Annotated in this window: 202 protein-coding genes, 5 tRNA genes, 2 pseudogenes and 1 riboswitch (2 of these 210 only partly in view); of the genes and pseudogenes, 99 read left to right on the top strand and 110 right to left on the bottom strand. The window is 55.9% G+C overall.

Annotated features, from left to right (window positions below; translation table 11 throughout):
- Both ACUZ79_RS02240 and ACUZ79_RS02235 read left to right on the top strand, forming a co-directional pair.
- A protein-coding gene (locus ACUZ79_RS02240) for an ISL3 family transposase (protein ID WP_449250559.1) crosses the window boundary here: on the top strand, positions 1-479 show its 3' portion. Its footprint begins 676 nt before the window's first position; 479 of the gene's 1,155 nt are visible here — the last part of the coding sequence; the start codon falls outside the window, past its left edge; the stop codon is at positions 477-479.
- A 154-nt stretch (positions 480-633) separates the two neighbouring features.
- Entirely contained in the window at positions 634-786 is a 153-nt protein-coding gene (locus ACUZ79_RS02235; protein ID WP_449250585.1) for a hypothetical protein, read from the top strand.
- 129 nt (positions 787-915) lie between these two features.
- On the opposite strand, the gene ACUZ79_RS02230 is transcribed toward ACUZ79_RS02235, so the two are convergent.
- Both ACUZ79_RS02230 and ACUZ79_RS02225 read right to left on the bottom strand, forming a co-directional pair.
- Positions 916-992, bottom strand: a tRNA-Asp gene (locus ACUZ79_RS02230).
- A gap of 11 nt (positions 993-1,003) precedes the next feature.
- Positions 1,004-1,079: transfer RNA gene (locus tag ACUZ79_RS02225), tRNA-Val, on the bottom strand.
- 306 nt (positions 1,080-1,385) lie between these two features.
- On the opposite strand from ACUZ79_RS02225, the gene ACUZ79_RS02220 reads away from it, so the two are divergent.
- Complete coding sequence (locus tag ACUZ79_RS02220) at positions 1,386-2,420, top strand: polysaccharide deacetylase family protein (protein ID WP_449250584.1); 1,035 nt, start codon at positions 1,386-1,388, stop codon at positions 2,418-2,420.
- A gap of 183 nt (positions 2,421-2,603) precedes the next feature.
- Here the strand turns inward: ACUZ79_RS02220 and nspC are convergent, their stop codons facing one another.
- Both nspC and ACUZ79_RS02210 read right to left on the bottom strand, forming a co-directional pair.
- A complete protein-coding gene (gene nspC / locus ACUZ79_RS02215) occupies positions 2,604-3,824 on the bottom strand; it encodes a carboxynorspermidine decarboxylase (RefSeq protein ID WP_449250583.1) in 1,221 nt (406 codons plus the stop codon).
- 53 nt (positions 3,825-3,877) lie between these two features.
- Positions 3,878-5,122 (bottom strand): GGDEF domain-containing response regulator, encoded by a 1,245-nt coding sequence (locus tag ACUZ79_RS02210; RefSeq protein ID WP_240823363.1) that lies wholly within the window; start codon positions 5,120-5,122, stop codon positions 3,878-3,880.
- Positions 5,123-5,511: 389 nt separating this feature from the next.
- Here ACUZ79_RS02210 and ACUZ79_RS02205 point away from each other — a divergent pair, with 389 nt between their 5' ends.
- Positions 5,512-6,348, top strand: a complete 837-nt coding sequence (locus ACUZ79_RS02205) for a DMT family transporter (RefSeq protein WP_240823364.1) — start codon at positions 5,512-5,514, stop codon at positions 6,346-6,348.
- Between the two features lie 254 nt (positions 6,349-6,602).
- Here the strand turns inward: ACUZ79_RS02205 and ACUZ79_RS02200 are convergent, their stop codons facing one another.
- On the bottom strand, positions 6,603-8,315 hold the full coding sequence (locus ACUZ79_RS02200; protein ID WP_022659135.1) for a 30S ribosomal protein S1: 1,713 nt from the start codon (positions 8,313-8,315) through the stop codon (positions 6,603-6,605).
- Between the two features lie 207 nt (positions 8,316-8,522).
- Positions 8,523-8,746, top strand: a riboswitch (cobalamin riboswitch).
- 32 nt (positions 8,747-8,778) lie between these two features.
- On the opposite strand from ACUZ79_RS02200, the gene ACUZ79_RS02195 reads away from it, so the two are divergent.
- Positions 8,779-9,717 (top strand): sirohydrochlorin cobaltochelatase, encoded by a 939-nt coding sequence (locus ACUZ79_RS02195; protein ID WP_449250582.1) that lies wholly within the window; start codon positions 8,779-8,781, stop codon positions 9,715-9,717.
- Between the two features lie 176 nt (positions 9,718-9,893).
- On the opposite strand, the gene ACUZ79_RS02190 is transcribed toward ACUZ79_RS02195, so the two are convergent.
- The 5 genes from ACUZ79_RS02190 to ACUZ79_RS02170 all read right to left on the bottom strand — a co-directional run bounded on the left by ACUZ79_RS02190 (position 9,894) and on the right by ACUZ79_RS02170 (position 14,155).
- Positions 9,894-10,469: a hypothetical protein gene (locus tag ACUZ79_RS02190; protein ID WP_449250581.1), complete on the bottom strand. Its 576-nt coding sequence runs from the start codon at positions 10,467-10,469 to the stop codon at positions 9,894-9,896.
- Between the two features lie 241 nt (positions 10,470-10,710).
- Complete coding sequence (locus tag ACUZ79_RS02185; RefSeq protein ID WP_449250580.1) at positions 10,711-11,130, bottom strand: hypothetical protein; 420 nt, start codon at positions 11,128-11,130, stop codon at positions 10,711-10,713.
- A 3-nt stretch (positions 11,131-11,133) separates the two neighbouring features.
- The gene (locus tag ACUZ79_RS02180) at positions 11,134-12,414 is read right to left on the bottom strand and encodes a phenylacetate--CoA ligase family protein (protein ID WP_323391072.1); all 1,281 of its coding nucleotides are present in this window, start codon (positions 12,412-12,414) and stop codon (positions 11,134-11,136) included.
- A gap of 100 nt (positions 12,415-12,514) precedes the next feature.
- Positions 12,515-13,564: an asparaginase gene (locus tag ACUZ79_RS02175; RefSeq protein ID WP_240823369.1), complete on the bottom strand. Its 1,050-nt coding sequence runs from the start codon at positions 13,562-13,564 to the stop codon at positions 12,515-12,517.
- Between the two features lie 24 nt (positions 13,565-13,588).
- On the bottom strand, positions 13,589-14,155 hold the full coding sequence (locus tag ACUZ79_RS02170; RefSeq protein ID WP_449250579.1) for a GNAT family N-acetyltransferase: 567 nt from the start codon (positions 14,153-14,155) through the stop codon (positions 13,589-13,591).
- A gap of 124 nt (positions 14,156-14,279) precedes the next feature.
- Between ACUZ79_RS02170 and ACUZ79_RS02165 the strand changes: the two genes are divergently transcribed.
- Positions 14,280-15,470, top strand: a complete 1,191-nt coding sequence (locus ACUZ79_RS02165) for an MFS transporter (RefSeq protein WP_449250578.1) — start codon at positions 14,280-14,282, stop codon at positions 15,468-15,470.
- Positions 15,467-16,015, top strand: a complete 549-nt coding sequence (locus tag ACUZ79_RS02160; RefSeq protein WP_449250577.1) for a methylated-DNA--[protein]-cysteine S-methyltransferase — start codon at positions 15,467-15,469, stop codon at positions 16,013-16,015. Before ACUZ79_RS02165 ends, ACUZ79_RS02160 begins: the two co-directional genes overlap by 4 nt.
- A 658-nt stretch (positions 16,016-16,673) precedes the next feature.
- Here ACUZ79_RS02160 and sfsA read toward each other — a convergent pair.
- Complete coding sequence (gene sfsA, locus ACUZ79_RS02155; RefSeq protein WP_449250576.1) at positions 16,674-17,552, bottom strand: DNA/RNA nuclease SfsA; 879 nt, start codon at positions 17,550-17,552, stop codon at positions 16,674-16,676.
- Between the two features lie 89 nt (positions 17,553-17,641).
- Here sfsA and ACUZ79_RS02150 point away from each other — a divergent pair, with 89 nt between their 5' ends.
- Positions 17,642-18,832: a pyridoxal phosphate-dependent aminotransferase gene (locus ACUZ79_RS02150; RefSeq protein WP_449250575.1), complete on the top strand. Its 1,191-nt coding sequence runs from the start codon at positions 17,642-17,644 to the stop codon at positions 18,830-18,832.
- 103 nt (positions 18,833-18,935) lie between these two features.
- A tRNA-Ala gene (locus ACUZ79_RS02145) sits at positions 18,936-19,011 on the top strand.
- 92 nt (positions 19,012-19,103) lie between these two features.
- On the opposite strand, the gene ACUZ79_RS02140 is transcribed toward ACUZ79_RS02145, so the two are convergent.
- The 5 genes from ACUZ79_RS02140 to ACUZ79_RS02120 form a co-directional block, all read right to left on the bottom strand.
- Entirely contained in the window at positions 19,104-19,625 is a 522-nt protein-coding gene (locus ACUZ79_RS02140) for a hypothetical protein (RefSeq protein WP_449250574.1), read from the bottom strand.
- A 105-nt stretch (positions 19,626-19,730) separates the two neighbouring features.
- Positions 19,731-20,966 (bottom strand): ISL3 family transposase, encoded by a 1,236-nt coding sequence (locus ACUZ79_RS02135; RefSeq protein ID WP_096152604.1) that lies wholly within the window; start codon positions 20,964-20,966, stop codon positions 19,731-19,733.
- A 96-nt stretch (positions 20,967-21,062) separates the two neighbouring features.
- On the bottom strand, positions 21,063-22,298 hold the full coding sequence (locus ACUZ79_RS02130) for an ISL3 family transposase (RefSeq protein ID WP_096152604.1): 1,236 nt from the start codon (positions 22,296-22,298) through the stop codon (positions 21,063-21,065).
- Between the two features lie 29 nt (positions 22,299-22,327).
- Complete coding sequence (locus ACUZ79_RS02125) at positions 22,328-22,936, bottom strand: TRAP transporter small permease (protein WP_449250573.1); 609 nt, start codon at positions 22,934-22,936, stop codon at positions 22,328-22,330.
- A 73-nt stretch (positions 22,937-23,009) separates the two neighbouring features.
- Complete coding sequence (locus ACUZ79_RS02120; protein ID WP_192113432.1) at positions 23,010-24,020, bottom strand: TRAP transporter substrate-binding protein; 1,011 nt, start codon at positions 24,018-24,020, stop codon at positions 23,010-23,012.
- Between the two features lie 595 nt (positions 24,021-24,615).
- On the opposite strand from ACUZ79_RS02120, the gene hpsG reads away from it, so the two are divergent.
- The 4 genes from hpsG to ACUZ79_RS02100 all read left to right on the top strand — a co-directional run bounded on the left by hpsG (position 24,616) and on the right by ACUZ79_RS02100 (position 30,471).
- On the top strand, positions 24,616-27,111 hold the full coding sequence (gene hpsG / locus ACUZ79_RS02115) for a (2S)-3-sulfopropanediol dehydratase (protein ID WP_240823415.1): 2,496 nt from the start codon (positions 24,616-24,618) through the stop codon (positions 27,109-27,111).
- 64 nt (positions 27,112-27,175) lie between these two features.
- A complete protein-coding gene (gene hpsH, locus ACUZ79_RS02110) occupies positions 27,176-28,117 on the top strand; it encodes a (2S)-3-sulfopropanediol dehydratase activating enzyme (RefSeq protein ID WP_449250572.1) in 942 nt (313 codons plus the stop codon).
- 27 nt (positions 28,118-28,144) lie between these two features.
- Positions 28,145-29,545: a sigma-54 interaction domain-containing protein gene (locus ACUZ79_RS02105; RefSeq protein ID WP_240823413.1), complete on the top strand. Its 1,401-nt coding sequence runs from the start codon at positions 28,145-28,147 to the stop codon at positions 29,543-29,545.
- Positions 29,545-30,471, top strand: coding sequence for a DMT family transporter (locus ACUZ79_RS02100; protein ID WP_240823412.1), 927 nt, complete (start codon positions 29,545-29,547; stop codon positions 30,469-30,471). The genes ACUZ79_RS02105 and ACUZ79_RS02100 overlap by 1 nt, the downstream gene beginning before the upstream one ends.
- Before the next feature lie 73 nt (positions 30,472-30,544).
- Here ACUZ79_RS02100 and ACUZ79_RS02095 read toward each other — a convergent pair whose 3' ends face one another.
- Positions 30,545-30,988: a MarR family transcriptional regulator gene (locus ACUZ79_RS02095; RefSeq protein ID WP_449250571.1), complete on the bottom strand. Its 444-nt coding sequence runs from the start codon at positions 30,986-30,988 to the stop codon at positions 30,545-30,547.
- A gap of 347 nt (positions 30,989-31,335) precedes the next feature.
- The gene (locus ACUZ79_RS02090) at positions 31,336-32,313 is read right to left on the bottom strand and encodes a lipoate--protein ligase (protein WP_449250570.1); all 978 of its coding nucleotides are present in this window, start codon (positions 32,311-32,313) and stop codon (positions 31,336-31,338) included.
- Positions 32,314-32,322: 9 nt separating this feature from the next.
- On the opposite strand from ACUZ79_RS02090, the gene ACUZ79_RS02085 reads away from it, so the two are divergent.
- Complete coding sequence (locus tag ACUZ79_RS02085) at positions 32,323-32,541, top strand: hypothetical protein (RefSeq protein ID WP_449250569.1); 219 nt, start codon at positions 32,323-32,325, stop codon at positions 32,539-32,541.
- A gap of 37 nt (positions 32,542-32,578) precedes the next feature.
- On the opposite strand, the gene ACUZ79_RS02080 is transcribed toward ACUZ79_RS02085, so the two are convergent.
- From ACUZ79_RS02080 to ACUZ79_RS02050, 7 genes are all read right to left on the bottom strand, one after another.
- Complete coding sequence (locus tag ACUZ79_RS02080) at positions 32,579-33,760, bottom strand: mandelate racemase/muconate lactonizing enzyme family protein (RefSeq protein WP_240823408.1); 1,182 nt, start codon at positions 33,758-33,760, stop codon at positions 32,579-32,581.
- 140 nt (positions 33,761-33,900) lie between these two features.
- Positions 33,901-34,713 carry a MetQ/NlpA family ABC transporter substrate-binding protein gene (locus ACUZ79_RS02075; RefSeq protein WP_240823407.1) on the bottom strand — a complete coding sequence of 271 codons (813 nt, stop codon included), beginning with the start codon at positions 34,711-34,713 and terminating at the stop codon, positions 33,901-33,903.
- A 71-nt stretch (positions 34,714-34,784) separates the two neighbouring features.
- Positions 34,785-35,447 carry a methionine ABC transporter permease gene (locus ACUZ79_RS02070; RefSeq protein WP_449250568.1) on the bottom strand — a complete coding sequence of 221 codons (663 nt, stop codon included), beginning with the start codon at positions 35,445-35,447 and terminating at the stop codon, positions 34,785-34,787.
- 9 nt (positions 35,448-35,456) lie between these two features.
- Positions 35,457-36,422 (bottom strand): methionine ABC transporter ATP-binding protein, encoded by a 966-nt coding sequence (locus ACUZ79_RS02065; protein ID WP_449250567.1) that lies wholly within the window; start codon positions 36,420-36,422, stop codon positions 35,457-35,459.
- 590 nt (positions 36,423-37,012) lie between these two features.
- Entirely contained in the window at positions 37,013-38,320 is a 1,308-nt protein-coding gene (gene larA, locus ACUZ79_RS02060; RefSeq protein ID WP_240823404.1) for a nickel-dependent lactate racemase, read from the bottom strand.
- Positions 38,321-38,472: 152 nt separating this feature from the next.
- Positions 38,473-39,198 carry a sulfite exporter TauE/SafE family protein gene (locus ACUZ79_RS02055; RefSeq protein ID WP_449250566.1) on the bottom strand — a complete coding sequence of 242 codons (726 nt, stop codon included), beginning with the start codon at positions 39,196-39,198 and terminating at the stop codon, positions 38,473-38,475.
- Between the two features lie 32 nt (positions 39,199-39,230).
- Complete coding sequence (locus tag ACUZ79_RS02050) at positions 39,231-39,542, bottom strand: hypothetical protein (protein ID WP_240823402.1); 312 nt, start codon at positions 39,540-39,542, stop codon at positions 39,231-39,233.
- A 256-nt stretch (positions 39,543-39,798) separates the two neighbouring features.
- On the opposite strand from ACUZ79_RS02050, the gene ACUZ79_RS02045 reads away from it, so the two are divergent.
- Complete coding sequence (locus tag ACUZ79_RS02045; protein WP_240823401.1) at positions 39,799-40,503, top strand: DUF554 domain-containing protein; 705 nt, start codon at positions 39,799-39,801, stop codon at positions 40,501-40,503.
- Between the two features lie 80 nt (positions 40,504-40,583).
- Here ACUZ79_RS02045 and ACUZ79_RS02040 read toward each other — a convergent pair whose 3' ends face one another.
- A complete protein-coding gene (locus tag ACUZ79_RS02040) occupies positions 40,584-41,582 on the bottom strand; it encodes an Ldh family oxidoreductase (protein WP_449250565.1) in 999 nt (332 codons plus the stop codon).
- Between the two features lie 440 nt (positions 41,583-42,022).
- Here ACUZ79_RS02040 and ACUZ79_RS02035 point away from each other — a divergent pair, with 440 nt between their 5' ends.
- The gene (locus ACUZ79_RS02035; RefSeq protein WP_449250564.1) at positions 42,023-43,297 is read left to right on the top strand and encodes a DUF4910 domain-containing protein; all 1,275 of its coding nucleotides are present in this window, start codon (positions 42,023-42,025) and stop codon (positions 43,295-43,297) included.
- 45 nt (positions 43,298-43,342) lie between these two features.
- Here ACUZ79_RS02035 and ACUZ79_RS02030 read toward each other — a convergent pair whose 3' ends face one another.
- Entirely contained in the window at positions 43,343-44,131 is a 789-nt protein-coding gene (locus ACUZ79_RS02030) for an L-2-amino-thiazoline-4-carboxylic acid hydrolase (RefSeq protein WP_449250563.1), read from the bottom strand.
- Positions 44,132-44,507: 376 nt separating this feature from the next.
- On the opposite strand from ACUZ79_RS02030, the gene ACUZ79_RS02025 reads away from it, so the two are divergent.
- From ACUZ79_RS02025 to ACUZ79_RS02010, 4 genes are all read left to right on the top strand, one after another.
- Entirely contained in the window at positions 44,508-45,002 is a 495-nt protein-coding gene (locus ACUZ79_RS02025; RefSeq protein WP_449250562.1) for a GyrI-like domain-containing protein, read from the top strand.
- Positions 45,003-45,234: 232 nt separating this feature from the next.
- On the top strand, positions 45,235-46,701 hold the full coding sequence (locus ACUZ79_RS02020; RefSeq protein ID WP_449250561.1) for a 4Fe-4S dicluster domain-containing protein: 1,467 nt from the start codon (positions 45,235-45,237) through the stop codon (positions 46,699-46,701).
- Between the two features lie 210 nt (positions 46,702-46,911).
- Positions 46,912-47,712 (top strand): DODA-type extradiol aromatic ring-opening family dioxygenase, encoded by an 801-nt coding sequence (locus tag ACUZ79_RS02015; protein WP_449250560.1) that lies wholly within the window; start codon positions 46,912-46,914, stop codon positions 47,710-47,712.
- A gap of 54 nt (positions 47,713-47,766) precedes the next feature.
- Positions 47,767-47,842, top strand: a tRNA-Ala gene (locus ACUZ79_RS02010).
- 206 nt (positions 47,843-48,048) lie between these two features.
- Here the strand turns inward: ACUZ79_RS02010 and ACUZ79_RS02005 are convergent.
- From ACUZ79_RS02005 to ACUZ79_RS01995, 3 genes are all read right to left on the bottom strand, one after another.
- Positions 48,049-49,203, bottom strand: a complete 1,155-nt coding sequence (locus ACUZ79_RS02005) for an ISL3 family transposase (protein WP_449250559.1) — start codon at positions 49,201-49,203, stop codon at positions 48,049-48,051.
- A gap of 554 nt (positions 49,204-49,757) precedes the next feature.
- Positions 49,758-49,919, bottom strand: coding sequence for a hypothetical protein (locus ACUZ79_RS02000; protein WP_449250558.1), 162 nt, complete (start codon positions 49,917-49,919; stop codon positions 49,758-49,760).
- A gap of 208 nt (positions 49,920-50,127) precedes the next feature.
- On the bottom strand, positions 50,128-50,931 hold the full coding sequence (locus tag ACUZ79_RS01995; RefSeq protein WP_449250557.1) for a cobaltochelatase CobT-related protein: 804 nt from the start codon (positions 50,929-50,931) through the stop codon (positions 50,128-50,130).
- Between the two features lie 219 nt (positions 50,932-51,150).
- Here ACUZ79_RS01995 and ACUZ79_RS01990 point away from each other — a divergent pair, with 219 nt between their 5' ends.
- From ACUZ79_RS01990 to ACUZ79_RS01980, 3 genes are all read left to right on the top strand, one after another.
- Positions 51,151-52,386 carry an ISL3 family transposase gene (locus ACUZ79_RS01990; RefSeq protein ID WP_096152604.1) on the top strand — a complete coding sequence of 412 codons (1,236 nt, stop codon included), beginning with the start codon at positions 51,151-51,153 and terminating at the stop codon, positions 52,384-52,386.
- Positions 52,387-52,768: 382 nt separating this feature from the next.
- Positions 52,769-53,143, top strand: coding sequence for a type II toxin-antitoxin system RelE/ParE family toxin (locus ACUZ79_RS01985; protein ID WP_449250556.1), 375 nt, complete (start codon positions 52,769-52,771; stop codon positions 53,141-53,143).
- Positions 53,143-53,463 (top strand): XRE family transcriptional regulator, encoded by a 321-nt coding sequence (locus ACUZ79_RS01980; RefSeq protein ID WP_449250555.1) that lies wholly within the window; start codon positions 53,143-53,145, stop codon positions 53,461-53,463. The genes ACUZ79_RS01985 and ACUZ79_RS01980 overlap by 1 nt, the downstream gene beginning before the upstream one ends.
- Before the next feature lie 404 nt (positions 53,464-53,867).
- Here the strand turns inward: ACUZ79_RS01980 and ACUZ79_RS01975 are convergent, their stop codons facing one another.
- From ACUZ79_RS01975 to ACUZ79_RS01890, 18 genes and pseudogenes are all read right to left on the bottom strand, one after another.
- A complete protein-coding gene (locus ACUZ79_RS01975; protein WP_449250554.1) occupies positions 53,868-54,074 on the bottom strand; it encodes a hypothetical protein in 207 nt (68 codons plus the stop codon).
- 66 nt (positions 54,075-54,140) lie between these two features.
- On the bottom strand, positions 54,141-55,250 hold the full coding sequence (gene msrB, locus ACUZ79_RS01970) for a peptide-methionine (R)-S-oxide reductase MsrB (RefSeq protein ID WP_449250553.1): 1,110 nt from the start codon (positions 55,248-55,250) through the stop codon (positions 54,141-54,143).
- 9 nt (positions 55,251-55,259) lie between these two features.
- A complete protein-coding gene (locus ACUZ79_RS01965; protein ID WP_449250552.1) occupies positions 55,260-56,411 on the bottom strand; it encodes a cytochrome c biogenesis protein CcdA in 1,152 nt (383 codons plus the stop codon).
- Between the two features lie 35 nt (positions 56,412-56,446).
- On the bottom strand, positions 56,447-57,775 hold the full coding sequence (locus ACUZ79_RS01960) for a sensor histidine kinase (protein WP_449250551.1): 1,329 nt from the start codon (positions 57,773-57,775) through the stop codon (positions 56,447-56,449).
- Positions 57,768-58,442: a response regulator transcription factor gene (locus tag ACUZ79_RS01955; RefSeq protein WP_449250550.1), complete on the bottom strand. Its 675-nt coding sequence runs from the start codon at positions 58,440-58,442 to the stop codon at positions 57,768-57,770. Before ACUZ79_RS01955 ends, ACUZ79_RS01960 begins: the two co-directional genes overlap by 8 nt.
- A gap of 178 nt (positions 58,443-58,620) precedes the next feature.
- Positions 58,621-58,902, bottom strand: a complete 282-nt coding sequence (locus ACUZ79_RS01950; protein WP_449250549.1) for a hypothetical protein — start codon at positions 58,900-58,902, stop codon at positions 58,621-58,623.
- A gap of 190 nt (positions 58,903-59,092) precedes the next feature.
- Positions 59,093-60,244: a MobA/MobL family protein gene (locus tag ACUZ79_RS01945; protein WP_449250548.1), complete on the bottom strand. Its 1,152-nt coding sequence runs from the start codon at positions 60,242-60,244 to the stop codon at positions 59,093-59,095.
- A gap of 31 nt (positions 60,245-60,275) precedes the next feature.
- Entirely contained in the window at positions 60,276-60,614 is a 339-nt protein-coding gene (locus ACUZ79_RS01940; RefSeq protein WP_449250547.1) for a hypothetical protein, read from the bottom strand.
- The gene (locus ACUZ79_RS01935) at positions 60,611-60,826 is read right to left on the bottom strand and encodes a helix-turn-helix transcriptional regulator (protein ID WP_449250546.1); all 216 of its coding nucleotides are present in this window, start codon (positions 60,824-60,826) and stop codon (positions 60,611-60,613) included. Before ACUZ79_RS01935 ends, ACUZ79_RS01940 begins: the two co-directional genes overlap by 4 nt.
- Positions 60,827-60,983: 157 nt before the next feature.
- Positions 60,984-62,213 carry a tyrosine-type recombinase/integrase gene (locus ACUZ79_RS01930; RefSeq protein ID WP_449250545.1) on the bottom strand — a complete coding sequence of 410 codons (1,230 nt, stop codon included), beginning with the start codon at positions 62,211-62,213 and terminating at the stop codon, positions 60,984-60,986.
- A gap of 310 nt (positions 62,214-62,523) precedes the next feature.
- On the bottom strand, positions 62,524-63,096 hold the full coding sequence (locus ACUZ79_RS01925; protein WP_449250544.1) for a hypothetical protein: 573 nt from the start codon (positions 63,094-63,096) through the stop codon (positions 62,524-62,526).
- Positions 63,097-63,100: 4 nt separating this feature from the next.
- On the bottom strand, positions 63,101-64,138 hold the full coding sequence (locus tag ACUZ79_RS01920) for a DUF3150 domain-containing protein (RefSeq protein WP_449250543.1): 1,038 nt from the start codon (positions 64,136-64,138) through the stop codon (positions 63,101-63,103).
- 369 nt (positions 64,139-64,507) lie between these two features.
- Positions 64,508-65,476: pseudogene (locus ACUZ79_RS01915) on the bottom strand (AAA family ATPase); the annotation flags it as partial.
- A gap of 92 nt (positions 65,477-65,568) precedes the next feature.
- Entirely contained in the window at positions 65,569-66,732 is a 1,164-nt protein-coding gene (locus tag ACUZ79_RS01910) for a hypothetical protein (RefSeq protein WP_449250542.1), read from the bottom strand.
- Positions 66,733-66,800: 68 nt separating this feature from the next.
- On the bottom strand, positions 66,801-67,502 hold the full coding sequence (locus ACUZ79_RS01905) for an ERF family protein (RefSeq protein ID WP_449250541.1): 702 nt from the start codon (positions 67,500-67,502) through the stop codon (positions 66,801-66,803).
- Between the two features lie 161 nt (positions 67,503-67,663).
- On the bottom strand, positions 67,664-67,948 hold the full coding sequence (locus ACUZ79_RS01900; protein ID WP_252209384.1) for a hypothetical protein: 285 nt from the start codon (positions 67,946-67,948) through the stop codon (positions 67,664-67,666).
- A gap of 18 nt (positions 67,949-67,966) precedes the next feature.
- Complete coding sequence (locus ACUZ79_RS01895; protein ID WP_449250540.1) at positions 67,967-68,722, bottom strand: hypothetical protein; 756 nt, start codon at positions 68,720-68,722, stop codon at positions 67,967-67,969.
- A pseudogene (locus ACUZ79_RS01890) lies at positions 68,722-69,216 on the bottom strand (PglZ domain-containing protein); the annotation flags it as partial. The gene ACUZ79_RS01895 and the pseudogene ACUZ79_RS01890, both read right to left, overlap by 1 nt.
- A gap of 318 nt (positions 69,217-69,534) precedes the next feature.
- On the opposite strand from ACUZ79_RS01890, the gene ACUZ79_RS01885 reads away from it, so the two are divergent.
- Genes ACUZ79_RS01885 through ACUZ79_RS01870 form a run of 4 tightly spaced genes read left to right on the top strand, consistent with a single transcriptional unit; the run spans position 69,535 to position 73,145 of the window.
- Positions 69,535-70,134: a TetR/AcrR family transcriptional regulator gene (locus tag ACUZ79_RS01885; protein ID WP_374283474.1), complete on the top strand. Its 600-nt coding sequence runs from the start codon at positions 69,535-69,537 to the stop codon at positions 70,132-70,134.
- Between the two features lie 18 nt (positions 70,135-70,152).
- The gene (locus ACUZ79_RS01880; protein WP_303192895.1) at positions 70,153-71,313 is read left to right on the top strand and encodes an efflux RND transporter periplasmic adaptor subunit; all 1,161 of its coding nucleotides are present in this window, start codon (positions 70,153-70,155) and stop codon (positions 71,311-71,313) included.
- Positions 71,310-72,443, top strand: a complete 1,134-nt coding sequence (locus ACUZ79_RS01875; RefSeq protein WP_303192894.1) for an ABC transporter permease — start codon at positions 71,310-71,312, stop codon at positions 72,441-72,443. The genes ACUZ79_RS01880 and ACUZ79_RS01875 overlap by 4 nt, the downstream gene beginning before the upstream one ends.
- A 3-nt stretch (positions 72,444-72,446) precedes the next feature.
- Complete coding sequence (locus ACUZ79_RS01870) at positions 72,447-73,145, top strand: ABC transporter ATP-binding protein (RefSeq protein ID WP_303192893.1); 699 nt, start codon at positions 72,447-72,449, stop codon at positions 73,143-73,145.
- 689 nt (positions 73,146-73,834) lie between these two features.
- Here the strand turns inward: ACUZ79_RS01870 and ACUZ79_RS01865 are convergent.
- A complete protein-coding gene (locus ACUZ79_RS01865) occupies positions 73,835-75,076 on the bottom strand; it encodes an ISL3 family transposase (RefSeq protein ID WP_449250523.1) in 1,242 nt (413 codons plus the stop codon).
- 114 nt (positions 75,077-75,190) lie between these two features.
- Here ACUZ79_RS01865 and ACUZ79_RS01860 point away from each other — a divergent pair, with 114 nt between their 5' ends.
- Positions 75,191-75,928, top strand: coding sequence for a DUF542 domain-containing protein (locus ACUZ79_RS01860; RefSeq protein ID WP_303192892.1), 738 nt, complete (start codon positions 75,191-75,193; stop codon positions 75,926-75,928).
- Positions 75,929-76,493: 565 nt separating this feature from the next.
- On the top strand, positions 76,494-76,847 hold the full coding sequence (locus tag ACUZ79_RS01855; protein WP_303192891.1) for a DUF488 domain-containing protein: 354 nt from the start codon (positions 76,494-76,496) through the stop codon (positions 76,845-76,847).
- 60 nt (positions 76,848-76,907) lie between these two features.
- Here the strand turns inward: ACUZ79_RS01855 and ACUZ79_RS01850 are convergent, their stop codons facing one another.
- Positions 76,908-80,045 carry a DUF6079 family protein gene (locus tag ACUZ79_RS01850; RefSeq protein ID WP_449250539.1) on the bottom strand — a complete coding sequence of 1,046 codons (3,138 nt, stop codon included), beginning with the start codon at positions 80,043-80,045 and terminating at the stop codon, positions 76,908-76,910.
- A complete protein-coding gene (brxF, locus tag ACUZ79_RS01845; RefSeq protein WP_449252154.1) occupies positions 80,042-80,530 on the bottom strand; it encodes a BREX-3 system P-loop-containing protein BrxF in 489 nt (162 codons plus the stop codon). The genes ACUZ79_RS01850 and brxF overlap by 4 nt, the downstream gene beginning before the upstream one ends.
- A 167-nt stretch (positions 80,531-80,697) precedes the next feature.
- On the opposite strand from brxF, the gene ACUZ79_RS01840 reads away from it, so the two are divergent.
- Positions 80,698-80,829 (top strand): hypothetical protein, encoded by a 132-nt coding sequence (locus ACUZ79_RS01840; RefSeq protein WP_256267771.1) that lies wholly within the window; start codon positions 80,698-80,700, stop codon positions 80,827-80,829.
- Between the two features lie 280 nt (positions 80,830-81,109).
- On the opposite strand, the gene ACUZ79_RS01835 is transcribed toward ACUZ79_RS01840, so the two are convergent.
- The 9 genes from ACUZ79_RS01835 to ACUZ79_RS01795 all read right to left on the bottom strand — a co-directional run bounded on the left by ACUZ79_RS01835 (position 81,110) and on the right by ACUZ79_RS01795 (position 89,637).
- A complete protein-coding gene (locus ACUZ79_RS01835; RefSeq protein WP_215646934.1) occupies positions 81,110-81,295 on the bottom strand; it encodes a hypothetical protein in 186 nt (61 codons plus the stop codon).
- A 16-nt stretch (positions 81,296-81,311) separates the two neighbouring features.
- The gene (locus tag ACUZ79_RS01830; RefSeq protein ID WP_449250538.1) at positions 81,312-81,593 is read right to left on the bottom strand and encodes a hypothetical protein; all 282 of its coding nucleotides are present in this window, start codon (positions 81,591-81,593) and stop codon (positions 81,312-81,314) included.
- A gap of 120 nt (positions 81,594-81,713) precedes the next feature.
- The gene (locus ACUZ79_RS01825; RefSeq protein WP_449250537.1) at positions 81,714-82,583 is read right to left on the bottom strand and encodes a ParB/RepB/Spo0J family partition protein; all 870 of its coding nucleotides are present in this window, start codon (positions 82,581-82,583) and stop codon (positions 81,714-81,716) included.
- A gap of 206 nt (positions 82,584-82,789) precedes the next feature.
- Complete coding sequence (locus ACUZ79_RS01820; RefSeq protein WP_449250536.1) at positions 82,790-83,458, bottom strand: YagK/YfjJ domain-containing protein; 669 nt, start codon at positions 83,456-83,458, stop codon at positions 82,790-82,792.
- Positions 83,459-84,412: 954 nt separating this feature from the next.
- Positions 84,413-86,308, bottom strand: coding sequence for a DUF3987 domain-containing protein (locus ACUZ79_RS01815; protein ID WP_449250535.1), 1,896 nt, complete (start codon positions 86,306-86,308; stop codon positions 84,413-84,415).
- Positions 86,295-86,828 (bottom strand): hypothetical protein, encoded by a 534-nt coding sequence (locus tag ACUZ79_RS01810; protein ID WP_449250534.1) that lies wholly within the window; start codon positions 86,826-86,828, stop codon positions 86,295-86,297. Before ACUZ79_RS01810 ends, ACUZ79_RS01815 begins: the two co-directional genes overlap by 14 nt.
- Positions 86,829-86,989: 161 nt before the next feature.
- Positions 86,990-87,199, bottom strand: a complete 210-nt coding sequence (locus ACUZ79_RS01805) for a helix-turn-helix transcriptional regulator (protein ID WP_449250533.1) — start codon at positions 87,197-87,199, stop codon at positions 86,990-86,992.
- 265 nt (positions 87,200-87,464) lie between these two features.
- Positions 87,465-88,487 carry a hypothetical protein gene (locus ACUZ79_RS01800; protein ID WP_449250532.1) on the bottom strand — a complete coding sequence of 341 codons (1,023 nt, stop codon included), beginning with the start codon at positions 88,485-88,487 and terminating at the stop codon, positions 87,465-87,467.
- A gap of 1 nt (position 88,488) precedes the next feature.
- Positions 88,489-89,637 carry a tyrosine-type recombinase/integrase gene (locus tag ACUZ79_RS01795; protein WP_449250531.1) on the bottom strand — a complete coding sequence of 383 codons (1,149 nt, stop codon included), beginning with the start codon at positions 89,635-89,637 and terminating at the stop codon, positions 88,489-88,491.
- Between the two features lie 382 nt (positions 89,638-90,019).
- Between ACUZ79_RS01795 and ACUZ79_RS01790 the strand changes: the two genes are divergently transcribed.
- The gene (locus ACUZ79_RS01790; protein ID WP_449250530.1) at positions 90,020-90,607 is read left to right on the top strand and encodes a hypothetical protein; all 588 of its coding nucleotides are present in this window, start codon (positions 90,020-90,022) and stop codon (positions 90,605-90,607) included.
- Between the two features lie 199 nt (positions 90,608-90,806).
- Here the strand turns inward: ACUZ79_RS01790 and ACUZ79_RS01785 are convergent, their stop codons facing one another.
- The 6 genes from ACUZ79_RS01785 to ACUZ79_RS01760 all read right to left on the bottom strand — a co-directional run bounded on the left by ACUZ79_RS01785 (position 90,807) and on the right by ACUZ79_RS01760 (position 96,448).
- Positions 90,807-91,817, bottom strand: coding sequence for a glycosyltransferase (locus tag ACUZ79_RS01785; RefSeq protein WP_449250529.1), 1,011 nt, complete (start codon positions 91,815-91,817; stop codon positions 90,807-90,809).
- Between the two features lie 146 nt (positions 91,818-91,963).
- A complete protein-coding gene (locus tag ACUZ79_RS01780; protein ID WP_449250528.1) occupies positions 91,964-93,139 on the bottom strand; it encodes an iron-containing alcohol dehydrogenase in 1,176 nt (391 codons plus the stop codon).
- Between the two features lie 62 nt (positions 93,140-93,201).
- A complete protein-coding gene (locus tag ACUZ79_RS01775) occupies positions 93,202-94,152 on the bottom strand; it encodes a glycosyltransferase family 2 protein (RefSeq protein ID WP_449250527.1) in 951 nt (316 codons plus the stop codon).
- Positions 94,149-95,192 (bottom strand): glycosyltransferase family 10 domain-containing protein, encoded by a 1,044-nt coding sequence (locus tag ACUZ79_RS01770; protein WP_449250526.1) that lies wholly within the window; start codon positions 95,190-95,192, stop codon positions 94,149-94,151. The genes ACUZ79_RS01775 and ACUZ79_RS01770 overlap by 4 nt, the downstream gene beginning before the upstream one ends.
- Before the next feature lie 106 nt (positions 95,193-95,298).
- Entirely contained in the window at positions 95,299-96,042 is a 744-nt protein-coding gene (locus tag ACUZ79_RS01765) for a hypothetical protein (protein WP_449250525.1), read from the bottom strand.
- Positions 96,043-96,211: 169 nt separating this feature from the next.
- Positions 96,212-96,448, bottom strand: coding sequence for a hypothetical protein (locus ACUZ79_RS01760; protein ID WP_449250524.1), 237 nt, complete (start codon positions 96,446-96,448; stop codon positions 96,212-96,214).
- Between the two features lie 144 nt (positions 96,449-96,592).
- Here ACUZ79_RS01760 and ACUZ79_RS01755 point away from each other — a divergent pair, with 144 nt between their 5' ends.
- On the top strand, positions 96,593-97,834 hold the full coding sequence (locus tag ACUZ79_RS01755) for an ISL3 family transposase (RefSeq protein WP_449250523.1): 1,242 nt from the start codon (positions 96,593-96,595) through the stop codon (positions 97,832-97,834).
- A gap of 24 nt (positions 97,835-97,858) precedes the next feature.
- On the opposite strand, the gene ACUZ79_RS01750 is transcribed toward ACUZ79_RS01755, so the two are convergent.
- From ACUZ79_RS01750 to hisH, 7 genes are all read right to left on the bottom strand, one after another.
- Positions 97,859-99,841: a L,D-transpeptidase family protein gene (locus ACUZ79_RS01750; RefSeq protein WP_449250522.1), complete on the bottom strand. Its 1,983-nt coding sequence runs from the start codon at positions 99,839-99,841 to the stop codon at positions 97,859-97,861.
- Positions 99,831-100,412 (bottom strand): orotate phosphoribosyltransferase, encoded by a 582-nt coding sequence (gene pyrE, locus ACUZ79_RS01745; RefSeq protein WP_410173094.1) that lies wholly within the window; start codon positions 100,410-100,412, stop codon positions 99,831-99,833. Before pyrE ends, ACUZ79_RS01750 begins: the two co-directional genes overlap by 11 nt.
- 9 nt (positions 100,413-100,421) lie before the next feature.
- Positions 100,422-101,738 (bottom strand): adenylosuccinate lyase, encoded by a 1,317-nt coding sequence (gene purB / locus ACUZ79_RS01740; RefSeq protein WP_240823339.1) that lies wholly within the window; start codon positions 101,736-101,738, stop codon positions 100,422-100,424.
- A gap of 7 nt (positions 101,739-101,745) precedes the next feature.
- Complete coding sequence (locus ACUZ79_RS01735) at positions 101,746-102,138, bottom strand: FmdB family zinc ribbon protein (RefSeq protein ID WP_240823338.1); 393 nt, start codon at positions 102,136-102,138, stop codon at positions 101,746-101,748.
- A 394-nt stretch (positions 102,139-102,532) separates the two neighbouring features.
- Positions 102,533-103,414, bottom strand: a complete 882-nt coding sequence (locus ACUZ79_RS01730) for a PP-loop family protein (RefSeq protein ID WP_449250521.1) — start codon at positions 103,412-103,414, stop codon at positions 102,533-102,535.
- Between the two features lie 50 nt (positions 103,415-103,464).
- Entirely contained in the window at positions 103,465-104,244 is a 780-nt protein-coding gene (gene hisF, locus ACUZ79_RS01725; RefSeq protein ID WP_240823336.1) for an imidazole glycerol phosphate synthase subunit HisF, read from the bottom strand.
- The gene (hisH, locus tag ACUZ79_RS01720) at positions 104,234-104,872 is read right to left on the bottom strand and encodes an imidazole glycerol phosphate synthase subunit HisH (RefSeq protein WP_240823335.1); all 639 of its coding nucleotides are present in this window, start codon (positions 104,870-104,872) and stop codon (positions 104,234-104,236) included. Before hisH ends, hisF begins: the two co-directional genes overlap by 11 nt.
- Before the next feature lie 290 nt (positions 104,873-105,162).
- Here hisH and ACUZ79_RS01715 point away from each other — a divergent pair, with 290 nt between their 5' ends.
- From ACUZ79_RS01715 to ACUZ79_RS01635, 17 genes are all read left to right on the top strand, one after another.
- On the top strand, positions 105,163-106,083 hold the full coding sequence (locus ACUZ79_RS01715; protein WP_240823334.1) for a sulfite exporter TauE/SafE family protein: 921 nt from the start codon (positions 105,163-105,165) through the stop codon (positions 106,081-106,083).
- Positions 106,084-106,232: 149 nt separating this feature from the next.
- On the top strand, positions 106,233-107,075 hold the full coding sequence (murI, locus tag ACUZ79_RS01710; RefSeq protein WP_449250520.1) for a glutamate racemase: 843 nt from the start codon (positions 106,233-106,235) through the stop codon (positions 107,073-107,075).
- Between the two features lie 347 nt (positions 107,076-107,422).
- Positions 107,423-107,698, top strand: coding sequence for an HU family DNA-binding protein (locus tag ACUZ79_RS01705; protein ID WP_022659096.1), 276 nt, complete (start codon positions 107,423-107,425; stop codon positions 107,696-107,698).
- A 132-nt stretch (positions 107,699-107,830) separates the two neighbouring features.
- Positions 107,831-107,920, top strand: a tRNA-Ser gene (locus ACUZ79_RS01700).
- Between the two features lie 160 nt (positions 107,921-108,080).
- The gene (locus ACUZ79_RS01695; RefSeq protein WP_449250519.1) at positions 108,081-109,292 is read left to right on the top strand and encodes a tyrosine-type recombinase/integrase; all 1,212 of its coding nucleotides are present in this window, start codon (positions 108,081-108,083) and stop codon (positions 109,290-109,292) included.
- A gap of 3 nt (positions 109,293-109,295) precedes the next feature.
- Complete coding sequence (locus ACUZ79_RS01690) at positions 109,296-109,820, top strand: hypothetical protein (protein ID WP_449250518.1); 525 nt, start codon at positions 109,296-109,298, stop codon at positions 109,818-109,820.
- 77 nt (positions 109,821-109,897) lie between these two features.
- Positions 109,898-110,143, top strand: a complete 246-nt coding sequence (locus ACUZ79_RS01685) for a helix-turn-helix transcriptional regulator (protein WP_449250517.1) — start codon at positions 109,898-109,900, stop codon at positions 110,141-110,143.
- Between the two features lie 76 nt (positions 110,144-110,219).
- A complete protein-coding gene (locus tag ACUZ79_RS01680; RefSeq protein ID WP_449250516.1) occupies positions 110,220-111,293 on the top strand; it encodes a hypothetical protein in 1,074 nt (357 codons plus the stop codon).
- A gap of 212 nt (positions 111,294-111,505) precedes the next feature.
- Entirely contained in the window at positions 111,506-111,739 is a 234-nt protein-coding gene (locus ACUZ79_RS01675) for a helix-turn-helix transcriptional regulator (protein WP_449250515.1), read from the top strand.
- 19 nt (positions 111,740-111,758) lie between these two features.
- Positions 111,759-112,481, top strand: coding sequence for a hypothetical protein (locus ACUZ79_RS01670; protein WP_449250514.1), 723 nt, complete (start codon positions 111,759-111,761; stop codon positions 112,479-112,481).
- A gap of 562 nt (positions 112,482-113,043) precedes the next feature.
- Positions 113,044-113,565 (top strand): hypothetical protein, encoded by a 522-nt coding sequence (locus ACUZ79_RS01665; protein WP_449250513.1) that lies wholly within the window; start codon positions 113,044-113,046, stop codon positions 113,563-113,565.
- Positions 113,566-113,589: 24 nt separating this feature from the next.
- Positions 113,590-113,802, top strand: a complete 213-nt coding sequence (locus ACUZ79_RS01660) for a hypothetical protein (protein WP_449250512.1) — start codon at positions 113,590-113,592, stop codon at positions 113,800-113,802.
- Positions 113,803-113,968: 166 nt separating this feature from the next.
- Positions 113,969-115,468 (top strand): hypothetical protein, encoded by a 1,500-nt coding sequence (locus ACUZ79_RS01655; RefSeq protein WP_449250511.1) that lies wholly within the window; start codon positions 113,969-113,971, stop codon positions 115,466-115,468.
- Between the two features lie 221 nt (positions 115,469-115,689).
- Complete coding sequence (locus ACUZ79_RS01650; protein WP_449250510.1) at positions 115,690-116,889, top strand: hypothetical protein; 1,200 nt, start codon at positions 115,690-115,692, stop codon at positions 116,887-116,889.
- 27 nt (positions 116,890-116,916) lie between these two features.
- Entirely contained in the window at positions 116,917-117,306 is a 390-nt protein-coding gene (locus ACUZ79_RS01645; protein ID WP_449250509.1) for a hypothetical protein, read from the top strand.
- A gap of 9 nt (positions 117,307-117,315) precedes the next feature.
- Positions 117,316-118,194, top strand: a complete 879-nt coding sequence (locus ACUZ79_RS01640; RefSeq protein WP_449250508.1) for a major capsid protein — start codon at positions 117,316-117,318, stop codon at positions 118,192-118,194.
- A gap of 182 nt (positions 118,195-118,376) precedes the next feature.
- On the top strand, positions 118,377-119,450 hold the full coding sequence (locus ACUZ79_RS01635; protein ID WP_449250507.1) for a phage minor head protein: 1,074 nt from the start codon (positions 118,377-118,379) through the stop codon (positions 119,448-119,450).
- 128 nt (positions 119,451-119,578) lie between these two features.
- On the opposite strand, the gene ACUZ79_RS01630 is transcribed toward ACUZ79_RS01635, so the two are convergent.
- Entirely contained in the window at positions 119,579-120,316 is a 738-nt protein-coding gene (locus ACUZ79_RS01630; protein WP_449250506.1) for a hypothetical protein, read from the bottom strand.
- A 329-nt stretch (positions 120,317-120,645) separates the two neighbouring features.
- Here ACUZ79_RS01630 and ACUZ79_RS01625 point away from each other — a divergent pair, with 329 nt between their 5' ends.
- Positions 120,646-120,945, top strand: coding sequence for a hypothetical protein (locus ACUZ79_RS01625; protein WP_449250505.1), 300 nt, complete (start codon positions 120,646-120,648; stop codon positions 120,943-120,945).
- A 128-nt stretch (positions 120,946-121,073) separates the two neighbouring features.
- Here ACUZ79_RS01625 and ACUZ79_RS01620 read toward each other — a convergent pair whose 3' ends face one another.
- The 3 genes from ACUZ79_RS01620 to ACUZ79_RS01610 form a co-directional block, all read right to left on the bottom strand.
- Positions 121,074-122,714, bottom strand: a complete 1,641-nt coding sequence (locus tag ACUZ79_RS01620; protein ID WP_449250504.1) for a glycosyltransferase family protein — start codon at positions 122,712-122,714, stop codon at positions 121,074-121,076.
- Between the two features lie 325 nt (positions 122,715-123,039).
- Positions 123,040-124,524: an L-serine ammonia-lyase gene (locus ACUZ79_RS01615; RefSeq protein WP_449250503.1), complete on the bottom strand. Its 1,485-nt coding sequence runs from the start codon at positions 124,522-124,524 to the stop codon at positions 123,040-123,042.
- 38 nt (positions 124,525-124,562) lie between these two features.
- Entirely contained in the window at positions 124,563-126,290 is a 1,728-nt protein-coding gene (locus ACUZ79_RS01610; protein WP_449250502.1) for a dipeptidase, read from the bottom strand.
- A gap of 367 nt (positions 126,291-126,657) precedes the next feature.
- Between ACUZ79_RS01610 and ACUZ79_RS01605 the strand changes: the two genes are divergently transcribed.
- Positions 126,658-129,474, top strand: a complete 2,817-nt coding sequence (locus ACUZ79_RS01605; RefSeq protein WP_449250501.1) for an FAD-binding and (Fe-S)-binding domain-containing protein — start codon at positions 126,658-126,660, stop codon at positions 129,472-129,474.
- Positions 129,475-129,559: 85 nt separating this feature from the next.
- On the opposite strand, the gene mutL is transcribed toward ACUZ79_RS01605, so the two are convergent.
- The gene (mutL, locus tag ACUZ79_RS01600) at positions 129,560-131,578 is read right to left on the bottom strand and encodes a DNA mismatch repair endonuclease MutL (RefSeq protein ID WP_449250500.1); all 2,019 of its coding nucleotides are present in this window, start codon (positions 131,576-131,578) and stop codon (positions 129,560-129,562) included.
- A 192-nt stretch (positions 131,579-131,770) separates the two neighbouring features.
- Here mutL and ACUZ79_RS01595 point away from each other — a divergent pair, with 192 nt between their 5' ends.
- The 7 genes from ACUZ79_RS01595 (at position 131,771) to ACUZ79_RS01565 (ending at position 138,700) form a co-directional block, all read left to right on the top strand.
- Positions 131,771-132,076: a hypothetical protein gene (locus ACUZ79_RS01595; protein ID WP_192113188.1), complete on the top strand. Its 306-nt coding sequence runs from the start codon at positions 131,771-131,773 to the stop codon at positions 132,074-132,076.
- A gap of 363 nt (positions 132,077-132,439) precedes the next feature.
- The gene (locus ACUZ79_RS01590; RefSeq protein ID WP_449250499.1) at positions 132,440-133,210 is read left to right on the top strand and encodes a DeoR/GlpR family DNA-binding transcription regulator; all 771 of its coding nucleotides are present in this window, start codon (positions 132,440-132,442) and stop codon (positions 133,208-133,210) included.
- A 37-nt stretch (positions 133,211-133,247) separates the two neighbouring features.
- Complete coding sequence (locus ACUZ79_RS01585) at positions 133,248-134,579, top strand: four-carbon acid sugar kinase family protein (RefSeq protein ID WP_449250498.1); 1,332 nt, start codon at positions 133,248-133,250, stop codon at positions 134,577-134,579.
- Positions 134,580-134,628: 49 nt separating this feature from the next.
- Positions 134,629-135,624: a 4-hydroxythreonine-4-phosphate dehydrogenase PdxA gene (gene pdxA, locus ACUZ79_RS01580; protein ID WP_240823321.1), complete on the top strand. Its 996-nt coding sequence runs from the start codon at positions 134,629-134,631 to the stop codon at positions 135,622-135,624.
- Positions 135,625-135,775: 151 nt separating this feature from the next.
- The gene (locus ACUZ79_RS01575; RefSeq protein WP_449250497.1) at positions 135,776-137,137 is read left to right on the top strand and encodes a GntT/GntP/DsdX family permease; all 1,362 of its coding nucleotides are present in this window, start codon (positions 135,776-135,778) and stop codon (positions 137,135-137,137) included.
- A 96-nt stretch (positions 137,138-137,233) separates the two neighbouring features.
- Positions 137,234-138,394 carry a glycerate kinase gene (locus tag ACUZ79_RS01570; RefSeq protein WP_449250496.1) on the top strand — a complete coding sequence of 387 codons (1,161 nt, stop codon included), beginning with the start codon at positions 137,234-137,236 and terminating at the stop codon, positions 138,392-138,394.
- Positions 138,395-138,397: 3 nt separating this feature from the next.
- Complete coding sequence (locus ACUZ79_RS01565) at positions 138,398-138,700, top strand: hypothetical protein (RefSeq protein ID WP_240823318.1); 303 nt, start codon at positions 138,398-138,400, stop codon at positions 138,698-138,700.
- 118 nt (positions 138,701-138,818) lie between these two features.
- Here the strand turns inward: ACUZ79_RS01565 and ACUZ79_RS01560 are convergent, their stop codons facing one another.
- Together ACUZ79_RS01560 and hemW are read right to left on the bottom strand one after the other, a co-directional pair.
- A complete protein-coding gene (locus ACUZ79_RS01560) occupies positions 138,819-139,502 on the bottom strand; it encodes a hypothetical protein (protein WP_449250495.1) in 684 nt (227 codons plus the stop codon).
- A gap of 381 nt (positions 139,503-139,883) precedes the next feature.
- On the bottom strand, positions 139,884-141,173 hold the full coding sequence (gene hemW / locus ACUZ79_RS01555; RefSeq protein ID WP_449250494.1) for a radical SAM family heme chaperone HemW: 1,290 nt from the start codon (positions 141,171-141,173) through the stop codon (positions 139,884-139,886).
- Positions 141,174-141,473: 300 nt separating this feature from the next.
- On the opposite strand from hemW, the gene ACUZ79_RS01550 reads away from it, so the two are divergent.
- The 6 genes from ACUZ79_RS01550 (at position 141,474) to sdhE (ending at position 149,162) form a co-directional block, all read left to right on the top strand.
- Positions 141,474-142,976 carry a leucyl aminopeptidase gene (locus tag ACUZ79_RS01550; RefSeq protein WP_449250493.1) on the top strand — a complete coding sequence of 501 codons (1,503 nt, stop codon included), beginning with the start codon at positions 141,474-141,476 and terminating at the stop codon, positions 142,974-142,976.
- Positions 142,976-144,493, top strand: a complete 1,518-nt coding sequence (cobA, locus tag ACUZ79_RS01545; protein WP_240823314.1) for a uroporphyrinogen-III C-methyltransferase — start codon at positions 142,976-142,978, stop codon at positions 144,491-144,493. The genes ACUZ79_RS01550 and cobA overlap by 1 nt, the downstream gene beginning before the upstream one ends.
- Positions 144,494-144,496: 3 nt before the next feature.
- Positions 144,497-145,171 (top strand): phosphoribosylglycinamide formyltransferase, encoded by a 675-nt coding sequence (purN, locus tag ACUZ79_RS01540; protein ID WP_449250492.1) that lies wholly within the window; start codon positions 144,497-144,499, stop codon positions 145,169-145,171.
- A gap of 340 nt (positions 145,172-145,511) precedes the next feature.
- The gene (gene sdhA / locus ACUZ79_RS01535; RefSeq protein WP_449250491.1) at positions 145,512-147,344 is read left to right on the top strand and encodes an 8-methylmenaquinol:fumarate reductase flavoprotein subunit; all 1,833 of its coding nucleotides are present in this window, start codon (positions 145,512-145,514) and stop codon (positions 147,342-147,344) included.
- On the top strand, positions 147,344-148,303 hold the full coding sequence (locus ACUZ79_RS01530) for a succinate dehydrogenase/fumarate reductase iron-sulfur subunit (protein WP_240823311.1): 960 nt from the start codon (positions 147,344-147,346) through the stop codon (positions 148,301-148,303). The genes sdhA and ACUZ79_RS01530 overlap by 1 nt, the downstream gene beginning before the upstream one ends.
- Before the next feature lie 4 nt (positions 148,304-148,307).
- A complete protein-coding gene (gene sdhE / locus ACUZ79_RS01525; protein WP_449250490.1) occupies positions 148,308-149,162 on the top strand; it encodes an 8-methylmenaquinol:fumarate reductase membrane anchor subunit in 855 nt (284 codons plus the stop codon).
- Positions 149,163-149,347: 185 nt separating this feature from the next.
- Here the strand turns inward: sdhE and ACUZ79_RS01520 are convergent, their stop codons facing one another.
- Entirely contained in the window at positions 149,348-150,289 is a 942-nt protein-coding gene (locus ACUZ79_RS01520) for a chemotaxis protein (RefSeq protein ID WP_449250489.1), read from the bottom strand.
- A 254-nt stretch (positions 150,290-150,543) separates the two neighbouring features.
- Positions 150,544-151,455, bottom strand: a complete 912-nt coding sequence (gene cysK, locus ACUZ79_RS01515; RefSeq protein ID WP_449250488.1) for a cysteine synthase A — start codon at positions 151,453-151,455, stop codon at positions 150,544-150,546.
- A 170-nt stretch (positions 151,456-151,625) separates the two neighbouring features.
- On the opposite strand from cysK, the gene ACUZ79_RS01510 reads away from it, so the two are divergent.
- On the top strand, positions 151,626-152,087 hold the full coding sequence (locus ACUZ79_RS01510) for a nuclear transport factor 2 family protein (RefSeq protein ID WP_192113173.1): 462 nt from the start codon (positions 151,626-151,628) through the stop codon (positions 152,085-152,087).
- 319 nt (positions 152,088-152,406) lie between these two features.
- Here the strand turns inward: ACUZ79_RS01510 and ACUZ79_RS01505 are convergent, their stop codons facing one another.
- The 3 genes from ACUZ79_RS01505 to ACUZ79_RS01495 form a co-directional block, all read right to left on the bottom strand.
- The gene (locus ACUZ79_RS01505; protein ID WP_449250487.1) at positions 152,407-152,922 is read right to left on the bottom strand and encodes a YceI family protein; all 516 of its coding nucleotides are present in this window, start codon (positions 152,920-152,922) and stop codon (positions 152,407-152,409) included.
- 259 nt (positions 152,923-153,181) lie between these two features.
- Positions 153,182-153,664, bottom strand: coding sequence for a DinB family protein (locus ACUZ79_RS01500; protein WP_449250486.1), 483 nt, complete (start codon positions 153,662-153,664; stop codon positions 153,182-153,184).
- Positions 153,665-153,806: 142 nt separating this feature from the next.
- Positions 153,807-154,316, bottom strand: a complete 510-nt coding sequence (locus tag ACUZ79_RS01495; protein ID WP_215647526.1) for a peptidylprolyl isomerase — start codon at positions 154,314-154,316, stop codon at positions 153,807-153,809.
- A gap of 112 nt (positions 154,317-154,428) precedes the next feature.
- On the opposite strand from ACUZ79_RS01495, the gene mutY reads away from it, so the two are divergent.
- Positions 154,429-155,679, top strand: a complete 1,251-nt coding sequence (gene mutY, locus ACUZ79_RS01490; RefSeq protein WP_449250485.1) for an A/G-specific adenine glycosylase — start codon at positions 154,429-154,431, stop codon at positions 155,677-155,679.
- A 64-nt stretch (positions 155,680-155,743) separates the two neighbouring features.
- On the opposite strand, the gene ACUZ79_RS01485 is transcribed toward mutY, so the two are convergent.
- The 3 genes from ACUZ79_RS01485 to ACUZ79_RS01475 form a co-directional block, all read right to left on the bottom strand.
- Positions 155,744-156,031 (bottom strand): HdeA/HdeB family chaperone, encoded by a 288-nt coding sequence (locus ACUZ79_RS01485; RefSeq protein ID WP_240823305.1) that lies wholly within the window; start codon positions 156,029-156,031, stop codon positions 155,744-155,746.
- A gap of 602 nt (positions 156,032-156,633) precedes the next feature.
- Complete coding sequence (locus ACUZ79_RS01480) at positions 156,634-158,037, bottom strand: L-serine ammonia-lyase (RefSeq protein ID WP_240823304.1); 1,404 nt, start codon at positions 158,035-158,037, stop codon at positions 156,634-156,636.
- A gap of 97 nt (positions 158,038-158,134) precedes the next feature.
- Positions 158,135-158,581 (bottom strand): MarR family winged helix-turn-helix transcriptional regulator, encoded by a 447-nt coding sequence (locus ACUZ79_RS01475; protein WP_240823303.1) that lies wholly within the window; start codon positions 158,579-158,581, stop codon positions 158,135-158,137.
- Positions 158,582-158,762: 181 nt separating this feature from the next.
- On the opposite strand from ACUZ79_RS01475, the gene ACUZ79_RS01470 reads away from it, so the two are divergent.
- The 7 genes from ACUZ79_RS01470 (at position 158,763) to ACUZ79_RS01440 (ending at position 170,535) form a co-directional block, all read left to right on the top strand.
- Positions 158,763-159,977, top strand: a complete 1,215-nt coding sequence (locus ACUZ79_RS01470) for an MFS transporter (protein WP_449250484.1) — start codon at positions 158,763-158,765, stop codon at positions 159,975-159,977.
- A gap of 101 nt (positions 159,978-160,078) precedes the next feature.
- Positions 160,079-160,831: a tetratricopeptide repeat protein gene (locus tag ACUZ79_RS01465; RefSeq protein WP_449250483.1), complete on the top strand. Its 753-nt coding sequence runs from the start codon at positions 160,079-160,081 to the stop codon at positions 160,829-160,831.
- A gap of 125 nt (positions 160,832-160,956) precedes the next feature.
- A complete protein-coding gene (locus ACUZ79_RS01460; protein WP_449250482.1) occupies positions 160,957-165,855 on the top strand; it encodes a response regulator in 4,899 nt (1,632 codons plus the stop codon).
- A gap of 59 nt (positions 165,856-165,914) precedes the next feature.
- Positions 165,915-166,337, top strand: coding sequence for a universal stress protein (locus ACUZ79_RS01455; RefSeq protein ID WP_449250481.1), 423 nt, complete (start codon positions 165,915-165,917; stop codon positions 166,335-166,337).
- 144 nt (positions 166,338-166,481) lie between these two features.
- Positions 166,482-167,897, top strand: coding sequence for a phospholipase D-like domain-containing protein (locus ACUZ79_RS01450; protein ID WP_449250480.1), 1,416 nt, complete (start codon positions 166,482-166,484; stop codon positions 167,895-167,897).
- Between the two features lie 336 nt (positions 167,898-168,233).
- Entirely contained in the window at positions 168,234-169,469 is a 1,236-nt protein-coding gene (locus tag ACUZ79_RS01445) for an ISL3 family transposase (protein ID WP_096152604.1), read from the top strand.
- A gap of 151 nt (positions 169,470-169,620) precedes the next feature.
- Positions 169,621-170,535: a hypothetical protein gene (locus ACUZ79_RS01440; protein WP_449250479.1), complete on the top strand. Its 915-nt coding sequence runs from the start codon at positions 169,621-169,623 to the stop codon at positions 170,533-170,535.
- A 90-nt stretch (positions 170,536-170,625) separates the two neighbouring features.
- Here ACUZ79_RS01440 and ACUZ79_RS01435 read toward each other — a convergent pair whose 3' ends face one another.
- The 11 genes from ACUZ79_RS01435 to ACUZ79_RS01385 form a co-directional block, all read right to left on the bottom strand.
- Positions 170,626-171,312, bottom strand: a complete 687-nt coding sequence (locus ACUZ79_RS01435; RefSeq protein WP_240823671.1) for a cytidylyltransferase domain-containing protein — start codon at positions 171,310-171,312, stop codon at positions 170,626-170,628.
- A 22-nt stretch (positions 171,313-171,334) separates the two neighbouring features.
- On the bottom strand, positions 171,335-173,023 hold the full coding sequence (locus ACUZ79_RS01430) for a cytidine 5'-phosphate N-acetylneuraminic acid synthetase (RefSeq protein ID WP_449250478.1): 1,689 nt from the start codon (positions 173,021-173,023) through the stop codon (positions 171,335-171,337).
- Between the two features lie 94 nt (positions 173,024-173,117).
- The gene (locus ACUZ79_RS01425) at positions 173,118-174,305 is read right to left on the bottom strand and encodes a DegT/DnrJ/EryC1/StrS family aminotransferase (protein WP_449250477.1); all 1,188 of its coding nucleotides are present in this window, start codon (positions 174,303-174,305) and stop codon (positions 173,118-173,120) included.
- Positions 174,306-174,401: 96 nt separating this feature from the next.
- Positions 174,402-175,481, bottom strand: coding sequence for an iron-containing alcohol dehydrogenase family protein (locus tag ACUZ79_RS01420; protein WP_449250476.1), 1,080 nt, complete (start codon positions 175,479-175,481; stop codon positions 174,402-174,404).
- A gap of 140 nt (positions 175,482-175,621) precedes the next feature.
- Positions 175,622-176,062, bottom strand: a complete 441-nt coding sequence (locus ACUZ79_RS01415) for a DUF805 domain-containing protein (protein WP_449250475.1) — start codon at positions 176,060-176,062, stop codon at positions 175,622-175,624.
- Positions 176,063-176,086: 24 nt separating this feature from the next.
- Positions 176,087-176,944 carry a bifunctional methylenetetrahydrofolate dehydrogenase/methenyltetrahydrofolate cyclohydrolase FolD gene (gene folD, locus ACUZ79_RS01410; RefSeq protein ID WP_240823293.1) on the bottom strand — a complete coding sequence of 286 codons (858 nt, stop codon included), beginning with the start codon at positions 176,942-176,944 and terminating at the stop codon, positions 176,087-176,089.
- Between the two features lie 188 nt (positions 176,945-177,132).
- Complete coding sequence (gene eno / locus ACUZ79_RS01405; protein ID WP_240823292.1) at positions 177,133-178,434, bottom strand: phosphopyruvate hydratase; 1,302 nt, start codon at positions 178,432-178,434, stop codon at positions 177,133-177,135.
- Between the two features lie 155 nt (positions 178,435-178,589).
- A complete protein-coding gene (locus tag ACUZ79_RS01400; protein WP_022659053.1) occupies positions 178,590-179,384 on the bottom strand; it encodes a type III pantothenate kinase in 795 nt (264 codons plus the stop codon).
- A gap of 246 nt (positions 179,385-179,630) precedes the next feature.
- Positions 179,631-181,460 (bottom strand): glutamine--fructose-6-phosphate transaminase (isomerizing), encoded by a 1,830-nt coding sequence (glmS, locus tag ACUZ79_RS01395; RefSeq protein WP_240823291.1) that lies wholly within the window; start codon positions 181,458-181,460, stop codon positions 179,631-179,633.
- A gap of 221 nt (positions 181,461-181,681) precedes the next feature.
- Complete coding sequence (locus ACUZ79_RS01390) at positions 181,682-183,601, bottom strand: SurA N-terminal domain-containing protein (protein WP_449250474.1); 1,920 nt, start codon at positions 183,599-183,601, stop codon at positions 181,682-181,684.
- Positions 183,602-183,742: 141 nt separating this feature from the next.
- A complete protein-coding gene (locus tag ACUZ79_RS01385) occupies positions 183,743-185,380 on the bottom strand; it encodes a sigma 54-interacting transcriptional regulator (RefSeq protein WP_449250473.1) in 1,638 nt (545 codons plus the stop codon).
- A 333-nt stretch (positions 185,381-185,713) separates the two neighbouring features.
- Between ACUZ79_RS01385 and ACUZ79_RS01380 the strand changes: the two genes are divergently transcribed.
- The 7 genes from ACUZ79_RS01380 to ACUZ79_RS01350 all read left to right on the top strand — a co-directional run bounded on the left by ACUZ79_RS01380 (position 185,714) and on the right by ACUZ79_RS01350 (position 192,177).
- Entirely contained in the window at positions 185,714-185,998 is a 285-nt protein-coding gene (locus ACUZ79_RS01380; RefSeq protein ID WP_192113150.1) for a UxaA family hydrolase, read from the top strand.
- Between the two features lie 4 nt (positions 185,999-186,002).
- Positions 186,003-187,163: a UxaA family hydrolase gene (locus ACUZ79_RS01375; RefSeq protein ID WP_022659048.1), complete on the top strand. Its 1,161-nt coding sequence runs from the start codon at positions 186,003-186,005 to the stop codon at positions 187,161-187,163.
- An 89-nt stretch (positions 187,164-187,252) separates the two neighbouring features.
- Complete coding sequence (locus ACUZ79_RS01370) at positions 187,253-188,215, top strand: tripartite tricarboxylate transporter substrate binding protein (protein WP_449250472.1); 963 nt, start codon at positions 187,253-187,255, stop codon at positions 188,213-188,215.
- A gap of 54 nt (positions 188,216-188,269) precedes the next feature.
- The gene (locus tag ACUZ79_RS01365; RefSeq protein ID WP_449250471.1) at positions 188,270-189,823 is read left to right on the top strand and encodes a tripartite tricarboxylate transporter permease; all 1,554 of its coding nucleotides are present in this window, start codon (positions 188,270-188,272) and stop codon (positions 189,821-189,823) included.
- Positions 189,816-190,274, top strand: a complete 459-nt coding sequence (locus tag ACUZ79_RS01360; RefSeq protein ID WP_449250470.1) for a tripartite tricarboxylate transporter TctB family protein — start codon at positions 189,816-189,818, stop codon at positions 190,272-190,274. The genes ACUZ79_RS01365 and ACUZ79_RS01360 overlap by 8 nt, the downstream gene beginning before the upstream one ends.
- A gap of 66 nt (positions 190,275-190,340) precedes the next feature.
- The gene (locus ACUZ79_RS01355; RefSeq protein WP_449250469.1) at positions 190,341-191,432 is read left to right on the top strand and encodes a mandelate racemase/muconate lactonizing enzyme family protein; all 1,092 of its coding nucleotides are present in this window, start codon (positions 190,341-190,343) and stop codon (positions 191,430-191,432) included.
- Between the two features lie 73 nt (positions 191,433-191,505).
- Positions 191,506-192,177, top strand: coding sequence for an RraA family protein (locus ACUZ79_RS01350; protein ID WP_449250468.1), 672 nt, complete (start codon positions 191,506-191,508; stop codon positions 192,175-192,177).
- Positions 192,178-192,334: 157 nt separating this feature from the next.
- Here the strand turns inward: ACUZ79_RS01350 and ACUZ79_RS01345 are convergent, their stop codons facing one another.
- The 3 genes from ACUZ79_RS01345 to ACUZ79_RS01335 form a co-directional block, all read right to left on the bottom strand.
- A complete protein-coding gene (locus ACUZ79_RS01345) occupies positions 192,335-193,831 on the bottom strand; it encodes a sigma 54-interacting transcriptional regulator (RefSeq protein ID WP_449250467.1) in 1,497 nt (498 codons plus the stop codon).
- Between the two features lie 238 nt (positions 193,832-194,069).
- A complete protein-coding gene (locus ACUZ79_RS01340; protein WP_240823281.1) occupies positions 194,070-194,294 on the bottom strand; it encodes a hypothetical protein in 225 nt (74 codons plus the stop codon).
- 96 nt (positions 194,295-194,390) lie between these two features.
- Positions 194,391-195,887 carry a peptidoglycan DD-metalloendopeptidase family protein gene (locus ACUZ79_RS01335; protein WP_449250466.1) on the bottom strand — a complete coding sequence of 499 codons (1,497 nt, stop codon included), beginning with the start codon at positions 195,885-195,887 and terminating at the stop codon, positions 194,391-194,393.
- A 381-nt stretch (positions 195,888-196,268) separates the two neighbouring features.
- On the opposite strand from ACUZ79_RS01335, the gene ACUZ79_RS01330 reads away from it, so the two are divergent.
- The 12 genes from ACUZ79_RS01330 (at position 196,269) to ACUZ79_RS01275 (ending at position 213,380) form a co-directional block, all read left to right on the top strand.
- Positions 196,269-197,606 (top strand): DnaA/Hda family protein, encoded by a 1,338-nt coding sequence (locus tag ACUZ79_RS01330; protein WP_449250465.1) that lies wholly within the window; start codon positions 196,269-196,271, stop codon positions 197,604-197,606.
- A gap of 150 nt (positions 197,607-197,756) precedes the next feature.
- Positions 197,757-198,911, top strand: coding sequence for a DNA polymerase III subunit beta (gene dnaN / locus ACUZ79_RS01325; protein ID WP_240823278.1), 1,155 nt, complete (start codon positions 197,757-197,759; stop codon positions 198,909-198,911).
- Entirely contained in the window at positions 198,911-201,316 is a 2,406-nt protein-coding gene (gene gyrB, locus ACUZ79_RS01320; protein WP_240823277.1) for a DNA topoisomerase (ATP-hydrolyzing) subunit B, read from the top strand. Before dnaN ends, gyrB begins: the two co-directional genes overlap by 1 nt.
- 205 nt (positions 201,317-201,521) lie before the next feature.
- A complete protein-coding gene (gene gyrA, locus ACUZ79_RS01315; protein ID WP_449252153.1) occupies positions 201,522-204,068 on the top strand; it encodes a DNA gyrase subunit A in 2,547 nt (848 codons plus the stop codon).
- A 9-nt stretch (positions 204,069-204,077) separates the two neighbouring features.
- Positions 204,078-204,890 (top strand): tetratricopeptide repeat protein, encoded by an 813-nt coding sequence (locus tag ACUZ79_RS01310; RefSeq protein ID WP_449250464.1) that lies wholly within the window; start codon positions 204,078-204,080, stop codon positions 204,888-204,890.
- A gap of 5 nt (positions 204,891-204,895) precedes the next feature.
- On the top strand, positions 204,896-206,299 hold the full coding sequence (gene purF, locus ACUZ79_RS01305; protein ID WP_240823275.1) for an amidophosphoribosyltransferase: 1,404 nt from the start codon (positions 204,896-204,898) through the stop codon (positions 206,297-206,299).
- Positions 206,300-206,356: 57 nt separating this feature from the next.
- Complete coding sequence (gene hisS, locus ACUZ79_RS01300; protein WP_449250463.1) at positions 206,357-207,613, top strand: histidine--tRNA ligase; 1,257 nt, start codon at positions 206,357-206,359, stop codon at positions 207,611-207,613.
- Positions 207,606-209,480, top strand: a complete 1,875-nt coding sequence (gene aspS / locus ACUZ79_RS01295; protein ID WP_449250462.1) for an aspartate--tRNA ligase — start codon at positions 207,606-207,608, stop codon at positions 209,478-209,480. Before hisS ends, aspS begins: the two co-directional genes overlap by 8 nt.
- 15 nt (positions 209,481-209,495) lie before the next feature.
- Positions 209,496-210,014: a peptide deformylase gene (def, locus tag ACUZ79_RS01290; RefSeq protein ID WP_240823272.1), complete on the top strand. Its 519-nt coding sequence runs from the start codon at positions 209,496-209,498 to the stop codon at positions 210,012-210,014.
- Positions 209,987-211,000, top strand: coding sequence for a methionyl-tRNA formyltransferase (fmt, locus tag ACUZ79_RS01285; protein WP_449250461.1), 1,014 nt, complete (start codon positions 209,987-209,989; stop codon positions 210,998-211,000). Before def ends, fmt begins: the two co-directional genes overlap by 28 nt.
- 345 nt (positions 211,001-211,345) lie before the next feature.
- A complete protein-coding gene (locus ACUZ79_RS01280) occupies positions 211,346-211,987 on the top strand; it encodes a DUF116 domain-containing protein (RefSeq protein ID WP_449250460.1) in 642 nt (213 codons plus the stop codon).
- A 1-nt stretch (position 211,988) separates the two neighbouring features.
- Entirely contained in the window at positions 211,989-213,380 is a 1,392-nt protein-coding gene (locus ACUZ79_RS01275) for a transcription antitermination factor NusB (protein ID WP_449250459.1), read from the top strand.
- Positions 213,381-213,482: 102 nt separating this feature from the next.
- Here ACUZ79_RS01275 and ACUZ79_RS01270 read toward each other — a convergent pair whose 3' ends face one another.
- Positions 213,483-214,427: a ParB/RepB/Spo0J family partition protein gene (locus tag ACUZ79_RS01270; protein WP_449250458.1), complete on the bottom strand. Its 945-nt coding sequence runs from the start codon at positions 214,425-214,427 to the stop codon at positions 213,483-213,485.
- 280 nt (positions 214,428-214,707) lie between these two features.
- On the opposite strand from ACUZ79_RS01270, the gene ACUZ79_RS01265 reads away from it, so the two are divergent.
- Complete coding sequence (locus tag ACUZ79_RS01265; protein ID WP_449250457.1) at positions 214,708-215,220, top strand: hypothetical protein; 513 nt, start codon at positions 214,708-214,710, stop codon at positions 215,218-215,220.
- Between the two features lie 8 nt (positions 215,221-215,228).
- Here the strand turns inward: ACUZ79_RS01265 and ACUZ79_RS01260 are convergent, their stop codons facing one another.
- Positions 215,229-216,017, bottom strand: a complete 789-nt coding sequence (locus ACUZ79_RS01260) for a ParA family protein (protein WP_022659024.1) — start codon at positions 216,015-216,017, stop codon at positions 215,229-215,231.
- 306 nt (positions 216,018-216,323) lie between these two features.
- Between ACUZ79_RS01260 and ACUZ79_RS01255 the strand changes: the two genes are divergently transcribed.
- Genes ACUZ79_RS01255 through ACUZ79_RS01245 form a run of 3 tightly spaced genes read left to right on the top strand, consistent with a single transcriptional unit; the run spans position 216,324 to position 218,006 of the window.
- Complete coding sequence (locus ACUZ79_RS01255) at positions 216,324-216,713, top strand: response regulator (protein WP_449250456.1); 390 nt, start codon at positions 216,324-216,326, stop codon at positions 216,711-216,713.
- Between the two features lie 27 nt (positions 216,714-216,740).
- Positions 216,741-217,547: a DsbA family protein gene (locus ACUZ79_RS01250; protein WP_449250455.1), complete on the top strand. Its 807-nt coding sequence runs from the start codon at positions 216,741-216,743 to the stop codon at positions 217,545-217,547.
- Between the two features lie 3 nt (positions 217,548-217,550).
- Complete coding sequence (locus tag ACUZ79_RS01245; RefSeq protein WP_449250454.1) at positions 217,551-218,006, top strand: GNAT family N-acetyltransferase; 456 nt, start codon at positions 217,551-217,553, stop codon at positions 218,004-218,006.
- 96 nt (positions 218,007-218,102) lie between these two features.
- On the opposite strand, the gene ACUZ79_RS01240 is transcribed toward ACUZ79_RS01245, so the two are convergent.
- The 4 genes from ACUZ79_RS01240 to ACUZ79_RS01225 all read right to left on the bottom strand — a co-directional run bounded on the left by ACUZ79_RS01240 (position 218,103) and on the right by ACUZ79_RS01225 (position 221,755).
- Positions 218,103-218,834 (bottom strand): MerR family transcriptional regulator, encoded by a 732-nt coding sequence (locus ACUZ79_RS01240; RefSeq protein ID WP_449250453.1) that lies wholly within the window; start codon positions 218,832-218,834, stop codon positions 218,103-218,105.
- Between the two features lie 104 nt (positions 218,835-218,938).
- A complete protein-coding gene (locus tag ACUZ79_RS01235) occupies positions 218,939-219,277 on the bottom strand; it encodes a C40 family peptidase (RefSeq protein ID WP_240823669.1) in 339 nt (112 codons plus the stop codon).
- Between the two features lie 434 nt (positions 219,278-219,711).
- Entirely contained in the window at positions 219,712-221,295 is a 1,584-nt protein-coding gene (locus tag ACUZ79_RS01230) for an ammonia-forming cytochrome c nitrite reductase subunit c552 (RefSeq protein ID WP_449250452.1), read from the bottom strand.
- Positions 221,288-221,755, bottom strand: a complete 468-nt coding sequence (locus ACUZ79_RS01225) for a cytochrome c3 family protein (RefSeq protein ID WP_240823261.1) — start codon at positions 221,753-221,755, stop codon at positions 221,288-221,290. The genes ACUZ79_RS01230 and ACUZ79_RS01225 overlap by 8 nt, the downstream gene beginning before the upstream one ends.
- A 256-nt stretch (positions 221,756-222,011) precedes the next feature.
- Here ACUZ79_RS01225 and ACUZ79_RS01220 point away from each other — a divergent pair, with 256 nt between their 5' ends.
- The 3 genes from ACUZ79_RS01220 (at position 222,012) to ACUZ79_RS01210 (ending at position 226,250) form a co-directional block, all read left to right on the top strand.
- Positions 222,012-224,345, top strand: coding sequence for an ATP-binding protein (locus ACUZ79_RS01220; RefSeq protein ID WP_449250451.1), 2,334 nt, complete (start codon positions 222,012-222,014; stop codon positions 224,343-224,345).
- An 89-nt stretch (positions 224,346-224,434) separates the two neighbouring features.
- The gene (locus ACUZ79_RS01215; protein ID WP_449250450.1) at positions 224,435-225,874 is read left to right on the top strand and encodes a sigma-54-dependent transcriptional regulator; all 1,440 of its coding nucleotides are present in this window, start codon (positions 224,435-224,437) and stop codon (positions 225,872-225,874) included.
- 118 nt (positions 225,875-225,992) lie between these two features.
- On the top strand, positions 225,993-226,250 hold the full coding sequence (locus tag ACUZ79_RS01210) for a hypothetical protein (RefSeq protein WP_240823258.1): 258 nt from the start codon (positions 225,993-225,995) through the stop codon (positions 226,248-226,250).
- 264 nt (positions 226,251-226,514) lie between these two features.
- Here the strand turns inward: ACUZ79_RS01210 and ACUZ79_RS01205 are convergent, their stop codons facing one another.
- Together ACUZ79_RS01205 and ACUZ79_RS01200 are read right to left on the bottom strand one after the other, a co-directional pair.
- Entirely contained in the window at positions 226,515-229,826 is a 3,312-nt protein-coding gene (locus ACUZ79_RS01205; RefSeq protein ID WP_449250449.1) for a UvrD-helicase domain-containing protein, read from the bottom strand.
- 54 nt (positions 229,827-229,880) lie between these two features.
- Positions 229,881-230,686, bottom strand: the 3' portion of a protein-coding gene (locus ACUZ79_RS01200; RefSeq protein WP_449250448.1) for a tRNA1(Val) (adenine(37)-N6)-methyltransferase. Its footprint extends 49 nt past the window's final position; only the last 806 of its 855 coding nucleotides appear in the window; the start codon falls outside the window, past its right edge — the gene reads right to left on this strand; its stop codon occupies positions 229,881-229,883.

The raw sequence follows: 230,686 nt of genomic DNA, 5'->3' as shown, positions 1-230,686 counted from the left end.
TGGTGAATCAACACTTTTCAGAGCTGTGCAAGGCAATTGATGAAAAACAACTTGCTTATGGGCGAGGCGGTATGATGCGTCTCTTGCTGACTCGCCGTGATCGATTAACAGACTCACAGAAAGAGCGATTACGAACATACTTTGCTGACAGGCCGGACATTGAATCGCTGTACGAATTTTTGCATGACACAGCTGATTTATTGCGTGTGCGGGCGCAAAGTGTCGATTCGTGCCGCAGGTATGCGGCTGAATTATTAGATAAAATTGAGCAACTTCGAAAAACTAGCTTCGCGCCGTTGCGTACCTTGGGCAAGACGTTGCATAATTGGCGGGAAGAAGTGGCCCGAATGTTCCGTTTTACCCGGAATAACGGCATCACAGAAGGCTTTCACCGAAAAATGAAGTTGATCCAGCGGCGTGCGTATGGCTTTCGTAACTTCGAAAACTACCGCCTGCGTGTGCGCGTTTTGTGCTGCTGAAATGGCTGGGGAATCGTTCAGAAACCTGTCGGAAAAACTGCCCGCTGAAGGGGCTTGCCCCCGTCTTTGGTGTAGAGCCAGAAACCTGTCGGAAAAACTGCCCGCTGAAGGGGCTTGCCCCCGTCTTTGGTGTAGAGCCCGCATAGGCCGGGTTGTGGGCCAGCGGCTGCCACCGGAAGATCCGGCGGAAAAGCAAGACACAAGGGTTGTAGAAGTGGTGACGACCCTTGAGGCGGACGGCCTGCTGATCGGGCAAAGGGTTGTTGTGCGGTTCCTTGCGGACGGCGGGAGCAGCCACAAGGACTGACGGCGAGGCCCCAGGGCTTTCAATGGATAAAAACAGGGCCGTCCGCAATTGCGGGCGGCCTTTGAATATTTCGCGTGGGCTACAGATAAAAGAAACGGGAGGTCAGTGATCTGACCTCCCGGTGACTTCTGGCGGAGCGGAAGGGACTCGAACCCTCGGCCTCCGGCGTGACAGGCCGGCGTTATAACCGACTTAACTACCGCTCCGTTTTTTGGGATGGTGGGCAGTACAGGACTTGAACCTGTGGCCCCCGCCGTGTGAAGGCGGTGCTCTACCAGCTGAGCTAACTGCCCTCCCGGCGAAGATGAGTTCTACGCAAACACCCCCTCAGAGTCAAGCGAAAAAAATGAAGTAAAAAAATTTTTACAGGAAAAAAATATTAACATGCTGATTTTTAAGTAAAAGTTAAAAAATTACTCCAAAATGCTCTTTTGCTTGTGTTGCGGTGCTTCTTGGGGAGTGCTAGACCTCCCCTTAGCACATTACAGAACGCTGAACGCCGCTGTTTTCGCGCTTCCGGCGCAAAAGCAGCACAGTGGACGCGCCGCCGTGGAGGCGGTTTTCTGTTTTGGGCAATTCGCTGTTGAGGCACAAGAAAAATGAGATTTTTTTTCAAGCAGATATGCCTGGCGGCCTGCTTTTTTGCAGTTGGGCTTGCTGCCCAGTCAACGCAGGCGCGTGTGGTCGAAGGCAACGCCATCATGGATCAACCCATGCGGGAGAACCTGTGCGCCCTTACCTTTGATGACGGCCCGTCGATAAACACGCCGCATCTGCTGGACATGCTGGGAGAATACGGCATCCCCGCCACGTTTTTCATGTTGGGCAACCAGGCCGAGCGCCATCCCGATATTGTAAAGCGCGTCATTGCCGAGGGGCATGAAGTGGGCAACCACTCCTATTCGCACCCCAATCTGCGCGTGGTCAGCCTTGCCCGCAAGGAAGAAGAGCTGCGCCGCACAGATACCATATTGCGCAACCTTGGGGCCTCGCCCCAGTTCATGCGCCCCCCCTATGGCTCGTATGACGCCTCTACTGAAAAAGTTGCGGCCAGCCTTGGGCTTTCCCTCATGCTCTGGTCCATGGACAGCCGCGACTGGCAGCGCCTGCCAGACAATTACGCCACCCTGCGCAACAACAGGGGCACAGTCTACGCGCCGGGTACCCTGCGCGGTATCTTTTTATTCCACGATTCGCACAAGCGCACTGTGGACGACCTGCCGCGCATCATTCGTGATCTGCGCGCTGGTGGTTGTCAGCGCTTTGTGACCGTGACCGACTATCTTGAGGGGCTTATGGATCCAGAACCCGGCCTGCTCATGACGCGCGTCAAGCGCGGCGCGCCCGGCATGGATGAGCCCCCCATGGTTGCCCGGCATCAGGTTGAAGGCGTGCATCAGTCAGAAGAACTGCCGCCGCACAGCTTCCCTGCCGGTTCGGCTGATATCCCTCTTGCGCGCAGCAGCACCCCCTGGCAACTGGTGGAGAGTCCAAGCCCGGAAATGACAGGTCAGGCCGCATTGCCCGGCACTGCCGCGCACCCGGCGCAGGATGCTCCTCAGCCCACGGGCAGCAGTGCAGTCCAGCCGAGAGAAGGCTCCGCCCTCTCCCCGGCGCAGGCTCCTGCTTCCTGATGCGGGAGTAATGTTTCTTTTGACATTGCTCTGCCAAAGGCGTGTAATTCAGCTATGGCATGAGAGCATGCCTTCATATTTTCCACTGTCCTCCCCCCCACAGGGAAGTACAAATGAAAGGCCCGGATCAACGATCCGGGCCTTTCTGCTTTCAAAAAATGATTCAGGGACGGTTTTTCCCGTTTATGAAAGCCGCGTCCTGAAATCCTGGTAGCCAAATTCCCGCAACATGCGAAAGCGCGTGTCACCCGCTGCATCGGCTTCGCAAATGCCAATGGATGGCAGACGCAGGCCGTTGAATGTGGTAGTTTTGACCATGCTGTAAATGGCCATGTCTTCAAACACCAGCCGCTGGCCGGGCACAAGAGGCGCGTTGAAAGAATATTCACCTGCCACATCGCCCGCCAGGCAGGACTTTCCGGCAAGGCGGCATGTCCAGGCATGCTCCCCGGCTTCGCCTGCCAGTTCTGCCACATGTGCAGATTCGTAGCGCACTCGTGGACGGTAGGGCATTTCAATGACATCGGGCATGTGGCAGGGAACGCCGATATCAAGAATAGCCACAGGCATGTCGGCCTGCACCACATCCAGCACCGTTGCCACAAGCCAGCCTGCATCCAGAGCCACGGCCTCGCCCGGCTCAAGGTATATCTGCGCGTTGTAGCGGTCGCGCCAGTCGGTCAGGCAGCGGCAGAGCAGATCAAGATCATAGCCTGGCTTGGTGATGTGGTGCCCGCCGCCAAAGTTGATCCAGCGGCACTGCGGCAACCATTGCCCAAAATGGCGTTCAACGGCCCTCAGGGTGCGCTCAAGAGCATCTGCCCCCTGTTCGCACAGCGTGTGGAAATGAAGCCCGGAAATGCCCTCCAGAGCTGCAGGATCAAAGTCCTTGGGCCTGATGCCCAGACGAGAACCCGGTGAGCAGGGGTTGTAGATGGCGGCTGCGCCTTCGGAATGCTCTGGGTTGATGCGCAGGCCGCACTGAATCTGGCGGTCCGGGCAGCGGCTCTTGTTCTGCATGGCCACTGCGGGTGCGAATTCGCGCCACTGGGCAATGGAGTTGAATACCAGGTGATCCACAAGGGTGAGCAGCTCGGCCATCTCGCGGCGGTTCCAGGCAGCGGCAAAGGCGTGTACCTCGCCGCCAAAGTCCTCTCGCGCCAGCCGTGCTTCGTCCACAGAACTTGCGCAGGCTCCCCACAAGGGGCCGTGCCCCTTGGTGCGCGAAAGAAGCGGAAAAGTTGCCCAGGCTGCGTACCCCTTGAGCGCAAGAAGAATCTTGGCCCCGGTGCGCTCCTGAACTGTGCCCAGAGTTGCGGCATTGGCCAGAAGCTGTGCTTCGTCCAGAACAAAGCAGGGCGAAGGAATGCGGGCCGGATCGAACAGAAGGTTCTGGCAGTGCATGTTTGTTCCTTTGAACAAAGAGAGTTTCAGTATGGTGTCGCGCCCGTGCAGGCTTATGCTTGCCAGATAAAACGGTCGCGCCCTTCCCGTTTGGCTGTGTAGAGTTGGGCATCGGCCGCGTTGATGAGCGATTCGAGGTCGCTGGCCTTTTGCTCGGCCATGCCGATGGAAACAGAAATGGCTATGCTGAGCGCGCCGATCTGCACTGGTTTTGAACTAACGGAAGTGCGAAAATTTTCAAGCCTTCGGGCGAAGTCGTTTTTATCCATGCGTGGCGCGACCACGCAAAATTCTTCGCCGCCGTAGCGTCCGCAAATGTATGGTTCTGGAAACTCGTCGCGCAGCATGCCGCCCAGCTGCCGCAGGGCAATATCGCCCGCCAGGTGTCCGTAACGGTCATTGACCTGCTTGAAATAGTCAACGTCGATCATGGCGGCGGCCAGGGGGCGGCGATCTTTCCTTGCCTCGGCCACAGCCTCTTGCGCTTCAGAGAAAAACTGACGGCGCACCAGCAGGTTGGTGAGGGCATCGCGCTCTGCAAGGGCGCGGTTTTTGCGGATAAGATCCTGAATGTCAAGATTCATGGAAATACGGCACAAAAGCTCCTCAAAGGAGGATGTCTTGAACACGTAATCGTTGGCGCCTGAACGCAGAAATTGCGCTCCAGCGTCCGTGCCCACAGAAATGACAATAATGGACAGCTCGTCCATGGTGTGGGTTTTGCGGATGGCGGCGGTGAGCTTGATGCCGTCCATGCCGGGCATGTAGTGGTCGGCCAGCACAATGCGTATGGCGGGATGCTCCTTGAGGATCTGCAGGGCTTCCAGGCCGTTGCTTGCCGTGTAAGCGGTGATGCGCTGACGCCGCAGCAACTCGGATACCTGCATGCACCAGAGGTTGGAATCGTCCACGATCAGGGCTTCAACGCCGCTGTTGGCGCGCAGACGGCTCACCACGCGCATGAGGTACATCATGTCATCGGGGGTACGCTTGACGATATAATCTGTAACGCCCTGCAGCATGAGGCGTTTATAGATATCTTCGTCAAAGTGGGCGCTGACCACTACCACAGGGATGTTCCGGGCAAGGATGGCAGGGACAATTTCGCCGTTGGGGGCATCGGGCAGATTGAGGTCGCAAAGGGCAAGAAAGTACTGCGAAGGATTGTCCTCCAGCAGTTTTAAGGCTTGTTGGCGATTCTCGGCGCATTCGTAGGAAAGCCCCAATTGTTCCTTGAGATTGTGCGCCATAAAGCGCGCTGTTGTCCGACTGTCTTCAACGATGAGAACTTTCTGCATGTTTGCTTCCGCATGGGGGATTGGTTTGGGGCTGGATAAAAAAATTGCGCCGTGCAAGAGTGCGGAACCTGCGCGGCGGCTGTAAATTTTAATCGTATTGATTTTTGCTCTTGCAGTCAAAAGGGATAACGGCCCTTGCGTGTTATATTTGCAGAACATTTCCCGTCCAATACCGTCGGCGAAACAGCGGGCCAGTGCAGCGGGAACGATTGCCTGCCGCAGTTTTGCCCAAGATAACAGGCAACAAGCTCTGCGTGAGCGAGAGCCTCGCTGGCAATTGTGGGCGGCATGAACGCAATGTATGCGGTTCCAATCGGTGTATTGCCCTCTTTGCCTGGGGGGCTGTGTTGTTGTCTTGGCATTCTCACGGCAAAGAGGTAGCAATGCCCATGTCCCCATCAATCTTGCTCGCCATCCTCTTTGCCGCCTTTCTGCACGCGCTTTGGAATATTATTGTCAAAAGCGGTGACAACAAGCTTTTTGAAACAGGCTTGAACGCTTTTGGTGCCTGTCTTGGCGCACTGTGTCTGCTGCCTTTTTTGCCGCCGCTGCCACAGGCCGCGTGGCCCTATCTTGCCATGTCGTGCATGTGTCATCTCGGCTATTACATATGTATTTCAGCGGCCTATGAGCGGGTAGACATGTCTTTTGCCTACACGGTAATGCGTGGATGCGCGCCCTTGCTCACCTCGCTGGCACTGCTGGCCTTTGGCGTGAACATGTCGGTGGGCGCATGGTGCGGCGTGCTTACGTTGTGCGCGGGGATTATGTGCCTTGCCACGGATAATATGCGTCGAGGCTATGGCTGGAGCGAAGTTTTTATCTCGTTGCGTACATCATGCATCATTATGGGGTACACGCTGGCAGACGGCCTTGGTGCGCGGGAAAGCGGCAACGCCGCCACCTACACTATTTGGATTTTTCTGATCAACGCGCTGCCCGTGCACGTTTACATCCTGTGGCGGTATGGCTGGAGTTACGTGGGCTATGCCCGTAAACGGCTTGGTGTGGGTACGTTGGGCGGTTTGGCAAGCATGGGCTCGTATGGCATTGCCCTGTGGGCCATGACCCTTGCGCCCATTGCCGTGGTGGCGGCCCTGCGCGAAACCTCGGTGATTTTTGGCATGCTGTTGGCCATGTGGCTGCTGCACGAGCGTTTTACGCCCTTGCGTGGATTTTCTGTGCTGCTGGTTGTCGGTGGGGCAGCACTGCTCAAGCTGGCCTGACCAAAAGGCTGCAGGCAGGCTCGGTGATAATGGCGGCAGACTATGCGAGAGGGAACCTTTGCTGAAGGCGGCGTAGTCCACCCTGTATGGGATCGTTCTGTCCGTGGGCAAGAAGTCAGCCCTGCCTAGATGCCACGGGTGCATCGCCGGCACATTACCAACTCAAACACCTCCCGCTGTTTTATTGCTGGCAAGCAACAAGAAAGGGCGCTCCCTTGCGGGAACGCCCTTTTGTATTTTGAAGCAGAAACAGACTAGCTGTTTTCGCTTTCTTCAAACTTCTGCTTGAGCAGATCGCCCAGGCTCTGACCGGCTTCTTGCGGGCCGGAATGGAATTCCTTGGGCTTGCGGCGTTCTTCTTCGTCCTTGATCTGCTTGATGGACAGGCCCAGACGGCGCTCTTCGGCGCTGACATGGATGACCTTGGCCTGGATTTCCTGGCCTTCCTTGTAGATCTCGGCGGGGGTCTTCACTTTCTTGCTGGAAAGTTCGGACACGTGCACCAGACCTTCAATGCCTTCTTCCACTTCAACAAAGAGGCCGAAGTCGGTGATGTTGGTCACGATACCCTTGATGGTGCAGCCCACGGGGTAGGTGTTGGGCACATGGCCCCACGGATCGTCCACCAGCTGCTTCACGCCGAGGGTGAACTTTTCGTTTTCCTGATCCACGGTCAGCACCTTGGCCTGCACGGTGTCGCCCACCTTGTACAGTTCGTTGGGGTGACGCACTTTCTTGGTCCAGGAAATGTCGGAAACGTGGATAAGACCATCGATGCCGTCTTCGATGCCAATGAACATGCCGAATTCGGTGATGTTCTTGATGACGCCTTCAAGGACGGTGCCTTCGGGGTACTTTTCAGCAACCAGTTCCCAGGGATTGGGACGAACCTGCTTCATGCCGAGGCTGATGCGCTTCTTGTCGCCGTCCACGCCCAGAATGACCACTTCGACTTCGTCGCCAGTGTGAACCATCTGGGAAGGATGACGCAGCTTGCGGGTCCAGGACATTTCGGAAATGTGCACCAGGCCTTCAACGCCGGGTTCCAGTTCCACAAATGCGCCGTAGTCAACCAGGTTGGTGACCTTGCCGCTGCACTTGGCCCCTTCGGGGAAGCGGGCGGAGATGTCCTGCCACGGATCGGGCACGAGCTGCTTGAGGCCGAGGGAAACTTTGTTGTTGTCGCGATCAAAGGAAAGCACCTTCAGGGTCAGTTCCTGACCGATGGTGATCATTTCCTTGGGATGGCGAATGCGCTTCCAGCTCATGTCGGTGATGTGCAGCAGGCCGTCAAGGCCGCCGAGGTCAACAAACACACCGTATTCGGTGATGTTCTTGGCCTTACCGGTAACGATCTGGTTTTCTTCAAGGGTGCGCAGCAGATCCTGGCGTTTGGAATCGCGCTCCTCTTCAAGCAGCACGCGGCGAGAAACGATAACGTTGCTGCGGCGGCGGTTGATCTTGAGCACACGGAATTCGAATTCCTGGTTGACCAGGGCATCCATATCCGGCACGGGGCGCAGATCCACGTGTGAACCGGGCAAAAACGCTTCCACACCGCCGATGTCCACGGTGTAGCCACCCTTGATGCGGCGGACAATGTGGCCCTTGATGACCCGGTTGTTTTCCTGCACGTCTTCGAGCTGGTCGAACACCTGCATGCGCTTGGCTTTCTCGAAAGAAAGAGTGATGGTGCCGTCGTTTTCGTTCTTGCGAACAACGTAAACGTCAACACGATCACCCACTTTGACGGAAATGTTGCCGGCGGGGTCGCGGAATTCTGCCGCAGGAATCTGCCCTTCGGACTTGAAGTTCACGTCAACAAGCACATTGTCATCATCCACGCGGACGATTTCGCCCTTCGTGATAGAGCCTTCCTCAAGATCGCCGAAATCGGGATTGAGGTAGTTTTCAAGGGCGCTTTCGAAATTGATTTCGTTGTCGTGCCCGGTTTCCAAACCTGCCATATGTCCAGCCTCCAAACATAATTTCCCCATAACAGGGAGGTGCCTTATTATCAGGATTTCATCAAAAGAACAAGAAAAAATACGCGCCAAATCGGCTTTAGCCGCCGAAAAACCGGGATTCTGCGCCGCTTTGGACGGCCCAGGCGCGGCAGCCCGCGCGGGGCATACCCTGCAAGGGCCTGTCTGGCGGGGCTTGCAGGGTATGCCCACTTGACTTTTATTGCCGCATGAATTGTTTTGAAAAGGTCGGCGGGGAATTCCGTTAAAATCGGAAACAGTCGCGCTGCGGTAAGAGGGAACGAAGCTTCATCGTTCCGCCATTTGGCGGGGCGCTACAGCCAGTCGCGCGAGCGGCGAAGGCGAAGTCTAGGCAAGGGGCGCAAGGCCCCATGCCCTCAAGTCCGAATATCCTCCGGCATTTTATCCAACTTCAACCCGTCAACGCGCCATTGAGGAGGTTGCCATGCTGCGTACTACGCCGCATTCCATTCTGCATTTTTTCACCCGTACCCTTTTGCCCATTCTGTTGCTGTGCGCCGTCATGGGCGCGCCTGTGCTTGCCCCTGCCGCTGAATCCGGCGCAGAAAGCCCCAAGGCCGGCGTACTGCTGGTGGCCTTTGGCACCAGCGTTCCTGAGGCTCTGGCTTCCATGAAGGCCGTGGATGCGGAGTTCAAGGCCGCTTTTCCCGGTCAGCCTGTGGTGTGGGCCTATACCTCGCAGATTATCCGCAAAAAAATAGCCGCCGAGGGGCATCCCGTGGGCGGCATCAGCGATGGGCTCGCCCAGCTTGCCAAGGACGGCGTCAAGGTCGTGCGCGTACAGTCGCTGCACGTCATGGCGGGCGAGGAGTTCAGCGCGCTTGAGCGGGCGGTGCTTATCGACCTGCAAAAAAATCCGGGCCGCTTTGACTCCGTGTTTCTGGGCCGCCCCATGCTGGAATCAAAAAAAGATGCGCAGGAACTTATTCAGGCCATCAGGGAAGACGTTAAATCCCTGCGCGGCAAGGATGCCGCCTTGGTGCTCATGGGCCATGGCCAGAGCCATGGCCGTGCGGATCTGACGTTTGAAGGCACGCGCGCCGTGTTCCACGATGCGGACAAGCGCGTGTTTATGGCGACCGTTGAGGGCGCGCGCAGCGTGGACGACCTGCTGGTGGAACTCAAGGCCGCCAAGGTCAAGAAAGTGGTTATCGAGCCGCTCATGCTGGTGGCTGGCGACCATGCGCACAACGACATGGCCGGGGATGAAGACGATTCCTGGGCCTCGAAGCTCAAGGCCGCAGGTTTCAAGGTGGAGACCAATCTCAAGGGCTTGGGCCAGATTGCCGGCGCGCGCGCCATCCTGGTGCGCCATGCCCGTGAAGCTGCCGATGATCTGACCAAGGAACCCAGGAAGCAGTAGCGGGCGCTTGCCTGCGCCGCATTTTTGTTGCGGGAGCCGCATAAGCCGGGACAGCGCGTCTGGTTTGTGCGGCTTCTGTTTTTGGGTGCGGGGAATTGGGGAATGCGGGCGATGCCGCGTTTCGCAGAGGTTTTTCAGGTGTGTTGTCGGGTTCTGTGCGCTTGCGGGTGTTGCGACTAAGCCTGTCGGGTCACCAGCCAGGCCAGCATGCCGCCCTGCGCCGCAATGGCTGCCGCAAAGGCGAGCCAGCAGCCCCAGAGGGGCAAGGCCTTGGGCGCAATGCCCGCAGCCAGCGCCAGCATGCCCTGAAACGCCCGTTTGAGGGGCCACAAAAGCGCCAGCCCCGCCCACACCGAGGCGCTCAGGGTAAAAGCCTGCAATTCTTTGACTTCCCACAGCCCCACCAGCGAAGCGTACAGATCCACCTTGCCAGCATTATAGGCATTGCCGATGAGTTCCAGCCTGTCCAGAGCCGGGCCGTCAGCGCAGCTTGCGCCAAGAATGAAAAAAATGCCCACAAGGCCGAGAAACAGCAGCAAAAAAAGGCCAAGGGTACGCATTTGCCAGCGGGAATGCGCCACTCCCGCAAAATCGCCTACGCGGCGCGCAAAAAAATGTAGGGGAATAGCCAGAAGCGGCACAGGAATGATAAGCAAGCCCAAACCTGGCCGCACCAGTGCAAACGACCCCCCTGCAAGCATAAGATAGCCTGCAAGCGAGATGAAGGATGCGGGTGTGGCGGCAAGGGGCATACGCGCTCCAGTGTCGGCGGTTCTGGCGCGTAGAACAGGGGCGCGCTCGCGTAAAATCCTATGCCAAAAAGGGGCAAAGGTCTATCCGGCAAGGGGAATTGCGAGAATTTGCCGGGGTGGAGCGCACATGCGGCAATGCAGGAGTCCACGCCGCGCAAGGGACTAGATTTCAGGCTCAACATTCTGAGCTGGCACTGGGAGCCAACACACCGAGGCGGCGACTTTTGCCTGATGTTTTGGCCTAGCGTTCGGGCGTGGTGAGAAAGGCGGGCATGCTGGCCGCAGCCGCACGGCAGGATGCGTCATCAGGGGCAAAGCAGCACAGGATGGCGCACCAGGACCCGCCATCACGCTGTTGCGCCACGCAACGGTCTAGCTGTCTGTCGGGGCAACTGGCGGCTGGGGCAAGGTCGGGCAGGGCAGCGCGGCAGGCAGCTTCAAGCCGCAGACATTCGGCTTGCGCCTGATTCGGCCCTGTTGTCTGATTTTTTGCTGTGTTGGCGTGTCGGGCGCACCATGCGGGGCTGTCCACATCGGCGATTTCGCGCGCGGAGGCAGCGAGTGGCAACAGGCAAAAGGCCAGCAGGCATACGGCGACAAAGCTCATAATAAAGGCGCAGGGCAAAAACCCCGCGCCAGTGCAATCAATATTTTTCGGCACGGCCTAGCGCTTGTCCACCACGCGCTTGGATTTGCTGAAGGTACGCGGCAGGCTGGCGTAGTCCGCCACGCTCACGGAAACACGGGCCATGATGGCCTTGTGCAGACGGGTTTCAAGCTCATGGGCCAGGGCGGCATCGTTGCCTGCGGTCTGCCCCTGCCCGCGTTCCACGGTGAGGGCCAGATGATCAAGGGAGCGATCATCGCGGGTGAGTTCCACCTGATATTCACCGCCAAGCTCCGCAAACTGACCGATGACTTCCATGAGCTGACCGGGGTAGATGTTCACGCCACGGTAAATGATCATGTCGTCCGAGCGTCCGAGGATGCGGTCATGTCGCGGCATGGCAAGGCCGCAGGAGCATTGGCCCGGCAGCAGGCGCGAAAGGTCGTGGGTGCGGTAGCGCAGCAAGGGCACGGCCTCCTTGCACAGGCTGGTAACGACCATTTCGCCCACTTCGCCCTCGGCAACGGGCTGCATGGTGGCGGGGTCGAGCACTTCGATGATGAAGAGGTCGGCCCAGTAGTGCAGGCCTTCGTGGGCATCGCAGTCGATGGCGGTGCCGGGGCCGTACATTTCGGTCATGCCGCCGATATCGTAACAGCCCTCAAGGCCGAGCTTGCTTTCAATGGCGAGGCGCATTTTTTCGCTGCGGGTTTCTGAACCGCAGACCATGCGCTTGAGCTTGATCTTGCCGCGCAGGTCGGCCCGTTCCACTTCTTCCGCCAGCAGCAGGGCCATGGATGCCGTGGCTGTAAAGCCGGTGGCGCCCAGGTCCTGCAAAAGCTGCAGGTGCATTTCAAGGTTGCCCGGCCCCACAGGCACGGTGAGCATGCCAAGCCTTTCGCTGCCCGCCTGAAAGCCAGCGCCAGCCGTCCACAGGCCATAGCCCACGGCAAGCTGCATGCGGTCTTCGGGGGTAAAGCCCGCCAGCTCAAAGCAGCGGGCAATCTGGAGGCTGAACGTATCAATATCGCGCTGGGTGTAGGCCAGAATTTTGCGTTTGCCCGTGGTGCCGCTGGAGGCATGTATGCGCGCCACATCACGCGGCGGCACGCAGAGAAGCGGCAGGGGATAGCCCTCGCGCAGGTCTTCCACATCGCAGGTGGGCAGGCGGCGCAGGTCGTCAAGACTTGTGATGTCGTCCGGCTTCAGGCCGCAGGCTTCCAGCTTTGCCCTGTACTGGGGCGAATTCCAGGCCTGACGCACGGTGTAACGCAGACCTTCAAGCTGTTTCTGGCGGATATCCTCATCGGTGAGCTGGGGAATAAAGCGATACGACATGAAGCTCTCCTGATTCCATTGGGGTCATGGGCTTGAAAAAGAAATAAACCACACACTGCGGTTTTTTTGCGCCGCAGGCAAGCCCAAGGGGCCCTGTTCCCTACAGTTTGGCCCCAAGGGCGAACACTTCGCGCACCGAAAGCATGCGCTGCGCCGGTTCGGCCTCCTTTTGCTGCTCCAGCGCCAGCATGAGCAGCACGCGGGCCTTGGCGGGCGAAAGCATGCCGCCGGGCACAAAGCCCTCGTACTCATCAAGGGGCGTGACCGGGCCGGAACCGGTGCGGCTGCACCGGATAACAGGTATGCCCCCTGCAATGGCCTGCCGCAGCTCGTGGCGCACGGCATCGGGCATGGAACCGTTGCCCATGCCAGCCAGCACTATGCCCGCGCTGCGTTCCACGGAATAGCGCACAAGATCAACAGGCATGCCCGCGCAACCGTAGACCACATCCACACGTGGCAGATTTTTGCGGCCCGCAAGCTCGGCAAAGGTTCCTGCCAGAGCGGGATTTTCCTCCCCGCCGTAGTAAAACTGAGGTTCGCCGTTGATAACCCGGCCCAGACAGCCTGATTCCAGCGCACGGAAGGCCTCCACATCAAGCGTGGCGACCTTCACCGCCGTGCGGGCCGAGAGCACCCGGCTGTTCATGACCAGCAGCGCGCCGCGCGCCTGCGCCTGCGGGCAGGCCGCCACAGCCACGGCATCGCGTATATTGATGGGGCCGTCTGCGCTCAGCGAGGTGGCGGGGCGCATGGAGCCGGTCAGCACAACGGGCTTGGGGCTGGCAAGGGTAAGGTGCAGATAGAAGGCCGATTCTTCCAGCGTGTCTGTACCGTGGGTCAGCACCACGCCGCAGATTTCTGGGTCGCCCAGCGCCTTGGCGCACTGCTCGCCCAGCATGGCCCAATGCTCGGGGGTGATGTTCTCGCTGGGCAGGTTGCCGCACTGCACGCTGGTGATGCGGGCCACGCCCTCAATGCCGGGCAGGGTTTCGAGCATGCTGTCAACGGTGAGCACCCCCGCCTGATAACTGATCTGCTCAAGCGGCGTGGGGGCAACGCCCGCAATGGTGCCGCCCGTGGCAATAAGGGCCACCTTGGGCAGGGAGGTTGCGCTGGAACTGGCCGATGCTGAAGAATGATTGCTCATGGTGGCTCCTGCGGCGCGCTTTGCCTAGGGACGGCAGGTTGCAGCCGCGTTGTCGTGAACAGTGCTCGCCGCAGTCCAGAGCATATCCGTCTGCGGCTCGTTGGTATGCGGGCAGATGCTGCGCCCTGTGGGGATAAACCCCCTGCTGGCGTAAAATGCCAGGGCGCGGCTATTTTTATCGTATACGGTGCAGCGGAGGCTGGCGTTCTTCTGGTCTGGGAGTTCAGCCAGCACCTGTTCCTGCACCAGTTCCAGCAGTTGCCGCCCAAGGCCCTTGCCCCACCAGCGGGGCAGCACGAACAATCCCGCCAGATACGTGCAGTTGCCGTCCGGCAGGGTTGCGGCAAATGCGGCGTGCTCTCCATCGGCTGTCAGCAATAAGACCTGCGATGAAGGCAGATAGCTTTCCGCCATAGCCGCCCGCTGCCCGCGCCAGAACGCGGCAGGCACAAAGTCATGCCCTGCCAGAGAGGCCGCCAGCCAGATGTCGGCACAGATCGAGTAATCCTTGGTAGATGCGGCCCTGACTGTTGTTACAGCCGGGCGAGGTGCGGCATGCCCTGCGTGGGCGGGAAAAGTTGTCGTTTTCATGGCCTCCCTCTGCTTAAGCGAGCAAGTGCAGCGCGTCAACAGCCGGGAACGCAGTGCAGTCCTCGCGCTTGTGAAGCCGTGCGCGTTGCTTGGATTTGGAACAACATTGGTGTAGCGTGCCGCAATGGACAAAAAGAAAATACTCCTTGTGTCGTTAGGGCATTTGTCGTGCGATATTAACGGCGGGGCATTGCCCGCAATACTGCCTTTTTTGCGGTCGGCTTTTGATTTGAGCTATCAGGCCACGGGCGGGCTGATGTTTGCCTACTCCTGCCTGTCGTCCATGATCCAGCCGCTGTTCGGCCTGCTTTCAGACAGGTTTTCCAAGCCCTGGTTCATCCCTGTGGGCGTGCTGCTGGCGGGCTGCGGCCTCGCGGCCATTGGCTGGATGTCCGGCTACTGGGGAATTTTTGCGGCTATCGGCCTGAGCGGCATTGGCGCGGCCCTGTTCCATCCGGAAGGGGCGCGTTTTGCCAATGCGGTGTCGGGGCAGAACAAGGGCACGGGCATGAGCCTGTTTTCCATTGGCGGCAATGGGGGCTTTGTGCTGGGGCCGCTGCTGGCTACCGCCTGCCTTGGGGCCTTTGGCCTGACTGGGACGACAGTTTTTGCCGTGCTGGCTGTGATAACGGCGAGCATCTTGGTGTGGTCCATCGCCCGCATGGGCGCTACCAAGAAGGTGGGCGCGACGGCAGGCGGCAAGGCCGGGCCAGCCCTTGCGGCGGAGGGAGAAACCCCCGGCGAGAACAACTGGCGCGAATTTTCAAAGCTGACGGTCTCCATTGTGACCCGTTCCATCACCTTTGTGGGCTTTAACACCTTTATTCCGCTCTACTGGGTCAGCGCTTTCGGGCAGTCCACGGCAACGGGCGCTGTGGCCCTGACCTTTTTCAGCGTATGCGGTGTTATCAGCAACTTTTTCGGCGGGATGCTTTCTGACAGATTTGGCTACCGCGCCGTTATTCGCGGGGTATTCGCCCTGTTGCCGCCAGTGGTGGCAGTATTCAGCCTGAGCAACAACCTGTACGCGGCCTGGGCTCTGCTGCCCTTGCTGGGTTTTGTGCTGTACGCGCCATTCAGCGCGCAGGTGGTGCTGGGCCAGCAGTATCTTGCCAAGAACATCGGCTTCGCCTCGGGCATAACCCTTGGCCTGGCAACCAGCCTTGGCGGCGTGGTTGCCCCGCTGCTTGGTTGGATTGCAGACAACTACGGCATGCCAGCCACCTTTCAGTCGCTGGCGGCGCTTTCCATTGTGGGCGCGATTTTTGCCTATTCCCTCAAACCCGTAACCGTGAAGAAGGAAAAGAAGGCATGAACAGCAAACAAAAAACGGAACCTCCCCATGCAGCGCATGCACTGACGCGCGAAGTGCCGCTCATCGGCACTGTGCGTATTGTGGAGCGCGGGGGGAGCATAATCCGGCTTGATCTTGGTCCCACGGCACCCTTTGAGCCATTGAACAATACCACGGAGCAGGAAACACCCCTGTTGCGTGAGGCCTTTAAGCAGCTTGACGAATATCTGACCGGGAAGCGCCGCGATTTTGATTTGCCCTTTGCCCCGGAGGGCACGGACTTTCAGCGCGGCGTGTGGCGTACCCTGCAAACGATACCCTACGGGCAGACCCGCAGCTACAGGCAGGTAGCCGAAGCCGCCAATTGCCCCAAGGGATACCGGGCGGTGGGCCTTGCCAATAATCGCAACCCCATTGCCATATTTATTCCCTGTCATCGTGTTATCGGCGCGGACGGCAGCATGGTTGGCTACGGGGGAGGGTTGGATATAAAAGTGAAGTTGCTGGAGCGAGAGGACTGCAAACTACTGCAGACCCCCTCTGGCTGGAAAGTCGACACTAAGTGAGAGTGCGCTAAACTTGTGGATTTTTGAAGCCGTCCTTTGGGCGGCTTTTTTGCGTGTGCAGTCATTTTTGTCCGCTGGGCAAATCCACGCCGGGGGCTGCCTCTTTCCACGCGTGTTTCTTCGCGTGTGACCGCGTTTCTTGTGTTGCCCTGTGTGCGAACGATCTTGGCGATATTGTTCATAAATTACGTAATATACTGAAAATACAATACTAATTTGCATACTGATTTGTGCATAATCTGGCCCTGTTGGCGCAAGGGTGAACCCCTGTTTCGCTATCGGGCAGAATGTCGGCACTATGCACAAGTGCAAAAAACGGGCGTAGATATTGTTCAAAACTAAAATAACATCCTGTAATTTAAATATTTGTTTTGAACATTTCAATGATGGTCAGCCGTGGGGTACAAGCTCTTGTTTGGTGAAGTGCCCACTGCTGCACGGCGCGTAAAAAACGGCAGCGTCAGGATGAAGGTTCCCCCTCCATTCTGCCACTGCCGAAAATCAATTCCTTAAATGCGGGCGCTCAAATTGTGCGCAATTAATTTATTATTCTGTTATTATTGAAATAATTCTTTGAAGAAACTGTTCCTAACCACCAAATCATTGCGCCGGGACATGGAACCTGTCCAAGCTTCGGGAACTACGGGCACCTCGAATATTATGGGCGCTCCGTTCGCACGGGCAGCATGGGGCCAAGGTCAATGCCCGCAGGGCTGACCAAGGCGCGGAAGGGATACATCTCCACCCCTGCGGACAGTGCCTCGTAAAACAGGGCGGCATAGGCCGGATCAATGAAATCCGCCGGAGCAAAGCATTCCCCGTCCGGACGCTGCACCAGATAGAACATGGCGGCGCGTTCGCCGCAGGCCGCAATGTCCATGAGTTCGCGCAGGTGCTTTTGCCCGCGTTCGCTGGCGGCATCGGGGAAGCATGCGGCGTTGTCTTCCACCATCGTGACGTTTTTGCATTCCACCCACAGAGGCGGCAGATCGGGGGCCGTGAGCAGGCCGTCCAGCCTGCTTTGCCCGCGTTTGGCCTCGCGCACAATGGTGGTGTAGCCCTGCGCAAAGGGCAGGCGGCGCGCATGAAAGGCCGCCTCAAGCATGCGGTTGGGGGTGCTGGTGTTCACACCCACCCAGAAGCCGCTGGCAGGGGAGTGTGTGACTGATTCATGTGCTCCAGATTCGTGGGCGCTCTCAACCAGTGCAGGTACGGCCCTGCGTGCCAGCCACACGCATTCCTGCGTGTATTTGAGCTTGCGTTCAGGATTGCTTGCCGGGGATGCCAGCACCGGCGCGCCCGGCAGGCACAGCCCCAGCATGCTCCCCGAATTGTTGCTGTGCACCCACAGGTCTGCGCCCTGATGCTGCAACAGCACGCTGAAGCGTTTGCGGCGCGCCACAAAGGCGGCCACAATGCAGTGGGCTGGCAAGGGCAGCAGCGGTGCAGCGGTGGAGGGGCCGGGCAGGTCGCCGCATGAGGGCCGGGAGGTATCGGCAGCGGCTGTATGTGCTGCATTTTTGGGTTCAGAGCTCATTTACACCCCGATATGAAGCTGCTAGAAACAGCCAGTTGTGAGTACGCCTGCCGATTGCGGGTGCGTTGCATACGCCAAGGAGCCCCCTTATGCAGATTTCAGACCGTCTGAGCAGTATCAAACCTTCTCTGACACTCAGTGTCAACAGCCGCGCCCTTGAGCTTAAGGCCCAGGGAATTTCAGTAATCAGCCTTGCCGTGGGCGAGCCGGACTTCCCCACGCCCAAACACGTTTGCGAGGCTGCCAAAGCGGCTATTGACGACAATTTTTGCCGCTACACCGCCGTGCCGGGCATTCCCGAACTCCGCAAGGCTGCGGGCGCGTATTTTGAAAGAAACTACGGCGTCCCGGTGCCGATGGAATCCATTGTTATCGGCGCGGGCGGCAAGCACTGCCTCTATAATTTCATGCAGGCCACGCTCAACCCCGGCGACGAGGTGCTTGTGCCTGCCCCGTACTGGCTCAGCTACCCCGATATGGTCATGCTGACCGGCGCAACCCCCGTGCCTGTGCTTGCCGGGCCGGAGCTGGGCTTCAAGGTGACGCCCGCCATGCTCGAGGCGCACACCACGGATAAAACCAAGCTGCTCATTCTGAACTCGCCCAGCAACCCCACTGGCGCGGTCTACACCGAGGCCGAGTTTACGGCCATTATGGATTGGGCCATTGCGCGCGGGCTGTTTGTGCTTTCTGATGAAATTTACGATCAGCTTGTGTTCGCCCCTGCCAAGATGACCAGCGCCATTGGCTGGTTTGCCAAATATCCCGAGCAGGTGGCCGTGCTCAACGGTCTCTCGAAGAGCTACGCCATGACAGGCTGGCGCGTGGGCTTTTTGGCTGCGCACCCGACCCTGATCAAAAAGATATCGGCCATGCAGGGCCACAGCACTTCGAATATCTGCTCCATCGCGCAGAAGGCGGGCCTTGCGGCCTTGACCGGCAGTATGGAATGCGTGGACAAAATGCGCGAGGCCTTTGTGCGGCGGCGCGATTTTGCCATGAAGATCATTGAGGGCTGGCCCTTTGCCATCTGCCCCAAGCCCGATGGCGCGTTCTACCTCTTTTTGGATGTTTCCAAGTGCTATGGCGGCAGCGTGCACAACTCCACCGACCTTTGCACCCTGCTGCTCGACAAGGCCCACGTGGCCGTGGTGCCGGGCGCGGCCTTTGGCGACGACAAGTGCATCCGCTTTTCGTACGCTGTGGGTGACGACGTGCTCAAGGGCGCGCTGGAAAATATCGGCAAGGTGCTTGCGCAACTGGCTGCGGAGCCGAAATAGGGCTGAAAGACGTGGCAGAATTGCCGCCAAAACCGCCTCTGTAAAAAAAATGCAAAATTGTATTGACAGTTAGGCTAGTTTTGGTCATTCTGCTTTTCGCCGTGGGGCTGTAGCTCAGTTGGGAGAGCGCTTGAATGGCATTCAAGAGGTCAAGAGTTCAATTCTCTTCAGCTCCACCAGATAGGTAATCAAAACCCCCGATCATTGAAAAATGGTCGGGGGTTTTTGCGTGTTTTAGGAATATGTTTGCGGTGACAAGGTGGCTTCATTCTCAACGCAATAATTCACTAATCTTTTTTTCCCAACCACGATCATGAATAATTCTCGCTAGGCTTAATTTCCCCTGTATTATGTCATTTTTTGTTAGCATTGAGATATTAAGCCAATCATCCCCAAAAACATAAGTTGCATTGCCTAAGTATAAGCTTTCCATGATGAAAGTTTTTTTCTTTGAAAAACCATAGACAAAATATCCCCTGAATCCTCCGGTGCCTGTTGCAATAAAATCTGGCACAAACTTTGAGATTTTTTGTATGCGATGCGTAATGACTTCTCGCTGCGAAGTAGGAAGGGTTGCGGTAAATTTTTCGAGAGAAATTTTTGCTTTTTCCCAAGGGTATTTACCTTTTGGGAGAATTTCCCACTGCAAGCGGTTCAGAGGAATGCCAGCTTTGATCCCTGTATTAGGGTCAACAATTTCAAAATATCCAAAGCACTCAAGCATCATGTTTGCGATATGGATAACATTCGACTCATTATCCTTAACTAAATCAATTTCACGAGATGTTATCAATACAATTCCATTAAATGAATCGCAGTATAAAAGTTCAGATGGTGAGTTAATATGTTTTACAGGATATTTTTTAGGTTCTTCCGGGTTTTCCGTGGGTAACCCCTGTCAGGAACTGGCCGGGTAGAGGTTTAGACCGCCACAGAAGAAGTAGATGGCTGTCTTGAAATGCTCCCGGTTCCTATAACCGCAAGCCTTCCTCTTGATGGCCATGATCTTGCTGTTGAGGCCCTCGGCCACGCCGTTGGTGATCCTGTGGCGGCAGAAGGTCAGGATGTTCTCAAGATGTCTCTGAATCAGTCCGCCCACTTTGCGCATTGGGGCAAGATCTGACCTGTTCACCCAGACCAGCCATCGCTTCACAAAACGTCTGGCCCATCCCGTGCTCAGGTACTTCCAGACGTCGTTCAGGCTTTCCTTCATGGCCCAGGCCTTGGCCACCTTGAGGTTCGCTGTCTTCAAGGCCTCCAGGGCTGGCCGGTGTTTGTCCGGCAGATTCTCCTCCCGGTATAGCCAGAGGAATTTCGTGCCCTTGAGTCGATGGTCATCCTGACTTGTGAGTTCGCGGTGCTCTTGCTTGCGTACCCGGTCCACAGCCTCGCCTACGTGTTTCATGACGTGGAACCGATCGTGAACGATTTTCCCCGCCGCGTCCGGCACATGTTTGAGCGTAGCTTTAAAATAGGGCTCCCACATGTCCATGGCCACGGCCTTGATCCGCTCCAACTGCGCCTTGGTGAACTGAAGGTAGTACCCCTCAAGGCTTTCGGCCTTACGCTCGTCGGCCACATACTCCACCGTGCTGCCGATCAGATCACAAACCACGGTCACATAGTCGTGCCCCTTGCGGAATGCCTTCTCGTCAACGCCAAGATACCGCGAGGGATTCGATTGCTTGCGCTCCCGGCCCCGGCGCACCGCCCTTTCCATGACACCCCATGCTTCGTCCCAGGTGATGCGCAGGATGCGCCGCGCTCCTGTTACGGTGGCGCACTCGGTCAGCACGTCGATGATCAATCGCTCCATCAATATGGTGAAACGTGCCTTGGACTCGGCCCAAGGCACGTTGACCTGAAGGACGCCATGCTCGGGGCAGTCCACTCGGGGAATCCGAGCATGCAGGAACGTCTTGAACTGGCACGTGTCCAGATGGCGCCAGACACGAGGCTCGGCATGGTCGCGGCAAGCCAGCTCTCGACCACAAGTAGGGCAAAACCAGCGAACACCAGGACCATGCTCCACGCGGATGTCTACCCGACCTTCCGCCGTGTCCAGTTCAACAGCCTCAACAAACCAGGGCTCGGTCAGCCCGAGAATCCGAAAATATAGGTCCGTATCCTTCATTGGTGCCCTCCGGGAAGGACATTAGCAGATCAGCTACCCACGGAAAACCCGGAAGAGCCTTATTGGTTCTTCCGGGTTTTCCGTGGGTAACCCCTGTCAGGAACTGGCCGGGTAGAGGTTTAGACCGCCACAGAAGAAGTAGATGGCTGTCTTGAAATGCTCCCGGTTCCTATAACCGCAAGCCTTCCTCTTGATGGCCATGATCTTGCTGTTGAGGCCCTCGGCCACGCCGTTGGTGATCCTGTGGCGGCAGAAGGTCAGGATGTTCTCAAGATGTCTCTGAATCAGTCCGCCCACTTTGCGCATTGGGGCAAGATCTGACCTGTTCACCCAGACCAGCCATCGCTTCACAAAACGTCTGGCCCATCCCGTGCTCAGGTACTTCCAGACGTCGTTCAGGCTTTCCTTCATGGCCCAGGCCTTGGCCACCTTGAGGTTCGCTGTCTTCAAGGCCTCCAGGGCTGGCCGGTGTTTGTCCGGCAGATTCTCCTCCCGGTATAGCCAGAGGAATTTCGTGCCCTTGAGTCGATGGTCATCCTGACTTGTGAGTTCGCGGTGCTCTTGCTTGCGTACCCGGTCCACAGCCTCGCCTACGTGTTTCATGACGTGGAACCGATCGTGAACGATTTTCCCCGCCGCGTCCGGCACATGTTTGAGCGTAGCTTTAAAATAGGGCTCCCACATGTCCATGGCCACGGCCTTGATCCGCTCCAACTGCGCCTTGGTGAACTGAAGGTAGTACCCCTCAAGGCTTTCGGCCTTACGCTCGTCGGCCACATACTCCACCGTGCTGCCGATCAGATCACAAACCACGGTCACATAGTCGTGCCCCTTGCGGAATGCCTTCTCGTCAACGCCAAGATACCGCGAGGGATTCGATTGCTTGCGCTCCCGGCCCCGGCGCACCGCCCTTTCCATGACACCCCATGCTTCGTCCCAGGTGATGCGCAGGATGCGCCGCGCTCCTGTTACGGTGGCGCACTCGGTCAGCACGTCGATGATCAATCGCTCCATCAATATGGTGAAACGTGCCTTGGACTCGGCCCAAGGCACGTTGACCTGAAGGACGCCATGCTCGGGGCAGTCCACTCGGGGAATCCGAGCATGCAGGAACGTCTTGAACTGGCACGTGTCCAGATGGCGCCAGACACGAGGCTCGGCATGGTCGCGGCAAGCCAGCTCTCGACCACAAGTAGGGCAAAACCAGCGAACACCAGGACCATGCTCCACGCGGATGTCTACCCGACCTTCCGCCGTGTCCAGTTCAACAGCCTCAACAAACCAGGGCTCGGTCAGCCCGAGAATCCGAAAATATAGGTCCGTATCCTTCATTGGTGCCCTCCGGGAAGGACATTAGCAGATCAGCTACCCACGGAAAACCCGGAAGAGCCATAATCAAAGATAAAACAGGGAGAAGCAATGAGCGCTGTCAGGGCCAGACCAATGAGCGTATCAAGCGCGCCGCACTCCTTCACCTGGCCGTAGAGCGACTGCAAAAGCCGCAGGCACATGAGGCCGAAGCCCAGCGGCAGAATGAGGTACGGCACAAGATAGGGCATGCCCAGAGCAGTTGTGTACTGGGGAAATGTCAGTAACCGTTCTATCTGCCCCCAGCCGAACCATGCGATGGTGGCTGTAAGGCATAAAAACAGCGTTTCAACCGTTATCCAACTGATGCGCTGCCAGCGGGGAGGCAGGTGGTCATACAGCATGTCCACGCGGATGGACGAGCGCTTTCTGATAGCCACAGAAACGGCCAGATAGGAAATCCAGATAAAAATATACCGCGAAAGCTCTTCAGTCCATACAGCCGCACCGGCACGTTCAATGAACTGGGTAATGATGTAGCGGTAAATAACCTGCCAGGTAATGAATAAAATAATGCTGATCAGGCCAACGACCATGAAAATGCTTTCAAAATTCTGGTTCAGCCAGCGCAGAGGACTGTTTTTTGCTTCTGTGGCGTTCATGCTTTTCCCCGTTGGTGAGTGCTAACTCTTGTTGGGGGGCCTGCCAGCAAAACTGGCGGCCCCCCGACAATAACTACTTCTGCGTTGCGGCGATCAGTTCCAGCAACTCAGCAGGAATTTCCTTGGCAAACTTTTCGCGCACAGGAGCGGTCTTCTTTTTCAGTTCCTCACGCTGTTCGGGAGTGAGCATGTGGATGGTGATGCCCCGGTCACGGAAGGCCTGCCAGGCCAGCTTTTCAAGCTTCACGGTCTCCGCGCGCTGCCATACCAGAGCTTCGTGAGCCGCTTCGGCGATGATCTTCTGCTGTTCGGGGGTGAGGCTGTCCCACTTCTTCTTGTTCATCAGCAGCACATGCATGGAATAGTTGTGCTGTGAATCCATGGCGTACTTGAGCACTTCAGTGTGCTTGGCATCGTTGAGCAGGGAGAATGTGTTGCCCTCGGCATCTACAGTGCCCTGCTGGAGCGCAGTGTAGGTTTCACCCCAGGCCACAGGAGCCGGGTTCATACCCAGTTCGGTGGCCACGGCCACTTCCACGGGGGAATCCGTGGTGCGCACCTTGAGGTTCATGAGATCCTGCACGCTGTTCAGGGGCTTTTTGGCAGAAACAAAGTTGCGGTAGCCGTATTCGCTGAACATGATGGTCTTGAGGCCGATACCGCCTGCAACCTTGTCCAGAGCCTTGCCAAGATCGCCTTCGTCCAGGGCCTTGTAGAGCTTGTCCTGATTTTTGGGGTCAGTCACATAGGGCAGATCGATGGCCATAAAGGCCTTGGAAAAACTGGCAAGGTTGGGCGAAGAGCTTGAAGACATATCAAGCGTGCCAGCCTGAGCGGCTTCTGTGGTCACGCGGTCGCTGCCAAGCTGACAGTTGCCGAAAATCTGGATGCGGATTTTCTTGTTGCTTTTCTGCTCAACAAGTTCCTTAAACTTTTCATACCCTACGGTCACGTTATTGCCCGGAGCCATGGGGTGTCCCAGCCTCAGGGTCAGCGGCTTTTCAGCAAAGGCATCTTGCGAAAAAAGGCTCATGCCGAGGCAGGCTGTAGCCGCAAGAGCGGTTGCAAAAAATAGTTTACGCATGTTTCTCCTCACTCTCTGTAGGGGGTTGTAAAACATAAACCAGGACGGCCTCATCAAAGGCCTCCGCTTTGTGATTTTTTTGTTTTGCACAATGCGTGCCATTAAAAATCAGGATCTAAAAGTGCGTATGATTAATTTAGACTTATTTTACAGCTAGTTAATAATAAACAAAGCGCGCAGCCAATCAGCGCAAGATTATTACTGTCGCAAATCCGCACCTATTGATACCTGCTACCGACAACGTTTCTGGGCATATTGTGAAATATGTTTCATATAGGATTCTCGCAATTTTGAGACCCTTTGGCAAACCGCAATTCCTCAGCATGTCGCAAAATTGCGTCGCACTCCTGTACTAGTTTATCAAAAAACAATCCTGACTGATGCAATCATGCATCATCCCTTCCCTCGCAGGTGCTATCTGAGCGCCTGCAAATTCATATTTTTAAAAAAATAAAATCATTTCATAGTATTATAAAATCTGGCACACCCCATGCAGATAGGGGGCAACCGAGGATTGCCACATCCTTTCGGCGTTCTCCGCGCGGCGGCTGCCATTGTCCCGCGCGCCACATATTCATATTTCAGGAGTATCGTGATGAGCACCACCACTTGCGAATGCCGCTCCCCCCAGGAACAGCGTTTGTACGACAAGATCGAGGGCCGGGAAGACAAATTCCGCACAACCCACACCCGCGTTTTCAAACTGCTGGAACGCTTTGAAGGCCAGAAGCCGCGCATCGACATCGAACGCGCCCTGTACTTCACCCAGTCCATGCAGGAAACAGACGGTCAGCCCCTGGTGCTGCGCTGGGCCAAGGCCCTCATGCACATTGCGAAAAACATGACTGTCTATGTGCAGGAAGACCAACTGCTGCTTGGCCGCGCCGGTTGCGATGGCCGTTACGGCATCCTGTACCCCGAACTGGACGGCGACTTTCTGGATATCGCCGTGCGCGATCTGCCCACCCGCAAGACCTCGCCCGCCACTATCACGCCTGAAGACGCCAAACGCGTTATTGAAGAAATTGCGCCGTACTGGAAGGGCAAGACCTACCACGAAGCCCTCAACGCCGCCCTGCCCGCCGAAGTGCACAAGCTGACCTATGATGACCCCATGGGACTCATCTCGCGCTTCATCGTCAATGAAACCTCGTCCTTCCGCTCGTCCATCCAGTGGGTGCACGATTTTGAAAAGATCCTGAAACGCGGTTTCAACAGCATCAAGAAAGAAGCCCAGGACAAGCTGGACGCCCTTGATCCCCTGAGCTGCAAGGACGCCTGCGAAAAGCGGCCCTTCCTTGAAGCCGTTGTCATCGTGTGCGATGCCATCGTGCTGTGGGCCAAGCGCCACGCCGTGCTCGCCCGCGAAATGGCAGCCAAGGAAACCGACCCCACCCGCAAGGCCGAACTGCTGCGCATGGCCGACAATGCCGACCACGTGCCCGGCGAACCCGCCCGCGACTTCTGGGAAGCCTGCCAGAGCCAGTGGTTCACCCAGATGTTCTCGCGCATCGAGCAGAAGACCGGCACCACCATTTCCAATGGCCGCATGGACCAGTACTTCTTCCCCTTCTACGCCAAAGACCGCGCCGAGGGTAAGCTCAACGATGCCCAGGCCATGGAATTGCTGGAATGCATGTGGGTGGGCATGGCCGAATTCATCGACATGTACATTTCGCCCACCGGCGGCGCTTTCAACGAAGGTTATGCCCACTGGGAAGCCGTGACCGTTGGCGGCCAGACCACCGACGGACGCGACGCCAGCAACGCGTTGACCTACCTGATCCTCAAGTCCAAGCGCGAATTCCCGCTGCACTATCCCGACCTCGCGGCCCGCATCCACTCCCGCGCACCCGAGCGCTACCTTTGGGACGTAGCTGAAACCATCAAGTACGGCTCGGGCTTCCCCAAGCTTATCAACGACGAAGAAATCGTGCCCCTCTATGTTTCCAAGGGCGCAACCTTTGAAGAAGCCCTGGACTACGCGGTTTCCGGCTGCACCGAAGCCCGCATGCCCAACCGCGACACCTATACCTCCGGCGGCGCGTACATCAACTTTGCCGCTGCCGTGGAAATGGTGCTGCGCAATGGTCGCATGAAGAAGTTTGGCGACCAGCTGCTGGGCGTGGAAACCGGCGATCCCCGCAACTTCAAGACCTGGGACGAGTTCTGGAACGCCTATGTGCAGCAGCACCTGCTGTTCCTTAAAACGGCCTTTACCCAGCAGTACATCATCAACAAGCTGCGCGCCCAGCACTTTGCCCAGCCCATGGGCTCGGCCATGCACGACCTGTGCATGAAGCACTGCATTGACCTGCATCAGGAACAGATTCCTGAAGGCATCAATCTGGGCTACTTTGAATACATGGGCCTTGGCACTGTTGTGGACTCCCTCGCCGCCGTGAAAAAGCTTGTGTTTGAAGAAAAGAAGCTGACCATGGACAAGCTGCTGGCCGCCATTGACGCCAACTTTGAAGGATACGACGACGTGCGCGCCCTGCTGCGTTCCGCCCCCTGCTACGGCAACAACGATGAATATGCCGATGCCATTGGACGCGAGATCGACAGGATCTCCGTAGAATACGGCGGCAAGTACTCCATGAAGGAACTGGGCATCCACAACGATGTGCGCTATGTGCCCTTTACCTCGCATGTGCCCTTCGGCAAGGTGGTTTCCGCTACGCCCAATGGCCGTACCGACGGCTTCCCGCTTTCCGACGGCTCCTCGGCCTCGCACGGTGCGGACGTCAACGGCCCCACCGCCGTGCTGCTCTCCAACTACCAGACCAAGAACATGGGCATGCGCGACCGCGCCGCCCGCATGCTGAACATCAAGTTCACGCCCAAGTGCGTGGAAGGCGAACAGGGCACGGAAAAGCTGGTGTCCTTTATCCGCACCTTCTGCGACCTCAAGCTCTGGCATGTGCAGTTCAACGTGGTAAACAAGCAGACCCTGGTGGCCGCGCAGAAAGACCCGCAGAAGTACCGCAACCTCATCGTGCGCATTGCCGGGTACAGCGCCTACTTTGTTGATCTGTCGCCCGACCTGCAAAACGACCTGATTGCCCGTACCGAACACGACGCGATGTAACAAATCCACGGGCGCGACTGGCCGAAAGGTTTGCCGCGCCCGTTTTTTATAAAAGGATGGTCTTATGTGTCAGGATGACAGCCAACGGCAAGGCATGGTTTTTAACGTCCAGAAATATTCGGTTCATGACGGCCCCGGCATAAGAACCATCGTTTTTCTCAAGGGCTGTAGTCTTTCCTGCCGCTGGTGCAGCAACCCCGAATCACAGCAACGCGAACCGGAACTGGCCTTTAACGCTGGCCGCTGCCTGGGCGTTTCCAAGTGCGGGCACTGCATTGTGGCCTGTCCGCATGGTTCCATAACGCTTGGCGAAGACGACAAGCTAAACATAAACCGCAGCCACTGCACCGAATGCCATATGCCCTGCGCTGCGGCATGTCCGGCTCAGGGTTTGCTGGTTTATGGCAAAAAGCGTACAGTGGATGATGTGCTGCAAGTGGTTGAGCAGGACATGGCCTTCTACGCCCGTTCTGGCGGAGGCCTGACCCTTTCGGGCGGCGAACCCCTGTTGCAGGGTGAATTTGCCGTGGCCCTGCTGCGCGAGGCGCGCACCCGGCGCATCAAGACCGCCGTTGAAACCTGCGGCATGGTTTCGCCAGAGACCATCCGCGAGGCCGCGCCATACCTCAATTACGTGCTGTTCGACATCAAACATATGGACAGCGCAGTGCATGAAGCGCAGACAGGCCTGTCCAATAGGCATATCCTCGAAAACTTCCGCATTCTGGCAGAAGAATTTTCTGATCTGCCAATACTGGCACGCACGCCGGTTATCCCCGGCTTTAACGACAGCGAAGAGGCCATTGCCGCCATTGCCGGATTCCTCAAGCCTTTTGAGCGGGTGGAATACGAAATGCTGCCCTACCATCGCCTTGGCACGCAGAAATACCAGTTTCTCAACAGACCCGTGCCCATGGGTGATGTAAAGCTGGAAACAGAACACATGAACAGGCTTCAGGCTGTGGCGCAGGCCATCCTGGGCGATCGGCTCCGCGTACCGCACTGATAACCACTTACCCCCCCAAATTGACCTATGGCATGCAGATCTTCCGAGCTTCTATCCAAACATGTGGAGCGCATCCTCGATGCCCTGCCCGAAGGCGTCTTTATAAGTGATGCCGCTGGCACCAGCCTGCAGGTTAACCGCATGTACGAGCAGCTGACCGGGCTGACCCAGGAACAGATACGCGGCAAAAATGTGCGCGATCTGGTACAGGAAGGCACATTTGACTGCATTCTGAACCCGGAAATAGTGCGCACAGGCAGGCCCACCACCCATGTGCAGCAACTCAAAAACGGCAAAAAGCTCGTGCTCACGGGCTTTCCCGTTTTTGACGCCAAGGGAGACCTGTGTCTTGTGGTCACGTTTGCGCGCGATGTCACACTGCTGGCGCAATTACAGGATCAGGTGGCCGGGCAGTGCAAGCTTATTGACCAGATCAACGACCAGTTGGCCTACATTGCACAGGGCGCGGCAAAATCACGCGAACCTGTGTATGCCAGCCGGGCCATGGGCGATGTGGTTTCCCTGCTCCGCCGCTTTGCGGACACGGACGCGACCGTGCTTATTTTGGGCGAAACCGGCGCAGGCAAGGACGTATTTGCCCGCTACACCCACTCCCAGTCGGCCCGTAACGATAAAATCCTGCTCAAGGTCGACTGCGGCGGCATTTCAGAATCACTCACGGAATCGGAGCTGTTCGGCTACATGCCGGGGGCGTTCACGGGCGCTTCCAACAAGGGCAAGGCCGGGTATTTTGAAATTGCCGATGGCAGCACGATCTTTCTGGACGAAGTGGGCGAGTTGCCGCTTTCCATGCAGACGCGGCTTTTGCGCGTGCTCCAGGACGGCGAAATCATGCGGGTGGGCGCTTCCAGCCCGCGCAAGGTGGACGTGCGCATCATTGCCGCCACCAACCGCGATCTGGCCGAAAGCGTGGAGGCCGGGACCTTCCGCCGCGACCTGTACTACCGCCTCAATGTTGCCACGGTGCGCATCCCCCCACTGCGAGAAAGGCAGGAAGACGTGCGCCCCCTGGCAGAACACTACCTTGCCCAGTACACTGCCAAATACCACAAGGCCATGGCCTTTATGGACGTAACCCTCGACATCATGACGGCCTATTCCTGGCCCGGCAACGTGCGCGAGCTGCAAAACCTTGTGCACAGTCTGGTCATCACGCTCAGCGGGCCGCTGATTTCCCCTCGCGACCTGCCGCCACAGATATCCGGCGCACCCCGCGAAGCCTCGTGCTATAGCGAGGACATCCTCGCCGCCCGCCGCCCCCTGCGCGACATCATGGCCGAAATGGAGCGGGATTTCCTGCTCAAAGCCATTGAAGTGCACGGCTCTGTGCAACGCGTGGCGGAGCTGTTCCAGATCAACCGCAGTACTGTGTTCCGCAAGTTGCAGGGCGCACGGCGGATTGACTGATGCGTGTGGGCGTCAGGGCTGGCAACGCGACAGTCAAGACGCATGCTTCCCCCTTGGTGGTGGCGGCCTTGACGACCTTGGTCATGATTCTTTTTGCCGCCAATTCCCTGCTCTGCCGTTTTGCGCTTGCCGAAGGCCAAAACGCTCATCCCCTGAATCCCTCTGCATATACGGCCCTGAGGGCCATTTCTGCCGCTGCCATGCTCTGGCTGCTCCAGATGCGGCGCGGCGGCAACCCGCTGCGTGCCGGCAGCTGGGGTGCGGCCTTGGCGCTGTTTGGCTATATGGCCTGCTTTTCCTGGGCTTATGTTCGGCTATCTGCCGGGGCGGGCGCTCTGGTCATTGCCGTGGCCGTGCAGGCTGGCATGCTCGTGGCCGGGCTGCGGCTGGGGCAACATCCCGGCAAGGCCCAGAGCCTGGGCATTGGGCTTGCCATGGCAGGCCTAATCTATCTGCTGCTTCCGGGGCTTGATGCGCCGCCAGCAGGGGCGGCTACGGTCATTTTCTGCTCTGGCCTGTGCTGGGCGGCCTACACGATCTATGGCAGGGGCGGTGACAATGCCGCTGCGGCCACGGCTGGCAATTTTATCCGTTGCGTTCCATTAGCTGTAGCACTGCTGGCATGGGCTGTGGCCTTTGACCAGGCGGGAATGCCTGCCGCATGGCCGTGGGCAGGCGTTGTGTGCGCCCTGGCAGCCGGGGCGCTGGCATCCGCCCTTGGCTATGTGCTCTGGTATGCGGTTTTGCGCTGGCTCAGCGTGCCCTCAGCAGCTGTGGTGCAGTTGAGCGTACCACTCATCACCGCCCTGGGCGGTGCCATGCTCATGGATGAAACTCTGGGGCTACGACTGCTGGTGAGCGCCCTTGCCATTCTGGGCGGTATTTTCTGCGCAACGGCCCTGCCCCATCTGCTACGCAGGCACTGAACAAACAGGCCATGCGCCTGCGCCCCCCAAGTATGCCGGGGATAAAAATGCTGCTGCAAGGCTGCGTTAAGCGCTACTTTGCTGATGCGGACAGCAGATTGGCCAGGATGACTTCCATCACACGATAAAAAACTTCAAGGTCTGCATCGGATATGCCCGTCAGAGCTTCAACGCGCAGTTTTGTGCCAATGCTCAAGATATCGTTGATGACGCTGTCCGCCTTGGGGGTCAGACAAATGCGTCTGGCGCGCCTGTCGCCCTCCACGCCCACGCGTTCCACAAGGCCCATCCGTTCAAGGCCGTCCAGCACCCGCACAAGGGTGGGGCCTTCCACACCCACAGAAACAGCCAAGTCCTTTTGCAGGGCCTTGCCGTTCATCCGCGACAGATGCATGAGCACCAGCCAGCGCGCCTGGGTCAGCCCCAGGTGGGAAAGACGCTCGTCAAGCTTGGTACGCCATGTGCGGGAGGTGCGGTTGATGATTATACCAACAAGATCTCTGGTAGAAGCGCTCATTGTAATGCCCCCATTGTGTGCGTTGCCAGCTTGTAATTGATACTTGCTTGCCGCCTGCCTGGCGCCAACGCCAAGTTATTTTTGGCGCCAGATGTTATGCACTGCCACATACAACTGTCTCGCGCAAGTCAGGAAAAATCTTAAAAGTACACATCGGCCCACAGAATCAGACCATGCGTAGAGGATCACCCTGCAAAGCAGACCTGCAACACGCTGCTGGAGCGCATATGGGCAAACAGGAAGATATGGGGAAAAGCCCGAAAAATAAAGCGAATAAAATATATGAAAATTAATAAAGCATAAAAATGAACTGCGCCGACGATTGCCCCATGCCCCTGTCGGTCTGGCTAAAAAAGACAGTCCAGAAACATGCGGTCGCCAATGCCCTGAATGAATGCGTCAATGTGCACCAGAGCCAGCCGACGTTCAAGAGCCTCACGTTCGTGCCTGCATCCGCAGAGCATGTCTTCAAGTTCCGTCACATCCCGAACGCCAAAATAGTCGCCGAACAGACGGATATCGGCGATTATGCCGTCACGCACATCCATATGCACGTCAAGCACGCCGCCAGGGGTCTTTGTGCTGCGCTCAAAGGCGTAATTGGGTGAATAGCCAAAATTCCAGTACCAGGAGCGGTAGCGTTCTTCTGCCAGAGCTTCAATGGCGGTTATTTCCTCCGCGCTCAAGGCAGTCTGCCCGATAGAATCCTCCCCGGCCACAAAGCGCATGAGGTAGTTTATGAATTCCTCAATGGGCATGGGCTGGGGCAAAAAATCCACAATGTTGCCCACGCGACCGCGCACGCTTTTGACAGATTTATCAATGTATTTTGCGGGACTGGGCTTGAGCGCGGCACAGACGGAATCCAGGTTGGCAGAATACAGCAGGGTGCCGTGGTGCAGCAGGCGGTCGCGGTGCATGTGCTGCGCGTTGCCGGAAATTTTGCTTTCTCCAACGACCATATCGTTACGGCCATTGAATTCACAGGGGACTCCAAGGGCATTGAGCGCTTTGGTAATGGGCGTGGCAAAACGCTTGAAGTCCAGCAGCCCCGAATGGTTGTTCAGGCTGATGAAGGTAAAATTGATATTCCCCAGATCATGAAAGACCGCACCCCCGCCGGTGAGCCTGCGCACAACGGGGATGCCGTGCTGCTGCACATAATCGGCGTTGATTTCGGAGTGGGAGTTCTGGTTTCGTCCCACAATAACAGAAGCCGCATTACGCCAGAGCATAAAGATGTCGGTTTCGCTATTGCGCAGCAGCCATTCTTCCGCCGCCAGATTAAACGAGGCGTCTGTGCAAGGATTATAGATAAAACGCATACTCCCCCCATGAAACACATTGCTGGGACATATCGTATTTTCTACATTTATCCAAGCAATTCGCTGATGCCAGCGCTTGCAGGCATGAAGGGAGCGGCGCTTGTTCCGGAAGTTGGCGGCAATGCAGTGGGCGTTATCAACGCTGGCACAAAAGAGCGTGCATACACTTGGCCATATGCCCGCTCTTTTATACCAGAAAAGTATCAGCAGCGGGTTGTGCGAGCTTAAACAGCTCCCGGCAGCCCACCTTCAGCGAGACTGCCAGCTATTCTACCGTAACCAGTGTGCCTTCTTCAAAAACGCAGGGGGTCAGCTCATTGCCAAGTCCGGGTAGTTCCGGGACGCTGAACATGCCGTTCACCGGCTGGTAGTCGTACTTGCACAGGCGTTTGTTATAGCCGTGCAAGTTGTATACATGGTGTTCGTGGATGGTGAAATTGGGAATCACCGCCTCAAGATGCAGGGACGCTGCCGTAAGCAGGGGGCTTGAACACACGTGCACCTGAACACCCACGTCATAGGTGTGGGCCATATCACATATTTTTTTTGCTTCGGTTATGCCGCCGCAGTTGCCGATGTCCGGCTGGATCATCTGAATGGAAGCATTGTGAAAGTACGGAGCAAAACCCCATCTGCCATAGATGCGCTCCCCCTGAGCAATGGGAATGCCCAGATTGTCGTGGACATATTTGTTCAGTGACGGTTCCGGGGTGCAAGGTTCTTCAAAAATCAGAATGCCATATTCCTTGGCCATGTTTCCGATCTGGATGGCAGACTGCACGTCCGTGTAGGAGTGATTTTCCATTATCAGATCCACATCCGGGCCAATGGCTTCGCGCACGGCACTGATACGATCGCGCAGCATGCGCATGACATGCGGCGGCTGAAGGCGGGTGGTTTGCTCGCTGTTGGTGCGGTTGCCCTTATCATCAAAGGCATAAAAGTCAATTTTGATGGCATCATAGCCATCACCAACAGCTTTTTTGGCATAGCGCGCGTAATCATCCGGGCTGACTGCCGCCTTTTTACCGTCTTCATCCCATCCAAACTGCAGCTGGCTGGCATAACAGCGCAGTTTTTCACGCCTTTTACCGCCGAGCAACCTGTACACCGGTTCTTTGTAGTATTTGCCCTTGATATCCCACAGGGCCACATCAAGGGCTGAAATACCGGCAAAAGCCACGGCTCCGCCATTCTGCCCCCAGAATGTGGATTTATAGAGCGTTTCCCATATGGGTTCATTGTCCAGAGGATTTTTGCCGATCAACAGGGGCGCAAGCTCGCGGATCATGCCAAAGGCAGCATACGCGCCCCGCCCATACGCAAGTGCGGCCTCGCCATCACCATAAAGGCCGTTATCCGTGTACACACGGCAAAGAACTGGTCGCCACAGGGGCGGGTTATTGGGGGTATCCAGTATCACTATGTCGATCTTGGTGATTTTCATGGCAGCATCCTGTTTAGCAAAGTGCATTTGCCTATATGATTACACTTTTTGTCCTGCCATTGCGCGGCAGGGTTACGATCAATGACAACAATCCGCATCCGGCACGATAAACAATGCCAGATACGCCGCGCTGAAGGCGGCTAGAACCCGGCAACGCTGCCGCCCTTGTACAGGGCATTGATGGCATTGCGGACATCTTCAGTGGTATATGCCTTGATGAGATCCCTGGTCCACGGGGCGTCCTTGTTGGCACTGGAAACAGTGAAGCCCACGCCAAACTTGTCCAGATCGCTGGACTGGGCCAGTTCTGTAAAGTCAGCCACCTTGTTGCTCACGATAAAGAGCTTGGCGCTGCATGCCGCGTCAACATCCTGAAGGGCAGAAATAACCTGATGCGTATCGAGCTTTATGATCTCGATTTGTTTTATGTTGCTTTCGATATCAAGGTCGGTGGGATTGGTGACGCCGGGCTTGAGCTTGATGAAACCCAGTTCCTCCAGCAGAAACAGAGAGCGGCTCATGTTAGATTCGTCCTGCGGAATGGCTATGCTGGAACCTTCTTTTATCTCACTGATATTTTTGTGCTTTGAGGAAAAGATACCAAAGACGTTTTTATGAATATACGGCGTAAGCATGGTTATACTTTTTGATTTTGTTTTGTTGTAGCTGTCCATCCAGGGCTTGTGAGCGTGCAGGGAGGCATCAATTTCGTTATTGTCGATGGCTTCAAACATTATTGTTGCATTTTGCAGAACAATTACTTGAACCTTGTAGTTCATGGCTTCAAGTGCCTTCACCCCTGCCTGAACTTCTGGCTCATTGTAGGCCATGCAAGCCAATCGCAACGTTTTTGGCTGCGCGCTTGCCTCAGCCTTGGAACTTTCCTTTGTTTCATTGCAGGCGGTCAGACACAACAGGGCAAGGACGGAAAGCAGAACAAAAATCTTTTTCATTGGTAAAATCCCTTTTTCATCATTTATTATATGCTGGTAGCCTTGTGTTAGCTTTATTGCGGCGCGCCATGTCAGCTTGCAGACTTGTACAGCCTGTCTCCTATAGCCTGAATACCCATGACGATAACAAACATTATAAAAACGAGAAGATACATTACAGTGTCGTTAAAGCTCTGGTAGCCGTAAATGAGTGCTGAAGCCCCCACGCCGCCTGCTCCCATTGTCCCGGCAATGGTAGAAAGCCCAAGCATATGGATGACCCCAAGCACGGACGCACTGATGAGCGAAGGGAGAGTGGCGGGCACAACTACCCGAAAGATAATCTGCAAATTACTGGCGCCGAATGAACGCGCGGCTTCAATGAGGGCAGGATTTACTTCTTTCAGGCTGTTTTCAAACATTCTTCCAAAAAACGGAGTGGAGGCCACAGTAAGCGGCAGCAGGGCCGACACCCAGCCAATGGAAGAAGATGTTACAAACCGTGTAACAGGAATGATGGCCACGATCAGTACCACGAAGGGAAAGGAACGTATGCTGCTTACCAGCGCGCTGAGCACCTGATAGGTTCTGGGGTTTGGCCTGAGGCCGTTCTGCCCGGTCACAAACAGCGAAACTGCAAGCAAAAAGCCAAAGAAACCACCGAGAAGCGAGCCAAAAAGCAGCATCTTGCCTGAGGCCACAAGTGCGGGAAAAAGTATCTTTGCCCAAACAACTTCCATAGGATAATCAACCATTGCAGCAACCTACCGCGAAATAATTTTGCAGGGCACGCCCTGTTTCTGAAAAAAAGACAGAAATGCATCCGCGCGTTCACTCGGGAAATTCAGGGCAAACACCCCATATACGCCACCCCTGTGGCGCGACACCTTGCTGTCCAGCATATGATAGGGGTGGCCCACATCGCGCGACATTCTGTAGAAGAGCTCCTGCTGGGTGCGCTGCTCCAATGTGACAATCTGAACCGTACAACCCTCAGCCGGAATTTCCACCTCTCCTTCACCCAGCAGATTGATGAGAGCTGGCGGCTGCTGAATAAATATTTCGCGCACATCGCCCGTGGTGTCGCATCTGCCATTCTCCAGAATGGCCATCTTTGTGCAGATTTTGCGCACCACAGACATCTGGTGGGTAACGGCAATAATGGTGACCCCAAGTTTTTCATTGAGGCTCATGAGCAACTCGAGGATTTCATCAGTAGTTCTGGGGTCAAGGGCCGATGTGGCTTCATCGCTTAGCAAAATGGCCGGGTCCATGACCATCGCGCGCGCAATGGCCACTCGCTGTTTTTGACCGCCGCTCAGCTCTCTGGTTTTGGTATTTATTTTGCCAGCAAGGCCTACAAGTTCAATAACATATTCAATCTTATCCCTATGCTGCGGCACTTGTTTATGCCAGCACTGCATGGGGAGGGCTACGTTGTCGTAAACAGATTTGCGATCAATGAGCGAAAAATTCTGAAATATCATTCCGATATTTTTTCTTGTTTCGCGCAACGTGTTGTCATTGAGACCTTCAATGGCGATGCCGTTAACCGTGATACCGCCCGAAGAAAATTTCTCCAGTCCGTTGATGCAGCGTAACAAGGTGGATTTTCCTGCACCGCTACGTCCAACAAGGCCGTATACATCGCCCTTGTTGATGGTCAGATTGATGCTGTCCAGCACCTGCACTGTTCCATAAAATTTTGACAGGTTTTTGATTTCGATCATGGGTGTTTGAGGTGGCTATAGGTGGCGGGGAAACTACCAAAACCCGCCGGAACTGACGGGTTGGTGCGGGGCTGGGGCAGCACAGGCCAGACAGAGGGGGAATAGAGAACACGCGCGCCGGATGGGGAATGTAAAGCTGCGGTATGTGCAGCAGCAAAAGCCGCCAGACCGGTGACAGCCCAAAGGGCAGGCACCAGCCGGCGGCATGCTAATTCAGAAAGAATGCGTGAAAAACAGGAGGAACGTACTGCTAACAGCAAAAGGCCGGCTGTTGGCAGCCGACGTGAGCACCTGAAGGAGTGGATAAGCTCATTTGCGCGGGAATTCTTCCAACCTGGAAGAAATGAGGCGGTCATAGCCTCAATCCGTTCATTTGAGCGAAAGGCAGCGGCATCCTGTTACGCAATGGGATAAAACCTGAAAAGAAATTAACGGTTGTGTTATTTTTTAACGATAGTCAAATGAACTTTGTTTGTCCACTGGCGGCCTCTTTGCAGCACTGAGAACCTTTCCGCAGATCAAAGCACTGCATTCTATAAGGGGCATAGAGACTGTATTCTTGTCAGCCCCCTTGGCGGATGGACCGGCCTCTAGCGACTGAACGTCTGAAGCTTGGGCAGGGTATTGGCCCCGTGGGGCAGCAGTGTTGCCCGGAGGTCTTTGCCGCCGTTCAGTTTTTTTGCCAGTGCAAGGGCTTCGTCCAGCGTTGTGGTGATGTGGATATTTGTTTTGGCAAAGTCTGCGGCATTCATGGAGCTGACCATGATGAGGTTGTGCTTTTCCGCCGACTCCGCAAACAGAAAGCCCACATAGCTGCCGATGGAAAAATTCTCGCGCAGGTCTTTTTCACGCGCGTCCATATTGTCAAAATCGCAGATCTGGTGCTGGGTGTCCGGGCTGCCAAAGCCCTCAGTGCAGGCTGACAGAATGATGATGGTGCCGCCCTCGCTCACCACCGCAAGGGCGTTGGCCAGGGTTTTGATGGTCTGGTAAAAATTGATGTCCTTGGGCGCGCCGCCCGCGCTGGCGATGACCATAGGCGTGCGCTCGGACACGTTGACGCCGTCGATGGCGTCAACCAACGCGCAGGCCTCGCGGTGGGCCTGCACCATGTCGCCAGCCACGGCCTTGATGATGTTGTAATTGTCGTCCACCACCACGTTGAGCAGAAAACGGGGTTTGGCCAGCAGGGCGGCCTCTTCAAGATCGGCGTGAAAAATATTGCTGGTTTCCATATTGGCGCTGCGCACCGCCGCATTGGTGCCGCTGCCAAAGCCCTTGTTCAGGGCCAGGTTGTGATGCCGCTGGATGGTCTCGTAGCTGGCGATGCCGGGCAGCAGATACTTGGGGCCGCCGCCGTACCCGGCCAGGAAGTGGTACACCACGCCGCCGGTCAGGATGATATGGTCGCACTCCATGGCAAAGCGGTTAAACCACACTTCGGTGCCGTTGCTGGTCACGCCCGCCTTGACCATATCCGCCGCGTCCCGGCACTTGTGATCAATAACCTGAATACGGTTGTAAATATCTTCGGAAACAATGGCGATGTGCTCCTCGCGCGTCATGGGGCGGTGCGTGCCTGTGGCCGTGAGTATACGAATGTCCGCATCGCGGATACCGCATTTGTTCAGACGGGCAACCACAGCAGGAACATAAACATTGGGCGACTGCCACAGGCGCGTGGAATCTGGCACGACAATACACACCGTCTGACCGGGGTTAAGCATTTCCTCAAGCCGGGGTGAACCGATAGGATTATCCAGAGCTTCGTTAATGTGCTCCAGCGCGCTTTTTGCGGGCAGCGCAACCGCGTTGGAATGCAGCTCTGCCGCTATGAGGCCGTTGCCAAGCTCCACAGAAAATTCCCTGTCGCCGTATTTCATGTAATGCTGTGCCATGAGTCGTGTCCCTGTTTGTTGCTGTGCCGCAAATGCAGCGCCGGGCCTTGTTCCACACAATTTTGCCGCAGCGCCAGTTCGTTCAGCGTCTGTTATGCCTCATGCAGGCTTTTGTGAAGAGGGGGAAATTCCGCTTCTGCGCCGCTTAGGCTCTATCCGAACAGCGCGCTGCCCGTCATCACAAGGCCCGCGCAGGCAAGCATGACATCAATAAGCAGGCGGAAGGTCGCTTCAGACATGCCAAGCACAAAACGTTTGCCCAGAAATGTGCCAAGAGCCAGCGTAGCCCCAACCACAAGACCATTGCACAGCACTGGCAGGGGCAGGCCGCCCACAGCGCCGAAGGCCAGGGCCTTGGCAACATACACGGCAATGGACGCAGCCGCCTCGGTGGCGAGCAGCGCCCCCTTGGCGAGGCCAAAACCGGCAAAAAGGGGGATGGTCAGCGGCCCGGTTGAATACACAACCCCAGTCAGATACCCCACAAGGCCGCCTGCCAGGGCCATCTGCCGAGGGCCAAGGCGCACGCTGCGCGTTCGGCTGGCCCGGCGCAAACCGATGAGCGCAAAAAAGAACAGCCCGATGCACAGATTGGAAATTTCCGCAGGCATGATCCAGAGCGTCCGCACACCCAGCACCGCCGCAGGCACGGCCGTTGCCGAATAACAGACAAAGGCCCTGAGGCTTATCTGCCGCCGCCAGGCCACCACCCGCGAGGCATTGCCCGCAATGGAGGCAACAGCCATGATGGGGATGGCGGCCTTGGGGCCAAAGGCCAGGCTCAGCACCGGCAGCAGGATTATGGACGACCCTGTACCCACCACCCCGCTGATGGCCCCAGCCACAATGCCGCACAGACCAATGAGCGCGTATATCATGGCCTCTCCATTCTGCGCGCGCAGATTTGCGTTTACAGGGGCGTAATCTGATCTACCTCGTGGTGGAACACATAGGGGTCTGCCACCAGCTCAAAGCGTTCGTCATCGGGGTAGTGCACCGCAAGCTGGTAATTTTCGCCCGCAAAGGCCTTTATGGCCTCCAGAGAATCCCACCAAGTGGCAAAGAAAAAATGCTCCGATCCGCGAAAGGTCATGCGTTTGACCGCAACCCCCAGATTGCCGTGAACGCTTTTGGCGTGGTCTTCGCCCGTTTTGCGCAGATGCTCGGCAAAGGCATCGCCCATAGCCTCCGGCACGCAACCGTGCCATGTTCTCACAATCATGTTTCCCCTCTTCTGTTCGTGATTTTCGCCCCAGCCCGGGGATTATTGTCAACCCAAATGCCTTGTGTTACCCAAACTGCACATCAGAACATTCTGTTGATGACACTTTCGGCACGCTGGCGGCCCCGCGCCTGCGCCCTTGCTGTTTTCGGGGCAACAAACCCTGGCATCACCACATCGATTCACACCGGCCTACAGATCACTTTTCCTGTCCGCCTTCCAGAACGATTTCTATGCCATTACGCGGAGCACGCATATGATCGGGCCAATTGTGAACAGTGGCGGACTTTTCATCGGCGGCATCATCGGCGTTATTTTTGCCGATATTTTTCCTGAACGGCTCAAAAAAGCGCTGCCTTCCATCTTTGGCGTCATAACCCTGTGCCTGGGCGCAACCCTTGTGGGTAAGGCCGCAGCACTGCCCGCCGTGACGATTTCGCTCATTCTCGGCACCATGGTGGGCGAAATCATATATGCCGAGGCCCTGTTGCAAAAGTTCCTGCGGGCCATTTTTAGCCTGCTTAAGAGCAAGCGCATGGGCGACGAAAACTTTTCCCTGATGGTTATAACCCTGGTGGCGGCATTCTGCTTTGGCAGCATGGGCTTTTTGGGGGCCTTTCATGAAGGCCTCACCGGCAAGCCCGACATCCTGCTGACCAAGGCCGCGCTGGACATGTTTACCGGCGTGGTTTTCGGCTCCTTCATGGGCTTTTCCGTAAGCCTTATCGCCGTGCCGCAGTTTATTATTCTGGCGCTCATCTACATGGGGGCCACCACCATTGCCCCGTTCATGACCCCGGCCATGCTCAACGACTTTACCGCCTGCGGCGGCGTCATCTTTGTGGCCACGGGCCTGCGCATGTGCGATATCAAGATATTCCCGGTCATCAACATGCTGCCCGCGATGGCCATTATTTTGCCGCTTTCGCACCTGTGGGAGCTGTACTTTCCCTTCAAGTAACTGGCCTACGACCATGACTGAAATACGGTTTTGCCTTCCGGCCTTGCGCGCCGGAGGGCAAAACCGTTTAAACGCTGCGGCTAGAGCAGCGATTGCAGTTGGGCCAGCAGATCCTCCGGCAGATCAATACTATTTCGCTCGCTGGCGGCGCGGCTGAGGCCGATGCGGCGGTCGCCCGGCAGACGCGCGCCCGGCTGGTCGCTGATGAAACCCAGCAAGTGCTCCACCCGATCCAGAAAGTTCGCTCCCGCAGTAGCCGCAGGGTCCATGACCAGAAAGCTCTGCCCAAGGCGCGGCGGCGGGCCGTCCGGCGTGAACAGGGAAGAGGCCTCAATGGCCAGGGAAGCCCCCGTAAGCGCTGCCGACATTATTTCCACAATGAGGGCCAGGGCGTAGCCCTTGGGGCCGCCAAAGGGCAGCAGCGCGCCGTTGAAAGCCTTGACCGGATCGCAGGTGGGATTGCCCTCCGCATCTACAGCCGCACCCTCGGGGATGCTCTCGCCCTTTTTTGCAGCCTGCAAAATCTTGCCGCGCGCCAACAGCCCCATGGAAAGATCAATAACCAGGGGCGGGGCGTCCTTGCGCGGGCAGGCCATGGCCAGCGGGTTCGTGCCAAAGGTCACCTTTGAGCCGCCGTAGGGGGCCAGAGCAGCGGGGCTGTTGGCAAAGCCAAGGGCCAGCAGGCCCTGCGCCGCCAGATCTGCCACGGGGAATCCCAGCACGCCCGCATGGTGCGAATTACGCACAGCCATGAGGGCCACGCCAGACTCCCTGGCAGCCTGAGCCACCACGGACAGGCCATCGGCAAATGCGCTGAAGGCAAATCCGCAGCAGGCGTCAACCAGCACCACGCCGGGCTTTGTGCGCTCCACCACAGGAGCGGCATAGCCATCAACTTTGCCTGCCGCCGCCTGGGATGCATAGTAGGGAATGCGCGAAAATCCGTGCGAGGGCAGGCCTTCCATTTCTGCCCGCAGGAGCGAGGCGATGGTCAATTGGGCATTTCGCTGTCCGACATTGTGGGCCTGTAAAATATCTTCACCCAGTTTTTGCGCTTCGCTAAGGCGGATATGAGGCATGGAGTCTCCAGATTCTAGCTGATTTTACTTATAGTTGCTTGCATTGCGCGAGCACTTTTTGCATACCAGTATTGTTGATGGCGGAAAAGGATGTTTTGCGCGCCCACACTGGGGCTTTTCTGCGCACAAACTAAATGCTAACCTTTAAAAGGCGCGCTGGCTCCCGCTTGGCCCGTGCTGCCGTTGAAGCTCCACGTGCGCGGTCATAATGGCAGTTCTGGCCTGCGCGACGACCGGGAACAAAAGCCCTGTATGGGGGCAGCGGGCATCTTTTTTCCGTTTTACAGAAAATTGCTGCTTGACTGCGCGCCTCAGTCGCCATAAGCAAGCTCGCGACAGGCATTGCCGCCGAAAAATCCCCCCCCTTGGAATTCGGCGTTCAGGGTTAGTGCCCCTTTTGGGAATTGCTGCCTCACGCGATGCCAACATAAGGAAGGATAATGACGAGCTTCCACGACTTTCTTCGCAGTCTTTTTCCCATATGCCGCAGTATTACGGGCAACGGAGTGCGGCAGACGTTGCGCATGTTGCAGGAAGAACTACCGGGATTACGCACCTTTGAGGTGCCGTCTGGATCCAAGGTTTTTGACTGGACAGTGCCGGACGAATGTAACATCAGGGGCGCGCGGCTGACCGGCCCATCGGGCGAAGTGATTGCTGACTTTGCCGATACCAATCTGCACGTTATGGGGTATTCCGAACCCGTTGACTGCGACATTTCGCTGGAGGATCTGCAAAATCATTTGCATTCCCTGCCCGAAATGCCCAATGCCATTCCTTATATCACATCATACTATGCCCGGCGCTGGGGCTTCTGCATCAAGCATGATGAGCGGCAAAAGCTGGCCCCCGGCACGTACCACGCCTCCATAGATTCCACTCTGGCTCCGGGGCATCTGACATACGGCGACCTTGTGATCCCCGGCCAGAGCGAAAAAGAAATTTTTCTTTCCACCTACATCTGCCATCCATCCATGGCCAACAACGAGCTTTCCGGCCCGGTGGTGGCCACGGCACTGGCGCAGTGGGTGGCGCAACGTCCGCGCCGCTACACCTACCGTTTTGCCTTTGTGCCGGAAACCATCGGCTCCATCACCTATCTGAGCCGCAACCACGAGGCCTTGCGCCGCAATGTGGTGGCGGGCTTCAACCTCACCTGCATGGGCGATGAACGGGCCTATTCCTATCTGCCCAGCCGCAAGGGCAACACCCTGGCTGACAAAGCCGCCCTGCACGTGCTGCGCCACTTTGCGCCCGATTTTATCCGCTACACCTTTCTTGACCGCGAGAGCGATGAGCGCCAGTACTGCGCGCCCGGTATCGACCTGCCCCTGTGCAGCGTCATGCGCAGCAAATACCACGTCTACCCCGAGTACCACACCTCGCTGGACGACTGCTCACTTGTGACGCAAAAGGGGCTTGAAGGCAGCGTGAACGTCATGACGCGCATCCTTGAAGCGCTGGAAGAAAACGTCACCTACGAGCCGCGTGTGCTGTGCGAACCGCAGTTGGGCAAGCGCGGCCTCTACCCCACGCTGAGCACAAAAACTTCCTGTACGGAACAGGTCAATCTGATGATGGATCTGCTGGCCTACGCCGATGGCGAAACCACGCTGCTTGAAGAAGCAGACATTGTGGGCAGGGATATTTTTCGCTGCGCGGAAACCATGCGCAAGCTGGTAGAAAAAGACGTGCTGGCGGTCAAAACCTGCTGACGACTGTGCGCGGCATGGCAGCAAGGCCGCCGCGCAACAGCCGCGTCACGCCATGTCCCATCCCTGGATTGTTTCCCGCCCCTGCTTGTAGCGGAAGTCGCATACCTTGCCGCCCTCAGCCAGCGTTGAGGTGCGCGTAAGGCCCGTGCCTTCCGCCCGTGCGGTGGGAAAGTCCACCCGGCAGGGATAAGGAGCCAGCTCGGGCATGCCCAGCGAGGCAAAATACTTCATCAGCCCGCATTCCGTGTAATCCACACCGATATCAAAATCGCGCCCATCACCCCGAAATACCGTCTGCACCCAATCCAGCGGGTAGCGCCGCTGCTGGCTGCGCATGGCCCAACCCTGCAACAGGGCAAAATACTCCGGCGTAAAAAACCGCTGCCCGTTGGCGCGGTACGCTTCCTTCTGTTCCTCAAAACTGTAGACCGCCAGATCGTACACAAGCTTGCCCACATCCCTGGCGTTGAACCCGTGCGGGCGCATGGCCGTGTACAGGGCCGCATACTGCGGCCCTACAAGAAAACTGGGATAGGTCAGGTTTTCCGGCCCGCCAATATCCGGCAGAGGCAACAGCCGCGCATGGGCCTGTCTTGCCTGGGCAAACATGGCGCGCAAATCTTCCGCTGGGCGCTGCCCGGCGAGCATCTGCTCCGCACCTGCGCACATACCTGCAAATTCGGCCTTAAGGGCCTCATCACTCACCGGCTTGCCGACACCCTGCGCAATGGAGGCCATACAGGAACAAGGCAGCAGCAGAGCGGCGCAGGTTCCCAGCGCCATAGAGCAAAATGCGCGCCGGGTATAGCGTGGAAGCATAGTGGCATGGTGCATGACGGCTCCTGCTTGCGGCGCTCGCGCGCCAGACTACGGGTTTACGGCATGACTCACACTAGCCGGAGCCGGGGGCGCTGTCCACGTGAGCCAGAGCAGCGGCAAGGGCCTGTGGTATGGTCAGTGGCATGGATGCGCGGCACGCCTCATTTTTGCAAGCAAATCACAATTAATTGTAGATCATTATTCACTAATTTTAAATATAATTCAGCGTAATATATGCTTATGGCGATTTCATCACATTGGTATACCGGTTGACATGTAAACATAACTGGTACATGCAAAACGGCTACCCGGCGCATATGGGAGGCTGACGTCATTTCACCCCTGCGGCCGGAAACTGTTGCCCTGTGATCAGACCTGCCGAGGAGCGTTCATGCCAATGCCTTTTGCCGTTGTGGTGTTGCAGCACCACAGTGTCCGCCTTTTCGGTGTGCGCATCCACACAACCTTGCACAACGCCCCGCAGGAATGCCCTCGGCTGTGGAATGAGGTCTTTACCCCCCGCATGCCAGAGCTGAGCGGCAAGCCCAGCAATACCTATCAGGGGCCTTCTTACGGGCTTTCCTTGTTTACAGACCATGCGGGCCTGGCTTTTGATTACTGGGCTGCGATGGAAGCCCCGGAGCTTGCCGCGCCCCCCGCTGGCATGGATGAAGTAACCCTGCCCGGCGGTCTTTATGCCTGTTGCCGCATCCCCGCCGCCGGAATGCTTCAGGAAGCATACGACTACATGTATGACGAATGGCCCCAAACGCCGGAGGGCTATACCGTTCTGACAGACAAGCCCTGCTTTGAGCGCTACGACAGCCGCTTTATTCAGTCCGGTACCCACGATGTCTATGTACCCGTGCTGCCCCGCGAAAAATAGCCTCCTCTTGCGACCTATTCGGCCTGATTTCCCAGCCGCTTGGGCCTGATTTTCGGGCCTGCTTCTCTTTCATTTCCCTAGTTTTTCCCTTGCCTGTTTTGCCCACAAACCGCACCATAAAAGTATGCTATAAATTGCACTCTTTTTCGGAATATGCCATATTGCGAATGAATCGTAATAATCGGCAATTCGGCTGCACCCTTGCGCCCGCATACGCCGATAAGGAGCATACATGGCACTGACCCGACGTAATTTTCTGGTGGGCGCGGCCTCTGCGGCAGGCATTGCGGCTGTGGGGCTGGATGCCCGGTCCGAAACGGGCGCAAGCGCGTCTGCCCAGCACGCGGAATACGCAACATTACTCGACATTGAAAAATGCATCGGCTGTGGCCAGTGCGTGGAAGGCTGCCGCGAGCGCAACGGGAGCCGTTATCCGGAAGTCAAAAAGCCCCTTCCGGTCATGTTTCCGCCTGGAACCAAGGACGAGGATTGGTCTGGCAAGCGGGATGTGGACGACAGGCTCACGCCGTACAACTGGCTGTATATCGAGAGCGTTACCGTGCAGAAGGACGGTGCGCCGCTTGAACTGCACATTCCCCGCCGCTGCCTGCACTGCACAAACCCGCCCTGCGCCAACCTCTGCCCCTGGGGCGCTGCCAGCCGCCAGCCAGAAACCGGCACGGTGAGCATCGACAGCCAGACCTGCCTTGGCGGGGCCAAATGCCGCACGGTCTGCCCCTGGCATATACCGCAACGACAATCGGGCGTAGGACTGTATCTTGACCTCATGCCGCGCTTTGCAGGCAACGGCATCATGTACAAGTGCGACCGCTGCGCGGACAGCTTTGCCCACGGCCAACTGCCCGCCTGTGTGGAGGTTTGCCCTCAGCAGGTGCAGACCATCGGCCCGCGCGATGAAATTCTGGCGCAGGCCCGTACGCTGGCACAGGAGCGCGGCGCGTACCTTTATGGCGTGACGGAAAACGGCGGCACCAATACTTTTTATCTGTCGCCCGTGCCGTTTTCCGAACTGGCGGCGCAGGCCAAACCCGGCCCCGGCAAGCCTACCTTTGGGCCGGTGGCGGACTCCATGGCGCAGGCTGGCAACCTCACCCGCATGATGATGACCGCACCGCTGGTGGGTGTGGCAGGGGCGCTGGTGAACGCCGCGCGCCAGGAGCAAGGCCCGAACCAGAAACACACGCAGGCCCGCCCTCAGGGTGCGCTGCATGACCCACGAGCTGAAGCTGCCCTCTCCGGAGGCTTGCTCAAGAAGCTGTGGGTGGCAGTGGCTCTGCTGCTCGGCTTTACGGGCATGATGCAATTGCCCGTGGCAAGCCGCTACGGCATTGCCAAAGTTCCCGGCCTCACATGGACAGGTGATTTTTACACCACGCTGAATGTCCATTATGTTCTGGCGGCCCTGCTGCTGGCATTGGGCATGTATTGGCTGACCCTGCAGGTGCGCGGCAGACTGCGGGGCCGCCTTGCCTACTGGGGCAAGGTGCGGCTGGCAGTGCTTGGCGTTGTGGTGCTGAGCGGCATGGCCCGCGTTGCCAAAAATCTGCCTTCCATCACGTTTTCGCCGGGTATGACGACCTTTATTGACCTTGTGCATCTGGGTTTTGCCGTGCTGCTCGGTGCGCTGTGCCTCTGGCTGTGGGTAACTGGGCGCGGTGCGTGGCGCGAGGATGGATAACGGGCGTTGCCCGCAAACATGACTGCATGCACAGGCGGGTATTCTGCGGAATGCCCGCCTTCATTATGGGCTTGGCTTCCAGCCCCAAAAATTTGTCTGCACTGGTCACTACGGCTCTTGGCCCCGACAGGATTTGGCGCTACGCTGATTACTGCATCTTCCCTCCTCAAGCTAGTTTTGTGACATCCACCCCCACCAGCGAGGCGCACCATGACCATGCCCGCATTTTACATCCCCCACGGCGGCGGCCCCTGCTTTTTTATGGACTGGATGCCGCCGGACACATGGAATGCCCTTGGCGGCTGGATGCGCTCCATACCGGCGACGTTGCCGCAACAGCCAAAGGCGCAGATTGTATTCTCCGCCCATTGGGAGCAGCAGGAATTTACCCTGCTGACCACGCGGACTCCCGGTCTGTATTACGATTATTATGACTTTCCTCCGCATACCTATGAGTTGCAGTGGCCTGCGCCGCCAGCGCCGGAACTGTTTGACCGTGTGGGCCAGTGCATGCGCTCGGCAGGATTGCCTCTGGCAGAGGACACTACGCGGGACTTTGACCACGGCGTGTTTGTGCCGGGCCTGCTCATGTACCCAGAGGCGCAGATCCCCACGATGCAAATATCGCTGAGGCGGGGGCTTGATCCGCTGGAGCATCTGGCGCTGGGCCGGGCGCTGGCCCCGCTGCGAGAAGAGGGAGTGCTGTTTGTGGGCAGCGGCATGAGCTTTCACAACATGCGGGCCTTCCGCTACGGGGATAACACGCCCATTGATGGGGCGGATGTTTTTGACAACTGGCTGACGGATGCCGTGCGCAACCCCAATGCCGCCATGCGCAACGCGGCCCTTGCGGAATGGGAAAAGGCCCCAGGTGCGCGCTTTGCCCACCCGCGCGAGGAGCATCTGATCCCGCTCATGGTGATTGCCGGAGCCGCCGGAGCTGCGCAGGGCAAACTCGCCTGGCACGGCAGGGCCATGGGCGCGCCCCTCTCGGCATTTTCTTTTGACTAGATGAAATAAATACTTGCGCCCCACGACGAAAAGGTATAATTCCAAATTCCTCATGGGGCTGTAGCTCAGTTGGGAGAGCGCTTGAATGGCATTCAAGAGGTCAAGAGTTCAATTCTCTTCAGCTCCACCATGTAGGTAAATAGGAACCCCCGATCATTGAAAAATGGTCGGGGGTTTTTGCGTTTTTGCTTCGCTTTAAGGGACTAAAGGGATTAATTTTTTTCAATATCGCAAGTCTGATTAATTCGAAAATTATTGGCTCTACACCAAAGACGGGGGCAAGCCCCTTCAGCGGGCAGTTTTTCCGACAGGTTTCTGAACGATTCCCCAGCCATTTCAGCAGCACAAAACGCGCACACGCAGGCGGTAGTTTTCGAAGTTACGAAAGCCATACGCACGCCGCTGGATCAACTTCATTTTTCGGTGAAAGCCTTCTGTGATGCCGTTATTCCGGGTAAAACGGAACATTCGGGCCACTTCTTCCCGCCAATTATGCAACGTCTTGCCCAAGGTACGCAACGGCGCGAAGCTAGTTTTTCGAAGTTGCTCAATTTTATCTAATAATTCAGCCGCATACCTGCGGCACGAATCGACACTTTGCGCCCGCACACGCAATAAATCAGCTGTGTCATGCAAAAATTCGTACAGCGATTCAATGTCCGGCCTGTCAGCAAAGTATGTTCGTAATCGCTCTTTCTGTGAGTCTGTTAATCGATCACGGCGAGTCAGCAAGAGACGCATCATACCGCCTCGCCCATAAGCAAGTTGTTTTTCATCAATTGCCTTGCACAGCTCTGAAAAGTGTTGATTCACCAGCCTGATAACATGAAATCTGTCCGCAACAATGCGCGCATTGGGAAACCATTCCCGCACAAGTCGCCGATACGCAGAATTCATATCAATACAGACCATTTTAACTTTATGGCGGCCTTGCAGCGATTGCAAAAAGTCGCGCATATCAGCGGCGCTACGACCTTTAACCACATCAAAGACCCTGCGGCGGGCCAAGTCGCAAAACGTTGTTGCAAAGCCCTGTCTGCGCGTAAATCTATGCTCATCAATGCCCAGAATGCGCGGGCATGTGCGGTTTGCCCAGTGGCTGCTCTTGTGCTGCATCATCTGGTGGTAGTAGCGCTCCACGCTGGCCACGCCGATGCGGTGCTCATTGGCGATGTCTTTACAGGAAACACCTTTGTTGTAGGCCTGAAAAATGTTGCGCTTAAGCAGCTCTGTTGTTCTGCTCCACACTTTTATGCCTGCAAGTCTGGTATTAAAATATCTGCCGCAGCTTTCGCATCGGTATTTATGGCAGCGAATTAACAGGCGTGACGCCCTTCCATGAATGGAAATATTACGGATCGTCCGCCAGAATGAGTCCTTGATACGCAGCTTTTCACATCCGCAGTGCGGGCACGTATTCTTGCCCGTCCATCTGGCCTCAAACACCGGGGGAACGTGGCTGACCACTTTTTCGATTGCAAAATCCCGCAAGCCAATTAACAATCCTTCCACAGGGCCTTCTCTTCTTTTCTTTGGTCGGAAAATAAAAGCTGCCCTGATGGGCATACCAACTTTAATTGGTATGCCCATTTTTTCTTGGAGACGCCATGCCCCCGTCTTTGAGGTAGAGCCCCTTTTTGCAAAAAATGGAAATTACACCATGCAACTCTTTAGCACATCTACTGCGGAGAATCGCATAGTTGCACAAGCTATCCCAGAATGTTGCGTTCACGACAGACAATGGCTATCTTTCAAGAATGAGCACAAACAAGGGACATCTTCCTCCACTCAGGCCGTGTATCAAATGCGGCAAAATGCCTCAACGTGAAACATCAAGGCCGGAGGGAAGAACCCACGATATTTACCGCTATGCTTGTGAATGTGGCAACTGTCCACTCCAGTGGTCTGTCAGCGAATCTGCTGCAATTCGTTTGTGGAATGCATATGTTGCGACTTGACCTATACTTCAGTCGAAAAATAAAAGTATAGCAAGGGCAAGGAAGCGGGAAGCCCCCATTTCCCTGCCCAAGAATCAACTGTGATTTTTACCTGCCTTCGCTTTCAGGCAAGGCCAGCCTTTTCGGTTCTACTTCAGCATTGCATCTGCCGTCTTTCCGATTTTCCAATTCCACCGACAACGCGGCCGCTGTGAATACCCCTGCGATCCCTGCCAGTACGCCGCCTATAAATGCCCATTTACTGCTCATTTTCTTGCTCCTATTTGCTACCCGAGTACAGGCTAGTCATCCCAATTGTCTTTAATTGCTTGAAGTACAGCTATAACAACAGGTATCCAGTTCAGGTAATTCATTTACCCTCCCTTCATTTAGCAGCGCTGGATGCGCCGCTTTTTGTTAAGTAAGAAGAAACTAAATATCCCCGTTCGGTACCAAGGGCTGAAATCAAGGGGAACCATCATACAGCACCGCCTTTGAGTAATGCAGCCTGCAGCATGGCAAACATGGCAGGCACCAGATCAGGCAGATCGTTGACCACCTTACTTGTGTGCGGCAGCAGGTGCGTGATGTGTTCATCTCGAATGCCAAGGCCGTAAACTTCAAAGCCAAGTTTTTGGGCCACCCCTATGGCATTGTTTGCGGCCAGCGGGTTGTCCGGCATGCCGTCAGTGATTACCAAGATCATCTTGCGTTGTTCTTTGAGAGGCAGCATGTTTTGCAGCACCCACCACAAAGCCCCAGCCAAGGGGGTTCCGCCAGAAGCCAGAATGTCGAACCTATCAGGCAACGGCTGCCCATGCCGCATTATTGGGAATACAGAGTTTGTGACCGTCGTAGCGGGGAAAACCGTAACCGCTGGGTTCACGCCACGAATATGGCTCAGGGCAGTTGCCACGGCATAGCAGGCCCGATTGGCAAGATTAATCGGTGCGCCAGCCATGCTTCCGCTTACGTCCAGCAGGATATGGACAGCGGTGTTAACGCCTTGCTGCTCAGATTCTTTTTGAAAAACACGAGCATTGCCGACCTGCAGACGGTGCAGCGAATTGGCGTGCAGTGTGCCCCTGCGACCAATACTGCATCGCCTTTGCGTTTGCGCCTGCAGAAAGCCCTGAAGGCGAGTACGCAGGGCAATGCTGGCCTGTAACGCTTGCAGCTTCTGCTCTGCTGGCAAGGAGGCTGCATGTCGGGTGCCTTCCACGGCCACGGTCAGTGCGTCACCAGCGGATTCTGCGCTGCTATTGGCAAGCGCAATAGACATAATTTCGCCGAGTTGCTGGGGGAGATCCTGCGCCTCTGCATGAAACAAGGCCTTGAGCGGTAAAGCACTCGACAGTTGGACCGGTTCAGATTGCTGGTCAATTTGTGTGGCAGAATCGTTGGCCTCCCCTGTCGCCCTTGGTGTGGCTCCCTGACCATTAGGCTCTTCCGGGTTTTCCGTGGGTAGCTGATCTGCTAATGTCCTTCCCGGAGGGCACCAATGAAGGATACGGACCTATATTTTCGGATTCTCGGGCTGACCGAGCCCTGGTTTGTTGAGGCTGTTGAACTGGACACGGCGGAAGGTCGGGTAGACATCCGCGTGGAGCATGGTCCTGGTGTTCGCTGGTTTTGCCCTACTTGTGGTCGAGAGCTGGCTTGCCGCGACCATGCCGAGCCTCGTGTCTGGCGCCATCTGGACACGTGCCAGTTCAAGACGTTCCTGCATGCTCGGATTCCCCGAGTGGACTGCCCCGAGCATGGCGTCCTTCAGGTCAACGTGCCTTGGGCCGAGTCCAAGGCACGTTTCACCATATTGATGGAGCGATTGATCATCGACGTGCTGACCGAGTGCGCCACCGTAACAGGAGCGCGGCGCATCCTGCGCATCACCTGGGACGAAGCATGGGGTGTCATGGAAAGGGCGGTGCGCCGGGGCCGGGAGCGCAAGCAATCGAATCCCTCGCGGTATCTTGGCGTTGACGAGAAGGCATTCCGCAAGGGGCACGACTATGTGACCGTGGTTTGTGATCTGATCGGCAGCACGGTGGAGTATGTGGCCGACGAGCGTAAGGCCGAAAGCCTTGAGGGGTACTACCTTCAGTTCACCAAGGCGCAGTTGGAGCGGATCAAGGCCGTGGCCATGGACATGTGGGAGCCCTATTTTAAAGCTACGCTCAAACATGTGCCGGACGCGGCGGGGAAAATCGTTCACGATCGGTTCCACGTCATGAAACACGTAGGCGAGGCTGTGGACCGGGTACGCAAGCAAGAGCACCGCGAACTCACAAGTCAGGATGACCATCGACTCAAGGGCACGAAATTCCTCTGGCTATACCGGGAGGAGAATCTGCCGGACAAACACCGGCCAGCCCTGGAGGCCTTGAAGACAGCGAACCTCAAGGTGGCCAAGGCCTGGGCCATGAAGGAAAGCCTGAACGACGTCTGGAAGTACCTGAGCACGGGATGGGCCAGACGTTTTGTGAAGCGATGGCTGGTCTGGGTGAACAGGTCAGATCTTGCCCCAATGCGCAAAGTGGGCGGACTGATTCAGAGACATCTTGAGAACATCCTGACCTTCTGCCGCCACAGGATCACCAACGGCGTGGCCGAGGGCCTCAACAGCAAGATCATGGCCATCAAGAGGAAGGCTTGCGGTTATAGGAACCGGGAGCATTTCAAGACAGCCATCTACTTCTTCTGTGGCGGTCTAAACCTCTACCCGGCCAGTTCCTGACAGGGGTTACCCACGGAAAACCCGGAAGAACCGACCATTATTATTCGTGCCTTCGCTGGTTGCAGCTGGCTGAGGTGGTTCCCACTGCCTGACGCATATGGCAATTTGTCGAGCGTATTCGACTGCTGCCTTTGTATCTGGACAATGGATGTAAGCCTTGTTCAAAGTGAATTTATTTCAATATTTCGCTGAAATTACAGAATAAAAAATATTTTTTGAAATAATTTACCAACCGCCGTACCAACATATCTTGCGAGTACGGTTGGACATTGGCGGATGCTTTCGGATGGAGAAGCGCCAACGAGGGGCGGCGAGCCATTTGTCGTGGCCGCAAGAATATATTCCCTTGACGGAATATATTTGTGTGGTTAGGATTCCTTCTATGGAATGGGATGTTGAATATACGGACGAGTTCGGAAGCTGGTGGGAAACTCTCTCGGAAAAGGAGCAGACCGCCGTGGCCGTCACTGTTGGGCTGCTTGAGCGCATGGGACCGGGGTTGCCGTTTCCGCACAGCAGTTCCGTGCATGGTTCCCGTCACGGGCATATGCGCGAGTTGCGAACACAATGTGACGGGCATCCTTTGCGTACTCTGTATGCTTTTGATCCCAGGCGGGTGGCGATACTGCTTATAGGCGGGGACAAGACCGGTGATGACCGCTGGTATGAAATTTTTGTTCCCTTGGCGGATCGCCTGTATGATGAGCACCTGAAAGAAATCGCCCTGAACGTCTCCAAAAAGGAAGGGGGTTCATAATGACCAAGAAATTTTCATCCCTTCGCAAGGGCATGAGCGAAGAGGCCCAGGCGGAAGTAGCCGGACAGGTTGACGCGATCATGGCTGAAATGCCGCTGCATGAGTTGCGCCGCGCCCGTGGGCTTTCGCAAAAAATGCTGGCTGAAAACCTGCGCGTGCAGCAGCCCGCGATTGCCAAGCTGGAGCAGCGCACGGACATGTATATTTCCACCTTGCGGAGCCATATTGAAGCTATGGGCGGCGAACTGGAGATAACGGCCCGCTTCCCTGAGGGCACGGTAAAAATTTCCAACTTCTCGCAGTTGGAACCGACTGCGTAATACCCGCAGTTACCGACTATCCCACTCTGGAGTATCTTTGCTGGAAGAAGGCAGTGAAAGAGTAGTCATATCCTGCTCGCACCCTTATTAAGCAGGTGTCAGCTTTCATTCACCTGCCAGTGATGTCGTAAACGCAATCGAATACAATTCTCGCCGTACTCCACGAACCCTCGCATACAAGTTCGCGTTCCGTATGCTTTCGTATGTGTTTGCGATACCTTTCAATGCCGAAACGGAATGACAGGACAGGACAGGACAGGACAGGACAAGTGCGGTAGGGCCACCTTTTGGGTGGACTCCCTCACGTCCTGCCCTGCGGGGCGGCTTACTCGCCCTGCCGGGCTCGACGCGAAGAAAAAAAAGGCGCGGACAAAATGCCCGCAGAGGCGGGCATCGGCTAAGGGCTATTCGCAGAGCTTCTCTATCGCCAGAAAGGCGGCGAGGGCCTTTTGCAGCGACATGGCGGAAGCGGCCAAGGCGGTAAGTTCCGGGGTGGGCAAGCCCGGATGCGCCTTAATTCTTTTTTCGCTCAAGGCGAATATAAGACTTGTCATTTCTCTTGCCCTGCGCTCCAACTCAATCACATCATGATCAGTTAATTCTTGTTCCATAGATGTGCCCCCTTCTCAGGAAATTACCGTTTTCTATTGGCGTCCCCCGTTTGTGGAACACAACATTTATTGTATAAGAAATTTCAAATTGCCATAGCCCTGTTTGTCCATCTCCTCATAGGGAATAAACCGGATAGCCACACTGTTAATACAATAGCGCAATCCGCCTTTGTCCTTGGGGCCGTCATCAAAGACATGCCCCAGATGGGAGTCGCCCACGCGGCTGCGCACCTCTATCCGCTTCATGCCGTAACTGTTGTCCGCGTGCTCGGTAATAACCGCCGGTTCAACAGGTTTGGTAAAGCTGGGCCAGCCGCAGCCGGAGTCAAATTTGTCGGCGGAAGAAAATAACGGTTCTCCGGTCACTACATCCACATAAATGCCCGGCTCTTTGTGGTCCCAGAGCTTCCCGGAAAAAGCCCGTTCCGTACCCGCCTTCTGGGTCACGTTATATTCTTCAGGGGTAAGGATTTTTTTCAATTCTGCATCAGAGGGTTTGGAGTATTTGCTTGGGTCTATCAAGCCGCTTTTTTCAGTTTGAATATCCTTGAGACTGTCAAAGTTGATGTGGCAGTATCCGCCGGGGTTCTTTTTCAGGTAGTCCTGGTGGTACTCTTCGGCGAGGAAGTATTTTTGCAGCGGCAGCAATTCCACGGCCAGTGGTTTCTCATACTTTTTCCGTACCCCATCCATGACGGAAGCGAGAATGTTCCGGTCAGTCTCGGTCACATAGTACATGCCGGTGCGATACTGGCTTCCTATGTCATTGCCCTGGCGATTGAGGCTGATCGGGTTGATGATTTTGAAAAATTGCTCCGCAAGTGTTTTGAGGCTTATAATGTTCGGGTCATAACGAACATGCACGGTTTCGGCGTGACCTGTTTTCCCGGAACAAACTTCCTTATAGGTGGGCTTATCCGTTGTACCGTTGGCATAGCCTGAAGTGACGTCATGCACGCCGGGAATTCTCGAAAAGTATTCTTCGACCCCCCAGAAACACCCTCCGGCAAAATAGATGTCGCGCAGGCCGGTTGCGGTGTTTGTCATTTTTGTATCCATGTCCTTTGCCCCGCTATTGGCTTTTTTATTGTCGGAAGGTGAAAGGCTGGCCGCCAGCGCCAGCGTCGCCGTCAGAAAAAGAGCCGAAAGCAGAAGGAATATTGTCGTTTTTTTCATGAATGCACCTCATTTGCCTTTGAAGGAGTTCAGTTCTCCCAGGATTTGAGCATTGGACTCATCGCCTACTATTTTTTTCAACACATCCCCGTTTGCGGTCAGATAAACCGCCGTGGGATAGGCGCGAATGCCAAATTCTCTGGTCACAGTGCCGGATTCATCGAAATAAATTGGAAAAGAAAGGCGTTGCGCTCTGGCCCAAGCAATGAAGTCCTCTTTTGATACTTCTCCGTTCAGGCCGGGCGTTACAATGGAGATTACGGCAATGTCCGGTGAAGAGGCGGCCTGTTCAGCCAGGGTCGTGAAGTCTTCAAGGCCAGCCAAACAGAGCGGGCACCACGTTGTCCAGAATTTGATATACGCGGTTTTGCCTCGCAACTGCGCAAGGCTCATCGTTTCCCGGTCCAGGCCCGGCAGGGACCGTTCATAGACCGGGCTGCTTATTGAAGATTGTGAGACTTCCGGGGGAGGCATGTCGCTTTCCGCACGCAGCAGGTTGATCTGGTTGTAGAGCATCCAGAAGCCCATAAGCATGATAAGGACGCCGCCCGCAATGCGGATTTTGTCGAAGTGAGGGTAGATACTCTTGACTCTCCCCAGAAGATGATGTGATCCCATGGCAAGAATCCAAAAAGGCAGGCTCAAGCCCAGAGAGTACACCAGCAGGAGCCAGCCCCCGGTGAGCGCGCTGCCCTGCTGTGAACTTATCCCGAGCACCGCGCCAAGCACGGGGCCAACGCAGGGCGTCCAGCCAAATGAAAAGAGAAAACCGAGTAGAAACGCTCCACCAAGCCCTTTTCGAGGATCAAAGCGCACGGACAGCCTTTTGTCTCTATTGAGAAAGGGGAGTGAAATCAGTCCGGTCTGATGGACGCCAAAAAGCACAATGATGGCCCCGCAGGCCAGAAAGAACGCATGGCTGTTGATGAAATGTCCCAAAGCGCCCGCGCCGAAACCAAGGAGAAAAAAGGATGCAGATAACCCGGAAGTGAAGGCCAACGCCTTGCTGAAGCTGGTTTTCCCTGACCTGTCTATCGGCATGGGGCTACCGGATAAATAGCCAAAATAAACCGGCAGCAGAGGCAAAACACAAGGGGAGAAAAAGGACAACAGCCCCGCCCCGAAAACGCTGGCAATAAAACCTATTGTAATAATTTCCATAAATTACTCATTCAAAAAGCCATAGGCTTCTGCTTTTACATAAGAATACGCACCCGCGTCCCGGTGTTGTTTGCGCTATCTATGTGGAGTTGCCATCCATGTTTGTTGATGATGAGTTTGGCGATATACAGGCCCACGCCTTTGCTGTTTACGGCTTTGAAGGCCTGCGCCGAACGTTTGCTGATATTTTCGACAACGTCCGGGGCCATGCCCTCGCCGCTGTCGGCAACGAGCAGTTCCACCATATCGCCCGCCTTTTGCAAAGAAAGGGAAACATACCCTTCAGCCGTGTATTTTAAGGCGTTGGAGAGCAGGTTGATAAGCACCTGAGCAAAACGGATTGAATCAGCAGGGATGACGATTTCCGGTTCGATCTCGCTGGTGAATGCCAACCCTTTTTGCGCAAAGCCGCCCTCATGCCCCAAGGCCACTTTTCTGGCGACTTCGGAAATGTCCGTGGGCGTGATGTTCAATTCAAAGGTGTCGTTTTCATAGATAAGGCGGTCCTCAAGCTCGTTCAGCAGTTCCCTGGTACGGGTGATTTCCGCGTGCATGGCCTCAAGGCGGGGTGCATCTGCTTTGTGGATGCCGTCCAAAATGGCTTCGATCTGGTTGAGCAAGATTTGCAAGGGGGTACGCAGTTCGTGAGAAAGATCGACAATAAGCTGTTGCCGGAATTTTTCCTGATTCAACAGCGACGTTCCAAGCGTATTGATGGAGTCGGCAATTTCGTGCATTTCCGCCACACTGCTTTGGATGACGACCCTGCTTTGCAAATGACCTCTGGATATTTCCTTGGCTGTGGCCGCTATATCGCGCACGGGCCTGGAAAGCCTGTAAAAGAACAGGATGGACACCAAAGCGCCGCAAAGGCTTATGCAGATAATGGCAAGAACAACGAGAGAAACGCCGCTGCCTCGAAAGGCGTCCGCCTCCGGTGATGTGATATGGTTGGTGAAATACCCGGCGCTCAGTTCGCCAACACGTTTTCCGTCCACCAGTATCGGATACTTCACGTTTGTATAGACATGGTTGGGGTTGGCGCAGCACCGCTCAACGCCTTTCTCGCTGGTATAGACGGTATTGCCCTGGTTGTCGGTAATGGTGAAATAGTCGCCGGACAGTTTGGCGATCTCCCCGGTTTCCGTTCCGTCGTAGCCGTTCCATGTGCCGAACATTTTGTAGTGGCTTGCCGCCTGCATAACCAGCATATGCTGGGTTTCTTCATGCACCTTGTCCACATAGTAGGAAAAAAACCTGTCTATGATGCGCAGACCGAAAAAGATGAACACGGTCACAGTGACAAGCGTGATAACGGCGAAAGACACCGCAAACAACCGGGTAAAAGGCCATTTTTTACGCATGACGCTTCACCCCCAGCATGTAGCCGTGGCCATGAACCGTTTTTATGATTTGCGGATTTTTGGGGTCGTCCTCAAGTTTTTGCCGGAGATGTCTGACATGGACATCCACCGTTCGGTCAAGGGCGTCCGGCGAATTGATATGCTCCACCAGCTTGTCACGGCTCACCAAAGCTTTTGCGTTGTTTGCCAGACACAGCAGGATGGAATATTCGTTGGGCGTCAGTTTGATTTCCACACCGTTTTTCGTGACCGTTCGCCGGTCAAGATGCAAAACGATTTCATGCTCCAACCGAATAGTGTTTTCGCTGGGGCGGGAGCGTTTGAGCACGGACTTTACCCTCATTGTCAATTCTCTGGGACTGAAGGGCTTGGTCAGGTAATCATCCGCGCCGTGGGCGAAGCCGCTGATTTTTGACTGTTCACTGCGTTTTGAGGTCAACATGATGACGGGAGTGTTGTACAAGCTGACAACCCTCTCGCATACATCTTCCCCGTTACCATCCGGCAACATAAGATCCAGAACAACCAGATCGGTATCCGCGTTTATGGACTGCAAGGCTTCGGCAACCGTCATAACATGCCGCACGTTATACCCCTCGCGCTTGAGGTACTCCATAACGGTTTCCGCTATTTTACTTTCATCTTCAACGATAAGAATATTGTACATACCGCATCCGCCTTGCTTGTTTACACATCGATTCTGTTCCGCATGCTGTATAGTAGGCGGTTGACGCCGTGGACACAATGAGGAAGCTATTTTTCGGCTGGTAGAATGCGTCTGCCAACTGTACATGCGGAATTCGGGGCAAAGGGAGTTCGCGCCGCTTTGCCCCGACATCCCGTGCTTACATTTTTTTGCCCATGTCACTGTCTTTTTTCATGTCGCCGTCCTTCATCATACCTTCCTTGCCCATGTCGCCGCCGGACTGCATGCCTTTGCCTTCCTTCATGCCGTCATCTTTCATCATGCCGCCCTTGTTCATGTCGCCGGACTGCATGCCGTCGCCCTTCATCATTCCGGTGTCTTTTTTCTGCATATCGCCGCCCTTATCCATCGCAAGTGCCGGGGTGAAAGCGAGGGAGCAAAGAACAACCGCGGAAGCCATGATGGAAAGAAGCTTTTTCATAAAATCCTCCAATGTGATGATGCGTGAAGGCATAACGCCTGGAAGTCTCCACACTTTGTGGGGCTCGACTTGTAGAGGCAAAGATATTGGAAAGTTGTTAAGAAATTATTGAGGTTTGTTCTTTGTTGCTGTTGGGAATAAAAATTCAAATATCCAAGCGATTGTAGTGGGTGGGTTTTCACCAAGTTGTTTACCGCCCCAGCCCTCGGCTCCGTTCCAAAGCCCTGTCCATTTCCCCGGTGATGGACGCAAAAGCCTGTTCACGGTCAGGGGCGAGGCGGATGTGATTCATGGCCTCCTTCTGCAAGGCTCCCTGTTCTGCCCAAGTGCCGCCGAAACGCCGTAGCCTTTCGGAAAGTTCCCGGCTCATTTCTTTCAGACACGGCGCTTCGGTGGTCATGTCGGCCTCCATCCGTTCCCGGCAGAAGGCAAAGGCTTCGGCCTTGTCTTCCGCCTCGTCAAAATACTCCATATAGGGCTTGATTTGCTCCTGATAATAGCTGTCAATCTTGCCGGGTTCCTGCTTGGCGAGAGCCAGTAAAACGGCCTGACATTCCTCAAGCGTTGGAGCCGGAACGGGCGTTGGAGCCGAAACAGGCTTGGGTGCAACATGGGGCGCGGGCTGCAAACCCTCGTTTTCCCGCTGCCGATTACGACTGCCGCGCATGGTGCGGATTCCCTTGCGTTCCATTGCCGCCACACTCGGCCCAAGGTGCGTTGTCGGAACGCGGTCAATGCCCTGGGCTTCCAATGTTCGGTGGTCGATACGGGCTTCATGTCCGGCGAGGCGTAAAGCATGGTTGGCCCGTTCCGCCCAAAGTTCCCGGCACTGGAGCAGCCATTCACGCGGGCGCAGCTCGTTGGTCTTTTTCGCGCCGCCTTTTGACGGGTCTTTCGCCGCCCGCTTGAACCACTGGCCGGGGGCGCGGCTGATACCATCGTTCACCCGCTCGGAGATGAGCAAATGGCAATGCGGATTTTCCTTGTCATGACCTTTGTGGACGGCGAAACTGTATGGCAGGGGGCCGTCCTTCGTCCGGGCCAAATCCCGGCAGAAAGAAGCCGCCAGAGCGGTCAACTGACCCGGTGACAATTCTTTGGGCAAGGCGAACTCAAGCTGCTTGAATAACCTGCCGTTCGCCCGCTCATGGGCGTCAGCGGCCTCCCAATAATTTCGGGGGGCATCTGACGCCCAGGCGGGCATATTCCCGTGGCCTTTATGGAGCAATTCGGTATGGTCGCTTGCGTACCTGCCGGAACGCTCAATATAGTCGCTGCGGACGGCGGCGCTCACGGACGAGCCACGGGATACGGTTTTCGCCGTCAGGTGGTAAATCGCCATGCGATTTCTTCCTCAGCCTCGCAGAGCGCACTCAGTTTCCAGGGGAAACTGGTAAGTGCGCCCTACCAGAGAGTAGGGATTCCGGCTGTTCCATCTTCGGCGCGGCTTCCGGCGCATCTGTTTTCGGCTCCAGGCGCTCGAACGCGGCCAGAACACGCTGCTTGTTGCGGGCATCCAGCGGTTCAGCCCAAGAGCGCAGCATGGTCTTTTGCGCTGGAGGCAGCCGCTTGAAAGCCACCTCGACCATGATGCCGAGCGCCACCAACTGACCGCCGCGCTCTTTACGCTTCTCCCGCGAGATTTGCGCTTTTTTTTCCTTGAGTTTGGTTTCCAGTTCCTCGACCTGTTTTTCCAGACGGGCGCTGCTCATACCGTCCTCTCGCTCTCGTCGGAATTGCCGAGACGCTTCACCAGGGCGGTGATGTCTTCGGCTCTCCAGGCGGTAGTGCGCGGGCCGAGTTTTACGGGCTTGGGAAAACGCCCGGTTTTGCAGCCCTCCCACCAGACGCTTTTGCTGATGGGGATGATGGCGAGAACCTGGGGCAAGCGAAGAAAGCCGGTGGATGGAATGTTGGTAAGCATACAAGCTCCTTTCCGTTGGGTTGATGGGGAGAGGAGCGAAAAAAAACGCGCTCCTCGGACACTGTGGTCAAAGGAGCGCGGTGGCTCTCGCAAATGAGGCTCTGGGCCTTCTGGAAATTTCACTATTACAGGTTCGGACGGAAGTCCAGCCGGAAATCTACGCGGCCTGTTCCTGCCGCGCTTTTTCTTTCAGCTCCGATAAAAAGTCGGCCCAATCCTGCATCATCTTGCGGCGCTCCGGCAGATACTCGGCGTGATTGTATGAGGCCCGCACCCCGTTGCGCTCGGCGTGGGCAAGCTGGCGCTCGATCCAATCCCTGTTGTACCCTTTTTCATTGAGTACGGTGGAAGCCATGGAACGGAAGCCGTGGAAGGTCATTTCGTCTTTGGAGTAGCCCAACCGCCGCAAGGCGAAAACGAGGCTTATGCTGCGTATGGGCGTATCTCCTTTGGGCTTGTCCTTTTCAATTTTCGGTCTGCCGGGAAAAAGGAAACGATATTGCCCGGTGACGGCGTGAAGCTCCCGCAGTATTTCAAGCGACTGCCGGGAGAGCGGAACGATATGCGTCTGCCGCATTTTCATCACTTCCGCCGGTATGCGCCATTCCGCAGCCTCCAGGTCGAAGTGCGCCCATTCCGCGCTGGCAAGCTCCTTGGCCCGAACAAAAACGAGAGGCGCGAGTTTGAGGGCGCATTGCATCTGAAACATGCCGGTGGTGGAATCCAGGGCTAACAGAAGTTTGCCTATGGCTCTGGCTTCGGTAACGGCGGCGAAGTGCTTGACCGTCCGCATAGGCGTGATGGCTCCGCGCAAGTCGTGGGCCACGTCCCTCTCCGCTCTGCCGGTGGCAATGGCGTAGCGAAAAATTCTCCCGCACTCACGCATGGCAAGATGCGCCACGCAGACAGCGCCCCGGCCCTCTATTTTTCGCAAAGCGGCCAGTAGCTCCGGCGCGGTAATGCTCTTGATGGGCCGCTTGCCGATGGCCGGAAAAACCATATCCTCAAGCCGGTGCATGATGTGGCCCTTGTAGCTCTCCGACCAATCGCCGGAATACTTTTCAACCCATTCCCGCGCCACGGCCTCAAAAGAGTTCCTGGCCGCGTTTGTCGCTTCCCGTTTGGCCTCCTGCTTGGCCGCGCTGGGGTCGATGTTATCCACCAGCAGCTTCTTGGCCTCTTCGCGCCGTTCCCGCGCTTCTTTCAGGCTGATGGCGGGGTACGGCCCGATAACCAGAAGTTTTTGCTTCCCAAGATAGCGATAGGCCAGCCGCCAGGACTTCTTACCCTCCGGCGTGATGTAAAGAAACAGCCCGCCGCCGTCCGAGTGTTTTTGCACTTTTCCGTTGGGCTGCTTGCGCTTTACAAAGGTGTCCGTGAGTTTCATGTTTGGCTCCAAGGTAAGAAATTCTTGTTAAAATCAACATTTATACCAACAAATTTTGTATAAATATAATTATACAAGCAAATTATAGCTAATAAAAAAGCAATTTCACATTTCCCGGTTCCCATTTTTTCCGAAAATGGCTATGTTCATTATATTCCGCTTGTACCAGGCAAATCAAGCAACAAACAGATACCAAAAACGTACCAACGTGTCTACCAACACGGAGTACGGATTTTGCCGGATAAGGGCGGACGCAAAGCGGAACAAATGACCGGGTAATTATTTGAATATACAGTATATATAAGACTATTCAGGACAGTAAAAAATGCTTGTTTTCATTCTTGACCAAGATGGCATCCAGAACCTCTAGCAAGCTGGGGAAGTGCTGCTCCACGATGCTTGCCGCATGTTGGCGTGCCGGGGTCACCTCATCCACATCCCAGGCTCGCACTGTCAACAGCACATAGTCCAAAACAGCAAGGGCCGGGGAATCATCCCCGGCCCTTGGCTGTGCTTGCTCTACAAAGAATCGTCGTATCAGCCAGTTCAGGTTTCTCCTGCAGCCAGGGAAAATGCCTGACAGCATTTTTTCAACACGCCAATCTTCAAGACAGTTGAACAAATTGAAGGTTACTGGATCAAGGTTTGCAGCTTTCAGCACGCTAAAATCTGTGTGCCGTATATGAGCCGCCTCATGGTCTGTAAACCCCTTGGCGAGTGCCAGCAATTCCGGCTCACAATCCATGGGCAACGATGGCAGATGGATAACTTTACCGTTGGTGCAGGCTTCCTTGCCGCCAATACGTACCTGCACGCCATAGCGGTCGCCAAGGATGGACGCCAGCAGGGGCAGACAGTTGAGAACGTCTTTTGTGCGTACCATGGCGTCACCACAGACCAAGGCTGGGGATGGCAGGATGCGGCAAAGCGCTGTCAGCCACGGGAATCTCAGGCAGGATGGGTTCATCGTCCATATTCCCATCCATGGAGCCATCCATCTGTCCAGCAAGGCCGTCCGGCTCGTGGATAACGTCTGGACCAGCCAACAGGGCATCCAGCACAAATGCCGGGCCGTAGCCCTCAATTACTTTCTGAGCGTGGCCCACAAGAGTCGTACTGTCCTTGAGCAGGCAGACCAGCCCTTGCAAAAGCAGCAGGTCTGTACCCGTGATGTTGCCCTTCTTGGGCATGCGCAGCAGGGCTGCCTGCACGATGTCAGCCACCGGGGCCACATGCGGCTCTACGAAAGACAAGCCAGTGAGCTTGGCATGCAGGGTGCGCAGCGGTGAGAGCGCCTTGTGGGTTACCTCCGTCTTGCCGTGATAAACCCTGCGCCAGATATCGTCAGCCGACTTGGCCACCTCATCAAACAGTGTGCCGCCGAGGCCCTGCACCTCTTCCGCCAGCCCGGCTTCCAGCACAGCGGTGTTGTCTGTGTGCTGCTCAAGCGGAGCCACCTTGTACAACTGCCAGCGGAAATCCATGCGGGCGCGGACATATTCAGGCCCCACAAGGGAGTTACGAATGATTTCGCCCCACTGATGGTGCTTCTCAATCCATGCCTGCACATTTTGGTCATAGTCAGCCAGAAATGCTTCCTTTTCTTTCTGGAATTCAGTGCGGATGTTAAGCAGCTCCTGCACGATTTCGCCGGCCTTTTCTTCGGGAATGGCCCAGCCAGACATGAACCGCACCCCGTTCCGGTCAAGGTAGTTGAAGGCGCGGGCTTTGAGTGTGCCGAACACCTTGAGGTTTTCCGGGTCGGCAATGCGCTTTGAGCCCAGAGAAGCCAGATCTTCGGGGGGCAGTTCCGCACCCCCCAGGTCTTCCTGGCTCATTTTGCGCCGGGCTGACCATAAGCTGACGTTAAGGTTAAGGGCCAGCAAATTGTCCAAAATGCGGATATCAGAAACAAGCTGAGTCATGGTAGCCTCCTAGAATGAGCTTTTTGTTGTATTGAGGGAGTAGCCTTCTTTGATTTTCTTTTCTGCGCGTGCTTCAAGCTCCATCACGGAATTGTTGCCCTCACAGTTTTCGGCGGGAATAAAGTGCTGCTGGCCAACGGTGTCCGGCTTGCCCCACTTTAGCGTGAGGCCCACAGGGCTAGCCTCGCCGATCCAGAACTTGCCGTCCTGCTTTTTGCTGGAAAGGTTGTGGACTACCTGAAGATAAACGAGGGGCTTGGTCACTGTCGGTGTGTGGTGCAGATGGCCACGCATGAAGTGTAGGGCTTGCTCGCCTTGCAGGATTTCAATTTCTGCCGTTACGGTCTGGGGGGACTCACCTTCCATCTGCTGCGGGAACATACGCTGAGCCAGCTCGTGCAGCATGGCGCGGGTTTCACGGCTTGCACGGTAGGCCAGAGCCCGGTCAAGGGCGTAGGTTACAGGCTGCACGCCTTGATGGGCCAGAGGCTGAAAGCGAACGGTCAGATCACCCCATCGCAGCAAACTGCGCGTGGAGAATGTAACTTCAATGGCGTTGGTCAGATTGCTGGTGGAAGCCTCTCCCATGAAGAGTTTTCGAACCTCATTGGCGTAGTCCACCATCGTGGAGCACAATGATTCGGGCAGCGATGGGAAGCGCCGGGCAAGCAGGCTCTTTTCCACATCGGCAGATGGATAGCACACTTCGCAGATGGTGAAGCGGTCCAGCCATGCAAGGTTCTGCCGCTGGGTGCCCTGGTATAGGCCGGTGTCGTCGCCACCGCCATTGGTATTGGCCGTGGCAACCAGACGGAACATGGGGTGTGGCACAATCAGTTCGCCGCCGTTTTCCGCTATGCACAGGGGGGAGCCGTCCAATACGCTATTCAGCCCTGCTGCAATCTCTGGCGAGGTCAGGTCGATCTCATTCAGCAGCAAAAGTGCGCCGTAACGCATGGCAAGCGCAAGCGGGCCGTACTCGAAGGTCATGTTGCCATTTTTTACTGTCAGGTGACCAACCAGGTCGGCAAACTCCAGCCGCCCGTGCCCAGTAACCTCAAAGACTGGATAGTTTAGGCGGGCTGCCAGCTGCTTGATGCATGTCGTTTTGCCGCAGCCTGTAGGGCCGAAGACGTACAGCGGGTCCTGGGGGTTGAGAAACCAGACCACAACATCGCGGCTGGACTCATGGAAGATATATTCGTGGTCAATAGCCGGGGTGTAGGCCGAAGGGACGGCGAAGCCTCTGACAGTGGTGCCGGATGGTTTGCCGCTGAAGACCTGACCGGCATCAAGATCCGTGGGCTGCAGCTTACAAAGGTCGTTGATATTATTCATGCATAGCTCCTTAAAACGAAAACTGCCCCAGGGCGGGGCGGTTGTAGTGAATGTGATAAAAGTGAGGGGGATGGCTATCAGCTAAACATCTTTCAGTTTATGGGCGAAATGCTCAATTTTTCGAAAGGTGAGCCCGTACGCTCACAGCGGGCCAGCAAGGCGTTTACGTCGATGTCTCCCAAATGCTCCGCATGAAAAATCTCGGTCAACTCCTCCCGCAGAGCATCCTTGTCCAACGTGGTTCGACCTGCTGTCACAGACATGCGGAATCGGTAGTTTCCCGTGTCTACCCAATCCCGTGTGCCAGCCTGGCGGTGAACAAGTTTGAGCACAGTTTCCATCTCTTTGATTTCGCTATCTAAAGCGGTGCGCTGCTCCTTGAGGGCCGCCAGCTTTTCAAGTGCCGGTTCCCATTGCGGCATATGCACGCCCTGTGGGAACTTGGGGCAGTCGCCATTGTATTCGCAGTAGGAACAGATTGGGTAAAAACCTTGGGCGCAGGTTACCTGTGAAAGGGACAAATTCCCGGCACGGTGGGCCGTGAGGTCGCCCCAGAGTTGGACCGCATGATCAAGGGCCGTATCCAGCATGGCCTGATTGAAAGTGTAGGGACCAAAGGTGGTCACGTCCTTCATGGAAAGGCAGAGCAGCCAGGCTTCTATACTCAGTTTCTCAGCTTGCTTGGGCAACTGAAGGCCAAGTTGGGCACGGCAAAGTTGAGGGAAGGTCATCTTCTCATGCAGAAGCGTACCGTCCTCAGCACGGAGGCTGAAGAAGGGCTTGTTCCATGCTTTTACCAAAAAGCCGATTTGCCCGTGTAGTTGCAGCAGATGGGAATCGTGAGGCGAAGCTGGCAGCTTGTCCGTACTCTTCACTTCCAGAATCCGTATGGCATTGACGGGCGCACCCCAGACCAGCACAAAATCAAGATGGGCTTTGATGGGCACGCCCTGATGCTGCCAGTTAATCTCAAGCTGGGGCAAAATATGCAGGCCCAACGATGTCAGTGCCTGCCCAACCCCAGATTCAAACCAGTGCCCTCGCTGCAGCGTAAGCAGGCGCTCCAGGCTGTTTGTGGTGGGCAGCACTTTTCTAGCCAGTGCAGCCCGTGGGCATTCCCAGTGCTGGCCAATGTCACTCATACCAATGTAGGTGGAACGGTCACCCAAATGGGCAAGTGTGTCTTTGTGGGCAACGGCTTGCAGCCCCTGTCTGATCAACGCCCGTAATCCTTCCGTGCGGTCCTTCTGTTCCATGGCCTAGTCTCCATAAAAGTGAAAGGGCCACCATCAGGCAGCCCTTTCACTCGATATTTTGATTTTTGCTATGCGGCATCAACATACTTCCACCACAATTTCTTCTGCGGGTTCCAGCGGAAGCCCGAACCGGTCAGTAATTCCTTTTTGGCCTGTGTGTTGCCTGTAGCGATGATGCAGGGACGCCCATCCTGAGCTGTAACCTGCTGGTAGGTGACACCTTCAAGCGGCGGGAGATTTTCAAGGTTTGCTGGCGGTCGATTTGAGGGGGCCGAAATGTTGTTTGCGGTGGATGAGTTGCGTTGTTCCCCTTTTTGCGATTCAGGGGCAACTACGGGCAATTTAGGGCGTAATGTCGACTTGCGTCCAATTTTTGCCCTCTCACCGTCGTCATCTTCCGTGACCATGCCCAGCATGGCGGTCAAAGCGTACCTCCTTGCGTAGGTCATGGCCGAACCCATGCCTTGAGGGTCGGCTTTGGGCAAAGACACCACTGCCAGCGAGCTTTGCCATTGCCCAGATTCCGCATGCGTCAGCTTGGTAACCAGTCCCAAAGAGTTGGGCTGCTCCACCGGCACCGGATACTGGCACAGCCAGATGCCGTTTTCAATAAGCGCATCGCGGCAGGCGTCCATGACGCTGTTAAGGCTGGCGTACCAGCTTTTGGTGAAAGGATTTTCAGCATCTTTTGTAACTGGTTGCACGGTTCGCTGCACGTTGAGCAGGACTTTGGCCAAATCGGTGATGTTTTCTGATTGGTATTGGTTCATATAAAAATCCTCCTATGATACCAGAATGACAAAGCCCCGCCCAGCTTAGTGCTGGACAGGGCTATTAGGGTGATTTGAAGCATTACTCTGGCGTTCTTGTAAGAGTAATATATTCTTAAGATTTGACGAATAACATTGTCCCATATTCCATCCTTATGCTCCTATGCCACACTAAATTTTTCAATGGAATACTTTTCGGGGGGAGGGTCAGAACAGCAAGGGAATTTAAGTGTATTAAGATAGTCTTTACGCGCTTGCTTGCCCCGTAGAAAATCGATTTCAGCGTCCAGGCAGTAATGATTCCGGAAGTGTTTCGCCCCGGCCGAAAGCACTGCTACGTCGTTCTCATGACGGAACTCCCAGACCTCGACATCCTTGCCGTCGACGGTCTTCAGCTGTTGGTCGGTGTCGACCAGCCATTTAGTGTGTTCCGAAGTCCAAGGCATTCACGTCCCATCCCTGATTTAGTTGTCCTTCAATTTCAACAGCTCATCGTCCAGTCCGTAGCGAACCACGTCGATCCGGTCGCTGCGTTGTGAAACAAAATCTCCTGTCAACACGGGGAGCTGGAATGGGAAGAATGTCGGGTTGTTCAGGAGCAGCCCTAATGCGCCCTTGGCCTCCGGGGTGGCCAGGAGTGCTGACTCGAACATCAGGATGGCCAGGCTTGGCTCGGCAATGCTCACAGGAGCGGCTTTCTCATAGCAGCCCTTGGCCTCGGAATCCTTCAGGGCTCCCCAGGCGACAAAAGATCGGATGATATATTGCGCATAACGGCTAACGGTTTGCCGGTCACCATACCGCTCCTTAAGGCGATTGATGATCTGCGTTTGGGTCACCTGATCCTGCAAGGCCAACAGGCGGCCGGTCTGGCGGGCCACGTTGAACCAGAAGGGATAGACCGCCGAGATCATCCCCCAGTGGACCGCCAGGGCCATGGACGGGTTTTTCCTCAGAAACGCCAGCGAGGCATCCCGGAATGGAATCAACTCGGGGTCAGGAGAGACCCAGATCTTCATCAGATTGTTGACGACAAAGGTCCTGGTCTGATCGCTTCGTTCGCCTTCGGAGCCGTTACCTTTTCGATCAGCTAGAAACTCATGCAGCTCCTGGCGGATGGTTTTGGCGTCGAGTCCCGCCAGCAGCAGATTGGCTGCTTTCTGCATCCACTCGAAACGAATCGCCTGCTTGATGCCAATGGATTCATGTCGTTTACCCATCACCGTGTTCTCCTTTCAAACTTTACAAGGGGCACGATGACTTCTTCGATGGCTACACCGCCGTGACCTACGATGACATCTCCCGGGTTCACGAATGCGTCGCGGCCACCGGCCACCAGGGGGAAATAATCTGCGGGCAACCCGACCGGCTGCCACTCGTGGGCAAACGGGAAGACCCCAGCCACCTGAGAGCGGAGTTCCGGCGTGGGATAGACACGAACACGCTCGCCGCGAGTTTCGGCAATCACACATTCAGAAGGTCGGCCTTTGCCTCCGCATTGGATGTTGCCGTGATCGGCCGTCAGCCAGACCTCATAACCGTATTCCAGCAGTTGGCCGACCAGGGCAGCCAGGAATCCACCCCGGCACCACTGCTTGATCTGGTTGTGCATCCCGGCCGCGCCGAGTTGCATTCCGTGCATGATCTTGTCCACTTTATCCACGACAAACCCCACCACCTTGGTCTTCCCGGGGTAGATTGAGGAGTCGAGGACGCCAGCAGCATCGCCGTCGCCAGGAACTCAGTAATACTTGAGGTTGGCACGACAAATTGTGGCGCAATCCCGGCTTTTCGTTGCCAGACCTCCCTCCGCCACATCTCCTTTTTGCCCAGTCTACAAATATATCCATCGTCGCCAGCCTCCAAGATGATATAAAAAACCAGCCACTGCACGTAGTTATGATAAAAATGAGATCTAAATCGCACGTAAAAGCTCTGCGATGAATAACTCCTGACGCGCCGTGAAACTCGCTGCCTTGACACGAATTACGGCATTAAGTTAGTAAACACTTACCAACTTAATGGAGGGGCAATGGGCATTAGAAAAAGCAGTACGGCCAGAAAATCCGAAATTGTTGCCGCAACGCTGTCATTGGTTGCCGAACTGGGGCCGGGGGGTGTGAGCACCCAGGCTGTGGCCGACCGTGTTGGCATTACCCAGGCTGGTGTGTTTCGTCATTTTTCCACAAAGCAGGATCTTTGGCTTGCGGTGGCTGAGTGGCTGATAACAGAAGCAAAAAAACGTTGGGAAGAAGCCTGTAAAACAGAAGTAAGCGCTTTTGAAAAAATAAAAAAAGTCATTGGCGCGCATTTAGAGTTTGTTCAACATACACCAGCGCTGCATTCCCTCATATTCTCACGCGAGTTGCATGCACAAAATGATTTATTGCGTCAGGCTTTTAACTCGATGGCCTCCGACTTTAATAATTTATTGGCCGAACTATCCAGACAAGCTCAGATAGATCGCGATTTGTCTTGCGTGTTTACCCCACAGGAAATAGCCAGTCTCCTTTTAACCTTGGCATCAGGTCTTGCCACGCGGTGGTCGCTCGGCGGCCGCACTTTTGACCTTGCAACAGAAAGCCGTCGGCTTCTGGAAATTTTGCTACATGGCATGCACGGGGCATGCTGACAGGCAAAGGAATAATTCATGCCCAAATTTAACAGAATGATTCTATCAACGGCATTTATTGGCATAATTGCCGTTGTCGTGCCGAGTTACATGTATTTTCACCCCGTTGCTGTCCAGGTCATTGAACCGATTCCAGAGGCGCAAATTCAGGTATTTGGCCTTGGAACGGTGGAGGCGAAAGTCAAATCAAACGTGGGGTTCAAGGTAAACGGGATTCTGCGTGAATTAAAGGCTGACCACGGCGATGTTGTAAAGAAGGGCCAGGTTCTGGCTGTTCTGGACAACGTGGAACAAGAAAATCAGGTGGCCAAGGCTTTGGCAAACCTGGAAAAGGCCAGAGCCAACCTAAATATTGCGAAGGCCAATTTTCAAAAATCGCGCATTAACCTTGCGTTGAAGCAGCAACAAAGCAATCGCCGCCATATGTTGAAACAACAAAACGCGGTCACAGTTGAAGAAGTTGAGGTATCGCTTGCCACAACCAAAACAGCTGAAGCCGAAGTGGATTTGGCTGGAGCTGAGGTTGCAGCAGCCGCCGCAAGTTTAAGGGATGCAGAGGTTCAAGTCAGTTTATCAAAGGAAGTGCTGTCTCAGCATTTTCTAACGGCACCGTATGACGCCATGATCATAAGCCGTCACGCTGAAATGGGCACAATGCTGCAAACCGGGGAACCAGCTTTCACGCTGGTGGATCCCTGCTCGGTATGGGTTCGCGCCTTTGTCGACGAGGCAAAGGCTGGACATATAGAGGTTGGTCAGCCGGCTGAGGTTCGCCTACGGTCCCTTCCTGGGCAGCGATTTGTCGGCAGGGTCGCGCGGGTGGATCTGGAAAGTGACAGAATAGGCGAAGAACGGCGTATTTACGTGACCTGGGGGAATTGCCCGCGTGATTTTCACCTGGGCGAGCAGGCCGAGGTGGTCATTTCAACTGATCTTTTGAATGACGTGGTGCTGGTTCCGGAAACCCAGATTTCTGAGCGGAATGGTAACAGTGGAGAGGTTTGGACGTTGGAGAACGGCACACTCCATCTGCGCCGATTGAGCTTTGGGCAAGGCACGCTTGAAGGCTCTCTGCCGGTGATCCAGGGATTGCCCGAAGCAAGCCAGGTAGTTGCTACTCCGTCGCCCAGCTTACGGCAAGGCCGTAGAGCGGTAATACTGCCACGGAGCATTCCATGAATCTGGCGGCGCATGATATCCGGCACAATTTGGGGAGATTCTCGCTGACGTGCCTGGGGCTCAGCCTGCTTTTGGGTCTTGTGCTATCGATGGTCGGCATTTATCGCGGCCTGGTTGAAGAAGCGTTGTCTTTGTCCAGAGCGCCTGAGGCCGATCTGTGGGTAGTGGAGGCTGGAAAAAAAGGTCCTTTCGCTGAATCGTCAAGAATACCTGGTGATACCAGGGAAATAATTGCCAGCCTGTCTACGGTGGCCGCATCAGGCTCTATAACCTATCAATCAGTTGAAACTACGCACAACGAAAAAAAGATCAGGCTTTACATGGTGGGATATGAGCCAGGGAGACCAGGAGAACCCGCGAATACAATCGCGGGGCGTTTTATAACCCGTGGTCACTATGAAATGTTGGCTGACATCAAGAGCGGGCTAAGTTTGGGCGAAGAGGTTCGCTTGGGGCGAAACACGTTTGTTGTGGTGGGGTTGACCCAAAACCAGGTTTCTTCGGGCGGTGACCCTGTGGCCTATATTACGTTGCAGGACGCGCAACGCCTGCAATTTGAACTGGAGCCCCCGGTTGCGCGGCGGGAAGCCGAGCGTGGCACCGCGCCAGCCAGCAGGGATATCATCAACGCGGTGGTTGTTAAAGTTGCGACAGGAGCAAATCCAGAGAGGGTCGTGCAGTCCGTTAGCCGCTGGAAACATCTCACGGGGTTAAGCCAGTCAATTCAGGAGGATATCTTGATAAAATCGGTGGTCGACAAATCTCGCCGCCAGATCGGGCTTTTCACTGTCGTGTTGCTTGCCGTTTCTTCCGTCATCATTTCACTTCTTATTTATACCATGACCATGGATAAAAGGCGCGAGATAGCCACGCTCAAATTGATTGGCGCTCCAGACAGCATCATTGTTGGGCTTATTGTTCAGGAAGCTGTAGCCATGGCTGTGATCGGTTTTTCCTTGGGAGCCTTGCTTATCAGGCTTACCAAGAACTATTTTCCCCGGCAGGTAATCCTTATGCCAGAGGACGGATTGTCTTTGGCCTGCGCAGTGCTGATTTTATGTGTGCTTGCCAGTGGCATGGGTGTGCGCCTTGCGCTGAAAATTGAGCCTGCCGTAGCTTTGGGAGGATAGAATATGTCCAACCACAGAATGCCGCTGGTCAACATTCAGAACCTTTCAAAATCATTTGGGCAGGGCGATGCGCAAGTTGACGCCCTAAAGCAAATTTCGTTGCAGGTGTATCCGGGTGAGGTTGTTGGATTGCTTGGCCCGAGCGGTTCCGGCAAAAGTACCCTGCTCAATATCATTGGGTGCATCCTGGAGCCAAGCAGCGGGCGCATGGAACTCGATGGACAGCTTGTTTATGACGGGGGATGGCGGCAGAAGGATTTACGCCGTCTGCGGTTGGACAGCATTGGTTTTATATTCCAGTTTCACAATCTGCTGCCTTTTTTAAATGCCGCTGAAAACATTGCCATTGTTTTAGAACTTGCCAAAGTTTCACCAGATGCAGCCCGCCAACGCGCGATGGATTTGTTAAAATATCTGCAGGTTGAGCACAGAAGTGAAACGGCGCCGTCACGGCTTTCTGGCGGAGAAGCCCAGCGGGTCGCCATTGCCCGGGCATTGGCCAACAAGCCCCGAATTATTCTCGCTGACGAACCCACCGCTGCCCTAGATTCAGAACGCGCTGGCGTTGTGATGGATTTGTTTCGCAAAGTAGCCGCAGAGCAAAACGCCACGGTATTGGTTGTAACCCACGATGAAAAAATTTTTGATCGTTTTGATCAAACATTTTACCTCCGGGACGGCAAACTGGTGCAGGATGACTGAGGCGGCTCTGTTGCCCATCCGTATTCGGAGCGAAGAGGCATTTTGCAAGCCCCAGCTGTAGCACGAGAGCACTGGTTTTTTTGCAGGGTCAAGGAAGCGCATACCCCGCACTTTTGGGCATGACAGTTTGATACATGCCGAACATATCGCGTTGCAGCACCTTGCTGCAGGTCGGATAAAGACCATTACCGTAAACTGCTCTTTGAAACCAAACTGATGGAGCGAACGTCCGGTTTTATACTGCTCTTTTAGTTTTTGAAAAAATGTCTGGGATTCATAAATAGAATTTGAGAGAAAAATGTTGTAGCATGGCTTATGTTCAAAATCTCCTTGAGGCGCGATGCTTTTTGCAACTTTTTTGTATCATAACTATTCGAAATTCTGACGATAGTTATATATCCATAGCCGGGAAGCATTAATATCAATCACTCAGAGCATGTATTACCGCTGGAGAAACCCATTTTTGGACAATGCCGCCCAGATTTTCGAAACAGCCACGACAAACCGTCGGGAAGAACGTCTTGCGGCAGAGGTAAGCCACCGGTATGTGAAAACAGGTCTATGTGCACTTCTTTACGTTCGTGAAAAAGTAGGAGCACACGCCCGGCAGTTTTTGCAAAATACCGCGCAATAGCTGGCGCAGGGCGTTCCCCTTGGTGTGAAAGGTTCTTCGTCGTTTGATGTGGAATTCATGAAGCCACTACGACCTGAATCGGGGCCGCAATCAGGTAGACCATGGTGATGAAGTTCTCCACGTTCCGGTATCCTCGGGCCCTGGCCCTTGCCGCCTGGAACAGGCCATTGAAGCCTTCGAGCCTCGCATTGGTGTGCAAGGAATGCCAACGATGAAGGATTCGCGGCAAATGCCTCTCAAAGCTGGCCAATGCTCCGCGCACGGGTTCCAATAGCGGGCAGTCGGCCGCGTACTCGGCGGCATGCTTGAGAAAATGGGTTATGCGCCACTTGGCGGCCTGCTTCGATTCGGCCCGTCGAACCCAGCGCAGAAGTTCTTTGACACGGTAGGCCTTGGCGGTAGCGAAGCCCTGCTCGACGAGTTCCAGGAGAGCACTCTCCTGATTCTGCGTGCGTATTGTCTCGGCGCCCTTGAGTACGGCCCAACGGGTGTGGTCCGGCAGCTTTGACTGCCTGGCCTCAAGCTTTCTGACGTCATCGACGGCCTTGGTGAAGAGTTGGACGACATGAAACCAGTCGACTGTCACCGAGGCAGACTTGAACTTCTGTTCGACGGCGGAGAGGAACGCAGGCGACATGTCGCAAACTACCTCGACGATGTTTTCAGGACAGCCTTCATGGGCTTCAATGAACGCGCAGAACTGAGTCAGGCATTCCTTGCCCTTACCTGGAGTCGCGAAGATCACGGGCCTGTCGGAACGATCCAGGTCAATGAAGACGGTGATGTAATTGTGCCCACGCTTGGACGCGGTCTCATCCAGACCGATGGCCTTGATGTCTTTCAAGTTCAGCGCATTGATGGCTTTGGCCACATAGTGATGGACGATGCGCCACAGGCGGGTATCCGTGACCTCGACATGACGCGCTACGGCATTGACCGGCATCTCTCGAACGAGGCTCATGACAACCTGCTCAAAAAGCAGGGTAAACCGGCTGCCTTCCCTGGCCCATGGGGCTTCGACGCGTCGGATTCCATGTTCCGGGCAATTGATCCTCGGCAGTCGGGCTGTGAGGTAACAGTGATGCTGGAAGAAGTTGAGATGCCGCCACGTGAATTCCTTGAAGTCGTGAGCCTTGCACGCGGCTCCGCACTCGGGACACGGATACAGCGCTCCGCGGTCGGCACCGATCTCCAGGTGGAGCTTGGTTGGCGTATGGTCGGTATCAAGACGTTGGCTCATAACTTTCCAGGGCGGCGTGAGGCCGAGGCCCAAGGCAAAGATTTCTTCAGCTTGCATGGCAGTCCTCCTAAAGGAGGGCTATCCAAACTGATTGAGGTCGGTCAATTCCACATCAAACGACGAAGAACCGTGTGAAAACACTCCAACCAGTTAATTTCTTGGAGGCGTACCATGAACATCACAGCCGACATGAAGGTCAGCGACATTGCACTGGCCGACACACGATTGCGTGAAGCTTTAGAGACCATGGGCATAGATACCTGCTGCGGCGGGCAAAAGCCCTTGCGGGATGCCGCACTTGCCATCGCCCACCCTGTGGAAAATGTTGTGCAGGAGCTGCACAAGGCTCTGGAACGCCCCCTGCCCCTGCGCGCACCACAAAAAGACTGGCGCGCCGTTCTCCCCTGCGAATTGTGTCGCCACATTGTGGATACGCACCATGCCTACCTGTACAGCACTCTCCCCCATCTTCAGGAGCTCTTGGACAAGGTACGCAAGGCCCATGCCGAGCGGCACGGTGCCATGCTGACCGAAGTAGCCCGCAGCTTTGAGCCCCTGCGCCAGGAGCTGCTGGGGCATCTGCCCAAAGAGGAAAACATTCTCTTCCCCCTTATTTGCGCACTGGAACAACAGACCGCTGGCGGCCCCCCCGCCCAATCGCACTGCGGCTCGGTGCGTAATCCCATAGGCCAGATGATTTATGAACACGAAGGGGCGGGTAGGTTGCTGGAGGCCCTGCGCAAGACCACACAGAACTACGCAGTGCTGCCGGACTTCTGCACCTCATTCAGGGCCCTGTACGATGGTCTGCAACAACTTGAAGCTGATCTTCACGAGCATATCTTTCTGGAAAACAACATTCTTTTTCCCAAGGCGATAAGTTTGGAGGAACAGGTACGGACAACATAACTGTACCGCAGTACCTGCGTGAAGATGGCGTATGATAAGACAGGAAAATTGCTAATCTTCACGTGCCCTTCACCTTTGAGCGACTGCGCGGAAGGAGACGAACGTGGTCATGCTGGCTCTGGCGTCCATGGGCGTGCTTCAGCCAACATCATCATGTTCATATCGTCGCACTGTTTTCGCATCCCTTTGCAGATTTTTTATACAAGTTACTTAAGTTATAGTGTTTTGTCTGGAAGTGATGGGTATTGGGCGTTGCTCACTCTTCACCGCAACCGTGCAGCAGGCTATGCTATATCCCTTCGATTTCTTTATGCCCACGCTGCTGCGCTCGTTATTCACCACGCCTGTATGCCCCACGCATGGCTACTGCACTATGTGGCGCTACTGAGCCTCGTGCTCTCTGCCGTCTAATTTTTGCAGTGCATTTTGCATGATGGGGTAGGAATACGCAAAAGGCTTCTCGTCCGCTCCCCCTGAGTTTTATATATCTGGCAACACTGCCATTGGTGGCGCGGCTCTTTCAAAGTAAACAGGTTAGCCTGTAACTGGCATTGAAGGAGTATCTATGAGTTTTGCCCTCAAACGCATCTACGACCAACCCTTGGCCGCAGACGGCCTGCGCATTCTGGTGGACCGCATCTGGCCGCGCGGCATGACAAAGGAAGAAGCCCGTGTGGAGCTCTGGCTCAAGGAAATTGCCCCCTCTACGGAGCTGCGCAAATGGTTTGCCCACGACCCTGCAAAATGGACGACATTTCGAGAGCGCTACTTCGTGGAGTTGAGCCATGCCCCGGATGCGGTAGCGCAGCTGCGCACGTTGGCGGAGCATCAGTTGGTGACACTGCTACACGCCGCAAAGGACGACAAGCATAACAACGCCGTGGCTCTACTGGAATATATATGCCGACACGCCGGGTAATCTTGCCCGCACTTTACGGTTTTTGTGAGCGTAATCATCGCTGCACAACCGCCAACATGTTCAATAGTCAGCACCACTGACACACAGTGGAAAGCCCATTGCGCTGACGCCGCCGTCTGCGCATCCCAAGGAGCATATATGAGACACTCCGGAAGACAAGCGCTGCGCCAGCTCGGTCAGGTCGGCCTGCTTGAGGGCATCCAGCACATCCTGCCGGGTGGTCTTCATGCGATCCACCCAGTCATGCTCGGCGGGCAGCACCGCCTCGGCGGTGGAGAGCCAGGACGCCGTCGGGCTGTGGTCCATGATGAACTCGCGCAGGGCGTCCAGCTCATCTAGGGCCTTCACGGCCTTTTCGTGCGCCAGCACTTCGGGAGCGCTGTAGCGGAAGTTTTTCAGCTTACCCGGCGAGGAGTAGGCCTGGAGCGATTCAAAGAAGCCCTTGGCCTCGTCCAGCCCGCTGGCCTGGCTGGCTAGGTCGGTTCCCGCGAGCAGGTCCAGGCCCCAGAAGGAGAGCCCTTCGCGCAGGGTCTGCTGGGTCATGACGATGCGCTTGACGATCTTGCCCACCGCTTGTTGCAGGTTCTGCACCGGCTCGTCCTTGCCCTGGGTGACGAGCTGGGCCATGCCCGGCGTCATGCCGAGCAGTTCGAACAGCGCTTTGAGCGCGGGCAGGTTCCATTCCTTGGGCTGCTCCAGGTGCTTGAAGCGGACCAGCTCGTCCATGCCGGTCGCAGCAAGCTGCTGTAGTCCGGTGGCGTCAAACTTTTTGCCCGGAATGGCGAGCACGATGTCGCCGGAATAGACCAGCGAAGCCAGGATGACCGCCACCCATTCCGGCTCAAGCCGACCACCGCCGGGGTTCATGTATTCCAGCCCGTGGTCGTCCTGAATGATCTCGCTGCGGTTGACCACCTGGCCGTGGCCCTTGCCCTTGACGGCATCGAGGATGAACGTGGTGTACTTCGATTTGTTGGGGGTGATTTTCTCGCCGTCGAGCAGCTCCAGGGCGTCCAGCACGGCGGTGGCCTGTTTGGTACGGTTCTGCCCGGCAATGGCTCGCAGGGCGTCCTGCGCGGCCTGGGCGCGGTTGTTGCCGGTGATCAGGACCGAGAAGAACGGGTAGTCCGGGGCCTGGTTCTCGAAGTTCGGTGCCAGGCAGACACCGGCAATGGTGTTCACCAGGTCACGGAAATTGATAGTCTCGTGGGGCGACAGACCGGACAGATCGCGGATGGATTTGCCCTTGGCCCATTCGGTCATGGACTTGGCGCGGCCCTGATAAGTGACCTCGAAGGCATCGCTCATGTGCTTCTGCAGCCACTGGACCAGCTTCTTCAGGAAACCGTTGGCCTTCGATTCATAGGTGGCCTTGGCGTGGCCCGAGGAGGTGGCGGCAAGATCCAGGGCTGCCGCGTAACTCTTCAGCGCGGTCTGGAATTCCTCGTCGGTGCCTTTCAGGCGGAAAAAGACCTCGTCGTTGACCTTGTCGTCCTTGAAGCGCGGCGGATCGTTGGGCTGGATGAAGTAGAGGTAGAAGTCCCGCTGCGGCACGGCGGTAGAGCGCTCGTTGGGAGCGCCGAAAAAGAGGTAGCCTGTGCGGGCGGCCTTGTGCTCCTGCCAGACCAGTTCGTGCTGCCAGATCTTGTAGCCGGTCACGTAGGTGGCATCCTGGCATTCCATGACCCGCTTGAGCGCCTCGTAATAGAAACGGTCGAGCTGGGCCTGGCCCAGGCTTTCGGCCCGCTTGTCGATCAGGGCGTCGAAGTCGTCGGTCTTCTTCAGGTCGAGATAGAACTGGCGGTTGTCGGCATTGAAGGAGATGAACTGGCCGCTGACCGTTTTGTGGATCTCGCGCAGGACCGTTTCCACATGGGTCTGCAAGTCCTTATCCGGTTCGTCGCTGCCCAGCTCGGCGATCAGCGGATCGAAAAGACAGAGGCGGTCGCGCAGCTCCTCGGCGGATGCGCCCATGGGAGCATAGATGTCGCCGGTGGTGAGGCGGTGGACGGACAGCGCATGGATGAGGCGCAGCGCCATCGGCTTGTATTGCTTACGGGTGATGGCGTTCTCGATGCGGGATTCCAGCACCTGGCTGCAATCGATGACCGCCCGGATCTCGGGAATGGCGCGGAACGAGGCGTTCTGCTTGAGCGTGTTCCAGTAGCTGTCGAAGGCGATCAGGCCAGGCTCGTCCTGCGGCACGTCCTTACCGAGAATGCCCTTCATACCTATGGACAGGGTTTTGAGCACCTCGCGTTTTTCCACCACGGTAACCCGCTCGAAGGTGTCGATGTAATCGGGATGCACGGGAAAGAGCCGGACGAACTCGTCCATGCGCTCGTTGAGGCCGCCATAGTATTTGGCAAAGGGCATCAGGTAGTCGCGGATCTTGGCCTGTTGCTCTGTGGTCTTCTTAAGCAGACGCTCGGCCACAACGAATTTGACGTCGCTACGGGCAATGAGGATCTGCTCGAAGCGGTCCTTCACCCGGCGGATGCTGTCGGCGACAAAGGCGAAGCGCGGGCTATCGAAAATGGCTTCCTGGACACCGGCCATGAAGCGGAAGCGCAGGTCCTTGCAGACCTCGCCGACCTCGCGGAGGAAGTTGAGGTCGAGGATCAGCTCCTGGTCCTTGCGGGTGCGCAAGTAGTCGAGCAGCTCGTCGACCACAAGCAGCAGTCCGTGTTCGGGGAAGATCTCGCCAAACTTGGCCATCATGTCCTCGAAGGCCCGTTTGTGGCTGGTAATGGTCCCGGCTTCGGGGAACACATACTCCACGCCGAGTTTTTCGAGATGTTCTTCCAGTTCGGCCACTAGGATGTCGCGCAGGGACATGGTGGTGGCTCCGATTTCGGTACGGATGACCTTGAACCGACCGGCGATCTGAGAGGCTGCGTCGCGGACACCGGAGTGGTTCAGCCCTTCCAGCAGGGAGGCGTCTGCGGCAAGACTGGAGACCACCGACATCAAGTGCGACTTACCGGTGCCGTAGTTACCGACGACCAGCAGGCCTTTGTTGTCGACCGGCTGGTCGAACTGCATCTGAGGAATGACAAGCTGCGTGAGCCGTTCGGCCATTTCCTCGGAAATGACATAGGTGTTTACGAGTGTGTGCGCGGCGCTGGATTTGTCCGCGTCTCGTAATTGAACGACCGACTCAATCGGGTCGAACTGGATAAGGTCTCCGTATTTCATGCTTGCCCTGCCTCTCTATTGTTTTTTGCCGAATCGACCGTGTCTGTACCATCCATGCCCACAATCAGCGCATCGACCGAGTCATAGCTGCGGTACTCGGGATGGCCGTTTTCGGCGTACAAAAGCCTCCCGGAATTCATGATTCCGTTCCACGAAGCCACCACGGCCCGATTTCTCGAAATGGACTGCAGCAGGCGCAAGGGGTCCTGCTGGAGATCCTTGTCGAAGAGGATCTCGAGATTATCCAGCACCACCGGTGCTTGAGCCTGATCCGCGATCTGATCGAGGATGCCCGGCAACCGAAGCGACCTCTGCTTTGCCGTCAGCTCCAAGAGTTCGCTGGAAAGCGCCAGATTGACGTTGACGACGGATGAGCCGACAGTCTCGGCCAATTTTCGAAGAACTCTTGTCTTGCCTGAACCGGTTTTGCCTACCAGTAGAATCAGGCGGTAATAGAGACCTTCAACAGCCTGGATGGACTGTATTAGTGTATTATGAATATTTTCAGTCAGATATTTCTTTCTCAGTAGAGTCTATTGATTTTTTTGTCAGTACCATTATCAAGCCCCGAGTTTCGAACGCAATCGATTTTTTTTGCAGACTAGAGCCTGCTCTAATCATTAGCAAGAATCTTTGGAGCAAACGAGGCATAATGGTCGGGTTTTCTGACGGTGGCGGGGCTGCGGCACTACTTGCTGCCATGAGGCAGGATGTGACCTTTCTGGGAACAGTTGCAGGCAATCTTGATATTGATGCTTGGGCAAACCTGCAGGGCGTGAGCTAGCTTGCAGAAACTTTGAACCCTAAGGCGGTGGCTCCATCGCTGCAGCACTTGCCCCAGCGGCATTTAAGCAGCCGCACGGATGCGACCATACCCCCGGAAATCAGCGAGGGGTTCTGTCGAGCAGTGAACCAGCCAGAAAGTTGCGTTGTTGTTTCAGGCGTGCCGCATGGCGGGGCGTGGCAACGTTACTGGGACTACAATTATTCGGTTCGGGGGCGATGAAGCCAAGGCCAGACTAGGGATGTTGCATCAAACATTGGTATGCGCCCCTCAACTCCTTTCACACCCTTAGCAGATCAATAAGCTGGCTGGCCTCATTTGCTGTCATCTCAGCAAATTCTTTACTGAAGTGTATTGAGCAAAGCGCTTCAGCGTCTAGGCCCTGCCGCTCCGCGAGGTCATAGGCATAGCAAAGTTGCTTGTCAGAAGCAGGCTGATTGGCACTGCGCGGGGTAAAACCGTACATAATCACCTCAAATTTTTCATAACAGTTTAAATTTTTTCCGAATGTACGCCATGGCTGAGGCGCGGGTGTAGCCAATTTTTGACCCTGCCCGTACACGCTCTGCGGGACCTTTGTGCAAAGCGTCTTCATTGGACAGCGTTTTTGGTGAGATCAGCCCGCCTGTGGCCTTCGCCAGCTCTGCTCTTGAGACAACAGGCGGTAATTCCTGTTCGATAGACCTAAAAAAGGCTTCTGTACCGAGGCCGTGGTTTATTAGGCTTTCAGAACGCTCAAAATTGCGTTGCCAGTATTGTTGCATGTGTTCTCCTGCCTGTTGGGCTGATAAGGGTTGGTGTGGGAATGCATATAATAAGCAGATAATAAAATAAAAAGGGTGTTGCCAGTAAAGCAACACCCTCAAATATTTTGAGTGAAACAGTTAATTCTCTTCGGATTTGCCTTTCTGATAGGCAGAGACTTCATCCAGTAGAGCTCGTATCTCCTTTTCAATGCCTTCTCTAAAACGAGCATCCGTTATTTTTTCTACATCTTTCTTGATTCTATCGCGCAACTTTTGGATGTGACCTTTGAATACGTTCAATCTACGGTCCATTTGGGACATATTTGGCGGTTGGGCAGTAGGTTTCTGCCCTGCTTCACCAGAACTAGAATCTCGCGAATTTTTGGCTGCTTCCTTCTTTTCGATGGCCTCTAGCATCTTTTTGAATTCAGCTTGCTGCTTATCATCTTTTAATTTTGAAAGTTTAAGCAGTTTATTGCGCGACCAAAGGGGACTCGTAATAGCCGCTTCTTGTATGCCAGATGGGAGGCTATTGAGCTTGAGTATCTCAGAGATGGTACTTTCTGCCTTGCCCAATTGAACTGCAACGTTTTGTTGAGCTAAACCAGATGCATTGATGATATCCTGGATGGCTCGTGCTTCTTCCATGGGCAGAAGAGAATTGCGCTGCAAATTTTCGGTCAAAGCAATGACCCTGTAATTTCCAGATACAAACTGAGCTGGTAATTCTTCAAGACCAAGTTCAGATACCGCCTTGTATCTACGCTCACCGGAGACGATTATTTTTTTATCGCCATCAACCCGGTATAGAATCGGAGTAATAATTCCATTAACACTAATAGAGCCTTTCAACTCTTCAAGTTGCTGTTTATCAAAATAGCGCCGGGGCTGATTATTATCAGGGGATATCTCTGATATCTTGAGCATCTCAATCTTTGAGCTAACACCCACAGTGTTCTGGGGGACAGATTGAGCACTTGTCGATACCTTGGGCGGATCAAGAGACACAGTAACACCTCGTATTTTTTTACTATTTCACACTTCGGAACTCCGAAGTCACCAAAACAACCAATAAAGTCTGCGAGCAGGCCTTTTAATTAGCGTAGGGATGATTGACAAAAAAAGTCAACACAAACCAGGACCCCGATGTCCTGCGAACATAAAGGCTTATTCGAGAGGTCTCGAGGATGCCACTACCTCCGCAACTCGCATCATCATTTTCGAGAAATCCTTGTGCATGAGGATACCCTTGATCCCTTGGGGTTGAATTCCTTGGTGCGGACTTTAGCCAAATAGCTACCAGCAAAGACTACGTCATTGATCTGTTGTTCGACTTCAGGGGAATTGCGCTCTATGAGCTTCCCCTTGGCTCCATTGCTACCAGAAAAGTTAACAAGCCCATCATAGCTTTCATTGGGAGTGTTATTTGCGTTTTGCAGTTTGTTTTTGACAGCTCTACTCACTGCTTCTTTGACGGAATAGCCGTTGTGAATTGCATTGCCGTTGACAAACGCATTTACATGAAAGTGTGGTTTGTCATCTGGTGAGGTCTTTTCTGCTGTCCATACCCAATGCACATCAGGATCATTTTTCCCATTCTTTGACTTTGAGTTTAGAGTACGTGTTGCACTTTCAATAATCCTGGTCATGTCCTTGCTGTCGAGTGCATAGTCAATCTCTTGCCCATTGTTCCCGATACGACCAGTTGCTGTGTTCTGAATGTCAAGGCGTACTGAAAACACCTTTGAGTGTTTGGCTGCCATGAGTTCAACAGTGTCTATGATCTGGTCTAATGTTTTCGTATGGCAATGAAGGTTGCCATCTTGACCATTGTTGATTGTGTAGCCCCTGTATTTTCTCCCAGTCGTGGTGTCTTTTGCCATGACCATCTCCTTTAGTTTGCTTTAACTCTGTCGTAGTTATTACTTCTATGGCTAATGAACATACAAATGGCATTAATGTTGTGCTTATAATTTATTCTGCATGTTGCATTTATTATTCGCAGCAAATAGCTCTTTTATGATTATTATTAAGACACTACTAAAACCGGGATAGCCAAGTACGAACTCCACGGAGTATAAATAATCTTACTTCTGAGACATGCTGACCATTTTCACATAGTATATTTGCGATAAAGTTTTCTATTAACTGGCATGTAAAAATAATGAATTTTGTCAAACGACGTGAGCACATTTTTAAAGATAGCTTATTTTAAACTCATTGAGCGATTCGATTGGTTATAACGTAAGCATTCATCATAGCGCTTAGTAATGGCAAATTTTGCATGCTTTACTTCATAAAAAGGTCTACATTAGCCATGTAACTCTCAATGTAGCCGTTTTTAATGTTTGCCAGTCGCATTTTTTCGACATGACGCCCCTTACACTGTAGCGCTATGCTATTGCCTCGGTATTCATTTTCCGGAACACGGCAGCATCCATACAGCATGGATTGAGAGCGCCAGCAGCACCTGAAGCGTATTTCAATGATTTTGCCTCTACCAGTATTACTGAGGAGCATGAGCGCCATAGCAAACGTGCAGAAATAGTGTGAATACGGTGCTAGCACCCTTTAAAGCCCCTCCCACACGAACCTCACCAGCCTATTAATTCAGCGCGATGCAACAAATACAGTGACATTGCAGATTGCTCACCCCAAAAAATCAATAAACTCGACTCTTCTTGACTGGGAAGGCATCGAAATTGTGGTGGAAAGTTCCGTTAACAGTTTTTTAAAAATATCATGGAATGCCCCTGAGGGGGCTGTGACGCTCTTAGTCATTATTCAATGCTTAGTTCGCACGGGGGTTATGCCCCCGTGCGAGTGTCTAACGCTGATTATTCATACTTCTTCAGACTGAAAAATCTAAAAAAATTATGGTGGAGGTGCAGCTTAAGATTCGGGCTTGAGTCATCATAGATACTCAACGCATTATGGTTTTCAAGGAATCTGAGAGAAGCATTAATCTCTTCTCGAGAAAGCTTGATACGCTGTTCAATTGTCCGGGAATCAAGCCCATGAGAAATAATATAGTTTCTTTCTTTGTAATTGATGTTAAGCAGCGTGTTTATAATCCGGACAGCTCCGGGATATGCCCTCAATCCCGTCGGAGAATAGGCGTGCAAAGCATGGTGAAAGGTTTCATATACGATATCGCAGGCTTGCTTTACTTCTTCTGCAGTTATGTTGCCGTCGAGCGGATCAACATTATTCCACGCATGAATTGCAAATGCCAATCGTGCGGCAAGCCCACATGATTTATCGCAGTATGGGTGCCCAGAGACGGGCATCTTTGGCCTAATATCTCTTTTTACAATTTCTCCAAATTCATAAATGACCTTCTCCCCTTGCTCGGATAAGCAAATTTCAAAAGGTTCCACTTGGCAGTCTTGTGAATAAAATTTTTCCAGTAGACGTGAAATAACACTGAAATAGTCATTAAACGCCCCTTCATCCATTTCTACAGGTTCCTCGGACGTATCATAGAAAAATGGGACGAACCGAGCTACTAAACCTTGCTCAATCTTGCGGCTATTTGAATAAAGCAGCGCCATTTCGTGAGGTTGGACAATGTGAACCATCGGAAGTGCTATTTGTTGAAACGTCATTGCCTTTCGGCAATTTTGTTCACTGAAGTACTGACCGGTATGCCCGTGCAGGACAAGAGAAGGAATTCCATGTTGAGGATTCAGCAACGTGGACGTCAGCATATCCGCCTCATCTGTGATACACCCTAAGCATCCACCATTTTCAATTAGCAATTCAAACGCTTTTGGAGTTGAGCACTTATTAACAAAGAGACAACAGGCATATGGTACATATCGCTTGAGGCTCATAATGTTTGCTCTTTCTTCCACACAGCTGTTAATAATTGCGTCAAGTTCTGACAGATCTGGCAGGCTACCCTCAAGATTTTTTGAGACTACTGCTTTTATACGCCCTTTGCACAACGCTGTAGCAACTTGCGTTGTAATAGAGTTCTTTTCCTCATCAGCCTTTCGACTTGCACTATACGCAAGATTTTTTTGTTCCATATAAGTCTTGAATGGCCGCTGTAACATCTCGACAAATTGCGTCTTTCGGAACCCTGATGGAGCAGATTGAAGATGCATACTGACCGCAAATTCACGCCAGTTCCTATTTATTCGAACCCAAACACGGCCTCGGACTGCAATCAAAGTCGCCCCTAAAGTAGCCAACGTGACGCCAAGATACTGTAGCCCTGTGGCATGGGCCATGCCTTTTACTAATTCGTGTAAAGTAGGTGGCAGTTCAGGCATCTCGTCGTCCTGTGATACTTTTTCCAGTGGAATAATTTCATCTCGATCACGATACCATCGCTCATCATCTAGCGACCTTCTTACATAAAAATCATGGTGGCGACGCTCAAATATACTATTTTCCCGATGTGCACGATTGGCTGCACTGACAAAATCAACAAATCGTTTTCTCCTTTCATGATTAGTTGATGATTTGTTGCTAGAAGAAACATTTTTATCATCCAGGAAAAAATTTTGACCTTCATCTGGCCTAGGGGAGAGATTGTTTGAGGGAGGCAGCGGGACCTCCGCCGCTGGTTCTTCCTGGGGAACAGCCCAACTAGCAACCTCTTTTTCCATAGCCTCCTTGATTTTTTGAGTATCCTCCATCCGTCTTTTTTCACCAACAGATCGTGATGCGGGCATGCCTGAAATCTCCGAAATAGATAAATTTTTCGTATTATTGCTGCTCATGACAATATCCTTCTGGGGTATACGGTTTGACAAGTAGAGCATTGCCTGCTCTTTCAATTTTCAAAAAAGGTGCCGCGTTACATTCCAACATTGAAAAGAGCGGCTGATAGCGTTTTTCATTTTTTATCAATTGATACTTGGGGGCTGTGGGGCATATTGCACCAGCATCAAATCCTTTCGCTAGGATTCTCGCCACCTGTGTATTTGAAACATTAAATTTAGTTTTTATCTCAGGTATAGGCATACCTTTCGCGTACGCATCCAAAATAGCATGTTCTTCGCCTCGAGTTGGCCTATGACGGTGGGCTGGCGTATGGCCTGTTGGCTCAGATAGAACGATATCGGATTGCTCCTCATCTTTTGCTAATGACGCGGCTTCGCGCGTGATGACCGATAATACAGGCATAATTTTTTCCTTCATATCTGCAGTCGGACCTTTCACATCGCCCCACCAAACGGAGTGGCAGTAGCAAACAAATACGGCTGCACTTATCACGGCAATGTAGTTATTTATTTTCAAATTGGTACGGCTCCACCTCGATAGTTCAGCTAACAAGGCGGGAACTTAACCTAACCTCAGACAATTATTTTCTGCACCCCTCCAGCAGCTACAGCTGCTGAAGGGGACGGTTAAGGGCATGATCTGGGACCCGACAATATGCAAAGAAACCAGCGTAAAAATCATCTACTGTTTCCTTCGGGGTCAATGCGGTGCTCTGCAAGGTATGCTTCGAGGTCGCATACGCGGTATCGCACTGAGCGCCCTATTTTTATGTAAGGGAACCCTCTTCGCGTAAAACGATGCATACGGAGCGTGGAGAGACTCAAGCCGGTTCGGGTTGAAACTTCTTGTTCAGTCAAGCATTGACATGCGGTCTCAATGGTAGGCATAGCCAACCTCCAATTCAGAATTTGGAGCACTGGCTATTCTTATACTGGAAGGAAAGAGAGTGAGGGGAGCGTGTAAACGCCAAGAAGCGCTTAAACCTAATATTGGGAATAATTTTTATTAGCGTCAAATTATGGGCTAGGAGGCACACCGAAGGGCACAGCAGAGGCCGTGAGGTGAAAAAGAAAAGCCTCCCTGATTATCCGCAGAAAACGGCAGGGAAGCTTTAATATGAAGCAAGATGGCAGTTTATGTCATTCTCAATTTTTAATGAAACGTCCTTTCTTTGAACAATAATCTTGACTGTGGAACAGTGCCCCTAAATGCATATTCAAAGAAGCTTATTGGTCGCCTCTTAATTTTATTTACCTTATCCTTATTCTTTATACGAGTTAAATACACTTCATTGTCTTCTTTGCCGCTAATTTTTTCAACAGTTGCTTTGAAGAGCTTTCGCCAATGTGATTCACACTTCCCAAAGTGATTGCATTTTACACAATCTTCAGATGTCGATTTTTTGGATGGATCACATTTTATTATTGTGTCGAGCTTTCTATATTCTTCAAGTGCTCGATCAAGTTCAAAATTGTTGCATATATATAAATCATAGATCAGCAAACCAGCAGATTTGTAAAACACATTATTCAAAGATTGCCTATGCGATCTGAAGTTTGATTGTTTGTGTACGTCCTTGAGAATATCTTTCCTTTTACAGTTTTCATAGTCATTGATTGATTTAATAAGAGTGACCTTCTTTTTAAGGATATCGATCATTTCCTCGGATGAAAGATTTTTGTCAATGCCAAAGAAAATATAATCACGATTGCTATTAAAGCTAATCACACACCTCCTATCTGCTCTGTCTAGAGTCTTGAATGTTATTGGGACCCCATCACCACATTTTACCCGTGTGGCAACTTCAACCATGTCGTATGGGAATGGTAAAAATGCAGCGTTTACCTTGAAACAATATGAGGTCAGAAGAAGATTTTCAATAAAATACTGATCAGAGATCATCACGATATATTCTTCACTACCTTCATATGGAGTAATATGGCGCAAGCCCATTATGCATGCCTCATGGCAGTAAACAGCATCTGCAAGCAAGTCTATTTGCATTCCTTCGGCAATATCTGCCATGAAAAATTGCCGAGAGGTAACCTGAACATGCTTCATGGCATTTTCGATCTGCCCATTATTATGAGCTGACATCTCAAAACTGCGCTTTGCATACTCACAGAAAAAAAATGACTCTTCTAATGTAGTCTGATCAAGAGCAGGGTTTGACATATCACTTTTTCTCCCTATCCATGTCAAAAATTTCATCTGCGACACTGGCTGCCCGTTGCATGGCCTCATCGGCCAAGTGTGCGTAACGCTGGGTCATCTGGGGGCTTGAATGCGTCAGTAACTTCTGTAGTGTGTATAGGTCGACCTTTCCACTGGAGGCAAGAAGCGAAGCATAGGCATGACGCAACCCATGCAGCGGACGAAAATCGTCAGGCAGACCAGCGCGCCTTTTCACCCTCTCTGCTATTTTACGGTATTCCTTCCGTTGCTCACCGTTTCTTCCTGGAAACACATACAAGCTATCGGCTCTTCCAATGCTTTGAAGCACAATTCTGGCCGCATGTGAGAGCGGTATACGTTCTGTTTTACCTTTCTTAGCGGCTTCACCACGAAGCAAAATAAAACCACTTTCAAAATCTATATCACCCCACTGTAACGCCATCAAAGCACCCTTGCGCATGCCCGTAACTAACGCGAGCCTTAACAAGGCGGCGGCGTCTTGATCTGCTTCCATATCAATTGCTTCTAAGTATTTATTCAACTGCTCGCCGGTTAAACTTTCCGTTTTCTGATTGTCTACCTTTGGCATCTCAAAATGGAGTACGGATGGATCTGGTGATGCACATAGCCCTTTTCTGACGCCAAATTTGATTATCCGACGAAGCAGTGCGAGTATGTGTTTTGTTGTTTGCGGACTTTTTCTTGCTTTGAGCAGCATATGACGGAGCTTATCGATTTCTAATGTTGTTATTTCATTAGGCGTTTTGTTTTTAAAAATTTCACATAGATAGATATTATACCTACTCACATCAGATTTTCTTACTTTATCATCATCAAAAGCAAGTTGATACTGACTCCAAAGCTTAGCAATTGTCGGCTTAGCAGCCTCGGCGGCCTTTGCCGCAAGAGCTGCCGCGCGGATTTCCTTACGAGAAGCGCGCTTCCCTTCAATCCGATCAGCTCGTATTCCAGACGCCTTAGCAGGGGTCATGTCGTCCGCATACTGCCTACCAACTTTTTCTTCAACGACCTTAGAATCTTGCTTAAATACAATATAATAAACCCGCTCTTCACCCGGCTTACCTTTGCGCTCAGCAAGCCGGTAGAACACTCCTGGGTAGCTTGTCTTCATACGAGCCTGACTAGCCATGAAGCCTCCAACAAAATTCCAACCCGATTTCCAACCTTTTATTTGACCTTTCATGGCAAAAGATAAAACTAAATGCAAGTATAGATTTCTATAACTATTTTAAATTATACTAAAAAGAAAATTGATGAAAACAGATGTAAATGCGGATTGTTGGCCTCCGGAGCCAAAGGCCGTGAGTTCGAATCTCGCCGGGCGCACCATAAAGAATTCAAGCGGTTAGCTGTAAAAAGCTAGCCGCTTTTTTTAATCTCCCCCAGACCGCTTTCCGTTGGCATGGTTCTTACAGATAGCGTTTTTGCGCACCTTGTGATTCCATTGAAGCCTCAATACTTCCACTGCATTCACCATGACACGCCTGGGTTCTTTTTTTGTGAGGACATGTATGCGATATTTATATGTTATTTTATTAATATTAATGACATTATGCGGTTGCACAAAACGACTGACAGATTTTGGTCCGCCTGAATTCGGAACTATGGAGCGCGGGGAAACTGTATATATTGTACCGGATAGTGGAATACTTCATGGCGATGACCGAAGAGAAGGCTACGGCATGCCTGTAGATAGCACACGATATCCGGATATTGAAGTTCAGTTAGCGAAAATGTTCCAGGAAGCCTTTACCCCCTTTGCGAAGCAGGCCATTATCACAGATCGACACGAGCAGTGGTACAAAGTCAATGAATTGGCCAAGGCCAACAATGCGCGTTATATAGTATACCTGTATTTACATACCGCACAGACTTCACTTTTTAATGAAAAAGATCCACAACGATATATGATAGTTACCATAAAGGCCATGGATTTAAAAATTTCTTCTTTGCCGCGATCCATATCTGTGCGCTTTGAATTGGGTGTTATTAATCCTCAGGATGTCACCACGATGTTGTGGAAAGATTTTCAGCCCGCGTTTCGCAAGATTGCGAAACTCTTATTCGAAGGAGAACCCTGCTCACGCATAATTCTTTGATCAGAGGATTGGTATGGGGCGGTTACGGCTCTACAGCCGCCCTGCATGAAATGTTTTCTCGCCACTCCTGCCATTTTTTGATGCACGCGCTTACGCGCCGTGCATTATCGGCACGGCAAATTCTTACCCTCATGGCAAATCCGCCCATTTTACAAACGGCTGGTGCAGCCCTCTGACAGTAGCAGGTATGTTGCATCTCTCACCCGAGCCTGCTGACCACAGCTTCGAGTCTGGCCCGAACCCTGGTTTCCATTTCCAGCTTTTGCTGCAATTCGGCAATGGCGGCCTCGGCTTTTTCAATGGTGCCGCACAACCCGCCAAGCAACGAAAATGCGCCGCCTGCCAGAAATTCCGCATTTTCAACTGGTCCCGCATAGGGGCTGCCGCCAAGACGTTGCCAACGGGCATAGTCCCGCTGCCATTCAGGAAAACAGGTGGCGGTGAGGCCGTCATTCCACAACTTGTATGCTCCAAAGGCATGCACCACTGGCGCAAAGGCCGCCGCCGGATTACGAGGATGCGCGTTGAAGCCCTGCGGTAGTTGAAAAACGCTCTGTGGATACTGCCGCAGCAGCATCTGCGCCAGCAGGTTAAAAGCCGCCTGATCCGGGTAGCGCAACTTTGCGCCGTGACGGCACACAAATTCCAGGCAGCCCTGACGCAGGGCCTCCGGCGCAGGCAAATCATTGCGGAATACAATGACGCCCGAATTCAGGTTGTCAGCGCCTCCGTCAAACCCCTCAATAGGTTCGTGCAGATTGATCTGCGCGGGTTTGGCCCCCGGAGGGTCTGAAAATTCCGGGTCTTCCAGCGCCAGCCCCAGAGGGCCGCAATCAAACAGGCCCTCCAGGCTATCCTGAACCAGTACGTCCGCATCAAGCCATACAACAGACGTATAGCGTTGCAGCAGGTCAAAACAGTCAAATTTTGCCAGACTGAGCGGCGAAAAGACCTCCAGCGCCTCAGCTGTCAGCTCTGCGTGAACAGGCGTAAAGGGCACAAGCTGCGCACCAAGGCTTTGCAGTATCGCGGCATCGGTTTCCAGCAGAGAATCATCGCAAAAAACGATGATGTCTGCCTCCATCCCCGGATTATGCCGCCGAAGCGCCAGCAGCACCGTGCCTGCGGCAAAGGCCCAGTTACCGGTTACGCCTGTGACAACCGCGCGCGGAAACCTCACGTCAATGCGGCCTTCAAATGCATCGTGCATGCCTGGCTCCTGATGTCGCTTTACGCAGCCCGCAGGCTGCCTCGATACCCCCGGCCCAAGACCGGAAAAAGCCCGTTTCAGACGGGGCAGTCTGGTATCCACCCCGGCCAGAAACGGGCCAACATTGCTTTATCCGCCAATCTCCCTTACCGCGAGGCAGCAAAAATGGCGACGATATCGGGAGGCAGCAGTTTTTTTACACTCCCGATGTGAGTTTTGCCCACAAGGGCCTTTTCTGCCATTTCGGCAATCTGCGCATCAGTAGGCGCGAGATTCAGCTCTTTCAGCGAGGTGGGCATGTGCAGCGAGCGGAAAAACCGCTCCATGGCCTCAATGCCCCGCAAGCCCGTGAGAGTTTCCGTTTCCGCCGGGGCAACGCCCATGACCCGTTCTGCAAACAGGGCAAAGCGGTCAGGCCGCAGGGGCAGCACATGGCGCGCCCAGCTACCCCATATGGCAGACAGCCCCGCTCCGTGAGCCACGTCAAACATGCCGCTCAGCTCGTGTTCAATCATGTGAGTGGCCCAATCGCCGCCGTCAGAGCCGCAGCCGGTCAGGCCGTTGTGCGAAAGGCTGCCGGCCCACATGACTTCGGCTCTGGAGTCATAATTGGCCGGATCATTGCGTAGCACGGCGGCATGGTGCATGACCACGCGCATGAGTCCCTCGCTGATGCTGTCCGTAATGTCCATATTCGAGCCATGCCCGAAGTAGCGTTCCATGGTGTGCATGAGAATATCCACGCAGCCGCAGGCCGTCTGAAAGGGCGGCAGCGACATGGTCAGCTCAGGATTCATGACGGTAAAGGCCGGACGGGCCATATCTGTCTTGAAGCTGCGTTTGAAGCCGTTTTCCTCGTTGGTCACAACGGTTGAACTGCTCATCTCGCTGCCTGCGGCGGCGATGGTCACCACGCAGCCAATGGGCAGGCAGGCATCCGGCTTGCGCTTGCCCATGTAATAATCCCACACGTCTCCCTCGTTGGCAGCGCCGTAGGCGATAGCCTTGGCCGAGTCAATGACGCTGCCGCCTCCCACTGCCAGCACAAAATCCACCCCTTCTTTGCGCGCCAGTTCAATGCCCTCGCGGATCAGCGAAAGCCGGGGGTTGGGCACTACGCCGCCAAGAGTGACAAAGGACAGTCCTTCAGCCTGAAGGGACGTTTTTATCTTGTCCACAAGGCCCGAACGCAGGGCGCTCTGCCCGCCAAAGTGTATAAGCACCTTGCTGCATTTGCAGGCTTTGACGAGTGCGCCGGTCTGCTGCTCTGTATTTTTGCCGAAAACAACCCTGGTGGGTGTGTAGTACGTAAAATAGTGCATGGGAACCTCCTGACTGTAAAAAAGCGCGGGCGGCCCAAAAGCGCAGGGCCAGGGCGTAAGCGTCAGATATTTTCTGCCAGCGCCGCGAGCGAAAGTGTACGCAAAAGCCTGCCTGTCTGATCCGCCTGTGCTGCATCTGTCGAGGCTTCGCGCAAAATGCGCGCCATAAAAACGAGCATGTGCCGTTGCATATGTTCATCATGTCCATAACGGGCAGTCCAGGCCTGCCAGAGAGTATCAAGCCAGCGCAGCGCAGCTTCCGGCTCTGTTGGTCCGCCATAGATCAGCCCTGCGTGCAGTGCCGCCTGTGTTCCTGTCGCCCGAATACCCAGCGGAGGAAACACATGCCCAAGCAGTGCGCGCATGTGCCACTGGCGGGCATGGGCTGCTGGCGCATAACGATAGTGCAGCAGCGGCTCTTGCAAATTGACCGCCTGCAATCCGGCATTAAGCAGGGCATCGGCCCAAAAGGCCATGTCTTCTGCCCTTGCCAGGCTGGCGTCATAGCGTAAGCCAAAGGCGCGCACCGCGTCCAGCCGCACCATGACGCAACAGTTGGGCACGGGCACCCCAAAGAGCGAGGCTGCGCGGGCGGCGTTCGGCTGTTCTGGAAAGAGTTCAAGCGCGCAGGACTGCCCAAAGTACTGGATGCCCGCTCCGCAGATGTGGATATCGGGTTGGGCCTCAAGGCAGGCATGCTGGGCCTGAAGCCTGCGGGGCATGGCTATATCGTCCGCATCCATCCAGGCCAGATATCTGCCGCGCGCACGGCCCATGGCCATATTGCGCGCTGTGGCCCGCCCTTTGTTTGCAGGCAGGCGCTCGACGCGAACCCTTTTGTCGTCAATGGACTTCGCGAGGGCAAGTGTGTTGTCTGTGGAGCCATCGTCCACCACCAGAAGCTCAAAGTCTTCAAAGCTCTGGGCAAGTACGGAATCAATCGCTTCAAGCAGGTGGGCGGCGGCATTATGGGCGGGCATGGCCACAGTGATTTCTGGCAAGGACGAACTCACTTGCCTCCCCCCCTCACCTGCCTGTATATGGCGGCCACATCATCGCGCCCAGAGCCAAATATGGGTTCCGGCCTGCCGAGCGCAGGCTGCCTCTGGCAATACTCTGGCGCTGTTTCCATCATCCGGGCTGCGCGGGCAAAAACATTGGTGGTTTCCATCATCCAGTTGCGGCACAGGGCAAGCTCTGCTTGCCGGGCCTCCCACAAACGGCTCTTGATGGCAGACAGAATACTCTGCGCACAGGCTTCCAGATCGCCGAGCGGCAAGGGCACAAATCCGGGTGAGGGGCAAACAGCGCCAAGGTTGGGTGCTCCAAGATAGAGCGGCAGCGCCCAACCGAGCCAGGCATCGGACAGTTTTTCTGTCCAGAAGTTGTCCAGATAGTTGTTTTCAAGCACCACATGATACTTGTAGGGCGCAATGGCCGACATTTTGTCGTCCACGGGATTAAACTCGCGCCCATACACATGCAGCGCATCCCCCAGCCACTCTTTGAGCATGCGTACAAGAGCAAGTCGCGCACGCTGTGCCGACGTTGCCGTCTTGCTGGAACAGACTACGGAAACAAGGCCTGGTTTTTCAGGCATGGGGAATGTGCGCAATTCATTAAGATTGCTGAATTTGCTTATATTTTTTCCAGATGAACGCTCGACGCCGTAGTGCCAGCTCAGACAGGGGTTGCTGATGACCATGCTGCGGCGCTCGACACCACGTAAGTCATAGGGCGACACCACCGTGCCAAACTGACCGAGGTAGGATCGGGGATATTTTTTGATTTCGGGCGGTTCGGTGACAAAGAGGATACGCCGTTCACGAGGCACTGTGGTACTGAAACCCGCAGGGGCTTCATCAAAAACCACAAGCCATGCACTGGAAGTTTCTGCCGGAGAGGGAAACGAGGGAAAAGAGTGGGAGGCTTGCGAGGCCAGCACAAATTGCACACGGCCTAGAGCGCCGTTGCCGTCTTCTGTCTGCCGCATCCAGGGCCAGGCCTCGGGGATGGTGGCAAAATAGCACAACAGGGTGGAACTTTCAGCCACAAAAAGCCTCGCAATGACAAGGCCCCGGCCCGCTTTTTCCTGGTCAGAGGCCCGTTAGCAGCACCCGTTGCTCAGGACGCATCAACAACGGATGGTGAAAATCACTTTAATGCTCAACTGCGTAGATATTGCGAAATACAACGCCATTTTCCTGGCTGCGCACTTCAAGAATGACCTGGGCGTTGGTGAGGCTCATGGGGTGCTCGGCAGAAGCAACCATGACAGCACGCTTGAATCGGCTGATACGAAAACTGCCCACATCTTCGGGCTCAAAGCGCAGGGAATATTTTTTGCCATCGGCTGTCAGCAAAGTGCCGCTGACTACACCAGAAAGTATCTTCTGATTGTCGGCATTGCGCAGATCCAATGCAATACGCAGCTTGCCGCCCCGTATTTCACGCACTTGTACATTCCCCACCTTAACGTAATCAAGATCAATGGAGGGAAAGTCCTCATGCCCTGGCCCTTCAGTGACGCGGGCCGCATCGCTGGCCCCTCCCTGAGGTTTTTCAGCCATAGTCCCGCCAGTAATTGCGGGGCCTTCACCGGGTGCTTCCGCAGCGGCGCCGCCTGTGCTGAGTCTGCGCAGCACGATCTCCCGGCCTGGAATATTTTCTTCGCGCAACAGTTCTTCGAGGTGTTCAAGCCGCTCCGCGTTGGCCTGCGCCGTCTGCGAATCACTTTCAAAACGCAGCACATTGTCCCGCAACTGCACGTTCTGCTGCCACAAAGTCCAGCACAGCCATCCCAGAACAGCGCACGCAAGGGGTAGGCAGGCCATAACCCCAAGGGCCGCCACAAACCGCCCCCTGCGCACTCGATAGCTACGCCTGGGGCCGTTATCCCGCATCAGGATTATGCTGAGATTTTCGCGGTACTTCAAACGGTCCTCACGAACTTTGGCGTTTGAATTTTCGGGATGGCCGCACACAACACCTTGTTATGATACCTCGCCATTAAATCGGGCAGACTGTTTTACCAACCCTTGCATTACCCAATGAGGCAAAAGGCAGAAGCCCCTATTGACCAGCCTCTCCAATGGGCGCAACTGGCGCGCCAAGAGGTGCCCAGTCTTCGCGGGCGATTCGCCAGCCCTTGCCGTCAAAGCGCAGCAAAAGGGTCTTGGTGCCCCGGTCAGTGTGGCCGGAGCTGTCTGCGTAGACCTGATTCATGTCGGCGCGCAGGCCCTGCTTGTCAGCCACCAGCCGCAGGCCCGTGATCTGAACCAGAGTGGGCTGCACTCGCTGCCAGAGCAATTCCTTCTGCTTCTGAATATTCTTTGCCCCCCAACGTCCCTGCTGGATGGCATCGTCCGCATAGTATTCAATGGTTCTTCGTCGTTTGATGTGGAATTGACCGACCTCAATCAGTTTGGATAGCCCTCCTTTAGGAGGACTGCCATGCAAGCTGAAGAAATCTTTGCCTTGGGCCTCGGCCTCACGCCGCCCTGGAAAGTTATGAGCCAACGTCTTGATACCGACCATACGCCAACCAAGCTCCACCTGGAGATCGGTGCCGACCGCGGAGCGCTGTATCCGTGTCCCGAGTGCGGAGCCGCGTGCAAGGCTCACGACTTCAAGGAATTCACGTGGCGGCATCTCAACTTCTTCCAGCATCACTGTTACCTCACAGCCCGACTGCCGAGGATCAATTGCCCGGAACATGGAATCCGACGCGTCGAAGCCCCATGGGCCAGGGAAGGCAGCCGGTTTACCCTGCTTTTTGAGCAGGTTGTCATGAGCCTCGTTCGAGAGATGCCGGTCAATGCCGTAGCGCGTCATGTCGAGGTCACGGATACCCGCCTGTGGCGCATCGTCCATCACTATGTGGCCAAAGCCATCAATGCGCTGAACTTGAAAGACATCAAGGCCATCGGTCTGGATGAGACCGCGTCCAAGCGTGGGCACAATTACATCACCGTCTTCATTGACCTGGATCGTTCCGACAGGCCCGTGATCTTCGCGACTCCAGGTAAGGGCAAGGAATGCCTGACTCAGTTCTGCGCGTTCATTGAAGCCCATGAAGGCTGTCCTGAAAACATCGTCGAGGTAGTTTGCGACATGTCGCCTGCGTTCCTCTCCGCCGTCGAACAGAAGTTCAAGTCTGCCTCGGTGACAGTCGACTGGTTTCATGTCGTCCAACTCTTCACCAAGGCCGTCGATGACGTCAGAAAGCTTGAGGCCAGGCAGTCAAAGCTGCCGGACCACACCCGTTGGGCCGTACTCAAGGGCGCCGAGACAATACGCACGCAGAATCAGGAGAGTGCTCTCCTGGAACTCGTCGAGCAGGGCTTCGCTACCGCCAAGGCCTACCGTGTCAAAGAACTTCTGCGCTGGGTTCGACGGGCCGAATCGAAGCAGGCCGCCAAGTGGCGCATAACCCATTTTCTCAAGCATGCCGCCGAGTACGCGGCCGACTGCCCGCTATTGGAACCCGTGCGCGGAGCATTGGCCAGCTTTGAGAGGCATTTGCCGCGAATCCTTCATCGTTGGCATTCCTTGCACACCAATGCGAGGCTCGAAGGCTTCAATGGCCTGTTCCAGGCGGCAAGGGCCAGGGCCCGAGGATACCGGAACGTGGAGAACTTCATCACCATGGTCTACCTGATTGCGGCCCCGATTCAGGTCGTAGTGGCTTCATGAATTCCACATCAAACGACGAAGAACCTATTCAATGTACTCGTCCAGACGTCCAGCCTCCCAGGCCTTGCGCCATTTTTCAACCATAGCGCTGGCGTCGTCGCTGACCTGATCCAGATAATCCGCTGCAAGGCCAAGCTCTTCTGGCTTGAACTGCGAGGCAACAATGCGAAAATCTCCCTTGTCGTCCCGGCTCCACCAGAAAGAACGCACCCCCTGCTCCATGCCGTTGGGGGCCACCACAAGCTGGTCGCAATGGCTCACAGCCAGCGAACCCTGGATCTCCAGCTTGGGCTTGCGACTTATGAGGCGCAGCCACGGCACCGCAAAGCGGCGATCAAATTCGCGCATGGTCGAATTATAGGAATACCCGCGCGGAGTTCCGGCTTCGCGGTTGTACTTGGCTTGATCGTAAAGAGAAGCGATGTTGGTCGAACGCGCGGCAAAATCCGCATTCCAGGCCTGCACAGCCTTTTCCAGAGCGGCGCGGACTTCCGGTGTGAGGGTCAGCTGCTGTGCTGCCGCTGCCGCAGGAGTGTTGGGCTGTGTTGGCGCAGCAATGGGAGCCTGAACAGATGTTGGTGCAGGCAAGTTAACAGCTTGCTGGACCTCAGCGGGCTTTACTGCCTGATCGGCAGGTTTGGCAGGTGCGCCCTTGGGGGCGGATTCCGTCTCGTTGCGGGCCGCTTCTTCCATTGCCGGACGCGCGCCCCAGTTTACTTCTGCCGGAGGTGTTGCGCTGCTGCGGCGGGGAACCAGAGGATCATTGGCCGCCATGAGCTTGTCGCCCTGACCAGCCTTGGCGGTAGCGGCTTTGTCCTGCGAGGGCTGCGGTGCGGTGAGGGCCGTTGCCTCCGCCTTTTCAGGCGCGGCTTCTGGCATATCCAGCCGGGGGCGCTGCGGCGCTTCGGAAGAAGCATCGCTGACCTGCTGCAAAGGCGCTTCGGCCACAAGCTGGCCTTTCTGAAAATCGGCGCGCATACCCAAGTCGCGCGGTGCCCATTCCATACCGACAATGCGGAACTTCTGGTCGTTACCGCGCTGCCAGTACAAGCGGCGCACACCCTCTGTGGAAAGATTGGATGCGGTATAGAGCTGCTCTGACCATGTCACCCAATACCCCGGCCCTTCCAGCACATTAATCTTGCGATTAAAAATCTTGATGAACTGGAGCGACTTGAACAGACGCTCCTTGTTCTGCCGGAAGGCCGTGAAATTTTCCGTCATGGCCTTGGAATAGGCATCGGGATTATAATAATCAAACATCTTGACGGATCGCGAGGCCCAGGCGTTGCTCCAGTTCTGCATCAGGCGGCGCAGCTCGTTGGCGGTGCTGCTGTCGGGCCGGGGCTGGGCGGTCTCGTCCATCTTATCGGCCAGAACCACGGCCGTACCGGGCGTCAGCTGCGGCCCGACCTCGTCAATTTCCTTAAGCCCGATGGCCACGCAACCACGTGTGGAAAGCGGTTCAATGCCAAAACCCTTGCTGTGAATCCAGATACCGTGGCCGGTTTTGCCGCGCAGACGATCCACGGGGTTGGGATAGTTCAGGGTATAGGCAATACCGCCATACTCCTTGAAATCCAGCCCGCTGGCAATCTTGTATTCCACAAAGTAGATGCCTTCGGGCGTGCGCAGATCGTTAAGGGCCTGCTTGTCGCCGGGCAACTGGCCTGTGGTGCAGGGATAGGTGTATTTGAGCTTGAGGGGGCTTTTTTTCTCAAAAAACATGAAGGTCTGGCGCTTTTTGTCCACAGCCACCAAATGCGTAGGAAGCCCCTCATTATACAGAGAGGCTTGCCATTCTTCGGCCTGCGCCAGATGTGGAGCGGCAAGGGGACAACCAATGCCAAAGGCCATCAGCAGCCCCAAGGCCATGCATCTGACAAGGCAATTGGTCAGACACCTGACCAGCGACCTGACAATAGACTTGTCCGCAGATTCCGTCAGACATTGCGCCAATGCCGCATGGGGCAAGGCGCGCGGGTCGGTGGGGACCTTAACGCGCAAGGTCCACCAATTCCGCACGGGTAAAGAGCGCAAGCAGGTCATATCCCGCCTCACGGAGCTTTTCCCGGCCACCTTCCTCCCGATCCAGAATGGCGCAAACCGCCACAATGGACAGGCCAGCGTCAGCAATGCGATCGCAGGCCTTCAGCAGAGAACCGCCGGTGGTAACAACGTCTTCAAGCATGGCAACGCGGTCGCCCGCGCAGAAATTGCCCAGCCCTTCAACAAACTGCCCTGTGCCATGCCCTTTGGCTTCCTTGCGGACCAAAAGGCCGTTCAACGGTCTGCCCTGTTCGTGCGAGATGACCGTGGTGGCTGCAACCAGCGGGTCAGCGCCCATGGTCATGCCGCCCACACCCTTGATATCCATCTCGCGGAGCATGTGATTGAACAGGGTTCCAATAAGCCACGATCCTTCGGCGTGGAGCGCCGTGACGCGGCAATCAAAATAATAATCGCTTCTGCGGCCTGATGCCAGCACAAAATCTCCCTCGCGGTATGATTTTTCTACCAGCAGACGGGCAAGGCGGCGCTTGAGCGCCAGCAGTTCTTCAGAAGAAAGAGTTTGCATGACAGCTCCTTACGCCTTGTTGGCAGCAGCGTTCTTGAACACCCGGGCAAAAATTTCGTCTTCGTGTTGCAGGTAGTACGAAGGGTCAAAAAGCTCGGCCAGTGCAGCTGCGCCCAGCCGCCCGCTCATGTCGGCATCGTTGCGCACCAGATCGGGGAAGGGAGTGCGGCTTTCCCAGCTTTGCATGGCAAGGCGCTGTACGGCTTCATACGCCTGCTGGCGCGGAAGTCCGGTGGCAATAAGGGCCGTCAGCACACGCTGCGAAAAATACAGGCCGTAAGAGCGTTCCATGTTCTCACGCATGCGCTCGGGCTTGACCACCAGTCCTTCAAGCAACTTGGTGAGGCGGGTCAGCACGTAGTCGGCAAGGATGGTGGAATCGGGCATGATGACCCGCTCCACGGAGGAATGGCTGATGTCGCGCTCGTGCCACAGAGCCTGATTCTCCAGCGAGGCAAGAGCGTTGGTGCGCAAAAGGCGCGAAAGACCACTCATATTTTCTGCCGAAATGGGGTTCTTTTTGTGCGGCATGGCCGACGAACCCTTCTGCCCCTTGGCAAAACCTTCTTCCACTTCGAGCACTTCCGTACGTTGCAGGTGGCGCAGTTCCACGCACAGGCGTTCCACGCCGCCGGCCAGCACGGCAAGCGAGGTGAAGAAGTGGGCGTAACGGTCACGCTGAATGATCTGGGTGGAGTGCGGGTCAACCTCAAGCTCAAGATAGCTCAGGGCGCGCTGCTCAAGCTCGGGGGACAAAAATGCATAGGTGCCCACCGCGCCGGAAATTTTGCCCACGCGCACGCTTTCAATCCCGGCTTCAACCCGGGCAAGGTGCCGCTCGAACTCGGCGTAGAATCCGGCCATCTTGAGCCCAAAGCTGGTGGGTTCCGCGTGGATGCCGTGGGTGCGGCCCATGCACAGCACACCTTTGTGGCGGCGGGCCAGGCCTTCAATGGCGGCCAGGAGCGCGCGGATGTCCTTGAGGATCAGTCGCCCGGCCTGCATGAGCAGAAGGGCGTTGGCCGTATCCACGATGTCGGAGGAGGTGCAGCCCAGATGGATGTAGCGCGCGTCTTCCGCGCCAACCTTTTCTTCAAGCGATGTCAAAAAGGCGATGACGTCGTGACGGGTCACTTCTTCGATAGCCAGGATGCGGTCCACATCAATGGAAGCCTTGGCCTGAATATTTTCCACCGCGGCGGCGGGGATGCGGCCCATGTCGCTCCAGGCCCGGCAAACGGCAACTTCCACATCAAGCCATGCCTGATAGCGGTTCTCAAGGGTCCAGATACGGCCCATTTCCTGACGGGTGTAGCGATCAATCATGGCTGCCTCATGAAGCCGAGCTGGCGGCTTTGGTGGGTGCCGACGCTGCGGACCCTGTGGTTGGCGTAGGGGCGGGGGCCGCCTTGGCGGCGCTGTTTCCAGAATCGGATGCAGATGCGGAGGCCTTTTCGCCTGCCGTACCGCCGGAAGCGGGGGCAGAGGAACCGCCGGAGGTGCCGGAGGAGGCCGTTGAGCCGCCTTCTTCCGTAACGCCCTTGCGGTAGCCGTAGTCGCTCACATACCAGCCGCCGCCTTTAAGGACGAACGAAGTGTGCGACATGATGCGGGGCGAAGGCTCACCGCACTTGGGGCAGGGCTCCTGCCCGTGGGATTCCGATGCCTTGACCCATTCCTCAAACGTATGCTGACACTTGGGGCACTGATATTCGTAGATAGGCATGGTAACACTAAAAAGGTCATGACACGGCATGCTGCCGCGCTGACCGCTGCTGCTTGTTTGCGCCCCGCGCGGCTGCCAGGAGGCAGCCGGGCCGAGCACCATATGTGACGGCGCGTCAATTCGCAGCCGTCGGAACGCCGGGTTCCCGTGTTCGAAGCTTAGGCCTTGGCAGCCTTGGCTTCGCGCACGCGCTGCTTCAGACGCTCTTCACGGCGCTTACGGCGGCGATCCAGTTCTTTCTTACGCTCAATTTTCTTATGTGCCATGATTCCCTCCAGGGGCAAGCCCCGTTAATATAAGTGGGTATTCATATGCTCTTTGATCGGCAAAGTCCAGCCCCGAGCCACATTCCGGGCCGAAAACACTGATTGCAGGCGGAAAATATTTGCCCTGCCTAGCGGCTTCCGCTGCTGTTGCCCGCATCGTAAAAGCCGCTGATATTGCCGCCAGCCTCCAGCTTGCAAGGCCAGAAACCGTGACGGATCAGGATGCACTGCAATTCCGGGAGCAGGTCTTCCGACAGTTTTTCAGCCTGCAACACAGGCTCCGGCGTGAGCCGCAGACGAAAATCCCCCAGCGCGCCTCCACGGCCCTCTTCCAACGCGGCACCTAGGGCCTCACCTTGTGCGGGGCCGGTTGCTCCCAATGCCGCAAGGTCGGCCTCCGCCGCTGCCAGATGCGCCAGCGTGTCGGCCTCGGGCCGCATGCCATAGGCCAGCCGCGTCAGCAGACAGGGCCGTGCGCGCTGCCACGGCCTGTCCAGACCAGTGGCGCGGGCGGCCTCGCGCACTTGCGCCTTGGTCAGCCCGGCTTCGGCTAGGGGCGAACGCACGCGGCCCTCTTCAAGCGCGCGCAGTCCCGGTCTGTAAGCCTGCAAATCATCCGCATTGGTGCCATCGCAGAGCACGCGGTTATGAGCTTCCGCCATGGGGGCAAGCTCGCCACGCAACAGAGCCACAAGCCCAGTCTTGCATCCATAGCAGCGCTGGGGGCTGTTGGTCTCCACCTCCGCCAGGGCAAGAGGATCAAACCGCGCCGTGTGCAGTTTCAGGCCGCGCTCACGCGCCCAGGCGGCAGCCCCGGCGCTTTCCTGCGGGGGGATGTGCGGGCCATAAACATGCACGGCCAGCACGTTGCAACCGCATAACAGGGCCGAGTGACATAAGAAACGACTGTCCAGCCCACCGGAAAAAGCCACCGCCACGCGGGGCAGATCGCGCAGCACAGTGGCAAGCGCAGCTGGGACCTGATCCACGTGGAAAGAATTTTTACCCATATCTTCGTCTTTTGATGCGACAAAAGGCCGCACAAACCATGGGGCAGAGCCTACCAGGTCATGCGCACCTTGGCCCCGTGCCCGGCCATGTAGTCCTTGCACTGCCGGATGGAATACTGACCGTAGTGCACGATGGACGCGATCAGCGCAGCGGAGGCCCCGCCCTCGGTAACAGCCTCAAGCATGTGACGCGGTTCGCCCGCACCGCCGGAAGCGATTACAGGGATGGACACGGCATCAACTATGGCGCGGGTCAGCTTGAGCTCGTAGCCGTCCTTGGTACCGTCCGCATCAATGGAATTGACGCAGAGTTCGCCAGCGCCCAGCTCCTGACAGCGGCGCGCCCAGGCAATGGCGTCCAGCCCCATGCGCTTGCGGCCGCCGTGGATGACGATTTCGTAGCCGGAGGGGATTTCTGCGCTTACCGGAACAGCCAGCACGTCCATACCCACCACGATAGCCTGTGAGCCGAAAGCATCCGCGCCATCGCTGATGATGTGCGGATCCTTGACCGCTGCCGAATTGACGGAAACCTTTTCCGCCCCGGCCAGCAGCACCGCGCGCATGTCTGCCACGCTGGAAATGCCGCCACCGACAGAAAAGGGAATGAAAATCTGCTCCGCCACGTGCTCCACTACATCAATAAAGATGCCGCGCGCCTCAGCGGAAGCCGTGATGTCGTAGAACACGATTTCGTCCGCGCCTTCCTCATAATACCGCCGCGCGGTTTCAACAGGATCGCCGATGTCTTCGTTACCTACAAATTTGACGCCCTTGGTCAGCCGCCCGTTGCGCACATCCAGGCAGGGAATCACTCGCTTACTGAGCATGACGCGCCTCGCAGTAGTCGTAGAAGTTGCGCAGAATTGTCAGCCCCGGACGCCCGCTTTTTTCGGGGTGGAACTGGGTGGCCCACAGGCCGTCGCGCCCGTATACGGAGCAGAATTCCTTGCCGTATGTGGTGGTGGCGATCACAAAGGTGGGGTCCGGCTCCACATAATAGCTATGCACAAAATAGAATTCCGCTGTGGGGGCAACGCCCGCGAGCAGCGGGCAGGGAGCGGAAACTTTCAGGCTGTTCCAGCCCATGTGCGGGATGGGCGCGGGGGTGCCGTCCTCTTCGCGCATGTTGTCTTCAAAACGGCGGCACAGGCCCGGCACGATGCCAAGGGTTGTGGTGTCGTTTTCTTCACTGCGGTCAAGCAGAATCTGGCAGCCCAGACAGATGCCCAGCAGAGGCTGACCGCGCTTGACTGCCTCGCGCAGCAGCACGTCAAGGCCCGTGGGGTGCAGGGCGCGCATGGCCTGCCCGGCAGCGCCCACACCGGGAAAAATGATGCCGTGCGCGCGTTCCAGTGTTGCGGGGTCCGCCGTGATGGCGCAAGGTATACCCAAATGTTCAAGGGCGCGGCGCACGCTCGTCTGATTGCCTGCCTTGTAGTCCAGAATGGCCAGCATGGTGCATCCTCTGCTTGTTGTTGCCGTGGGGAGATTGGCGGCTGGTGGCTTTGAAAGACACATCATACCTTTTTGCCGGTGCGCAGGCAACGCGCAGGATGACATGATGGCCCGGCGTCGCAGGAAAAATCAGCGCGCCCGCATACGGCGGCGGCAAACCTTTTGCGGAATGACGTGACAATTTTAATGTTCACGATTATTATAGAAACCGTGAACATTAGAACTTTACGTTCAAAGAAAATCTTTAATATTTCGCCATAGTTATCACGCAATCTTCGCAGGAGGCCAGCATGTATTTTCCAACTGCAGGCATTGAGTGCAACCCTTTTGTTCCTTTTGCGGTGGCTCTGGGCATTTCTTTTTTCACATCCATGGGCGGCATCTCGGGCGCTTTTTTGCTGCTGCCATTTCAGATGAGCGTTCTGGGCTACACCAACCCCAGCGTCAGCGCCACCAACCAATTCTTTAACGTGCTGGCCTGTCCCTCGGGCGTATGGCGCTACTGGCACGAGGGGCGGCTTGTGTGGCCGCTGGCCTTTACCATTGCCCTGGGTACATTGCCGGGCGTGTTTATAGGGGCCATCGTGCGCATCAATCTGCTGCCCAATCCCCAGAGCTTTAAAATCTTTGCAGGTCTTGTGCTGCTGTACATTGGCGGGCGCATGGCCATGACCACATGGCAAGGCAGGGCCTCGCTGTGGTCGCGCAAGGAAAAGAAAGAGAACATGCCCACCTGCGAAGACAAAAACGGCAGGCTCATGTGCTGCCATGTGCTCTACTGGAACATGAAGGAAGTGGCCTTTGTGTTTCAGGAAACCAAGTATGTTGTCGCCACCCGCGCGCTTATACTGCTGAGCCTTGTGGTGGGCCTTGTGGGCGGCATCTACGGCATCGGCGGCGGGGCCATCATGGCGCCGTTTCTGGTTTCGTTTTTCGGGCTGCCTGTCTATGTTGTTGCCGGGTCCACGCTTTTTGCCACCTTTATAACTTCCGTGGCGGGCGTGTCGTTTTACGCTCTGCTCGCGCCCTTTTATCCGGATATGGCCGTTGCGCCCGACTGGCGCATGGGCGTTCTGGTGGGCCTTGGCGGCATGTGCGGCATGTATGCCGGGGCGCGTTGCCAGAAGTTTGTGCCTTCCATTGCCTTGAAGGCCCTTCTGACCGCAGTTTTGCTCTTTACAGCCGTGCGCTATTTGGGCCAAGGTTTCTAGCGCCGCTGCCGCCCGAGTTTTTCTGGCCGGAGCGCTTTCGACCTGCCGCAGGGCAGCGCCGGAGGCGCTTCGCCTGTTCTGGGCAGGCAGCAAAGCCCCCAAGGCGCGCGTTTTGCAGTATCGCGCGCGGCACTGTAAAGGAAATTGCAATGAATGATTCTTCCCGGTTGCCCATTGGTCTTTTTGATTCCGGCATGGGCGGCCTCACGGTTTTCAAGGCCCTGGCAGAATGTCTGCCCGGCGAAGATCTGCTCTATCTTGGCGACACCGCCCGTCTGCCCTACGGCACCAAGGGGCGCGACACCATCACGCGCTATACGCTCAAGGCCGCTCAAAAGCTGGTGGACATGGGCGTCAAAATGCTCGTTATTGCCTGCAACACGGCAACCTCTGCGGCGCTTTCCGCAGTGCGGGAGCAGTTTGCCCCGCTGCCGGTCATGGGCGTGGTGGATCCCGGTGCGCAGGCGGCTGCCGCAGCCAGCGCCAACGGTCATATAGTTGTAGTGGCGACAGAGGCCACCATCTCCGGCGGCGCGTACCAAAAGGCCATTGCCCGCATTCGGCCTGACGCCGTTGTGACCGGGCGCGCCTGCACCCTCTTTGTGCCCCTTGCCGAAGAAGGCTGGATGAACGGCCCCATTGTGGAAGGCGTTGCAAGACGCTATTTGGCTGACATCTTTCCCTTTGAGGGAGCCGCCCCCGGAGGCGATCTGGAACCAGATACCCTGCTGCTTGGCTGCACGCACTTTCCACTGTTGCAGGAGGCACTGCAAAACGTGGTGGGGCCGCAGGTGCGCATAGTGGATTCTGCCGCAACCACGGCACAGTGCGTGGCTGACGAACTACGGGCCACCAACCTGCTGCGACCTGCGGATAGCGGCGCGCACTACCGTTTTTTGACCACGGACAATGCCGCCCGCTTTGCCCGGACGGGCAGCCTTTTTCTGGGTCGAAACCTCGGCGATGACGAAGTATGCCTGGTTGATCTATAACAGTATTTTTTAATCATTATATTTCGGGCAGATAAAAAACTTCCAGTAAGGGGCAGACTCTTGCATCGAGCCTGTTTGCCCAAACGGTATTTCGTGAAAAGCTAGAGCAGACGCGGGATTCTGCGCTTTTTCGTTGACAGGAAACCGCCCCTGACGTAAGGAAACAAAAGTTCTGACCGCAGCAGAAGCGGTTTTGCTTACGATTCCCCCATGACGTGAAAAAGCCTTGGCGGCTTTTTTGCGGCTGTTTCTTTTGAGTGCGGCGAATCGGCCTCGGCCCCAGACTTCTGGCAGTCGATCCGGTCCGGCTTGCAGGGAATAACCGAAATCCTTTATGGAGTAGCATCATGACCAAAGCTGAGCTCGTAGAAAAGATCCATGCCAAAGCCGGCCTGCCCACCAAGGCCAAAGCCGAAGAAGCTCTTGACGCCGTGGTGGCCTCGCTGCGCGAAGCCCTGGCCTCTGGCGAATCCGTGACCTTCACCGGTTTCGGCAGCTTCAAGGTGGTTGAGCGCGCCGCCCGCAAGGGTCGCAACCCCCGCACCGGCAAGGAAATCACCATTCCTGCCAGCAAGGTTGCCAAGTTCACGCCCGGCAAGGGCCTGAAAGACGCCATTAAGTAAATGGCGTAGCAGCACAATTTTTTCGGCGGCGCTATTGCCTTCACACAGGGTAATCGCGCCGTCGATATTTTCTCCCGCCTTGTACGCGGCATTTTGGCCGCCTCTGCATAAAGCCGGAGAAAACACCCCTGCGGAGGGGTGGCAGAGCGGTTGATCGCGGCGGTCTTGAAAACCGTTGAAGGTGTGAGCCTTCCGGGGGTTCAAATCCCTCCCCCTCCGCCAGTTCATAGCTTTATAAAAGATTTTTAAGGCTGAAAACCCAACGATAGCAGGGTTTTCAGCCTTTTTATTTGTACCGTAATGGTTTTTTAGAGTCGTTGAAAGTTGGTAAAACCTAGGGTAAAAACTAGGGTAAAGACATTTCGCAAGGAGATTTTACCCTATGGCAGCCAAAGCGTTGACAGACTTGGCGATAAAGGCGCTCAAGCCCCGTGAGAAGCCTTACAAAGTCGTTGATGGCAAAGTCCCCGGCCTCCTGTTGTCCGTCTCACGAACAGGCACAAAAGCATTTCTCTTGTCCTTCAAATACGGAGGTAAGTTCCAACTCCTCACTATCGGACGCTATCCCGATCTGTCCCTTACTGATGCCCGTATTGCTGCCCTTGAAGCAAAAAAAGCCATAGCTTCTGGCATCAACCCCGCTGCCGAAAAACAAAAAGAAAAAGCACAGGCCAAGGCCAAAGGAGTTACTTTTCACGATGCTGCAATTTTATGGTTCGAGCAAAGCAAGTCGCTATGGTCAGATGTGCATGCTAAAGACACTCACCAAAAATTGACCTGCTATGTGTACCCCCGCATTGGAAAGGAACCAATTTCAGCTGTCACCAAGTCAGATGTTAAGGCCATTTTAGATACTCTTAGCGCCCAAGGTAAGTACCCAACACTCAAGAAAGTGCGTTCGATTATATCCCAGATATTTCAATATGCCATAGCCCACGAATTTCCCGGTGTCGAATACGACTGGACTCCTTTGCTGCGCAGTAAAGGACTATACCAGCCTACCAAGGTCGTTCACCGTGCAGCACTGACCAACCCTAAAGACATAAGCCGTTTAATGAAGGCCATTTCCTCATATAAAGAGACTAGCTTCCAAACATGCATCGCATTAAAATTTTCTGCCCTGACCTTTTGCCGTCCCGGTGAAATTCGCCATGCGGAATGGGATGAACTGGACTTTGATGAAGCCCTGTGGCGGATTCCTGCTGCCAAAATGAAGATGGGCGAACCACACTTAGTTCCACTGGCAAAACAAGCCATAGAACTTTTGCACGAATTACACCCTATGACAGGCCATTCAAAATACCTATTCCCATCGGTGCGCACCGTTGACCGTCCAATGAGTGAAGCCACAATAACCGCTGCCCTGCGGCGTATGGGGTATAAAAAAGAGGAAATGTGTGCGCATGGCTTCCGGGGTATGGCTTCGACTCGGCTCAACGAGATGGGATCTAACCGCGATTGGATTGAACGCCAGCTTGCCCACGGGGAAAAGGATAAAATCAGGGCAGCTTACAACCATACTGATTTTTTGGCAGACCGTCGCAAAATGATGCAAGCGTGGGCCGACTATTTATATGGCCTGATGGAGGGCTAAGCCATGTTCTCAAAGCCCTACGCCCACTGGCATGTTTTGACGACCTGCACTTGCCCCGAGGAAATCCCCCGCCCCACTTGGGAGTATATCCAGAATGTGGCCAGGCGAATTGCACAAGCTGATTTTACTGCTGGATCAGCCGCTGAAATGGGCGAAAGGCTGCGCGCTTCTCTGGGGTTTGCTGATTGGGCCGAATTGAAAAATGCCGCCAGCCTTGAAGCTGACCTGATTGATTTTAAGAGCATCAGTGACACCATACAAAATGAATTTGACGGCAGTATATCCAGGTACGAGAGCGCACAAGATCATGGTTTTGAGGCAACACACAAAAAAATCCAGAGGCTTAGAAAGAGGCGTGGCCTTTGTTTGCGGAAAAGGACTGGCAGGCCAGCAGTACCGATTGCGCCCCTGTTTGATGAAATTGACGATGAAGGCCGCAAGCAAAGTCTGATTGAACGATATTGGACGCAAAGGGCACTGGCAAAAATCCATTGTGCCCTGAATAAAAAAAGGGACACCAAAACATAAATTGGTGTCCATATCTCGCCCATCATTCCCGTGGTAAAACCTCTTCTGACCCCAAAAAGGTTGGAGGAGGTTTTTAAATGTTTGTAGCCACAAATCCACTGCCATTCCGCTTCATCCGCCGAGCCGAGCTTCTTAGGACGCTTGGCATCTCTCGCAGCACGCTCGAAAGCCTCATTGCCCAAGGCGACTTCCCCGCACCGTTCAAGATTGGCGCTCGTGCTGTTGCTTGGCGCTCTAACGAGGTTGAGGCCGCAATGCAAGCCATGCCCCGCCTGAATGATGCTTATCAGCGTGCGCAAGCCATGCCCAGGGCACGTGGTTGATGGCCTGCCCTGCAGGCCCCCTTTAATAATTGGCACAGTACATACCTCATCACCAACAATCTAAAAGGATTTCATAATGTTAAATGGAGTACACCAGACACCAAAACCCATTCTTGACCAGCTGGTGTTCACTGTTCGTGTTGGTTACCGAGACCTGCATGGCATTTTGAGTGACGGGTTCGGCCCTGGCCGAATTTCGCGCTCGTATGTGCAGGGTAAGTACCAATGGGGCCTCACGTATTCAGCCATAGGCGTCTGGTGCTCTCGCTACCGCAACATTCACGGGTACTGTTATATCTGTGTCCCGGGGACGAGACAGCACCTATCAATCTTGGGGCTGCTTGCTGCCAAGCACGGCCTGCGCCTGCACCTCTATTCTCTCGAAGTCGCCTTTGACTTTCCCTGCCACGGCATGTCGCATGCTTTGACCAATATTTATCGTGGACGGCTTGCAAACAGCCTTGCGCCACGTCTTGGCCAGAAAATTAGGCGCGTCAACAAATCTGGTCACACTTTCCAATTCTGTTCTGATGGTGCCACCAACGGCAAAACGACCAGCTATTTTCACGCTCTGGACAAGTCGTTGCTGGAGCAGTCCATCTTCAAACGTGGCCAGTTCGTTGGTGCAACCACCAAGATTTATTGCAAGAAGCTGCACGACACTTGGCACATCCGCGTAGAAGCCACACTTTTCCGCAAGCAAATCAGGAAATTGACTCCTGTTTTGCCAAAACGGCTTGAAGAGTTGTGCGACCTTGAGGACCAGTTAAACTTTTCAGATTTTTGGGCTTTGAAGCGCGTCGATTACCAATCTTTCGAGGTTCGTGTCATGCGCATCGCCAGACGCGCGTGGTGTGGGCGATGCAGGGCTTGGGAACGCTTGTTTTCCTTGCTCAAAGAGGTCAAGGCCTCACCGTTTGTCGAGGCCAAAGCAAAAATGCAGGAAATCGCCATCCTTCTGGATTCTACTAAATTGAAAAACACACTTAATTCGCATTGTTATGATGTCAGCTTCATGGAAGTTCTGGCGACACCACTACAAGGTGAACCTTGCATGCAGCCCATCCACATCAAAATCAAAGGTGTGACAACCAGCGTTCTTGACTGGAATTGGCGCGAGGAACTTTTGGATGAGCCACAGCCAGCTTGATAAAGCCCACTTTTTTAATTTTTTACTTTATATTTTAGGATGTTGTAATGCCTTGTAATGTAAAACTATAAAATAACACACAAAAATAAATTGAGCATTGTAAACAGAATCATCTATTCGTTATTTAGGATTTTCAGCACTTGTGGAATGGTTTTTTAAACGTATAATTAACTTGAAATAACATTTTAACACTCTTTACAGGAGGATTCACCATGGTTCAAACAACATTCCGTTTCGTTCGCCGTAAAGAGCTTCTGGATTTGCTTGGTGGCGTTTCACGCAGCAAGCTCGAGGCAATGGTTGCATCTGGCGACTTGCCACAGCCGTATCATCTTGGCAAGCGTGCCGTTGGTTGGCGTTCTGACGAAGTTGAGCATGCATTGTCTGCTTTTTCGAGGGTTTCTGCCTCTGTGTATGGCGCTCCTGCTATGCGCCGGACACGTTAAGGATCGGTAGGTACGCATCATGGCCAAAGCTGCTACAGGCGCAAACTTCCCCAAAGAACTGCCGATAACGCCCGCTTGTTTTTTAACAACGAGCGCCGCGCCGGGTTCTTTGGGGAAGGTCTTTGCCCCAAAGGTTTTGCAGGCCGTTCTTGGTCCAGTTGAAGCGTCTGTTGTCCAGCACGTTTGGTATGCGACAAAAAATGAAAACAATTTCGCCATTTATGAAGACGAGGATGGCCACAACTGGCTTATCCAAAGTCGGGCAGAAATGGCAGCATTTCTTGTTGTGTCCTCAGACACGCTTTTTGCGAAATTTGGGGTCATGGCGCGCCTTGTCGATTATGGCCTTGTCCAAAAGGGCGTTCTCGAGACAGACAAAAATCAGGAAAAATCTTTGTGGCGCATCAGCTTTGACCGACTCGCACTGCTCATGATGCTGGTTTACCAACTTTACGCTTGCACCAAAGAAGCCGAGTGGATTGAGTTTGTAAAGGCAAATCCTGCTGTTGTGGGCAGCTTCACCTACAAAACGAAGACGAGTGAGGAGGCTTTGTTTCCGGGGATTGTTACGGACAACATGAAAAAGCGTGGCAAAAAGGCCAAAGAGTTCAAAAAACGCACTCCTTTCGCCATCACCAAAGCAGAACAAAATTTTGGTGAAAGGCTGTGCAGCGTCTGGGGCAAACACTCAAAATACATTCGCGCTATCCAACCCCCGGGGTGTGTACCACCCTTGGGGTGAGGCATTCCTGTCAAAAAATTGTGCAAAAGCCCCCCAGTGGCACACACCCCACCCCCCAGTGGCACACACCCCACCCACCCCGGTGGCACACACCCCACCAAAAACTGGGTTAAACCAATAACTACAGCGTGTTAATGGCCACATAGAGAGTAATACAAGAGAACTAAATGCAGAGCATGGTTACTACGTAACCATCTAGCATCCTGCGGATGCTTCTGACTTTGATTTCTGCTTTGCTGTTTTGGTGCTGAAGGACCACCAGAAGGATTGCCACCATGATTGCAAGTTTACCAGCAACTGCACCCACGTTTACGATTGAATGATGCCCGATGAGGTTGAACACGCTAACACTGGAATAGAAGCACTTTGGGGTGGAATGAGGACGACACCACCCGCAGCAACCTCATCGGAGACCAAGACGGCAAAAGCAGTTAGGTTGATAGGTGGGCGGACACCACATCCGCATGGTTGCTAACGTAACCAACTAATTTATTTTTATAAAAATCACACACAGATTTTTTTACCCTCATTTTTTACCCTGTTAACCCCCAAGAGGTCTGCTATGAAACGAACCAAGAAACCACATGAAAATATGCAGATGGACATGAATGCACGTGCTCCATCCAGACAGACTATTGGAGACCTAGCCGAAAACATTTCTGCCATTCAACATGGCCGCATTGATTGCCGTACGACCCGCGCCAGACGACTTCTTGCCATCCGGCAGCGGCTGGAGGACTCGCCTGCCGCCACCACCGCCGAGCTGCTCAAAGACCAGCTGGCCGTCAATGCCACCATTTCGGAAGAACTCATTCGCTACCTGGCTTCGCACGACTTTGAGGTTGTTGACTCTGACGGCAACATCAATCCCATTTTGGCAAAGCAGTGGGCGGATTCGCAACGGGCCATTTTGACGAGCGCCTCCGCGCTTTTGCGCCTCGGGGGCGGTACTGCCCCACAAAAGACAAAACAGGCCAGCATGCGCAAAGGAACAGCCCTTCTTGCGGACGAGACAATGGGCGATGATAACGACATCAGCGCCCTCGTTTTACAGGTGAACAGCGGCGTAGGCATTACCGACTAATATTCAGCCAGCACGGAGATTCTCATGAACGATTTCAAGAACGCAACTACGGAATGCACCGAGGCGACCATGGGTGATGATTACGACACAGGCAACACACCTGAAGAAGACCTTATGATTATGCGCGCCCTGACTTTGGGCCAAGTCGTCGATCTTGGCAACGGCCTATACTCTATCGACCCTGCTGTGGCTGCTGCCCTCTTGGATGGCCAGAAGAAACGCTATTTCAACGGGTAGCAAAACTATGCAACGGACATTTACACCACAACAAGTCCAGAGCTGGCAGGAGGGGGCATCTGGCTTCCTCCGCTGGCTTGAGGACATCCAGCCACGAGTGCCCGGCCCCAGAGGGACTCCAATTGTCTTCAAGGTCGAAACATTTCAGGAACAAGCAATACGGAGGATGCTAGCCCGCAAGCGCAATGGGGATTTCAAATATGGAACAATCGGCATGACCTGGCCCCGCCGCCACTCGAAAACCACATTGGCTGCCCTGCTGGTCTTGTGGCGGCTGACAACCAAGGTCAATGAAAACATCCTCGCAATGGCAAACTCTGAGAGGCAGGCCAGTTCTGTTGGCTTTGGCGTTGCTCGCCGCATTGTGATGCAGACACCAGCATTACTTCAACAAGTCGGCAGGGAGAACATCCAGCAGTATCGGATAGCCGTGCCAGCACTCGGCTCACAGCTAAGAACCGTCAGCAATAACGTGGCTGGCCTGTATGGCGAGCGTGTCACTTGTGCTTGGTGCAGCGAGGTGCATGCCGCTTTCAGTGACGAGGCCCTACAGATTCTTGCATCCAGCCTTGGCGACAGCATTAACAGTTGGCTACTGATTGACTCCACCACTGATAGCATTGGCGGAATCCTGCACAGGCTCGAACAGCTACAGGAGACGGGCGAGGACACAACCGTATTCATCCATCGGATAGAATACGCCAACCTTGATGAAGCCTTGCAGAAGTCTCCGTCTTGGATTCGCCGCGACTGGCTCCGCTCACGCCAAAAGCAACTGCTGCCAGCCACATTTGCCAGCCAACACCTTAACCAGAGGCTGGAAAGCACGAGCAGCCTGTTTGCCGCCACCGATATTGAGATTTGTCAGGGGCGATTGCCCCACCCCATGACGAAAGCAGACATCGAAGCAGTGGCCGAGAGCCGTTCCTTTGTCGTGGGCTTTGGGCTTGACCGTGCCTATGGATTCAGCCAGCACGGCGACAGCACCATCGCCACAACCACAGCCAAGATTGCCGGGAGTGATGGCGAAGAGCCGCATTACTATGTTGCCCGGCAAGAAAAGGTGTTTGGCAGCTTGGGCAAACTCATCAAAAAAGAGATGCTGGCTGCAAACGAAGCATTCGGGCTGCATAACATGGTGCTTGAGAGCTACAACTGCCAAGATTTGCATGCATGGGCACAGGAACAAGGCTTGCCATGCGAACTGGTCCACGCCACCACACAGTCACAACAGCCCGCCTTTCTCGAATTGCACAGAATTGTACGTGAGCAACGGCTGCACTTCTCACAGGAGTTGACCGAACTGGCCAGTGAGATGCAGACATTTTCCTATGAACTCAAGGCTGGCAATGTTCGTTTTGGCAGTGACCGTTTTCATGATGACCGCGTTTATTCCTTGTGCTGGAGCATATACGCGCTCCGTAAACAAGAACTTGCCAGCTACACCATAGACAACATTTCCTGCACCTCAAGGTCCACACACGCGCAGGCTTGTTACCTCAGGGGAGGCGATTTGATTCTGCCATGTGGACAAACATGCCGAGCGCATCTTGAAGTCCAAGCCATGTATAACCAATACCGCAAGGGAAATGTTGATGCTGACCTCACACTACCAGCATTTTTTGCAAACCTTGTTCGCGTGGATGGCGTCACAGTCTTTTTGTGACATGCAAATAGAACACTGATAAGTCAATATTCTATTGTCGTTGATTATTCTTTAAGAGCTATATTATCATTGGCGCAAGAGGTGAAATTATGTTTTTTGCGCCAAAAACAACTGAAATTGTGCAAAATGCATTCCGCGAAGCAATGCAAAATGCTCAATCACAGCGTAAGCAATCCACTGCTCACAGGCTGGATTTGTATAATAACGCTATCATTGAACATATGCTTGAGCAGATTTGCACTGTTTACAAGACACCAGAGCATGTTTCGCCCGTCACAGTTAATATCCTGCGCAAAATCATTAACCGCCTCGCCTGTGTGTATCTTCAAGATGCCACGCGCACAATTGACGGCACAGAGACGGACAAGCACATTTATGCCGTAATTGAGGACAGCACAGCATTGCCAGTCAGAATGAAGCAGGCCAACCGCCTTGCCAAACTGACTGGCAATGTCCTTTTGCGCCCCGTGTGGCGCAATGGGGCAATGGCTCTGGATATTCTGACGGGCGATATTTTGGACGTTGTGACAGGTGACTCCCCGGAAGACCTCATATCCGTTCTTGTGACCCACCACCCGCAGAACGGCCGCTCAGAAGAGATGTCTTACTCATTCTGGACTGCTCTTGAATTTCAGCGGCTGGATTACAAGGGCAAGGCCATTGAAACCATGCCGAATCCTTATGGCGTGTTGCCTTTCATCCCTGTGTGGAGCCAAGCCCCCACCGATTGCTTTTGGCTGCCCGGTGCGGAAGACCTTGCGCTACTGCAAAGCGCCATCAATGAACGGCTTACTGACCTCTGCTACACACTGCGCTTTCAATCTTTTGGAGTTGGCTACGTCAAGGGCGCCAAAACGAAGAGCACCAACCTTGGCACAACCGTTCTGGAAGCTGGCCCCAGCAGCATGCTCTTGCTGCCTGAAAATGCGGAAGTCGGATTTGTCAGCCCTCAGACACCGGTGGAAGCCTGCCTTGAAGCCATCGACAAACTGATGAAGTGGGCAGCGGTCAGCAACGGCCTGCCAGCCTCAAGTATGAGCCTAAACCCCACAGAGGAATCCGGCATTTCCAAGGTTGTGAGCAACTCCGAGCTTGAAGAATACCGCCGAGATGATATTGCCGCTTTTGCTCGAACCGAAGCCCAGCTTTTCAATTTGTGCCGCACAGTGTGGAACACCCACAACCCCACTCAACAGTTGAGCGAAGCAGCCACAATCACCATTGATTTTTACGACCCCAAGCCAACAGTCACGGCCTCTGAACAGCTCAAGGAATGGCAAGGCATGATGGAGCTTGGCCTATTGTCGCCTGTTGATGTCCTCATTGAGAAGAATCCAGACCTCACCCGCGACATGGCAAAGGCCAAGCTCCTGCAAATCCGCGACGAACTGGCAGAATTTGGACAAAATTTACTCGTCTAGCCCAGACGTTAAAAGAGGAGATTCCCCATGAGTACAGACACCACGCCCGCCAGCGATAACGGCGAACTGGACAAGGAAGCCCCCGCCCCGGCCCCACAGCCTGACAAAAAAGAACCCGGCGCAGTGCCTTACAGCCGTTTTCAGGAAGTCAACGAGCAGCGCAAAGGCCTCGAAGCCACATTGAACAGCCTCATTGACGAAATGGTGCCCGAAGATATGCGCGACCTCGTGCCGGACTTGCCCCCCCAGCAGAAAGTCGCTTGGCTCAAAACCGCCAAAGAGCGGGGGATATTCGCCAAGCCTCAAGACGTTCCGTCTTCAAGCCCGGATGCCAAACGCCCCGGCGGGAAAAAACAAATTGACCTTAGCGGCCTGAGCGCCATGCAGAAAATGCAGCACGCTTTCGGCCAAAAGTAGGAGTATATGATGCTTACCATTCTTGAAGCTGCGAAGTTCAAACAGGACCCTCTCCAGCAGGCCGTAGTCGAAACCTTTGCGCAGACTTCCCCCGTTCTGCAATACTGCCCGTTCATGGACGTTGCTGGCTCCGCGTATCAGTTCAACCTTGAGCAGACCCTGCCCGGTGTGACCTTCCGCGAAATCAACGCGACCTATACCGAATCCACAGGCGTTGTGCAGCATGTGACTGAAAACCTCAAGGTGTTCGGCGGCAGTGCCAAGGTTGACCGCGCCCTCGTCAAAACCCAGGGTAAGGAAGCCGACCTTCTGGCCGTCCAGACAATGATGAAAGCCAAAGCGGCCGCCCTCAACTTTACCGCTGCCTTCTTCAAGGGCGATGTCGAAACCAATGCGGTGAGCTTTGACGGCATGCAGAATCGTTTGACTGGCTCACAGGTCCTCAACATGGGCGGTGCCCTGACACTCGCCAAGGTTGATGAACTCATTGACGCCGTACAGGGTACGCCCACAGTCCTTTTCATGTGTAAAGACCTGCGCCGCAAGGTCAACGCGCTTATGCGTGCTTCTGGTCAGGCCACTGAAACCGTGGCTGACGTGTTTGGCCGTCAGATTCCTGCTTATGCGGGCATCCCCATTGGCGTTATCGAAGACGATGCGGACGGCAATCCCATTCTGGGCTTTAACGAAGCAGGCAGCTCCGCCTCCATTTACGCCGTGCGCTTTGGTGCCGCCGAATATGTTTCCGGCCTGCAATGCGGCGAACTCGAAACCATCGACATGGGCATTGTGCAGAGCTGGCGGCAAATTGACATCGAGTGGATTGTGTCCTTTGCAATTTTCAACGGCAAAAGTGCTGCCCGCCTGTCTGGCATCACAGCCGCTTAAACATCACACGCCCTACCAAGCGTATGAGCCATAAGCGCCTATTGGAATTGGTCTTAATTCCCGACAAGGGTAAGGCGCAAGGGTATCCTCCTTAGATAAGGCCAATCCCGGTGACTGGACATCGAAAACGCGGGCAGGGGCATAAAGCCTTTATGCCCGTTCCTTTTTTATGGAGAACAACTATGACACCAATCATCGACGAAATTTTTAAGCAGCAGCATCGGGCCGAAGGCCGCGCAAATGCCCTTGTAGACGAAATCATTGAAGCATTAACCGCCGCACTTGAAAACTTGACGGCTCAGGTGGTTGCTCTACGGGTACGTTTTTTATCTGCCCGGCCTTGGGAACAAGAAAGCCTGCAACGTAAAAAGGGCTTTCTTGAAGCACAGCGGAAAGCAGTCGAAAAAGCCATTAATGAAGTATACGAAAGCAAGGCCTCTGCTCTCCTTACAGCTACACAGGACACTATGACATATGTTCAGGCTGAAACTGCCAGCCTTGGCCTTGCTAACCGCCTCGCGTTTGAGGTTGGCAGCCTGCACCTTGACCTGGATACAGTCACAGCATGGGCACAGGTCACTACCATTGAAGGGCTGACTATGACCGAGTGGCTAAAGCGCATGGCACGGCACACGGCCGACAAAATTGTGCAGGCTGGGCGCGAATCTATTATTCAGGGTTTGACCGTGCGGCAGATGGCAAAGCTGCTCCGTCAAAGGGGGGTAGAGAACAGCAGGCCCGCCATAGAAAGCCTAGCCCGTACCTACCTAATTTCAGCCAGCAACTACGCACGGGAGCAGGCAATGGAAGTCCTTGGAGCTGACCTTGATTTCAAATGGCAATATGTCGCCACTTTGGATGGACGTACCTGCATTATGTGCGGAGTTGATGACGGCAAGATTTACAAAAAAGACGACAAAAGGCCGTCACTGCCACGGCACATAAATTGTCGTTGTACCTACATTCCTGTTTTTGATGAAACACTGGATGATGCAACGCGCCCAGCAGTCAAACATAATGAGCGGACTGTCCAGCACCGTGACGGCAGCACCAGCACAAAATTTACTATAGACCGTGTGGACCACGTACCGGCCCAAGAAACATACAGCCAATGGATGGAGCGACAGCTCAAGGAAGACCCTGCTTTTGTCCAGCAGGTGTTGGGAAAAACACGGTTTGAGCTATTTCAGAAAGGAGAACTTACTTTGAAGAAGATGGTTGTGGATGGCAGAATAAAAACGCTGTCTGGCATGTAGGTATGCAGGAGCAAACATAGATTCGCTCATCTTCTATCTTCAAATGAAAAGCCAAGGCTCAAGCCCTTGGCTTTATAATTTTACAAATTAGTTATAACACCAATGTACAGATACACCACAAGAGCTGCCTAATGCCGCCTCTTAAGAACCCTTGGGCCGTTATCGCTATCAGCCCTTGCCACATTCTCTTCCATGTATACGATTGTAACCGTAGGTAACATATATCCTTTCTTACTAAAGCAGGCTTCAATATCGGCAACTTTTGATATGGAAGAATTTTGTTCTGCTTCTGACATAACCCACCAATTTTTTTGCCAAAAATATGTGACCCACGAGCCAGTGACCTCGCGCGTAGCCACGTTATTGGACAACAACAAACCTCTTTGGTTTGCGGCCATAGCTCGCTGTTCATCATTGCACAAAAAAGGAGCTTCATCATATTGTTTTTTTCTTTCTACTAACTCAACCCTAGCTTGTTCTTTTTTTACTTCAGCTAATTTTTCCTTTTCATTTATATAAGAATAAGAAAAGTAACAATATCCAATTATTGCAAAAATTGAAATCATTATACTAAGCCATTTATTAGACTCACACGACACAATAAAAATAGATAAAAGTAAAGAAAGTATACCTGAAATTATAAATGCTAGAAAAAAAGCTAAAATAGTAAATAGATAAAAATCTAGCATATGGAATGATGCAATGAATAAAGCTACTCCAAAAACAGGCACTAATATTTTAAATTGCATATCTTTTTCTTCATCTGTGCATTTCTGTGAAACATTAGTGCAAGGTATATCAATTTTTATTTCTGGCAGCTTCTTGACCTTACTTCTATTTTCAGTTTGCGGATCTGGAATATTCATATGTTCTCCTTTGTAAAAGTCTATCACAACTTAATATATTTATATTATTGCTGTAGATATCGTAATTCAAATATCCATCAATCTTACCATTGTCAAGATCGAGAGACTTTACCCCACTGCGGTACCACTTGTAAGTTAGTGGTTCCTAATGGTTACCCATAATTTTTATCTGTGTGTAGTGTGCCCTAAACGATATCACCCAGAGTAGAAAAAATATTTGGATCTTCCAGGTTTCCCGTGGGTGACGTTACCCAAAAAAATTAGCAAGTTAGCACAAGGCGGTGCACCTTCTTGCCCCCAACTTCTCGCGCCTCATGATGAAAGCCTGCATGGCGCAACTGCCTATAAAAACACAAGAAGCCTTTGGAGGAGAGAAGAAAAACACCTTCAAAGTGCTCGAAACCGAGAAAAAGTTTTGCCCTTCATGGCGATTACTTTTCCGCCAACATGCTGGCATCACTGACATGCCCTACCCACGGAAAACCCGGAAGAGCCATATTTTCTTTAATAATTGGATAATAACTGCATATTACAAGCAAGTCATCACCCCAAAATGGCATTGCACTTTAATAATCAAGACCACACAAAGGACAACTAATATTAGGGTAAATTTGATGGTAAAAAAATAAACAAAAAAAATTATATGTAATTAATATTTATATTTAATCTAAAACTTTAATCCCTCCCCCTCCGCCAGAAATATCGGCAATTATTGCAATCAAAAGGCGCCCCTTACTCAGGGTCGCCTTTTGACGTTTTAGATAATGCGCCGCCGCAACAGAGGATCTGCCGCCGCAGCAAAAGCGTCTTCTCTTCCGGCAGACCGGGCCAGTTCATACGCCTGCGAGGCTTCGGCAAGCCCGTCATCAAGAAGAAAGTTATTCAGGCAAGCCATGGCGTAATCCAGATTGGCGCGCCAGTCCCCTGGGGCGTCTAGGCTCAGGCGTGCCTTGTAATCAAGTGCAAGATGGCAAAAAGGCGTTTTATCACTGCATAGCGCCATTTTTTGCACCCATTGCCGGGCACTTTTGTCATCTTCAATGAACTGCTGCGCCATCTGGGTCATCTCGAATGCTGTTTCCGGGCAGTGCCTCATCGGGTCAAAGTGAAAACCCGGCTGGCAGAAGCGCCCGGTGTCTGCAAGTATATCGGCCCAGACAAGACAAGCCTGAAAGACATCTTGGGGAGCAGGGATGTCGGGGCAACGATGCCTTTGTTGCTCGAAGCAGACCATGTACAACGGCAACTCGCCCAGACGGAGCGCCGCCACGGCGCAGGCCGTGTGCAGATCAAGGGAGCTTTCGCCGTCATCCAGACGGGAGCTGCCGCTATCAGCTCCCAAAATCATGACAAGCAGGCTCCTCGCCTCTTCCAGCTGCCAGCTTTCCAGCAGCAGACGCAGACGCATTGCCAGCACATCAGGATGCGGGGGCTGGTGCTCAAGCAAGGCACCCATCGCAGGGAGGTGCTTTTCATAGGCGGGGTTTGAGCGCGCCCACTGAATGCAGGCCAAGGCAAAGACGCGCTCTGCAGCACCGTGATCCATTGTCTGCGCCGCAAGAGAAGGGAGCATGCCCATGAGCCCGGCAGCCCGGTGCTCCTGAAGGTGGTTCTTCAACACCCTCTGCTGGGCTGCTTTGCCGATTTTCTCTGCAATTGCGGGACGTACAGCCAGAAAGGAAAGAAGATCGTCCAGTTCGAGAGCATGCTTATATGTCAGAACCTCACTGCCAGGCTCAAAATTGACCGCCAAATCTTCGCCTATGTCTTCGGTGAGCACACAGCAACCACAGGAAGCACCTTCCATGATACGGAAGTTGAATTCCCGGCAAATGGATTCATTGGGCAATGTGCGGGTGTTGTCATACAAAGCCAGCATGTCCTGAAAAGAAAGAATGCAGGGGACGACGCCATGCCGCTGCTCCAGCAACTGCGCAAACCGGAAGCGCTGGTGCCGGTTCTGATCGATACGCCCTACAAACGAGGCCGTATGACTGCGCGCGCCATGCGGGCGCCACTGCCGGGCAGAGCCTGGAATGGCAAGACTGCGTACGTCCCGCAGCCGCCATTCGCATGGCATGGCGGCGAACAGGCTTTTATGGGGTGTAAGCACCACATCAAATAGCCTCCCGTACCATCGCTGCCAGAAAAGGTTGAGATGACTGTCTACCGCCCAAAATATCTTGGGGCAGCCCAGCTCGGCCAAACCGCTCAAAAGAATCCTGCGGCCTATGTGCTCCATCTGGATGACCACATCCGGCCGAAAGATTCCTCCTTCTGACGAGGAATCTTCCAGTAGCCGTTGCACAGGCACAATACCAGCGGCGTCAAGATTAACTCTCCGCACGTTGTGCCCTGGCATTTCCCCAAGGTCGTAATCAATCAGCAGAATATTCATACACCTTTGCAGCCGGGTTGATATCTGACAAAAAATTCGAATCCCGTGGCTATACGCAGAGCCCCACTTAACAATCTGTCACACAAGGGATTCTTGCCTGCACCAACATAATACACTTTTCTTTGAAGCACTATGGTTCATTACCCAGGTTGCATTCTGCAAGATGAAAATCTTGATAACCCCGGTGGGATCGAAGGCCAGCACAATGCCACATTTTTCAGGCAAGAAAACGGCCCGCTTCTGAACAGGGATAGCACTCTTAGGAGCAAACCTGCGCAGAAACGGGCTGTTAGCGTTGCCTTGAAGGCAAAAGACGTTGGGGTTTCTAGCACCCCTGCGTATAGAACAATGCCAGCCCGCCGCGCGCGGTTTCGCGGTAGTCGTCCTTCATGTCGCGGCCTGTCTGGTTCATGGTGCGGATACAGAGATCAAGCCCCACAGGGTGCTTGGTGCCCTGCCCGGTGCGGGCCATCATCCAGGCGTTCCACGACTTCACGGAACTCATGGCGTTGCGCGAAATACAGGGAATCTGCACATAGCCGCCCACAGGGTCGCAGGTCATGCCCAGGTGATGCTCCAACGCGAACTCCGCCGCATTTTCAACCACATCGGGCGTTTCGCCCATGACCTGCGACAGCATGGCAGCCGCCATACTTGAGGCGGAGCCGATCTCGCCCTGACAGCCCACGTCCGCGCCCGCCACACTGGCATGCCGCTTGATGAGCGTACCCACCATAGAGGCCACCAGGAGGCCGTCCACAAGGTCGGCTTCTGTTTTGCCGCGCTCCTTGATGAGCATGTGCACCACTGCAGGCATAACCCCTGCCGAACCCGCCGTGGGCGCGGTCACAATGGGGTGGCCCATGGCGTTTTCTTCCGACCCGGCCTGCCCGTAGGCCGACAGCCGCGCCGCAAAGGCATCGGCTGGCTCCGGCGAGCTGGCGGCCTGCTCCAGCATGAGTTTGGCCCGACGCTCCAGGCCAAACGGCCCCTTGAGCTTGCCTTCCAGCCCAAGGCCCGTGGCGGCGCAACTGTCCATCACGTGGATGATGCGCTGCGCGCCCTGCCGGATGTTCTGTTCCGACTGCCCGGTGATGGACATTTCGTTTTCCAGCATAATGAGCGGGATGCTCTTGCCCGTGTTCTTCACGATTTCAAGCAGGCCGTTCATGGAATCAAAGGCATGTACGGGCTTGCCTTTGTCCGGTGCCTTCCAGCCCTTCCACTGCAAAAACCCGCCGCCCACGGAATAGTATTCGCGCGAGGCAAGCTGTTTGCCCTTGCCCAGCAGCTCGATGACCAGCACGTTGCTGAACGGAGCCTCGATGGTGCCCTGCTCAAAGATCACGTCCGAATCCTTGAGTGGAATCCGGGCCGGGCCAAGTACCACCGTGCGGGTGTCGTCCGGTTTTACAAAAAGGTTGTCCAAAAATTCGGCCTTGCATTCATCGGGCTTTTGCCCAAGCAGGCCCGCCGCCACGGCGCGGTCAGTGCCGTGCCCCTTGCCCGTGGCCGAGAGGCTGCCGTACAGGTGCACCTTGACGGCAGCCGCCTGGGCAAGCTGCTCCTGCGGCAACTGGGCGCACAAATGGATAAAATCATTACCCGCCGACATGGGCGCGATGGTGTGCGAACTGGAGGGGCCAGGGCCGATCTTGAACATCTCGAACACGGTCACATCAATGGGATTGACGCACACGGAGCCAGGCTTCCACAGGGGGTCAAAGCCTGCCCACGTGAGTGAGGGCAGGCACAGGCCCGCGCCCGTCACAGCCATTGATTGCAGGAAACGCCGACGATTACAGTACATACATGCATCCTCCTGAGTTATCTGGCAGATTGCGAAGCCTACTGCCGGGGCTTTTTATACGAGACCGGGCCGGTGGAATAGTTGGTGCGGGGCAGCCAGGCATCGGGATAGCCGATATTCTGGGCCATTTTGTCCGGGCTGTTGAGAAAACCCTGACAGTGCCGCGCCACCAGTTGGGGGAAAAATTCCCGCCAGTCGCGCAACGCCCCCTCTGCCTGCGCCCGCAGGGCCTTGGCAAAGGCGGCCTGCGCCTGCGCCGGGGATGATGCCGCCTTGGGGGCCAGTTCCTTTTGCAGCGAGGCTACGCGGGCGGCAAAGGCAGCTTCCATGCTGGCAGCTTTGGTTTGAATCTCCTGAGAGATCAGGTCGTAACGGATGTTGGCGTAATCGCTCACCAGAGAATAGGCCCACCATGCGGAATCATTAGCAAAGCGGCGGGTGTCGCCCTGTTCGTAGCCTGCGGGCATGGGGGCGACCGCCAGCGGCACAAAGACAGATTCCGCCGCCGGAGCGAGCGCAACCCAGCACACCAACGCCAGCGGTTCCGGCACATCGGGCCGATACTGCGCAATGGTGGTGTAGCCCACATAGTACATGCCCATGGGCCGTTCCCACGCGCCTTCAAGCTTGGTGGTCGGGCTCACGTCGCCGCTGGGATCCTTGGGGCCGATAATGCGGTTGGGATTGCCAAACGGCCCCGCCGCAGTGCCCTTGGTGAGGTCGAATTCCGTTCCCTCGTAGTGGTCGCGGTGCATGCGCTTGATGTCGTCCAGGCTCAGCAGCTTGTCCGGCTTGACGGAAAAGGGATAGGCGCGTGTTGCGCCGCTTTCCACCCAGGCAGGCAGCTTGAGCGAAGGAGCCGCCAGAGAGAGCGCCCGCCACACGCGGCGCAGCGAATAGTAGGGGTGGTTATACTCGCCATCGCTTACCGTGGTCAGCCAGTCCAGAGGCTTGGAGACGTCCTTGGGGCTGCGCATGTTGTACTTGTCCACCGTGGTAAACAGGCTTTTGCCGTACATCTGGTCGGGGTTGCCGGGTGTGATGTCGCGGATGCGAAATTCGTTGGCCGCCACAAAAAACTGGCCGTCCGGCACGCGCTGGGCCACCCACAGGCCGCCTGTTCCCGCTGGGGAGGGGGCCATTTCCATAACCCATGCTTCGTTTTTGTCGGCCACTGGCAGGGTTTCACCCGTTCCATAATATCCATACTGCTCAATGAGCGCGCCCATCAGCTCAATGGCCTCCCGGGCGGTTTTGCAGCGTTCCAGCGCCACGCGCGCCAGCTCGGACGAATAGAAAATGCGCTTGCCCGGCTCTGCCGTGCAGGTATTGTGCGCCCCATCCGTGCATTCGCCAAACATGAGGCCATGCTCGTTCATGATGGCATAGTTGCCGTCAATATAGGCAAAGGTGTGCCGCACCTGAGGGATAAAACCGATGGCAATCGTGCGCGGCGTATCCGGGTGGTTATAGCCTGGCGCGCGCTTGGGGTCTGAAAGGCGGGGAACAAGAAAGGTATTGGTGGCGGGATTTTCCTTCACCGCCACGGCGGAATCGTACACGGGGCGCTGCGCGCCTTCCGGCCAGTCGCGGGCGGGAACGTACACAATGGACTGGTCGTTGAGATCGTTGTCGTCAGAATGGCTTACCATCACGGAGCCGTCTGCGCTGGCCCCCTTGGTAACAATAAAGGTAGTGCAGGCAAGGGTTGCCTGGGGCAGCAGCAGGGCCAGAGAAACACAGCACAAGACGATCAGCCGCTTCATGGGACCTCCATAAAAAAATCAGACCGTAACATCCCGCATGCTCAAACCGATACGCAAAACGCCAGCGACCCCAACGGCAGACGCTGGAATGCCGTAGATCAAATCAGCAAACTGTTTTTCTTTTTTGTAACGCAGGGGCGGCAGAGGCACAAGGATTGCGCAGGCCGAAGTGCTTTTTGATTGTAAAACAGTAGCAATCCGAGCCGAGAATTGTTATTGGTAATCCATTGTCATATCCAGATCAGCACATCCCGCATTTGCAGAAATGCCGGGATTCCCGTCCAGGTTTCAACGGCAGCAATTCCCCGCCCAGCGCTATTTTAAGCGCCCACCCAATGACGGCATGAACCGCCACGGAGGTTTGTCCATGCTTGCTTCCCCCTACAAAGAATTCAAACAAGCCCTTCTGGACTTTATTCCCAAAGACCGCATCCATACTGATCCCCTGCGTCTGCTGGCCTATGGCACAGACGCCAGCGTGTACCGCCTGATCCCCAAGATCGTGGTGGACGTGCTGGACGAGGCAGAAGTAGTGCAGCTGGTGGCCCTGGCAGACCGCATGCGCGTACCTGTGACCTTTCGCGCCGCCGGCACCAGCCTGTCCGGTCAGGCGGTGTCCGATTCCGTCCTTGTGCGCATAGGCAAGGGCTGGCGCAACTGGCGCGTGGGTGAAAACGCCGAGCGCATCACCCTGCAACCCGGCATCATTGGCTCCGGGGCCAACAAGATTCTGGCTGAATTTGGCAAAAAAATAGGGCCTGACCCGGCCTCCATCGACAGTTGCTTTATCGGCGGCATCTTTGCCAACAACGCCAGCGGCATGTGCTGCGGCACCTCCGACAACTCCTATAAGACTGTTGTTTCCTCGCGCATGGTGCTGGCAGACGGCACCATGCTGGACACGGCGGACGCCAAAAGCCGCGCCGCCTTTGCCAGAACCCATGCCCATATTCTCAACGGCCTTGCCGATCTGCGCAAACAGATCATGGACAATCCCGAGCTTGCCGACCGCATCCGCCGCAAGTTCAAGATCAAGAATACCACGGGGTACAGCCTCAACGCTCTGGTGGATTACGAAGATCCCTTTGAAATTTTGCAGCACGTCATGGTCGGCTCTGAAGGCACGCTGGGCTTTATCGCCGAAGTGACCTACCGCACGGTGGAGGAGGCCCCCTTCAAGGCCTCTGCACTGCTGCTTCTGCCCACGGTCAAGGCCGCCTGTGATCTGGCCTCTGCCGTGGCAACGCTGCCCGTTGCTGCGGCGGAGCTTATGGACAGGGCGTCCCTGCGCTCGGTGGAAGGCACCCCCGGCCTGCCCGAAGGACTGGAAACCCTGGACGACGACGTCTGTTCGCTGCTGGTGGAAACCCGCGCCTCCACCCACGAGCAGCTTGAAAAGAACATTGCCACCATCAATGCGGCATTCAGCAACGTGACCTTTGTGCGGCCCTACGCCTTTACCGACAAACCCGAGGAATTCACCAAGCTGTGGCTCATCCGCAAGGGCATTCTGGCCTCGGTGGGCGGCATGCGGCCCGTGGGCACCTCCATTGTCATTGAAGACGTGGCCTTCACCCTCGACAGGCTGGGCGAAGCCGCCAAAGACCTGCAGGATCTTTTTGCCCGCCACGGCTACACGGTGGCCCCGCTCTTCGGCCATGCGCGCGACGGCAACCTGCACTTTGTTTTCTGGCAGGATTTTGGCGCTCCAGCAGAAGTGGCCCGCTACAAAGGCTTCATGGAAGACTTCTGCAAACTGGTTACGGAAAAGTACGATGGTTCGCTCAAGGCGGAACACGGCACTGGCCGCAACATCGCGCCCTTTGTGGAACTGGAGTGGGGCAGTCAGGCCTACGCCATCATGAAGAGCATCAAGGGCCTGCTCGACCCCAAGAACATCCTCAACCCCGGCGTGTTGCTCAACAGCGATTCTCAGGGGCATCTCAAAAACCTCAAACCCCTGCACCCCGCCGACGAACTGGTGGACAAATGCATGGAGTGCGGCTTCTGCGAGTCTGTCTGTCCCTCGCGCGATCTGACGCTCACGCCGCGCCAGCGCATCACTGTCTACCGCGAAATCTGCCGCCTGCGCGAGGTTGCCCCTGATAGCAACGAGCTGAAAACGCTGCAAAAGGGCTACGAATACATGGGCAAGGCCACCTGCGCCACAGACAGCCTGTGCCGCCCGCGCTGCCCCGCAGGCGTGGATACGGGCGTGTTCATCAAGAGCCTGCGCAAAAAGGACGTCGGCTCCCTAGGCAAGAGCATTGCCGGGACCATTGCCGACCACTTTGCTGGAACCTGCAAGGCCATGTCCATTGCGCTCAACAGCGTGGACGCCCTGCACCGCGCCCTTGGCACCACCATCATGCGCGACGGCTCGCGCCTTCTGCGCTGCCTGACCTTCAACAAGGTGCCGCTGTGGAACAAGAACATGCCCAAGGGCGGGCGCTCGGTCTATCTGCCCACTCCGTACTCGGGCAATGCCAAGAAGGTCGTCTACTTCCCAAGCTGCATCGCCCGCAATATGGGCCCCGGCGAGGAACACAGCGATCGCCGCACAGAGCCGGAAGCCGTCATCAGCGTGCTGCTCAAGGGCGGATATGACGTCATTCTGCCCAATAATCTGGACAAGCTGTGCTGCGGCATGGCCTTTGCCAGCAAGGGCCTCGCTGACGCCGCCCACAAGAAAGAGCAGGAGCTGGAAAAGGCCCTGCGTCAGGCCAGCAACAATGGCGAATACCCAGTGCTGTGCGAAACCAGCCCCTGCCTCTTGCACATGAAGCAGACCCTCGACCCCAGCATCAAGCTCATGGAGCCTGTGCAGTTTATCCTTGAGAATCTCATGGATACGCTCAAGCTCAAAAAGCTGCCCAAGACCGTGGCCCTGCACGCCACCTGCTCCATGCGCAAGATGGGCCTTGAGGGCAAGCTGGAAGAACTGGCCCGCAAGTGCGCCGAAACCGTGGTAGTGCCGGACGGCATCAACTGCTGCGGCTGGGCTGGCGACCGTGGCTTTACCCATCCCGAACTCAACGAGGCCGCGCTCAAGGGCCTGCGCATGCAGGTAAGCACCTGCGAGGTGGGCTATTCCTCCAGCCGCACCTGCCAGATCGGCCTGTCGCTGCACGGCGGCATCCCCTACTATTCCATCGTTTATCTGGTTGACGAAGCCAGCGAATAAACAGCAAAGCGGGCGGTTCTCATGGGAGAGCCGCCCGCTGTTTTATGTGCAGGAAATGAGATGCCGTGCCTGACGGCGTTCCCTTTTACGACTGCCGCCGCTTGAACATCTTTTCCAGTTCGGCGGCGTCCCAGCGCAAGACGCAGGGGCGACCGTGGGGGCAATATTCGCGGTCGGGGGTTTCCAGCCACTGCTGCAACAGCCCGGCGGCCTCGTCATCCGCAAGGCGTTGCCCGGCCTTGATGGCCCCCTTGCACGACATGGATATGAACATGTCGGCCAGATCATCCTTGCGTCCGGCCAGGGCCTCGCGCAGAAAGTCCCTGGCTTCGGCCCGGGAGAGCACTGGGGGCATGGCATTCACGCGCAGGTTGCCGCCGCAGACCTCAAGCGCAAAGCCCAGGGATTCCAGCCGGGGCCGCAATTCAAAAAAACGTTCCGTTTCAGCCGGATGCAGGGGCAGATCAAGCGGCAGGGCCAGCAACTGCCCAGACCCGGCAAATCCCCCGCGCCGCAGGCGGGCATACAATACGCGCTCGTGCGCCGCGTGCTGATCGAGCAACAGCAGTGCGCCGGATGTGTCCCGCAATACCAGGTAGGTCAGCGCCACCTGCCCGAGGTAGGCAAACTGCCCAACGCTCAAGGGCTGGCGTTCCTGCGCGGGCGGAAAAATGTCTCCACTGTGCTCGTTCGCTTTATCCGCAGCCTGATACGGGGCAGCATCAGAGGTATGGTGCGCATAGGCAGAGGCGGCTTCCGCAAGGCCTGATACATCTTCCGGCGCGGCAACAAACAGGGCGCCTTCTTTCTGCGCGGGCGCTGGCTCATGGGCAGATGCCGCATCACTCTGAACAGCATCGCCCCACCAGTTTGCCATTCTGTCCGCGCCTGCGGCTGATTCGGGCAACCGGGCCTGCCACGAGGATTCCTCGTCCGGCCTGTCGTCCCGCTCCTGCGGCTTGATAAGGGGCGGATTGTCCAGCCTGCCCCAGAATCCCTGCGGACGCGGGGCTGTTTGTTGGGCAGAGGGTGCCACATTGCTTTCCGCAGTGTCGCCTGCTGACGCGTTCGGCCACAGATTTTCGGCCACGTCATAGGAGGTCAGCAAGGCCCCCTGCACGGCATGCAGTACGGCGGAAAACACGGCGGATTCATCCCGAAAACGCACTTCAGACTTGGCGGGATGCACGTTCACGTCCACTTCCGCCGGGTCCATCTCCACAAACAGCGCTACCTGCGGATAATCCCGGCTGGTCATGCGGCCCTTGTAGGCCTCGCGCACGGCAGCAAGCAGGCGCTTGTCCGTCACCGAGCGGCCATTGACGTAAAACAGCATGCGGTCGCCGCGCGGCTGGCTCACATTGGGCAGGGCAGCCAGGCCGCGCACGCGGATACCGTGGCGGGTGCCGTCAAAGGGGCGCAGAGCCTCCACAATCAGCCGGGGCCAGAGCGCGCCAAGGCGGTCGGCAAGACTTTGTCCCGGCAAAAACCGCAGGGCCTCCCGCTCGCCGGAACTCAGGCTCAGGCCCACGGCGGGGCGGGCCAGCGCCAGCCGGGCCAGCCAGTCCTGCGCACGTTTGAACTCCGTGGATGGGGTCTTTAAAAATTTCAAGCGTGCTGGTATGTTGGAAAAAAGATCGCGCACTTCCACCCGCGTTCCCCGGTGCAGGGCCGCCGGAGCGGAAACCGTCAGCAAGCCGTGCTCCACCTCAACCCTGTGCGCCTGTATCTGCCCGTCCGGGTCAGTCACCGCAGAGGTTATGGAAAAACGGGAAACCGAGGCAATGCTCGGCAGCGCCTCGCCCCTGAAACCGTAAGAGCTGATGTGCTCAAGGTCAGACAGGCTGGCAATCTTGCTCGTGGCGTGCCGGGTGACGGCCAGTTCCAGATCGGCTGCGGCTATGCCGCACCCGTCGTCCTGCACGCTGATAAGGCTTTGCCCGCCGTTTTCAAGGCAAACGTCGATCTGCGCGGCATCGGCGTCAAGGCTGTTTTCAACCAGTTCCTTGAGCACGCTGGCAGGGCGCTCCACCACTTCACCAGCGGCGATCTGATTGCGCAACTCAGGCGGTAGCAAACGTATATGACGATGTTTTTCAGACATAGGTCCAGTGTATTCGGGCGCGCTCCACAAGGCAAGCGGCCTCGACTGCGGCGCATGCGCGGCTGCGCGTGGAGAATAAATTCCCGTGGCAGGGCTTGCCTCGGCGCACGCGGTGCTTATGTATGGAAGGCAAGGCTGCGTATGCGCGCGGCCAGGCTTCTGGCAACACGCAAAGCAAGCCGGGAGGTTTCTATGTACAGCAACACACTGAAAGCCATTGCCGAACCGCTGCGCGGTACCCCCGTGCCCGCAGGCTTTGACCCTGAAATGCTCTATGTTGAGTGCGCCCGTTGCGGCTCACCCGTCATGTGGGAGCAGGGCAAGGCCACCCATATCCTCAGCTTGGCGGGCATTGACCCCCTTGAACTCGATTCTTCCTGCATGCTGGTCACAGACGGCTGCCCCATGTGCAGCGGCAAAGATCAGTATACGGTACAGATTTTCCGGGTCAGCGGCGATGCGCAGACGCGCCGCCCCCCATTCTTCGGCAACGCATAGCCAGCGCGGGTCTACCCCGCCCGCGTAAACCCTAGCAGAAGGCTGCCGGATCATGTGCCCGGCGGCCTTTTTGCGTTCTGACGCAGGCAATACGGCACAGGAGCGACAAACGCGATTTTTCCAGCCCGGAAGGATTCTCCGGGCTTTTTTTGTTGCTCCGGCGGGGAGGCGGAACACAGTGCTTTGGCTGACCTCCCACTCGTTAACAAAAAACAACATTTTTCTGATAACATAGATAAAGAGTACGAGTTAAATCCACAAAATTACCTCACCCACCTTGACGATATTCGCCTTCAGGAGCATAACACAAAGCAACAAATTTGAAACAAAATTAACACACACCCGCCACACGCCGGAGTCGCCATGTTGCCAGCAGAACGCCGCAGAGAAATGGCCCGCCTCATTAAAAACCGGGGCGCGGTCAATACCCGCGAACTCGCCGAAGCGCTGGGCATTTCCACCATGACCGTGCGCCGCGACCTCAAGGTGTTGGAAGAACGCAACCAGCTTGAACTCACCTGGGGCGGGGCCGTGCCTCTGTGTTTTGAAGCCAACGACATCCCCCGCGCCCGTAAGGCCGTTTCCATGCTTGAGGCCAAGCAGACCATAGCCCGCGCCGCCTGCCAGTTTATAAAAAACGAAGACTTTATTGCCCTGGATGCGGGCACCACCAGCCTTGAGCTGGCCCGGCTGCTGCCCACCCTGCCCCTCACAAGCCTCGGCGTTGTCACACCTGACCTCGAAATCGCCCTGCTTCTTTCGGGCTGCGACCATATTTCCGTCTTTCTTTCGGGCGGGCTTATCGACCCCGTCAGCCGCGCCTGTAACGACAGCGATGCCGTGGCCTACCTGCGCGGCCTGCGCCTTACCATGGCCTTTGTGGGCACCAACGTATGGGACGCCCACCACGGCGTCACTACCAGCACTTCCGCCAAGATGCATTACAAGCGCCAGCTCATGGCCAGCGCCGACAAAACTTTTCTGCTGGCGGACGCGTCCAAGTACGCCAAGTTCAGCCCATGGCTGGTGGCCGGAGTGGAACGCTTCGACCACATCATCACCGACAGCGGCCTGACCGCCGAAGCCCGCGCCGCCCTGCAAGACGCAGGCGCTCGCCTGTGTCTCGCCGACTAAGCCCGCCGCCGTCACAAAATCACCGGAAGGTGTCTGTATGATCATAGCTGTTATTGCCGACGATTTTACGGGAGCCAACGACAATGGTGCGCTGCTTGCCGCCAAGGGCTTTTCCAGCGCCACCTGTCTGGGCCTTGCCCATTGGAACCCCAAGGAATTTACGCAGTGCGACGCCGTTTGTCTGAACGCCGAGAGCCGCCTTCTGCACCGCGAAGACGCCTATAAAGCGGTGTATGACGCCGTGATGGAATTCAACAAGGAAAAGCCCGCACTTGTTTCCAAGCGCATAGACTCCACCCTGCGCGGCAATGTGGGCGCTGAGCTTGAGGCCGTCATCAAGGCCATGGACGACACCCACGGTCACAACCAGAGCCTGGCCGTACTTGTGGCGTCCTACCCCCATTCGGGGCGCATCTGCGTGGGCGGATACCAGATCGTGCACGGCGTGCCGCTGGAACGCTCGCCCATTGCCAAGGACGCCGCCACCCCCGTGCACCACACGGCAGTGCTCAAGATCATCGCCGATCAGACCTCCCTGCCCTGCGGCTTCGTGTCGCTTGAAAAGGTGCTGGCCGGGCCTGCCGCCGTACGCCAAACCATTGAGGCCGCACGTGCCCAGGGTTGCCGCGCCGTGGTCTGCGATGCCGTGTCGGACGACGACATTGCCGTGATCGCCCAGTCGCTGGCCGATGCGCCCTATCCGCTGGTGTCGCTGGATCCCGGCCCGTTCACATCGGAGCTTGCCGCAGCGCGCATTGAAGCCCCCCGCGCGGAATTTGAAAACCGCATCTTCCTTACCGTGGGCAGCACCAGCGAGCTGACCCGCGTACAGATGGAAACCCTGCGGCTGGCCCACCCCTGCCACATCGTGTCCATGAACGTGCGCAAGGTGCTGGCTGGCGAGGCCGAAGCACGGGCGGAATGCCGCCGTGTGCTGGAGGCCGTGTTTGCCGCGCCCGAAGAAGCCAAGGTTCTTGGCGTATGCACCGCCGCCAGCAAGGAAGACGTTTTCTCCATGCAGGAAATGTCCCAGACCCTCGGCATCGCGCCCAGCGAAATTTCGCGCCGCATCAACATGGCTCTGGCCCATGTGGCTCAGGAAGCCCTGAAAAAAGAGAGCCTGCGCATCGGCGGCCTGTACACCTCAGGAGGCGAAGTGACGGTTTCCGTCATGCGCACGCTCAAGGCCGGGGGCTTTTCTGTGCGGATCATGGTGCTGCCCCTTGCCGTGTACGGCCACATCATCGGCGGCGAACACCCCGACCTGCCCATGATCACCAAGGGCGGCTTTGTGGGCGACAAGGACAGCCTTGTGGAATGCATGGAATACCTGTTCACCAAAATTTCAAGCCGCAAGCGGCCCGCCTGACAGTTGCACCGCAGCCAAGCAAGTTCATAACCAACTAAGGAATATATAGATGAAACCCCTGATTTGCGCCCCCATGGGCGACCCCGCAGGCGTTGGGCCGGAAATTCTGGCCGCCTCGCTGGCAGATGCTGCCGTCACCGACATGGCCAACGTGCTGGTGGTGGGCAATACCGAGATCATGCGCCGCGCCGCCGCTATCATGAAGGCGAACCTCGACTTCAACGAGGTGGATGCAGATCTCAATGGCTGGCGCGAGGGCGCTGCCAATATCATCAACATGGACAACGTGGATCTGGCCTCCTTTGCCTATGGCAAGGTGCAGGCCCAGTGCGGCCAGGCGGCCTTTGAATACATCAAGGCCTCCATCGAGCTGACAATGGCTGGCAAGACCGCCGCCGTTGCTACCACGCCCATCAACAAGGAATCGCTCAAGGCAGCCCACGTGCCCTACATCGGGCACACCGAAATCTTTGGCGACCTCACAGGCACCAAGGACCCGCTGACCATGTTTCAGGTGCACAGCCTGCGCGTGTTCTTCCTCACCCGTCACCTCTCGCTGATCGATGCCTGCCGCGCCGTCAAAAAAGACCGCGTGCTTGACTACATCGGTCGCTGCACCAGCGCCCTCAAGCTGCTGGGGCTGGAGAATCCGAGCATGGTGGTGGCTGGCCTCAACCCTCACTGCGGCGAACACGGGCTTTTTGGCAATGAGGAAGACGCCGAGGTGGTTCCGGCCATAGCAGAAGCGCGCCGTCAGGGCTTTAACGTGCATGGTCCCAACCCGGCGGACTCGGTCTTCCACTTTGCCCTCAAGGGCGCGTGGGACGCCGTGCTTTCGCTCTATCACGACCAGGGACACATAGCGACCAAGATGGTGGACTTTGAGCGCACCATCTCCCTTACGCTGGGCATGCCCATTCTGCGCACGTCGGTGGATCACGGCACAGCCTTTGACATTGCCGGAACAGGCAAGGTCAGCGCCGTGAGCATGGTGGAAGCCATCCGCCTTGCTGCGGAATACGCGCCCAACTTCAAACGGGCCTGATCTGCGGCAGAGGATGTGAACTGCGCACCGCATCCGGAGGACGAGCAGAGTAAAACAAGAGAACAAACAGTAAGAGCGCCAACCGTTCCCCCAACTTTTACCGGCGCGGGCACTGCCCGGGCCGTGTCGCAACCACACCACGGAGGTTGAGATGACTGCCGTCCAATCGTTCGGCATCGGCTATTCGATGACCATGCTCTGCATTTCCATCGCCATAGTCATTGTGCTGTGCATCTGCTTCAAAATACACGCCTTTGTGTCCCTGACCGCTGCAAGCCTGTTTCTGGCGCTGACGCACCACATGGAACTGGCCAAGATCGTCATGGCCTTTGAAGGTGGCCTTGGCAAAACGCTGGGATTTCTTGCGCCCATTCTGGCCCTTGGGGCCATATTGGGCAAACTGATGGAAGTCTCCGGCGCTGCCGAAAGGCTGGCGCGGACGCTCATCAACATCCTCGGCCAGTCAAAAGCGCACTGGGCCATGATGGTTGTGGGTTACATCTGCGGCATCCCGGTTTTTCTTCAGGTGGGCATCATCCTGCTGACGCCGCTCATGTTCTCCATCGTCAAGGAATCCAAGCTGCCGCTCATTCAGGTGGGTATGGCCCTTGTGGTGGCCCTGACCACGGTGCACTGCATCGTGCCGCCGCACCCTGCCGCCATGGCAGTTACCGACCTGCTCAAGGCTGATGTGGGCAAGGTTATCTTTTTCGGCCTTCTGGTGGGCCTGCCCGCCGCCAGCATTGCAGGCCCCATCTACGGCAAGTTCATTGCCAAGCGCCTGCCCGCCGTGCCGCTGACCGGCGTTTACGCCAATACCGAACCCCGCAAGGAATCTGAACTGCCGCCCTTTGGCAGCTCGCTCCTCGTCATGCTGCTGCCCCTGCTGCTCATGATCGCCAAGACCGTAGTGGAACTGACCATCGACAAGCAGAATCCGCCCGCCTACATGCCCTACGTGAACTTTATCGGCACGCCCATGATCGCCCTGTTCATTTCCGCAGTGGTGGCCTACATCGTGTTTGGTCTCAAGCGCGGTTTCAACTGGGATCAGCTGGGCCGCTTCAGCGAACAGGGCATGGCCCCGCTGGCCTCCATCATGCTGGTCATCGGCGCGGCTGGCGCGCTGAACCAGATCATCACTGACAGCGGCGTGGGCGTTGTGCTCAAGCAGGTGCTCACCAGCATCCAGATCAGCCCTCTGATCCTGGCCTGGATTATCGCCATTGCCCTGCGCTTTGCCCTGGGCAGCGCCACTGTTTCCATGATGACCGCCGCCGGGCTTATCCTGCCCGTGCTCAGCAGCAACCCCGGCATTGACCCGGCCCTCATGGCCATTGTCATCGGCGCTGGCGCGACCGGCGCTTCGCACGTGACCGACTCCGGCTTCTGGTTCGTCAAGGAATCCCTCGGCATCCCAATGGGTTCCATGTACGCCACCTATACGGCTGGCACTACCATAGCCTCCGTGCTTGGTTTGTTCGGCACGCTGCTGCTCTCCATGTTCCTGTAAGAACCGCTGCGCCGGGGTCTGGTATTTCACAGGCCCCGGCGCTATTATGGAAAACGTATCCTGTCTTCCACCGCCAGCCCCACCAAGGAACCAGCAATGAAGATCGTCATCGCGCCCGACTCGTACAAGGAATGCCTGTCTGCCCTGCAAGTGGCTGTTTCCATCGAATCCGGCTTTCGCGAGGTTTTCCCCGATGCGGTCTACGTCAAGGTACCTGTGGCGGACGGCGGCGAAGGCACCGTGGAAGCCATGGTTGAAGCCACGGCAGGCCGTCGGGTGGACACCACGGTACGCGGCCCGCTGGGCGACCCGGTGGAAGCTTTTTACGGCCTGACCGGCGATGGCAAAACCGCCGTGATCGAAATGGCCGCAGCCAGCGGCCTGGCCCTTGTGCCGCCCAACTTGCGCAATCCCCTCAAGACCACCAGCTATGGCACGGGCCAGCTTATCCGCTCTGCGCTGGATGCTGGCGCTCGTAAATTTATTCTGGGCATTGGCGGCAGCGCCACCAACGAGGGCGGCGCTGGCATGCTTCAGGCTTTGGGAGTGCGGCTGCTGGACGGTCAGGGACAGGAAATCGAGCCAACAGGGATGGGCCTTGGCAGGCTGGCGTGCATAGACATGTCCGCCTTTGACGCCCGCCTTACCGACTGCGTCATTGATGTGGCCTGCGATGTGGACAACCCCTTGTGCGGCCCACGCGGCGCATCGGCCATTTTTGGCCCGCAGAAAGGGGCCACGCCTGAGATGGTGCAGCAGCTCGACGGATATTTGCAGAATTTTGCGGCCATCGCGCGCCGCGACCTTGGCGTGGACATGGCGGACATGCCCGGCGCTGGCGCTGCTGGCGGCATGGGCGCGGCCATGTTTGCCTTTTTGAAAGGGCGGCTGCGCCCCGGCAGCGAGATTGTGACCGAAGCCGTTGGGCTGGACGCGCATGTGCGCGATGCCGATATCGTTGTTACTGGCGAGGGCCGCATTGACGGGCAGACGGCCTTTGGCAAGACCCCTGTGGGCGTTGCCCGCGTGGCAAAGCGCCACAACAAGCCGGTTATCGCCATCGGCGGTTCGCTGCGGGCCGATGTGGACGCCGTCTTTGCCCACGGCATCGACGCGGTTTCAAGCGTGCTCTACCGCCCCTGCACCATTGACGAAGCCCTTACCGAGGGCAATGAAAATCTGCGCAGGGCCGCGCGCAACATAGCCGCCATCCTTTCCATGGGACTTGGCATTGGCGCTTCGGGCGCAAGGAAATAGCATATGTTGACCGCCTACAGGCAAAGCTGGCGCACACACCCCGGCTTCAATATCCTTTTTGTCTGCGCCATGCTGGCGGCGTGGGGCATGTATGCCCTGCTGTATGCCACCGACTTGCCCTGGGGCTCGAATCAAGCCAACGTGCTTGTTTTTGTGGTTGCCGCGCTGTGTATGCTGTTTATCTTTGTCACGCCCCGATATGGCTTCAAGCCCACGGCAACGCATTACGCCATCATGGCGGCAACATTGCTGCCCTCGCTGCCCAACGGGCAAGAGATCATCCGGCAGAGCGGCCTGTTTTTCTGATGTGCCGCCGCGCCCCCGGGCGCACGCCATAATAAAAGACGGCCACTCTCAGAGAGTGGCCGTCTTTTATTATGCTTGTGCTCTTGCGGAGCTCACCCCGCAGAGTTTTCTTTTCTGTTTACGCCTTCTTGGCGCGCAGGCCCGCAAAGGCCAGAATCACGCCCAGGGCAATGCCCAACGCCGCCGCAAACACCACCTGAAAATGGGAGGGCAGCATAAAGGTGATGGTGTGCGCGGGAATCCAGAAGAAAGGAATGGTCTTCTTGAGCACAAAGCTCCACATGGAATTCCAGTCTATGGTGCGAAACAGGGCCGCCACGTCAGGCTTGGTGCACAGGCTGTTGAGCGTGCCGCCGGTGGCCGCAATGTGCAGGTCGGTGAGCTTGTGGGTGATCATCAGCACCGGAGCGAACAATGTGTTGATGAGCACGCTGATGGAAAAAGACATGAGCAGCTTGGCGCCAAAGGTCGTGGGAGCGCCCGAAAGCAGACCCATTTCGTTGAGCAGCTTGAACGTGCCCGCGCCGTACACGGTAAAGGCAATCTTGATGCCTATGCCCAGCAAACCCCAGATAATCGCCTTGGGCAAAACGCCAAACCCGGGCCTGTTGTACACGCCCGTCGTAATGCGCAGGGCGATGCATTCGCCGAGGGTAGCCAGAATGGCAAATTTGAGAAAACTCATGCCAAAAGGATACTGGGCAGTCAGGCTGATAAAGCCCTCCAGCGCCCCGGGCCCAAAAGCCAGCCAACCGAACGCCGCCAAACAAACGCCTAAAACCACAAAATCCTTTTGACGCATACCCTCTCTCCGTATTCTTGTTGACGCTCAGGGACTGTTGACGCTGTGTGGAGTTTTGTTCCCTGCCAGGGATGGAAGCGTTTTTATGAAAGGAGTGTACACATAGGTACTCAACTGAAATAAAAAGGCTTTCTGACGCCGACAGGGGCAAAGGAGCCATAGCGTAAACAGGCCCAAATCGGTTGGTCCCGCGCCGCGCGTAACCGCAGGCGGCGGGGAAGGATCAGCCATAGCCGCGCAATGCACGGGCAATTCGCATCAGCCGAGCAGACGGAGGGGGGCTACCGTCAAGACCAGCTGCAGCATACTAGTGGCATTTTTGCCCCGCGTAAACACCGGCCTTGCGCAAACCTGCACAGCGGCCCTTTTCCTGACCGGTGATCAGGCGCTGGGCCAGCGCACCGGGCGGATTTCCGGGTTGTCTTCGTGCAGCGCGCTTTGCGCCACGGTTCCTTCGGGAGATTCCACGGCCTGGGGTTTCAGCCCGCCGGAAAGCGCCGCCTGCTTGAGCACCTCGCGGGTGCGGGCAAACAGATTGCTGAGAATGGAATTGGAAACCAGCATGCCGCTGCGGGTCAGCCGCATATAGCCCTGCCGGATGCGGATAAGCCCGTTTTCGTGCAGGGCCTGCACCAGCCGCTGGTGATCGCGCACAAAGTCGCGCCCGGTCATCTCACGGTATTCCTTTACGCGCAGGCCCCGCGCCGTGCGCAGGCGCAGCATCAAAAGCTCGAGCACGCGTGTTTCGGGCGTAAGTTCTTCCACAGTCTGGGCCAGTTTGCCCTCGCGGGTGCGAGCGTTCCAGGCGGCCTGACTTGAAGGATTTGTCCAGCGGCGGTTGTTGATGGTGGACGTGGCCGAAGGGCCAAGACCAAGATAGTCTTCCCCCTCCCAGTAGCCCATGTTGTGGCGGCACTGAAACCCCATGCGGGCGAAATTGGAAATTTCATAGTGCAGGTAGCCGTGCTGCTCAAGCATGGCTGCCCCTTCCATGAACATGATGTTCTGGTCGCGCTCCGGCGGCAGGGTCAGGCGACCTTCTTCCACATCAAGCTCCAGCGGGGTTCCCGGCTCAAGCGTGAGGCCGTAGGCGGAAATATGGTCAGGGGTCATGCGGATAACGTCTTTGAGCGTTTGCAGCCACTGGCGCACGCTCTGCCCCGGCAGGCCCCACATGAGGTCAAGGTTGATGTTGGCGCAGCCCGCCTCGCGCGCCAGAAAGGCCACGTGCAGACTGTCCTGCGCCTTGTGCGGACGGCCCAGCAGACGCAGCATGCCTTCATCCATGCTCTGTACGCCGATGGAAAGACGGTTGATGCCCGCATCCAGATACTGGGCCGCGCGGTGCCCGCCGCGCAGGGATTCCGGATTGGCCTCAAGCGTCACCTCGGCCTTGGGCACAAGCCTGAAATACTTGTTAATGCGCTCCATGGTCAGGCCGATGATGCGCGGCGAAAGCAGGCTGGGCGTCCCCCCGCCAAAAAAGACAGACTGTACTTCGCTGCCGCCAAGCTGGTCGCCCCAGTGGGCCAGTTCCAGAAACAGGGTATCCACATAGTCGCGCACGGCGGGGGAGCTGGCCGCATCAACGCCGCGCCCCAGCGGGCTTGAATGAAAGGCGCAGTAGCGGCAGCGCGTGGAGCAAAAGGGAACATGTATATAAAGCAGCATAAGCGATCCTGTGAGTGACAAAAAAACAACGCTCCGCCTGCGTGTAACACCCTGCGGAACAAGGAAAAGCCAGTTTTGCAGCACACTGGCTACAGCTTAGGACGATTGCTGCAAGGAATATGCCCGCATCCTCCGCCGTGCCGGGAATTCCGCGCGCATGCGGCTGACCGCCCTTGGCAAAAACGCGGCGGCGAAGTATATTCACCAATTGGAACACGGCGCAAGCGCCCTGCGGCCTTCTGCCGCATCTTTCACCGCGCTGGCGGCTGTACGCAACGCTCTTTCAGGAGACGCAGCTCTATGGATATACGCTTTCAGAATCTCGGACCGGAACAATGGAAAGGGGACGTTCTGCTGGCCCCCGTCTGCCAGGATGAAACCCTGCTTGAGCAGATTCCTGAACTGGACAAGGTTGCTCCCTGGCTGGTCATAGCCCCTGCCCTGCGCGACTTCAAGGGCAAGACGGGCGAACTGGCCCTTCTGCACGGGCATCCCGACCTTACCGTTCCCCGGGTGCTGGCCGTGGGCCTTGGCCCGAGGGAAAAGGTCTCCACCGCCGACATCCGCAAGGCCATTGCCGCCGCAGTGCAACTGTGCCGCAAGCAGGGCTACACGTCCATAGTGCTGCCAGAACCCGCCCTGGCAAAACTGCCCGGAGGCCGTGAACGGCTGGTGGAAGAATGCGTATGCGCCGCCCAGCTTGCCCTGTACCGCTTTACAGCCCTTAAAAAGGCCGATGCGGACGAAACCGCCGACCCGCAGTGGCTGGCTGTGGCCTTTGACGGCCAGGAAGTGCCGGACGCCGCCCACGCCGCCGCCCGCAGGGGCGAAAACGCCGCCTGGGCCGTGAGCCTTGCGCGCGACCTTGCCACCACGCCTCCCAATTTGCTCTACCCTGAAATGCTGGCCCAGAAGGCGCAGGAACTGGCGCGCGAAAAAGGCTTTGCCTGCACCGTGCTGGACGAAACAGATCTGGAAAAGGAAGGCATGGGCTGCCTCATGGCCGTGGGGCAGGGCTCGGGCCGTCCGCCCCGCCTCATCGTGCTGGAGCACGCCCCCGCCGGGCACGAACAGGACAAGCCCCTCGTGCTGGTGGGCAAGGGCATCACCTTTGATACGGGCGGTATCAGCCTCAAGCCCGCCACCAACATGCACCAGATGAAGGCCGACATGACCGGCGCCGCAACAGTGCTGGCCACGGTGGCGGCCCTGGCGCAGGAAGACGCGCCCCGCCGCGTGGTGGGCTTGCTGGCCTGCGCCGAAAACATGCCCGGTGGCCGCGCCATGCGCCCCGGCGATGTGGTGCGCGCCGCCAATGGCGACACCGTTGAAATCCAGAATACCGATGCGGAAGGCCGCCTTGCCCTGTGCGATGCGCTGGCCTATGCCCAGAAAACATGGGTTCCTGCTGCGGTGATTGATATTGCCACCCTCACCGGGGCCTGCGCAGTTGCGCTGGGAACCCAGCTTGCGGGCCTGTTCAGCGATGATGCCGACCTTGCCGAGCGCATCCGCGCTGCGGGCGGCGCTTGCGGCGAAGAATACTGGCCCCTGCCGCTGTGGAAGCCCTATGTTGAATCGCTCAAAAGCGAAGTGGCCGATATTTGCCACATGGGCCCGCGCGAAGGCGGGGCCATCAACGCCGCGCTCTTTTTGCAACACTTTATTCAAGAGGGCGTGCGCTGGGCCCATCTGGACATTGCCGGGGTAGACTGGGCCGCCAAGGCCACGCCCCTTGCTCCGGTAGGGCCCACGGCCTTTGGCGCGCGTACGCTGCTCGATCTCGCCAGGGGAGGCGTATAATGAAGGTATTTCTCATCGGAGCCGGACCCGGCGATCCGGGCCTGCTGACCATCAAGGGGCGTGACGCCCTGGCCGCCGCCGATGTGGTGGTATACGACGCCCTGGCAAACGACAGCCTGCTTTCATACGCCCGCCCCGATGCGGAAAAAATCTATGTGGGCAAGGTGGCGGGCAACCACGCTCTGCCGCAGGATCAGATCAACGCCCTCCTGGTCAGCAAGGCCAAGGAAGGCAACGTTGTGGCCCGCCTGAAAGGCGGCGACCCCTATATCTTCGGTCGCGGCGGCGAAGAAGGCGAAGAACTGGCGGCTGCTGGCATTCCCTTTGAAGAGGTGCCCGGCATCAGCAGCACCATCGCCGCTCCCGCCTATGCGGGCATTCCCGTGACCCACAGGGATTTTGCGTCTTCCGTGACCATCATCACCGGGCACGAAAATCCGGACAAGCCTGGCTCCGTGCACAACTGGAAGGCCCTTGCCGCCAGCGCCTCCACTCTGGTCTTTGTAATGGGCATGAAAAATCTGCCCGACATCGCCCGCAATCTGCTTGAAGCAGGCATGGATCCGCACACCCCGGCGGCGCTTATCTATCGCGGCACAACGCCCTATCAGCGCAGCCTTGTGGATACCCTGGCCCGTCTGCCTCAGGCTGCGGTAGAAGCCAAATTCACCAATCCTTCGGTCATTCTTGTGGGCAAGGTTGCCGGCCTGCGCGACACCCTTGGCTGGTTTGAGAAAAAGCCGCTCTTTGGCCGCAGCATTGTTGTGACCCGCGCGCGCGAGCAGGCCAGCGGGCTTGCCCAGAGCCTCACGGCGCTGGGGGCCGAGGTCATCCAGTGCCCCACCATTGAAATCAGCCCTCTTGCCGATTATGCGGAACTTGACGCGGCTCTGGACAATCTTGCCAGCTACGGCTGGGTTATCTTTACCTCGGTCAACGGCGTAAAGCACTTCTGGCTGCGGCTCGCAAAGGCGGGCAAGGACAGCCGCGCGCTCGGCAACTGCAAGGTGGCCGCCATCGGCCCCGCCACTGCCGATGCCCTGACCGAACGCGGCATCACCCCTGATTTCATTCCCGAGCGCTACATGGCCGAGGGTGTGCTTGAAGGCCTGATGGCCCTTGAAAACGGCAACGTGGCTGGCATGCGTTTTTTGCTGCCCCGCGCCGCCAAAGCCCGCGAAGTGCTGCCCGAAGAACTGCGCAAGGCAGGGGCAGTGGTGGACGTTATTTCCGCCTACGAAACCGTACCCGCCGCGCACAAAAGGGATGAAGTCCTCGAACGCATTAACGCCGGCACCCTGAGCTGCGTGACCTTCGGCTCCTCCTCCACGGTGGAGAACTTCCTCTCCCTTATCCCGGCTGCAATCCTCAAGACGCACCCGGAAGTGAAGCTGGCCGCCATCGGGCCGGTAACGGCAGAAACGCTGCAAAAAAGTGGTCTTACCTGCAACATCATGCCCATGGATTACACCATCCCGGCACTGGTGGACGCCCTGAAAACGTACTTTGCGAGATAAAACATGCCCCTGAAAATCGCCATACTGGCCTCCGGCAGCGGCACAAACGCTCAGGCCATGATCGACAAGGCCGCCCAGGGCGTGCTTGACGTGAACATTGCCCTGATCGTTTGCAACCGCCCCGGTGCGGGAGTTGTGAGCCGTGCGGAAAAGGCGGGCATCCCCTGCCTTGTGCTGGATCACAAAAGTTTCCCCGATCGCGAGAGCTTTGACGCCCGCATGGTTGAGGCCCTGCGCGGAGCCGGGGCGGAGCTTGTGGTGCTGGCGGGCTATATGCGGCTGCTGACTCCTGTTTTCCTTGAGGCATTTACCGGAAGGGTCATCAACATCCACCCGGCGCTGCTGCCCAGCTTTCCCGGCGTGCACGGCGGCGCCGATGCCGTCAATTACGGCGTCAAGGTTTCCGGCTGCACCGTGCATTTTGTGGAAGAAAAGGTGGACAGCGGCCCGGTGCTGATTCAGGCTGTTGTGCCTGTCAACGCTGGCGAAAGCGAAGACGACCTCATGAACCGCATCCATGTGATGGAGCACCGCATCTATCCCCAGGCAATCCAGTGGCTGGCTCAGGGGCGCATAGACGTTCAGGGGCGGCAGGTGCACCTCAAGCCCGGCAATACCCCCCGTGCGCCGCACGATGGCGACTGGCTGGTATGGCCGCCGCTGGAGCAGGGTTTTTAGCTGCTGCCGTAAGCCTTGAATGAATCCATGAGGAGACTCTTTAGCTAAAGAGTCTCCTTTTTTTGACTATTCTCAAAACCGGCGGAGCTGCAGGGTTCGTTGTCCCGCCCATGCCACCCGCCGTTCTGGCTGTTTTCATTACTTACAAAAGTTTCAAAACTTACAAATCAAGAATCCGCGTTGCTCTGGAACGATTTGGTGTGTTATTTTTCACTATCAACAGAGCATACCTTTATTCTTTGCTCAATCAATCAGCTTTTTGCCGCCCTTTCCGCCCACGTACTTTCTTGCACAACAGATGGAAATAACGGCAAATCCACCTACTTTTGAGGAAACCCTTATGACGCAGCAGTTTACCCGCAGAAAATTTCTGCAATCGGCCTGCATCACCATCAGCGCGCTGACGGTGAACATGAGCGGCATTGAAAAAGCTCTTGCCGCAGCCGCTGGTGTCGGCCCCCTGGCCACCTGCGACATCCTGATCATCGGATCGGGTGGCGCTGGCCTGCGTGCCGCCGTGGCAGCCCTGCAAAAAAATCCCAAGCTCAACGTGGTTGTGGTCAGCAAATGCATGCCCTCACGTAGCGCCACCTGTATGGCCGAAGGCGGCATCAACGGCGTCACCGATTTCAGCAAGGGCGACTCCTACGAGCTGCACTGCTTTGATACCGTGAAGGGCGGCGACTATCTGGTTGACCAGGAATCCACGCTCAAATTCTGCGAACAGGCAGGCCCCGCCATCCTTGAACTGGATTATCTGGGCATGCCCTTCTCGCGCACGGCTGAAGGCAAGGTCAAGGCCCGTCCCTTTGGCGGCGCTTCCAAGGTGCGCTGCAACTACTCCGCCGACAAAACCGGCCACATCGTTGCCCACACCTGCCTGGACGATGCCCTGAGCCACGGCGTCAAGTTCCTCATGGATCACGAGCTGCTTGACGTGGCCGTGGACAATGGCCGCTGCGAAGGCGCCGTGCTGCGCAATATCCGCACCGGCGAAATCGCCCCTGTGCGCGCCAAGGCCGTGGTGCTTGCCACCGGCGGCTATACCCGCATTTTCTGGAACCGCACCTCCACCCCCTACATTGCCACAGGCGATGGCGTTGCCGCTGCCCTGCGCGCGGGCATTCCCTTCAAGGATGCCGAAATGGTGCAGTTCCACCCCACGGGCGTGGTGCACGGCGGTGTGCTGATTACCGAAGCAGCGCGAGGCGAAGGCGGCTATCTGCTCAACAACAAGGGCGAACGCTTCATGAAGACCTACGCCCCCGCCAAGATGGAACTTGGACCCCGCGACATCGTGGCTCGCGCCATCGAAACGGAAATCCGCGAAGGCCGAGGCTACGGCCAGGGGCTGGAAGCCTATGTGCTGCTTGACCTGAGGCACCTCGGCAAGGAAAAGATCGTGCACGATCTGCCGCAGATTCGCCACGTGGGCAAGCTTTTTGAAAATATCGACCTTGTGGACAAGCCCATGGTCATCCGCCCCACGGCCCACTACTCCATGGGCGGCATTGACGTGAACACCTTTGACGACATGGCCACGGTTGTGCCCGGCCTGTTTGCCGCTGGTGAAGCTTCGTGCGTGTCCATCCACGGCGCAAACCGCCTTGGCGGCAATTCGCTGGCCGATGCCGTGGTGACGGGCAAAATCGCCGGTAACGGCGCGGCGGCCTTTGCCAGCCATGCTGATTTTGGCGCGGGCAAACGCCTTACCGATCTGACCGCCCGCTGGCAGGATCGCTTCCGCAACACCACCAACGGTGGCGATGCCAAGCAGATGTATGCCATCCGCGAAGAAATGGGCGCGCAGCTCTGGGACAACATGGGTATTTTCCGCACCCAGACCAAGCTCGACTCCCTGAGCAGTTCCCTGACCGACCTGCGTTCGCGCTACGACGCCCTGCGCGTCCCCAACGCCAACCCCGTCTACAATACGGTGTTCACCGAATATGTGGAGCTGGGCAACATGCTGCAACTGGCCCAGGCCGCCTGCCTTGCCGCCTCCGAGCGCAAGGAATCGCGCGGCGCGCACACCCGCGAGGACTTCCCCAAGCGTGACGATGCCAACTTCCTCAAGCACAGCATGGTCAGCATGGACGACAGCGGCAAAATGCGCATGGGCTGGAAAGAAGTGGAAATCACCAAATTCAAGCCTGAGGAGCGGAAGTACTAATGCCCACTATCATCATTGACCGCTTTGACGGCAAAAACAGTTTTGAGCAGAGCTACAAACTTGATCCGGCGGACGTGGCGGGCAAAACCGTGCTCAACACCCTGTTGTTCATCAAGCAGACCCAGGATCCCACGCTGAACTTCACGGCCTCCTGCCGCTGCGCCATCTGCGGAGCGTGTGCCGTGCGCGTCAACGGGCATGCGGTTCTGGCCTGCGACACCAAGATGGACGACCTCGCCCAAACTTACGGCTCAAATACCTTCCACATTTCGCCCCTGGCGAACTTCAAGGTTATTTCCGACCTCGTTGTGGACTGGGAACCCGCCATGGAAAACCTGCGCAAGGTGCATCCGGGCATGGTGGCAAAATCCGAATTCTCCATGAAGGAAGGCTGCCGCCAGAACCAGAAGGAATTCGACCGCATCATCAAGCAGTGGGACTGCATCCTCTGCGGCGCGTGCGCCTCTGAGTGCAACAAACTCACCGCCGACCGCAGCGACTACATGGAACCCTTTGTCTTCACCCACGCATGGCGCGTGGCCAACGATTCGCGCTCCAAGGATCCCCTGTTGCACGGCAAGCCCGCCGTGGCGGGCGGCCTGTGGAACTGCGTGCATTGTCAGGAATGCGCCAGCCGCTGCCCCAAGGGCATCAGCGCTGCCGACGATATCGCCGGTCTGCGGGCCCTCGTTATGGCCAAGGGCATGACCGACGGCGTTGGCCCGGCCCACGCCAAGTCGTTCTACACCGATCTGGTGGAAGACTCCGGCCGCCTCAACGAAGTGCGCCTTGCTCTGCGCACCGAAGGAATCAGCACCATTGCCCGCGCGGGCATGGCTGTGACCCTGCTGCGTCAGGGCAAGATGAATCCGCTTGAGGCTTTTGGCGGCGAAACCATTGAAGGGCATGACGCCCTGGTGAAGATGATTCAGGCGGCCCATGCCGCAGAGAAGGAGTAGCCGTATGCAGACCGAATTCGCCTTTTTTCCCGGCTGCGTGCTGACTCAGGCCGCCAAGGAATCCAAGATGGCTCTTGAGGCCGTGGCCCCGAGGCTTGGCATCAAACTCAAGGAAATCCCCGGCTGGAGCTGCTGCGGCGCTTCACAGGCTCAAGATGTGGACCCCGTGGCGACCTTGGTTGCCAACGCCCGCAACATCGCCCTGGCCGAAAAAATGGGCCTGCCCGTGTTGACCTCGTGCAGCACCTGCCTGCTCATGCTGCGCCGCGCCAAGGCAGAGCTTGACGGCGGCAAGAAGGACCGTATCAACACCTTTCTTGCCAAGGGCAACATGACCTATAACGGCACCAGCGACATCACCAGCCTGCTCTGGGTTCTGGCGCAAAACGCCCAGACCCTCAAGAGCAAGGTGACCAAGCCGCTTACGGGCCTTAAAGTGGCGGCCTTCTACGGCTGTCACAGCCTGCGGCCAGAATCCGCCCTTGGCTTTGAAAGCTCGGTGAATCCCTCGAGCTTTGAAACCGTGGTGGCCGCCCTTGGCGGGCAGACGGTTCCCTTTGCCAAGCGGCTGGACTGCTGCGGCTTCCATGCCGTGTATCCGGCGGAAAAATCCGTCATGCGCATGACCAGCCAGATTGTGGACAGCGCGGCGACCTCCGGCGCAGCCTGCATCGTAACCCCCTGCCCGCTCTGCCAGATGCAGCTCGACATTTATCAGGAAGCAGCGCAGGATATAGCCAAGTCGAAAGCCCGTGTGCCCGTGCTGCACCTTTCGCAGCTTGTGGGCCTTGCCCTGGGTATCCCCGGCAAGGAACTGGGCCTCGACTACAACGTGATTGACGCCACCAAGATGGGCTAATCAGCCCTGATCATAGTGACAAAAGGCGGCCCCTACCCCTGGCCGCCCCATGCGCGCCCCCTCTCGTGTCCCTACCCGAGAGGGGGTTGCGCGTTAAAATCGCAGATATTTCAATACAAGAAGGCCCTCTCTCATTGCTTGACCAATGGGAGAGGGCCTTCAGAACATTTTAAGCGAAAAAGGCCTTAGCCCCAGGCTTCGGTCACCAGATCGTACAGCTTGACGGAAAGCACTTTGAGATCGGGCTTGGTATACTGCACGTCAGCCCCCACAACAGCGCATTTCTTGGCAAGAGGCTCGTTGATCATGGAAGAGAAGATGGCCACAGGCAACTTTTTAAGGACTCTTTCATCCTTGATGTGCTTGCACAGGGCCAGACCATCCATGCCGGGCATTTCTATGTCTGTGATGACGCCGTGAATGAAATCGGAAATGGGGCGATCTTCGGCCTCGCAGCGGTCGCGCAGTACCTTCAGGTAATCCCAGGCTTCCTGCCCGTTGACCTTCTGCGTTACCGTGAAGCGGCCTTCCTTGTTGAGCAGGTCAAGCAGCAGACTACGGATACTGCTTGAATCATCCACGTGTAGGATATTGTAAACTTTTTCCCCGCTGTGGCGCATGTCGGAGGCGTCAAAGCGCATGGCCATGGCCGGATGCAGTTCGGCTACGATGGATTCAAGATCCAGCAAAAAGATCACGCGCTCTTCCAGCCGCACCACGCCCGTTACCGAGCTGCGGCTCACATTCTGCAAAAACTGCCCCGGCGCTTCCACATCCGTCCAGCTCAGCCGATAGATGCGGTTGACACCCGACACCAGAAAGCCCGTACATACGCCGTTGAATTCGGTGACGATAACCTTGGCGTCTTCGTTTTCAATGGGCCCACTGCCCAGAAACTGAGCCATATCAATCAGCGGCACCACACGGCCATTGCGGTGCAGAAACGCGCCCAAAAGTGCTTTATGGCGCATTTCCGGCATGGCAGTCACCGGCTGGCGACGGCCAATTTCAACCACCTTGGCCACGTTAAGGCCATAGTGGGCTTCGTAACCGTCCTGGTTGACGAAAAATTCCACAATTTCCAGCTCATTGGTGCCGGTTTCCAGCAGGATGTTGGTCTGCGCCATGGAAATGCTCTCCGTTGGGCTGAGGCCCGTTAATGTCGGACGGCAGACCTGAACCTGTTTGCTGCCAGCCGGTGAGCGAAGCTTACGCTGACTCTCTTATCGGTTGCCGAGTGCAAATATTTAGCCATGCAGGCCGAAAAGACAGTTTTTTTCATATTTTTCTGTTTCGCACAAAACGGGGAACATATCAAACTGAGGGCATTGGCATAGAAAATACCGTCATGAATCAGGTGTAAGGCCAGCTTGCCAGCTGTCTATATCCCCTGAAACAACCGCGTTGACATGTAGCGTTCGCCCGTGTCGCAGGCAAAGGTAACGATATTCTTGTCCTGCATTTCTGGCCGCGCCGCAAGGTCAAGGGCCGCGCGCACGTTGGAGCCTGTGGATATGCCCGCCATGATGCCGTTTTCCATGAGCAGACGGGCGGTTCTTATGGCTTCCTCGCCGTCCATCTGGATGATTTCGTCCAGCAGCGCGCGATCAAGGATAGCTGGCACAAAGTCTGCGCCAATACCCTGAATAAGGTGGGGGCCGGGTTTGCCGCCAGAAAGCACCGGCGAAGCGGCTGGCTCCACGGCCACCACCCTGAAGCCGGGAATGCGCTCCTTGAGGTACCGCCCGACGCCCGTGATGGTCGAGCCGGAGCCAACGCCCGCGACCAGCACGTCCATCTTGCCCACGCTGTCCTTGAAAATTTCCGGCCCGGTGGTCTTGTAATGGGCCACTACAGCCTGCGGATTGGTAAACTGGCCGAGTACAAAGGCATCCTGTTCATCGGCAATTCGCTTTGCAGCCGCCACTGCGCCGCTCATGCCTTCTTCCGCCGGGGTGAGTACAAGCTCTGCGCCCAGCGCCCGCAGCAGGTTGCGGCGCTCAACGCTCATGGATTCGGGCATGGTCAGTATGCAGCGAAAGCCACGCACCGAGGCAACCAGAGCCATACCAATGCCCATATTGCCACTGGTGGCCTCCACCAGCACACCGCCCGGTTCAACGCGCCCTTCTTCCAAAGCTTCGCCAACAAGGTGAAAGGCCACGCGATCCTTAATGGAACCGCCTGGATTGCGGTTTTCAAGCTTCAGCCAGACAGTGCCGGGTAGATCGCGCGAAAGATCAAGCCGCAGCATGGGAGTGTTGCCAATGGTTTGCAAAATGCTGGTTAACATGAAAACATATGCCTCACAGTAAAAAATGCCAGGAAATCCGGCTTGATGATAGATATTTTCTTTACAATGGAAAAGTTTTGCTTAACTCTTTACTCATAATCATAGAAGAATCCGTGCACATTGGCAATTTTCGTTCTGGCCGCCCCAACAGCCCATTCAGGGAGGATATCATGAAGATTCTGCAAGTAACCACTGTGTTCATCGCCCTTGTGATCGCCCTTTCCGGCGGGCTTGCCCACGCCAAGGCTGACACCGTGGCGCTCTATACAGAAGCTGTGATGACAGGCGACGTCCCGGCCCTTGAAACCCTGCTGGCCCCCAACTACTGGCATATCAACGCCAACGGGCACATTGAGGACAAGGAACACTTCATCAATACCATCAAGAGCAAGGAACTGGTCATTGACCGCCTGACCTTCACCAATGCCCGCACGGCCCTGATCAGCGACGCCAAGCTCATCACCGGCACAGGCTACCTCAAGGCCAAGGCCACTCCGGCTCTGCCCGAAGGCCTCATGCGCATTACCGTGGTGGTCATTACCAACAAGGGACGCGAACAGGTGGTATTGTTCCAGGCTACGCCTGTGATTGCCACCGAAGACTGCAACGATGGCAACTGCAAGATCCAGTAAGATTTTAAATACATATTGGCCCGCCAGGGCCATCAGGCCGGGGCATCTGTACCCGGCCTTTTTTGTGGAGAAGTAATGCATGGCCAGAAGAATTAAAAGCCGCCCCTGTTAGCAGGAGCGGCTTTTAAACGTAACCCGGGGTATGGCTGGGCCGGATTTCGCGTGGTGGGAAAGATCGGAGGCAAAAAGCAATCATAAGTGAGCTGTTTCAGGCGCATGCAAGCATCAAAACAATGGGCGGAACCAACAAGACTTGCCCATATCTTGCGGGGGTTCTCAACTCAAAGACCCCCCGCAAAACATCTCAATATTCAGATGCCTAGGCAGGCGAAACTTCAAAGTTGGCCGCCACCTTTACACTGTCGCCCACAATGGCTGCCGGGATGTTGGGGCCAATACCAAAGTCGCTGCGATTCACCTCACCAGTGATGCTGAAAGACTGCGTTTCCTTGTTGTTGATGGGATTGGTGATACGGTCGCTGGCTGTGATGTTGAACGTCACTTCCCGCGCGGCTCCACGCATTTCGAGCAGACCAGTGATGGTTCCTGCATGATCCGGCCCAAGACGTACAGACGAACTCTGGAAGGTAACCTCGGGGTGCTGCGCCACATCAAAAAAATCCGGCGAACGCAAATGTTCGTCCCGCACATGCACATGGGTGTCAATGCTCACAGCCTTGGCCGTCATGGTAAAAACAGCGTCAGAAAGGTCATCCTTGGCTGTTTCAAGATCAATGGCAACGTCTGCAAATCGACCGTTTATGTCGGTAATCATGAGATGCCGCACCACAAAACCAAGGTGCGAATGGTCGGGATCGTTCTTCCAGGTAGCCATAACAACCTCCCGCTTAGTGCAGGTTGCGCTCAAATCTATAGTTTTGTTTTTGGCGGCAACGTTTGCCGAAAAAACATACGTTCAAGCTATGATTTTTAGTTAAGGCTCCACGCTGCCGAGTCAAGCTGTTCCAGATGCTTTATCAAAAAAAATTGCGCCGCTGCCCGCCCTTGTCGTGATACGCAGACGGCGCGGGTGTCTGCGGCAGACTCAAAGCTTGCCGCAACACACCCTGCCAACAAGCAAAATACGGTTACAGCTAGAACACGCCCGGCAAGCCGTGATCCCGCAAAGCCGCATCACAGGAACCCAGATGGTAGGTGGTGTGCGAGGCCAGCATGGCAATCATGGCTGCATAGGTGAGATCCCGGCCAATCTTTTTGCTCACGCGCTCCTGCACCCTGGTCAGGTCGGCATTGGAAAGCGCCACCAGCCGTGCGTCCACTGCTGCCTTCACAGATTTTCCGTAGGTCTGCATGGCTTCTTTGCCCACAACATCCTTGCCCTGCTCCTTGAGCATTAGCACGCCAATGGTGGCAGGCGCGGGCAAAAAGGTTTCATCGTCACTTTCAAGAATAAAGAAGTTCAGCACGGCAATGGTGTGGGCAACCTGCTGCCACACGGGCCAGCCGCCGTTGGTTTCGGCCCAGATGTTTTCGGGGCAAATGTCCATAAACTGGGCCAGCAGGGCCCAGGAGCGCTGATAGGGTTCTTCAAGGGCGGCAACGATGTCTCTGGACATGACTTTTCCTCTTTTTTCAGGTTTGGCGCACAGATTGCTTGTGCGTAACAGGCCGCTCAAGCACAAAACCGCCGCAGCGCCGCAACTGCGGGCATACGGCGGTTTTGTGCGACAGCGTTGCAGGCAAAGCCTGCTACGCCATTTATTCGAAGCGGCTTGCCCCGGTGATCAGCACCATGTCGGTGGGCACATTTTCATGAAAGCCCACGGTCTTGGTCTTAACCTTGGCAATTTTATCCACATTCTCCATGCCTTCGGTCACTTTGCCGAAAACGCAGTAACCCCAGCCGTCAGGCGTGGGGGAGCTGTGGTTGAGAAAATCGTTGTCCACCAGATTGATGAAGAACTGGGCGGTGGCGCTGTGGGGATCGCGGGTGCGGGCCATGGCCAGGGTGCCGCGCTCGTTCTTGAGGCCGTTGTCTGCTTCGTTGGTTACAGGCTCGCGGGTGGTCTTTTCGTCCATGCGCGCGCCAAGGCCGCCGCCCTGAATCATGAAACCGGGGATAACGCGGTGGAAAATGGTGTTGGCGTAAAAGCCGTCATCCACATATTTCAAAAAATTGGCAACGGTTTGGGGGGCCTTGTCGGCATAAAGCTCCACAAGAATGTCGCCGGAGGAAGTCTCCAGCAAAACCGTAGGATTGTCGGACATGGGTGCTCCTTGAATGGTTATTCTGCACAGCGGGCGTTCCCCCGCCATTGGCGCGAATATAGGGTATGGAAGCGCGGATGACAATGCCCGTTTCCCGGTATAGGCTTGCAGCATGAACCGCAAGACTTCCAAGCCCCAGCCGGCAACACTGCCGGGTATACCGGAACAGGCCGCAACAAGCGTGCATCTGCCGCCCCAGGATCATCTTGGCGAACTGCAGAACGCCCTGCTCGGCTGGTTTGCCGCAAACCAGCGCCGCCTGCCGTGGCGGGTCAACTACACGCCCTACGAAGTATGGATTTCCGAAGTCATGCTTCAGCAAACCCAGATGGAGCGTGGCGTCAGCTATTTTAACCGCTGGATGCAGCGCTTCCCGGACATAGCCACGCTTGCCGCCGCCAGCGAGGAAGACGTGCTGCGTCAGTGGGAAGGCCTTGGCTACTATTCGCGCGCCAGACATATCCTGACCGCCGCCCGCAAAATCATGGCGGAACACGGCGGCGTTTTCCCCTCGGAGCTTGAAGCCATCCGAAGTCTGCCCGGTGTTGGCCCCTACACGGCAGGCGCGGTGGCAAGCATTGCCTTTGGCGAGAAGTTGCCGTGCGTGGACGCCAATGTGGAACGCGTTATTGCGCGCATTTTTGATGTGGACAGCCCCGTAAAGCAGAACCCGGCAGCGGGCATCATTCACCGATGGGCCTTGCGGCTGGTGCCCGAGGGCAAGTCGCGCGAGCACAATCAGGCCATGATGGAGCTTGGGGCGCTTGTTTGCAGCAAAAAGCCGCGCTGCGCAGAGTGCCCGCTGGCACGGTTCTGCATCAGCCTGCATCTGGGTATCACAGACCAGCGCCCTGTGCCTGGCAAGCGAGCCACCATCACGCCCGTCAACGCCGTGACCGGGGTTTTGCGCTACGGCAACAGGCTATTTGTGCAGAAGCGCCCGCCTGCTGGCGTGTGGGGCAACCTGTGGGAATTTCCTGGCGGACGGGTCGAGCCGGACGAAAGCCCGGAACAGGCCACCGTGCGGGAATTTATGGAAGAAACGGGATTTGCCGTGCGCGTGGCGGCGCAGCACGGGATTATCCGGCACGGATACACCACCTACCGACTGACGCTGCACTGCTTTGGCCTTGAGTTTGACAGCGCGGACGCGCCGGATTCGCAGATAGCACCGCCGCAGCCGCCGCTGCTTTCTGCCGCCACCGAAGCCCGCTGGGTCACGCCGCAAGAGCTGGACACACTGGCAATGCCCGCTGCACACCGTAAACTGGCGGACAAGCTTTTTGCTTTTGGAAACGACAGCCCATCTGCCGCAAATACGGCTGCGCCCCGTCAGGCGAATCTGCCCCTGAAAAAATCATAGCAGAGCGCTTAAGGCATTCTCCCCAAGAATCAGGGGCGGGCCTTACGGTCCGCCCCTTGAGCTATTAGTCGGCAATAACCGAAAGCACGGTCTTGTTGGGGCTCTGCTTGCAGACCTTCATGATCTGGGTCAGATTGTTTTCCACAGCGTTGACATCCAGAGTCGTGTCGCCAGTTTTGGCGCTGGCGTAACCATCAAGCCAGAAATAGAACATGGTCATGGTCTGGGCGTCCAACTGCACAAATGAACTGCAAGGCAGCTTGCCGAAATCTATTTTGTCGCTCTTTGCCGAGGCAGTCATGGGCAAGGCAAGCATGGCCGCCAGCACGATTGCAAAACATACTTTTTTCATCTTGCACTTCCAGTGTTACAGGTTTCAGGACGTACAACCGGCAGCATAAAGAGCACTATGGAGCATGATCAAATCCATTGCTGCAATGTCTTAAATCTGGACAAAAAAGATGTTAGCACTTTTTATCCAATTATATTCAAGCACTGCGCATTTTAATATACGCCAGATCGGTACTCTGTTTAACCAGACACCACGTAAGGCATATGTCCACACTACCCCAGATGCTACGTACGGTATAAAAAACACTCCCTTATTTTTTATATTTTGTCGATATGCTGTCATAAATTAAAATGCATTCGCAAATATTATAAGTCTTGCGGATTGTTGCATCAAAAAAAGACAAATTACAATATCTACCAAAAAATTGTTTGCGGTACTTCACAATTCACACAAATCTACCAAGTAGATTACCACATAAACATAAAATTTTCTCCATTGTAAAAGCCTTGTCCAGCCTGTTTTACTTCTCCATTCTGATTGTTGCCATGTAAATACTCAAGAGTTGATTATATTTCCAACTACCTTGTACCCATCAATAAGAAAACGCGGCTTTGCAGCCGCGTTTTCTTCGCTCGTCCCCAAGGAAAAAAATATGTTCACACCTATTTGCCGGATGCCCCCGGCGCCATTTTTTTGCGCTCCATAACCTTTGCTACGGCCTCGGCCAGCCCGCCGAGCGAGGTCTCCTTGTAGCGCGACTGCAAATCAAGCCCGGTACGGTACATGACTTCAATGATATCATCCAGCGAGATCACCCGCTGCCGTCCGTCTTCCAGCCGCGACAACTGGGCGCAGTTGACCGCGCGCTCTGCGGCCACGCCGTTGCGCTCGATGCAGGGAATCTGCACCAGCCCCCCCACAGGATCACAGGTAAGGCCGAGGTTGTGCTCCATGCCGATTTCCGCCGCCACTTCCACCTGCTTGACGTTGCCGCCCGTAACCGCGCAGTACGCGCCAGCAGCCATGGAGCAGGCCACGCCCACTTCGCCCTGGCAGCCCACCTCCGCGCCGGAAATGGACGCATTGAGCTTGTAGAACAGGCCAATAGCCCCGGCAGTGAGCAGAAAATCGCGTGCGCCGTCATCCGTGGCATGGGGGTAAAAATTCAGATAGTACAGCAGCACTGCGGGCACAATGCCCGCCGCGCCATTGGTGGGAGCGGTCACAATGCGCCCGCCGGAGGCGTTTTCTTCCGCCACGGCAAAGGCATAGAGCATGGGCCACAGACTGAGGTCGCGCCGCCCGGCTGCTTGCAGGGCGCTGACCTTGCGCAGCAGGTTAGGGGCGCGACGGCGCACATTGTACCCGCCCGGCAGCACGCCGTCAGTATAGCAGCCGCGTTCTACGGCTTCGCGCATGACGTCTATGATGGCCGTTACGCGCTCATTGACCTCGCTTTCAGACCGCCAGAACACTTCGTTGGCCATAACGATCTGCGCGATGGTTTTGTTTTCGCGGGCGCAGATATCAAAAAGCTCCGAGGCTTTTTCGTAGGGATGGGGGGGCGTGGCGTACAGTTCGCGCGGGCTGTCAAAATCCTCGTCCGTGCGGATAAACCCGCCGCCGATGGAATAGAAATTTTTGGAATATATCAGCACGCCGTCTGCGCTAAAGGCCGAAAGCGTCATAGCATTGGAATGTTTGGGTAAAAATATGCCCTTGTGCTGGCACACATCGCGCTCAAAATTAAAAGGGATGGTGTAGGCGCACATGAGCACCAGATTGGCATTGTTTTGCAGATCCGCAGTGCGGCGGGCCATATGGGCAATGTCCACTTCCTGTGGTTCCTCGCCTTCAAGCCCTGCCAGCACGGCCCCAATGGTGCCGTGCCCCTCGCCGGTAAGCGCCAGCGAACCGTAAAGCTCAACCTTTACCCGGCCTACCATGGGCAGCATGCCCAAAACCGCAAGCTCGCCCGCAAAGGCTTTGCCCGCAATCATGGGGCCAATGGTATGGGAACTGGACGGCCCGATGCCGATCTTGAACAGATCAAAAATGCTGAGCATGACGCTCCTCCCGCAAACCGCATATCAAGGCGCAATGGCCTTTGGCGCAACATATCCCGTAAAGGTCACAAGACACAAGCGCTTAGCGAAAACTGCCCTACTTTCTGAGGGAAGCAGTGCTTGCCCCGCGCAGGGCAGCGGCCTTGTCCGCAACTCGCTGCATGAATTCCAGCAGATTTTCCTTTTCCTGGGCGCTGAGCACGCTGGTCACAGCATCGTCCCATGTTGCAATAACTTCCATTATCTGCGGATACAGCTCCCGCGCCCGCTCGGTGGGAAAAACCGCCGCCGTCCGCTTGTCCACAGGATTAACCTGCCGCCGGATAAGCCCTTTCTTTTCAAGCTGGGCCAGCGTACGGGCAACGTTGCTTTTGTTCACGCAGATACGTTCGGGCAACTTGTCCTGAGTGATGCCAGGGTCGCGGCACAGATTGAGAATGAACAGATACTGGCTGCTGTTGATGCCAAAAGGCGCAAGCGCCCGGTTGAGGTACATGTAGTAATGCCGGTTGGCCAGCGTGATCCATTTGTAGACAAGTTCCATGACATATTCCTGTGGCTGGTTGTCAGCAGACTCTGCGAGCCGACTCCCAATAGATTGCGGCAGGCAAGGCCGCAAAAAAGGCTACGCTCGAGGTGCTTGCCTTGACAAGTGCGTGGGCAGGGGGCCATAAATCGTTGCGAGCGCAACGAAATGTCTTGAACCCTGTTATGGAGGTCAGGCCATGCCCAGGAAGTACCTTCACGGCCCAGCGGCCCGGCAGACAGAAGCAGGTTTCATTGAGGCCTTTGCTGCCATTTGCCGGGGCAACTTTTTGGTTGTCACCGTCATCAATCTGCTGTTGATGACGGACTACTATCTCATCTTTGTGACCGGCACGGCCCATGTGCAAAAAACCTTTGGCACCAGTCTGAGTACAGCAGGGCTGACCTCCGGTATCATGGTCATCGGCTGCCTTGTGGGGAGGTTCCTTACCGGCAACCAGCTTTCCACATTTGGGGGCAAACCCTGCCTGCTTGCGGGCCTGCTGCTGTTTACCGCAAGCATTGGCGGCCTGTTTCTGGTGGATTCTCTGCCCATACTTTTTGTGCAGCGCTTTGCGGCCGGCTTTGGCATAGGCGTTGCCGGAACTGCCACAGGAGCCATTGTGGCCTATGTGGTTCCTGTACGGTTTCACGGCCTGGGCATAGGCCTTTTTACCATGAGTGCCGCACTGGCTCTGGCTTTTGGGCCATTTTTAGGCATCTTTCTTTCCCTCAGATACGGATACCACACTCTCATGCTGCTCAATGCGGGCATCAGCCTGCTGTGCCTGGGTATTTTCTGCTTTTTGCGCAACCTGCCGCCCATGCGCCAGCCATCGCGTCCGGTCTTGAGCCTGTACAGCTATATTGATCCGCGTGTGGTGCGCTTTTCACTGGTAGCTCTTGTCGTATGCCCAAGCTATGGCTGCATACAGGCATTCTTGCCTTCCTTTGCGGCTGAGCACGGACTCACGGGCGCAGCCAGCATTTTTTTTCTGTGTTACGCTGGGGCGGCACTGCTCACGCGGCCCCATAGCGGCCGCCTGTTTGATCGGCATGGCGAACACGTGATTTTGTACCCCGCCCTGCTGCTCACGGCTCTGGCTCTTTTGGTGCTTTCGCGCGCCGAAAGCGCCGCCGTGCTGCTGTGCGCGGGCCTGCTATTGGGCGTGGGCTTTGCCAACTTTCAATCTGTGGGGCAGGCGGTATCCCTCTCGCTGGTTTCACGCTCGCGCTATGCGCAGGCAACCACAACATTCTACATTTTTTTTGACCTTGGCATCGGCCTTGGGCCGTACATATTCGGCCACCTTATTCCCTCAATGGGCTACAGCGGCATGTATCTGATCCTGAGCATCGTGGTTCTGGCTTCGGTTGGCATATACCGCATTGTTCACGGTGGAGGGACACGCTGAACCAGAGGATGGCGCAGGGGTGCGCAAGCTGCGGGCTTGCCTCTTTTTTCCTCCGGTTGTAGGCTGATGGATAAAGATATTTCCCAAGCCACGAGGAATACATGGCAAACAAAAAGCCCCCAAAAAAGTCCGCAGACACTCCCACGGCCGCGCAGACTTCCGCGCCCGCCGACACCACATCCACCCCGGAAACCGCCCCCCAGGCTGAACAGGCCCACGGCATCAGCAAGGTCAGCAAGGGTGTTTTTTTTGTAGGCATCGCCGTGGCCCTCGTGCTGGGCGTTTATGTGGGCAGCCTTGTGCCGTCAATATTCACGCAGGAGCCTGCGCAGCAGACGCCCGCAGGTCAGACGCAGGCGACAGCTCAGGCCCCGGGGCAGCCTGCTGCTCAGCCTTCCGGCCAGACCAAGCAGGACAACCAGCCCCCCATTCCGCCCGAACTGGCAGCCAAAATCGTCTCCATGGAACAAAACGTCCTTGCCAACCCAAAGGACGCGCAGAACTGGACAGACCTTGGCAACCTCTATTTTGACACCGGTCAGTCGCGTAAGGCCGCCAGCGCCTACGAGCGTTCGCTGGCTCTTGCCCCGGACAATGCCGATGTGCTGACCGACCTTGGCATCATGTACCGCGAGCTTGGCGAATACGACAAGGCCGTGGCGAGCTTCCGCCGCGCTTCCAGCGTCAATCCCCGGCATGAAAACGCCATGTTCAACGAGGGCGTGGTGCTTTACTTCGACCTCAAGCGCAAGGACGACGCCATGAAGGCATGGCAGCGCCTGCTGGCAGTCAACCCCGCTGCGCGCGCGCCTGACGGGCAGTCCGTTTCTGATGTAATCAGAAACCTGCGCTAGGCACAGCTGCGGCCAAAAGCCGTCCCAGCACGACAAACCGCCCCCTGCATCGGATTTGGAGGCGCATTCGCGCCTGAAGGGGGAAAGACCATAGATAGATCGGTGATCTTACAGGCGGAACGACCATGACTCTCACTTCCTCCGGCATTTTGCGTGCGTTGCTGCGCGCCTGCGCCCTTTTTTTGTGCATAGCATGCGCAGGTATTGGAGCGCCGTCCACGGCGCACAGCGGCATGATTCCGCCCGTGTTGCGTTCTGCAAACACGCCGCTGCTGCCCGACCTGCAATACTTTATTGACGTGACGGGAACCATGGATGTGGAGGAGGCTGCCGCCCCTTCCAACAGCCAGATGTTCAAACCCCTGAACGTCAAGGAACTGCCGCGAGTCACCGGCGTGATGTGGCTGCGCTTTACCCTGGCCCCAATGCCCGCAGGGGGACGCTCACAGGCAATGCTGCTGGACATGGGGCCGGATATTCCGGCTGACCCTGTTCTGTACGAACCCGCCGCCAACCCGGCGACAGACAGCGTTGAATGGCGCGAGATTCTCCCGAGCCACCGCAATGTGATGTTGCTGCCCGAGCCGGGGGCCGACCCGATCACCTGCTACATCCGTCTCGACGGCCTGCCGGGCATCTGGTTTTCACCCATGCTGCGCAGCCCGCAGGACGCAGCCTCCAACTGGGGCAGCCTTGCGGGCACAGCCGCCTTGCTGGCTCTTGCCGTGGTCATGCTGTTGTGCCTTTTGCGCGGACTCTCCGAAAGAGGCCAGTGGCGCATCTGGACAGCGCTTTACGTAGGCGTTGCTCTGGCGCAAGGCATATTTGGCATGCCTGCCTACGGCTCCGGCAGCATAACCCTGAATCAGGCCCTGGCGGTGCTTGCGCCAGGTCTGGCGCTTATGCTCCTGCCCCATGTGGGCCGTCATCTTATGCGCACGAGGGGCCGCTCCCCCCTGTTGGACGCCCAGTTTATATTGCTTTCCCTGCCGGGAGCGGCACTAGCCCTGCTGCCGCTGCTTCCTGGTTTTAGCTGGAGCATCCGTTTTCTTTCCCTCTGGCCTGCCTGCACGGCGATCTTTACCCTGAGCGCCCTTGGCGGGGCCCTCATGGGGCTTGGCGGCTCACGGCGTTTTCTTTTGGGCTGCCTTGTGCCACCCCTGTTTGTGGCTGCGGGCGTCAAGGGGCTTGATTACGGCTACGCCGCAAATCTGCTGGCTTCTGCTCCCCTGTGGGGCACGGCCCTGAGCGCCCTGCTCATTGCCGGAACAGGCCTGCCGCGTGACGCTGCCCAAGCCGAAGAAACCAACAAGGCCACAAAGCGCGAATCCGCAGCAGCGAGCAAACGTAACGCCGCCGCGCTGGATGCGGCGCTGATCAGTTCCAGCCTAGGCGCCGGGGCAAACGATGCCCCCATCAGTCTTGATACACCGCTGGACGACCCGAATCTGCGTCTCTTGCCTCCCTCTGCCGTCTCAGGCAAAACCGCTGCTGACTTTTCCGCCCTGCCAGTGGATATTTCTGACAATTCCGATCTGGAACCAGTTGCAGCGCCTGCCAGAAACCAGAAAAAATCAGCCTCCGCCGTTGACCCCGGCATGTGGGAAAACCTGCTGCGCCCGCCGCTGGATCGCCTCATGCGCGAGGGTGCTGCTCTCGGCCATTGCTCTCTGCCCCCTGCGGTGCGTCAGTATGCTGAGAACATGCTTGGTGCGGCTGGTGATCTTGCCAGAATTATTGACAATCCTGGCAAAGACCTGGACCAGACCAGCGTTGGCGAACAGCGCGTGGCCTTCAACCTGCAGCATCTTGTCCGCGAGGCGCACGATGCCGTGACCACCACCGCCGAGAATTCAGGAATTGGCCTTGCGTGGTACATGCCCCCACTGCTGGGCCACATGTATGAAGGACAGGCCAAAGCCCTGCGCGAAACCCTCGGTCTGCTGCTTGAAAGCGCCGTGCGAGCCACCACAAGGGGTGCAGTGCACCTTTCTGTGCGGCGTGTACCCGAAACCGCCGATCCGGCCCATCTGCTGTTTACCGTGACCGACACCGGGGCGGGTATTCCGCCGCGCGACAGATCTTCGCTGGCGCTCACCCGTGCATGGGAATTGGCCGGTTCCAACAGCGGTTACCTCAATGTGGAATGCGGCCCGCAGGGAACATCTATTGCCTTTACCCTGCGCCTGAAGCCGCTGGAGAACGAAACCGGAACAGAAGCTGCGCCGGAACCACAGCGCGCGCCCACCATTACCGTGGTGGCCGAAAGCGCCGTTGACCGGCAGGCCTTGGCCCACATGATAACCACCCTTGGCTGCAACAGCACCCAGGCCCGCAGCATGCGCGAGGCGCTGGAATGCAACCGCGAAGCTCCCGCACTCATGCTCGTGGCCCAGTATCCCCATGACGGCCCCGCAGAGGCGGACGCTCTGGGCCGCTTTGAGGCCGAAGCCCTCAAGGCCGGGCTGCCCGTGTTCAAGGCCCTTGCCGTCACCAAGGACAATACCCGCTGGGATGAACTGGCAGACACGGGGTACACCCACGCCCTGCTCGAGCCTGTGGATGCGGAAGCCTTTGCCGCTACCCTGCGCGAAGTGCTGGATGAAGCAGGATTTACAGGCCACGGCCCGGCCGTACCACCCGTGTCGGCCCCTGCCCCTGCGGCAGAAGAACACGATCCTGTGCCGCCGGCAGAGGAAATTTCCCTGCCCGCTCACGAGGAAGGCTTGTCCAAATCCGAGAGCCTGCCAACCAATGCTGCACCCATAGTACAGGCACAGGAGCAAAACCATCTGCCCGATCTCTTCGGCCACGATGCATCCTTGCAGAATGCCCTGCCGGACACTGGCGCATCCATGGATTCTCAGCTGTTGACAATGCCGCTGTCGCATGAAGGGTTGCTGTCTTCCCCGCAATCCTTGAATTTTGGCACTGCCGACCAGTCCGACATGCTGCTGCCCATGATGGAAGATTCCTCGCAGGCAGAAGAAGACGCGCCCATTGAGCTGACAGATCTTTTGCCCCCCGAAAACGCAGCACAGGATGCCGGGCAGGCGCTTTCCACCATGCCGAACACTCCAGAAACTTCCTTGGAGGAACCTGCCGCCGCTGTCCCTGCTCCTTTTGACGATGCCCAGATCGAAAAGGAAGCAGCTCCGGGAGAAGAACAAACAGCGCCACAGCAGCCTGAACCGCTGGATATTTTGTCCAATACGGCCCAACCCGAGCCTCTCAGCATACAGGCCGAAGCAGAGTATCAGCCCGAAGCGCAGCCGGAAATTATTGCGGAGATTTTGCCGGAGCCATTGGCAGAAGAGCCGCAGAAAGCTGACACGGCGACCACGCAGCAGGAACCCGCGCAGGCGGCGAACAACACTGACGCAGAATTTATGGCCTCGGCTGGCCTGGAAGGCCCGCAGTGGGCGGCAGAAGCCCCTGCTGCCCAAGCGAGCGAGCCTGAGCCTGAACCAGCACGAGAATCCGAAGCCGAGGATGCGGCAGCACTGCAAGAGAGCTCCGCCTCTGCACCAGTGGAACAGGCGGAACTCGTCACAGATACGCCCGTAGTCACACCTGTTCCAGAAGCAACGGAGCAAATGCCTGCCCCGGCGGACAAGACGCCTGACGCCCTTGAAACCCTTGCATGGCCCGAGCCAGAACAGCATCCCGGGCCAACCCCTGCGACCAGGGAAACAGTTACCCCGGCAGAATTTCTTGAGGCTTCCCTGCCTTCGGATTCAGATATGCCCGAAGCAGCAGAGCAGCCCGCCGCCGAAAGCGCCGACCCGCTCAAGGCCATGACCGGCAGAGCTGGAGAAGCCACGCTGTCTCCTGTCAACACCGCAGCCTTTGATGTCCCCGCGCCTGCTGGCAAGGGCGCATGGGATACTTACAGCCTTCAGGATGAATGGGTGGGTGAGCCAATGCCCATTGGCACCCCCATCAAAACAGCCAACCCTGTGGCGCAGTCTGCGCCCCGACCTGCGCAAGGCTTTGGGCAAGACTCTGGGCAAGCCATGCCACAGCCAGCCGCACGGGATGCCCTGTCTGCCGCCGCTGCCACTCGACCCGTTGCTGCGCCTGCCAGAGAAGAAAAAAGCTATATCAGCCCCAGCCTCGCGCACCCTGGGGAATGGGTTGGCGAACCCATGCCCATGACCAAGCCCGCCATGCAGGAGGATACCTCCGGCATGGCCAACCAAGCCCCCAAGCGGGATTCCGGGCATACCGCAGATGAAAAACGTGCCCGTCAGGCTGAAATGCCCCGCACCGCAACCGGGCGGCTCATTCTCAAATTGCTGGGCAGCGCTGGCGACCGCCCCCTTGGGGCTGACAACGAGCCTCTGCCCGGCGGCAAGCCTGACCTCATGGCGGATCTGGCGGCCATGCCCCGTCAGGATGATGCGCAGGCCGCGCCCCCCGCGCACGTTGGCGCACCCCGCGCGGGGGCATCTGCCGATGTTTCTGCCAACGTTGCGGAACCCCAGCGTACCGCCGCTCATCTCAAGGGCAAGACAACTGGCAATTCCATCATGAATTTCATTGCAGGCGCCGCAGAGGCGCTGCGCCATAATGGGCATGACAACGCTCAGCATGGGCCTCAAGGCGTTCACTCCGGTGAAACAGCAGCGGCACAGGCCCCTGAGGCCGAGAGCCATCGTGCGGTCCCTGCGGAACAGAGAACCTCGGAACCACAACCTGCCGCATTTGCGCCGCAGGCTCCTGTGCAGCCCACAGCCCCGCGCGAAACGGATCAAACCATTCCGCAGCTAGTGGCACGGCTTGATGCCGCCATGGACGATGCCCAACAGGGCTTCAAAAACCGCCGCTGCGCGGTGGTGGGTGATGCGGCCAACCGCATTGCCACGGAATCCGACGCCTTTGGCTTCCGCGTGCTGGCCCGAATGGCCCGTTGTGTGGAGCGAGCCGCCAAGGCCAATGACATGAACGCACTGCGCGACCTGCTGCCCGAGCTGGCCGTGGCGGTTGAACGCAACCGCATCGGCCTGACACCGCGCCGCTGAGCGGCCGCTTTCAGCAAGTGCAATCGACATTAAGATAAACCTTTGACCCAAGGGAAACCATGTACAAGACCATTCTTATACCTGTGAGCGGCAAAAACGGCCTCAGCCGTGCCAAGTCTGCCCTGAATCACGCCAAAAATCTTGCCTGCGGCGATATTGTCCTCCTGCACATTTTTGAGCCGCTGCCCCAGATTGTGGGTGGCGAGGCCCACGCCGAGCTTTTGGCGGAACAGAAGGCCAAGGGACAGACACTGTTGAACACTGTGGTGGCGGAAATGGAAAAGCCCGCCGGGTCTGTGCGCTGCCGCGTAGAAGAAGGCACCACGGCTGAAACCATCATCCGCGCGGCGCATGAAGAAAATGCCGACCTTATCATCATGTTCACTGATGGGCGCGATGGGCTGCAAGACATGCTGCTCGGTTCCATTACAGAGCGTGTGCTGCGCAATACCGACACGCCGCTGCTGGCCATACGCCGCTAGGCGCCGCGCCATCTGCTCTGGCTGTGGCGGAGCAATAAGCTTTGTAAAGACTGGTAATTAACCAATCCTTTACGCAGACGCCCTGCCCGCCCGGCCTTTAACCGCGCGCACCCACTGCTGACGCGCTCTCACTGTGGGAAAACAATGCTGCTATTTTTTGAAACACTGGGCCTCATTGTCGCCCACATACTTTCGTGGGTTGCCGTCTGCCACGCCCTGCTGACCAAACATGACCCCCGCGCTGCCCTTGGCTGGACGGTCACGGCCCTGTTTCTGCCTGTTGTAGGCCCCATTCTGTACGCCTGTTTTGGCATCAGCAGAGCAGAAAGCAGGGCCAGCCGCATCATGCGGCGCCAGCAGCCTCTGGAGCCGGATTACGCCCATCCGCCCTTTTCCAAGGTCCCACCGGAAAATATCCCTGACAGCATAGCCCGCATGGAACACATCGGGCGTGTACTCACCGAGCAGCACCTGAGCACCGGCAATGCCGTCGCCCCTTTGCGCAACGGCGATCAGGCATACCCGGCCATGCTTGCTGCCATAGACAATGCCAAGGATCACGTTTTTCTCTGCACCTATATTTTCAACGCAGGTCAGGTTGCGACGGCCTTTGGCGAGGCCCTGGCCCGTGCTGCGGAGCGCGGCGTGGACGCCCGCCTGTTGGTGGACGGTATCGGCATGCTCTATTCCCTGCGCAAGCCGTGGAAAAAGCTTGCCAAACGCGGGGTGCGCGTGGCTCTGTTCATGCCGCCGCGCCTGTTTCCGCCCAATTTCAGCATCAACCTGCGCAACCACCGCAAAATGCTGGTGTGCGACACCGTGGCCTTTACCGGCGGCATGAACATTGCGGACGACAACATCGCCGCAGGCAAGGCCAAGTACGTGCAGGACATGCACTTTCAGTGCGAAGGCCCCATTGTGGACCAGCTGCGCCGCGCATTTTTGCTCAACTGGGGTTTCTGCACCAATAACTACACCCCCCTGCCGCCAGCCACCACCCTGCCGCGCGGCGAAAGCCGCTGCCGTATCATTATGGACGGCCCCGGCTCCGAGGCGGATATCCTCAACGACATCTACTGCGCCGTCATCAATGCGGCCCGGCGCTCCGTGCGCATCATGACGCCCTACTTTCTGCCCTCGCACGGTCTTGTCTCCGCCCTGCGCTCCGCCGGGCAACGCGGCGTGGACGTGCGCGTTGTGCTGCCTGAAAAAAACAATCTGTTCTACGTGCACTGGGCGCAATACCGCCTGCTGCCCACCCTGCTGGAAGCGGGCGTGCGCGTGTGGTACCAGCAGCCCCCCTTTGCCCACACCAAGCTGCTGGCCGTGGACGGCTACTATTCGCAGATAGGTTCGGCCAATCTGGACGCCCGCAGCCTGCGCCTGAATTTTGAGCTGAACATGGAAGTGTTCAACCCGGATGTGCACGACCAGATCACTGCCCACATAGACCGGGCCATCATCACGGGGCGCGAAATCACCAGGGATTACCTTGCTGCCCTGTCCCTGCCCGTAAAGCTGCGCAATGCCGCCTGCTGGATATTTTCGCCATATCTGTGAGATTTTATTTTAATATTATGGGCAATTACAATGATTACAAATGAGCAATTTGAAGAACTAATTCTCTTATATATTAAACCACTATTCGGAATACATAAAGTTGAGCCTTGTGATTTAGCCTGCAATAACTGTGTATCGCAAACAACGGATGGTAAAATTAAAGTTTCTTTAAAAAAATTTCGTGCTAGTTTTTTACTCCAGAGAAACCAGTCGTTTACGCCTGCTGAAGTTGCTCTGTTGGAAAAAATCATGATAAGCTGGAAAGAAACATTTCGTTGGCTCTTCCGGGTTTTCCGTGGGTAGCTGATCTGCTAATGTCCTTCCCGGAGGGCACCAATGAAGGATACGGACCTATATTTTCGGATTCTCGGGCTGACCGAGCCCTGGTTTGTTGAGGCTGTTGAACTGGACACGGCGGAAGGTCGGGTAGACATCCGCGTGGAGCATGGTCCTGGTGTTCGCTGGTTTTGCCCTACTTGTGGTCGAGAGCTGGCTTGCCGCGACCATGCCGAGCCTCGTGTCTGGCGCCATCTGGACACGTGCCAGTTCAAGACGTTCCTGCATGCTCGGATTCCCCGAGTGGACTGCCCCGAGCATGGCGTCCTTCAGGTCAACGTGCCTTGGGCCGAGTCCAAGGCACGTTTCACCATATTGATGGAGCGATTGATCATCGACGTGCTGACCGAGTGCGCCACCGTAACAGGAGCGCGGCGCATCCTGCGCATCACCTGGGACGAAGCATGGGGTGTCATGGAAAGGGCGGTGCGCCGGGGCCGGGAGCGCAAGCAATCGAATCCCTCGCGGTATCTTGGCGTTGACGAGAAGGCATTCCGCAAGGGGCACGACTATGTGACCGTGGTTTGTGATCTGATCGGCAGCACGGTGGAGTATGTGGCCGACGAGCGTAAGGCCGAAAGCCTTGAGGGGTACTACCTTCAGTTCACCAAGGCGCAGTTGGAGCGGATCAAGGCCGTGGCCATGGACATGTGGGAGCCCTATTTTAAAGCTACGCTCAAACATGTGCCGGACGCGGCGGGGAAAATCGTTCACGATCGGTTCCACGTCATGAAACACGTAGGCGAGGCTGTGGACCGGGTACGCAAGCAAGAGCACCGCGAACTCACAAGTCAGGATGACCATCGACTCAAGGGCACGAAATTCCTCTGGCTATACCGGGAGGAGAATCTGCCGGACAAACACCGGCCAGCCCTGGAGGCCTTGAAGACAGCGAACCTCAAGGTGGCCAAGGCCTGGGCCATGAAGGAAAGCCTGAACGACGTCTGGAAGTACCTGAGCACGGGATGGGCCAGACGTTTTGTGAAGCGATGGCTGGTCTGGGTGAACAGGTCAGATCTTGCCCCAATGCGCAAAGTGGGCGGACTGATTCAGAGACATCTTGAGAACATCCTGACCTTCTGCCGCCACAGGATCACCAACGGCGTGGCCGAGGGCCTCAACAGCAAGATCATGGCCATCAAGAGGAAGGCTTGCGGTTATAGGAACCGGGAGCATTTCAAGACAGCCATCTACTTCTTCTGTGGCGGTCTAAACCTCTACCCGGCCAGTTCCTGACAGGGGTTACCCACGGAAAACCCGGAAGAACCCATTTCGTTCTACGTTCGATGAAAAGCTACTTAAAACAATTGCATTATATTCATTACAAGAAGCAATTTCACTTTATATTTCTCGTCCTAGTCGTAATGTTGTCCATAAAATAATTGATTTGTTCGATTCTTGGGCAAGTGAAACATACGAAGGTCAAAAGATAGTTTTTTCAATAGGAATTATTGACTCAACTCATCCCGAAGCAACTAAGATATCAATAGATTTTTTTAAAATTTGCAGTGAGGATTACCTTAAAGTCATAACCTCCGGTTTTGACACAATAGTCGTCATCAATTCGCAAGGGCATGTTATCAAGCACGAATCCCTTCCATTTCCCAAACCTGATGACGAAGAACACATGCTTGCCCCCTTACCTTTTTTGCCTATAGCAAACTGGGCAGAACAGCTTCAATATTCAATTTGCCTAAATCGCTCTGGTGAAATACTCATATTTAAAAATAAAGAACTATTGTTAGCAAAAAGGCGCGGTAAGTGGAAGTTTTTTACCCATAGCGCATACATTAAATCTATGCATATTCATTCAGAAAACACAAGAAATGGTGTGAAAATAAGGGAGGCACTGTATGTAACTATGCTTGATACATCTTTCCAAAGAAAGGGAGCTTGCATTGGTTTTATGCCTAGAAGTAAGATTATAGATAAAGAAAAAATAAGAAATGACTTCCAAATTATTCAAGGCAATGATTACCTAGGTTCTTCAAGCAATAAGTCAGTTTTCCTTTCTTCCCTAACAAACAAAAAAAAATTTCATGAATTATCCAGGAATTTGAGACAAGAATTACTTTCAATTGATGGTGCAACTGTTATTCTTGATGATGGGCAAATTCTTTCTGCTGGTGCGATACTTCAAATACCTGCAGGAAGCTCTGGTGGAGGAAGAAAAGCAGCTGCTCATGTTTTAGCTCACTATGGGCTTGGCGTTAAAGTATCAAATGATGGAAAGATTTCTTTCTGGAAAGACCTTACAGAAGAGACTCCAGCAGACGAACCGCCAATATATGAAATTGGATAAGATTCTTAAAAAAACAAAAGCGTAGAATGCCCTGCCGTTCACTTACAAACGGCAGGGCATTCTACTGGCAACCAGAAGTCGTAGGTTTTGCTAGCCAAACACGCGCACAATGTCCCTTGCGTCCATGTCGGGATGGATGGGCTTGAGCGCCAGACGGCAGAAGTCGTCAGGCCTGTCCATATCCAGCTTGAGTTCGGGGCGGCGCAGCCAGTCTTCTTCTGGATCGAACGTGCCTATTTTAAAGCTGGCGGCATTGTCCCATATGTAGTTGAGGCAGTGCTCGCGTTGCGAGGTTTCGGCAGCCTTGGCGTCCAGTTCTTCCAGCAGTTCGCGCGAGAGGATTTCCGCACCAAGGCCGTCGGGCCAGAGGTTGTTGCGCGGAATGTGGTTATAGGCATAGTCCCAGCCGCCCTGATCGTAAAAATCCACGAGCCGGTCAATAGCCCCGCTCCAGATGAGCGGATTATCGGCGCACACGCGCACCACGCGCCCGGCATCCGCCGTGCGGGCCGCCAGGCAGAACCGCGCCAGAACATCGTCCTCCGAACCGGCAACGCAGGGCACGCCGCGCCTTTGCAGGTGCTCCATTAGCACGCGGTCAAGGGGCGTATCCGGCACAGCCACCATGATGCCGTCAAGCTTTGCCGCCTGCGCCAGCCGCCGCGTTACCCAGTCTATAACGGGCACATCACGCAGACAGAGCAGTGATTTCATGGGGAGCCGCGTGGAGCCGAGGCGGGCCTGAACAATGGCTATAACCTTGCCGGTCTTGCGCATGGGTGTTCCTTTGTGGAGCAGGTTACGCTTGCTGCGGTTCTGCGGGAGCAGCATCTTCCGCCGCCTGTGGGGTGGCTGCGCCTTCCTGCAGGATATTCTGCATAAGGGCTACAACGCGCCCCTTATTGGCCGTAAAATTAAGGGAGTTCTGGCGATCCCAAAAGCGTTTGCGCCGGGGATTCTTGAGCATGGCCAGAAAAACATTGCGAATCTTGGCATCACTGACCCTGTCCATAATGCCCACAAAGGCAAAGCCGTTGCGGGGGCGGGCAAAGGTGTGGCGCGCCTCGCGCTCGTGGTGGGCAAGCACCATTGAGGGAATCCGCATGTGGGCCAGCTCGTACACCGTGCGCCCTGCGGAGCAGATGGCGAGGTCGGCCCCTTCCATCATGCGGCTCATGACATTGGTAGCCCAGGTAAATTCCACCAGCGGGTTATCCAGCCGTGCCAGATGCGCCTCCATGGCGTCCTTGTGGGCATAGCCCGGCCCTGCCACAAGGCGGATACGGATGCCGTAGGCCCGGCAGATGGGTTCGATGATGTCCAGCACCCGGCGCGAGCAGTCGTTGAGATCCGTACCGCCAAAGGTGATGAGCACTGTCCGGAGTTCAGGGCGGAAGGGATTGCGCGCCGCACCCAGAAATTCATCACGCAGGCAAAAATAATCCGGCCCATAGCGCAGGCGCTCGTTGCTGTCCCTGTCTTCGTACAGGGCGTTGACCACCAGCCGCGCCCAGTCCGCGCCGGGGCCTTCATCCTCAAAATTGACGCAGCGCACGCCAGCCGTGGTCAGGCGGGCCATATAGGCCGCCGTCGTGTTCAGAATATCGTTGACCACAAGGTCGGGCCGCAGGCGCAGCACTGTGTCTGCCAGCTCCTCGTTGCCCTGACGCACGATCTTGTAGTCCTTGCGGGCAATGCTTTCCACCGCCAGCTCGCTCTCGCGCGTACAGACAAAGCTGATCTTGTGATTGGTGATCTCGTGCGCCAGCATCAGCGCGCGGAACACATGCCCCATGCCGATGGCGGGCCAGCCCGCCACCACAAAGACCACATGCCGCCGTTGCAAAAGGTGCTCGCAGATCCACCAGTCCTGATAGCCCTGAATTTCAATGGCCCTGTCGTTGAGAAAATACGGCACGATCTTGCCGCGCTCCAGTGTGTGGCCGTTGGCCTTGTCCAGCAGGGCAAGACGCAAAATGATCAGCGCGCGGCTTTCCACCACCAGCATTTTTTCGCTGTCGTGTCCGGCGTCTTCGTCCAGCAGGCTCTCAAGCCCTTCGCCCTGCACATTCCAGATGCGCTGGCGCATGCTTTTGACCGTCACCAGGCTATCGGCCTGTGCCTCGCGAAAGCGCTTCCAGGCGTCTTCCACGTCCACCCAGGTGAGCAGAGGGCAGGAGGCGCGCAAAATCATGCAGTGCTCGTATTCCCGCGCAAGTTCTGTCAGTAGCCCGCGCATTTCGGTGACGATATCAAGGCTGGTGAACCGCAGATCCTTGTTCCAGTGGTGCCGCACGCCCGCGCGTTCGCAGATGAGCGCGATTTCCTGGCTGTCGGTCAGCACAACAATATCATCGCCGGGCAAGACGCCGCGCGCGGTATTGACGGCCCGTTCCACAAGCGTAACCCCGGCCAGTTTTTTAACAAGCTGGTCAGGAATGACGGCATTTTTCTTGATGGCAGGTATGACGATGCAGCGTTCTTTCACGTGTGTTCTCTGCTGTGCGGAAGGAACAGGGCGCAGTGAGCAAACCCCGGACAACATCGTAAATTCGATGCCGTCCGGGGCAATACAGGCCGCGTTAGCGCAGGCTGGCCAGAACCTCGCGGGTGGAAGCCAGCATGTAGTCAAATTCCTCATCCGTCAGCCAGTGCTGGAAGGGGAAGGAAATCATGGCGTCAAAAAAGGTGTCGGCATTGGGGCAGTCGGCCTTGCCCATGCCCAGACGGCGGTAGTAATCGTAGCGGTCCAGCGGAATATACTGCACCACGCACTTCACGCCCTTCTCGTTGAACATGGCGCGGATAAAGCGGTCTCGGGCTTCAGTGCCCGTGGTCATGCGCGCGGCCAGCAGGTGGTAGTTGTGGCGGCGGGAATCCTCGCGGTGGAACTCCAGCTCGGAAAAGTCCGCCAGCGCATCAATGAAGCGCAGGGCGCGGACGCGCTTTTCGTCATTGATGGCATCGATACGCTCAAGCAGCTTGGCCCCCAGCGCGCATTCCGCTTCGCCAAGGCAATAGTTGTTGGGCTGCAGGGGTTCCCCGTCCAGCATGGGCAGATCGACGTTGCCCATGGCGGGCTTCCAGTAGTCGGGGCGATCGAAATCATAGCCGCAATGCCCGTTGTGGCGCAGGGTGGGCACCAGGGCCGCCAGCCTGGGATCGCGCACATAGAGCATGCCGCCCTCGCCAAGAGTGGTGAGGTTCTTGTGCGAATGGAAGGAGAACACGGCCATATCGCCAAAGCTGCCAGCCTTTTTGCCATTCAGCTCGGAGCCGATGGACTGGGCCGCGTCTTCGATAAGGATAAGCCCGCGCTCTTTGCACAGGGCGGCAATGCCGACCATATCCGCCACATAGCCGTACAGATGCACCACCACAACGGCCTTGGTGCGGGGTGTAATGGCTTTTTCAATGCTTTCGGCCGTGACGACCCGGGTCAGAAGGTCAACGTCAGCCCAGGCCATTGTGGCGCCCTTTTTGATGTAGGGGTAGGCAGAGGCCGTAAAGGTATGCGAAGGCATGACCACTTCATCGCCGGGCTTGAAGCGGCACAGCTGGGCCGAAAGTTCCAGAGCCGAAACGCCGTTCATGGTCACAAAGCAGCTGCCCTGGGCAACGCCCTGATAGCTGGCGAACTTGCTTTCAAAATCACGCATGTGCACGCCCTGGGTGAGCGTGTCGGCATTGCGCATGACATCGACAACCACGGCGATTTCTTCTTCCGTGTAGCGGATGGCGCGGCCGCTGAAATTCACTTTAAGGTCCATGAGGACTCCTTGTGGCAAATGCGCCGCCGGAAGGCCCGACGGCGCACAATATGCGGTTATCACTGCAAGCGGAGGCGCTGGTTGCGCCGCGCGCGGCTACATGCGCTTGAAGCGCTCGATAACGTTTTCCTTGGTGAGGATCTTTTTGAAATCCGGCCCAAGGCGATTGGAAAGGGGCTTTTCGTGCACAATGCTGGCGCCGTAAAGAGCATCGTACTGTGCATCGGTAAGGCCCTGGCAGATGCCCTTGGGCAAGTCGATGCCCTGGCGTTCCATCATGGCCATAAAGTCTTTGTACTCATTGGGGTAGATGTCTTCCAGCACCGTGAGGGCATAGCAGTTGGCAATGCCGTGGTGCATGTGCAGCACCATGCTGAGGCCCGCCGAAAGCGGATGCACCACGCCCACGAAACCGGCGGCCATGCCGCCCAGGAATGAGGCGATCATGAGCTTTTCGCGGTTTTCATCGCTCATCATGTCGTTGGAAAGGTAGACCTGCTTGCTGAGGTCAATGGCCTTTTCAGCCAGGGAATCCACCACCACGTTGCGGTAAGAGCCGGTGATGCTCTCAAAGCAGTGCATGTAGGTATCGATACCCGTGTAGAAATACTGGTTGCGCGGCACGCTGGCGGTGAGGTCAGGGTCGAGCAGCACCTGCTCGAACATGGTGTAGTCGCTGTTCATGCCCAGCTTGATGTTCTTTTCCTCATTGCAGATGATGCCAGTGCGCGAGGTTTCGGAACCTGTGCCGGAAAGGGTGGGCACGGCGATTTTGTAGGGAGCGGGGTTCTTGACCAGTTCCCAGCCCTGATAATTTTCGGCCTTGCCGGGGTTGTTCAGCAGGTTGCCCACGCACTTGCAGGTATCAAGAACGCAGCCGCCGCCGAAGGCCAGCAGGGCACAAGGGGCCGCGCCGTTGAGGAAGGCCTTCACCTTGTCGGTGTAGCCGTCTATGCTGTCAGTGGTGGGTTCGTTGGTGGTGTCCACATAGACCACCATGTCCTTGCTTTCCACGGGCAGCTTGGCAATGAGATCCTTGCCTTCAAAAAAATGGTCAATAAAGAACACGGCAGGGCCGTTCACTGCGGCGCGGCGCGCGCCGATCAGATCGCCAAGCTGGGCAAGGCTGCCCGAACCAATCATATAGTAACCGACATTCTTTGCGTTGCGAAACATAGTTGCCCTCTCAATATGGCAGATGATGACCGGGCCATACGCTATAGCAGAACGTCTGGCAAGATGGCCTGCAATGGGCCACTGGCGCGGATTTTCGCCTGTTGTCGCCGAAGGGCGGCACAACCTTTGTATGTTGGCCCTCAGACCCCGCTGTCGTCAAGTGGATCAGGGCCAAAACGGTTGGGCCCGGAGGTTCCTTTAAGTGCGTATACGACCATCAGCCCGATACTTGCAATGCTCACGGCCAGGGCTGCCACAATGAACAGCCATTCGCCATCAGTGGCCAGCCCGATCAGGCCAGGCAGCATCAAGGCCGCAGGCAGTGCCTGCCACCAGCCGGAAAGATCGCGGTCGTGCAGCCTGCGCGTTGACACGCTCACCGTTGGCAGCAGCAGCCACAGGGCCTGCACGGCGCTGATGATGGAAGCCAGCGCTGGCGCCATAGCTCCCACGATGGCCACCGCAATATTGATCAGCAGCGTGAACAGGCAGAACCACCAGAATTCAGAGCGCGAGGCCCGGCCCTTAATGCTGCAATACTTCTTGGTCAGGCAGATTTTTACGGCATCCCTGAATTCCATGCGCTCTCCCTCCAGCGGGCAAGATCAGGCCCGGTGCTGCCGCCACGACTGCACGGTATTGCTCAGCAGCATGGCAATGGTCATGGGGCCAACGCCGCCGGGCACAGGCGTAATGGCATGCGCCTTGGGGCTTACGCTGGCAAAGTCCGCATCGCCGCACAGGCCTTCGGGAGTGCGGTTGATGCCCACGTCAATGACCACCGCGCCCTGGCGCACCATGTCGCCCGTGATGCAGCGCGGCCTGCCCATGGCAAGAAACAGAAAATCGGCTTGACGACACTGCTCCGCAAGGTCGGGCGTACGCGAATGGCAAACGGTCACTGTGGCGTCGCCAAAACGGCCGGAGCGGGCCAGCAGCATGGCCAGCGGTTTGCCCACAATATTGGAGCGCCCCACAACCACGGCCTTCTTGCCGCTGGTGGGAAGGTCGTAGCGGCGCAGCAGCTCCATGACCCCGGCGGGCGTGCAGGAGACGAATCCCGGCAAACCCAGCGAAAGGCGGCCCACGCTCACAGGGTGGAAACCGTCCACGTCCTTTTCCGGATCAATGGCCAGCAGGCATTCCTGCGCGTCCAACCCCTTGGGCAGGGGCAGTTGCAGCAGGATGCCGTCCACAGCGGGATTGGCGTTGCAATCGTTAATGAGTTGCAGCAGATCCTGCTGGCTGGTGGTGGCGGGCAAATGGTGCGGAAAGGAAACAATACCGGCCTCGGCGCAGGCGCGCTCCTTGTTGCGCACATAGACCTGCGAGGCAGGGTCTTCACCCACAAGGATAACCGCAAGGCCCGGAGCACGATGGCCCTCGGCACGGGCGGCGGCCACTTCCGCGCCAAGTTCCGCCCGGATGTCGGCGGCGGTTTTTTTGCCGTCAATCAAGATCATGTCAAACTCCAAAAAATAAGATAGCCGCCGCAAACAGGGCGACCGCCGCGCCCGGCCGGTGCGACGGTCGCTGGTGGTACCCGCGCCCTTCCAATATGGTTGCGCGCGGGTTGGAGGTCCATACGCGATCAGCTGTGAAAAGCCCGCAGACCCTGCCTTAGCGCGGCCTGATCTGCGGGCGGATAAACCTAGTCTTCGTCTTCTGCCTGAAGATAGTATTCAGCCATGATGGGGCCGAAGAAGTCCGCATCGTCGTCCAGTTCTTCTTCAATGCGCAGCAACTGGTTGTACTTGGCCATGCGCTCGGAGCGGCAGAGCGAGCCGGTCTTGATCTGCCCGGCGTTGACGCCCACGGCGAGGTCGGCAATGAAGCTGTCTTCGGTTTCGCCGGAGCGGTGCGAAACAACGGTGCTGTACGAAGCTTCCTTGGCCATTTCGATGGTGTCCAGGGTTTCTGTAACCGTACCGATCTGGTTGAGCTTGATGAGGATGGAGTTGCCCACGCCCTGATCAATGCCCTCGGCCAGGATGGCGGGGTTGGTCACGAACACGTCGTCGCCCACCAGCTGGATATGGTCGCCCAGGGAGGCGGTCAGCATGCCCCAGCCGTCCCAATCGCTTTCGGCCATGCCGTCTTCGATGGAGATGAGGGGGTACTTCTGGGTGAATTCGGCCAGCCAGTCGCTCATTTCGGCATTGTTGAAGGTCTTGCCTTCGCCGCCGAGAACGTACTTACCGTCCTTGTAAAATTCGCTGGCTGCGGCATCGATGGCCAGAGCCACTTCGGAGCCGGGGTTGTAGCCCGCTTCTTCAATGGCCTTGATGATATAGGTAAAAGCCTCGTCGTGGTTCTTCAGGTTGGGAGCAAAGCCGCCTTCGTCGCCAACGCTGGTCACGTGACCGTCCTTCTTGAGGATGGCCTGAAGGGTGTGGAAAATTTCCGCCCCGATGCGCAGGGAGTCGCGGAAGGTCATGGCCCCCACGGGCATGATCATGAATTCCTGAATATCCAGATTGTTAGGAGCATGCGCGCCGCCGTTGATGATGTTCATCATGGGCACGGGCAGCACCTTGGCGTTGATGCCTCCAAGATACTTATAGAGCGGCAGGCCAAGAAATTCGGAAGCCACGCGCGCGCATGCCATGGAGACTCCCAGCATGGCGTTGGCGCCAAGGCGGGATTTGTTGTCGGTGCCGTCAAGGTCGATAAGAGTGTTATCGATCTGCACCTGACGCAGTACGTCCATGCCAACAATGGCTTCGGCGATTTCACCGTTGACGTTGTCAACAGCCTTGGTCACGCCCTTGCCGCCAAAACGGCTCTTGTCGCCATCACGCATTTCCAGGGCTTCACGGCTACCCGTGGAGGCCCCGGAGGGTACCGCCGCGCGGGCGCTGTGACCGGATTCCAGCGTCACTTCCACTTCAACAGTGGGGTTGCCGCGCGAATCGAGAATCTCACGGCCATAAACTGAAGCAATGCCGCTCATTGTCTACTCCTTTTGCCCTGGGGGGCTTGTTTACGAAAATGCTTACCACGGCGCAAAGGCTAATGGTCTGCGGATAAGTTGATCAGAAATTTTGCACGTGAAACGTCTGCTCAAAGCCAGAAGCGCCGCCTGACTGCCAGGCGGGATTCATGACGCTACTCGTCAGTGCCGGGTTCTTCATAGTGCAGCCTGCGCAGACCCTCGAGCAAGAGCATGGGCAGCACCTGATCAAACACGTTGCTGACCCTGGCGATGGAGGAGGCAAAGCCCCCTGTGCCAAGCACCTTGACCGGGCCGGACATCTGCCGCTTGAGGCGCTGCGTCAGGCCTTCGACCATACAGGCAAAGCCAAAAACAAGGCCGTGCTGGATGCTGGTGGTGGTATTGCGGCCAGGTGTTGGCTCGTTGGCGCGCACATCAAGGTTGACCCTTGGCAGCTTGGCGGCCTCGCGCGAAAGCGCGGTCAGGGCCGTGCGCGGGCCGGGAAAAATCAGGCCGCCCATGTAGGCATCGCCGCTCACGCAGTCGATGGTCACTGCCGTGCCAAAATCGACAATAAGCAGAGAAGGCGTTTCCGGATACATGCGGCGCGCCGCATAGGCTCCCACCAGCCTGTCCGCGCCCACTTCCGCAGGGCGTTCATAGCGGTTTTCAAGCGGAACGGGCAGTTCCTTGCCCACGCGTTGCAGGGGGCAGCCCACATAGCGGGCCACAGCCTCGCGCAGCAGGGGATCAAAACCGGGCGCAACAGAAGACGCAACGCAGGCTTTGAGTTGCGCTGGCGCAACGCCCGCATGCTGCAAAAGCGTGAGAAGGGTAAGACCAAAATTGTCCGCCGACTGGGCGGTATCGGTGCGCAGGGTGTACGAGGTCAGCACATGACGCTCGTTGCCCAGCCCAATCTTGATGGAAGTATTGCCTATGTCGAAAAGCAGAATCTCGGGCTGCATATGCGCCTCCGCAAAGGCCTGAAAGGTTACAGAGACGGATTATGCCCAATTTGCCCGCACTAGGCAAGCCGCGCAGAATCGGGGAATTTCGCGGTAATTGCCTGTCAGACATGACCGAATCGAGCACATAATACCGGGCAGTCGGTACACCACAGCAAACCCCGCGCCTGCCGTGCCCATACATGGCACGACAGGCGCGGGGCAACTGTTTTCTCGGCGGCTTAGTGCTCGCCAGAGCTGATCTGTCTATTCCACCGTTACGCTCTTGGCCAGGTTGCGGGGCTGGTCCACATCCTTGCCGAGGTAGTCGGCGGTTTCATAGCTGAAAAGCTGAAGCGCGGGCAGGGCCATAAAGCCTGCCAGAGGAGCGGGCAGGGAGGGGATAACCCAGGTATCTTCCGCGCCAAGGTCAAAACCTTCGTTGGTCAGGGCGATAACCTTGCCCTGCCGGGCCTGCACCTCGACCATGTTGGACTTCACCTTGGGCAGCAGAACATCATCCAGCGCCAGGGCAAAAGTGGGGAACGAGGGGTCGATCAGGGCAATGGGGCCGTGCTTCATTTCGCCAGCCGCATAGCCTTCTGCATGGATGTACGAAAGTTCCTTGAGCTTCAGCGCGCCTTCCAGAGCCAGGGAGTAGCAATGGCCGCGCCCAAGGTAGAAGAAATTGCGGGCCTGGGCATACTTGCGGGAAAGCTCGCGCGCCTTTTCGTGCATGGCGGGCAACGAGGCATCCAGCAGTGCGGGCAGGTTTTCCAGCATATCGATGATCTTGCGGCGCTCGTCCGCAGACATGGTGCCGTTGCGCTTGCTCCAGTACAGGGCCATGAGGGCCAGCATGAGCATCTGGCTGCACATGGCCTTGGTGGAGGCCACGCTGATTTCCGGCCCGGCCTGGGTGTAGAGCACGGCTGAGGCATCACGCGCGATGGACGAACCCACCACGTTGCACAGGCCAAGCACTGTCACGCCTTTTTCCTTGGCAATACGCAGGGCTGCCAGGGTATCGGCGGTTTCGCCGCTCTGGCTGATGACGAGCACCATGTCGTCCTTGTCCAGCAGCAGGGTATCCCGATAGCGGAACTCGGAGGCAATTTCCACCTGCACGGGCACATGCGCCCAATGCTCCAGCAGATGCCGCCCCCATAGGCCGGAATGGTAAGACGTGCCACAGGCCACAATATGCAGACGGCGCGGCACAGGCAGGCTGTCCAGCTCCGCGAGGCGCACATCGCTGTGGTCGCCTTCAATGCGGCCCGTGAGGCCATCAGTGATAACGCGGGGCTGCTCAAAAATTTCCTTGAGCATAAAGTGGCGGTAGCCGCCCTTTTGCGCGGCCTGCATGTCCCACTGGATGGTCTGCGGTTCGGGCTGCACCGGGCTCAGATCTTTAAGACGCATGATGGCGTAGTCAGAAGCGGTGGCGCGCACCAGCTCGCCATCTTCCAGAAACACCACCTGGCGCGTGTAGGGCAGGAAGGCCGGAATGTCGGACGCCACAAAATTTTCGCCAGTGCCCTGACCAAAAATAAGCGGGGCAGACATGCGCGCGGCGTAGATGACGCCTGGCTCGTTTTTATCCATAAGGCAGACCGCATACGCACCGTGCGCTTCGCGCAGGGCTGCTGCAAAGGCGTGCAGCAGGTCAGGCTCTGTCTTGCGGCGTTCGGCTATGAGGTTCACCAGCACTTCGGTGTCTGTCTCGGAGCTGAACGTATAGCCCTTGGCCGTCAGGTCAGCCTTGATTTCCTGATAATTTTCAATGATGCCATTGTGCACAATGGCGAGAGTGCCATCGTTGGAACGATGGGGATGGGCGTTGCGCTCGGCGGGCACGCCGTGCGTGGCCCAGCGTGTGTGGCCCATGGCGCTGGTGGGTGTGGTCACGCCTTCTTCGTGGGCGAGCTTTTCTTCCAGCGCGGCCAGCTTGCCGGTGGCGCGTACCACATGCAGATCGCCCTGACGGGCAAAAGCCACGCCCGCAGAGTCGTACCCACGGTATTCCAGACGGCGCAAGCCCTCAACCACAACGGGTACCGCAGGCCTGTGGCCCGCATAACCGATAATGCCGCACATAGAGTGCCTCCTTTTATCGCCGGGCAAGGCCCGCTCACAGACCACTCGGTCGACCTGTGAGAAATAGGTAGGTATGTCGTTTTGTAAATATCCCTGCCGCCAGAACGGAGAGGGTTGGGGGGAAATATGCAAGGCCGGAACCGCAATACGCGGTTCCGGTCGGGAGTTCAATGTGTCTGTCGCCTGCGCGCCGGGGGCAGTGGGCCATCGGCAGGGCAGAGCTACATGTTCTTTCTGTCCACAATGTCCATGTTGTGCACTTCAACCTTGGCGGTCGAAAGCAGACGCTGCATGAAGGTTTCATACATGCCCTGAAGGCGCTCGCGCTCCACGGCATTGACCATGATGCCCTTGATCATGTCCCATTCTGCGGGATCAGGAGGCTGCACCGCGCCAACGTGCACAAGCACGGCACCCTGACCGTCCTTGGGGCTGTTGACGGCAAAGGCCGCAGGCAGCCACTGGCCGACCTTGGCATGGAACAGGGCTGCGGCAAGTTCGGGGTCCGCCCCAAAATCTGCCAGGCTTCCGCTGCGGTCCATGGGGTTGGCGGTCTTGATGCCCATGCCCGTCTTAACGGTGGGGTTGATGGGGCCGTCCGCAAGGTTCTTGCGGCGCTCCGCCGCCGCGCGCATGGCTTCGGCAAGGGCCTTTTCGCCCTGCAAGCGGGCGAAGATTTTATCCTTCACAGTTTCAAGCGGCGCGGTGGATGCGGACTCAGCCTTAAGCACTCGGGCAACCACATAGGCATCGCCAGCTTCAAGCGCTCTGTCCACAGGCGAATTGGCCGGGGTCTTTTCAAGGCTTGCGGCGGCTTCGGCGCTGATGCCCATCTTCTGTTGCAGCTCCTGCGCAGAAGCCATGCCCGTTTGCTGGGCTTCAAGGCCCAGAGCCTGCGCGCTTTTTTCAAGCGGCTTGCCGAGGATGTTGTCTTCAATAAGGTTATCAAGAACGTCGCGCAGTTTGTCCGCGCCCTGTTCTTTGGCAATGGCCTTGCGCACATCGGCGGCAACGCTTGCAAAGGGCTGCGTGTCGCCGCCCTTCTTTTCCTCCACCTTGATGATGTGCAGACCAAACTGGCTGCGCACAGGCGCGGAAACCTTGCCGGGCTCAAGGGCAAAGGCCGTGTCTTCAAAAGGCTTGACAGTGGTGCCGCGCTTGATCCAGCCAAGCTCACCGCCGGGGCCGGCAGCATTGGGGCCATTGTGGGCATTTGCCACATCGGCAAAACTTTTGCCGCTCTTAAGTTCCTTCTCAATGCTGGCTGCAGTTTCCTGCGCTTTCTTCACGTCCGCTTCAGCGGCGTCTTCGGCCAGCGGCACAAGAATGTGCGCGGCTTTGACTTCTTCCTGCTGGTTGAAGCGGGAGAGATTGGCATCGTACCACTTGCGGGCGTCAGCCTCACTGATGGCTTCGGGCTTGACCAGATTTTCCGGCGAAATGCGGATATAGGCCACGTCCACCTTGGGAGGAATGGCAAATTCAGCCTTATGGCTGTCGTAATAGGCGGCTACTTCCGCATCCGAAGGCTTGGCATTTGCCATGAACTCGGCAGCAGGAATAAAGATGTAGTCGGGCACCCGCTGTTCACGCAGGAAGTTGTAGCGGTTCTGGGCTTCGGCGGGGTCATGCCACGCTGCGGCAGTGACCAGGGCAAAGAGCTTCTGCCGCAGCAGGTCTTCGCTCATGTCGTGCTCGTACTGCGCGGGCGAAATGCGCTGCATTTCCAAAACCCGCTTGTAGGCCTGAGGGTCAAACTGCCCTTTGGCGTTCTGGAAAGCCGGAATCTGCCCCACGGCAATGCGCAGCTCGAGCGGGGTCACGGTAATACCCGCGTTGGCCGCTTCCTGACGCACGAGAGACTGGCTGACCAGATCACGCAGCACCTGACGGCCAAGGCCCTGACGAACCTGCTCGCGCGTTGCGCCGGGGTTGTTGCGCATCACGGATTCTTCCGCATTGCGATAGGCGAGTTCAAAATCACGCACGGTAATGGGTTCGCCGTTTACCATGGCGACCACATTGCCCGCGCCCCGGTCTTTCATACTGCCCACGCCCCAAAAAACAAAGACAAGAATAATGAGGCCAAAAGCCAGTTTGACGCCAAGAGACTGCGAATTGGAACGGATATACTCAAGCATGCTTACTCCGAGATGCGGTATTTCCCAAAAGATAGGGAGGCATCATAAGCGCAAACTGTGGGAAACTCAACAACAGGAAGAGTACGAAAGAAAATAGCCACCTACCGACTTGCGGCTGAAAAATCGGGGATCAAAAAAACCTTACCTGTCCATACCCAACTTGCGCATTCTGTGTTGCAGGGTAGAGCGCGGCACGCCCAGCAGTGCCGCTGCTCCTCGCGGCCCGGAAACTCGCCCGCCGGACTGGCGCAAAGCTCGCTCTATGTGGCCCCGCTCATTTTCCTCAAGTGTTGGAAGACGCGCCGAGGCTACCGCCTGCTCCTTGCCTGTACCGCCTGATGCCAGATCGGCAACACTCCCGGAGATACCGCCCGCCGCAGTAACAGCTGATTCACAGGGCTGTTTTTCAGCAGATTCAGGTTCCCACTGGTGCAGGGCCTCCAAAACAAAATCCTCCGTGACCGCCGAATCCAGCGAATGAAGCAGCATGCGGCTCACCACATTGCGCAGTTCACGGATATTGCCGGGCCATGAATGCCCGTGCAGGGCCTGCACAACGGAACGGCTCAGCCGGGGAGGACGTATCTCGTACTCCTTGGAGAACTGATGAATAAAGTGTTCCACAAACAGGGGAATATCGCTTTTTCGCTCCCGTAGCGAGGGCATACGCACAACCACTGAACCGAGCCTGTAATACAGATCCCGCCGCAGTCGCCCCTCGGCCATTGCTGCTGCCAGATCGATATTGGTGGCTGAAATTACGCGGATGTCCACGCCAGTGGACTCAGCCTCGCCCACTCGTTCAAACGAATTTTCTTCCATGACCAGCAGCAGCTTGCTCTGCATTTCCGGCGCGAGTTCACCTATTTCATCCAGAAACAGGGTTCCGTGCTGGGCCAGTTCAATGCGGCCAATGCGCTTGGCTGTGGCCCCGGTAAAAGCACCCTTGGCATAGCCGAACATTTCGCTTTCAAAAAGGGTAGGCGCGATGGAAGGGCAGTTAACCTTGACGAAGTTTTCTTCCCGGCGCGGACTGTGACGGTGCAGCCAACGCGCCAGCATGCTTTTACCCGTACCGGTTTCCCCGGTGATAAGCACGGGAATGTTCAGCTTGGCAACTTTGCGCACCACAGCCATTGTGCGCACCATGGGCGGCGTCTCGAGCAGTTTTGTTTCCAGCAGAATACTGCTTGAGTCATCCTGTATTTTGCCGGAATGCTCCGTCACGGGTCTGACCTTTGCCATTCGTTCCTCAGCCAGAACTGCGAACAGAAAAGCCGTGAGCACGGGCGTAAGTTCAATGAGGAAGTTCAGAATCTCAACAATATTATCCGGCTGCTTTACAAAAGAAACATGCAGTGTGCCAATGACCTCACGGTTGATGATCAGGGGCAGAGCAATGGTTGCGTTAAGTCCCACTGACGAGAGAGGCATGGGACCATCACCCAGATTATGTACAGAAAGATCATTGATAACCACAGGCTTGCGCGAGGAAATGGCAAGGCCGGCCACCGTGTTGCGCGCTATGCGCGTATTTGAAAGTGATTCTACCACGGTTCCATCTGCAGCGGTGAACAGGTTCAGAAATTCCCGTTCAGCGTCATAGAGATTAATACAAAACCTGTCATAGTGAAAAAGTTCACGAATCTGTTTTGATAAAATCTGAAAAAAAGCGTTTCGGTCGATTTTTCCCGCTACAATGCGCGCCAGATGATGCACAACCTGTCCGACAGTGAGAGAGGGACTGCTCAGCCCCTTTGGCGTAATCTTATATTCCATTTTTTCCGCCTGTATTTGGGCAATTTATACCCAAATATAATCAATTTTACCAATAAATCAATACATTCACTGGTTATTCAATCAAGTTTGTGAAAATAAGTCCATTATTTTCGCAGCATAGCAACAACCACATTTTTTGGCACACCAATTGCTCTATACTTTGCAGCAAGGCTTAAAGGCAAAAAATATTATTGGTATTTATGTGTACATATACAATGCTGCACAAATAAAAACTAATAATTTTTGCAAAATGTACTCTTGTTTTGCTCATACTGCCATTAAGTTTTTGCCTAAAAAAACTTTTTTATAGCAATGTTATTAAAGGAGAGCGGTATGGTAACCCATTTTGTGGTTCACGAACCCGGCGATAGCGTCGGTGTTATCGTTGTCGAAGGGGTGAAGAAAGGCGACAAGCTCAATGGCTGGGTCATGGACGGCAATCAGAGCATCGACTTTGAAACGCTTAACGACATTCCGATCGGCCACAAGATTGCCCTGAAGGATATGGCTGTGGGCGACACCGTCATCAAGTACGGCACCGACATCGGCAAGGTTGTGCAGCCCATCAAGCGTGGCGAACACCTGCATGTCCACAACGTCAAAACCAAGAGGTGGTAATCTGATGCAACAGACATTTATGGCCTATCGCCGTGAAAATGGCCGCGTGGGCATCCGTAACCACGTTATCATTCTGCCCCTGGACGACCTTTCCAACGCCGCTTGCGAAGCTGTGGCCAACAACGTCAAGGGCACGCTGGCTCTTCCGCACGCTTATGGCCGCCTCCAGTTCGGCGAAGACCTTGACCTGCATTTCCGTACGCTGATCGGCGTGGGCTCCAACCCCAACGTCGCTGCCGTTATCGTTATCGGTATCGAACCCCAGTGGACCAAGCGCGTAGTGGACGGCATCGCCAAGACCGGCAAGCCCGTTGAAGGCTTTGCCATTGAACAGCACGGCGACCTTGAGACCATTTGCAGCGCTTCACGCAAGGCCAAGGAATTCATGCACTTCGCCACCGAACTGCAACGCACCGAATGCAAGGTAAACGAGTTGTGGGTTTCCACCAAGTGCGGTGAATCCGACACCACCTCCGGCATTGCCGCCAACCCCACTGTGGGCAACGCTTTTGACAAACTGTGGGAAAAGGGCGCCACAACCCTCTTTGGTGAAACCACTGAGATCACCGGCGGCGAACACCTGGTTATGGAACGTTGTGCCAATGATGAAGTACGCGCCAAGTTCAAGGGCTTTTTTGACCGCTACGCCAAGGTTGTGGACGACCACAAAACAGACGACCTGAGCGATTCCCAGCCCACCAAGGGCAACATTGAAGGTGGCCTGACCACCATTGAAGAAAAAGCCCTGGGCAATGTGCAGAAAATTGGCCGCAAAGCCCCTGTTATCGGCTGCCTCGACAAGGCTGAAATGCCCACCGGCCCCGGCCTGTGGTTTATGGATTCCTCTTCCGCCGCTGCAGAAATGGTTACGCTCTGCGCGGCCTCCGGTTTTGTGGTGCACTTTTTCCCCACGGGCCAGGGCAACATCATCGGCAATCCCATTCTGCCGGTGATCAAGCTTTCAGCCAACCCCCGTACCGTGCGCACCATGAGCGAGCACATCGACGTTGATGTTTCCGGTATTCTGCGCCGCGAAATCAACCTTGATGCCGCTGGCGACAAGCTGCTTGAAATGATGTTCCGCACCTGCAATGGACGCAATACATCAGCTGAAGTTCTGGGACACAGAGAATTCATTATGACCCGTTTGTACGAAAGCGCCTAAGATGCGTTATGTATCCTGGGAAAGTTGCTTTCCCAGGATACTTTCCCCCCCAAAAAAGGAATGATATTGCTTTCGAAAAGGAGGCCTAGATGAAGTTCAAAGCCATTTTACCTTGCCTTTTCCTTGCCCTCTCCCTCATTTCAATGGCTGCCCATCCGGCTGCCGCCGCGTACCCAGACAAACCCCTCAGCATGATCATTGCTTTTACCGCAGGTGGCTCCAGTGATGTTCAGGCACGCATCATGCAAAAGTACTGGGATAAATATGTCAAAGAACCTTGGGTGTTTGTGTATAAACCCGGCGCTGGCGGCATTATCGGCTTTACGGAAATAGCCAAGGCAAACCCTGATGGCTACACCATCGGCGGCCTTAATGTCCCGCATCTTGTGCTCCAATCCCTCGCACAACGTGCTTCCTTCAATGCAGACAGCTTTGAATACATTGCCCAGGTGGTCAACGACCCCCAGTGCATTGCCGTACTTAAGTCAAGTAAGTTCAAGTCTTTTAAGGATATTATTGATGCAGCAAAGGCTGCTCCCAATGCCGTCAGGGTTGGGCTTGTCGGCCCGCTGAGCGGGCATCATCTAATGTTTCTGGAGTTCAACAAACTCTTCCCTGATGTGAAACTGAGCCGTGTTTTTTATAAAGGAGCTGCTGATCAGAACGCGGCCCTGCTTGGCGGCGAAGTTGACCTGATTTTTGGCAATATCAACGATGTCATGCGCTCCATTGACGAATTTACTGTACTCAATGTTGCGGCAGAAAAGCGCAATGACTTTTTACCCGATGTGCCGACCCTGCGTGAACAAAACATAGACCTTGTTTCTGACATACGCCGCATTTTTGCCGCCCCCAAGGGCACCCCTGCGGACAAGTTGTCGTTTTTGCGGGAAACCTTCAAAAAAATCTGTAACGATCCCGGTTATCTGGCAGATATGAAAAAAGCCGGCCAGCCTGCGGAGTATCTGGATGGAGCTGCCACAGCAGCCTACATCCGTTCTACTGAGCAAAAAGACAAAGCTCTGCTCTCAGAAGCCGGCCTACTCAAATAGACTTTTTGGACAGGATGGACAGCAGACTGTCCATCCTGTCCCCAGGAGCCACATATGACCGAGTTTATCGTTCCATCGCTTCTGAACCTCATTGATCCCCTGAATATCTTTCTTATGGTTGTCGGTCTCACAGGCGGCATAGTCATTGGCGCCCTGCCGGGTCTTTCGGCTACCATGGGTGTTGCTCTGATGGTTCCGGCGACTTTTGCCATGAATCCTACCTCAGGCCTCGTCATGCTCGGCGCTATTTACGTGGGCGCTATTTACGGCGGTTCCAACTCGGCAGTGCTTATCTGCACTCCTGGCACCCCTTCTTCTGTTGCCACAACCTTTGACGGCTGGCCGCTTACGCAGCACGGCGAAGCAGACAAAGCCCTGTATACCTCGCTGCTTTCCTCTGCCTTTGGCGGCATTGTAGGCGTATTCTTTCTTTTGTTCCTTGCTGGCGCTTTGGCGCGATTCGCCCTGCAATTCGGCGGGCCGGAAAATTTCTGGCTGTGTCTTTTTGGCTTGAGCACCATCGCCGTCATGAGCCCCGGGAATATGGGCAAGGGTATTGTTTCTGGCGCCATAGGTCTGCTCATCTCCACCATTGGCATTGATCCCAATGCTGGCGTCCCCAGGTTCACATTTGGTTCTTACGGCCTTGTTCAGGGTGTTTCCGTCATTCCGTGCATGATTGGTCTGTTTTCGTTCTCGCAAGTGCTTTACCTGATCGGTACGGATAAAACATTTGTGGCTGACTACAACCCCCGTAAGGGTACGTTCGGAAAAACGGCCTCATACCTCGCCCGCCGATGCAAAAAAATTCTGCTGCGCTCGTCGCTTATTGGCACGTGGGTGGGCATGCTGCCCGGTGCAGGCGGAGAAATTGCATCCATCATCGCTTATAATGAGAGCAAACGTTGGGCCAAAGATCCTTCCATTTACGGCAAGGGATGCATAGAGGGTGTTGCCGCATCTGAAAGTTCCAACAACGCGGTCATCGGCGGTTCTCTTATCCCCATGTTGACCTTGGGGATTCCCGGCAGCGCAGTTGCGGCCGTGATCCTCGGGGCGCTTATGGCGCATGGCATCCAGCCTGGATTCAAGATTTTTTCTGCCACAGGCGAACTGGCCTACACGTTCATCTTTTCGCAGTTTGCCGTAAATCTGCTCATGATTCCCATTGGCTTTGTTCTGTGCCGCTGCATGGCAAAACTGCTGACGCTGAGGCTGACCTTTGTGGCTATTGGCATTGTGGTTCTGTCATATATTGGCGCGTATGCCATTTCCAACAGCATAATCGACATATGGGTTGTCATGGTATTCGGTTTTGTGGGCTTTTTTGGCGGCAAGCTTGGCATGGACACCGGGGCAATGGCCCTGGGCGTTATTCTTGGACCCATGATTGAAGAAAACCTTGGCAAGTGTCTTGATCTTGCCCACTCCGTGCCGGGCGGCCTCCCTGCCATCATGCTCAACAGCACCATCAGCAAGGTACTTGTGCTTGCTTTGGCGCTTTCTTTGGCCACCCCGTATCTGCTGCACCTGAAAAAACTGCGGATGCAGGAAAATGAAGCAAAATGTCGCTGTCAGGATGAACGCCCGGAGAACGCCAATGTGTAAAAGCCATCAAGATATACTATGCGGACTGTGTTTTCTGGCAATCAGCGCCGCTTTTGGCCTGCAGATGCAAGAGCTGGAAGACGTTACGCGCGTCTTTCCTGCGGCGCTTCTTACGGTGATCGCGCTTGGCGGGGTGTGGTTTGTCGGTAAGGGGATCTACCTCAAACGGCGTGACAATACTTTTTGTGAAACCGAATCCGTCGCCTGGAAAAAGGTGGCAATAATTGCGGCAGTAGCATTGATTTACGCAGTTTTGTTATCAATTCTGGGATTCTTTGTCAGCACGGCTGCCTTTATTTTTTGCACATCCATGATTCTGGGCGACAAAAACAAAGGAATTTTGCATCTGGCAAAGGTCAGCACGCTGTATTCCCTGATCTTTTGCATCCTGATCTGGCTCAGTTTTGTGAAGCTGCTCAATGTACCCACGCCAACAGGTCTGTTTTTTTAGAAACATGCCTGGATATAAAATTGGCAAGTTTGTTGTGATTCACTGCATTACATGGAGATGTCCAGGATGAAAATTACTGATGTGCAGGCCATACCTTTGCGTATTCCGCAAAAAATAAAGGCTTCAAAATCTGAAAAGTGTTTCAATACTGAAAGTGACGGCCATGTACTGGTAAAAATCCACACGGATGAAGGTATCATCGGTATTGGCGAAGCTTGGCGGCTCACGCCATGCGCCGTCGCAAAATTCATTGTTGAAGCTCTCAAACCCCGGTTGATGGGGGCTGACCCCACATGCATCGATGCCTTGTGGCAAAAAATGTACATTGCCACCTTCAGATACGGGCGCAAGGGGATGGTACTGAACGCCATCAGCGGCGTGGAAATAGCCCTGTGGGACATTCTGGGAAAAATGAGCGGCCTCCCGGTCTACAAACTGCTCGGGGGCGCGCACCACAGTTCCATTCGTGGATATGCCAGCCTGCCCCCGTTCCCGATGCCGGAAGAAGCAGCGGAAGATGCTGCCACCCGGGCCGAAGACGGCTATCATATGGTCAAATTGCACCAGCGGGATGTGGCATCTGTGGCAGCAACGCGAAAAGCCATTGGTGACAACGTTGAACTTGCGCTGGATGTCAACGGCTGCTGGAGCAGGCGGGAAGCAGTGACCATGGCGCAGCGCATGGAAGAATACTCCCTCCGCTGGCTTGAAGAGCCCATCAACCCCATGGATGATTATGATGGCCTGAGCTTCATTCGCGAACACAGCAACATCAGCATTGCCGCAGGCGAAAATGAATACACCCACTATGGATTCAAAACCCTGATTGAGAAAAACGCCGTTGATATTTTACAACCTGACGTTATCAAGGCTGGAGGTTTGTCCTGCTGCCGCAAAATTCTGGGCATGGCAGAAGCCTGGAATATTCCCCTGATAACGCACTCGTTCTATTACGGCGCAGGTGTGGCTGCTACGGCCCATTTTGTCATGGCTAACCCCTTTGGCAACGAAATGGAGATCTGCACCACCCCTATTGAAGAAAACTTCATCTGTCCGGATTTTCGGCCTGTCCATGGCAAAATAACTGTTTCTGACGCGCCGGGGCTGGGCATAGACGTGAATGAGGATGTTGTTAAGCATTACCGTATAGACATTTGATCGCTCCAGAGTGTGCAGGAACATCAACCCCGCTTGGCAAAGGTGGGCAAGCATGCCGCGCAGGAAATAAAACATGCGTTACGCCATCAACTGTCCGATTGACCGCCTTTCGTCTGAAATTGTGCGCCAGTATGCTGATCTGGCCGTTGCGGACATCTGCGACGCCCTGGGCCGCAACGCCGCCCTGCCGTCAGCGCTCAAGCCTTTCAACAACAGCCGCATTGTGGGTAGCGCCTATACCGTCAATCTGCCCGCAAGCGAAAATCTGCTGCTCTACTATGCTGTCGATAATGCCCGACCCGGCGACGTGCTGGTTGTATCCTGCGCGGGCTATACGGAAAGAGCCGTGGCAGGGGAAATTGTGGCGGCACTTGGCAAGGCTCGAGGTCTGGCAGGCTTTGTCATTGATGGAGCCGTGCGCGATGCCGAAGCCCTGCGGCAGACGGATTTTCCCGTTTATGCGCGCGCAGTATCGCCCAACGGTCCATACAAGGACGCCTGCGGCGAGATCAACGTACCTGTCAGCATGGGCAACGTGGTTATTCAGCCCGGTGATCTGATCGTGGCGGATGCGGACGGCATTGTGTCCATCCGACGGCAGGAGGCAGTTTCTGTAGCGGAACAGGCCCGCAAAATTACAGAATCTGGCCTAAAAAAACTGCAATCCATTGAAAAACACGGTTCAATGGACATGACATGGCTTTATGACAAACTCGCCAAAAGCTGCTGCGACATCCACAGCTAGTACCTTTCACGGTGGGTAGTTGCGGGGGAGGGGTAGTCTTGCAAAAGGCCCTCCGCATGCCCACCTTGGATTTGAGGCGCCAACCAGCGCACGGAACGCAAAACGCCCGCATCAGCGGGCGTTTTTATATCTACCTGAAAAAGTTATCCGGACAAAATCAGTCAATGGGGTGCCCGGCAGCTCTGTATTCGTTCAGCTTGTTGCGCAGCGTGCGCACTGAAATACCCAACAGATCGGCTGCCTGCGTACGGTTGCCGGAAGTAACCTCCAGCCCCTTGAGAATCATGATACGCTCCATCTCATGCAGAGGAATCACAGCGCCCTGCATGCGGTTGTCTCCAGCCAATACGCCCGTTGCCGGAGCAGACTCGCTGGAGCGGGGCGCATCAACATCCTGAACAGCCGCAGAAGCCGCCAGCGCGTTGGCATGGGCTTCTTCCACCAGAGCAGTCGACTGGGGAGCCTCTTCTTCAAACAGCGGCCAGTCTTCATTTTCAAGCAGAAAATGGCAGGGCTCAACAGGCCTGCCGTTAGCAAGCAGAACTGCGCGTTCCATCAGGTTTTGCAGCTCGCGCACATTGCCGGGAAAGTCATACTGCTGCAACCAGGCAATAGCGCTTTCAGAAAGGGGGGCGGCAGGCAACTGGTATTCACGCGTATACATGCCTATGAAAAATCTGGCCAGTTCCAGCACGTCATCCCCGCGCTCGCGCAACGAAGGCAGACGCAGGGGAATAACATTCAGCCGAAAATACAAGTCCTGACGGAACTTGCCCTCTTTTACCCAGCCCTCAAGATCGCGGTTGGTGGTGGCAAGCACGCGCACATCAACCTTGATGGTTTCGGTGCCGCCCACGCGGTCGATCTCGCCCTCCTGAAGCACACGGAGGAGCTTCGCCTGCAAGGCCATATCCATTTCAGAAATTTCATCAAGCAGGAGAGTGCCGCCATCGGCAAGCTCAAACTTGCCGGGCTTGCGAGCAATGGCCCCTGTAAATGCGCCTTTCTCGTGGCCAAAAAGCTCGCTCTCAAGCAGATGTTCCGGCAGGGCGGCGCAGTTTACGGCCACAAAGGGCTGCTCCGCGCGCTTGCTCATGGCGTGCAGATAGCGGGCAAACATTTCCTTACCAGTACCTGATTCACCGGTAATCAGCACTGTAGCGCGCGATCCGGCCACCTGGCGGGCCAGTTGCAGCACACGGGCAATGGCCGGGTGATCGCCCACAATACGAGGGCCTGTGCCATCGTGACGGGCCTTGTGCCCACCAAGAGTAGACACTGCCGGAACCGGGGCAGTCTTGCGCTTCTGGCCTGCCACAGCGGCCACGCGCTCCACGTCCAGCGGTTCAAGCCAGTAGTCGCGAGCGCCCAGCCCCATGAGCCTCTCGGCCTCTTCAGGGCTGCCTTTATCCGTAATAACGATAACAGGGGGAAAATTGGGGTCTTCCGCGCCAACGGCAAGCAGATCTTCCACACGAAAGCCCGGCAATGAGGGGCGTGAGAAAATCACGTCCGGTCCGGATTTTTTTATAAAAACAGAAGCGCCTTTGAGATTTTCTGCAATGCCAAGCTCATAGCCCGCATTTCGCAACGCAGGAAAGACGGCAGTGACTGCCTGAGCGGGGGTAAGAAAAAGGAGACGGCGCGATGACATGAGAATTTGTGTATCGTTTCGCGCTTCACAATGCAACCGCCAAGGCCCAAAACAGGCCATGTTCGGCTACTTACAGCAAAAAACGGGGCAAAACAGTGTAGCTTTCAGCCAGATTTGGCTGTCACCTGGAAAAAACTCCACCGCGCGATGTTGTCGCTGCGAGAATCGACTCTAAAATTTTTATCAAATAATATACTAAAATAATTAATATTTCATTAAAAACTGGGACAAATAACAATCAGGCCCAACCACTGGCAATAACACCAATCCCCACCATGTTGGAGGCGGCCAGCCGCCACTGACTCTGCATGAAGGATTTGGCGCTTTCTTCCGCAAGCAGGGCTTCAGCAGCAGCCGTGGAATCGTTGATAATGGAGGGGTAGTACGTAATGGAGTCCGGATTGCCGGGCGAACCCGGCAACACGGTAACAGAAAGCCCGGATGCTGGGTCATAGTATGTCATAAAGCCCCCTGGGCGGAAAATCCGCCGCAATGCCGCGCATCCATTTAACAAAATATGGTGGGCGTGTCGGAAAAAACTTTACGAGCTGAAAATAATCTAGTTTCTATGCTTCTTTTTGCGTTTTTCGGCCTTGTGTTCTGGCTCGGATGTTTTTTCAGGCTGCGGCAGATCCACATTGTCGAGTACAATGCTATCCACAGTATACTCGGGAAAATTTTTTTCTCCCTTAAGCGCTGCCAGTTCCACAGCCATGACTTTTTCAAAGGCGCTCATGGCGCTCTTGCTGACCGGCTCGCCTCTGGGGTTAATGGCCTTGGCGGGGTTTACGAATTTGCCGTTCTGGCGCAGCCTGAAATCAAGATGCGGCCCCGTGGCAAGGCCCGTCATGCCCACAAAACCAATAACCTGCCCCTGACGCACCTTCTGCCCGTTTTGCAGGCCCCTAGCATAGCCGGATAGATGCGCGTACAAAGATTCCAACCCGCCGCCATGACGCACAATAATCTGGTTGCCGTAGCCGCCAGCCCAGCCGCGCTGCGTAACCACACCTTCACCCACAGCCTTGACAGGCGTACCGGTAGGAGCGGCATAGTCCACACCTTCATGTGGTCTGCTATACCCCAATATGGGATGGAGTCGGTTTTTTGTAAAGCGCGAGGTCACGCGCGTGAATGCCAGGGGAGCCTGCAGCAGTGATTTGCGGACGTTTTCACCCTTGCTGTTATAATAGCTGGCGGCCTTGTTTCCTTCGCGGAACAAATAGGCCTCAAAGGTTTTACCCTTGTTGGTGAAATGCGCGGCCAGAATACGCCCGTAACCTTTGTATTCGCCATCACGATAGCGCTTTTCAACCAGTACCGAGAAAGAGTCGCCTTCTTGCAGATCACGGATAAAGTTGATTTCCGAACCAAAAAGCTCTGCCAGCTTAAGGGCCATTTGCGGGCTTTCCCCGGCATCGGCCACAGCCTGAAAAAGATTGTCGTCAATGGTGGCGCTCATCGTGGTGAGCAGGGTGACATATTCAATGGCCTCCACCCGGGCCACGGGCTGTTCCACGCCCTCCACCACCAGACGGCGGCGGCTGTCTATCTCGTATTCAAAGCGCTTTACCTTGCCTGTGGCGGCATCGGTTACAACCACGTAAGGTTGTCCATCGCGAAAAGCCCGCATGGAAAACACTCGGCGCGCGGCGCTTATATAATCCTGCACGGCCTGGCTGTCTGCCCCCGCAAGAATCTTGGTGACAGTATCACCTTTCTCAACCGTGCCCTTGACCACTTCCTCGCCAGGGGCGGCAGATTCTTCATCTGGATTTGCAGCTTCCGGGGCAGCGGATTGCGTCAGGTCTGCTCCGGTATTTCCGTCACTCTCAGCGATATTGGTCTGAGAGGCGGCTTCTGTCCCCTGGGTTTTGGAAATGTTGGCAGGGTCCTCCCCACCGTTAGCTGGTGCTGCCTGATCCGCAGAAGCCTGCCCACCCGCAACGGGGATGCCAGCTTGCAACTGATCAAACGGGAGCCACCCCTTTTCCCAGGCAAACAAACCTGCAAAAAGCAGAAACAGGGCCGCGACCAGTATCCAGCGAATCTTCATGTGCAAAAACATTGCAAACGTATACCTGCCGTGGTGTTCCTTGTCCAGCCGCGTCCAGCAGTCTCAGCAGGCATTGAGGTTTTGCACAGATTTAAACAGATAATGCAGTATATTATAAAAACTGTATCCATGCCGTCTACCAGTATCATGGATCCCCTTTGTTTTTCCACGCAGAACAGGGAGCGGGGAGGCCGTTGAATATGGCAGCACTTGTTTCATATTAAGCTTTATGGTATGCATGCTCTTTGTTCCTTCATGGCGAGAACCGCGCCAAATCCGGCAAACAAGGCCTGTGGGCCCTGCCTGAAATGCTGGCATGTCTTGGCGCAATACCCCGGAAGGAACAGTTATCCACAGGCCTATGGACAGGCCACATACGCTATGCTGAAAAACGAGTTGCGGGACATACTGGCACAACAAAAGGCCAACGACAGGGGAGACTGGCTGGAATCCCTTACCCTGTGCCATGAAGGCGATACACTAACCGTTGGCTTTCCCCACTTTTATTTTGCCGCGTGGTTCAAGCAGCAAAAGCGCGATCTTTTTGAACAGGCGCTTTTGTCCCGCTTTGCCGACAAAAAGCTTCCGCAAATAGTATATGAACAGCCCACCCTGGGGCACGCGCAGACATGGTCGCTTCCACATGTTGAGCAAAAAACTGCCGATCAGAACAAACAAAATTTTATGGTGCGCACGGATCCCCCCGCAGCGCCCAGAATTGAAAATGATGCTTTCACAGCATTTATTGCCAATGCAAAAAATGCCTTCCCCCTGGCTGTCGCCAAGGAGATAGCAGAAAGGCGCGCTGATGTGGCCTACAATCCCTTTCTGCTCTGTGGGCACAGCGGTACAGGCAAAAGCCATATTTTGCGATCCATGGCAGCCACCCTGGCAGAAGGGCCTACAGGCAGCCGCGTAATTATTTCTGCGGCTGCGCGCTTTTGCGCAGACAATCCGGCATGGGTGCGCAGGCCGGAAATTTTCTGGCAACAGTGCGATGTTCTGCTGCTTGACGATATTCAGGATATCGTCGGCCAGTCGGCCTGGCAACGCAAACTGGTATCCTGCATGGATGCTTGCCCGCGCAGCGCCGGGCAGGACGGCAAGCCTGGACAGATGGTCTTTGCCTGCACGGGTCAGCCACAGGCTCTCAAGGCTCTGGACGAACGTTTACGCTCACGCCTTGAAAGCGGGCTTGTGGTAGAACTCATGGAGCCTGACCTTGATGTGCGTATGCGCTACCTACAGGCCATGAGCAAAGAGCGGCACATGAATCTCACGCGGGAACAACTGCTGTTCATTGCCCAGCGCTGTTCGCAGTTTCGTCTGTTGCAGGGACTGCTGCTCAAGGTGGCGGCCTTTTGTTCCGTTACTGGTTGCGAATTGTCGCAGGCAGACCTTGAAAATATTGTACGCACGGGAGTGGCCGACAAGACGCCTGGCTGTCTGGAAATTCTTGGGGTTGTGGCCCGGGCCATGAATCTGCGGCCTGAAGATGTACTTGGCGGCAAACGCCGACCAGACCTCGTGCTGGCGCGGCAGGTTTCCATGTATATATGCAGGCGCAAGCTTGGTCTATCCTACCCGGAACTTGGGCGGGCATTTGGCGGCAAAGACCATAGCACAGTTATATATGCCATTAAAAAGATTAAGAAAATTCTAGTTAGTGACAAAGCGCTCCAACAACTAGTGACAGAACTGGAGCTCAAGGCACAATAGCAGCCCGCCAAGCGGGCGAAAATACGGGAAAATGTTCCCGGCGTTTCCTTGGACGTTGTTGGGGTGTTCACTTGATTTTTCAATAATAAAAGCAAGTTAGCTGTCTTAAGAACAAAGACACAGACGACTATAATAGTAAGGAAAAAACATATGAAACTTACTGTAAACAAAGAGCAGATCATCGAAGGCCTGCTGAAGGCAGCTGCCATCATTCCTGCCAAGGCAGGAGCGCAATATCTGCGCTCCATCTGGCTCAAGGCTGAAGAAGGCAGCCTTTCAGTCATGTCTACTGACGCCAACATTGAATTCACCGGGCGTTATCCTGCCGAAGTTGCAGCACCTGGCCTTATAGGCGTTCAGGGCAGGGCCTTTGTGGATCTTGTACGTCAGTTGCCCACGGGTGTTCTGCACCTCACCCTTGATGAAGCTTCTGGCAATCTGCTTTTGGAACAGGGACGCCGCACCTACAAACTGCCTGTGAGCGGAGCGGAGTGGTTTCAGAACTTCTCCGCCTTTCCTGCTGAAAACGCTGTCACCTGGTCTGGCGACTTTTTGCAGGATATTCTGGACAAGGTGGGCTTTTGCATCAGTGATGACGACGCCATGGACGCCATTGCCTGCCTGTGCATGAAGCCACGCGGCAACGGACGTATTGATGTGTGCGGCCTCAATGGCCACCAGTTTGCCCTTGTTTCCTTTACCCATGACGAACTGGCCGAACGCCTGCCCGAAGCGGGTATGCTGATCCAGAAAAAATATCTTGCGGACATCAAAAAATGGCTTGGCGTGGATGAAATTGAACTGAATATCACTGACAAACGTCTGTATCTGCGCAGCCTGGATGGCGCTGAAACGCTCAGCCTGCCCCGCGCCGCCCACGAATACCCTGATTACAACATCTTCATGAGCAAGCTTGCCAGCGAAGACATGCACCCCATGACTCTTGCCCGCAAGGAAGCCATCGAAGCTCTTGGTCGTATTCTCATTTTTAATACTGAGAGCGACCGCTGCACCTACATGGATCTTTCTGCCGGGGAAGCCCTGCTTTCCGCCCAGGGGCAGGATGTGGGCTCGGCCAATGAAAGCCTTGAAGTTGCTTATAATGGCGATATAAAACGCATTGCCTTCCCCACGCGCAACCTGCTTGACGTGCTGGGACACTTTGTTTCTGCAAAGATCGACATGATGCTTACCGGCTCTGAAGGCCCCTGCGGTATCCGCGGCGCCGATGATGCCGACTATACAGTTATCATCATGCCCATGAAGGTTTCTGAAACGACCTACTATAGCGAGGAAGACGTTTAATGGCTCCTGAAACCGGCAACGGCGGGTACAACGCCTCTTCCATTACCATTCTGGAAGGCCTTTCGGCTGTGCGCAAGCGCCCGGCCATGTACATAGGCTCTACAGATGCGCGCGGCCTGCACCATCTGGTGTACGAGGTAGTGGACAACTCCATTGACGAAGCCATGGCCGGCTTCTGTTCGCGGGTCACTGTTATTCTGCATGCTGACAACAGCGTGACTGTTCGAGATGACGGGCGCGGTATCCCTGTGGATATCCATCCCAAGGAAGGCGTGCCCGCCGTGCAGGTGGTCATGACCAAGCTGCATGCTGGCGGCAAGTTCGACAATTCGAGCTACAAGGTTTCGGGCGGTCTGCACGGCGTGGGTGTTTCCTGCGTCAACGCTCTTTCGGAAGAGCTTACGGTCACGGTGCGCCGAGATGGCAAACGCTACCGCCAACACTATGCCCGTGGCGTACCGCAGGACGAACTGGTGGTTATCAGCGAGGGCTTCGTTGAAGGGCACGGCACCACCGTTCGCTTCAAACCTGACGAAGAGATTTTTGAAGTTCTCGAGTTTTCATATGAAACATTGAAAAAGCGCTTTGAAGAACTGGCCTATCTTAACAAGGGCCTGACTATCGAGTGCATCGATGAGCGCATCGGCGAAACCCATGTGTTCCACGCCGAAGGCGGCATCCGCCAGTTTGTGGGCGACCTCAACTCCGGCGAGCAGGGCATTCACCCCATAATCTTTGGTGAAGGCATTGTTGATAATGTTACCGTGGATTTTGCCTTGCAGTACAATGCGGGGTACAAGGAAAACATTTTTACCTTTGCCAACAACATTCGGACCAAGGAAGGCGGCACCCACCTTGTGGGTTTCCGTACTGCGCTCACGCGCGCCATCAACGGCTACATCAAGGGCCAGGCCGACCTGGTCAAAAAGATGAAGAACACCTCGCTGTCTGGTGATGATGTGCGCGAGGGCCTTACCGCCGTTATCAGCGTCAAGCTGCCCCAGCCCCAGTTTGAAGGGCAGACCAAGACCAAGCTTGGAAACAGCGAAATTGCCGGTCTGGTTGCCGGTGTGGTGTATGACCGCCTGAATGTGTATTTTGAGGAAAATCCCAAGGATATCCGCCTCATCATTGACAAGGCCATAGACGCCTCGCGGGCGCGGGACGCAGCCCGCCGTGCCAAGGAACTTGTCCGCCGCAAGGGCGCGCTTTCCGACAACTCGTTGCCCGGCAAACTTGCCGACTGCCAGAGCAAGGATCCCATTGAATCCGAGCTGTTTATAGTGGAAGGTGATTCGGCAGGCGGCTCTGCAAAGCAGGGGCGTAATCCCAAAAATCAGGCTATTTTGCCCTTGCGCGGCAAAATCCTGAACACGGAACGCACCCGCTTTGACAAGATGCTTGCCAACAAGGAAGTTAAGGCGCTCATTACCGCCATGGGCGCAGGCATCGGCGAGGAAGACACCGACCTCGACAAGCTGCGCTACCATAAAATCATCATCATGACAGACGCCGACGTGGACGGAGCGCACATCCGCACCCTGCTGCTGACCTTTTTCTTCAGGCAGTATCAGGAGATGGTGGAGCGCGGCTTTGTCTACATCGCACAGCCGCCTTTGTACCGTGTGCACAATTCGCGCATGGAAAAATTCATCAAGGACGACCCCGCGCTCAACGAATTTCTGCTCACACGCGTGAGCGAAGACGTGACGGTGGTGGCCTCCAATGGAAAGGAATTCCGAGGTAAGGAACTCATCAGTCTCATGGAACACATTGAAAAGGCCGAAGGCCGCGTGAATGATGCCGAAATGTCCGGCACTCCGCGTGACCTCTTCATGGCCCTTGTGACCCATGAAAAGCAGATTGACGCTCATAGCCTTGAAAATCAGGACAGCGAACTCATCGAATGGCTTAACAGTCACGGATACATGCTCACTCTTGAGCGGGAAAAGAGCGAAGACGAGGAAGAACGCCTGTTTGCCGTGTTTGAAAATACCGGTGGGCACCATACCCGCAGAGGCATGGAGTTTTTCTCTTCCCGCCTTTACAAGCAAGGCTGGCAGCTCTTTGACGAGCTGCGCCAGCAGTGCGGCTCCTTTGCCTTTACCCTGCGCAAAAAGGACGGCGAAGTTGCCACAGAGGATCTGTTTACGCTCATGCGCATGGTGCTTGATGAAGCCCGCAAGGGTATCAACATCCAGCGCTACAAGGGTCTTGGTGAAATGAACCCCGACCAGCTCTGGGTGACGACCATGAATCCAGAAAATCGCGTACTCCTACAGGTTTCCGTGGAGGATGCCAACGAGGCTTCTGACGCTTTTGTGGAGCTTATGGGCGACCGTGTGGAACCGCGCCGCGATTTTATCGAGCGCAACGCCCTGGCCGTACAGGATCTGGATATTTAAAAGAAATCCGTGTGGAACTGTCCTACACGGACAGTTCCACACGCTTTTCTGTGAATAAATCAAGCGTGAAGCGAAAATCAGGATTTTCAAGTTTTTCGCCGCATGACACGTAAAATGGGGATGCAGGAGGGTACAGGCCCTTTGCATCAGAAGGCCTTGCCCTTCCAGCCCCCAAATAACAGCAGCGAGGCCCGCAGTGGCAGATATGCAGCAGCCGCAGATCAGCATTGAAACAGAACTCCGCAAATCGTATCTGGAGTATTCCCTTTCGGTCATTATCGGGCGCGCCATCCCGGATGCGCGCGATGGCCTTAAGCCGGTTCACAGGCGTATTCTTTTTGCGCAGTACGAGCTTGCCAACAACTACAACCGTCCGCACAAAAAATCCGCGCGCATCGTCGGTGACGTCATCGGTAAATATCACCCGCATGGCGACTCTGCCGTGTATGACGCACTGGTGCGTATGGCGCAGGAATTTTCCATGCGCGATCCGCTGGTGGACGGGCAGGGCAACTTTGGCTCCATCGATGGTGATGCCGCTGCTGCCATGCGTTATACCGAAGTGCGCATGTCCAAGCTTGCCCAGGAGTTTTTGAACGACCTGGACAAGAACACCGTGGATTTTCGCCCCAACTACGACAACACCCTTCAGGAACCTACGGTCATGCCGAGCAAGGTTCCCAACCTGCTGCTCAACGGCAGCTCGGGTATTGCCGTGGGTATGGCCACCAATATTCCGCCCCACAACCTAGGGGAACTGTGCGATGCCCTGCAACTGCTGCTGGATAACCCGCAGTGCAGCATCGATGAACTCATGGATTATGTGAAAGGTCCGGACTTCCCCACCAGGGGTTTTGTCTACGCGGGCAAAGGCCTGTACGATGCCTATCACACCGGGCGCGGCACGGTTAAGGTGCGTGGCCGCATTGAAATTGAAGACCGCAAAAAGGGCGCGCAGAGTATCGTTATCCGCGAGATTCCCTTTGGGCTTAACAAAAGCTCTCTGGTGGAAAAAATCGCGGCTTTGGTCAATGACCGCAAGATTGACGGCATCACCGACCTGCGCGATGAATCCGACCGCAAGGGCATACGCATTGTTATTGACCTTAAGCGCGGCACCATCCCCGACATTGTGGTCAACGCCCTGTACAAGTTCACGCCGCTGGAAACGAGCTTTGGTATCAATATGCTGGCCGTGGTGGACAACCGCCCCCAGCTGCTGAACCTCAAGACGGCGCTTTCCTGCTTTGTGGATCACAGGCGTGAGGTGGTCATCCGCCGCACGCGCTACGATCTGGAAAAAGCCGAAGCCCGCGCGCACATTCTGGAAGGTCTGCGCATCGCCATCGACAATATCGATGAGGTGGTGGCCCTTATCCGCGCTTCCGCCAATCCGGAAGAAGCTCGTAATGCCCTGATGGAGCGCTTTGCACTTTCAGAAGTGCAGGCCAAGGCCATTCTTGAAATGCGATTGCAGCGTCTGACGGGTCTTCAGCGCGAAGAGCTGATGAACGAATACAAGGATCTGCTGCAGAAAATCGAATTTTACCGCTCCATTCTGGAAAATGCCGAAGTGCTGCGCAGCGAACTCAAGCGTGAGATTGCCGAAATCCGCGAAAATTTCGCCACTCCCCGCCGTACGGAAGTGCTGCGTGAAGCCCTGACCGATATTGATATTGAAGATCTCATCCCTGACGAAGAAGTGGTCATCACGCTGTCGCGCCGTGGCTACATGAAGCGTACCGGCCTTGAGAACTATCAGCAGCAGAAACGCGGCGGAAAGGGGATTGCGGCCCTGCACACTTCGGATGACGACTATGTGCAGGAATTTTTGTCCACCACCAATCACCAGTATCTCTGCCTCTTCACCAACAAGGGGCGCATGCACCAGCTCAAGGTGCATCAGGTGCCGGAGGGCAGCCGCACGGCCAAGGGCGTACATATCAACAATCTGTTGCCGCTTGAAGAAAACGAGTGGGTTACAACAGTTCTTGCCCTGCGCGAGTTTGCCGAAGACAAGTTCTTCCTGTTCATCACCAAGAGGGGCATGATCAAGCGTTCTTCCGCCTCGTTGTACGCCAAGTGCCGCAAGACAGGCCTTATGGCCGTTGGCCTGCGTGAGGACGATGAACTTGTGGTTGTGCGCCCCATCCGTGATAATAACCACATTGTTCTGGCTACCGCAGATGGCTTTTCCATCCGTTTTGCCTGCAACGATGTGCGGCCCATGGGCCGCGTGGCCACGGGCGTCAAGGGTATTGCCCTGCGCAGACAGGATTTTGTGGTGGCGGCGGTTATCGTCAAGGATATCGATCAGACCACCGAAATTATGTCCATTTCCGCAAATGGTTACGGCAAGCGCACCAGTGTTGATCTCTACCGCCTGCAGTCTCGCGGAGGCAAGGGCATCATTAACTTCAAGGTGACTGCCAAGACCGGGCCTGTGATCGGCGCCATGCCTGTGCGTGACAACGACGGGCTTATCCTGCTGACCTCGTCCAACAAGATCGTGCGCATCGGCGTTGACGATGTGCGCAGCAAGGGCCGCGCCACCATGGGTGTCATGCTCGTGCGTCTTGATGAAGGCGGTCATGTGGTGGGCTTTGACCGTGTGGACGAAGGCGGGCAGACCGGCAGGGACGCCAGTGCCGAGATGGACGATGACGATATGACCGATGTCGCTTCCGCTCCTGTTGTTGCCGAGCCTGAAGGGCTTGCGGACGACAGTGCGGACGATGACGGTGAAGAATAACCACAGCTGATGAGAATATTGCGGCGGGTTTGCGGTAAGGGTTTAACCCTGTGCCTGTGTCTGGTTTTTGCTGGCTTTTTGTGTGCTTGCAAAGACCAGAGCATGGTGGGCGATGACCTTTCCGCAGCCCGCACCGCAGTTTCTTTGCGTGATTGGTCCCTTGCCGAAAGGCTGCTTGAGCGTTATCTGCGTGAGGCACGGGATGCTGATTCGCGTTGGGAAGCGTGGCAGCAATTGCTGGTGGTTCTCAATGCCGCCGGGCAGGAACCTCGTGCCACCCTTGAATGCCTTGAAACCATGTTGGCGGAATTTGCAGACAATGACGCTAGAAGCGCCGTTATTTTGCGGCGCATGGGCGAGGTAAACGAAGGTTTGCGGCGTTATGGCCGTGCGGCTGACGCCTGGAATGCTTATATAGGACTTGCCGGGTTGTCGGCGGAGCAGACTGTGGATGGTTACCGCAGGCTGGCGGCCATGCAGTTCAACCTCCGCCGATTTGACGCAGGCGAAGATACCTTGCAACAGTGTCTTGCTCTGCCCATGGCGGATCATGACAAAATAATGTGCATGTACGACCTTGCCGACCAGAACATGGCAAGGGAACGCTGGCAGGATGTGTCTGACCTTTGCCAGCAGATACTGGACAGCGATCCGGACAAGATTCTGCGTGGTCTGGCGGGCTATTTGCTGGCTGATGCCCTTGAGCAGCTCGGTAAGGGTAAAGAAGCCCTGAAAAACTTTGAACTGGCCCGCGACGATTATCCCAATCCGTCGGTCATCGATAATCGCATTGCGCATCTGCGCAAAAAACTGAAGAAGTAAGGCCTATGATCAAGCACGAATGCGGCGTATTCGGCATTTATGACCACGAGGAAGCAGCTCGTCTGGCTTATTTCGGTTTGTATGCACAGCAGCATCGCGGACAGGAAAGCGCGGGCATAGTTACCTTTGACACCGACGGCGTACACGAACACAAGGGCATGGGCCTTGTGCCCGATGTTTTTTCAGAGGCGCATCTCAAGGCTCTGACAGGCAGAACGGCCATAGGTCATGTGCGTTATTCCACCACCGGGCGTTCCTCAAGCAGCAATGCCCAGCCCTTCCTTGCCCATTTCAAGGGGCGGGATGTGGTGCTTGCGCACAACGGTAATCTGGTCAATGCCGCGCAGTTGCGCGAAGACCTTGAAAACGAGGGCGCCATATTTTCTACCAGCAATGACACGGAAGTGTTCATGCATCTGCTGGTGCGCGCACTCAGGCATAACGACCTGCCCGGCGCAGTCAAGGAAACCTGCGCCCGGGTTCGCGGCGCGTACTGTCTGCTGGTTATGGTAGACGGTGTTATGGTGGCGGTGCGCGACCCGCACGGCTTCCATCCTCTTGCTTTTGGTCGCATGAACGGCAGCCCTGTGTTTGCCTCCGAAACATGCGCCTTTGATTTGCTTGAGGCCGATTTTGAACGTTCTGTGGAACCGGGCGAAATGATTATTGTAGACGGCAACAGCGTTCGCAGCGATCACCTTATGGGGCCGCTGCCCGAGAAGCCTCGCCAGTGTATTTTTGAGCTGGTCTATTTTGCCAGGCCCGACTCCTATATTTTTGACGAGCAGGTCTATCTGTGCCGCAAAAAAATGGGCTGGAATCTGGCTGACGAATCTGCGCCGGAAGTGGATTACGTGATGCCCTTTCCGGATTCGGGCATTTACCCTGCCCTTGGTTTTGCCCAGCGTTCCGGCTTGCCCTATGAGCACGCCATGATCCGCAACCACTATGTTGGGCGTACCTTTATCCAGCCTTCGCAGAGCATGCGCAGCTTTGGGGTGAGGGTTAAGATCAACCCAGTGCGTGAAATGATTGAAGGTAAGCGCATCTGCATCATTGACGACAGCATTGTGCGTGGCACCACCATGATGACCCGCGTCAAAAAGCTGCGGGAACTGGGGGCAAGAGAGGTGCACATCCGCATTTCCAGCCCGCCGGTCAAGTTTCCCTGCTTTTACGGCATAGACTTTTCTTCGCGCGGGGAGCTTATTGCGGCGCAGCATAATCTGGCGGAAATTACCCGCAAGCTGGATGTGGATTCTTTGCATTATCTCAGCATCGCTGGCTTGCTGGGTTCTGTGAGCAAGCCGCAGCATTACTGCATGGCCTGTTTCACTGGCGAATATCCCGTGCCTTGTGATGACTGCGCCGGAAAATTCAGCCTTGAATCCCCCTGCGCCAGCAGGTAGACCATTTCTTTCGCGCTGTCTTGCACGTCAGGGCAGCCAGTTTTTTATGAGGAAGCCATGAGTATCGCACGTATCAAGGGTTTTGCGGATATGTTTCCGCCGGACAGCGACCAGTTCACGCGCATTGAAAATACCGCGCGTCAGGTTTTTGGTCGCTACGGTTTTGTGGAACTGCGTACGCCGCTGCTGGAATTTACGGAACTTTTTTGCCGCTCCATCGGTGAGGAAACCGATGTGGTGCAAAAAGAAATGTATACCTTTCCTGACCGTAAGGGCCGTTCGCTTACCCTGCGGCCTGAAGCTACGGCTGGCGTTATGCGCGCCTATATCGAGAGCGGCCTGACCAACCGCGAACCTGTGAGCCGGCTGTTCACCACCGGCCCCATGTTCCGCTACGAGCGCCCGCAGAAGGGCCGCATGCGTCAGTTTCACCAGATCAACTGTGAGTGTCTTGGCAGCCACAGCCCCATGGCAGATGCAGAACTTGTCAGCATGCTGCTGCGCTTTTTGTTGGATCTTGGCCTTACGGATCTGACGCTCAAGATCAATTCCCTTGGCTGTTCTGAATGCCGTCCCAAATTCAAGGCGGCTTTGCTCGAATACCTTGCCGGAGTTGACAAGGACGCCCTTTGCCCGGACTGCGCCCGCAGGGTGGAAACCAACCCCTTGCGCGTGCTTGACTGCAAGCAGCCCGGCTGCCGCGCCATTACCGACAATGCCCCCAAACTTATTGATTACAATTGCCCTGAATGCCGCACCCACTTTGATACGGTGCTGGAACTGCTGCAAGGTCAGGGACTATCCTTTGAGCTTGATCACAGGCTTGTGCGCGGACTTGACTACTATTGCCGCACTACTTTTGAGGTGGTAAGCGGTAGCATTGGCGCGCAGGCTGCTGTGGCCGGCGGCGGCAGGTATGATGGCCTTGTGAAGAGCCTTGGCGGTCCTGATGTTCCGGGCGTTGGCTTTGCCTGCGGCATGGAACGCCTTGCCCTCATGATGGGCGAGGGCAGTGGCCAGGCAGCGGATTTTTATCTGGTTGCCATGGACGCGCAGAGCCGCGCTCAGGGCTGGCAGCTTGCCCAGGAGCTGCGTGACGCCGGGCTGACTGGCGAAATGAATTTCAGTGAAGGCGGCTTTAAAAGCCTTATGCGTCAGGCTGGAAAGTCCGGCGCCGGGCATTGTCTGATTATTGGCCCTGACGAAGCCGCTCAGGGCACAGTGGTCGTTAAAAACCTTGAAAGCGGCGAGCAGTGCTCTGTGCCGCAGTCGGGCGTACTCCAATTCTTGCAAACGGGAACCAACAATGACTGAACAGATGCAGACGCAGGACGCGCAGCAGGATGTGCAGCGCGAACACCAGAAATTTGTCACTGAGCTTGGTGACTGGCAGCGCAGCCATTCCTGCGGTCAGTTGACCATTACCAATGATGGTGAAGATGTTTGCCTGATGGGTTGGGTGCAGTACCGCCGCGACCACGGCGGCCTGATATTTGTCGACCTGCGCGACCGTGACGGTCTCACCCAGGTTGTTTTCAGCCCGGATATCGCTCCTTCTGCGCACGAAAACGCGCATATTCTGCGTTCGGAGTATGTGCTTGCGGTCAAGGGCAAGGTGCGTCCGCGCCCCGAAGGCATGGTCAACGCCAATATGGTCACTGGCCAGATTGAAATTGTGGCCCATGAGTGGAAGCTGCTCAATACTTCCAAGACGCCGCCTTTTGCTATTGAAGACCGCAGCGATGCTGGTGAAAACCTGCGCCTTACCTGGCGTTATCTTGATCTGCGCCGTCCGCGCATGCAGGCCAATCTGCGTCTGCGGCACAAGGTTTCGCAGGCCGCCCGCTGTTTTCTGGATGACAATGGCTTTACGGAAGTGGAAACCCCGGTGCTTACCAAATCTACTCCTGAAGGTGCGCGCGACTTTCTGGTGCCCAGCCGTTTGAACAACGGTGAATTTTACGCTTTGCCGCAGTCTCCCCAGTTGTTCAAGCAGCTGCTGATGGTTGCCGGCATGGAGCGTTACTTCCAGATCGTGCGCTGCTTCCGCGATGAAGACCTTCGTGCTGACCGTCAGCCTGAATTCACTCAGGTCGACCTTGAAATGAGCTTTGCCGATGAAGAACAGGTCATGGGCATTGCCGAAGGCCTTATGGCCCGCGTTTTCAAGGATGTGATGGGCAAGGACCTGACGCTTCCCTTCCCCCGCATGCCTTGGGACGAAGCCATGGCCCGTTATGGCGTGGACAAGCCCGACACCCGTTTTGGGCTTGAGCTTGTGGATATTACGGATATTGTGCGTGGCTCCGGTTTCAAGCTTTTTGCCACTGCGCAGCTGGTCAAGGGTATGAAGGTTCCCGGCGGCGAGTCCATGACCCGCAAAGAAATTGACGCCTTTACTGAATTCGTCAAGATTTATGGTGCTCAGGGTCTGGCCTGGATCAAGATCAAGGCCGACGAATGGCAGTCGCCCATCGCCAAGTTTCTTTCGGACGATGAGCGCAAGGGTATTGCTGAAGCGCTCGATCTTCAGGTCGGCGACATTGTCTTTTTCCAGGCGGGCGAGGCTTCAATGGTCAATGCCGCCCTTGGCAACCTGCGTGTGCATCTTGCTAACCATCTGAAGCTGATTCCTGAAAACAGTTTCAACTTCCTTTGGGTTACGGATTTTCCGCTGTACGAATACGACGAGGAAGCAAAGCGTTATGTGGCCTGCCACCATCCTTTCACCTCGCCTGCGCCTGGTCATATGGAACTGATGGTTACTGATCCTGCCAAGGTCCGCGCCCGCGCCTATGATATGGTGCTCAACGGCTGCGAAGTTGGCGGCGGTTCCATCCGTATCCACTCCGGTGAAGTGCAGCGCCGTATGTTTGAGGCCCTTGGCTTTACGCCTGAGCAGGCCGAAGAGCAGTTTGGCTTTCTCATTCAGGCGCTTGATCTGGGTGCGCCGCCCCATGGCGGTTTGGCTTTTGGCCTCGACCGTCTTGTCATGCTGCTTTCCGGTTCGTCCAGCATCCGTGATGTCATTGCCTTCCCCAAGACGCAGAAGGCGACCTGCCTCATGACCAACGCACCTTCCCCGGTGTCTTCGCGTCAGTTGCGGGATCTCGGATTGCGCTTGCGTGAAGTGCCCGGCGCAGAACAGAAAAAGGACGGCGCTACAGCCGACAAAGCTTAGGAGGCGAACGTCTGCATGATTCTCGATATTGTCACCTATCCTGACCCCAGGCTCAAAGAGGTTTGCGAACCTGTTGCCGAGGTGACGGACGACATTCGCCAGCTTGCAGCCGACATGCTTGAAACCATGTACGCTGCTCCCGGTGTGGGGCTTGCTGCGCCGCAGGTTGGGCGCAACATCCGCATGCTTGTGATGGATCCTGCCATGAAGGACGAGGAAAAGCAGCCCAGGGTGCTGATTAACCCTGTGCTGACCCTCTCCGGCGAAGAAGTTCTGAGTGAACAGGAAGGCTGCCTTTCTGTCCCCATGAACTACAGGGCCGATGTCAAGCGCATGAGCAATGTGCATCTGCATGCAATGGATCTGGACGGCAATATCATCGATGAGGATCTGGACGAGTTCCCGGCTATTATTATCCAGCATGAATATGACCATCTGGACGGCATTCTGTTTATTGACAAAATAAGCCGGCTGCGCCGCACCCTGTACGACAGCAAGGTGAAAAAATGGCTCAAACGAAAAAGTGCCGTATAGTCTTTATGGGAACGCCCGAGTTTGCCGCCGCCAGCCTGAAAAGGCTGGCGGCCTGGCCTCGTGGCGAAATTGTGGCTGTCTACACCCAGCCGGACAGACCAGCAGGGCGCGGCCACAAGCTTTCGGAATCGCCAGTCAAAAAGCTCGCCTTGCAACTTGGGCTGCCTGTCATGCAGCCTGCCAGCCTGAAAGGTGCCGAGGCACAGGCTGAGCTGGCGGCTTTCAAGCCTGATCTGCTGGCTGTGGCGGCTTATGGCCTCATTTTGCCGGATGCCGTCCTTGGCATGCCTACGCTTGATACCATCAATGTTCATGCTTCGCTTTTACCTGGCCTGCGAGGTGCTGCACCCATTCAGCGGGCAGTTATGGAAGGCTGGCAGCCTGGCGCTCGTGCTGGTATTTCCATCATGCGCATAGTGCGCAAACTTGATGCCGGGCCCGTTTTTGCAACAGATGGCCTGCCCATTGGCGAGCATACGGCAGGTTCCCTGCACGATGCCCTTGCTGGCATAGGCGCAGAACTGCTTGTGCGCGTTTTTGACGATATCCTTGACGGCAAGGCGCAGGCAGTGGAGCAGGACGATACGCTCGCCACCCATGCTCCTAAAATTTCCAAGGAAGACGGCTTTATTGACTGGTCGCTTCCTGTCGCCCAGGTTCATGCCCGGGTACGGGGAGTTACCCCCTGGCCAGGAGCGCGCACTGTACTGGAAACTGTGGACAGCGATGGCATGCAGCGCGAAGCGCTTTCGCTCATTCTTGCCCCGGGCAGGGTGGGGGAATCTGCACAAGGGCATACCCCCGGTGCATTGCGTGTTGATGCAGACGGTTTGAGCATAGCCTGCGCTGATTGCTGGTATGTGCTGTCTACCGTCAAACCTCATGGTAAAAAAGAGATGTCCGCACGCGATCTGCTCAACGGAGTGTTGCGCGGTTTGCCAAAGGGTGTTTGCGGTCTGGCAAGAATTCCCGAACCTGGGGAGTGATGGTTTTTTTCCGCAATGGGTGTTTTTAATGAGGCTCTTTTGAGCCTCGTTTTTTCTTTTTTTGACCTATGTATCGCGTTGCGACCTTGCGCTTTCCATAGGGTCAGTTTTGTGCGAATTTGAGGCTCATGACTGTTTTTTGCTTCTGATTTTTCAAACCGAGGCCACATGTTTCGTAAATCGCCCTTTTCTTTGCCGCCAGAGCAGTATGGTGGAGCGCGAAAGCGCGTTTTTATCGGGCTCATGCTTGCCTCGTGCCTTCTGCTGTGCCTCGGGGTTGCTTTTTTTCTTATTCTGCCGTGGATTGGCTTTTTCTCAACGCAACACTGGCTTCCATCGCTCAGTATGGGTTTTGGTTTTGTTGTCATTGTGGCCCTGTTGTGGCTTTGTATTATTCTTATCTTTCATATTTATACAGGAAAATCATTGCCGGGTGTGGACAGTGTGCGGCATGTCACCATTCGTCTTTTTTTTCCGCTTATGGAATTGCTTGCAAAGGCAGTTGGGATTGACAGGGGAAGAGTGCGCCGAAGCTTTATTAAAGTGAACAACGAGCTTGTTCTTGCCAGTGGCTGTACGGCGCAGCCGCAGGAGCTTTTGCTGCTTTTACCGCATTGCGTTCAGCAGGCCTTGTGCCCGCAAAGGCTCGTCCACAATCCGGACAATTGTCAGCGCTGCGGTAAATGTCCGGTTGGTGAGTTGCTTGCATTGAGGGACAAATATGGTGTGCGGCTTGCCATAGCCACGGGCGGCACCATTGCCCGCCGCATTGTGGTGCAAACTCGCCCGCGCTGCATTATTGCTGTTGCTTGCGAACGTGACCTTACATCCGGCATTCAGGACAGTTACCCTTTGCCTGTCTTTGGTGTTCTTAATCAGAGGCCGCATGGGCCGTGCGTTGATACGCTTGTGCCTATGAAGGCGCTGGAAGACGCTGTGCGTATTTTTCTTGGCCTTTCACAACCCTTGAATCAGGGCAGGGCATAACATGGCTACAATCCGCGCTGCCCAATCAGGCTCTGCGCCCTTGCCTGGGAAAATTCGCAAGCTTTCCCCTACGGCCCGGCATTGCGCACTGTGGGCTTTGTTGCTGGCAGATACTGGCATGACAGCCCAGCAGGCACTTGCAGCGGCTTTGCCCAGTGCTTCCACAACCGCTTCCAGCTCAGAAACTTCAGGCCTTGCCCCGGTTGAACGCAATCTGTGTTCAGAGCTCGTATACGGATACCTGCGAACGGAACTTCGCATTGCGTTTATTTTATCCAGAGTGCTGCCGCGCCCGCAATCCTTGCCACGCCCTTTACTTCATGTGTTGGGCCTTGCTGTTTACGGACTGCTTTTTCAGTCCAAGGTGCCGGACTATGCCGCTGTTTTTAGCGCTGTAGAGACTGCACGGGCCTTGTATGGTCAAGGGCTGGCCCGTGTGGCCAATGGGGCTTTGCGTTCAGTACAGCGCCTTGCAGACGCCCCCATGCATGAAGATTTTTATCTGTCCAAGGATGCCGAGTTCGGATGTGCGGAGCACATGGGACTTTTTTATTCTTTGCCGCTGTGGATTATGGGGCATTGGTACAAGCACTACGGGCGTGATGCCGCCTTGCAGCTTGCACGACGGTCGTTTGAGCGCCCCTGGAACGCGGTGCGTCTCAATGCGCAACATTCAGATGCCGTGGTATTGCGTGAGGCATTGCTCGCCTGTGGTGGAGAAGCTGTGGGGCAGTGGGGGATTGCTTTTGCGCCGGGTGTGCAACCGACATCTGTTTGTGGTCAGTCGCTGCACGACTTTCAAAATGAAGGTGCGCTTTCTTATCAATCCGCAGGTTCACAGCTTGTTCTTGAGGAGCTTGGTCTCTACGGTTGGGATAAACCCGTTTGGGATGTCTGCGCTGGTTTTGGCGGGAAGACTGTTGCCCTGCTTGAGCGGGAGGTTGCGGTTTCTTTTGCTACAGACCGCAGCATGCTGCGTCTTTCGGGTTTGCCGGGTCAGTGCCTGCGGCTTGGTCTTGCTTGCCCATCTGTTGCTCTTGCCGATGCAGTCAAACCGCCGCTCAAATACTGGGATGGGCATCTGCTTGTGGACGCTCCCTGTTCCGGACTTGGCGTGCTTGCCCGCAGGCCAGATATACGCCGTAGGCCCCCGCAAGAAGCCATCGAACATCAGAGTTTGCAGCAATCCATTTTACGCAGTCTCGCAACAAAGGCGCGTTCGGGTAGCCAGATAGCCTACATTACCTGCACTCTTCGGCCCAATGAGAATGAAAAGCAGATTGAACAACTTGTCCGTGAAGTAGACGGCTTGCAGGTGCTCAGGCAGTGGCAGACACCACACGAACACCCCTGGCTTGAAGGCATGTTTGGTGCGCTCTTGGTCAAGGCCTGATCTCTTCAAAAAAAGATAAGCGCAATGCGGAATGCTCCGGTTGCGCTTATCTTCGTATTAGCTGGGCAGGGTATCTGTTCTGTCCGCGTAATCTCTCGCTGCTTATTCAGCGGTATTTTCTGTAGAATCTTCTTCTGCTTCCGCCAGGCTCACTCCAAGTTTTTGCAAGAGTTGTTCAAGCTCTTCACGGCTGCCGTATGCAAACGCAATGCGGCCGCTATTTTCGTCTCCGCTTACCTGCGTTTTGCAGCCAATGCTGGAGCAAAGATTCATTTGCAGGGTCTTGAACTGCGGGCTTTTCTTTCTTGGTGCCTTGGCGCGGGGTTGCGGACTTGTGTCTTCCTGTTCCCAGGGCAAGGCGTTGTGTCCCCGCCAGTAGGCGGCGGCGTCTTCTGCTTCGCGCACGGTCAGTTTATGGCTCAGGATGCGCTGGCGCAAGGCTTCGGAAGCAATAGGGGCGTCAATGCCCAGCAGGCAGCGCGCGTGCCCCGCGCTGAGCAAGCCAGCCTGAATGTCGGCCCGTGCCGTTGCGCTCAATTGCAGTAAACGCAATGCGTTGGCTATAGCTGGGCGGCTTTTGCCAAGTCGGCTCGCCAGTTCTTCCTGCGTTAGCTCTAGGGCATCCCGCAAGGCCTGCAGGGCTTCAGCTTCTTCAATGGGGTTGAGGTCTTCGCGCTGCAGGTTTTCAATAAGAGCAGCGGCCATAACCTCCTTGTCGCTCAACTGGCGCACATAAACGGGTACTTCTTTGAGCCCTGCCAGTTGCGCGGCACGCCAACGGCGCTCGCCAGCTACAATCTGATAGGTATTTTCTCCACCCAGAGGGCGCACAAGCAGCGGCTGGATAATTCCTTGCGATTTTATGGAATCGGCCAGTTCCCGCAATGCGGCATCGTCAAAGTGTCTGCGCGGCTGATTGGGGTTGGGATGCAATGCCGTAATCGGCATCAGGTTTACGGAGCTTTCCTGTCCTTGCGGTTCCTGTTTTGGCGCGGTTCCACCAAACAGTGCGTCAAGCCCTCTGCCCAATCCCTTGCTGCTGCTCATTTCTCTTCCTCCAGCATAAGCTGTGGTTGCGGCAATACAACCAGTGTTCCGGGCGCAGTGGTGCAGGCCCGTTGCCAATGCGGATTGCTGTTTCAGCAAACCGCTTGCGTGATTGCCTTCATTCAAATTTTGTATATGTCCAAATTTGCTGCACGATGCAGGGGCATTTTTTGAGTCGCAAGCTCATTGCGTAAAACACCCTAACTTCGTTGTTGTCACCTTGACATTTGCCCTTGGGGCGCGGCACCTTATGCGCTATTGTTTTCTGGCAGAAACCTGCATGGCTTGTTTAGTTGCGCAATGGGCGGTTTTGCCCTTGTGTGTGGCGTTTTTTGTGTTCCAAAGCTCTTCTTTGGTTCTGTTCCGATTCTTACTTCAAGGACTAGTTATGCTGGATAACCCGCAGCTTCAGTACATCACCGACATTAAGGGCAATATTTCTTCTGTGATCATTCCTTGGCCCCTCTGGGAAAAAATGGAGCCCAAGGTTCGCAGCATTTTGGCAGCCGACGCAAAGCCGCAAGAGCTTGAACAGGCCGCCGGCCCGCTGGAAAGTTTTGAAGAACTCATGAAGTTTTGGGATTTCAAGTATCCCTACAGCCCTTCAGTTATCTGCCCCCACTGTGCTGCCAGCACCGAGGATTGGCGTAATGATCCGCAACGTCCTTTTATCCTGACCAACGCAAACGTTGGCGGCCTGCTTGTTTTTCATTGCCGCGCTTGCGGAACCACAATCAGGCAGAAGCATTTTCATAAACACGTTGCGCTTGAGCATACCACGCCCAAAGAATAATCCTTGGCTTATTGCAGAACCGTATTTTTTTTGCTTGGTCTGCGCAGTACAATCTCTTTGGCCAAGCCAAGGTAGGCTTCCGCACCCTTTGATTTAATATCATAGTGGATGATGGACTTGCCGTGGCTGGGAGCTTCAGAAAGGCGCACGTTGCGGGGAATAACTGTTTCAAAGAGGTGCTCGGGGAAGCAGCGGCGCACTTCGTTTTTAACTTCGCGAGTCAGGCGATTGCGCGTGTCATACATGGTCAGCACCACACCCAGCAGAGAAAGATCCGGGTTGAGTCTTTTTTTCACCTGCTCGTAGGTTTGCAGCAGTTTGACGATGCCTTCAAGTGCAAAAAATTCACATTGCAGGGGAATGAGCAGTTCGCGTGACGCGCAGAGGGCGTTGAGTGTCAAAAGTCCCAGAGAAGGAGGGCAGTCGAGGATGATATACTCATAGTCGTTGCGCACGCTTTTGAGGCATTCGTCCAAAAAAAATTCGCGAGCCATTTTGTCTACAAGTTCCAGCTCAACGGCCACCAGGTTGGTACTTGCGGGCAAAATATCCAGAAATGGAGAGCGACTTTTGGCTATATTTTCTTTCAGCTTTTCTGGTTCATAAAAGGTGTTGTACAGGTCGCCGTGCAGGTCTTCCTGGTGCAGGCCTATTCCGCTTGTGCTGTTAGCCTGCGGATCGCAATCAACGAGCAGAACTTTTTTTTCCATGACTGCAAGGGCAGCGGAAAGGTTGATGGCAGTGGTGGTTTTGCCTACCCCGCCTTTTTGATTTGCGATGGAAATAATGCGCGCCATTGAGGCCTCCCAGTCATTTTGACTGATTTTAGAGGAGCTGTTGCTTCAACCGTCAGGTGAACCTGTCAGGAGCAGATACGTCAACGAGCATGAAATTTTGGCTTTGCCACCTTTTTTCATGGTTCACTTGAAGAGAAAAACTTCGTGTTTCACATGAAACATGGGGCGGTACACTGAAAGCTTCAATGGGTTGTTTGTAAAAGAGAGTAGTGAGAGCGTCAAGGCTTAAAGCAGATTGAGCAACAAAACTTGCCCCGAAAAATTAAAGCGCGTAAAAAAAAGCACAATCTCTTGGCTGGAGAAATTATGGAACTAGCAAAAGTGCTGTTGGTTGATGATGAATCAGATGTAACGCGGATACTCTCCAAGCGCCTTGGTCGTCGGGGGTATGAGTGCCAATCCGCTGCTAACGGACAAGAAGCCGTTGATGCCATGGAGCAGTTCCCATTTGGCATTGTAATCATGGATGTAAAAATGCCTGTTATGGATGGCATGTCCGCCTTGCAGATTATCCATTCCCGCTGGCCAAAGACCCAGGTGATCTTGCTTTCGGGGCATGCAGACATGCAACTTGCGGTTCAGGCAATGAGTGAAGGGGCGTTTGGCTACTTGATGAAGCCTGTTGACATTGATGAACTGCTCTTTAAAATTGAGGATGCCGCAACCCAGATTCGCCTTGAGGCGGAGCAGGGCTAAGCGAGCGCGCAGAAAATGAGGAAAGTTATGTTCAATAAAAAAATGATGGCGTCCTTTCTATTGGCTTCAACCATGGCTGCCGGGGTTGTGCCTGGTATGTGCGCCATTGCAAATGCTGTGGAAGTTACGGAAGAAAACCTGCCCAAGCTGCTTGAAAAACTGTTCCGTGAGCGGCCAGAGCTGGTCATGGATGTGTTGCGCAGGCAAAGCGAGTCAGTGCTTGATATTGCTCAGCAGGGGTCGAATTTGCGCCGTCAGCACAGCCTTGAGGCTCAGTGGGCGCAAGACATGAAGGTGCCCAAAACGGTTAAAACCGAAGGGCGTCCGGTTATGGGCGCACCCAAGGCCAAGGTGCGTATTGTAGCCTTTTCTGATTTTACCTGCCACTTCTGTCAGCAAGCATCCAAAACTGTGGACGCCATTTTGCAGGAATACGGCAAGGACGTGAGCCTTGTTTTCAAAAACATGCCGCTGGACGACAAGGGCCCTGCCAATATCGCTTCGGCATATTTTGTCGCCATATCGCAGCAGAGTGAGGAAAAGGCCTGGCAGTTCTATAAGGCACTCTTTGCCGACAGAGATAAGCTCATTGCCGAGGGGGAAGCCTTCTTGAAAAAGACGGCTGAAGGCCTCAATGTGGACATGAAGCGACTTGCCAAGGATGTGCACAGCAAAAAGGTTACTGACATCATCGCTGAAGATCAGATGGATGCCCAGAAGCTCGGCATTGAGGGAACTCCATACTTCCTCGTGAACAATCTGGTGGTTCGCGGTGCCCTGCCGCTTGATCTCTTTAAGAGCGCCGTTGATATGGCGCTGAAAAACAGCAAATAGCAGATGATAATCCTGCCAGTCAGTGAATCTGATCTGCCGCAGATTTTGGCCCTGCAAAAGGCCGCTTTTGAAAGCGAAGCGAGGCTGGTAGAAAATTGGGATATTCCGCCTCTCACGCAAACGCTTGACGAGCTAGTGGAAGAATGGCGCATTGGTGTCATGCTCAAGGCCTTAAATGGGCAGACGCTGGCAGGAACGGTCAGGGCGCACCTTGCGGATGACACTGCCTACATTGGCCGCCTTGCGGTACTGCCGCAATGGCAGGGCAGGGGGTGCGGTTCTTCACTGATGACGGCAATTTTGTCCGCAGTTAAGGCCGCCCGTTATGAACTCTTCACCAGCGCAAAGAGTAACCGCAATTTGCGGTTATACGAAAAATTCGGGTTCGTGCCGTATAAAAAGGCCCAAACCGCAAACGGTGTTGAGCTAATCTGGCTGGAAAAAATCAGTAAGCCCTGATGTGAGTGACACACCTCAGAGTGATGTTCTGAAGAGTATTCTGCAAGCAAAAAGGCCGCGCAATAGCGCGGCCTTTTACATGCTCATTGGCAAATTTCATTCTGATTGGCCTGATCCACCGCGATTGCGGATAACCTTGGTCATCCAGGAGCGCAACTGCTCAAGGTCGGCTTGTTGCGTTTTTTCGGACGAATCAAGCAGAACGCGCAAGTTTGCAACTTCCTGGCGCAGCTGCCCAACCTCTGGCGCTGTGTTGCCACTTGGGGCGGGAAGTCGCTGCACAACAAGTTGCAGCAGGTGGGCAATCCCTTCAATTGCGCTTGTCTGGCGCTCCAGAATCTGGAGAGCAGCTGAAGGGAAATAGTCATTGCCTGAGGGGACTTCAGCAATGGCTGGGGAAGAGTCAGCATCCGCAACCGCAACGGCATTTCGCGGAAAGCGCGCGTTAAGCGCATCTTCAACCGCCGCTGCCGTGCGGGATTTTTGCATCTGCTCAAGCACAGCCGCAATGACATCCAGCGTTTCTCGGCGATAACGGCGCCTGCGGCCGTCGCCAACACTGGGAATAAAATGGGCAAACCGTTTGCAGTAATAGCGGGTGGTAGATTCAGGCAAGGAAAAATGGCGCGAAATATCCGCAATACTCAACAGGCTTTCAGCAACTACAGCCTTGCGAGCCATGTCTCCTCCCGCGCCGGGCAAAGGACGCCTGAAAGACGCTGCGAGGCGCGTCACCCGGCAATTTGAATCGGATAAAAGGAGTGGGCAGAAACGGAAGTCAGCAACAAAGTGATTCCGATGTAATTCTTTTTGAGATACTCCAAACAAAATTTAATAGCAAGTCAGCAAACAGAAAAGGCGGTACAGACTATGCCGTTACCGCCAATAAAATAAACAACTGCGTGGTTACGCGGTGGCGCTGCTGCTGCTGATCAGTACACAACCCGCCTTACCGCGATAAGTTTGTTGCGCCAGTATGGCACATCAAGGCTCTCAACCCTCACATTTTCGCCGCGTCTGGGGCTGTGGATAAAGGAATTGCCGCCAGCATAGATGCCAGTGTGCAGCCCCCTCGGGCCTGAGCCTGTGCGGAACACCAAAATATCGCCCTGTCGAGCTGCTGTAAGCGGAATCTGTTGCCCTGTATGCGCCTGATCAGATGTTATGCGCGGTACTTTTACGCCGTTTTGCTTGTATGCCCACCAGATCAAACCGGAGCAGTCAAAGCCCTTTTGTGGTGACGCGCCGCCGGGTCTATATTTTGTGCCCATCTGCGTATAGGCAGTTTTAACCACTTTGCGCGCTGATTCAGGGGCAGGGCCGCCATCGGGCGCGGATCTGAAAGCTCCGCAACCTGTCAGAAGTACGGCGCATGTCAAGAGCAGCGCAATGTTGCGCCATCTTCGCCAAGTGTTTGAGTGTATTGCTGCTTCCATGCTGCAACCTACTGTGTTTGCAAACAATTTTGCAAAAGTCAAAAATATAACACATATGTGCTGCATAGGATTAAGCAATTTGTGTGCCTGATCGGCAGGCTGCGAGGAGTATTGTTGGCAGGCCAAAAATAATAATGGACTAACAAGCTGCAATAACAACAGTATTCATACTTTGAAAGATCAAAACAGCAAGGCCCTGTATAAGGGCCTTGCTGTTTAAGGGATTATGCAGAGTCCGCGTAGCCGCGTGGCCTGCAAACAACTGATGGTTACTGGGCAGGTTTTGCCTCAGAAGTTATCCTTGTCTGGTTGTCCCAAACTTGATCAGCCTTTGGCAACGTGGGCAGCAGCTTGGTCCAGGGGTTCTTCTTGAGGAATTCGGGGTCCTGCTGGAGCTTGCGGCTCATTTCCAGAATGGGCGGCACGGTTTCCTTGATATCCTTGGAAAGCGGTTCAGCGATGCCAAAATCCGTTGCCTTGGTGGCGAGGTCAACGGCCTTCTGGCTGCATTCCATGGAGGTCATGAGCGTATCAAGCGTCTTGGCGGGGTTGTGGAAACCAACGCTGTTTTCCGCAGAAACGTAATCCCAGAACAACTGGCCCTTGCGCACCATTTCGCGCGCTTCAGTCATCAGGGCGTCGTAATCGGCTGCGCGCTTGCCTTCGTAGGCATTGGCAAGACGAACGGCTTCATGTGCCTTGACCGAGATTTCCTGCGCTTTCAGCAGTTGGTCAAAGGCCTTTTTCTGGGTGTATTCTACGCGACCGCGCAGGTAGTCGGCGGTCTTGTCGGCGTGGCACTGGCGGCAGGCGCGCAGTTCCGGATCCTTGAGGGGCGAGGTCATCCAGTGACTGGAAACCTTTTTGCCGCCTTCACGCATGTAGGGCATGTGGCAGTCGGCGCAGGCAACGCCCGCAGCACCGTGGGGGCCGTCCTGGAACATTTCATAGTCAGGATGCTGCATCTTGATCATGCCGACTTTGGAGGCCGCGTGCGTCCAGTCAACAAAAGGCCCGGGCTTGCCATCGGCGTTCTTGGGGCCGTGGCCCTTGTAGTACTGATACATGTCTTCGGGGTTAAAGCCATTATCCCAGGGGAACACAGGCTTGGCGGCTGGGCCGTTGTCCTTGTGGGTAAAGTAGTACTCCACGTGGCACTGGGCGCACACAAGGCTGCGCTTCTGGTTGCGTGAAAGCTTGGCCCAGTCTTGACCGCTGCGCTTCAACCAGTCTTTGAGAGGTTCGGAATAGGGGCGCAGTTCCATGGTCACAGGATCGTGGCAGTTGGCGCAACCAATGGTTTCATCCATCTCATTGATCTTGTCCTTGTTACGGAATTCATTGACGTCCTTGGACCAGAAGGCATCACCGTACTGCTTGACCCATTCCATCATCTTGGGGGTTTTGCAGTTCCAGCAGGTGGCGGGCAGGCTGCCCTTGCCGTCGGCGGCAAAGCGGTTGATGCGGTCAATGTTGAGAAAATCTTCAACGGCGTAGGTGTGCCCACGTGCTTCATTGTACTCGTACATGAAGTGATAACCCAGCCACAGATTCTTGAGATAGGGCTGGGCATGCTTGAAGCCCTTGGGCAGGGGATTAACGTTGTCGTTCTTGTGGTAGGGTATGGAACCCTTGTATTCGGTCATGACCGAGGATTCGTTGTTCTTCATGTACGAGGCGTACTGCTGCGGAAAATCTTTCTGGAAAGCAGAAATACGAGTTTCGCTTTCAGGAATGGAAGTTTTGTACTTGGGGGGCTTAAGGTCTGTGGAAACATCCTGACAGCCCGCAAGCAAAGCTATGCCAAGCAGGGCCGCCACTCCCAGGGCCTTGTGTATGTTGCTCTTAGTCATTGGCTACCGTCCTTGTGCTTATAGGCATCATGCGCATGTGGGCCATACCCTTGTGGCAATCCACACAGTAGGGCTTGGCGTCCATGCTGGCCACATTGACATTGGTCTGACTATGGCAGGCCATGCAGTTGGCATTGACCACATCCCTGGTGCGAACGCTCAAAGGACGCGGAATGTCGTGGCCTGAAACATTGCCGATAAAGTCACGCAGACCTTCCTGGGCCTTGAACGGCAGCTTGGCCAGCAGATTATGCGGGGCATGGCACTCATTGCAGGAAAGTTTGGCGTGTGATCCCATTTTCTGGGTCACTGCAGCTTCCTGCATTATGTGACAACTGGCGCAAAAGGGTCGCTGGTCAGTTGTCGTCATGGCGTACGCAAGCACACCCAAAAGCACCATTCCCGCCGCAACGCCGCCCAACAGCACCTTAAGCCATGGTCCATTGCGGGGTGTTCCCATAGAGCCTCCTTAACTCGCTCCTTGTGTGCCGCCCCCATGGCGGCATCCCGGTTAAGAAAACAAGAAACGTACCAAAACCTGCAAATAAAATAAAAAAATAATTAGTAGATAATCAAGATAATTGCGTGAAATCGAAAGAAAAAGAGTGATTGCGGTCACAGAAAAATTCAGAAAAAAAAGACAGATTCAGAAATAAATGACAACACCTATGGAAGGGTGAGCAATGCTGCGCGAATCATTAGTAAAGTCGAAGAAGATGCCGTGGTTGGTTCTTGTCGCCAGTATGGGCTGGCTTGGATTCACTGGCTTTCTTTACAGTCAGGCAGTGCAGGTCAATGCAGAGCATAGCCTTGAGTTGGAGCATACACGACTTTCAACCATGGCGCAGCAGTTAATGGACGCAAGAAACTGGAATGCAGCGCACGGCGGCGTATATGTTGAAAAAAGTGATTACGGCCAGCCAAACCCATGGTTGCCAGAATCGGAGCGCACCGTAACCACGCAGGATGGGCGCACCCTCGTGCTGGTCAATCCTGCATACATGAGCCGCCAGCTGGCGGAGCGCAGTTCGCGCGAAGGGCTTACCATCAGCGTAATTAGCAGTGCGCCGCTGCGGCCGGAAAACATGGCGGATGTGTGGGAAAAGTCAGCACTTGCCCGCTGTGCGGAAGAAACCCCCGAAGTGTTTACGGCTCCACAACCGGGCAATGGCCAAAGCTTGCGCCTGCTGAGCGTGCTTATGGCCCAGCAAAGCTGTTTGCGGTGCCATGTGAACAAAAAAGTGGGGGAAGTGCTTGGCGGCATCAGCGTGAGCCAGGATGCAAGCTCATTCCACAAAGGTCTGGAAAGGCAACGCTATAACATGCGTTTGCTGTACGGCCTGCTAGCGTTCACAGGGGTGCTTGCCATTGGCTGCCTGACCTTTAACCTCACGCACCGGCGCTGGCTGGCGGAAGAAGCCAGCCGCATGAAAAGCTCGTTTATGGGGCACCTCAGCCACGATATGCGCACCCCCCTGACAGCCATTGTGGGAATGAGCGAACTGGCACAGCGTGCTGACCTGCCAGAAAAGGAACGCAAAAAGGCCTTGGGCTATCTTGCGCAAGCCGCAGAGGCCCTGAGGGAAATGGTCGGCGACATAACAGACCACGCAGCACTGGAGCAGGGAACTCCCACGCTTGAAGCCACGCCCTTTGATCTGCGGGAGTGCCTCGCAAGCTGTGTGAACTTGTACATGCCCATTGCCGACAGCAAGGGGATTACCCTTACCCTCGGACTGGACGAAAATTTACCGCAATGCGCGGTGGGCGACAGCTTTCGGCTGCGGCAGGCCCTGGGCAACATTGTCAGCAATGCGGTCAAATTTACAGAGGTTGGTTCTGTTCGCATTTACGCCACAGCGCTTGAAGGCACACGTGAACATCTGAATCTGGCGATTTCTGTCAATGACACAGGTCCTGGCATGTCGCAGGAAGATCAGGACAGGGTGTTTGAGAGTTTTCAGCGGGGGCGCGATACTGCGCGCACACCGGGAACTGGCCTCGGTCTGAATATTGCCCGCACTCTTGCAAGGCTTATGGGCGGGGATGTGAATCTGGCTTCACGAGCAGGGCAGGGGGCCTGCTTCACGCTCCACGTGCGGCTCTTGCAGTGTGCGCAACCCGAACAGGCTACAAGCAGAGAGAATGTGCCCAAGTCAGATGTAGCCAAGTCTGAGGCGCAGGATAGCGCAACGCAGTTACTGGCTCGCAAAAAGGTACTGGTGGCGGAAGACACCGCATCCATTGCCTATGCCATGCAGCATATGCTGCGGGGCATGGGGGCAGAGCCCGTGGTGGTTGAAACTGGTGAAAAGGCGCTGGAACAGCTGCGGGATCCGCACCAAGGGCATTGGGATTTGCTTGTGCTCGACAGTCGGTTGCCCGGCATTGATGGGCTGGAAGTGCTGCGCGCTTTGCGGAACGGCGATACTTTGTCCCCGGCAAAAACTCTCGCCGTCGTCTATACTGCAACAACAAGCGACACATTTCTGCGTCAATGTGAAGCGCTAGGCGCGGATGGCGTGTTTTTAAAACCCTTGAGTTTTGAACAATTGCGCCATGAACTGAAAAAAATGGTGACAGCAAAGTCGGCTGAAAAATCGACCGATTACCCAAGCAAGCCCCAAAATGTCACCCAGGAAAAAAGCGCATTGCCGAATATGTCTGCAAACATACAAAATGAGCAACAATCAGCAGATATTCAAAGCAAAAATACGATTTGGAACCGCAATGCAGCACTCGAAGCGATGGATGGCGATGAAGACGTGCTGAAAAGCCTTGCCAACGTATTGGAAAGTGAACTTCATGAGCGTCTGCAAGCCCTGAACGTCGCCATTTCCACGGGTGATTTGGAGCAACTGCGCCGCACAGCCCATGCCTGCAAAAACTCGGCAGGCGTCATGCGGCTTGATCGTCTGCGCGCAGCAGCGGCGGCAACAGAAGATGCGGAATCAGGATATATTGCAGAAGAAGCGCAAAAATTGCGCTCAGCAATGCTGGAAGCCGTTCAGGCGCTCGCAGCAGATGTGGAGCAGTGCAAGACCGCATAAGGTACATACCCGGGCAGGGTTTGCTGGTAGAAGCGGTAAACGTGCAGGCAAAAAAACGGCAGAAGCAGGATTGCAGGGGGAACAAGCTGATGGCCAAAGTGCTTGTGGTGGATGATGAAGGACTGATGCGCACAATGGTGCAGGTGGTCTGCAACCGCATGGGGCATGAAACCCTGCTGGCCGCATCTATTCAGGAAGCGCTGCGTATGGTCAGCGAGCCAGTGGATGTGGTCTTGCTGGACGTATGGCTCCCGGACGGTAACGGGCTTGAATATCAGGCCGACTTTGCGCATTTGCCGGGCGCGCCGGATGTGGTTGTCATCACTGGCAACGGCGACGGCGACAATGCCGAGGCCGCCTTGCGCTCCGGAGCATGGGAATTTCTCACCAAGCCATTGCAGATGCGGGATATTGAACAGTGTTTGCGCCAAATTCTGCAATTCAGGCAAAATCGTACCCCTGTATCAGAAGCTCTGATTGTAGACAGCGGGCATATTCTTGGCAGCGGGCCTGGTATGAGCCGCGCTCTCAAGCTGCTGGCTCAGGCTGCAAAAAGCGAAGTAAATGTGCTTTTGCTGGGTGAAACCGGGGTAGGCAAGGAACTCTTTGCCCGGGCGCTCTTTCGCAACAGTGCAAGGGCAGCCAGGCCATTTATAACGGTTGACTGCGCCTCGCTGCCAGAAACGCTGGTGGAAAGTCATTTGTTCGGCCACAGCCGTGGTGCGTTCACTGGTGCGGACAGAGCGCGCGAGGGGCTGCTGCTTGCGGCAGACAAAGGCACGCTGTTTCTAGATGAAGTGGGTGATCTGCCACAGCCCATGCAGGGGGTTTTTTTGCGGGCACTGGAGCAACGGCGTTTTCGCCCTGTGGGCGAGGTACGCGAGGTCAGCAGCGATTTCAGGCTGGTGGCCGCCACCAACAAAAATCTGGAACACATGGCCAAGGAAAACAGCTTTCGGGCAGATCTGCTCTACAGGCTGCAAGGTCTCACCATTGTGATTCCGCCATTGCGCGAGAGGCTTGATGAAATCCCCGCCTTGGCGCGACAGGCCATTGCGCGTTTTTGTCTGGGTAGTGACCAGCCGGAAAAGACCATTTCCAACGAGGCTCTGGATGTGCTGCTGGAATATGGCTGGCCCGGCAATGTGCGTGAACTGATCCATTGCCTCGAGCGGGCATGCCTCACGGCGGGGAAAAGTGATCTGATCCTGCCTGCGCATCTTCCCACGCGCATGCGTGTGGATTCAGTGCGGCGCCGCATGGGTCAAGGAACTGTGCTGCCAGTCAAAGAGAATGGAATACTGCATGCGAATGATGGGGCGGGGCTAGGTTCAGTCGAGAATGGTTTTCTGGTCAATGAGACGTTGGGGCAAAAACCGCCCAGCCTGCGTGAATGGAAATCGCAGGCTGAGAAAGCCTACGTGCGGCAAGTTTGGGACATGTGCTCGGAAGACGTGCGAAAAGCCTCGGAAGTAGCAGGTATTTCGCGCGGGCACTGGTATGAGCTAATGAAAAAGAATGGCCTGTAGCAAGGGGCTCAGACCGGCGGAGCAAAAAAACGCGGCAAACAGCCAGGGATGCTTGCGTCAGAAAATAAAAGGAGCTATAGGCGAGAAAAATCGGCATTGAAAGGCAATGTTAGAGCTTATGAACAAGAGTCCCATTACTGTCAGAGGGTATGTCGCGGCGGTGCCGCGTTCTGTGGATGCGCGCCAGGCCCGTGTCGCTGTTGTGCAGGATGATGTGGAATACCGCATTGTACCGCGCGGCGCCGGGGTTGACCTGGATGACGAAGTCAGCGTGCCCGTGGAAGTTTCAGGCATTATGGATGAAGCGGACGGCGTGGTATACCTCACCGTGCGCGGCTACAAGGTGCTTGAAGACGACTCCTGGCTGGAAGAATAAGCGGCTTTATTGCGTCACGTTGTGATGCACTCTTGAGCAGTTTTGCCGGGTGTGGCGTTCGTCAGGCCGGACAGCTTGTTGCGCCCTTGTTTCCAGGCCGTCAGAGACAGGGGCAAGCGCGGTGCAATGCCCCTGTGCCCAATATAGCTCGTTGAATCGCCCGTCTCTGTCTCTGGCCAAAATCAATCCCGCAACTGCACAAGCGCCATTGGCGCTTTTTTTTGTTCTTCATCCCGCTGTTGATAGCGCGGGCGGGGCAGGGGATCAGAGCAGGCTGATCTGTTTCTGCTCCTTACGGGTGCGCATTGCCAGCGTGCTGTGCCGGCAGAATTCACAAATCTGTCCCATGAAGGGCGAGGGCTGCAAATGCAGGGTGCGCCCATAAAGAGTGCGCTGCGCGCAATGACTGAGAAAAAGCGCCCGCGCGGCACGCGTCAGACCCACGTACAGCAGACGGCGTTCCTCGGCTTCGTTGTCCTCGATTTGGGCGCTGCTGGTGGCGGCATCCGTGGCAGGGAACAAAAGTTCACGGCGTAAAGGCAAAAGACCGTCTTCAAGCCCCGGCAGGAAGACCGCCTGAAACTCAAGCCCTTTTGAAGCGTGCAAAGTCAGAATCTGCACACTTTCGGCCTTGGCACGCACAAGCTCGGCCTCCTGAAGCCATGCCAGCTGCTCAAAAAAGCCCGCCCAGTGACCGCTCTGGTTCCAGAGGCGGCACAGTTCACGCCATGAGCGGCTGCCGGTAAAGACTTCCCCCGCCCAGGGCTGCTCCGCGAGCCAGGGGAGCATGCGCTCCGGCGCAGGCAGGCTCTCTGCTGCTGTCCAGCTTTGCGGCAATGCGTCCTGCTGATCCTGACCCTCGGTGGGCATTTGCGCAAAACCGCAATGAGAGCCAAGCAGGCCCAACAGGCGCGCGCATGTGGCGTCCTGCCAGAATCCATCCTGCGAGGGCGCGGCGCAGGGTATCCCCGCCTGTTCAAGGGCAGCCCGCAAAGGTGGAATCTGCGCTTTCAGGCGAACAAGAACCGCAATGTCGCCCGGTGCCAGTGCTCCGGCCAGACCATGCAGGTCGTCCCCCCTGCTGTGATCCAGCAGGGTGTGGGCCGTAGCGCCCAGCAGATGTCGAACACGCTCTGCTACCCAACGGGCCTCGGTGCGCTCATCAGGTGCGGAAAAGAGCCGCAGTTCAGCCGTGAGGGATTGCGCGGCCAACAATGGGCCGCACTGCCCCTTGTGGTGCAGAAGGCTGCGGGCCATGTCCAGCACGCTCTGGCTGGAACGGAAGCTCTGCCCAAGGCGGAAGACGTTCAGCCCCGGCCAGCAGGCGCGCAGACTGGCCTCGCTTTGGCCCGTAACTCCACGGAATCCGTAAATGGCCTGATCCGGGTCGCCAATGCCGAAGAATCCATGCCCATCAGCAGGCAGCAATGCGCGAACAATGGCAAGCTGCACAGCGGAAAGATCCTGTACTTCATCCACAAGCACGTGCTGTGGGCGCTCGTTTTCGGGCAGGGAGCGGGCGTGGTCCAGCCACCAGTCCAGAAGGTCGGCGTAGTCCACATAGCGCTGCCCCATGTTCTTGCGCGCCGCATAGTTGGCAGCAGCTCGGGCCAGAGGGCTTTGAGCAGGCTCATGGGCAAGAACACCGCCCTCACGCGCGAGAGCAAGGGCATCCCACAGTTTGCGCGCATCGCGCTTTTCCAGCTCCGGATTCGCAAGGCAGAACAGATTGAGCGCGGCATCCTCGCCAAGCAGGAGCGGGGGATTGTCGGCGCTGGCAGCGCGCAGGGCCGCCCATGCCATGCCGTGCAGGGTGTCGCACAAGGGGAGCGCAGCTTGCGAGGTTCCCGCAAAGGCCTTGCCCAGTCTCTCCCGCAGTTCATCCGCAGCGCGCCGTGTAAAGGTGACAGCCAGCACCCTGCGCATGTCTGCGCCTTCTTCCACCAGCCATTGCAAGCGGCCCACCAGAACGCGGGTTTTGCCCGCGCCGGGGCCAGCCAGCACCAGCACGGGCGCTGGCCCTGCTGCAAGCGCCGCCTGCTGTTCGTCAGAATAGGCAAAGACCTGCGCAGGCGTGTCAGTTGTCGCTGCGGATTTTACTGCAGAAAAATTGCTTGTGGCTGCTGCGTTGGTATCACCCGCAAGGGGGAGGCTCGCTCGACGCACCCGCACGGACGCGGGCTGTCCGGCAGTAGTCTGCGCGTCCGCAGACGCAAGCGGTTCAGCCTTTTTGCGTCCCCGCTTGGCAGGAGTCTTTACGCCCGGCAGGGTGCCGCGCGCATCGGCCAGTTCCTCCGGAGAGAAAACACGCACAGTGCCGTATTCGCCGTCATAGCCCCCTTCGCGGTAGACCTGACCGCGCCGCATACGGGCCACAGCTTCGCCCAGCGGCTCCCAGTGAGCGCGGATGTCTGCTTCCGGCAGGCTGCAAAGGATATCCAGCTCCGGCCCCAGCTCGCGCAGCAGACTGCTGTAACGCTCCTGCACCCGGCGCGAGGCCGGGCCAACGCCAAGTATTTCACCCACGACTTCAGCCAGCGGAATCAGCGGGCGCACTTCTGGTTCGCGCGGGAGTTCCGGCGTGGTTTCCCTGTCCGCCAGTTCCAGCACCCGGTGCAGTACGCCGACTGTGAGCGGCTTGCCGCAGACCGGGCAAATGTTGCCAAGAGCCAGCGACTCTTTAGGCTCCAGCACCACGTTGCAGGCGCGGTGCCCGTCAAGGTGGTATTTGCCTTCATCAGGATAGAATTCCATGGTGCCGAGAAAACGGCAGTCCAGATTGCTCTGGTCTTCCCGCCGGGCAGAGGCGCGCAGGGCAGCAAACATGCCCGTATAACTGGGGTGGCCCGCAAACAGATTGGCCTCGCGTCCAAGGTTGGCCCCGGAATGCGCGTCCGAATTGGACACAAGAGCGTAGCCGTCAAGCCTGCTGATCAGGCGGTTCATGGCCGGGTCGGACGAAAGGCCCGTTTCCAGCGCAAAAATGTGTTCCGAAAGATCGCCGTAGCAGTCTTCAAGCCTGTCAAAGCCTGACTTGGAGCCGAAAAGCGCAAACCAGGGCGTCCACACATGGGCGGGGATCATCACTGAACCGGGCGCGCATTCCAGCATGATTTCAAGCAGGTCGCGCGAGTCCAACCCCAGGATGGGGCGGCCATCGGCATTAAGGTTGCCGATCTGCGCCAGCCGCAACGAAAGGCGCTCCGCATCTTCCAGAGTAGGCACAAACACAAGGTTGTGCACCTTGCGCACCTTGCCGCCGCGTTTGTAGATGGAGCTGATTTCCGTCTGCAGCAGAAACAGCGGGTCGGCGGATTCCTGCATGCCGGGACCAGCCTTGGAGTCCATAAAATCCAGAGTTTCCGGCTCCACAGCCAGCCTGTACAGTCCCGTAGTTTCGTCCAGCACGAGCTGCTCCGCCAGTTCCGCTCGCCACTGGGGATGTGTAAAATCCCCGGTGCCCAGTATGTTGATACCTTTGCAGCGCGCCCAGGCCGCCAGATGACGAGGATTGAGGGCCTTGCTTGTGGCGCGCGAGAAACGGGAATGGATGTGCAGATCAGCTATAAAATTCATAATTCACCCTGTGGGGATGGAATCTGTGTGGGATTGATCACAGCAAAGCCTGCGTCAGGCCAGCCAGGGGCAGAAGCGCAGCGCCTGTGTAGACCACCGAGGCCCACGTTTGCCGCCGCCTGTGACCTTGCTGGTTCCTGAGTTGTCATTGGTGGATGCCCCGGTGTGCAGCGTCAGCGGCGTTTCAATCACGGTTTCGTGCGCGGTATTCTTGCGGGCCAGAGCCAGAATCCGCAATGCGGGTTTTGCCCTGTGCGTTCTCACTGGCAGCAGGAGGCGCAGCCCGAGGCCAGCATCGTTCAAGCCCGCGCACAATTGCGGCAAGGCCGGGGCATCATAGATACAGCAAAAACAGCCCTGGTGGCGCAGCAGAGCTGCCGCAGCTCGGCAGAATAGCTGGAGCACGTATTCCCGGTTTTCCTCGCCCGGTGCGCCACGCAGCGCCCGTTCGCGCATATGGCGGGGCGAGGGCCTTCCGGCGACTCCATAGGGCGGATTTGCGAGAACCAGATCAAACTTTCCGGCATGACTGACGCCTGTCGTACCTGCCAGCTCTGACAAGAGTTTTCTGTCGGCCAGATCAGCTTCGGCAAAGCGCAGCCTGTCTGTCAAGCCAAGGCGAGCGGCGTTGACAGTGGCGGCCTGCACGAGCGGTGCTTCCCTGTCCAGCCCCAGCCCGGTAATGCCAGGGAAACGCAAGGCCAGCCCCAGCAGGGCGGCTCCGCAGCCACAGCCAAGCTCTGCCGCAGTCAGATGTGCCTGACGTGGCGCGTTCAGGCTTTCCACATGCCGCGCAACAAAGGCAGACAGCAGGAGGGCATCCGCGCCAAATCGCAGGCTGCCTTCCGGTTGTTCAAGCC

Source organism: Desulfovibrio faecalis, from assembly GCF_053570625.1.
The sequence above is the reverse complement of the archived record's forward strand: the minus strand, read 5'-3'. Positions and strand labels throughout refer to the sequence as shown.

Excerpts from the sequence above, each read along its gene's own strand:
- ACUZ79_RS01860 (WP_303192892.1), top strand. The coding sequence starts at position 75,191 with ATGAACATCACAGCCGACATGAAGGTCAGCGACATTGCACTGGCCGAC.
- ACUZ79_RS01735 (WP_240823338.1), bottom strand. The coding sequence starts at position 102,138 with ATGCCTATCTACGAATATCAGTGCCCCAAGTGTCAGCATACGTTTGAG.
- ACUZ79_RS02080 (WP_240823408.1), bottom strand. The coding sequence starts at position 33,760 with ATGAAAATCACCAAGATCGACATAGTGATACTGGATACCCCCAATAAC.
- ACUZ79_RS01205 (WP_449250449.1), bottom strand. The coding sequence starts at position 229,826 with ATGAATTTTATAGCTGATCTGCACATCCATTCCCGTTTCTCGCGCGCC.
- glmS (WP_240823291.1), bottom strand. The coding sequence starts at position 181,460 with ATGTGCGGCATTATCGGTTATGCGGGCCACAGGCCTGCGGTACCCGTT.
- gyrA (WP_449252153.1), top strand. The coding sequence starts at position 201,522 with ATGCAGCAGCCGCAGATCAGCATTGAAACAGAACTCCGCAAATCGTAT.
- ACUZ79_RS01695 (WP_449250519.1), top strand. The coding sequence starts at position 108,081 with ATGGCAGCCAAAGCGTTGACAGACTTGGCGATAAAGGCGCTCAAGCCC.
- hisH (WP_240823335.1), bottom strand. The coding sequence starts at position 104,872 with ATGCTGGCCATTCTGGACTACAAGGCAGGCAATCAGACGAGCGTGCGC.
- cysK (WP_449250488.1), bottom strand. The coding sequence starts at position 151,455 with ATGTTAACCAGCATTTTGCAAACCATTGGCAACACTCCCATGCTGCGG.
- ACUZ79_RS01610 (WP_449250502.1), bottom strand. The coding sequence starts at position 126,290 with ATGAAGCGGCTGATCGTCTTGTGCTGTGTTTCTCTGGCCCTGCTGCTG.
- pyrE (WP_410173094.1), bottom strand. The coding sequence starts at position 100,412 with ATGCAAACTCTTTCTTCTGAAGAACTGCTGGCGCTCAAGCGCCGCCTT.
- ACUZ79_RS01655 (WP_449250511.1), top strand. The coding sequence starts at position 113,969 with ATGCTAGCCCGCAAGCGCAATGGGGATTTCAAATATGGAACAATCGGC.
- dnaN (WP_240823278.1), top strand. The coding sequence starts at position 197,757 with ATGAAACTTACTGTAAACAAAGAGCAGATCATCGAAGGCCTGCTGAAG.
- ACUZ79_RS01220 (WP_449250451.1), top strand. The coding sequence starts at position 222,012 with ATGCCGTGGTTGGTTCTTGTCGCCAGTATGGGCTGGCTTGGATTCACT.
- ACUZ79_RS01355 (WP_449250469.1), top strand. The coding sequence starts at position 190,341 with ATGAAAATTACTGATGTGCAGGCCATACCTTTGCGTATTCCGCAAAAA.
- ACUZ79_RS01470 (WP_449250484.1), top strand. The coding sequence starts at position 158,763 with ATGCCCAGGAAGTACCTTCACGGCCCAGCGGCCCGGCAGACAGAAGCA.
- ACUZ79_RS01855 (WP_303192891.1), top strand. The coding sequence starts at position 76,494 with ATGAGTTTTGCCCTCAAACGCATCTACGACCAACCCTTGGCCGCAGAC.
- ACUZ79_RS01830 (WP_449250538.1), bottom strand. The coding sequence starts at position 81,593 with ATGCAACAATACTGGCAACGCAATTTTGAGCGTTCTGAAAGCCTAATA.
- ACUZ79_RS01920 (WP_449250543.1), bottom strand. The coding sequence starts at position 64,138 with ATGACTCAGCTTGTTTCTGATATCCGCATTTTGGACAATTTGCTGGCC.
- eno (WP_240823292.1), bottom strand. The coding sequence starts at position 178,434 with ATGAGCGGCATTGCTTCAGTTTATGGCCGTGAGATTCTCGATTCGCGC.
- ACUZ79_RS01705 (WP_022659096.1), top strand. The coding sequence starts at position 107,423 with ATGACCAAAGCTGAGCTCGTAGAAAAGATCCATGCCAAAGCCGGCCTG.
- ACUZ79_RS01415 (WP_449250475.1), bottom strand. The coding sequence starts at position 176,062 with ATGGAATTCAGGGATGCCGTAAAAATCTGCCTGACCAAGAAGTATTGC.
- ACUZ79_RS02015 (WP_449250560.1), top strand. The coding sequence starts at position 46,912 with ATGACCATGCCCGCATTTTACATCCCCCACGGCGGCGGCCCCTGCTTT.
- ACUZ79_RS01480 (WP_240823304.1), bottom strand. The coding sequence starts at position 158,037 with ATGCTCAGCATTTTTGATCTGTTCAAGATCGGCATCGGGCCGTCCAGT.
- ACUZ79_RS01930 (WP_449250545.1), bottom strand. The coding sequence starts at position 62,213 with ATGAAACTCACGGACACCTTTGTAAAGCGCAAGCAGCCCAACGGAAAA.
- ACUZ79_RS01485 (WP_240823305.1), bottom strand. The coding sequence starts at position 156,031 with ATGAAAAAAGTATGTTTTGCAATCGTGCTGGCGGCCATGCTTGCCTTG.
- ACUZ79_RS01530 (WP_240823311.1), top strand. The coding sequence starts at position 147,344 with ATGCCCACTATCATCATTGACCGCTTTGACGGCAAAAACAGTTTTGAG.
- ACUZ79_RS01640 (WP_449250508.1), top strand. The coding sequence starts at position 117,316 with ATGCTTACCATTCTTGAAGCTGCGAAGTTCAAACAGGACCCTCTCCAG.
- ACUZ79_RS02020 (WP_449250561.1), top strand. The coding sequence starts at position 45,235 with ATGGCACTGACCCGACGTAATTTTCTGGTGGGCGCGGCCTCTGCGGCA.
- ACUZ79_RS02125 (WP_449250573.1), bottom strand. The coding sequence starts at position 22,936 with ATGAACGCCACAGAAGCAAAAAACAGTCCTCTGCGCTGGCTGAACCAG.
- ACUZ79_RS01575 (WP_449250497.1), top strand. The coding sequence starts at position 135,776 with ATGACTGCCGTCCAATCGTTCGGCATCGGCTATTCGATGACCATGCTC.
- ACUZ79_RS01975 (WP_449250554.1), bottom strand. The coding sequence starts at position 54,074 with ATGGAACAAGAATTAACTGATCATGATGTGATTGAGTTGGAGCGCAGG.
- ACUZ79_RS02000 (WP_449250558.1), bottom strand. The coding sequence starts at position 49,919 with ATGAGCAGTAAATGGGCATTTATAGGCGGCGTACTGGCAGGGATCGCA.
- def (WP_240823272.1), top strand. The coding sequence starts at position 209,496 with ATGATTCTCGATATTGTCACCTATCCTGACCCCAGGCTCAAAGAGGTT.
- hpsH (WP_449250572.1), top strand. The coding sequence starts at position 27,176 with ATGTGTCAGGATGACAGCCAACGGCAAGGCATGGTTTTTAACGTCCAG.
- ACUZ79_RS01275 (WP_449250459.1), top strand. The coding sequence starts at position 211,989 with ATGGCTACAATCCGCGCTGCCCAATCAGGCTCTGCGCCCTTGCCTGGG.
- sfsA (WP_449250576.1), bottom strand. The coding sequence starts at position 17,552 with ATGAGCTCTGAACCCAAAAATGCAGCACATACAGCCGCTGCCGATACC.
- ACUZ79_RS01715 (WP_240823334.1), top strand. The coding sequence starts at position 105,163 with ATGTATTTTCCAACTGCAGGCATTGAGTGCAACCCTTTTGTTCCTTTT.
- ACUZ79_RS01820 (WP_449250536.1), bottom strand. The coding sequence starts at position 83,458 with ATGGCAAAAGACACCACGACTGGGAGAAAATACAGGGGCTACACAATC.
- ACUZ79_RS01270 (WP_449250458.1), bottom strand. The coding sequence starts at position 214,427 with ATGAGCAGCAGCAAGGGATTGGGCAGAGGGCTTGACGCACTGTTTGGT.
- ACUZ79_RS01565 (WP_240823318.1), top strand. The coding sequence starts at position 138,398 with ATGTTGACCGCCTACAGGCAAAGCTGGCGCACACACCCCGGCTTCAAT.
- mutY (WP_449250485.1), top strand. The coding sequence starts at position 154,429 with ATGAACCGCAAGACTTCCAAGCCCCAGCCGGCAACACTGCCGGGTATA.
- ACUZ79_RS02190 (WP_449250581.1), bottom strand. The coding sequence starts at position 10,469 with ATGCCCCTTGCCGCCACACCCGCATCCTTCATCTCGCTTGCAGGCTAT.
- ACUZ79_RS01850 (WP_449250539.1), bottom strand. The coding sequence starts at position 80,045 with ATGAAATACGGAGACCTTATCCAGTTCGACCCGATTGAGTCGGTCGTT.
- ACUZ79_RS02130 (WP_096152604.1), bottom strand. The coding sequence starts at position 22,298 with ATGAAGGATACGGACCTATATTTTCGGATTCTCGGGCTGACCGAGCCC.
- hisF (WP_240823336.1), bottom strand. The coding sequence starts at position 104,244 with ATGCTCAGTAAGCGAGTGATTCCCTGCCTGGATGTGCGCAACGGGCGG.
- ACUZ79_RS01815 (WP_449250535.1), bottom strand. The coding sequence starts at position 86,308 with ATGAGCAGCAATAATACGAAAAATTTATCTATTTCGGAGATTTCAGGC.
- ACUZ79_RS01945 (WP_449250548.1), bottom strand. The coding sequence starts at position 60,244 with ATGGCGATTTACCACCTGACGGCGAAAACCGTATCCCGTGGCTCGTCC.
- ACUZ79_RS02165 (WP_449250578.1), top strand. The coding sequence starts at position 14,280 with ATGGACAAAAAGAAAATACTCCTTGTGTCGTTAGGGCATTTGTCGTGC.
- ACUZ79_RS01840 (WP_256267771.1), top strand. The coding sequence starts at position 80,698 with ATGGTCGGGTTTTCTGACGGTGGCGGGGCTGCGGCACTACTTGCTGCC.
- ACUZ79_RS01680 (WP_449250516.1), top strand. The coding sequence starts at position 110,220 with ATGTTAAATGGAGTACACCAGACACCAAAACCCATTCTTGACCAGCTG.
- ACUZ79_RS01455 (WP_449250481.1), top strand. The coding sequence starts at position 165,915 with ATGTACAAGACCATTCTTATACCTGTGAGCGGCAAAAACGGCCTCAGC.
- ACUZ79_RS01620 (WP_449250504.1), bottom strand. The coding sequence starts at position 122,714 with ATGAATATTCTGCTGATTGATTACGACCTTGGGGAAATGCCAGGGCAC.
- ACUZ79_RS01995 (WP_449250557.1), bottom strand. The coding sequence starts at position 50,931 with ATGTCTATTGCGCTTGCCAATAGCAGCGCAGAATCCGCTGGTGACGCA.
- fmt (WP_449250461.1), top strand. The coding sequence starts at position 209,987 with ATGGCTCAAACGAAAAAGTGCCGTATAGTCTTTATGGGAACGCCCGAG.
- ACUZ79_RS01690 (WP_449250518.1), top strand. The coding sequence starts at position 109,296 with ATGTTCTCAAAGCCCTACGCCCACTGGCATGTTTTGACGACCTGCACT.
- ACUZ79_RS01360 (WP_449250470.1), top strand. The coding sequence starts at position 189,816 with ATGTGTAAAAGCCATCAAGATATACTATGCGGACTGTGTTTTCTGGCA.
- ACUZ79_RS01785 (WP_449250529.1), bottom strand. The coding sequence starts at position 91,817 with ATGCACGATGCATTTGAAGGCCGCATTGACGTGAGGTTTCCGCGCGCG.
- ACUZ79_RS01380 (WP_192113150.1), top strand. The coding sequence starts at position 185,714 with ATGGTAACCCATTTTGTGGTTCACGAACCCGGCGATAGCGTCGGTGTT.
- ACUZ79_RS01235 (WP_240823669.1), bottom strand. The coding sequence starts at position 219,277 with ATGGGCACAAAATATAGACCCGGCGGCGCGTCACCACAAAAGGGCTTT.
- ACUZ79_RS01935 (WP_449250546.1), bottom strand. The coding sequence starts at position 60,826 with ATGCTTACCAACATTCCATCCACCGGCTTTCTTCGCTTGCCCCAGGTT.
- msrB (WP_449250553.1), bottom strand. The coding sequence starts at position 55,250 with ATGAAAAAAACGACAATATTCCTTCTGCTTTCGGCTCTTTTTCTGACG.
- hisS (WP_449250463.1), top strand. The coding sequence starts at position 206,357 with ATGAGTATCGCACGTATCAAGGGTTTTGCGGATATGTTTCCGCCGGAC.
- ACUZ79_RS01585 (WP_449250498.1), top strand. The coding sequence starts at position 133,248 with ATGATCATAGCTGTTATTGCCGACGATTTTACGGGAGCCAACGACAAT.
- ACUZ79_RS02095 (WP_449250571.1), bottom strand. The coding sequence starts at position 30,988 with ATGAGCGCTTCTACCAGAGATCTTGTTGGTATAATCATCAACCGCACC.
- ACUZ79_RS01450 (WP_449250480.1), top strand. The coding sequence starts at position 166,482 with ATGCTGCTATTTTTTGAAACACTGGGCCTCATTGTCGCCCACATACTT.
- ACUZ79_RS01345 (WP_449250467.1), bottom strand. The coding sequence starts at position 193,831 with ATGTCATCGCGCCGTCTCCTTTTTCTTACCCCCGCTCAGGCAGTCACT.
- ACUZ79_RS01940 (WP_449250547.1), bottom strand. The coding sequence starts at position 60,614 with ATGAGCAGCGCCCGTCTGGAAAAACAGGTCGAGGAACTGGAAACCAAA.
- ACUZ79_RS01625 (WP_449250505.1), top strand. The coding sequence starts at position 120,646 with ATGGCGCAACTGCCTATAAAAACACAAGAAGCCTTTGGAGGAGAGAAG.
- ACUZ79_RS01500 (WP_449250486.1), bottom strand. The coding sequence starts at position 153,664 with ATGTCCAGAGACATCGTTGCCGCCCTTGAAGAACCCTATCAGCGCTCC.
- ACUZ79_RS02205 (WP_240823364.1), top strand. The coding sequence starts at position 5,512 with ATGTCCCCATCAATCTTGCTCGCCATCCTCTTTGCCGCCTTTCTGCAC.
- ACUZ79_RS01965 (WP_449250552.1), bottom strand. The coding sequence starts at position 56,411 with ATGGAAATTATTACAATAGGTTTTATTGCCAGCGTTTTCGGGGCGGGG.
- ACUZ79_RS02030 (WP_449250563.1), bottom strand. The coding sequence starts at position 44,131 with ATGCACCATGCCACTATGCTTCCACGCTATACCCGGCGCGCATTTTGC.
- ACUZ79_RS01445 (WP_096152604.1), top strand. The coding sequence starts at position 168,234 with ATGAAGGATACGGACCTATATTTTCGGATTCTCGGGCTGACCGAGCCC.
- folD (WP_240823293.1), bottom strand. The coding sequence starts at position 176,944 with ATGATCTTGATTGACGGCAAAAAAACCGCCGCCGACATCCGGGCGGAA.
- ACUZ79_RS01605 (WP_449250501.1), top strand. The coding sequence starts at position 126,658 with ATGCTTGCTTCCCCCTACAAAGAATTCAAACAAGCCCTTCTGGACTTT.
- murI (WP_449250520.1), top strand. The coding sequence starts at position 106,233 with ATGAATGATTCTTCCCGGTTGCCCATTGGTCTTTTTGATTCCGGCATG.
- ACUZ79_RS02055 (WP_449250566.1), bottom strand. The coding sequence starts at position 39,198 with ATGATATACGCGCTCATTGGTCTGTGCGGCATTGTGGCTGGGGCCATC.
- ACUZ79_RS01900 (WP_252209384.1), bottom strand. The coding sequence starts at position 67,948 with ATGCCTTGGACTTCGGAACACACTAAATGGCTGGTCGACACCGACCAA.
- ACUZ79_RS01465 (WP_449250483.1), top strand. The coding sequence starts at position 160,079 with ATGGCAAACAAAAAGCCCCCAAAAAAGTCCGCAGACACTCCCACGGCC.
- ACUZ79_RS01650 (WP_449250510.1), top strand. The coding sequence starts at position 115,690 with ATGCTTGAGCAGATTTGCACTGTTTACAAGACACCAGAGCATGTTTCG.
- ACUZ79_RS02200 (WP_022659135.1), bottom strand. The coding sequence starts at position 8,315 with ATGGCAGGTTTGGAAACCGGGCACGACAACGAAATCAATTTCGAAAGC.
- ACUZ79_RS02065 (WP_449250567.1), bottom strand. The coding sequence starts at position 36,422 with ATGATCGAAATCAAAAACCTGTCAAAATTTTATGGAACAGTGCAGGTG.
- sdhE (WP_449250490.1), top strand. The coding sequence starts at position 148,308 with ATGCAGACCGAATTCGCCTTTTTTCCCGGCTGCGTGCTGACTCAGGCC.
- ACUZ79_RS01990 (WP_096152604.1), top strand. The coding sequence starts at position 51,151 with ATGAAGGATACGGACCTATATTTTCGGATTCTCGGGCTGACCGAGCCC.
- ACUZ79_RS02210 (WP_240823363.1), bottom strand. The coding sequence starts at position 5,122 with ATGCAGAAAGTTCTCATCGTTGAAGACAGTCGGACAACAGCGCGCTTT.
- ACUZ79_RS01870 (WP_303192893.1), top strand. The coding sequence starts at position 72,447 with ATGTCCAACCACAGAATGCCGCTGGTCAACATTCAGAACCTTTCAAAA.
- ACUZ79_RS02040 (WP_449250565.1), bottom strand. The coding sequence starts at position 41,582 with ATGCCTCATATCCGCCTTAGCGAAGCGCAAAAACTGGGTGAAGATATT.
- ACUZ79_RS01885 (WP_374283474.1), top strand. The coding sequence starts at position 69,535 with ATGGGCATTAGAAAAAGCAGTACGGCCAGAAAATCCGAAATTGTTGCC.
- ACUZ79_RS01420 (WP_449250476.1), bottom strand. The coding sequence starts at position 175,481 with ATGTTTCGCAACGCAAAGAATGTCGGTTACTATATGATTGGTTCGGGC.
- ACUZ79_RS01280 (WP_449250460.1), top strand. The coding sequence starts at position 211,346 with ATGGGTTTTGGTTTTGTTGTCATTGTGGCCCTGTTGTGGCTTTGTATT.
- ACUZ79_RS01635 (WP_449250507.1), top strand. The coding sequence starts at position 118,377 with ATGACACCAATCATCGACGAAATTTTTAAGCAGCAGCATCGGGCCGAA.
- ACUZ79_RS01350 (WP_449250468.1), top strand. The coding sequence starts at position 191,506 with ATGCGTTACGCCATCAACTGTCCGATTGACCGCCTTTCGTCTGAAATT.
- ACUZ79_RS02175 (WP_240823369.1), bottom strand. The coding sequence starts at position 13,564 with ATGAGCAATCATTCTTCAGCATCGGCCAGTTCCAGCGCAACCTCCCTG.
- ACUZ79_RS01780 (WP_449250528.1), bottom strand. The coding sequence starts at position 93,139 with ATGCACTATTTTACGTACTACACACCCACCAGGGTTGTTTTCGGCAAA.
- ACUZ79_RS01880 (WP_303192895.1), top strand. The coding sequence starts at position 70,153 with ATGCCCAAATTTAACAGAATGATTCTATCAACGGCATTTATTGGCATA.
- ACUZ79_RS01210 (WP_240823258.1), top strand. The coding sequence starts at position 225,993 with ATGAACAAGAGTCCCATTACTGTCAGAGGGTATGTCGCGGCGGTGCCG.
- ACUZ79_RS02050 (WP_240823402.1), bottom strand. The coding sequence starts at position 39,542 with ATGATTGTGAGAACATGGCACGGTTGCGTGCCGGAGGCTATGGGCGAT.
- ACUZ79_RS01390 (WP_449250474.1), bottom strand. The coding sequence starts at position 183,601 with ATGCTTGAGTATATCCGTTCCAATTCGCAGTCTCTTGGCGTCAAACTG.
- ACUZ79_RS01615 (WP_449250503.1), bottom strand. The coding sequence starts at position 124,524 with ATGTACTGTAATCGTCGGCGTTTCCTGCAATCAATGGCTGTGACGGGC.
- ACUZ79_RS02170 (WP_449250579.1), bottom strand. The coding sequence starts at position 14,155 with ATGAAAACGACAACTTTTCCCGCCCACGCAGGGCATGCCGCACCTCGC.
- ACUZ79_RS01925 (WP_449250544.1), bottom strand. The coding sequence starts at position 63,096 with ATGGTACGCACAAAAGACGTTCTCAACTGTCTGCCCCTGCTGGCGTCC.
- ACUZ79_RS01630 (WP_449250506.1), bottom strand. The coding sequence starts at position 120,316 with ATGAATATTCCAGATCCGCAAACTGAAAATAGAAGTAAGGTCAAGAAG.
- nspC (WP_449250583.1), bottom strand. The coding sequence starts at position 3,824 with ATGCACTGCCAGAACCTTCTGTTCGATCCGGCCCGCATTCCTTCGCCC.
- ACUZ79_RS01805 (WP_449250533.1), bottom strand. The coding sequence starts at position 87,199 with ATGCCTACCATTGAGACCGCATGTCAATGCTTGACTGAACAAGAAGTT.
- ACUZ79_RS01260 (WP_022659024.1), bottom strand. The coding sequence starts at position 216,017 with ATGGCGCGCATTATTTCCATCGCAAATCAAAAAGGCGGGGTAGGCAAA.
- ACUZ79_RS01330 (WP_449250465.1), top strand. The coding sequence starts at position 196,269 with ATGCTGAAAAACGAGTTGCGGGACATACTGGCACAACAAAAGGCCAAC.
- ACUZ79_RS01375 (WP_022659048.1), top strand. The coding sequence starts at position 186,003 with ATGCAACAGACATTTATGGCCTATCGCCGTGAAAATGGCCGCGTGGGC.
- ACUZ79_RS01595 (WP_192113188.1), top strand. The coding sequence starts at position 131,771 with ATGTACAGCAACACACTGAAAGCCATTGCCGAACCGCTGCGCGGTACC.
- ACUZ79_RS02070 (WP_449250568.1), bottom strand. The coding sequence starts at position 35,447 with ATGGTTGATTATCCTATGGAAGTTGTTTGGGCAAAGATACTTTTTCCC.
- ACUZ79_RS02135 (WP_096152604.1), bottom strand. The coding sequence starts at position 20,966 with ATGAAGGATACGGACCTATATTTTCGGATTCTCGGGCTGACCGAGCCC.
- ACUZ79_RS01550 (WP_449250493.1), top strand. The coding sequence starts at position 141,474 with ATGGATATACGCTTTCAGAATCTCGGACCGGAACAATGGAAAGGGGAC.
- ACUZ79_RS01755 (WP_449250523.1), top strand. The coding sequence starts at position 96,593 with ATGCAAGCTGAAGAAATCTTTGCCTTGGGCCTCGGCCTCACGCCGCCC.
- ACUZ79_RS01425 (WP_449250477.1), bottom strand. The coding sequence starts at position 174,305 with ATGGACCTTAAAGTGAATTTCAGCGGCCGCGCCATCCGCTACACGGAA.
- ACUZ79_RS01835 (WP_215646934.1), bottom strand. The coding sequence starts at position 81,295 with ATGTACGGTTTTACCCCGCGCAGTGCCAATCAGCCTGCTTCTGACAAG.
- ACUZ79_RS01765 (WP_449250525.1), bottom strand. The coding sequence starts at position 96,042 with ATGCGGGATAACGGCCCCAGGCGTAGCTATCGAGTGCGCAGGGGGCGG.
- ACUZ79_RS01875 (WP_303192894.1), top strand. The coding sequence starts at position 71,310 with ATGAATCTGGCGGCGCATGATATCCGGCACAATTTGGGGAGATTCTCG.
- ACUZ79_RS02195 (WP_449250582.1), top strand. The coding sequence starts at position 8,779 with ATGCTGCGTACTACGCCGCATTCCATTCTGCATTTTTTCACCCGTACC.
- ACUZ79_RS01980 (WP_449250555.1), top strand. The coding sequence starts at position 53,143 with ATGACCAAGAAATTTTCATCCCTTCGCAAGGGCATGAGCGAAGAGGCC.
- ACUZ79_RS01795 (WP_449250531.1), bottom strand. The coding sequence starts at position 89,637 with ATGGCTAGTCAGGCTCGTATGAAGACAAGCTACCCAGGAGTGTTCTAC.
- ACUZ79_RS01790 (WP_449250530.1), top strand. The coding sequence starts at position 90,020 with ATGCGATATTTATATGTTATTTTATTAATATTAATGACATTATGCGGT.
- ACUZ79_RS01495 (WP_215647526.1), bottom strand. The coding sequence starts at position 154,316 with ATGTCCGACAATCCTACGGTTTTGCTGGAGACTTCCTCCGGCGACATT.
- ACUZ79_RS01590 (WP_449250499.1), top strand. The coding sequence starts at position 132,440 with ATGTTGCCAGCAGAACGCCGCAGAGAAATGGCCCGCCTCATTAAAAAC.
- ACUZ79_RS01960 (WP_449250551.1), bottom strand. The coding sequence starts at position 57,775 with ATGCGTAAAAAATGGCCTTTTACCCGGTTGTTTGCGGTGTCTTTCGCC.
- ACUZ79_RS01865 (WP_449250523.1), bottom strand. The coding sequence starts at position 75,076 with ATGCAAGCTGAAGAAATCTTTGCCTTGGGCCTCGGCCTCACGCCGCCC.
- ACUZ79_RS01670 (WP_449250514.1), top strand. The coding sequence starts at position 111,759 with ATGGCCAAAGCTGCTACAGGCGCAAACTTCCCCAAAGAACTGCCGATA.
- ACUZ79_RS01340 (WP_240823281.1), bottom strand. The coding sequence starts at position 194,294 with ATGACATACTATGACCCAGCATCCGGGCTTTCTGTTACCGTGTTGCCG.
- ACUZ79_RS01645 (WP_449250509.1), top strand. The coding sequence starts at position 116,917 with ATGAGTACAGACACCACGCCCGCCAGCGATAACGGCGAACTGGACAAG.
- ACUZ79_RS01335 (WP_449250466.1), bottom strand. The coding sequence starts at position 195,887 with ATGAAGATTCGCTGGATACTGGTCGCGGCCCTGTTTCTGCTTTTTGCA.
- mutL (WP_449250500.1), bottom strand. The coding sequence starts at position 131,578 with ATGTCTGAAAAACATCGTCATATACGTTTGCTACCGCCTGAGTTGCGC.
- purB (WP_240823339.1), bottom strand. The coding sequence starts at position 101,738 with ATGATTGATCGCTACACCCGTCAGGAAATGGGCCGTATCTGGACCCTT.
- ACUZ79_RS01730 (WP_449250521.1), bottom strand. The coding sequence starts at position 103,414 with ATGGGTAAAAATTCTTTCCACGTGGATCAGGTCCCAGCTGCGCTTGCC.
- ACUZ79_RS01215 (WP_449250450.1), top strand. The coding sequence starts at position 224,435 with ATGGCCAAAGTGCTTGTGGTGGATGATGAAGGACTGATGCGCACAATG.
- ACUZ79_RS01310 (WP_449250464.1), top strand. The coding sequence starts at position 204,078 with ATGAGAATATTGCGGCGGGTTTGCGGTAAGGGTTTAACCCTGTGCCTG.
- ACUZ79_RS02100 (WP_240823412.1), top strand. The coding sequence starts at position 29,545 with ATGCGTGTGGGCGTCAGGGCTGGCAACGCGACAGTCAAGACGCATGCT.
- gyrB (WP_240823277.1), top strand. The coding sequence starts at position 198,911 with ATGGCTCCTGAAACCGGCAACGGCGGGTACAACGCCTCTTCCATTACC.
- ACUZ79_RS01435 (WP_240823671.1), bottom strand. The coding sequence starts at position 171,312 with ATGCGCAAGACCGGCAAGGTTATAGCCATTGTTCAGGCCCGCCTCGGC.
- ACUZ79_RS01660 (WP_449250512.1), top strand. The coding sequence starts at position 113,590 with ATGAACGATTTCAAGAACGCAACTACGGAATGCACCGAGGCGACCATG.
- ACUZ79_RS01665 (WP_449250513.1), top strand. The coding sequence starts at position 113,044 with ATGAAACGAACCAAGAAACCACATGAAAATATGCAGATGGACATGAAT.
- ACUZ79_RS01230 (WP_449250452.1), bottom strand. The coding sequence starts at position 221,295 with ATGACTAAGAGCAACATACACAAGGCCCTGGGAGTGGCGGCCCTGCTT.
- ACUZ79_RS01365 (WP_449250471.1), top strand. The coding sequence starts at position 188,270 with ATGACCGAGTTTATCGTTCCATCGCTTCTGAACCTCATTGATCCCCTG.
- ACUZ79_RS01685 (WP_449250517.1), top strand. The coding sequence starts at position 109,898 with ATGTTTGTAGCCACAAATCCACTGCCATTCCGCTTCATCCGCCGAGCC.
- ACUZ79_RS02180 (WP_323391072.1), bottom strand. The coding sequence starts at position 12,414 with ATGTCGTATCGCTTTATTCCCCAGCTCACCGATGAGGATATCCGCCAG.
- ACUZ79_RS01225 (WP_240823261.1), bottom strand. The coding sequence starts at position 221,755 with ATGGGAACACCCCGCAATGGACCATGGCTTAAGGTGCTGTTGGGCGGC.
- pdxA (WP_240823321.1), top strand. The coding sequence starts at position 134,629 with ATGAAACCCCTGATTTGCGCCCCCATGGGCGACCCCGCAGGCGTTGGG.
- ACUZ79_RS02120 (WP_192113432.1), bottom strand. The coding sequence starts at position 24,020 with ATGCGTAAACTATTTTTTGCAACCGCTCTTGCGGCTACAGCCTGCCTC.
- ACUZ79_RS02075 (WP_240823407.1), bottom strand. The coding sequence starts at position 34,713 with ATGAAAAAGATTTTTGTTCTGCTTTCCGTCCTTGCCCTGTTGTGTCTG.
- purN (WP_449250492.1), top strand. The coding sequence starts at position 144,497 with ATGCCCCTGAAAATCGCCATACTGGCCTCCGGCAGCGGCACAAACGCT.
- ACUZ79_RS02090 (WP_449250570.1), bottom strand. The coding sequence starts at position 32,313 with ATGCGTTTTATCTATAATCCTTGCACAGACGCCTCGTTTAATCTGGCG.
- ACUZ79_RS01895 (WP_449250540.1), bottom strand. The coding sequence starts at position 68,722 with ATGGGTAAACGACATGAATCCATTGGCATCAAGCAGGCGATTCGTTTC.
- ACUZ79_RS02105 (WP_240823413.1), top strand. The coding sequence starts at position 28,145 with ATGGCATGCAGATCTTCCGAGCTTCTATCCAAACATGTGGAGCGCATC.
- larA (WP_240823404.1), bottom strand. The coding sequence starts at position 38,320 with ATGGCACAGCATTACATGAAATACGGCGACAGGGAATTTTCTGTGGAG.
- ACUZ79_RS01985 (WP_449250556.1), top strand. The coding sequence starts at position 52,769 with ATGGAATGGGATGTTGAATATACGGACGAGTTCGGAAGCTGGTGGGAA.
- ACUZ79_RS01510 (WP_192113173.1), top strand. The coding sequence starts at position 151,626 with ATGAAGATTCTGCAAGTAACCACTGTGTTCATCGCCCTTGTGATCGCC.
- ACUZ79_RS02220 (WP_449250584.1), top strand. The coding sequence starts at position 1,386 with ATGAGATTTTTTTTCAAGCAGATATGCCTGGCGGCCTGCTTTTTTGCA.
- cobA (WP_240823314.1), top strand. The coding sequence starts at position 142,976 with ATGAAGGTATTTCTCATCGGAGCCGGACCCGGCGATCCGGGCCTGCTG.
- ACUZ79_RS01505 (WP_449250487.1), bottom strand. The coding sequence starts at position 152,922 with ATGGCTACCTGGAAGAACGATCCCGACCATTCGCACCTTGGTTTTGTG.
- ACUZ79_RS02025 (WP_449250562.1), top strand. The coding sequence starts at position 44,508 with ATGCCAATGCCTTTTGCCGTTGTGGTGTTGCAGCACCACAGTGTCCGC.
- ACUZ79_RS02150 (WP_449250575.1), top strand. The coding sequence starts at position 17,642 with ATGCAGATTTCAGACCGTCTGAGCAGTATCAAACCTTCTCTGACACTC.
- ACUZ79_RS01400 (WP_022659053.1), bottom strand. The coding sequence starts at position 179,384 with ATGCAGCCCGAGATTCTGCTTTTCGACATAGGCAATACTTCCATCAAG.
- ACUZ79_RS01950 (WP_449250549.1), bottom strand. The coding sequence starts at position 58,902 with ATGAAAAAGCTTCTTTCCATCATGGCTTCCGCGGTTGTTCTTTGCTCC.
- hemW (WP_449250494.1), bottom strand. The coding sequence starts at position 141,173 with ATGCTGCTTTATATACATGTTCCCTTTTGCTCCACGCGCTGCCGCTAC.
- ACUZ79_RS01255 (WP_449250456.1), top strand. The coding sequence starts at position 216,324 with ATGGAACTAGCAAAAGTGCTGTTGGTTGATGATGAATCAGATGTAACG.
- ACUZ79_RS01370 (WP_449250472.1), top strand. The coding sequence starts at position 187,253 with ATGAAGTTCAAAGCCATTTTACCTTGCCTTTTCCTTGCCCTCTCCCTC.
- ACUZ79_RS02045 (WP_240823401.1), top strand. The coding sequence starts at position 39,799 with ATGATCGGGCCAATTGTGAACAGTGGCGGACTTTTCATCGGCGGCATC.
- hpsG (WP_240823415.1), top strand. The coding sequence starts at position 24,616 with ATGAGCACCACCACTTGCGAATGCCGCTCCCCCCAGGAACAGCGTTTG.
- ACUZ79_RS01245 (WP_449250454.1), top strand. The coding sequence starts at position 217,551 with ATGATAATCCTGCCAGTCAGTGAATCTGATCTGCCGCAGATTTTGGCC.
- ACUZ79_RS01905 (WP_449250541.1), bottom strand. The coding sequence starts at position 67,502 with ATGAACCAATACCAATCAGAAAACATCACCGATTTGGCCAAAGTCCTG.
- ACUZ79_RS01385 (WP_449250473.1), bottom strand. The coding sequence starts at position 185,380 with ATGGAATATAAGATTACGCCAAAGGGGCTGAGCAGTCCCTCTCTCACT.
- ACUZ79_RS01265 (WP_449250457.1), top strand. The coding sequence starts at position 214,708 with ATGGCTTGTTTAGTTGCGCAATGGGCGGTTTTGCCCTTGTGTGTGGCG.
- sdhA (WP_449250491.1), top strand. The coding sequence starts at position 145,512 with ATGACGCAGCAGTTTACCCGCAGAAAATTTCTGCAATCGGCCTGCATC.
- ACUZ79_RS01570 (WP_449250496.1), top strand. The coding sequence starts at position 137,234 with ATGAAGATCGTCATCGCGCCCGACTCGTACAAGGAATGCCTGTCTGCC.
- ACUZ79_RS02035 (WP_449250564.1), top strand. The coding sequence starts at position 42,023 with ATGACGAGCTTCCACGACTTTCTTCGCAGTCTTTTTCCCATATGCCGC.
- ACUZ79_RS01250 (WP_449250455.1), top strand. The coding sequence starts at position 216,741 with ATGTTCAATAAAAAAATGATGGCGTCCTTTCTATTGGCTTCAACCATG.
- ACUZ79_RS02160 (WP_449250577.1), top strand. The coding sequence starts at position 15,467 with ATGAACAGCAAACAAAAAACGGAACCTCCCCATGCAGCGCATGCACTG.
- ACUZ79_RS01475 (WP_240823303.1), bottom strand. The coding sequence starts at position 158,581 with ATGGAACTTGTCTACAAATGGATCACGCTGGCCAACCGGCATTACTAC.
- ACUZ79_RS02085 (WP_449250569.1), top strand. The coding sequence starts at position 32,323 with ATGAAACACATTGCTGGGACATATCGTATTTTCTACATTTATCCAAGC.
- ACUZ79_RS01560 (WP_449250495.1), bottom strand. The coding sequence starts at position 139,502 with ATGCGTCAAAAGGATTTTGTGGTTTTAGGCGTTTGTTTGGCGGCGTTC.
- ACUZ79_RS01520 (WP_449250489.1), bottom strand. The coding sequence starts at position 150,289 with ATGGCGCAGACCAACATCCTGCTGGAAACCGGCACCAATGAGCTGGAA.
- ACUZ79_RS01460 (WP_449250482.1), top strand. The coding sequence starts at position 160,957 with ATGACTCTCACTTCCTCCGGCATTTTGCGTGCGTTGCTGCGCGCCTGC.
- ACUZ79_RS01910 (WP_449250542.1), bottom strand. The coding sequence starts at position 66,732 with ATGGAACAGAAGGACCGCACGGAAGGATTACGGGCGTTGATCAGACAG.
- purF (WP_240823275.1), top strand. The coding sequence starts at position 204,896 with ATGATCAAGCACGAATGCGGCGTATTCGGCATTTATGACCACGAGGAA.
- ACUZ79_RS01675 (WP_449250515.1), top strand. The coding sequence starts at position 111,506 with ATGGTTCAAACAACATTCCGTTTCGTTCGCCGTAAAGAGCTTCTGGAT.
- ACUZ79_RS01800 (WP_449250532.1), bottom strand. The coding sequence starts at position 88,487 with ATGTCAAACCCTGCTCTTGATCAGACTACATTAGAAGAGTCATTTTTT.
- ACUZ79_RS01955 (WP_449250550.1), bottom strand. The coding sequence starts at position 58,442 with ATGTACAATATTCTTATCGTTGAAGATGAAAGTAAAATAGCGGAAACC.
- aspS (WP_449250462.1), top strand. The coding sequence starts at position 207,606 with ATGACTGAACAGATGCAGACGCAGGACGCGCAGCAGGATGTGCAGCGC.